Consider the following 230686-nt stretch of genomic DNA (forward strand, 5'->3'; position numbering starts at 1 on the left):
CTGCAAGAGAGGTTTGCTCAACAGGATAACTTTTCCATTCATCAAAGCGACGCATTAAAGTTCGATTTTACCCAGCTGAAAACCTCAAATGAGAAACTTAGAATTGTTGGCAACTTGCCATATAACATTTCGACACCGCTAATATTTCACCTGCTTGATCAGCGCCATGTTATTCATGACATGTATTTTATGCTGCAGAAAGAGGTCGTTGAGCGACTTTGTGCCGCGCCTTGCAGCAAACAGTATGGCCGTCTTAGTGTCATGACCCAATATTTTTGCCAAACCGCAATGCTATTCGTCGTCCCACCTGGTGCCTTTTCACCAGCACCTAAAGTTGACTCCGCTATCGTTCGATTGAAGCCCCATGATAGTATTGCTAACCCAGTACAAGATACGAAACTGCTTTCACAAATAGTAACAGCAGCCTTTAATCAGCGTAGAAAAACCATTAGAAATAGCCTCAAAGACTGGCTCTCGGCGGATGACTTTGCAACCATCGGACTAAATGCCACAGAAAGAGCTGAGCGCTTATCTTTGCAAGACTTCATCACTATTTGCCACTACCTAGAAAATCAAAAGCCATAAAAAAAATGTGGACTTCTTCACATTTTTTGCTTAGTCTAATCTTATACAGGGAGCGTTATTGTAGAGGAGCGGGCTATGAGAATCGAACAAGACGGTAAGTCAAAAAAAATCTCTATAAAAGGCCAGGGTCCAAGCGACGCCAGACGTTTTTTTAGAGTAGCTATACACCTTCCTGTTGCCATTAGGCAACAAAACTCTGATGTGCTTATTTCCGAGAGTGTCGACATTTCTGAAGGCGGGTTATTGGTCAAAAACAACCAAGTAAGCAAGCTGAAGAAAGGAGATACCGTGAAAGTTCACATAGAAGGTATATTAGGCGAAGATCAGGACCACATGGTTCTTCATCCAATGCGAGTTATTCGTGTTGAAGAAGACCACATTGCTCTTGAGTTTGTCTAATTAATTAGAGATTATTAGAGACTAGAGCAGTTGATGTCTCCCTAATGCAAGCAGCACTAGGGTAAAGCGTTCTGTATCACTGATACAGTGTACCTATGAGAAGTTCATCACACCCAAACGGTCACCTCTTGGATAAGCTTACGTAGCAGTATTAAGCTGTGAGCAATAAGCACGACTAATCGGCACCAACAGCTAGCGCTAAGCATTAGATACACTAGGGGTAGTGACAATAACAGAATCTAATAACAAGTTTGGGCGGCGTACTTAGCCGCTTTTTATTTCTGACCTTCTCAGCTTAAGCCCCACCGCTCTCCCATCAGCCCAGTTTTTTTTCATCCGAAATCAGGTTATTATAGATAACTGAGAACTCTAATCTTCAGCACAAAAGCCATGCATGACTACCAAAAGCAATTTATTGAGCTTGCTCTATCTAAAAATGTTCTTAAATTCGGTGAATTCACCTTAAAAAGCGGCAGAAAAAGCCCGTATTTCTTTAACACAGGACTGTTTGATAATGGCGCAGATCTGGCGCAACTAGGGCGTTGTTATGCCCAAACCATTGTACAAAACACGATTCCTTTCGACGTTATTTTTGGACCCGCTTATAAAGGCATACCTCTGGTAAGTTGTACAACGATGGCACTATCCGATCATCATCATATTCATGCTCCTTATAGCTTTAACCGAAAGGAAGCTAAAAAACATGGCGAGGGCGGCAATATTGTGGGTAGCCCATTAAACGGTGACGTTTTGATTATTGATGATGTCATCAGTGCTGGCACGGCTATCCGTGAGTCTATTGACATTATCAAGCAAAACGGAGCAACTCCAAAAGCCGTTCTGATTGCGCTTGACCGTCAAGAAAAAGGCACTGGCAACTTATCGGCAGTTCAAGAAGTTGAACAAGATTACGGAATTCCAGTATTTTCTATTATAAAGTTATCGGATCTGCTAAATTATTTAAAAAATCACCCGACATTTAGTGACTATTACCCAAAAGTCTTAGCCTACAGAGAGGCTTATGGTGTTGAGTAATCATCTATACGTGTCGTTGATGCAAGAATCCCCCATTGGAGCACTATGAGTCTGAAGCATATATTATTACTGTTCACTCTCACTTTCATCGCTACAACAGTCGATGCTAAAAACTTTTATCGCTACAAAGATAGTAATGGTCGGCTGGTGGTAAAAGATTATCTACCTAATTCGGCTCTCAAGTCTGGGTATGACGTTATTAACGAAAGCGGTCGGCTAATTGAGCGAGTGCCCCCCGTGATGACGGCTAAAGAAAAACATGCAGAGTTATTACGCCAACAGAAACTAGCTGAGCAAGAAGAAAAAGCCCGTAAAGCTCGCCAACATGACCGAATGTTATTGCGCCAATACCGTACTATTGAGGATATCAAGCGGACAGAAGATAACCAAACAGCCTCACTAAAAATTAATATATCAATTCTTCAAGGCCATAACAAAACCCTCGAAAAAAAATTAGCAGATCTACAAGCAAGTGCTGCAAATTATGAGCGTGAGGGTAAAGCCGTACCTAAAGCCACTCTGAATCAGATTGAAGCGACAAAAGAGCAAGAAGCTGAAAATATTGCCTCAATTGAACGCTATCAACAGCAAGAAGCGTCCATTCGAGAGCAATTCCAAGCTGACTTAGTTCGCTTTAAAGAGCTTCAAGCAATGAGAATGGTTGAGGAGTACGCACGAGGACAGAGTCAAGATCTGTTAACAACAACCGTTATGTGTAATAACTCTAATGAGTGTGAGCGCTCATGGAAATTAGCCCAAATTTTTGCTCACGAAAATGCTTCAAACAAACTGGAAATTGTGACCGACAGTTTGATTATCTCCAGCAAACCTCAAGCTGACGATCAACTGGGACTTTCTATCACTAGAATACCAGCTAAAGAGCAGTCGATGCAGATAGTCTTAGAAGTTCAATGCATGGACAATGATGCAGGACAAAAGCTCTGCAACAGTGACGCTGTAACAGAGCTAAAACAAGACTTTGTTCAATACGTCTCGCAACAGAACAACATATAAAAGATTAGTCGATAGCAGTTGTCGCCTGTAATAGCTGCCACTGGTTTTCCCAGCTTGCCAATGGCGACTGAGTGAAGTCTGTTCTTACATACTGTTGAATGCGCCCTTCAACCACAGCCACTAATAAATTGGCACGGCTGCCGATTTCAGGGGTGTACTTACCCATAGTTGCCACTTCATGCTGTCGAAATAACTGTTTAATTTGTGTCTCGACCCGATTGAATAACTGGCTGATACGCCCACGAAGACGCTCATGCTCACCAGACAAGGCTTCCCCCGTTAACAAACGACAAATCCCAGGGTTTCGGCTTGCAAAAGTTAAAATCAAGCTTAGTGTTTGCTGGCACTGAGTGTTTATATCGCCCTGTTCCTTTGCAATAAGATTCATGCGAGAAAATATTGCTTCCTCAGTAAACTCAATAAGGCCCTCAAACATTCTTGCTTTACTCGGAAAATGTCGATATAAGGCCGCCTCAGAAACGCCCACCTCTTTCGCAAGTTTCGCCGTTGTAATCCTCTCCCCAGGATCTTTCTCAAGCATTAATGCTAATGCCTGTAAAATTTCATTCTTTCTCTTGGATGAGTTTTTAGTTGTCATGTGTCTCTCAGATTTCTGTTTAAAATTTAATGTTAAAAGTTGAGCTTTAACTTTGGTGCTATTTTTAATAATTGTTCTCTTAATACATTTTTTACAGCATCCAAAGATGCTTTATTGTCAGCTTCAAACTTGACGACGATACTCGGCGTTGTATTTGATGCTCTTGCTAATAACCAGCGATGCTTATAATCCACACGCAACCCATCAATAGTCGTCACATCGCCATCCCCAAAGTCGCCTTTCTTAACCAAGGCTTTTATTAACTTAAACTTTAGTTTGTCCGGTACAGGTACGTTGATCTCTTCTGAAGTCAACCCTTCTGGTAACTCTTCAAAAACTTCTGAGGCAGTTGAATCAGCTTTACTAAGCATCTCTAAAAGTCTGGCAGCAGCATATAACGCATCATCAAAACCGAACCAACGCTCATTAAAATACAAGTGACCACTGCCTTCACCTCCAAACGGAGCTTCAGTTTCGCGCATTTTAGCTTTCATTAAAGAATGTCCAGTTTTCCACATAACAGGTTTGCCCCCCGCCTGCTCAACCACATCTTTCAGAAAGCGCGTGCACTTAACGTCATAAACAATTTCTGCGCCAGCATTTCTGGATAACACATCTTGTGCGAACAGCATCATAAGGCGATCTGTCCAAATAATTTTACCTTTATTGTCAATGACTCCTAGGCGGTCACCATCACCATCAAATGCTAATCCAATATCGGCTTTTTCTGATGTCACCATTTTAATCAGAGCTTTTAAGTTGTTTGCAGAGTTAGGATCAGGGTGATGGTTTGGGAAGTTACCATCGATATCCGTGTATAAGCCTATGACATCACAGCCTAGGGCTTGTAACATTTTAGGAGCGAAGTCCCCTGTTGCTCCATTGCCGCAGTCAACGGCAACCTTTAAAGGCTTATCAAGACTAATATCATCCAACAACTTCGCTAGATAATCCTTCTCAATGGTTGTTTCTTTTAACCTCCCTTTACCATTAAAGAACTCTTGCATCTGAATTCTTTGCAGTAAATCCTGAATGTCTTTACCAAACAAGGTTTCGCCGGCCAATACCACTTTTAACCCATTATGCTCTGGCGGGTTGTGACTTCCAGTGAGCATAACTCCAGAGCGAGAACCTAAGGTATGAGTACCAAAGTAGACCAAAGGAGTCGGCACTAAGCCAAGATCAATGACATCTCGACCACTCGCCAGTAAGCCATCGATTAAGGCTTTATGCAGTTCTGGACTCGATAAACGACCGTCTCGTCCAACGATAACGCTTTGTTCACCTCTTGAATAAGCTTCACTGCCGATTGCCTTACCGATAACATATACCGTCTCGTAGTTTAGACTTATCCCCATCACTCCACGAATATCGTATTCGCGAAAAATTTCAGGGCGGATGTTTTGCGAGACTTCATCCTCATTAACATCTTTTGGCGAGTCAGCTTTAGACGTTGTGAACTCCAGGACTTGCGGTTCAGATGACGATTCTGGTATTGGCTCTAGACCTTCATCTTCAACCTCATTTGTTCCAGTATCTTCTGTATCAGCACCTTCTTTTTCAAGTGTTTCTGGATTAATCAAAGGTCGCGCGCGACGTTTTCCCTTATTCTTACTTTTGGCTTCATCGACATCATCTAACTCACCAGAAACACCGTTACTCACACCACTCACTCTGGAGTAGCTGGCAGCCAATTCTTTAAAAAAGTTTAGCTGGTACTTTCTACTGTTTATAGAGTTACTTTTGACTTCCTTAATAAAGCGTCTCGCATCACTGCTGAATAAACGCTTCATACTCAATAGCGGTAACAATCCAACAATCAAAAAAGCCATGACTGCAGCTATAAATAACAACAGAGGAAGCTTACCGGCATCCGTGGAGAAGGCTCCAACTCGCTGCCACAAAGCCAGTGACCAGTTCGCACCAAAACTGCCAGACTCAACCAAAGGGTTACCTTGCGCAGGCTCATTCCCCACAAAGGCTACAACATGTGACGTCCCACTAAACTTTTGACGTAACTCCAAGCGGCTTTGATCGTCCGCCTTACCTAATAAGCCTTGTATTTGCTCTAAACTCACTGTAGCTAATACCAGGCGCTCATCAGCTAACTTTTCAGTGAAGGCAATATAGCTAGGGTTACCGTTTTGTAAGATCAGCTCAGGTGGCGGCGTGTTGCCTTGCTCGGTTTTCCTAAGTAGATCAACCACAACGTGAGTAATTGCAGGTGTGGCGTTATCTTGAGGCTGAATATCCGCATCATCAAATACAACGACCTGATCTACTCGAGGCACCTGTTTCTTTAGCTTGTCGATGACCTCATTGTCATCTTCAGAAAACACAGATTGCGCAGCGAGATCCAGCGACATTTGAATTTGCTGCACTCTTTGCTGGATAAGGTTTGCGCGCTCAGCAGTTCGCGATGCTAGTAGCTGTTTCGCTTGTTTCTCAAGCGGATCTTGAATCCCCAAATAGTATAGACTTGCTGAAACACCGACTAATATCAGTAACCCGATTATTAAAGGTATTATAAAAAAGCTGGCTAAACTCTTACCCTTTGTCATCAAAGACTCCTTAACTCCCAATGGGTTCGCTAAATATTACGACTGGCGAACTTTATTAATTAATTGTATTAACTCTTCTGCTACTAACGCTTTGTTGGCTGGCCCTATGCCTTGAGTTTTCACGTGGTCATTATCACGATAAAAAACCTGTAGCTCATTATCATCGCACGAAAAACCAATGTCACAACGACTCACATCGTTAGCACAAATCATGGTGATTCCCTTGCGTTCCATTTTGGCCTTAGCGTATTCGCTAACATTCTGAGTTTCTGCCGCAAAACCAACACAGAATGCACCGCTTTCTTGCGCCGCCCATTTTAAAATATCAGGGTTTTGAGTCAGCTCAATAACAAGCCCGTCATCGCCTGATTTCTTCATTTTTTCATCGGCAACTTCCTGCGGGCGATAATCAGCAACCGCCGCACAAGACACAAAAACAGAGTCTTTGGTAATAGATTTCTGAACGGCATTTAGCATAGTCTCAGCGCTTTCCACTGAAATTCGGTTAACCCCAAAAGGTGCAGCCAAACAAACAGGCCCACTAATCAGCGTTACCTTTGCTCCGGCTCGGGCTGCCATTTCCGCAATCGCATACCCCATTTTCCCCGAACTTCGGTTAGCCAAATACCTCACAGGATCAATGGCTTCAACCGTTGGCCCCGCGGTAATAACCCAATGCTGACCTTTTAACGTTTTGGGGTGAAAGAATTGCTCAACTTGTGAGACTAAATGCTGTGGTTCCATCATTCTGCCAGGCCCAACATCTCCACACGCTTGGTCCCCTGAGTCAGGCCCCCAAATTGTAATGTCACGCTCAGTTAATGTCGCTGCATTCGCTTGGGTTGCTTTATTGGCCCACATTTGCTGATTCATCGCCGGCGCTATGGCCACCGGCGAGGCGGTAGCCAAGCATAATGTGCTGAGAAGGTCATCAGCAGCACCCGCCACCAACTTTGCCATCACGTCAGCTGTCGCGGGCGCAATCAGCACCAAGTCCGCCCAACGGGCTAATTCGATATGCCCCATAGCCGCTTCGGCATCGGTATCAAGCAAATGTTCATGCACAGGGTTGCCTGTCAGCGCTTGAAATGTCATCGGGGTAATAAAAGCCTGCGCCCCTCTTGTCATCACGCAGCGAACCTCGGCGCCCGCCTTAATCAGCAAACGACTTAGTTCAGCGCTTTTGTACGCAGCGATTCCGCCCGTTATCCCCAACAGGATTTTTTTACCTTGCAAACTCATGCTAACCGATTGATTTAACTTATAATGAGTTACAAGTTTACGCTTTTACGCACAAAAATTATAGTCATATTCTTAATTACAGATATTCCTACAAGCTCTACACTCAGCAACAATCGATAACAATTCTCAACGCAAATACATTCACAAGGAAGTGAGCATGAAAATCATGGAGTGGCCCCAACAAGAAAGACCTCGCGAACGCTTATTAAAGCAAGGGGCTGCTAGCCTCTCAGACGCTGAACTGTTGGCTATTTTTTTAAGAACCGGCACCAAAAACCGAAATGTCGTCGATTTATCGCGCCACCTGCTTAGAGAGTTTGGTGGGTTACGCCAATTACTCGAAGCGAGTCTAGCCGACTTTACCCAACAGCCGGGCATGGGTAATGCCAAGTATTGCCAACTGCAGGCTAGCCTAGAACTTTCAAAACGATACTTGCAACAAAGCCTCCAGCAAAATCAAAGCTTTAGCTCTCCAGACGAAGTAAAACACTTCCTGACATCGCTCCTCAGCCATCACAAGCGAGAACAGTTTGTGGTGCTTTTTTTGAATAACCAACATCAACTACTGGTTCAAGAAACCTTGTTTCAAGGCACAATAAATAGCGCCGAAGTCCATCCAAGGGTTGTGGTTGAGAAAGCGCTGAGTTATCATTCCGCCGCAGTGATATTGGCGCACAACCACCCTAGTGGTTGCTTGGAACCCAGTCCCTCCGATCGGCACATTACCGACCGCATCCAACAAGCATTACAGCTGGTGGATATCAGAACACTGGATCACATCATTATCGCGCAAAATCAAAGCTACTCCTTCGTGGAGAACGGCTTAATTTAAACGAATTCGTCATTTACTTTCGGTTTGACCAAAAAACCGGAGTAAATTGGGCTTTTATTGCCAGTTTAGTTGTCAAAGCAGCGGCTTTCTGGTATAAAGTGCGCCCTAATTGAAGAGTCGCGTTAGGAAAGGCATTATCCTCTCGCAATGTAATGATTATTTTTTGGAGGCTATATCATGGCTAAAGTTTGTCAGGTAACAGGCAAGCGTCCAGTGACAGGTAACAACGTGTCACACGCAAAAAACCGTACAAAACGTCGTTTTTTACCGAACTTGCACACTCACCGTTTTTGGGTTGAGTCTGAGAAGCGTTTCGTCAAACTACGCGTATCAGCAAAAGGTATGCGCATTATCGATAAGAAAGGTATCGAGACTGTGCTAACTGAATTGCGTGCTCGTGGCGAAAAAGTATAAGGAGCTGAAAGATGCGCGATAAAATCCGTTTAGTGTCAAGTGCTGGTACAGGTCACTTCTATACCACTGACAAGAACAAGAAAAACATGCCAGGCAAGATGGAAATCAAAAAATTTGATCCAACTATCCGTAAGCATGTGATCTATAAAGAAGCAAAAATTAAGTAATATAAACCACTTAATCTAGCTTTATAGTTTTCTGCCTCCAAGAAAACGATTAAAAAGCCCAGCTAATTGCTGGGCTTTTTGCTATTCTTAGCACCATCAATCTTAATTAAACTATCCCCTAACCGTTATGCCCGAGTTACCCGAAGTTGAAACAACGACCCGCGGTTTAGCCCCTCATATCACTGGGCAAACGATTAAAGCGGTTAACATTCATCATCCTCAACTTCGTTGGCCGATACCGCCAGAGCTAAAGCTGTTGCAAGGCACCGTTAGCGGCAACATAATTCGTAGAGCCAAGTACATGCTCTGGCATTTCGACTCAGGCTCTGTGGTCATGCATCTTGGCATGTCAGGCGCTATGCGGGTTGTGGACGCAGAAACGCCTTTAAAAAAACACGATCACTTTGAAGTTATCTTCACCAATGGTACTGCCTTTCGCCTTAATGACCCTCGTCGCTTTGGCGCTATTTTATGGCAGCCGCATGGTGAAACCCTTGATATTATTGAATCGTTAGGCCCTGAGCCTCTGGATGATGAATTTCACGGTGATTACCTCCATCAAAAACTGAGTAAACGCAAAGGGTCAATTAAAAACGCCATCATGACCAACGCTGTGGTGGTTGGTGTGGGTAATATTTATGCCAGTGAATCGCTTTTTCTTAGTGGCATCCACCCCAAAAGAGCCGCCAATCGCGTGAGTAAAGAACGCTGTCAGGTATTAGCTAATAATATTAAGCTGGTGCTGACAAAAGCGATTCAACAAGGCGGCACTACCCTGAAAGACTTTACGCAGGCTGACGGCTCACCAGGCTACTTTGCGCAACAGCTGAACGTTTATGGGCGCGAAGGCGAAGCTTGCTATCAATGCCAATCCATCATTAAAAACATCACCCTCGGACAGCGCTCCAGTTTTTACTGCCCTCACTGTCAGCACTAGCGCCAAATAGCCATCTAAATTGCCAAGGCTGATTTTTAGCGCTATAGTAAACTTAAGTGCTGGTCAGATGACTGATATTCCAGTCACCGGCGGCGCTCTAAGAAAGTATAAAACTGCTAAGGGGTGTCTCATGAAAAAAACACGTCGAAGACTCAGAAATCATCTAGAAAACAGCAAAGTCGACATGACGTCCATGCTCGATATCATATTCATTTTATTACTCTTTTTTATTGTCACTACCAGCTTCATCACCACTGACTCACTGGTTATCGCTCAACCCACCACTCACTGTGCTAAAGACTGCAAAAGCAAGACACAGCCGCTGATTTTAACCATCAACGGCCACAACGAGATTAGCTTTAATGACCGAATCATTGATATTGAAGCCATTCAAGCCAACCTAGAAAGTCAGCTGATTAAGGACATTAAGACGCCATTAATCGTCAGAGTTCATGCTGATGCCCATAACTACACGATGGTCTCAGCGGTTGATCAGGCAAACAAAGCGGGGATATCCAGCGTCAGCGTCGCTCCTTGGCGTTAACCGCCTGACTGTTCACAGTTAGAGGTATGATTTGTCCTTTTTTACACAAATTAGGGTAGACATTTAATACTGGATCACATTTAATGTGGCGGTTATACTTTAACGATTACATTAAACAATGCCGCCTTTGTGGGCCAAATACTTTTATTCGCTAAAAGTAGCAAGAAGTGCGACAGGATAAGATATATTATGCGTAGAAAACATAGAGAAGACGAAGATACGGCGATTGACATGACACCGATGCTAGACATCGTATTCATCATGTTGATCTTCTTCATTGTTACAACCTCGTTCGTGAGAGAAGACACCGTTGAGATTTCACGTCCAACGACGAACCAAGATACAACGCCTCCGAAGAACCCACCACCATTGATCGTGGTGTCAATCGATGAGCAAAGCAACGTTTTTATGGATGAGCGCTCTATTGATCCTGAGGCCATTCGTGCCAACATCGAAACCCAGCTTGCAGCGGACCCACGCTCGCCAGTATTGGTTCGTGTACACGAAGAAGCGATTAACGACGTTCTCGTAACGGCGGTTGACCAAGCCAACGCCGCTGGAGTTTCCAAAGTTAACGTGGCGCGCTGGATTACTGGTAAGTAATCCTAGAAAAGCTTATAAAAGGCGGCTTTGGTCGCCTTTTTTATTGCCGATAACTTAATGGAAAAACAGCCAAAGATGTTCGCTCACCTAGAACAATTTAGCAGTAACCTCAAAGGCGCTGAGTTTGATCTTAAGTGGGAGACTGAGCGTACTTACTGCGTTGCCGGCAAAATGTTCGTGGTTTTTTACTCCGATTCGAAAGATAGCAGTAAAGATAATGGCAGCATGGACCGGGCATCCTTTAAAGTCACGCCAGCCGATTTCATGGCTCTCACTGACCGCGACGGTATCATTCCTGCGCCCTACCTCGCTCGGTACCACTGGGTATCTGTTGAGAGCTGCGATGCTTTAACACAACAAGAATTTGAGCAACTGATTCAACAATCTTACGATATGGTCTTTTCGAAACTCACAAAGAAAAAGCAACAGGAAATCCTGAACAAGGCACCATGACAAATTTACTGGTTATTTTACTGATCGCACTAGCTGTAGGCACTTGGGTCAATATTCGACGCGTGCAAGAATCTGCATACAAAGCGGCGCAAAAGGCATGCCAAGAAGCATCAGTGCAAAACCTTGACGGTTACGTCGCCTTAAAGAAAGTGTACTTTGACAGGGATGATAAAGGCCGAATTCGATTTCTTAGGCGTTATCAATTTGAGTTCGCCACCGATGGCGCTCAGCGCTACAAAGGCTACCTTGTGATGCAAGGAAAGTGGCCCGTTATCGTAGAAATGGAGTCAGTTTAAACGGCAAGCTCAACTTGGTCGTTTTTATCAATGGGGCGTTGTAGCGCCCTCTTGGTGGCTTGATAAGCCGCATGAAAGGCCTCAGGCCCCTTTTCTAACTTAGTTGGGCCGCAGCGCGGTAAATCATACAACTGTAACGCCACCATATTGTCTTTACGCGGCACCTCTAAGGCCTTAGAGCCTTTTTTTCGCCAAGGAGAGACCGAAACGATATGGTGATAAAAAACGCGCTCATCAGCCCTCACGTCCGCTAACGCAGGTCGATCTTTAATGCCACCATCTAACAGGCAGTAGCCATTGTACTTTAAAGGCTGGAATAAAAAGGGAATCGCACACGAAGCATAAATCGCCGGAATCAGCCCACCGCTATTAATGATGATGGTAGACTTGGACTTGGTGTCATAAGCAGACAGTGATAGTTCAGCACGACACGTTTCAAACGTTTTAGCTGGCAAAATATCACTGAGAATGGCTCGGAATTTTTCACCCTTAAGCAACCCCCAACCAAATCCAGGATCCCAAAAGTCTTTCCGCTCTAACTTAAAAAGAATATCTTTGAGCTGAGCAGTATTAATGCCCGCCGCCCAACAGGATGCAACCAAAGCTCCGGCGCTAGTTCCGGTTAAGCGGCGCGGTAATAAATGCTCTTCTTCGAGCGCACTGAGCATGCCCGTATGAGCATAGAAGCTGAAAAAGCCAGACGATAGCGTTAACGTGAAAGGGGCGGCCGAAAGCCATTCTTTTAGAGTCATGTGTTGAGATTGTGGCAGAAGCCACCTTGAGAGTGGCTTAGAGTTCGACGTAAGCTTCGCCGGTTAAGGTTTCATACTTGCTAATCAACTGCTCTTTCGTTTCAGGATTATCTTCATCCAACGGAATACAGTCGACCGGACAAACCTGCTGACACTGGGGCTCATCATAGTGACCAACACATTCTGTACATTTGTCAGGATCAATCTCGTAGATCTCCTCCCCCTGATATATCGCCTCATTGGGACATTCAGGCTCACAAACGTCACAGTTAATGCATTCGTCGGTAATTATTAATGCCATATGTTTCTACACCAAATACTCTTTCTACACCAATTTACAAAAGCTCGCTAAGAGCTGATGAACAGTTGTTTCTATTATCGCTTATATAGTAAGCAAGTTCGAGGTTATTCTGAAAATTTCTTTTCAAGCGCATCTTTTACAGCAGGATCAACAAATGCCGTAATATCACCCCCTAATGACGCCACCTCACGGACCAGCGATGACGAAATATAGGAGTACTTCTCCGAGGGCGTCAGGAATATCGATTCTAAATCTGGGTCTAAATGGCGATTCATATTGGCCAGCTGAAATTCAAACTCAAAATCAGAAACGGCTCGAATACCCCGCAGAACGGCTAACGCGTCCTTTTCTTGCGCGAAATGTGCCAACAAGCCGTTAAATCCTTGAACCTCGACCTGAGTATTCCCTTTGAAGATCTGGCGCACCATATCAACACGCTCATTTAAACTGAACATCGGCTTTTTTGAAGGACTTTCTGCCACCGCAATAATTACCGTATCAAATAAACGACAAGCCCTTTTAACAAGGTCCATATGGCCTTTAGTGATGGGATCAAAGGTTCCTGGATACAACACAATCTTTTTCATAATACCTTACGTTACGCTATTAACTCAAAATAAGCACTTGGCAAACTAAAACGCCCGTTTTGGAAAGCCATATCACACTTCTTTAATTCTAAAGTCAAACCCTAAATACTTTTGCCCTGAAGTGGAGATAAGCTGACCGGAAGCATCAAAAGCTTTTATATTGTATACATAGTAACCAGGCTCAAGGTTTAAATCCAAATCAGTTAAGCTAATATTAGTGATATTTCTGTCTAGATCATGTGTTGGCAATACCTTTTCAAATTCTATTTTATTTTGTCTCTTGTTTTTCAGTATTTCAATACTGTACCGCTCAGCCCCTGGATATTTATCCCACTCAAGAATGACATCCTGACTACGCTCGAACTCTTTCCGCTTCAGCACCTTTTTCACGGTCGACACAAATGCCAAATCTAAGCCTCTCTCAGGCTTACCTTTTTCAACTTGAACTACCTTGGAGTTAAAAAAATTACCAGGCTTGTTGATAGCTCCGCTGAGAACCCTGTGAGTATTACCTCTACCCAGCTGGTAGCCGTTTATATTGTAATTTCCATAAGGAAGTTTGACTTCATAAACTCCCTCCGAACTAGTTTCAGCCCAAGGACTATACTCAAACTGATTAAGAGCTAATCGAATTCTAACACCACTGACTCCCTCTCCATCAGTCGTAACCAAGCCTTTTAAAACACCAGGTCCTTCAGGAAGTGAAGTATCCCCAGCCTCATCAGAATCAAAAGGATACACATAACGTGCAGACGATCCAAAAAACCTGTCATTATCCTCAACTCTTTGAATGTAACGATTATTGGATATATCTACTTCACTTCGACTATTAATATTATCTTCTAACTGCTGATTAACGGAGCGAATTGTCCGTTCGATCTGGTAGTGAGTATACAAAGTCCAAATTAACAGCATAGAGATAGTGAAGCCCGCTCCAAACAATAAGCCTTCAAAAAATTTCTTATACATTCCTGTTCCTTTATTTTTATCGTTTCATTAATCCAAGTAGCCAATTCGCAAATTTGTTATGTGGTGGATACATTAATTTTGTTCCTGCGAAGCGGCTTTGTTTAAATATACTTTTTGCTTTGGAGAAGGTTTTGAACCCTTCATGGCCATGGTAGTGCCCCATGCCACTGGCGCCGATACCTCCAAATGGAAGCTCTTCTTGACTCACATGAAGGATGGTATCGTTGAGTGTAACGCCTCCGGAAATCGTTTTCAGCATATATTGTCGTGTTACCTGCTTATTATAACTGAACAAATATAAGGCTAAAGGCCTTGGATGACGGTTAATGTAGTCAATCACTTCGTCATGTTCTTGGTAAGTCACCACTGGCAATATCGGCCCAAAAATCTCTTCTTGCCGTATTAACATGTCTTCATGGGTATTCAACACTAAGGCCGGCGGCACTTTTCTAGCACACGCCTCAGCCTCGTCCAATAAAGGGACAACCTCAGCATTTTGGTTTTTCGCATCATCCAATAAGTCATTCAGGCGTGTAAACTGTTTGTTCGACGCTAACGCAGTATACTCGGATTCTTTCCAACGAGGATAAAACGTTTTCGCGACCTGTTGTGCCGTAGCCACGAACTCACTTTTTAAGTTTTCTGGTACAAAAATATAATCTGGCGCTAAACAGGTCTGCCCTGCATTCAATAGCTTACCAAATAGCAATCGCTCGACAGCCAGCTTGAGCGAAAATGATGCATCAATAATCGTTGGTGACTTTCCACCCAGCTCCAATGTCACAGGCGTTAAGTTCTCGCTAGCCGCTTGCATTACTTTTTTGCCAATTCGTCCCGAGCCAGTAAATACCAAGTGATCGAATGGCAGCTTAGAAAAGGCTTCACCAACTTCTGGCCCACCAGTGATCACACCAACCCAGTCGTCGCCAAGATACTGCTCACAAAGCTTGGCAAACAATTGACTGAACTGAGGCGTGAACTCAGACATTTTTAGCATCACACGATTACCCGCCGCAATAGCACCAATTAGTGGGCCAAGCGCCAAATATAGCGGATAATTCCAAGGCACGATGACACCCACAACACCTTTTGGCTGATACATAATCGAGGCTTTAGCCGGCTGGAACCAAACGCTGACTTTACGCTTTTCTGGCGACATCCAGTCAGCTAAATGCTTCTGCGTGTGTTTAATGGCTTTTAAGGATGGGTAAATTTCCGCGAGCTCAGTTTCCGCAGGTGAGCGATAACTAAAGTCATCACTGATAGCTTCAATAATCTGCTCTTCATTCTCTTTTAATAATGCAATAAGCTGGGCTAGCTTTTGCTGTCTGGTTTGAAAGCTTGGGTAAGGTGCTGCGCGGTAATTAGTGACTAAGGCTTGATGCTCGAGTTTTAAATCCATGAGAAAGGCCAGGCTTTTCAATGAGTTAATTAGGCCAGCATACCAGAGATTTGAAACCTAACCTAATCACTTTTTTGAGCTTTATAGAAAGCGGTCAAAATAATTAAGCATGGTATTTTCAAGGTAAAAGCTGACTCCTTTGCTGGTCGGTGCCGACACAAAGCCAACATGACCGCCATGCTCACTAATCAATAACTCTAGAGCGTCGGGTAACTCATCATCTCTGGGAATGATTTCGGGTGACATGAAAGGATCATCGGCAGCATGAATCACTAACGCCGGCTTCTTTATAGTGCCTAAATAATAAATACTGGAAGCGGTACGGTAATAATCTTCCGCATCCTCAAACTCGTTAAGGAACGACGTTACCCGATTATCAAACTCACGGAAAGAGTTGATCGCCATGACATCTCTTGGCGACATATTCAATAATTGCAGTAAGCGCTCTGGCGTGAATTTTTTCACGATGCGTTTTTTCATCGAGTTCAGCAGGTAGAACTTATAAATTTTCGAAAAACCCTGATCGATAGAGTCCGCACAAATTGAAAGGTTGAAAGGCGTCGACACCGCACAACCTGCATCAATTCGAGCGTTTTCTTCGTTTTCGCCAAGCCACTTCAAAAGCACGTTGGCGCCAAGCGAATAACCTGATACAAATAACTTATCGGGAGATTTACTCTTATGGATCTCCGCAATCACTTCATCCAGATCCTCACTTCGCCCTGAATGATAGGTTTTATCCAGTCGATTCATCTCTTCACTACAGCCACGCCAATAGACTAAAACACCACGCCAACGCCTTTGCTGGATTTGAAAAAGCATTCGACGTAAGTAGGGAGAGTCGATATCACCTTCAAGGCCGTGGAGCAGAACAACGGTAGGCGCATCTCGCTCAGGGTTGACCCAGTCCATGTCAATAAAGTCGCCATCGCTCAACTCAAGCCTCTGCCTCGTTAATTTAGGCAAAGGTAGCTTCGGCACTAGTGGCGCCCAAAAAGTCTGTAAATGTCTATTTTTTAACCACCAAGGTGGATCAAAATGGCTTTCCTTAAGCATATACCCTGCATTGACTAATTATTGATGATACTTCTTACTAAGCTCATGGACAGCATTAATAAAAACGCCGGCCTTTTCTGGATTCACTGTCTGGTGAATACCATGGCCTAGGTTAAACACATGACCATTACCGTGACCATAGCTGGCCAAGATAGTCTCCACTTCTTCCCGAATTCTATCATCTGAAGCGTACAACATCGACGGGTCCATATTGCCCTGAAGCGCGGTCTTGCCCGCCACTCTCTGGCGTGCTTCTTTAAGATCAGTGGTCCAATCAACCCCTAAGCAGTCGCAGCCAGTCGCTGCCATTAAATCTAACCACTTACCACCACCTTTTGTAAACAAGGTCACAGGAATCTTTTGCCCATCTTTTTCACGCTGTAAGCCATCGATAATTTTTGCCATGTAATGTAAAGAAAATTCTTGATAGTCTCGTGGCGTTAATACTCCCCCCCAGGTATCGAAAATCATTAGTGCTTGCGCACCCGCTTCGACCTGCGCATTTAAATACACAATGATTGAATCAGCCAACTTATCTAGGAGTTGGTGCATCACTTGAGGGCTTTCGTACATCAAGCCCTTAACTTCAGAAAAATTCTTTGTCGTGCCACCCTCAACCATATAAGTGGCCAGTGTCCATGGGCTACCTGAAAAACCAATGAGCGGCACGCTACCTTTAAGCTCGCGGCGAATGGTACTGACGGCATCAGTGACATACTTCAGCTCTTGATTTGGATCAGGAATAGGTAGCGCTTTAACGGTTTGTGCATCCCTAACCGTCTTTTTAAATGCAGGACCTTCTCCAGGGGTAAAATATAGACCCAGTCCCATCGCGTCTGGGATGGTTAAAATATCAGAAAATAGAATGGCTGCATCCAAAGGATAGCGACGAAGCGGTTGCATCGTCACCTCACAAGCCAACTCTGGATTCGTGCATAAATCCATAAAACTACCGGCTTCAGCTCTAAGCTGGCGATATTCAGGCAAATAACGTCCCGCCTGACGCATCATCCAAATAGGTGTACGGTCAGTCTCTTGTTGTAACGTCGCTTTTATATAACGGTCATTAACCAGTGATTGGCTCATAAGGTTGATCAATTGATGTTCTGATGGCGTTATTATAAATGGAACGCAGACTGAAAACAGCCTAAATCTTTAATCATCTCAATACTGACACGATATCTAGTTTGCGCTTGTCGAGACTTCTTGGCTGATCGCAGAGAACTGTCGAATCCATGGCTTTTGCGCCAGAATTTCTGAGGGTAATGAATCAATCGCTTGCTGAGCTTCTGCCCTTGTTTTAAAAGCTCCCCACAATACTCTATATCGAATTTTTCCTTCAATATCAGCAGGGTAGACATAGCTGTCGGCTAGATCGAGTGACCCTTGGAAGCTTTTAGCAGCAGCTTTTTCGGAGTGAGAAAATAACTGCAAACTATAGGTATCTTGCGAATGGGAAGACAACCATTGACTAAAGCTTTTAGAGACATTCGGCTGAGCTTTTACTACCGACTCTTTTTTTGCAACTTTTAAGGCAATTGACTCAATCGGGTCGGCTGACTCTGATGCCTCTTTAACCTCTTCAGACGTTAAACCTTTGGCAGTAGTCTTACCGTCCATAGCCTCTTCTGAAACGCTATTCTTTGCTACCTGTTCGACTTCTGTTGAGGGGTTCTTTAGAGCGCTGACCTCGTTACCATCAGCAGGCGTATTTTTTTCAGATTCTTGCTTCGCAACTCGATCTTCAGCCGTCTTGGTAGTATCAATAGGTAGCGATGAAGAGTCATCCGTTGGAATGTCGGCTGTTTTGACCTCTTCAACTTCATTTGTCGCATCCGGCCCTTCCTCATCCTCGGGCCCCCCCATGCTAATGGCAAGAAATATGATAAAAATCAATGCTGCGGCACCGAGTCCAGCAGTCATGTACCAACTTTTATTCGCTTTATCAAAGTTTTCACTGCTTTCATGACCGGAAAAAAGCTTACTCAAGTTCTTTTTTGCATGCTCAATGATCTCTTTAGGTAACCCCTCGCTTGAATACCAGATCGTGTCGCTCTGCATTTGCGAGACTTGAACATACTTGGGCTGATCCTGCAGTTGTTTTTGTAAAAACTCAAAGCAGTCCTCTTTTGAAAACAACGGCAGCTCAACTCGACGCTCCTCAAAAGCATCAACCCTTTCGCTGATACCCGGTTCTGCGAGTAAAAACCAGTAAATATTTTTAGTAGGGACTGTTAGCTTTTGCAGTAATAATGTTGAAGCCTCGTGAGCATCATCAATAATCACTAACATCGGCTTCTCTGGGTCTTTGGGAAGCTGCGCTTGGATTTGTTGAATCGTACTTAAAGGGTGAACTTGAACGATCTGGCAGTCGATATTTTCGTCTAAAACAAGCTTCTTCTCGAATATTCGGCCAAAGGCGGATTTGCCAGCCCCAAACTCTCCCTCCATCACCGCAAAACCACCGTTTGGCACCTGATATTTAATCAAGCTCATCAGTCGCTTCCAGCTTGAAGGCAGGAATAAGACTCGGTTGTGCTTCTCAAAAACGTTGGGATTCAGTGACTGTGAAAAAGCCATGCAAGACAGTGCCTTATACTATATTCATATCAAGATAGCCCACTAAGAAACGCTCGACATCTTGAACTTTAACGGAATGCTTTATAGTAACTTCACCGATAGATTTTGGCAAAACTAGAGTGAGATCTGCGTCAACATTCTTTTTATCCAGAGTCATTGCCTCCGCCAAAATAGTCGCATTTATGTGGTATTGTTCACTCTGAATGTTAATTGGAAGTCCAAAGCTCTCAATTAATCTCACGATTCGAACTGAGTCTTCACTAGGAAGCCCGAACATTTTAACAGCATATTCCGCAGCCATAGCGATGCCTACCGCAACTGCCTCACCATGTAATAACTCACCATACCCTAAACTTCTTTCAATCGCATGACCAAAAGTATGACCTAAATTTAGCCAAGCCCTAACGCCGGTTTCTTTCTCATCAAGGCTTACAATTTCAGCCTTAATCGCGCAAGAGCGCTCAATCATGGTAACCAAGATTTCTTCGTCATGCGAAAGGATCTTGCTGACGTTTGTCTCTAACCACTCAAAAAAGGTTACATCATAGAGTATGGCCGCTTTAACAATTTCAGCAATACCAGCTTTAAACTCTCTATCAGGCAATGTCGTTAGCGTATTTATATCAGTAATTACCCGACTTGGCTGATGGAAAGCCCCGATCAGGTTCTTTCCCTTGGGGTGATTAACAGCCGTTTTGCCGCCGACCGATGAATCTACCTGAGACAGTAAGGTCGTAGGTATTTGGAGAAAGCGTATTCCACGCTGATAAGTCGCTGCAGCGAAACCGGCCATATCACCAACAACGCCACCGCCCAATGCGATAAGCGTGGCATTACGGCGAAGTCCTGCATCTAGCATAGCATCGAGAATGTGTTGATAGCTTGCAAAAGATTTATGCTGCTCACCATCTTCCAGTAAAAATACTGAGCATTCATAACCTTTTAGGCTGGCTTGTAAAGTTTCAAGATAAAGAGGGGCCACTGTCTTATTGCTTACAATGAAAACTTGCTGCCCCTGAATAACAGGTGTGAAATGTTTATTCTGGGAAAGTAAGTCTTTCCCAATAAGTATTTGATAATCTAAGCTTTTTGATTGTAAGTGTAAATCAAGAGTTTTCAAAGCTCGACACTACGCAATCGGTTGTTCCATCAACTCAACGATCTCTTTAGCCACGGACTTAACAGAGCTAATATTTGTCGCCACTGTTAGGTCAGCAATTTCCGTATAGAGAGGTTCACGCTCTTTCATTAAAGATAACAACGTGTCTTTAGGGTTATTATTTTGAATCAAAGGACGGCGTTTATCACGACGAGTACGCTCCAACTGCTGCTCAATTGAGGTTTCTAAGTAGACAACAACACCTCGAGCAGCCAAATGGTTGCGGCTTTTATCGGACACGACAGCGCCACCACCTGTTGCGAGGACAATACCTTGTCTTTCGGTCAGTTCTTCAATGATTTTTTCTTCACGCACACGGAAGCCTTCCTCACCTTCAATATCGAATATCCAGTCGATAGGTGCTCCCGTACGCTCCTCAAGCTCGTGATCACTATCAACGAACTCAAGCTTTAAGATTTCAGCCAGCTGCTTACCAATGGTCGTTTTACCGGCTCCCATTGGTCCTACTAGGAAGATATTGCGCTTACCTTTCATTATTAACGTTGAACTCTTTAATTAACCAAATGTAAAAAACCAAAAACCCAGGCACGCGATTATACCCGGGTTTTTAGTATTTGGGTATGGCTGTCTAATATTTCAAGCCTTGTTTGATAATTTTCGGTGTAACGAAAATCAACAGCTCTTCTTTGGCGTTTTCTCTCGAAGTATTTCTAAATAACCAACCTAGAATAGGGATATCGCCTAGGAGTGGCACTTTGGTTTCATCCAACGTTACTCGATGCTGGAAAATGCCACCAAGTACAATCGTTTCACCGTTATTCACGAGGATTTGTGTTCCAATTTCCTGGGTATTAATTGCAGGAGCGCCGCCTACAGCCTGACCGTCTGCCGTTGTGAACACAACCTCTTCACCACGCGTATCTTGGCTAATCGATAGATCTAAGAATACACGACCGTCTGGTGTAATTTGCGGTGTTACTTTCAACTCTAAAACTGCTTCCTTAAACTGAATGTTAGAAGCACCTGATGAACCACCTTGTAAGTAAGGGATTTCTTCACCCGCTTTAATAAAGGCTTCTTTTTGGTTTGCAGTGATAACTTTAGGGCTGGCAACAACCTCACCACGGTTTTCTGCCTCAAGGGCTGATAACTCCATATCAACGATAATACCGTCGGCTAATCTTGCAAAGGACAAACCAAGGCTTCCAGCAGAATTCGATACAGGGAGATTAACATTAAACCCGCTGTTTTGTGTACGATCTCCAGTTACCGAACCATTAATTCGCCCAGCATCAAGCACAGTACCCGAGACACCAATCTCACCCGAGTTCATTGCATCACTAATACCAAAGCGAGCACCTAAATCTCGTGTAAAACCATCTGAGGCAGTTACAATTCGCGCTTCAATCAGCACCTGTTCAACTGGAATATCGAGTTGAGTGACTAGCCTTCTGACATCTTCTAACTTCGATGATACATCTTTAACAATTAGAGTATTCGTTCTAGCATCTACCGACACTGCACCTCGGTTAGACAAAATACCTATTGTTGGTTCATCACCACCGCCGCCAGAGCTTAAGAGTGCAGCCACTTCACCAGCTTTTGCATAATTAACTTGAATGAGCTCAGTTCGCAGTGGAGCCAATTCTTCTTGCTGCTTATTAGCTTCTAGCTCTTGTTGTTCACGTGCTGCTATCACATCCGCAGGGGCAATCATCATGACATTGCCATCTTGTCGTTTATCTAAGCCCTTAGACTTTAAAATGATATCTAAAGCCTGATCCCAAGGAACGTTGACAAGATTTAATGCCATTGAACCTTGAACATCATCACTGATGACGATGTTAACGCCCGCAAAGTCACCAAGGGTATGCAAGATGGCTTTTAGGTCCATATCTTGGAACTGTAGCGTTAATCGCTCGCCAGTATACTTAGGCTTTTCTCTTTCGCGACGTTCAATCTCTTGCTTAGTCAATGGTTTTAACTCGATGGTATAGAGATCATCAGCTTGGTATGCCAGATACTCAAAAGCATCATTGCCTCTTACCGTTAAACGTACATTGTCTCCACGTCTCGAGGTTTCAACCATTTGAGCAGGGGTTCCAAAATCTATGACGTCAAGTCGACGGATAAAGTTAGGATCAATGTCACTTCCAATAAAGTCTGCTATTACGGCTCGCCCTTCCTGTCTTAGATCAACGTTGACATTAGGCGCGCCCAAATTGACCAATACTCTAGCTTCGCCTTGAGTTCCTCGTCTGAAGTCCACTGCAGCAATATCATACTCAGAAGATGAGTAGCTCGATGTGGTGCTTGGTTTGCTTGATGAAGCAACCATATCACCTGAAGAGCCGGCATCTAGAGTAATTACATAATCAGTACCTTGAATCTGGCTATTATAGGTAACCAGTTCAGATAAATTGATTACTACACGTGTTCTATTCTGTGCTTCTATGGCAGTAATTGAGCCAACAGCCCCGATACCAATATTTTTAGTTTTGTAGTCCAAGCCAGAACCAACCCCGGAAAAGTCCATTGAAATTCTTGCCGGATTAGCTGTGGTGAACTCTTGTGGGGTAGGAGGAGTATCTGTGTAACTCAGTCGTACCATCAACTTGTCACCTGGTAGTACATTGTAGTCTATCGACTGCAATTGGCTGGCATGTACGCCCCAAGAAAACAGCATCGTTGCTGCCAATAAGGAACAGCTTTTCATAAACTTCTTCATCTTTGTCAACATAGTCGTTTTACCTAATTCTGACTTGTTTATCCGTTTTTCATTTATAATACGCATTACTCAACCCCTCACTGCCCTATCACTAGGTATTGTGTGCGGTTTTCCCAGCAACCCCTGCCATTGGGAACAATCGCTTCGATGGTGATTTGGTTACTATCAATCTGACTAATTTGCCCATTGTTTAAACCGATGTACTCACCAACATGAACAGGCTGAATGACACCAGCACTATCTCCACTAAGAATCTTAACTAAACCACGTAACTCTTTCTTATTCGCAATCATTCCTGCGTATTGTAGAGCATCTAAACCATACTTCTCCATTTCAAACTTTTGACGGTTTGGATCAGGGCGGACATCACTTTCGCAGTCCCCGTCAACCAACATAGAGCGAGACTCATGCTCGGGATCCAACTTGGCAAATGGGCTTCTTAAATCACTAGCTGAATAGGTGAAAGGTTCATATGCAACAACTTTCGGTATTGGTTCAATACTTTGCTTAGTCTCAGCTTTAATTTTTTCAATCTCTTGATCGAGCTTTTTCATACCATCATCTTCACAACCCGTTAAAGCTAGAAGCGATAAAAGGCCAGCCAGAAGGATGGTATTTTTTTGACTAAAATATTTCATGACTATCCCTCCTCTGACTCATAGCGGTATGTTTTCGCAAGCACGCTAAAGTTTAAATTTTCGTTGCCCTCAGTGTTCGCTCCAGAGCCCCCACGACTGCTACGCGCTTGCCCCTGCTGTGGGCTAATCTTAAAGCCATGCAAAGTGACTATTCGTGGCAATTTTGAGACACGGCTAACAAAATCTGCAATTTGGTGGTAGCTGCCAGTAGCCACGATTTCAATTGGCTTCTCAATATAAAACTGCTTTTTTGTTTCATCGAGATACTTATGTGAAAGTAACTCAACTCCAGCTCCCGATGCCGCGTAAGAAATCTCATCCAGTAAGCCAGGAATCTCTGTATTTTTAGGAAGCTGCTCAAGAAGGCCTTTAAACGTTTCCTTCATTTCAGCCATTTGCTCACGATAAGCGTCAAGGTTCACGGCTTTTTCATACTCACGCTTATAGTCAGCAAGTAATTGCTCTTGTTGTCTGGCCTTAGATTCTAGCTCACTAATTTGCTCGCTCGTATTAAAGTAATAACCTAGCCCTAATACTATTAACATGGCGATAAGTATGAATACAATACGACCAGGAAGAGGCCAAGAACCAATATTATTGAAGTCTTGATATTGACTTAAATCAGCCATTACTTGCCCTCCTCTGGTTTATCTTTACCAGGAATCACTTGCTTAGCTTCAAGCGTAAAGTTTTGAGCTGGCAAGCCTTTTGTCTGCTTTTGAACATCTTTCAAAGCACTGGTGTTTAATCGCTCAGAGCTATCCATCTTGCGCATAAACTCAGAAATTCGAGGGTTGGTTTCTCCCTGCCCCGTGAACACTAATTTATGCTCCGTTGTTTGTTTAGCCGTGACAGGCATTTCAATACGCTGCCACGTTGACAAGTTAATGCCTTCTGGCGTTACGCGAACCAATTCATCAAACATCCGAACCACTTCTGGACGGCTTTGTTGCAAGTCAGTAATCAGGTCCATTCGCTTAAGCAACTCTTCTTTTTCTTTTTTAAGCTTTTCAATTTCTTGAGTACGCTTTTTCAGAATGCCAATTTCCGTATTGAGCTTATCAATACGCGCATCTTGGGCATCTATTCTGGCTGACATCACCTGATTTACCATAAACCAAATTAAACCGGCCAATAAAAGCATTAGGGCAAAAGTTAGCCAAAACTCTTTATTTCGCTCTTGGCGTAACTCTTCACGCCAATCTAATAAGTTAATACGAGCCATTAGTCAAAACTCCTTAACGCTAGTCCACAGCTTATCATCATTGCTGGTGCATCAGCACTTAACGCTTGTGTGTTCACATGAGACGAAATTGACATATCGGCAAACGGGTTGGCAACACGAGTGGGTGTTCCAAGGTGCTCTTGAATCATCGTGTCCAACCCATCGATTGAGGCACAACCACCAGCCAAAATCACTTCGTTGACCGAACTGAACTCGCTGGCAGAGAAGAAAAACTGCAACGCACGACCGACCTGCTGCGTGATAATTTCAGCAAAAGGCATCAAGACCTCAGTCTCGTAATCATCAGGCAAGCTGCCTTGTTTCTTAGCTAAACCGGCTTCTTGATAAGAAAGCCCGTAGCGGCTTTGAATCTCTTCTGTTAATTGGTTACCGCCGAACAACTGCTCACGGTTATAGATAACTTGACCATTCTGTAGGACGTTAAGGCTTGTCATCGTTGCACCGATATCAATAATCGCCACAATAGCGTCGTCCAAATGTTCAATCGTTTTCTTTTTTGTTAACTGATAAGCACGCTCAATGGCGTATGCTTCAATATCAACGATTTTTGGCGTTAAGCCAGCAATATCGAGCGCATCAACACGAGTATCTACGTTCACACTTCGAGACGCGGCTAGCAATACATCAACTAAGTTATCGTCCGTGGCTGAATCACCAAGGACTTCAAAATCCAAGTTGACTTCTTCCAGAGGATACGGAATGTATTGATCTGCTTCGACTTTAATAACGTCTTCCATCTCTTGATCAGAAAGACCTTTCTCCATTTGAATGGAGCGAGTGATTACTGCGGAGCCAGAAACTGCTACAGCGGCATCTTTAGTTTTAGCGCTGGCTTTCTGCACAGCTTTTTTAATTGCATTACCCACTGCTTCAGTATCACGAATATCGCGTTCGACCACAGCGCCTTGCGGTAATGGCTCGACGGAATATCTATCAACGCGATAGCGTCCGCCTGACTTACCAAGCTGCAAAACCTTGACTGCAGTGGAGCTGATATCGATACCTATCACTGGTACTTGTTTGTTTTTGAATAACCCCAGAACCATAAATCCTATGCCTCATTAAGTTGGTTCAACAAAGTCCATTTGCTCGTTTTATCTTAATTGATCTCTAAGACATGTCCCCAAAAAAGTGCTTATAAATCCACAATAAAGTTAAACTTTTTTGTTAACTAACACTTCTAAGATACTATATTTACACTGATTTACAAAAAAATTCAGCCTTTTTTTTTAGAAAAGGTATACTGGTGCTCAATTCATAAAGCAGCTACAACGCTTCACAATAAATCTTTCTTATAAAATGACCATCTATATATTGAAGAAATTGGCCCTATTTGTGATTTTTATCACAATATTTGTGGTTATGACGATTCTTGGTGCTTTTCTCTATGCGACTCCGCAAGTGCCAGAAATAGACTCTTTGAAGAATGTAAAATTACAAACCCCAATGAGGATCTTCACGGAAGATGGCAAAATTATCGGTGAGTTTGGTGACGTTAGACGTGAGCCGGTTAGTTTTGAGCAGATCCCTGACAACTTCATCAATGCATTGATTTCAACCGAAGATCAGCGCTTTTATGAACACAGCGGCGTCGATTTCAAGGGCCTATTACGTGTCATGAAGGTAGCGCTTACTACCGGTGAATTCTCAGAAGGTGCCAGTACTTTAACCATGCAGACGGCGCGTAACATGTTCCTAACGCGTGACCAACGTCTTAAACGAAAATTGATCGAGATGTTTCTAGCTGTGCGCATGGAACAGGAGTTATCCAAAGAGCAAATCCTTGAACTTTATACCAACAAGGTTCATTTCAGCCACCGCGCTTACGGCTTAGCCGCCGCCTCCGAAGTTTACTACGGCAAGCACCTCAGCGAGTTAACCTTACCAGAAGCGGCAATGATGGCCGGACTACTAAAAGGTGAGTCAGCTTATAACCCTATCTCGAACCCTGAGCGTGCACTGGGGCGTCGTAACCTCGTGCTGAGTCGAATGCTTGGCGAAGGTTATATTGATCAAGATATCTACCAGCTCGCAGTAGAAACCCCGCTCAGTGCTAAAAAGCACGGGGCAGACTTAGACATTAATGCGGCTTATGTCGCTGAGATGGTCAGGTTGGATGTGATTAATCGCTTTGGGCGTGACATTGCATACAACCATGGATTGGATATTGTTACCACCATCAACTCGAACCATCAAAAGATTGCTAATCAGGCCCTGAGAGAGGGGCTTCTTGAGTATGATCGACGTCATGGTTATAAAGGACCTGAACTACAAATAGAAGACTTTGCCAACACAGACACTCGACAACTGCTCCAGATTCTCAGTGATACGCCAGTAATCGCCAATCTTCAGCCAGCCATCGTATTAGAGGTTGAAGAGCAAAGCATCACAGTCTTAAATCGCCAAGGGCAAGAAATAACCATTGATTGGGCGGGCCTAGAATGGGCAGCAAAGTTTATCAGCGACAGCCGCATTGGCAGCAAACCCGAGATCGCTGCCGAGGTCGCGACAGCTGGTGATCTGGTGCGAATTCTAAACGTCGACGGTGAAAAGTGGCAGTTAAGCCAAATTCCCGAGGCCTCTGCGGGTTTTGTATCCATTCGCTCAAAAGACGGTGGCATCACTTCCTTAGTTGGTGGCTTTGACTACTCAACCAACAAATTTAACCTCGTCACACAAGCCCGACGCCAACCAGGATCAAACATCAAACCTTTTATTTATGGTGCTGCGTTCGCCAAAGGCTTTACCCCTGCGAGCTTGGTCAACGATGCCCCTTACGTCAAAGTGAATAATGAAATTGACGAAGTTTGGCGCCCACAAAACGACAATCTTAAATACAATGGGCCTACACGGCTTCGAGTAGGTCTAAAACGCTCGATCAACACCATTTCGACACGCTTGATTGACAGCATAGGTCCAGCGTACGCCGAAGACTTTTTAGTCAAGATCGGCTTACCTGATGAACACATGAATCCCTACCAGTCATTGGCCCTAGGTACAGCGAGCTTTACGCCACTCGAAATGGCAACGGCTTATGCGGTGCTGGCCAACGGCGGCTACCAAGTCGAACCTTATTACATCGACCAAGTCACCACTTCCTACGGTGATATTTTATATCAAGCAACGCCTAAAGTGGTTTGTGACGAGTGCGAGCAAATTCGTATTAATAATCAGATCCGTAACGCGAAATACAATCCTGAAATTCGCAATTACCCAGAGTTACCACTGCCAGAGAACAAAATTGCTCAGGAAGTTATCGACCCGCGTGACGCTTTCATCCTTTATGACATGATGAAAGATGTCATTCATAGCGGTACGGCAACCACGCAACTGCGCCGTCGTAACAGCTCACTACTGGAACGTCACGACTTAGCTGGTAAAACGGGTACCGCGAATGATTACAAGGATGCTTGGTTCTCAGGCTTCAATGATAAACTCGTCGCTAGCGCATGGATGGGGTTCTCTGACCATCGCCGCAGTCTGGGGCGTTATGAGTATGGTGGCAAGGCAGCCCTGCCTATCTGGGCTTCATTTATGGAAAAAGCTCTATCAGGCGTGCCTGAGCAAGAAATTATTCAGCCGCCTGGAGTGGTGTCCGCTAAAATCGATCCAGAAACGGGTAAGCTAGCCGCTTTAGGTCAACAAAATGCCATATTTGAATATTTCCGTGACGATAATATTCCTTCCGAAGTCAGCCAGGCTACTACCGACTACGGGCAACTCTACAATGGCAATGGTTCAGAAGAGTCGAACCAAGCACCACAAGATCTCGATCAAGAGCAGCTCGATCAACTGATAGACTCGCTACAAGAAGGGGAACAGGAAATAGAGCAGGAGGACGATACGCCACAACCTGAGCCTGAAGCAGAATCTATTTTCTAGCCGCCCTACTGTAATTCCAGACACAAATCCCAGGCACAAAAAAAGCACCGTGAAGGTGCTTTTTTTGTATTGATAATATCTCGTAAGATATGTCTCGTAAGTGCTGTAGCGATTACTTGTTAAGTGAACGGCTACCGAAACGCTTACGGAAACGATCAACACGACCGCCTGAATCAACCATTTTCTGCTTACCAGTATAGAATGGGTGACATTCAGAACATACGTCCAAGCTGATGTCAGCGCCAGCTGAACCAACTTCAATAACGTTGCCACAACTGCACGTTGCTTTGATCGCTTTGTATTCTGGGTGGATACCTTGTTTCATAATTCATCTCTCTTCATTGGAGTCGCCATTTGGGCTATAGCGCTAACCTCAATCATTAGAAGCCTGCTACGCCAAACACCACTCAAATATTTAGGAAGCGCGATCATACGCGCCATCACCACTAAGATCAAGTATTGAGCCCTTGATTTCTAGGCTCCGATATTACTTTGCTGGGATAGTCAGATTGACATCGAACAGGAAGTCACCAGTAATCTCAAAATCTCGCTGAGACACAACATTTCCTTGATTATCAATGGCCTGTAGCCGATAACGGCCATTAACTAAGCCATCGACTCGGAAGTAGCCAAACTGATCGCTATAGGTCGTCGTCATCACTTCATCATCAGCGCTCAGAAGCACTACTTTATGATTCAGAGCTGGCTCACCATCAGTCGCTATAACTTGTCCGGCTGCGCTGTATTTTGCCTGTACATCAAAATCAATACGCGTCACGGCAGAGGAGCCCACTTCAACGATGTAGCTTTGACTATCCGGCACTAACTCAATCGGCAAAAACTCTCCATCCAATGACACCCTGTGTATCCCCGGTGTCACCCGCTCTAGGTAAAAGGTACAGTCCTGTACCGGCACTTTATAATTAATACCGTTAATCAACACACTAACATGCTCAATATCACACTGATCACTGCCAGTGTTCAAGGTGCCAGCAATCGTCCCTTGCGTGTCATAACTGTTACGACGAGTCGCTGGAACAAGCCGATCTCCTGCAATCGCAAAATCCATTGAAATCCGTGCAAATGCTGAAAAGCCGCCATCAAACTGCGGATCGGCATTACGCAAACGCAAATCAAGGAATACCCCAGACATCACTTGTGTTCGATATTCTGCAAAAAATCCAGCACCATACTGATTGGAGTGATTAAACTCAAAACGGAAACGGTCATAACGGGTCCAATCCTCCGGCTGCCAATAAAAACCAGCCGCGGACTCAATGATAGTATTTTGGTAGTTTCTGTCTCCAATCGTACCTTTGTACATGCGCCCCGACATGTAACCTTGATACCTTGGATTAAAGCTGTGGTCAAAGCGAATGGTTTGCTCATCCGGCTTATGCGTCACGCGAAAGCGCGAGTCCTCATCTGGACGATAGTACAACTCAGTACGATAAGAGCCGTCAAAATCCGGTCTCATCGCAACTGATAAGTGATTGGTCGGGCTGTAAAATACACCCGGCTTAACAAAACTGACTCTATCTTCGTCAATACCGCGATCTTGGTAGCGCCCGATTAACTCCAACCGTAAACTGGGATCGGGCGTATAGTAGAAGTAACCGTTAGCTGTCGTCGTATCGGTAACCTCTTGTTCAGAGAAGCCAGCTTCTTGCTCGCGAACGAAGGTCGTCAAACGCCAGCTCTCTCCGGTGCCATCCAACTCCAACTGCTGTGTAGTCGCATCATTACGCCAAGCACTTCGATAAGCACCCACAAAATGACTGCCAAGTGACGAAGCAATACCAGCCGTTTTGGTGTCAACCTCATCCAACAAATAGCCCGCTTCCACCGTCGTCTCGTCGGTTAAACCGTAGCGATACAGGAACATCCCGGCCTCGCCTTCATCATCAAAGTCAGGATCTAACCAATTACCCTTTTTACCCAAAGCAGCGCTGGTGACCATTTGCCCTTTATTCAACAAACTGTCGGAGCTCACTCGGGTTTTGTTTTGACGCTCAAGCTCTGTTCGGTTCACGGCATCAAGAATAACCACCTCTATCTCATTAAAGAGTCCTGACTCAGATCGCACTTCGCCGAAGTCATAAGTCCCATCCAAACGCACAAAGGTTTCACCCACCACCTGATTATTGACATACAGTTGAGCGATAGCGCCCGGCTCTGCGGTTCCACGAATCTTTTGCACCGAAGAACCCAGCTCCCTGAAAAAGCGGGATTGGCTGATATCCTGATAAGGGTCGTATGGAATGTCTTGATTACTATAAAAATACTGTGCGCCTGTCACCGTCACCGTTGGCGCGACGACCGAAGGACTAATGGTTTGTTTGCCCAACAGCCATTGCGAGCGCTCAGTACGTTTTAACCAAAAGTACTCATCTAAGCGCCAATCGCTTCCCGCTGACTTTTCAGCCTCGATCAACCACGAGCCGCCCGCAGCAGCACCACTACCAAGGATGTCACTACGCTCGCTTTGAGGCTCAAAATCCAGAGGCCCGCCTTCCTTTTTAGCATCGACTTCATGCGATAAGCGGAATTGGCGTAAACTGAAGCTATCAGGGCGGTAATCGATACTGTCTTCTGGAACCGTTCTGGCAGTGGGCTGTTGTTTCTTTTCATCGCCCCATGGTGGAACAAAGGTTAAAGCATATTTCGTTGGATCAAAACGGCCATTAACCCTGAGGTATTCATTAAGAACACTTAACCCCATCCAAAGCTGGCCATCAATACGATAGGTATGACGAGCGGATATTTCAACAGTGGCCCCAGGAACTGTCACCGTCAAAATTCCCTGCTCTAACTCAAAGCTAGCGCCAATGACGGGAAACACTTGCTCTATAGGAATTAAGTAGTCGGTTTCAGATTTAACAATATCAAGCGCAATCAGCTCTTTGCCACGAACTTCCAGTCCTACCAGAATCTTTTCGTAACCGAACGAATGTCCAGAGGCGGAACCGCTTGCTTCCCAGGCATTTTGAAAGAGCCCACTATCGAGTTGGCGGGGGCTATGATAAGCCAAGTAAGCTTCTTCATTCTCAACGTTTTGCCGCGGGGCCGGTTTTGCCCAGGCACACAGAGGCAAGCCTAAACAGGCAATCCCTATGATTAACTGTGTCCCTAATCGTGGCATGGCTATCTACTTATCTTTTTGAACTCGATAGACTTTTTCGTAAAGAGTGCCCGCAACATCGACCTTGATTGCTAACAAATACTCTTCCGGCAATTGACTATCTGGCCGCTCATTCATGGGCAGAGCGACATCCACCGTCCGACGCTCTCCAGCAAAAACAGGTTTTGATGATATTTTGCCCGATGCTAAAGGCTTATCGCCTTTAACTTCACCAGTTTCAACATTAAGTCGCTGTAAGATTTGCCCGTCTGCGTCATCGCTCTTTTCAAGGATAAAAAAGTAGCCTCCCGGTCTGACGTAAGCGTTGCCAGAGCTTGTAATATCAAAACTCAATGACTGGCTTGTCTTATCGTAGGCCAGCGAGTGCAAAGTCGCTTCACGCTTAACATCACCAAAGAAAGCGTAAACTGGTACACCAATATTGAACTGAACATTAACACCTTTAGCTTCTGCAGAGGGCACTTGCCTAAAAAAGACCATGGCACGATGCTCACCGTCTTCTGGCTTTGCTTTAGGTCTAATCGCCATCCGCACGGTTTGTTGGCCTTTTGGCGGAACCGTCAACCGAACTGGATTAATGATTAACCATTGATCGAGACTTTGCGGCGTTGGCGGTAAGGCTCTGTAATTATTGTGCTCATCAAAGTCCCAGTTCTGAACCGAAACTTCAACCTGTAAAGGTCTTGCTCCTAAATTTAAAACCGTCACGCTCTGCGTCCCTTTCACCGCTTCGGGTTCAATCACAACACGAGACGGAGAAATCGCTAACTGCGGTTGTAGGCTCGATTGCTCAGCAGCATTCACTGCTGTAACACTTAACAATAATAAGGTGACATAAATGGTGTTCACTAATTGAGTCATGTATAGAACCTTCTCTACGGCAGTCTAAAACCTAGCTTAGGGACAAAGTGATGGGTTAGCAGTACTATTATGGTGTAAGGAAATGGTCACATCCGCTTTGTAGGCACCAGCATCTATCGCTTGTGATAGATCTAAGGTTAATATAACCCTACCTTCAGCGAAGATAACTCGACCATTTTTTCTTCGAGTATGGGCAACGTTAGTTTGTACATTCAGGATATCCAGACAGGAATTACTACTCGAACAAATTTTGTCAGGGCCACCCATTGAATTAAATTGATAGTCAGCGACAATACTGCCTTTCAATTTATCTTTGTTTTCAGCGGATAACTGCCATACCCAGTCAGCGCTCTCAGCAACCACTAGGCCTGAAGACATCGCATTAATATCAAACGAAATGTTTAAGTCCACCCGTTGATTGATCAGGGTATTATTTTGAGTTGCTGACAAAGCAGAAGATTGCTCGGGGCCACCACCGTTAACACCAGAAACTTCAGCTCGGGACACCGAGTCCGCGAACTGGTTACCAGCACAACTAATAGCGCCTTCAGCCTGAGGTAATAAAAAGCCGATGGCCAGTACAAAAAAAGCCGAACGCAAAAGGCTCGGCTTTTTCCGTAAACTATTCATCACTCTTCTCGATAATCGAGTTGAATTACGAACCAGTTACAGTGATAGTGTAGTTAGCTTGTAGCAAGCCATCATCCAAATCACTAGACGTTAAATCAACATCAAACGAAACATCACCTGCTGTCGCTGTCATTGAAGGCGTACCCGTTGCTGGTGAAATAACCAAGTTTGAAACTGCTGATTCACTGCCGTTATCAGTAACAGAGGCGTTAAAAGTACCGTAACCTAGCGCACGTACTGCCCAGCTGTTTTGGATTGCGATGTTTGCCGTTGTACCAGTAGCTGCAGGTGTAATACCTAAATCAACAGCACCAGAAGCAATTGAACCAGCTTCAGCAGCAGTGATGGCTGAAGCACAGTCATCAGTCGTACAGTTAGCATCCAATAAGGCTGCAAACTCACCCGCAGCGAAATCTAAGTCAATGTCTGTGTACGCGTATAAAATCAATACGTCAGGAATTGTGACATCAACATCTACGTCTAAGTTAGCCGCTTGTGAAGATGTTGAAGCGATAAACCCCGTAGCTAGTCCTACTAAAAACAGAGATTTTTTTAAGAAATTCATATTACTCCCCTATAAAATTTAAATTGCTTACCAAGCAATGGATGTGAACTCTATCACACATATTGCTCAAAATGTAAGTCATATCTGCATTTTTTTGATCACTTTTTAATCAGATATGCATTGCAACCCTTTGAAAGCAGCATAGATCAACAAGTTACAGAAATATCTGATATAATCTGCGGTAACTCTAAAGGTTTCATTTATGCATTACAAGGGGGTGTAGGGATAAAAGCTGTATAAATTTTCGACAAATGCTGACATTTTTTGTCACTTTTATCGATTTGCGGCTCAACTGAAAGAGCTGTTATTGTCTTTATTGAAGGGTATGCTGATAGAGAAGACGTAAAAAAAGCGGCCTAAGCCGCTTAAGATTACCTATTATTGCTTTTATAACTCGTTATTCTTATTAATCTTTCCCCATATCGAATAAAGCTTTAATAGCGACAATCAAAGTAGCGGCTCCGACCATATAACCAATATTGTGCATTATATTGCCAATAATGTTACCTACACCGGCGAAGCTATTGAGCGCATCTTCTAAAGGATAGATCGCTGTTGAAGCCATTAAAAATGCTATACAAGCAATAAGGAACCCCTTAGTTTCACTGCCAGATACATTCAGCAAGCCGACAACCAACCCAATCACCACCAATAATAGCGGAAACCAGCTGACCTCAATGAAGGCACCAATAACAGCTACAGCTAGTCCAGCCAAAAACGCTATACCACCTATTTTCATACAACTCCCCTCCTCACTTGATTAGAATTAGTATATCTTGTTCTTTTATTGTTTTTGCATTAGAAAATCTTGTTAGAGCCATACACTATCAGATATTCTTACAATCACAAGTCCGACCAGGAAGAAGACCGTCATCGCCCGACCTTATTTTTACTCAAAGAATTCTTTATTTTGAGTTGCCAACATTGGTAACAGTCCCTATCCTTTGTCTTAACGTCCCATCAAACGATTCCCATGCAGCATCAAAAGGTAGTAAAGCTTGCGGTACCAACACCGCTGAGAAGAACATTCGATTACCTTTATACGGGGGCAGCACCGGTAACAGGAGGTAGAGTAGAAGTTCCTTTTGGTCGTCAATCTTTGGTCGCTACGGTACTTTCTTCTGATACGACGACGGATATCCCCCTCAATAAACTAAAGCATATAAAAAGAATCATTGATAGTAAGCCCTTACTTCCGGACTCTATCTTTAAACTCATCCGGTTTTCAGCCAATTACTACCAACACCCTATAGGTGAAGTTTTCTCCAGTTGCCTGCCGACATTACTGAAAAAAGGTGAGGCTGCCGAGCTAGAGCCGGAGTGGCAGTGGCGACTCACGTTGGCTGGGGAGCAAGCAATTCCAACCTTGCGTAAAAATGCCGTTAAGCAACAACAACTGTTCCAGCTCTGCCAAGAGCACAGCGGGTTAATTGATGAACCTCTGCTCAGTCAACATGACTTTACGCCGTCTTACCTCAAAACCTTTGAGGAGAAAGGGTGGCTGGTTAAAGAAACCAAAGACACACACAGTATTTATGAACCCAGCCCTGACTATGAGCAAAAGCTCGAACTCAATGCTGAGCAAGCGGCAGCCGTAGAAACCATCAGTCCTCACCTGGGAAGCTTTAAGGGATTCTTGATTGATGGTGTCACCGGTAGCGGCAAAACAGAAATTTACATGCAACTCATCGAGCAGACGTTGCGTAATAAAAAGCAAGTCCTGTTACTGGTACCAGAAATCGGACTAACGCCCCAAACCGTCAAACGGATCGAGCGACGCTTTAATGTACCCATCGCGATGCTCCATTCAGGGCTGACCGACAAACAACGTTTGAACATTTGGCTCAAAGCTCGACAAGGTCAACTGTCTATTATTATTGGCACACGCTCCGCGCTGTTTACGCCTTTGGCTGAGCCAGGCCTGATTATTGTCGATGAGGAACATGATCTCTCCTACAAACAACAAGATGGTTTTCGGTATTCGGCCCGTGATCTTGCCATAGTCAGGGCCCAGTACGAAGACCTTCCCGTTGTTTTGGGGAGCGCAACGCCATCAATGGAGTCACTGCATAACGTCAAACAAGGTAAGCTGGCGTTACTGCGTCTAACTAAGCGCGCCGGTGAAGCAAAGCCTCCGCATATTAAAGTGCTGGATGTGCGCCAACGCCACCTGAATCAAGGTTTATCGCAGCCACTCATCGACGCCATGAGGCAGCACTTAGAGCTGGGCCAACAGTGCATGATCTTTCTCAATCGGCGTGGTTTTGCTCCCACGTTAATGTGCCATGAATGCGGCTGGATCGCTGACTGCCAACGCTGCGATCGCCACATGACTTATCATCAGCGCTTTAAACGCTTGCATTGCCATCATTGTGACAAGCAAGTCTTCACGCCGAAACGGTGCCCGGAATGTCAATCCCCCCAACTCAACCCGGTTGGGCTTGGTACAGAGCGGTTAGAAGAAGCATTAAAGGCGCTGTTTCCAGAGCATACCGTCGCCCGCGTCGATCGTGACAGCACACGACGCAAAGACTCGATGCAAGACATTGTCCAAGCCATTAAAAATGATGACATTGATATTTTAATCGGCACCCAAATGCTGGCCAAAGGCCATCACTTCCCTAAACTGTCTTTAGTGGGGGTCGTCGACACCGATGGTTGTTTATTTAGCGCAGACTTCCGCGCCACAGAGCGCACCGCCCAACTATTAACTCAAGTTGCTGGGCGAGCCGGACGTTCGAAAGGCATGAAAGGTGAAGTTGTGATTCAGTCACATCACCCCGACCACCCGTTACTGGTCAACCTCTTTACTCAGGATTATCAAACGCTCAGTGACAAAGTGCTGCAGGAGCGTGAAGAGGCACTGCTTCCACCGTTTGCAGCGATGGCCATTTTTCGTGCCGAAGCGAATACTCTTGAAATGCCAATGACCTTCCTCAACGAAGTCAAACAGCAGCTTAATCACACTCAGCTCACGGTATTCGGGCCCTTTCCTGCGCCGATGCCTAAGCGCGCGGGAAAAATGCGAGCTCAGTTAATGGTACAGCACAGCCAGCGTAAAGTACTACAGCAAGCCCTAACGCCGATCACTCCATCACTCGAGCAACTTCCGAGCTCACGCAAAGTTCGCTGGTCGATTGACGTCGATCCACAGGAGGTCTTTTAACCATTGTTGTCTAGCCAGTCTCATATTTTTTAGCTTTTCCAACAGTTGCCGTTGGACTTCCTTGGCACAGGGCTTAAAATACCTCGAAATGCCTTTGGCGCCTTGCACCATTGATACTGATACCCTTAGAGCGAAAACATGACCAAAGATTACGCCAAGCGTAAGCGCACTAGAAACAAAACCAATACGCGCACCCCGACCAAGACGGCTTCTAAAAAGCCAATGTCTCCTATCGTGGTATTCATCAGTGGTATTTTAATCACCCTATTCGCGGTGTTTTTGTGGGCTATCGTAAAAAAGCCTGATGTGTTGAAAGAACTAGTTTCTGATGACAAGCAGCCTGTGGCACAAACCGACCAGTCAGCCGTAGCTACTGATAAAGAAGAGACAACAGACGAGACTGAGGACAAAGGTACCGAGTTTACCTACCATGAGGCTCTCACCAATAAGAAAGTAAATGTAGACATTACCAAGCCCAAAACTACCGACAGCAATAAAACTTACATTATGCAGTGTGGTGCTTTTAAGCAGCTTGCCGATGCTGAGCGCATGAAAGCCGAGCTCGCGTTCATCGGCTTCCAAGCCACAGTACTCAGTAAAGGCGAATGGCATCGAGTTCGACTTGGCCCTTACAACAGCAAACGTACCGCTGAGAGCGACCGCCATAAATTACAAAACAACAACTATCAGACCTGCCAAATTTGGTAATTCAAAAAAGATAGTACACAAGAACGTTTAAAGGAGTCTTTATGAAAAAGGTATTACAGGCCATCGTGTTGCTGGCGGTTACATTTGGAGTGGCTTACTGCATTGGTTATTATGTTGGCCATAAACTTATTCCAATCAAACACGCCCCAAAAGCCTCCAGCGAACAACTAGAGACAACATCAAGCGAAGATAACAGCTCGCTCAAACAAGCTTTGGCAAAAGAACAACAGAAAACTCAGCTTTTGCAAAAAGAGTTAGAAACTAAAGACCAACAAATTGCACAGTTACAGCAAGCAGCAACTGAGTCCACCACCGCCACTTACCAAGAAAAAGTGATTCCAGCCACCGATTATGAACGCGGTAATTACGTCACTAACCTTGTCCATTTCTTTAATTCTGGCAAGAACACAACTCAGGTTTCAGATGTTCAATGTGAAGCCAATAGTTGTCAGCTGAAAGCCAATATTTCAGCTGGAGCCAATACCAACCCGGAAATATCCCAATTAATGAAGTTTTTTGATGAAAACTCCAAGCCCGGACTCTATACGCGTGTAGCACTTGGCTCCGTGGAAAAGAAGCAAGACGGAAGTGAAATAGTCCTTAATCTTTCGCTGTAGTAAAAACCTACCGTCGGCTTGTACTCATAAATCTGGTTTCGTTTGTTAACTATCATTAGCAATCGAAGCCACCAACCTCACTCTCCATCCCTTCTTTATCAATTAATACTCTGCAACATTTTAAGCTCAAAATCCGCGCAATCTGTCCTTGAATTACCCCTCCCAGCCCCCATTTAGCTGAATAACGAAGAACAAAACTCCGGAGCTGATTTTGGAACAATATCGTGGAACCACCATTTTATCGGTGCGTCGCAATGGAAAAGTCGTCATCGGTGGCGACGGTCAGGTTTCCCTCGGCAATACCATTATGAAAGGTAATGCTCGCAAAGTACGTCGCTTATACAACGACCAAGTTATCGCAGGTTTCGCTGGAGGAACCGCTGATGCTTTTACGTTATTTGAACGCTTTGAAGCCAAATTAGAGTCTCATGGCGGTAAACTTATGCGCGCAGCGGTTGAACTAGCCAAGGACTGGCGTACCGATCGCGCCCTGCGCAAATTAGAAGCTTTATTAGCGGTAGCCGATAAAGAGCATTCATTGGTCATCACGGGTAATGGCGATGTGATCCAACCTGAAGATGACTTAATCGCAATCGGTTCTGGTGGCGCATTTGCTCAATCCGCAGCGAAAGCTTTACTGCAAAAAACGGAATTGGATGCGCGCGAGATTGTCGAAACTGGCTTAACCATAGCCGGTGATATTTGTATTTATACGAATCACAATCAAACCATCGAAGAATTAACCTACTAAAACATTATCCGCTATTCCCGCGAAGGTGGGAATGACAGAATTTGATGTAGAACAAAATTTGATATAGAGAATTAATTATGTCTATGACACCACGTGAAATTGTCCATGAGTTAGACAAACACATTATCGGCCAAAGCGGAGCGAAACGCTCGGTGGCTATCGCCCTGCGTAACCGCTGGCGCCGTATGCAAGTCGACGAAAGCTTGCGTAATGAAATCACCCCTAAAAATATTTTGATGATCGGCCCAACCGGTGTCGGTAAAACTGAAATTGCGCGTCGCTTGGCTAAACTCGCCAACGCGCCATTCATTAAAATTGAGGCCACAAAGTTTACCGAAGTCGGTTATGTTGGTCGCGACGTTGAATCCATTATCCGCGACTTAGTGGACGCAGCCTTCAAGATGCTACGCGAACAAGAAATGGCAAAAGTTGAAAATCGCGCGCAAGATGCGGCTGAAGAAAAAGTACTGGATGCCTTGCTTCCTCCAGCCCGCCAATCATCGACCGACTCCGCATGGGATCAAGAAGAAAAACCAAAAGCTGAAGACTCTTCAGCGCGACAGGTGTTCCGCAAGAAACTTCGTCAGGGCGACTTGGACGATAAAGAAATCGAGATTGATGTTGCACAGATGGCGGTCGGGATCGATATTATGGCACCTCCAGGCATGGAAGATATGACCAACCAGCTCCAATCCATGTTCCAGAACATGAGCCCGAGCAAAAGTAAAAAGCGTAAAGTTAAAGTGAAAGACGCGCTCAAGATGCTGACCGAAGAAGAAGCGGCAAAGATGATCGATCAGGAAGAGCTTAAGATTAAAGCCGTTGAGTCTGTCGAGCAACACGGTATCGTCTTCCTCGATGAAATCGACAAAGTCACTAAGCGTAGCGACAACCAGGAAGGCGGTGTCTCACGCGAAGGCGTTCAGCGCGACTTATTACCTTTAGTAGAAGGCTGTACGGTCAATACCAAGTACGGCATGATCAAAACTGATCACATTCTGTTTATCGCTTCTGGCGCGTTCCATTTGTCCAAACCGTCAGACCTGATCCCTGAGCTACAAGGTCGTCTACCGATCCGAGTTGAACTTCGTGCGTTAACGCCGGAAGACTTTAAACGTATCTTGACTGAGCCAGACGCAGCATTGACTAAGCAGTATCAAGCCTTATTAGCGACAGAAGGTAAAACCATCGAGTTCACTGAGGATGGTATCGAGAAAATCGCTGAATACTCTTTCCAAGTCAATGAGACCACTGAAAACATTGGCGCACGTCGTCTACACACTGTCATGGAGCGCTTGCTGGATGAAGTCTCTTTTGAGGCGAGTGAAAGCGATGAGTTACTCACCATTGATTCAACTTATGTCAGCAAACAATTATCTGAACTGGCGGATGATGAAGATTTAAGTCGATTTATCCTTTAAATACATCCGTTTGATAGTTTGTCCCCCTAAGTTAAAGGCCGGTTTAGCCGGCCTTTTTATGTATTATAGTCAATACATTAGCTTATACGCCTATCAATCATATTCAGGCGTCACGTTACACGTCGTTTGGGAATAAACGTGTAACCCATTGTTCCACACTTAAGCCGACTCTAGGGTCGGCTTTTTATTAACAACCATGAAGAAATCAATATCACTCCACTATTAGGCGTTAACAATAAGGTAGTCATTAATAGAACTAATCAAAGTGCCTCAAAACTCCAGTATCTGAGTAGTCCAACGTCTGATTCTAAGATAATTCTTTTTAAAGCGAGAATGTCTAACAAAATACTGAAATCAACAACTTACACTTCTTGACACTGTAACTCACTGATATTTAATACATTCTAGTGACCTTGCAATCCTTTTCGAATAATCACAGATTTGTATCGCAATGTACAAAAGTGATAAATCTCAAGATTTACTAATCAAAACAGTCTTTTCGCATAAATTAGTTTGTTTTAACAAGTCAATTTTTATACAGTCCAAGTGCTCGAAATAAAAGAGTCATAAAAAATTAACACTAAGGGGTTAAACAAACTATGAAACTAACTAAAGTAGTTACAGGGGTACTACTTGCGACTGGAGCAATCGGCGTTCAAGCTGGTGAGTTCAAAACAGCGCAAGTCCCATCAAACGCAATCAAAGGACAATACATCGTTGTTCTTAAAGATAACGTTGTTCAAGAGAACGAAGGTCTATTCAGTTCTCAAGCGAACTTAAAAGCTGTCCAGATGGTTAACGACAGACTTTCTAACAAATACCAAGCACGCGTTACTCGTACTTATAAAGCAGTACTAAAAGGCGGTGTTTATAAAATGTCTGAAGAGCAAGCGCAAAAGCTCGCTCAAGATCCAAGCGTTGAGATCGTTGAAGAAGACCAAATCATGTCTATCAACGCAACTCAAAACAACGCAACTTGGGGTATCGACCGTTCAGATCAACGCGACCTACCTTTAAGCGGCACTTACACTTACAACACTAACGCTTCTAACGTTAACGCTTACATCATTGATACGGGTATCTTGAATACTCACAGTGATTTCGGCGGTCGTTCATTCAGCGGTATCGATACGGTTGATAACGATGGCGACGCGACTGACTGTAACGGTCACGGTACGCACGTAGCTGGTACTGTAGGTGGTAGCACTTGGGGTATCGCTAAAGGCGTAACGCTTTACGGTGTTCGTGTACTAGGTTGTAACGGTAGTGGTTCTAACTCTGGCGTTATCGCAGGTATGGATTGGGTTGCTGACAACCACGTTAAACCAGCGGTTGCTAACATGAGTTTAGGCGGCGGTGCTTCTAGCACTACTGACGCAGCGGTTCAACGTTTGACTGACGCTGGTGTTACTACCGTTGTAGCAGCGGGTAACGACAACTCAAACGCTTGTAACTACTCTCCAGCTCGTGCAGCTAGCGCAATCACTGTAGGTTCTACGACTTCTAGTGATTCACGTTCAAGCTTCTCGAACTACGGTAACTGTCTAGACATCTACGCACCAGGTTCAAGCATTACTTCGACTTGGTCTAACGGTGGTACTAACACTATCAGTGGTACGTCGATGGCGTCTCCACACGTTGCAGGTGTTGCAGCTCTATACTTAGCTGACAACCCTAACGCTTCAGTAAGCCAAGTAACTCAAGCTATACTTGACGCTGCAACTCCAGGTAAAGTGAGCGACGCTAAGTCTGGTTCACCTAACTTGTTGTTATACAGCCTATTCGACGGTTCTACACCTCCACCACCACCTCCAGGCGGTAATGAGTTAGAAAACGGCGTAGCTCAGACTATCTCTGGTGCTCAAGGCTCTGAAACTGACTTCACATTCGTCGTACCAGCGGGCGCAACTTCGGTTGACTTCCAAATGTCTGGTGGTTCTGGTGATGCTGACCTATACGTTAAGTTCGGTAGCGCTCCAACAACTTCAAGCTACGATTGCCGTCCATACCGTAACGGTAACAGCGAGACGTGTAACTTCACAGCTCAAGAAGGTACTTACTACGTAATGGTTCGTGGTTACACTAGCTACTCAAACGCTAGCCTTGTAGCTAACCATGACGGTGGTAGCACTCCTCCTCCACCAAGTGGCGGTAACGAGACGGTTAATAACATTTCTGCGAGCAGCGGTCAGTGGAAACACTACTACATCGACGTTCCTGCAGGTATGAGCTCACTACAAGCGACTATTACTGGCGGTTCTGGTGATGCTGACTTATACGTACGTCGCGGTTCACAACCAACGACTTCTGCGTATGACTGCCGTCCATACAAGTGGGGCAACGAAGAGACTTGTAACATCTCTAACCCTGCGCAAGACCGTTACTACATCAGCCTACGTGCATACCAAACGTTCTCTGGTGTAACACTTAACGTTGTTTGGGAATAATCCTACCCCGTTAAGTTCATCTTACTTATAGATGATGAAAGCCGGCCCTAGGGTCGGCTTTTTTATGTCTAACGGATACACAACCTCTATTATGTGATTTACGTTTCACGCCCTATCTCTGGTACAATCGACCCAACGCCAACAACTCGTTATCAAAGCCATGAGCGAAGCTCCAAGCACAATCAAGCTCCATCAGAAATCACGACAGCTTGAGGTCTGCTTTTCGGGTAACACGTATATATTACCCTATGAGTATCTCCGCGTTTTTTCACCATCAGCGGAAGTACGAGGGCATGGTAATCAAGAGCTCACTCTTATAGGTGGCAAAAAAAATATCACCGTCACCGACGTCGAGCCAGTCGGCCAATATGCCATTAAGCTCAGTTTTGATGACGGACACGACAGCGGACTGTATACTTGGCAAACATTATTTGAGCTAGGGCGTGACTACGCTGACAATTGGCAGACTTACCTTAAACGGTTAGCCGCAGCTGGATTGCAACGCTCTACCGATAGCAGCGTCGGAGTCTTTACTCCAGACCCTACAACTAAAGAAGATTCAAAGTCATGACACAAGACGAAAACACAAACGACAGCACAACACATTTTGGCTATCAAACTGTCGCCAAAGAAGAAAAAGCGGCGAAAGTCGCCGAGGTCTTCCACTCGGTAGCCGGCAAATATGATGTCATGAATGATCTGATGTCTTTTGGTGTTCATCGTATATGGAAACGTTACACCATTGAGCGAGCAGCAGCTCGTCCCGGTCAAAAGATTCTGGATATTGCTGGCGGCACTGGCGATCTAACCGCTAAGTTTTCTAAAATTGTCGGCCCAACAGGCCAAGTCACGCTTGCCGACATTAATGATTCTATGATCAAAGTCGGTCGCGCCAAACTGGTCGACTCCGGTGTCGTCGGAAATGTTGATTTCGTACAAGCCAATGCCGAGTGCCTACCATTTCCTGATAATCACTTTGATCGAATCACCATCGCTTTTGGCCTACGCAATGTTACCGAAAAGGAAAAGGCGCTGAAGTCGATGTACCGTATATTAAAACCGGGTGGTCGCTTATTGGTTTTGGAATTTTCAAAACCAGCACTGCCTTTATTATCAAAAGTTTACGATATCTACTCTTTCTCGTTATTGCCTGCGATGGGCAAGCTGGTGGCTAATGACTCTGAAAGCTACAAGTATTTAGCAGAGTCCATTCGTATGCACCCCGATCAAGAAACGCTAATGGGTATGATGAAGGACGCAGGCTTCGATGACGCAGAGTACACCAACTTAACTGGCGGCGTAGTAGCGCTTCATATAGGGAAAAAGTTCTAATGCTGGTTGAGCTCTTTGCCCCGACTATCGAAACCGTCATCAATACAGTTATCAGCCTTGATCCAGAAGGTAAACAGCGCTTACACCCATTAAATCAAAAAATTATCGCTTTCCATTTCACCGATATCGGGCAACAACTGTACTTTAGCATTGATGAGAGTTATATCGTGGTTAAGAGTGACCTTGAAGTCGAGCCCGATGCAGAACTAACCGGCAGCCTGCTATCCTTTTTTAACCTAGCCTCAGGAGACGATAGCGACCCTATTTTCAAAGGTGACGTCCGCTTCTCAGGTGAAATTAGTACTGCACAAAACTTCCAAAAGTTCTTTAACCAACTGGATATCGACTGGGAAGAACATTTATCTCACTACATCGGTGATATCGCTGCTCACCAACTGTTTAACCATGGTCGAGCCATGTTTGACTGGGTAAAAAGCAGCACACAAACGGCCAAGAACAACGCCAGTGAATACCTGCGTTTTGAAGCCAAAGCGGTTCCAGCGTCAATTGAGCTTGAAAACTTCTATGACGACATCGCCGACTTAAAGTCTGGGGTGGAACGTTTAGGTATGCGCATAGAGCGTTTAAGACAGCAGTCACAACAAGAACAACCACAACAGGAACCGTCGCACTAGATGAATACGATACGACAGTTACATCATGCGTTAAAAATCAACCGTACCCTAGTTCGCTACGGTCTCGACGAGTTTCTAGCACCAACCCCGTTGGCGGTGCTACGTCCTGTGGCACGACTGTTTTCATTGAGCTTCAAAAAAACAGCTCACGATAAATCCCGTGGTGAGCGCCTACGGTTAGCGTTAACCGAGCTTGGTCCAATTTATATCAAGTTGGGACAGATGCTCTCCACTAGACGCGATCTCGTACCACCGGATATCGCCGATGAATTAGCCCGACTTCAAGATCAAGTAGAACCTTTTCCTTCAGAGGAAGCCAAGCAGCTTGTCGAGCAGCAACTAGGCACAAGGCTAGAAACCGTCTTTAGTGACTTTAACCCAATCCCCCTCGCTTCGGCCTCAATTGCTCAGGTACATGAAGCGTCGTTAAAGTCAGGTGAAGCCGTCGTTATTAAGGTACTACGCCCGAATATTCGACAAAAAATTCGCCGTGATTTAAGCATGATGTACGAGTTGGCGAACTGGGCTGAAAAGTATTCAAGCGAGGCGCGCCGCCTTCGTATCAAAGAAGTCATAAAAGAATACGATTCTACGTTAGAGCGCGAAATCGACCTTCGAATCGAAGCCGCGAACACCTCGCATTTGCGCCATAACTTCGCCAATTCAGAGCTGTTATATGTCCCCAAAGTCTACTGGGACTTTACACGCAGCAAAGTCATGGTGGTCGAGAAGATTTCAGGGGTTCCTATTGGTGACGTTGGTCGCTTAAAAGCGGATGGCGTCAATATGAAAGTATTGGCGGATCGGGGTGTTGAAATCTTCTTCACACAGGTGTTCCGTGACAGTTTCTTCCATGCCGACATGCATCCGGGTAATATTTTTGTCGATACCAGTGACCCAGATAAACCTCAATATATTGCCATCGACTGCGGCATTATGGGCACCTTGGATGAAGATGATAAACGTTATCTTGCTCATAACTTCCTCGCCTTTTTTGATCGAGACTATAAGCGCATCGCAGAATTGCATGTCGAGTCCGGCTGGATTGATGAAGATGTCTCTATCCCAGAATTCGAATCGGCTATTCGTGCAGCTTGTGAGCCGATTTTTGGCAAAGCGTTAGCGGAAATTTCCTTTGGTCACTTCTTGATTCAATTGTTCCAGACTGCGCGACGTTTTAACATGCAAGTTCAGCCGCAATTGGTTTTACTGCAAAAAACCCTCCTTTATGTCGAAGGTTTAGGACGTCAACTGTATCCAGAGCTGGATCTTTGGGAAACGGCCCAGCCGTATCTTAAAAAGTGGCTCAGAGAACAGATTGGCCCCAAAGCTATCTTTGAGGAAGTGAAGACTCAGCTACCCGACTGGTTGCATAAAGCCCCAAAAATTCCAGGGCTTTTATTCGATAATGTCCAAAAACTAGGACAAGAGCTAGAGAAATTTGAAGGCCTAAAGCAAGAATTGACCCAGCTGGAGCAATATAAGCTGCGTCAAAATGCGGCACAAAAACACGCTATTATCGGTAGTGGCTTTGCACTATTAAGCGGACTGCTCTACCTTGGAATACCTCATGACTGGGCTCCAAGCCTAAGTACAGGTGTAATATCACTGCTCTTCTTGGTCAAAAGTCTGTGGCCAATTAAGATAAAATAAATCTCAAGCTGGGAGTAATTGAGCTTATGAGCGACTGTATATTTTGTAAGATCATTGATGGTGATATCCCATCAGAAAAGGTTTATGAAGATGATAAAATCTACGTCTTCAAGGATATTGCCCCGAAAACCCCGGTTCACCTGCTGATGATTCCAAAAAAGCACATCGCAAGCTTAGCTGAGGTTAAAGACGACGATCAGGAGCTTCTCGGTTACATGATGCGAAAAGTTCCTCAGATTGCCCATGAGGCTGGCTGTGAAAAAGGCTTCCGTACCGTGATTAATACAGGTGATGAAGGCGGGCAAGAAGTGTATCATATACACATCCATATTCTTGGTGGTGGCGGTAAAATGCCGTTTGCGTAAGCGCCAATTGATTTAAGTAGAGGTTCCAATGTTAGGTAATATTAGTATTTGGCAATTGATCATTATTCTTGTCATCATCTTGCTATTGTTTGGTACAAAAAAATTACGCAACGCAGGTGGCGATGTTGGCGCAGCTTTAAAAAACTTTAAGAAAGCGTTTAAAGATGAAAATGAACAGTCGGAAGATAAAGAGCAGTTGAAAGATGGCCGTAATGACAGCACTCCTGATGCTGAATTTTCAGACTCAAAAGAGACTGAAAACAATAAAAAATCATAACCCGATACTTTCCAGTAGCTCATGCCCTTCGATATTGGCTTCTCTGAATTACTATTAGTCCTGATCCTAGCGCTCCTTGTGCTAGGACCTGAACGCTTACCTAAGGCTATGCAAACCTTTGGGCGCTGGGCAGGTAAAGCCAAACGTACCGTGACCAACTTTAATCATCAGGTTAATCGTGAACTCGAACTCGACGAGATGAAAAAAAAGCTCGCCGAACACGAAGCCATGATTAAGCGTCAAGCCGAAGGAACCGATTTACAAAAACTCAGAGATGAAGCTGAGCGAAAAATTCAAGCTGCTGAAGACGCTAAGCAAAAAGCAGAACAAGCGCTGAAAAGCGACGCCTCCAATCTCGATGACACAAACAAACAGCGCTAACCCCTATGAGTGACTCTAACGCTAATGACATGCCATTGCTATCGCACTTAATCGAGTTGCGCTCGCGTTTGCTACGCTCTGTTTTAGTCATTATCGTTATTTTTATTGGCTTAGCTTTCTTTGCCAATGAGCTTTACGAATGGCTCTCCAAGCCTCTTAAAGAGGCGCTTCCAGAAAGCTCAACCCTTATCGCCATCGACGTTACTGCACCGCTATTCGCACCCTTTAAGCTAGCCTTTGTCATGGCTATCTTTATCGCCATGCCATTTGTTCTGCATCAAGCATGGCTGTTTATTTCTCCAGGGCTTTATAAACACGAAAAAGGTTTTGCCGTACCGCTCTTGGTGAGCAGCATCCTACTCTTTTACGCTGGTATTGCGTTTGCCTACTTTGTTATTTTTCCTATCATCTTCGGTTTCTTGTCGACCATTGGGCCACAAGACGTCAATTACCTACCCGATATCAATAGCGTACTGTCGATTGCATTGAAGCTGTTCTTTGCCTTTGGTCTTGCTTTTGAAATTCCGATCGCGACCATGCTTTTGATTTGGTCAGGGCTAGTGAGCCACGAGACATTATCCAATACTCGCCCTTACACCGTGGTCGGTATTTTTGTGTTCGCGATGCTGCTAACACCACCCGATATGATTTCGCAAGTTTTGCTAGCGGTTCCTATGTGGATTCTATTTGAGCTGGGACTGGTATTCGCTAAGGCCTACTCGCCTAAAAAAACCGAGAGTCAGACAATTGAGGACGGTGATGAAAACACTTAAGCCCAAAACTCTTAAGCGTGTCCTAAACCTTTGGCCACCTTTCTGGGGAGCTGGAATACGCGTTCTTCAACTTGCCGACGACTGGTCGTACGCCAAAGTTCGGTTACGCAAATACTGGTTTAATCGAAACTATGTCAACACCCATTACGGCGGCTCACTTTTTTCAATGACAGATCCATTTTATATGCTACTGCTTTTGCATGAGATGGGACGTGACTACGTGGTGTGGGATAAAAAATCTGAAATCAAGTTCATCAAGCCTGGGCGAAAAGACGTTTTCGCTGAGTTTCACGTTACTCAAGAGCAGGTTAACGAATTAAAACAGCAACTCCTAAACGCTGATAAAATCCAACCTGTTTTTGAAGTTGATATTAAAGATGAAGACGGACTGTTAATTGCTAAAGTCTGGAAGACAATCCATATTTCAAAGAAACAAAAGGCAGCTTAAACGCTGCCTTTTCAGTCTTGGTTTAAACGATCTTACCGCACAAAGTGCCACTCCGTTTGACGACCGCCTAGATAAATGACCTGATCACCATCAAACACTGCTGACTGCTCCAACATGATTTGAATCAGTTGATCATCCCACTCGGGTAAGCTCACTTTGACATTCCCTTCAATCGCGTAGCCTGTATTCGGGTACAGTTTCCAGTCGCCTTTTACCGGCGTCGGCCCTTGGTTATCCCACATGCCGATAGTGGGTCCAATAGCGTGACCGACAAAACCTAGCGGATGCGTATAGGTGCTAGAGTTTATCCCTTGTCGTTGTGACTCTTTATGGGTCGCCTTTAATATTTCATTGCCCGTTCGTCCGCTTTTAAACTCTGCGGTAAAAATATCTTGCCATTGATTGCCGACCTTTAATGCCTTGACCAAGCCTTGCGGCACCTCGTATTCACCAAACTTAGCGACATACCCCATTTCCTGCGTATCGGTACACAGTTTCAAATAACAGATCCCAACGTCTGTATGAATCACATCGCCTGGCTCAATGGTTCGATTACTTTTACCAAAGAATGGTGAGTTCGGTTCATTCTTATCACCCTGTCTTTGAATCGTGACATAAGGTTGAAACCAAGGCTTAACACCCAACGTCTCAAAGCGCTCTCGAATATACCAAGCGACATCCTGATCCGTCGTCACGCCTGGCGTAATCACCTTATTGGAAAAGGCTTCATCAATCACCCCGCGCGCAATTTTAACGATCTGAGGGTACACCTCCAGCTCTGGTGCCGTGCGCGTTTCCATCCAACGAATAACTAAATTCTCTGAACTCACCAATCGCTTCTGATAGGTCTTCGGCAAATGCTTGAGCAGTTTTTGATGCAGCCCTTGCGTTAACCCATCAGCCAACGCCCACTCTTCGCTGACATTGATACCAATACTTTTCGGATCGTAATCTTCAATGATTTCTGCCAATCGATCCCACTGCTGATTAACCGTTCCACCCTGCCAGCGTGATTTGTAAAAATCGCCAATGTCGTAACGGCTGACGCTAAATCGCTCCACGGTGTTACCTTTCTTAGCAAAGACCAATAGCGTCGTGCGACGTGCAGCAAACGTAGGATCAGGAACCAGAGTATAAAATAGTGCATCCTCACCATACTCACGATTAATCACTAACCACATATCAAGCTCTGATTCCTTCATTAAGCGCGGCAGCAAGTGATCAAGTCGATGCTGTAAAATACGATTAACGGGCTCAACTCGATCGCGATGCGACAATACCTTTGGCAACTCAGCTATTTTTAATCCTTGCTCATACTGTTCACTTTTAACCGTTAACGAAGCGCATAAGGTTGCCACGATGACACTACATTTTAACCACACATTCATTGAAATCTCCTATCGTCCCATAGTTTTTTGCCGATAGCTGTTTAGGACAGGCTTTAAAAATTATCTGATTTATCAGGGCTTTACTGATAGTACCACCGTAGCGAGCAAACTGCATCTTGCGAGAGTCCCCTCTTAAAACACAGAATGTAACACTATAGCCGTCTTTAAATGCTTGCACCAAGTCAGCAAAGCCCATAAAATGAATGAACGTTCATTTTATTGTATTTAACTATGTCCAAGAAGCATCAAATTCTTGAGGCAGCGATTCGTTCTTTTGTCGAACGCGGCCTGCAAGGCTCATCGATGGCGCTAGTCGCCAAGGAAGCCGAAGTTGCAACAGGCAGTGTTTACAACTATTTCGAGGGGAAGGAACACCTGATCAACGAATGCTTCCTCTATGTCAAACAGAATGAAGTTGAGTTTTTGCTCAAGCACTATGATCCCGGAACCAGTTTTGAAGCGCGCTTCAAGAAGGTCTATACCTCGACCATTCACTTTATGCTCGATAACTGTCATTACTTCAGGTTTTTACACTTGTACGCCTTTTCTCCGGTTATTACGCAGGAAACGCGAGACAAGCTCTACCCTGTCTTTGAAACCTTTATCAAGCTTTATGAAGATGCTTACAAAGCAGGTGTCATTGGTTCCCCAGATGCCCCCGAACAACACTTATCGATCTATGGTGGAATCAGCTACTTAATGCATTATTACTATGTCAGCCAAATCGACATTTCCGACGAAAAAATTGAATCAATGGTCAACTTTGCCTGGGCTGCTTTAAGCAACTCCAAGCAAAAGACGCAAGGACAGACAGCATGAAAAAACTATTACTAGTCGGCACACTTTTAATGGCCTCTAGCGCATCACTGAGCTTTGCAGCACAGCAAGGCGAGCAACAGGCCGTGCCCGTAGAAGTCACTGAAGTCACTTCGGAGACGACAACCATCACACAAAACTTGCCTGGACGTGTTGTTGCCATTCGCACTTCGGAAGTTCGAGCGCGAGTAAACGGCATTCTCGAAAAGCGAATTTTCACCGAAGGCCAAGATGTCAAACAAGGGCAACCCTTATTCCAAATTGATGATCGCGTCATGAAGGCAAACTACGCCGCAGCCAAAGCGGATTTGAGCAATGCAGTGGCTCAGCAAAAACTCAACAAGCAAACCTTAAAACGTTATGAAGAGTTATTGAAGCAAGGCGCTGTCAGCCAACAAGAATACGATACTTACCTCGCTCAAAGCCAGCAGGCAGATGCCCGCGTGGAACAAGCAAAAGCAGAACTGGCAAAAGCACAAATTAGCCTAGATTATGCGACGGTTGAAGCTCCTATTTCTGGCCGCATTGGTCGTGCCTTAGTCACCGAAGGTACTTTGGTCAGCGAGACTAACGCCACACATTTAGCAACCATCGAACAGCTAAGCGAGGTTTACGTCGACTTTACGCGCTCACCAACGGAACTCAATAAAATGCGTGATCTGTTTTCGAACTCTGACGCGACCGATTCTGAAACTCAGAGCATCGAAATTTTGTTCAACGATGGCACACCCTATGAACACCCCGGTCACCTTGAGTTTTCAAGTTTATCGGTCGATCCGGACACCGGCTCAGTGCAACTCAGAGCCCTCGTAAAAAACCCTGATTACAAGCTACTACCAGGGATGTTTGTTCGAGTGAAGGCGCCCGTTGCTGACTCACAAAGCTTGCTGCAAGTGCCACAAAAAGCGGTCCAAATGACTGCTCAGGGCGCCATGGTCAAAGTCGTTAAAGAGGGCAAATTAGCCATGCAGGCGGTTGAGCTGGGTCCCATGATAGGCACTGGCTGGGTAGTCAAGAAAGGCCTCAGTAAAGGTGATCAAGTCATCGTCAGCAATACCCAGTTCTTACAACCGGGAACACCGGTACAAATTTTGCCAAGCACCACCAAACCGACAGAACCAGAAGCGTCTCATACGCAACAATAGGCACTCTCTATGGCACAGTTTTTTATTAATCGACCAATCTTTGCATGGGTCATCTCGTTACTGATACTGCTTGGCGGCGCGCTCGCCGTGCAGAACCTGCCCGTAATGGCGTACCCAGACATATCTCCGCCACAGGTCACAGTGACGGCTAGTTACCCTGGTGCTTCGGCCAAAGTCATCGAAGACACGGTAACCAGCGTCATCGAGGAAGAAATGAACGGTATCGAGGGCTTGCGCTACATTAAGTCGGAAAGTTCGCGCACCGGCACTTCGACCATTGTCCTAACTTTTGCTACTGGGACTGACACCGATATCGCTGGGGTTGAGGTGCAAAACCGCTTAAAACGGGTTGAGGCACGCTTACCAGCGTCAGTTCGAACTCAGGGTGTGAATATTGATAAAACCCGTCCAGACTTTTTAATGGTGGTGTCACTGTATTCCCCTAACGGTACGCATGATGCTACCGATCTGGGTGATTACGTTGACCGCGCCATACTCGGCGAAATGCGTCGAATCGATGGTATTGGTAGCGCCCAACTCTTTAGCTCAACTTACGCCATGCGTATCTGGGTTGACCCAAAACAGATGGCTTCATACGCCATTACGCCGAGTGAAATTTCTCAGGCTATTCGTGATCAAAACGCACAACTAGCGACTGGTGAGTTGGGCTCGTTACCCTCACCCAGTAACCAACAAATTAACGCAACGATTTTAGTGCCATCGCGATTATCGACGCCCGAAGAATTCGGCAATATTATTCTGCGTTCATCCAGCGATGGCGCCGTGGTTCGTCTAAAAGATGTTGCGGACATTGAGCGTGGCGCCAATAATTATGGTTCCGCGGCCATGCTAAATGGTCAAGATTCCGCTGCATTCGCGCTGAAGCTGAGTAATGCTGGTAATGCACTGGAAGCCGCCGAGGCCGTCAAAAACAAAATGACGGAATTGGAACAATACTTCCCTGACGATGTTGAGTGGGTGATTCCTTACGACACGTCGATCTTCGTCGACGAGTCAATTAGCCAAGTGTTACAGACCTTGATTGAAGCGGTGTTCCTCGTAACACTGGTCATGTTTTTATTCCTACAAAGCTGGCGCACCACCTTAATCCCGCTTATCGTCGTTCCTGTCTCTTTGATTGGTACGGGGATGGGGCTTTACTTGCTCGGCTTCTCTATTAACATGCTGACCATGTTCGCCATGGTGTTAGCCATCGGTATCGTGGTCGATGACGCCATTATCGTTGTCGAAAATATTAAACGTATTCTCGACGAAGAAGATATTGGCCCTTATCAAGCGACCAAGAAAGCCATGAAGCAGATTTCTGGCGCCATTATTGGTACCACGGCTGTGTTGATTGCAGTATTTATTCCGATGGCTTTCTTCTCAGGTTCCGTCGGTCGCATTTACCAGCAGTTCTCGCTGACCATTGTACTCAGCGTTTCTATTTCTGCATTCCTCTCCTTGTCATTAAGCCCAGCCATCGCGCAAGGTCTATTGAAGAAGGAAAAAGAAAGAAAAAAAGAATGGGCGCCGTTCCGTTGGTTCAATAAAGGCTTCAACACGTTCACTGATACTTACATGACCAACGTCAAAAAGCTATTCAGCAAAACCGGCTTGTTGATCACCATGGGCGTCTTTGCTGTGATTACCGCGTTTGTTGGCTGGCGCTTTGCCAGTATGCCAACAGGCTTTGTACCGTCCGAAGATCAAGGATTCATCGTCGCATCGTCGTTAATGCCATCAGGTTCAACGCGTGCTCGTACTTTAGAGTTAACCAAAAAAACCGATGCATGGTTCCTAGAGCAACCCGAAGTCGAGCGAATCATTACGGTCGCGGGATTCAGCTTCTTTGGAACTGGACAAAATACGTCGATTACTTTTGTTAACTTGAAGCCTTGGGGCGAACGTGAAGAAATGCGTCACGCCGATCAACTCGCAGGTGCAGCCACTGCTGAGTTCACAAAGTTCCAAGAAGGCAACACCTTTGTCTTCAACATGCCCTCCATCCCAGGCTTAGGTAACAGCAGCGGTTTTGACTTCCAGTTACAGGACAAATCAGGCGTCGGCACGCAACAATTAATGGGGGCGGCCTTTCAGCTAATTGGTATGGCCGGTGAGTCAGGCAAGTTTGCAGAAATTCGTCCGGATACTCTTCCGCCAGCACCGCTTCTAACCTTTGAAGTTGATCGTGTCAAAGCACGCTCACTGGGCATTGATATTGGTGAGTTAAACAACACGCTACAAATTGCCTTAGGTTCAGCCTACATCAATGACTATGTCGAAGGTCAAAAAGTCCGCCAAGTATGGATTCAATCCGATGCAGAAACACGCTCCACTCCCGATGAAATCCTCAGCATGCAGATCCGAAACAACAAGGGCGATCTCGTTAACCTTTCTGAAGTTGCTACCGCCAAGTGGACTGAAGCACCAGCCAAGCTCACTCGATACAACGGATCACCGTCGATGCCGATCACCGGTAACGGTGGCCCAGGGGTTAGCTCGGGTGAAGCTATGATGTTAATGGAGCAATTTGCAGAGCAACTACCCAAAGGTATTGGTTACGAGTGGTCCGGGCAATCGCTCGAAGAAAAAGTAGCCGGTAACCAAACCGCGTTACTCTTTAGCTTATCCTTTTTGGTCATTTTCCTGGTGTTAGCAGCACTCTATGAAAGCTGGTCAGTACCACTGTCTGTTGTTTTAGTCGTGCCACTCGGTATTTTAGGCTCCATTCTTTTTGCAGAATTAAGCTCGATGGCCAATGACATCTACTTCAAGGTCGGGCTAATTACCATTATTGGCCTGTCGGCGAAAAACGCGATTCTTATCGTCGAGTTTGCGCGCGAGGCACAGGGCGAAGGGAAAAGCGCGCTGGAAGCAGTGACCGAAGCCTGTCGCTTACGCTTACGTCCTATCCTGATGACCTCATTAGCGTTCATCATGGGCGTGTTGCCTTTGGTACTTGCCACAGGCGCAGGCTCTGCCAGTCGCCAAGCGATTGGGACCAGCGTTATGGGCGGTATGATTTCCGCGGCTGTGCTGGCCATTTTCTTCGTGCCCGTATTCTACTTGCTGGTGCGTAAGATCTTCCCGAGAAAGCTAAAACATTACGAACTTGCCGCTAAAGGTATGGAGATTAAAGATGACTAAATCGTTAACCAGCAAAAGCCTAACCTCCGTCACGGCCTTGGCAGCTAGTTTGATTTTATCTGGCTGTCTATCCATGGCGCCGAGTAACGAGCGCCCGCAAACTTCTATTGAGCAAAGCCTTGGGAAAAATCTGGTAGCTCAGGATGCCGCTTTTACGCTTGAAGCTTGGCAGGACTTTTTTCCTGATTCCAACGCACGAGTCATGATTGAAGAAGCACTGCAGTCGAATACAGACTTGCGCATTGCTATCGCGCGCATGGCGGAGATCGAAGGGCGTTATCAAATTCAACGTGAGGATTTATTTCCCACAATTAATGGTGAAGTCAGTCAATCGCGCACTAAAAACTCGGCTAACGTTTTCACGATTCCCGGCGTTGATAGCATTCAGGATGTGTACAGCGCAAACGTCGGTTTAATGTCGTACGAATTGGACTTATTTGGCCGTGTACGTTCACTGAATAATGCTGCACTGGCGCAATACTTATCCAGCGCCGAAGCAGCACGCTCCGTCAAACTAACCGTGATTGCGCAAACCGCAAATGCTTATTACAGTTGGATTTCGGCCCACCGCAGTTTAAATCTGGCAGAAAAGACGTTGCAAAGTCGCCAGGATAGCCTCGACTTAATTCAAAAGCGGTTAGATACAGGCATAGCCAGTGAACTCGATTTAGCACAAGCTCAAGCCGCACTAGCCACCGTTAGTGCGCAGAAGGCTCGCTTTGAACGCGCTCATGCCTCTGCCAAGAGTGCATTAGAATTGCTGATCGGCAAACCGCTGTCTACCGTGGACTTTGATAGCCAACAACTACAGTTGGTTGAGATGGCTATAGAGCTTCCTGACAACATTAACTCGGATGTGCTATTAAGTCGCCCTGACGTACTGTCTGCGGAACAAAGTTTATATGCCGCAAACGCTAATATCGGCGCCGCTCGAGCCGCCTTCTTTCCGTCCATCAGTTTAACCGGGCAATACGGTTACTCCAGTACCGAGTTTGATAATTTATTTGATAGCGACTCGAAGACTTGGAGCTTTATGCCGTCAATTCGCATCCCTATTTTCAACAATGGATTGCAAGCGAATGTAGACATCGCTGAAGCACAGCAACAGCGCTTAATAGCAGAATATGAAAAAGCCGTGCAGCAAGCATTCTCCGAGGTTTATCAATTAATGACAAACCGCTCAACCTATCATGGAGAACTGCAAGCCAACCGCTCTCTGGTTAAAGCACAAAGTAAACGCCTGAGGTTAGCAGAAGCAAAATACAAAGCCGGCCTAGCGAGTTATCTTGAAGTGTTAAACGCGCAACAAGATAAGTTCTCGGCAGAACAAGCGCTGCTCGAAACCGAACGTGCACAACTGGCGAATGTTATTTCGTTATACAAAGCTTTAGGCGGCGGCGACAAAGCAGTAACTTATGAGCCTCAGAAGAACGCTGAAGCAAGTGATTCAGAAATGACACGTTCTGGAGATGCTGAATAAACAACCGCAAGTTTATTCCTCTCCGTTCCCCTAGGCCCTGCTTAGCAGGGCCTTTTTTAATCCTCAGAGAAAATTAACGCTTTACTCACAGGCAAAGTTTTCTGGTGCTTGTTTTAGCAAAAACGAAGCAGTAAACAAGCCTGTGCAGCAACTTGTTATGAATTTAATTTTTCGTTAGATTGCTTATTCTTTCTTGGGCATTTTTACACCAGTGACAATTTTCGTCAGGCGCCAGCTTCAACGATTTCTTGAAACTGGAAATCGCCAATTCTATTTGCCCTACTTCCACATAGCCTTCACCCAAACTATCCCATAGATTTCCATCATCCGGAAATAACTTTACATTCAACTTAAGTAGTTCTAACGCCCAATCTGTGTGCTTATTGACATAAAAATAGATCCTCGACAAGCGATTAATTACAGCAGAGCTGATAGTTTTGTTGCCCGTTGTTAGCTGATAATGGTTCAGCAGCTGAACACCCGAGACTGTTTTCGTTTTCGTAACGTACTCATCAATTACTCTGTATGGATTCAGTTCCACAGGTTTAGGTTTGTACCCATCTTCTGCCAGCATTTTATCAATTTCGTAAGCCAGCCATAATGTCCCTTTTGACTCCGTATTTGATAAAAACACAATAAATATTTCTTCTTCAGGACGCCAAATTATAGAAGATCTAAATGTTCCATTATTACCATTATGAGCAATTACTCGATCTGAATAAGTGGAAGTTCCTACTTTCCAGCCATATCCATAGTAAGTTGAACTCTGGAAGGCATCAACCTGGGCTGGAGTTTCAACATGCCTTGCCGTCAACAGTCGAACTGACTTTTCACTCAAGATATCGAAATTATCAAGCGCAACTAGCCACTTGTGTAAATCGGATAGAGTGGACTGTAAGCCTCCGTTCCCTACGAGAATACGCGATACACCGTTTTCTTTATATCTTTCAATCGATGTCCCTCGATCATAGAAGTCTTCATAATATCCGTGAGCAAGCGTTAAGGTATTCCAATCAGGCAACAGGTATCCAGTATGCTTCATCTCTAATGGCTTAAAAAACACCTGGTTTAAAAATGTTTCATAATCCGTTTGAGCTACCTGCTCAATGATTGCGGAAAGAATGCTATACCCCACATTTGAATATTTATAACGTTCTCCAGGTTTGAACTCTAACTCACTCGAGAAAACTGTCTCGAAGTAGGAATCTCTTGACACATAGTCAAAATCTCTTCCAGGATATTCTTTAAAACCAGCTGTATGAGTTAACAACTGATGTATTGTTATATGCTTTTTATCATTCGGCAGTTTTAAAAAGTAGGCATCTAACGTATCGGTTAACTTAAGCTTTTCTTCTTCAACCAGTTTGAGTATTGCAGCCGCTGTAAACTGTTTTGTTAGTGAACTAATGTCGAAAACTGTTAATGGCGAATTAGCTACCTTCGCTTCTCTTTCAGCTAATCCATAGCCTTTATTGATCAAGGTGGTGTTACCTTGTGTAACTAAAATCGAAGCCGAAACCCCTCTGTGTATATTTTCAGATAAATATTTATCAATTCTTTCTGCGTTGATAGAAGGTGATGCCTTAATTTGCAGACCACAACAAGCAAAAAATAAAAACACCGCACAGCGAAATCGATAACTTATGTTTGCGTAACTCAATTCATATACACCCTTTTAAATTCATAACGCCTCACTAATGGACGCATAATTGCTTGACTAAAATTAGCGAGGAAAGGAGCACAAGCCAAGCGTTTTGCGTCCTTTTGAGTAACATGTTAGCTATACTTTGCACAGTTACTAGACCGATCATACTTGATTGATTTAACAAATTGAGGGTAACCGTCATTAGTTTTATATGAAACTACCACTTGCTTGCCCATCACGTTAACTTGAAAAGCAGGAGAGTAGTAAACTCTAATTGGAGAAACTAATAAAAGACGCGACCCAACCACTAGTTAAAGGTAACTTTGTTAGATGCCGTAAATGAGAAAAGCAAAACCAAGTGTACTAAAAATACACACCAATCGAACAGTCCAAATAGGCAGCTTCTCTCCCAAATATTTAACAATACCTTCTAATTTTCTATCATTCAGTATTCCTATGGCTAGTACAGCAGCTATAGATAAATAACCAACAAAGCTAAAGACTATCGGATATTTCGCAGTGTTGGCTGACAAAATAAGTGAAACTCCCAACATAACTCTAACAGCTACATCGCTATATCTTGCTACCTTTGAAGTTACGAGATATGGCATACTCTCTACTAGTTTTTTCGGAAAAAGCACACAAAACATACTTAACAAAACCATCCCGAAAGCAATCAGAACTATGATAATTTGCCATATAGTGTAGTTCAACTCAATTAACCTCTAACGCCTTGCTAAGTGGCGCCGTTTTCGGCGTCCTTGCTTGAGCGCGTTGTTAAATTTTCGCGGTAAAGGATAAATACTGCCGCATATAAGGCAATAGAATACGCCACGCCTACACTAACTATATCTATAGCACGCTTCCACGCTAACCAACCTGTATTTCCAAAGAACCCTGGTTTATTTAGAGGCCAAGTAAGTTGATTAAAGTGAATGTATGCCCAATACGTAACTAAAACCAAAGCAAAGTGCTTCGCGTAGTTTTTATTTTTGTAGGCAAGTATACCGGTAAATAGCAGCCCCCAGTAAACTCCGTGATCAAACACCATCCTTAAATATAAAGGAAAACTGTCATCTGCTAAAAAGCCAGTAATGTAGTGAAGAAGAATATTTACCCCCTCAAAGAAACCAAACGAAGCAATAACGACTGAAGCAATAGCTTTCATATATCCTCTGAAATTTAACGCCCAGCGCAGGCGCAGCCAACGCGGAGCGCCTTTTGTGTTAATGTTTGAGCGACAGCGAGTAACACAAAAGACGCGTAGTGTTGGCTGTCGCTCTCCCGCTGCTTGTTATGTGCAGCCTTGATTCTCGGTATAGACTACCTTTTTTCCTGGGAACGATTCGTAAAACCTACGATGCGATTCATAGGAGAATGAATCAGATCTTGTTTTATACTCTCTAATCCAATTTATAAGCATATTCAAATTGGAGTCCTGCGCCTCTTTAGACTCGTACTTGTGCGGCTCCCATGGACGATTCTTGGCGTTGGCGATACATTGCTCGATAGTTAGATCCATAAACACAACCTCCGAGGCTTCATTCTTCAGAAGCTCTAGCAAATCGGTATAGCAACCTTCAATTATCCAATTTTCATGTTCACAAAGGAAAACGTCAATTTTCTCTTTAGATTTCTGAATGGGCATTCTTTGAGGCGGTGTTTTCGGAAGCCATGCCAAAGTATCTAAATCCAAATGCGCCAAGCCGAGCTTCGATGAAGTACGCTTAGCGAATGTGGATTTACCAGAACCCGAATTCCCAAAAACTAGAATTTTTCTCAAAATTTCTCCGAAGCATTAATGGCACATAACGCCGCGCTCACCGGCAAAATGGAGCGCAGCGTAATTTTGTCCGAGTGCAGCGCCTTGTTAGCTTTTTTTCATTAGAGCCGATACTTGCAATGCAGGCGAGAGGATAATTTCCATGCCTTCTACATCTAGTTCTGTATCAAATAACTCTTCGTCTGAAGACGTTTTTACCAAAATGGATCGTTTAGATTTTTTGGTTTTCATCGCTTTTTCTAAAAGAAAGGCAGCCTCTTCTATGGTCTCGTTTTTCTTTTGAACACGAATCAATACGGGAGCATTCATATATTGTTCTACAAGAATTGCATCTATTCCCTTATTCCTTTGAACAGGGTTAAACTCTATTCCCGCCAACAGATTCAACGCTGTTGTATCCACATTTACATATGACTCTCTGCCGTTTTTTAAAAGGTTTGACTCTGTTTTTATAGGGTTACCTAAACGTTCTTTAGTTAGCTCGACAGCATCTAATGACTCATCGATACCAATATAGTTTCGGTTTAAAAGCTTTGACGCAACACAGGTGGTTCCGCTGCCACAAAAAGGATCTAGAACCAAATCTCCTTCTTCAGTTACTAGTTTGATGATTTGTTCAAGAAGTAAAAGTGGCTTTTGAGTTGGATACCCTACTCTTTCTTTTGCCTTTGGGTTTAAATAAGGAATTTCCCAGACGTCACTTAATGGCACCCCTTTTTTCCTATCTCCATTTTTTACATTTCCAGAACTGTCTTTGTCGTATATAGACTTATTGTGCTCATCTCTAGTTCTTCTTTGTAGAATTTGATCGATGTTGGTTGTTTCCGAGTAAGCCGTAAAAATTTTTTTAAACTTAAATTTTTTCGACTTTGAATAGAAATAGATATTTTGATGACTGGGAAGAAGTCCTTTTTTTGAGTTAGACCATCTTTTATAAAACCAGATGATTTCTGATTGAAAATTATCTGAGCCAAATACCTGATCTAATATTGCGCGAACAATATGTTCACCACTCTTATCGCAGTGTACAAATATTGATCCTGACTCTTTCAGCAAAGAGTGCATAATTTCTATGCGTTTTTTCAAAAACTCAGCATAACCTCTATCACTGCCCCAGCTATCATCAAAGCTGAATTCTTTTGTGCGCTCTCTATTTTTTAGAGTATGTTTTCTTTCTGTAAAAAATGGCGGATCAAGATAAATGAGGTCTATAGAGTTTTTCTCTATAGACCTCATTTGATCTAGGCAATCACCGTTCAGAATTGTATTAATCATTCGTTACTTCTTTATCTCGTTTATCAGCTATTTCCGTTAAGATCGCCTTGAGATCATATCCGCTAACTTTCTCCAGATAATCCCAAGCCTCATCGCCGGCATAGTATTCACCATCTACGCCTGCGTAGATGGTTTTCAATGTTTCTTGTATTTTAATAGCCTGCTCCCTCTGAGGGTAGTAGAACATAACACGAACAGGCTTATAACCATGTGATTTTATGACCTTTACGCGTGTATGTTCTTTGGTAATATGATCACCGTCAGTTGTAGCATCTCTCCACTTTAGCTCTACGGCGTCTGAACCATTAAGAAAATCAATTTCAAATGTTTTTGGCTTTGAACCAAGGGTATTCTCGACTAGGGTTTTACCGCCCTGACTGTTTGAGAAGAACATACATAAAGTTGCGGCTTCTTCCAAGAATGATCCTGCATACTTATATAAAAATCGGCCTGTATTCTGATATTCGTCGATTAAAACACCTTCTCCATGTGGGATGCCTAATACTCGATATATAAGATAGTGAGAATTATCATCCTCTTTCATTTCCTCTTTGCGTGCGACAATTTTACTCTTTAAATTGCTCGCATATTCATCAGAAAGCTTGCCAATTTTTTCTTTTAGTAACTTCAGGCAAGTTCCACTGACGATTGCACTATCAATTATCTCTCTTTCAAGAGCATACACTGCGGCGATAAGCTCCGTCTTTTTCTTCTTTTTGATATCAATACCTAATGACTTGCAATATTCATCAAGTTCCTTTTTGTTCATTTTTTCAACTTTCATGAAACTTCCTGAGCTGGTTATAAATGCGATGTGGATTTTGAAGCTAACGTTTGGTTAAACTGCGCCGCCAGGCGTCAGTTTGAACCTTTTGTTATGTTGCTGACAGCTTTAGCGCAGACTGTCTTTTAAATGCTCTTAAACTTGCAATGAAGCAGCAGCAACCTATAACCCAAATTCTAGCCATAACCGGCCCCAAAAGCACCCAACAATTTGAAAGTTGGTTACGCTGGATGATTCTATAAGAATCTTACCAACGAAGTTGACGCTGATATAGCTGAAGAACGACCTGCTTTTCCCTATTTACGCACCAATGAAATTGAACAATTGGGGACAAAATGTACGCTGATTTTAAGAAATTGCATTTGGGTTTAGATGTCTTTTAAAAGGTTTTTGGAGCTTGTTGTTTTTCTACAACATTTTAGTGACATAACGCCCAGCGCAGGCGCAGCCAGCGCGGAGCACCTTTTGTGTTAATGTTTGAGCGCCAGCGAGTAACACAAAAGGTGCGTAGCGTTGGTTGTCGCTCTGCCGCTGATTGTTATGCGCTTTACGTGTCATACTCACCACTATCCCATGGCTCAAAAAATGCCATGTAATTGCCGGGAAGTAGTTCTACAGCCCAAATATCATCTTCAGGTTCTCTCGTAATTAGGCCGATATCAGTATTATTAAACTTAACTGAAAAAGGCTTAACCTCAATTCTCTGAAAATTAACTTTTCCTAAGCTATTTAGCTTGGATGAGTATTTTTCTCTCGCTTCATCTTCTGAAAATGTTCCTCGAGCGCCTAAAGCCTCAATATCAGAATCTACGAGATTACCTTTAGGATCAAATTTAAATAGCGCAATGTATTCGCATTCGCCTGGCTCAAATGGATTTGTTAAAAAGAACTGTAATCCATTTTCTGTAATACCAATATGTTGAGCATGATAGTCATCATGATCTATTGCAATTATTTCTGGCTTTCCTTCAGTCACTCTCGAATTCTCCTTGCGCATAACATAAGAATACCCGAATTCGCTTATAACTCACTAATTTTCAAGAAATAATTTTCTGGATTCCAAAAAAGTGGTCAATACCCTAGTAAAGGCGGCCATGTAATGCAGTATCGCTCGGAATTCCAATAAAATGTGTACTAAATGGCGATTATCCTACAGCCTTATTCCTGTATTCTTAACTTATTGTTTAATATTTATATAGAGACTACTTTAAGCTCCAAGCAGAGTCAAAGCCTCGTAGATGTGGCATCCCTTTTTTGTCATCCCCTGGCACCACTGGCAATTCCTTCAGTCGCTTACCGCGGGAGCCAGTGTCTTTCGAAGAAAAATAAAGTTCACGGCAAGCCCACACAAGCTCTTGAGTCTAGCTCAGGATGACATGGCTTGGGTCCAATCATAGTACACAACAAGTCTATACGAGATCCCCGCCTGCGCGGGGATGACCAGTACGGTTCATTAACAATGAATCATACTGGTCACTTATCACCCAGCATAATGCCGATCCATTGGGTTTCTTTATTACTGTCGAGGATGATTTTGACGATGATGGTCAGTGGTACTGACAGTAACATTCCTACTGGCCCTAAGACCCAGCCCCAGAATAGTAAGGATAGGAATACGACGAGCGTCGATAAGCCGAGTCCTTTACCCATAAATTTAGGTTCGACGATATTACCAACGACAAAGTTAACGGTTAAGTAACCCGCAGCGACCAGCAGCGGTGTGGTGATCGAGTCTTGGGTTAACCAGGCCATAATCACCGCTGGTACGGCGGCGATAATCGATCCGATATTAGGCACGAAATTAAACATAAAGGCGACCAGGCCCCACAGGAACGGGTACTCGACGTCTAAAATCACCAACCACACACTGATTAACGCGCCGGTTAGTAAGCTGACGATCGACTTAATGGTGGCGTATCGCTTTATTTTGTCGATCACTTCGCTTAAGCCTAAATGCGCTTTGCTTTCGGCGCTTGGGAAGGCACGTTGCATTTTTTCGCCGAAGACACTGGCTTCCATCAGTAAGAAAATCGAAGTCAAAACGATTAAGAACAAATTACTCAGCATGCCCCCCAAGCCGTTTAGCACAGAAGCTGAAAGACTCATTACCGTGCTCGGTGAAAAACGTTCCGCTAATGATGCTTCTGGGATATTAAAACCAAGTCCTTCTAGCCATGTCATGGCCCCAGCAAGCTTGGCTCTGAGCATAATTTCATACTCAGGCAGCTTCGCCGAAAATTGCTCTACTGAGTTCCCGACTAACCGTCCGATCAAGAAGAATAGCAGCGACATGATAACTACCACAAGAATCATCGCTAACCAGTCCGGAATCGTTTTGTCGATTTTTGGAATTTTTAAGTTTGCAAGGAAGAAGTAAAGTGGGCCCAAGATAATCGATACAAATAAGGACAAGATAACTGGCACCACAAAGCTACTGGCGGCCTTCAGGCCCGCAATAACAATAAAAGTAGCAGCGATCGCCAGTAAAACGTTGGTGACACGACTCATATCTGATGACATAGGGTTCCCTGTAATAATTGGTCTTTGGTAGCAAGTATCATTTCTTGTCAAAATAGTTTATAACAAGACAGTAAAATCACAAGTCTACAAGCTAAAACTGCAAATTTATGTCCTTTATTGATATCGGAGTTAATCTTACTAACAATCGCTTTAATGATGACTATGAACAGGTCATCGAGACAGCACGTCAGCATAATGTTATCACGCAAATTCTTACCGGGACATCGCTCCAAGAAAGCCAACAAGCATTAGCGCTAGCGCGTGAATACCCCGATCTCTATTCAACCGCAGGCTGTCACCCGCATGACGCTAAAGATTTTCAAGACCAAGACCTAAGAGCGTTAAAAGCGTTACTGCAGCACGATACTGTGGTAGCGGTTGGTGAATGTGGGCTCGATTTTAATCGTAATTTTTCACCCCAAGACACCCAACTCAAAGTTTTCGAGCAACAAATCCAACTCGCTTGTGAGGTTCAGAAACCACTGTTTCTCCACGAACGGGATGCTGGCGACGCCATGATTGCTTTATTGAAGCAATATCAATCTAAACTTCCCAAGGCAGTAATACACTGTTTTACAGGAAGTCAGAAAAGCCTCGAAACCTATATTGATATGGGCCTGTATATTGGCATTACAGGCTGGATCTGCGACGAACGTAGAGGTCAAGCGCTTGCAGAGATGGTGCACTTAATTCCAGACGACAAGCTGATGATTGAAACGGACGCTCCGTTTTTAACACCAAGAGATTTGACTAAAGAGCAAAAATCTCAGCTCAAGAGTAATCGTAATGAACCATTTTTATTGCCCCACATTGCACAAAAAATTGCCAGCTGTCGCGAGCAATCTTTATTAGAGTTATCGAAAAATTGCTTTAATAATACCGTGGCCTTCTTTAACCTGCCGATAAAACAACAATAGCCAAGGAACCGATTAATGGCACAAAATCAATTTTCATTATTTAAACAAAAGTTCTTTTCATCATTTTTTATCACCCAAGCCTTGGGCGCTTTAAATGATAATATTTTTAAAAGTGCTTTATTAATCTTTATCGCTTTTCGGGCTGGTGATGAATTAGGGTTAAACTCTGATCTCCTTAATAACATTGCTGCTGGGCTTTTTATCATCCCTTTCTTCTTATTTTCAGCAACAGCGGGACAGATTGCTGAGAAATATGAAAAGTCAGCCCTGATCAGAAAAATTAAAGTCCTGGAAATTGTTATTATGATTTTAGCCGTCCTAGGCTTCTATCTGAATAACATTTGGTTCTTACTCGGCATACTGTTCCTTATGGGCTTTCAGTCGAGTCTGTTTGGTCCAATAAAGTATAGCATTTTGCCTCAACACCTATCTGACAAAGAGTTACTGGGCGGCAATGGCTTAGTTGAAATGGGCACTTTCTTATCGATCATTATCGGTACCGTTATCGGTGGCGTTTTAATTGGCTTTGATGATCTGGGCGTTCAAATTTTATCAGTTCTACTACTGGTTGTTTCCGCGTCTGGCTACTTAGCCAGTAGGCGGATTCCGGAAACACCGTCGGCACAGCCTTATCTAAAAATAAACTGGAACCCTGTCACCGAAACTTGGCGTACCTTTCAATATGCACGAGCGAACCGAGTAGTCTTCTTATCCATTTTAGGAATTTCATGGTTTTGGTTTTATGGGGCTGTTTTCCTAACCCAAATCCCTAACTTCACTAAAGTCAGTTTAAATGGGAACGAGAATGTGGCAACCATGATCTTGGCCACTTTTTCCGTAGGAATTGGTGTTGGCTCGGCGCTTTGTGAGTTTTTATCTGGCCGAAAAGTTGAACTCGGTCTCGTACCCTTTGGGGCAATCGGTATGACATGGTTTGCGCTGGATATTTATTTTGCCAACCCTACCAGCAGTTATCTCGGTGAGCTTGGCCCTTCTGCCTTTCTAAGCCAAGAAGGTGCGGTTAGAACGCTTCTTAACTGTGCATTTGTCGGTATCTTCGGTGGGTTCTATATTGTTCCTCTTTATGCCCTAGTTCAAGAGCGCTGTGACAAATCACACTTATCTCGCGTTATTGCAGGTAATAATATTCTTAACGCCTTTTTCATGGTGATAGCAGCTGCCTTAGCTGCTATCTGTCTTGGTAATGGCATGACCATTCCACAATTCTTCATGCTCACTGCGATCCTTAACGCAGTTGTCGCGATTTATATATTCAGTCTGATCCCTGAGTTCTTAATGCGGTTTCTGATTTGGATTTTGATCAATACGGTTTACAGAGTTAAGAAAACTGGATTAGAGAATATACCGGAAGAAGGTGCTTGTGTTGTGGTGTGTAACCACGTCAGCTATGTTGATGCGTTGATTATTGGTGGCACCGTGAGACGTCCAATTCGTTTTGTGATGTACCACAAGATCTTTAAAATTCCACTACTTAGTTTCATTTTTAGGACAGCGAAAGCGATCCCTATTGCTGGACATAAGGAAGACCCAGAATTACTCAATGAAGCCATGTACACGATTGCAGAGGCGCTTGATCAAGGTGAAGTGGTTTGTATTTTCCCTGAAGGAAAACTCACCTCAGATGGCGATATGAATGACTTTAAGTCCGGTATCGAACGCATTCTTGAAAAGTCTCCTGTTCCGGTCGTGCCGATGGCGCTGCAAGGTTTGTGGCATAGCTTATTCAGTCGCAAGAAGGTCAATAAGTTCCTTGATAGAGTGAAGCGGTTACGCACAAAAGTGTCGTTAGTTGTGGCTAAACCGATATCTCCAGATGAAGCGACCAAAGAACACTTGTATACTATGGTTAAAGAGCTAAGGAACGACAAACCTTAACCTAACCATATTTAAGCATAGAACTTTTTAGGCAGAACAACCATGAAATTTGTTAAGTACTTTTTTATTGTTATTGGCGTCATTTTGTTAACGCTCGTTGCGATTGGCATCTTTAAAACTGATTATCAAAGTAAAGCCAGCATTGAAATTAACGCGCCGAAACATCAGGTGTTCGCGGTGTACAACAATCCGCTGCTGTATAAACGGTGGATGACTAACTTTCAGGCTCTGGAGCAATTAGAGGGCCAGATGAATGAGATTGGTAATAAGCATCGTTTGAAGTTTACGACGGGTTCTGGCGAAATTACCACGTTAGATCAAACCTTAGTCGAGTTTAAACCTAGCGAGCTGATTCGTTACAACTATGACAACCAGTGGTTAGAAGGTACTAGCAACGCCACTTTTGTAGACACTGGAAATGGCACAACCACAATTGACTTGCGCTTAGATTATACCGGGCGAGGAATCGTCCAAAATGCCTTACTGTTCCTACTTAGCTCAACCATTGATCAAGGTCATCAATATAACCTTGAACAACTTAAAACCTTGATTGAAGAATCTAAGCCAGACGAACTCGAATATACTACAGAGTAGGCCTAAACCTGCAAACGAAAAGTAACCGGTCCATCATTGATCAGATGGACCTTCATATCGGCTCCAAACTTCCCCATCTCGACGTTTGAATAAGCCTCCTTAGCACGAAGAACCAAGTAATCAAATAACGCTTCACCTTGTGCAGGCGGGGCAGCGCTTGAGAAACTCGGTCGCATCCCACTATTGGTATCCGCGGCTAAGGTAAACTGTGGTACCAGTAACAAGCCGCCAGCAATAGACTCTAGCGACAAGTTCATTTTATCGTCTTCATCAGAAAAGATGCGGTAGCCGAGCAGTTTCTTAAGTAACTTGTCGGCTTTGGCTTGATCATCTTCTTTTTCGACGCCGATCAGCGCCATGATCCCCTGATTAATCGCGCCAATGGTTTCACCATCGACGACGACTTTTGACTCGGTCACCCGTTGAATTAATGCAATCATAATGAATTAAACGATTTAGTTATCGTCATCTGTCTCGTCAGTTTCATTTGAGCTATCATTAATAACTTCATCATCACCGACTTCTTTAATAATGACTTCACCGTCTTTAGGTCGCTCACCGATGCCCTTCTCTTCAACAACCTTGGCATAAGCTTCTTGCATACACTGTCTCATCGCTTCTTGCTGACCGTCATTGTCTCCGAGACATACCCGATACTCATACTCAAGCTCTTCTTTTACTGTTGTATCTTTGAAGACCGATTGATCCGGTTGACCCCCTAACAGTTTACTGATGGTTTTTAACGTATCATTACCACCGTTTGAGCTACAGCCGCTTAGAATTGTAAGACCTGCTATCGCTGAAAAATACACAACTGCCTTAAGCATGTGCAAACCTACCCTTATCATTTGTTTTGCTCACAACTATAGCATAGCGGGAAAAAGTTTCAGCATAAAAAAACCGCTGACAATGCAGCGGTTTTTGATAAGACTAGCGATTAACTTTTCGGTGGTCGAGAAGCACGTTTACGCTCACTCTCCGTCAGATGTTTCTTGCGGAGACGAATGCTTTCAGGCGTTACTTCAACCAGCTCATCATCGTTAATAAATTCCAGTGCTTGCTCAAGCGTTAGCTTGATAGGTGGCGTTAACACCTGCGACTCATCAGTACCCGACGCACGAACGTTAGTTAACTGCTTACCTTTAAGGCAGTTCACTGTTAAGTCATTAGAACGGCTATGAATCCCAACGATCTGACCTTCGTAAACCGCATCACCATGCTTAGTGAACAAGCGACCACGCTCTTGCAGGTTAAACAAAGCATTTGTTAAAGCTTTACCTTGCGAGTTTGCAATCAATACACCATTACTGCGCTGACCGATTTCGCCGCCTTTGAATGGACCATAATGGTCAAAGGTGTGGTAAATCAATCCGCTACCAGACGTCAGCGTCAAGAATTCGGTTTGGAAGCCGATCAGACCACGACTTGGCATCATAAAGTCTAAACGAATACGACCTTTACCGTCTGGCGACATGTTAGTCATTTCAGCCTTACGCTCACCCATACGCTCCATCACGCTACCTTGGTGCTCTTCCTGAACATCAATGGTGACAGTCTCGTACGGTTCTTCAAGTTGTCCGTCAACATCGTGAATAATAACTTCAGGACGTGATACGGCTAACTCATACCCCTCACGGCGCATATTCTCAATCAAGATACCCAAGTGAAGCTCACCACGCCCAGAGACACGGAACTTGTCCGGATCATCCGTTTCTTCAACGCGCAACGCAACGTTATGCACCAATTCTTGCTGTAAGCGCTCAAGGATATTACGCGACGTTACAAACTTACCTTCTTTGCCCGCGAATGGAGACGTATTAACTTGGAAGGTCATGGTCACTGTTGGCTCATCGACCGACAACGGTGGTAGTGCTTCAACCATATTTGGATCGCAGATAGTGTCTGAAATCTTCAGATCACCAAGCCCAGAAATAGCGATAATATCACCCGCATCAGCGTCTTTAACTTCATGGCGATCTAACCCCATGTAGCCTAAAACTTGGCCTACTTTACCGTTTCGCTTGGTACCGTCTGCTGAAATAACAGTCACTTGCTGGTTCACTTTGACCTTACCACGCTTGATACGTCCAACGCCGATAACACCAACGTATGAGTTGTAGTCCAGTTGCGAAATCTGCATCTGGAAGCCACCTTCAGAGTTTGCTGGCGGAGGCGATACGCTTTCGACGATTGTTTCGAACAGAGGCTGCATGTCTTTGCCTTGTTCGTCAGCGTCGTTGCTGGCCCAACCGTTTAGCGCAGAGGCGTACACCACGTCAAAATCCAGTTGCTCATCGGTTGCACCCAAATTATCAAACAAATCAAAAACCTGATCCATAACCCAGTCTGGGCGTGCACCCGGCTTATCAATTTTGTTGATCACTAGGATTGGCTTTAAGCCTTGAGCAAATGCTTTTTGCGTCACAAAGCGCGTTTGAGGCATTGGCCCTTCTTGAGCATCGACCAATAGCAGAACCGAGTCCACCATCGACATCACACGCTCAACTTCACCGCCGAAATCGGCGTGTCCAGGAGTATCGACGATATTAATCCGATAATCTTTCCACTCAATCGCCGTGTTTTTAGCGAGAATCGTAATACCACGCTCTTTTTCTAGGTCGTTAGAGTCCATCACACGGTCTTGCTCGCCTGCTCGCTCACCTAACGTGCCTGATTGCTCTAAAAGCTTATCAACCAAGGTCGTCTTACCGTGGTCAACGTGAGCAATAATGGCGATATTTCGTAACTTCTCTATCATAAATGTCTCTACAAATTGGTATGCGCAAAAAATTGGCGCCATTCTATACTAGATAGAACGGTTCGCACAGAAAATAATCAATATTTAGGTGTTATTTCAGGATAATACTACTGTGACTGGTGACTAATCCGGTTTCTGCCGGCTTCCTTACTCTTATAAAGCAATTTATCAGCCCGCGAAATCACACGCTCATAACCGGCTTCGTAGCGCTCTACTTGACTATAGGCGCCGATACTTATGGTGAACTGTATGTCTTTGTTTTCGTGGGGAACCGTTAATTTATTAATTTTTTGTCTAAGTTGTTCCAATAATTCCAAATGATGTTCGATGCTTCCACCGAGGATCAGCGCGATAAATTCCTCGCCACCAAACCGCCCCACATAGTCGCTATCTCGCTGGAACACTTCACGTATGGTCTTACCCACGGCCATTAAACAGAGGTCACCCGCACTATGACCGTAGGTGTCATTGATGTGCTTAAAGTTATCCAAATCCATTATTGCGAGCGTTGCTGGGGTTTTATTACGGCAAGCTAGAGGATACACATTGCCCATAACTTGCTCAAAGCCACGCCGGTTCAAAATTCCAGTTAATACATCATGGGTACTTAACCGTTCTAACTCCTCATTCAGTACAACCAACTCCTTGGTTTGTGTCTCCACTTGCTCTTTAAGCTCTTCTTGGAAATCAATCATGATGTGCTGAGCTTCCCTAAGCTGCTCTCTCACTGACTCAATCTCACGGCTGGAAAAGTAAGAAGCTGCTTTTGCCGGCACTGGCTGATGGGATGAAAAGTACTCCACCAAACGCTCCAAAGGGCGTGTGATATGTAACGAGAATTTTAGTGCAACCCTTGAAGCTAATAGTGAAATTAGTAGTATCCCAAGCAACAAAGCATAGAAATTATTTTTATATGCAACCAACAAATCATCATAGTCACTTAAAACGTATATAGACCAACCATTACTAGTTTCAATCTTTTTGTAATTGTAAGTGTCGTTCCCATTCAATACTAATGACATAATGGTATTCGCGTAATGTTGCTCATTATCTTTAATGGAGACGAGATCTAGTGGTTTCAGTTCCAACCTTGCAGACCCGTAAATTACCTTGCTGGTAGAGTCTATGACCAGTATAGAGCTACCCACTCCAGAGTTATCTATTCTTTCAAATTGAGGTAAATTCAGCGAGCCTTCAACGATGCCTTGAAAACGATTACCCTGGTAAAGAGGCACGCTTACAGCCACAATAGGATCATTACCAAAGCCCCGTCCTCTAAAGACATCTGAAACATAGGGTAGCCCAGTATCCCGCGCCACCTTAAAGTAATCTCTATCCGTAACTCGCCGCTGTTTCGCTGGAGCTTGCAGCAACTTTTCGAACGACTCTTTAGGTGCGCCACTGACCACAACCCCGTCGCTATCAGTCACAATCATGGTTATAAAACCCGGGTATCGCTCCAACCAGCTGTCCATTAAGAACTGTTTGTGACCATTTAACCCATCACTATTGAGTGATGCCGCCAGTGTTTCCATGGCTTTGACATGAGTCATTTGATAATTCTCAGTTCTTTCACGCAAATGCTCTGCACGAATATCCAGCTCCTCGATGAGCTCCCTTTCGAGTTTATTCGCTGAGTTATTACTTAGTATCAGCATAATAACCAACGATGGCATTGCTATACTGATTAAACAGAGTTCAAAAATTCTCTTCGACAGTTTGGGTGGCTTTGTTTTCGTGACTGGGCTATACCAGCGAAAAGGAATAAAAGCCCTAATGATGGTCGCAATTGAAGCATTAAGCAGTCCATTAAGTGCCTGCTTAATCAAAATAACCTGAGTAAAGTCCGTAGAATTAATGTCATAAACCGTCAGAAGAACGACCAAGGCAAAAGGGATGCCAATCAGCCCCCAAAATAACATGTCTGCCATGATTAGCAGCATACCCCTACGGCATAGAGCTGCGAGCACCATGAACTCGGCCAATGTAAAAGCTATTAGTGGCAGGCTCTGAGTTGAAAGATATAAGCCTACTGAAGAAAGTGTCAATGTGACAACTGATGACTTAGTGCCGCGAGTCAAAAGGCAGGTAAGGACAAATACTTGCCCTAAGTGGATGCTTAAATTACCGTAAACAGGAACTAAAGCGTAGTAATTAACTAGAAAAGCTAATATGCCGAAAGCAAGTCCAAACTGCCAACGACCTCTTTTGAATATGGTTCCCCGAATTCTATTCAGCCTTTACTCCCCTAGTAATCATTAGCTATGACTAATATCGCAAGTTATTCAAGTACTTACAACCTTTTTTATTTTTTAGTCTGAGTTTCTTTGCTTGAACGCTTCTCCTAATATATAATCGCTGTCCATTTTTTGAGCACCGCGCTCTTCATAAGTTATTGATTTTCTGTTATGACACAAGATATTTCTCCACAAAATACCAGTAATGCACCGAAACAGCGTAAAGCTGTCGCTTTGATTTCAGGCGGTTTAGACTCCCTATTGGCAGCTAAAGTGGTGCAAGAACAAGGGATCCATGTTGAAGGCATTAACTTTTACACGGGTTTTTGTGTTGAAGGCCATACCCACGCCATCCGTAAAAAGGATAAAGATAAACAAAAGCGCAACAACTCACTTTGGGTTGCTGAGCAGCTGGGTATTAAACTTCATATTATTGATATTTCTGAAGAGTACAAAGATATCGTGTTAAACCCTAAGCACGGCTATGGTGCTAACCTCAACCCCTGCTTAGACTGCAAGATTTTTATGGTCAACCAAGCCCAAGCCTGGGCCTGGGCAGAAGAGAATGGTTTTGATTTTATCATCACGGGTGAAGTAATTGGTCAGCGCCCCAAATCTCAACGCAAAGAAACCATGCCAATCATTGCTCGCGAATCTGGTGCTGATGATCGTTTATTAAGGCCGCTTTGTGCTAAAAACCTCATCCCAACACTGCCAGAGCGGGAAGGATGGGTAAACCGTGATGAGCTGTATGATTTTTCAGGTCGTAGCCGTAAACCCCAGTTCGAACTCGCAAAAAAGTTTGGTTTCGAAGATTTCGCACAACCCGCTGGCGGTTGCTGCTTCTTAACCGATGCCAATTATTCTAAAAAGCTTGCTGACTTGTGGGATGCTCGCGGCGAAAGACGTTATGAACTGGACGATATTATGTTACTAAAAGTCGGCCGACATATTCGTCCGAAGAAGAACTTTAAGTTAATTGTTAGCCGTGAAGAAGGGGAAAATAACTTCCTTCGTGGCTATAAAAAGCAATTTACCAGTATCCATACAGTCAGCCATGGCGGTCCTTTGACCCTGCTTGATGGTGAATTTGATAAAGATGATATTCGCTTGGCTGCGCAGATTGCTGCTCGTTACTCCGGCGGGAAAAATGCAGACCAAGTCACAGTACAGGTCGAAAACTACAAAGGGACATCCTTTGTGATGGACGTTCCTCCAATGACTGCTGAAGACGTTAAGCAGGAGTGGCACGTATGAGCACCAATACCCTAGATTGCCGCAACCTACTCTGCCCAATGCCGGTTATTCGCACACAAAACGCACTAAAAGAGCTTCAAGAAGGCGACACCCTGGAAGTCACCTGCACCGACCCCGGCACTTTAAGTGATATCCCCACTTGGTGCCGAATTAATCAGCACCAAGTGATATCTACTAACGAACAAAATAACGAAATTGTTTTTGTTATAAAAAAATAGTATCAGCAGGTTAAACTAACCTGCGTATTTAAACCAACAGTTAAAAGCAACAGTGATCCTTTCTTTGTTTCCAAAGTAAGGTTTAACCTCATGCAATAACCAAGAAGGAAACAGAATTAATTGTCCCGGCTTGAGCTTAAGCTGTAGGTTTCCTCGAGAGTATTCACTTTTTAGGTTTGAGCATGACTTATCAATATAGGATGTTGTGGCCATATTTGGTGAAATGAAACTTAGAACACCATTAGTTTCCTCTTCCTGCTCTCCCTCATCCCCTGGATCAACACAATATACCCCAGACCAAGCTGAGTTAGCATGGTTGTGGACTCCAAAGTAGCCACCATTCCTAGTTATATGGAACCAACTAGAATTAGCGATATGAAGTCTACTGAGCTCTTCAGTACTATAATCGTTTAGCTTCCCAACTACGTTATAGACACTAGCCCAGCAAAAGTCTCGTAGTTCACCTACATGCTTATTGTTCCATGAAAATAAGTCAAATCGACTTTCATACACTTGCTTGTTTTTTTGAACGTATTCATCCTTGTTTTTATAGGACTCACCTTTTCGTTCCTTTTCCAAAAAAAACTCTTTAAGCTTACTATTTAGATTACTGCAGTCTTCATTCATAACCTCAATAATAGGCACAGCAAATGAAGGCTGTATTTTTATTTTTCCAAGCATAAATCCCCCGTTCTTCGACTATCTTTTATATCTCTGCTTTTGTTTATTTTTTGACTTTTTTTGCACTCAGCCCCCAAGCTAACAGTTGGTTGCTTTCCTTTAGCTTCACAACTGAACCTTCACTTAAACCATTACTATGTAATTTATCAATTAAGTTTTGAATTTCACTCTCCGTTAGAGACGCATTAATAAGATTTTCAAGCCTCACACGAGAGTCTCTTAGCTCACTCCAAAAATTATTAATAGTGCCCTTAGCAAACTTCAAACCTTCGTTTTGGGCAGCTTTAAAACTTAACATGACAATGTCTAATAACTCGTAAATCACATCTGGGCAATGGCTAGCTTTAGCTCTTTTAGTCAACTCATCGACTTGACTGTTAAACTGCAATTTTGCTTTATTCGCATCTGCATCAGCCTGAATTTTTTTTAAGTTCTGCTTATTTTTAAGCTTAGCCATATAACCTAACATTATCTCAATAGTACTTTTTACGGTTTCACTCGTAAGTAGGTAATCGAGGTGTGCTTTTTCTTCTACAGCGTTCTTTACTATTAAAGACTCTTTGTGATGGATTACTGCGGCAAACACTCCGTTATTTTTTAATACTCTTTCAACCTGGTGTATCACCCCTTCAATTTCACAATATTCTACGCCAAACTGACTTACGACCAAACTAAACTCTGAGTCGCTAACTGGTAGCTCTTCAATTGCTGTATTACCCAACATTTTAATTTTTGATTTCGCTTCAGCCTCAACTTTATCTAACCAGATTGGTTGAATTGAAGCTAAGTCTACGCCTACATATTTATCAAAACCTTCAGACTGCTCTAGTGACATAACTAGGGATATCAATGCTCCATTTCCCGTACATAAATCTAACATTGAAGCTTTATCACTTAGTCTCTCAACAACAGATACCCAAAAGTTTTTTATTTCTCCACCATAGTTACCTGAAGGGTCATCATAAAAACAAGAATTTATTACGCCTTTTGACCAATATCGAGTCCAGACATTTTCATTTTTTTCCAAGTTCTTCATTCCTCTTTATTAAAAAAAAAGGGCGTTAGACGCCCTTTTTTGATTTTAAGATAAAGAATCTATCTTAGAATCTTTGAGTGTAACGTAAGTACACGATACGACCGTAACCATCATATAGGTTGAAGTCATAACCACGTCCAGCTGGCTCATAAATATCCAATACAGGATCTTTATCAGTCAAGTTGTTAGCACCCAATGAGATTTGACCATCCCAAGGAGTAGCGTAGTTGAACTGAACGTCATGCGTTACCCAGCTACTGTTACGTAGAGGCTGTGTTGTATCGTAGTCTACATCAGGCACACAGTTAGCAGTATCTGAGAAATCATCACAGAAAGTACCGTTAGTAGAAAGAGTATCGGCAATGTAGTTAACATTCCACGTTAAACCGAAGTCTCCTAACGACCAAGTGTTGCTCAAGTTAGCACGAACTTCTGGTACGCCTGGTTGATCAACGAAATCAGTACCGTCAATTTCATACTTCTGTACATAACCAACTTGGAAGTTAGTTTGTAAGTTACCAGCGCCACCCATATCAAGGCTATTTCTCACGTTCAAATCAAGACCTGAAGTCTCAATCTCACCACGGTTAATGAAACCACGTTGAACAAATAAAATCGGCTCAATTGTTTCATTAGGACCAATAGTTCCGTCACCATCAAGATCGTAAGGAATTGGGTCTGAGAATGCTGCACCTAAACCATTAGACGCATCGCCAGGTCTTGCTGTGTTAGGAATTTCCGATACACCTGCTGGGCAAGGGATAAAACCACGTAAGCAAGAAACGATTTCAGCTGTTCCGATGCCTGTGATTTGATCTTCCAGTTGGATGTTGTAGTAATCCGCTGACATAGACAAATCATCTGTAATTTGCCATGCACCACCTAAGCTGAATTGCTCAGAGCTTTCTGGGCCTAGGTTTGGATTAGCCAAAGCGTATGCTTCTGTTTGCGTTTGACAGCTTGCATTATTCGTCAAGAATCTACAAGTATCCGGGTCTGTCGTACCGTCTGCAGAGAATGCAGGCTGCGCAGTTAAGATATCCAAAGATGGAGCACGGAAACCTTCACCCCATGATGCACGTAATGTTACATCATCAATTGGTTGGTAACGGAACGATACTTTAGGAGCAAAGTTATCACCAAAGTCGCTATAGTCATCGTAACGACCCGCAAGGTTGATCTCGAAGTTATCAACTACAGGAAGTAAAGTCTCGAAGTACAATGCAGAAACATCGCGACCACCGCCAGCAGAGTTACCAGCAGAACCACCAATCACGCCACCCTCAGAAAGAGAGTCATACTTATCTTGGTATGTTTCTTTGCGGTATTCACCACCAACCAACATACGAGCTGCGCCGCCGCCCATTTCGAACAAGTCGAATTGAGTATTAACGTAAACTTCATCAAGGATAGTGTTAGATTCACGGTTAATAGTAGCTTTTAGAGAATTTAGAACGCTATCTGGGTTACCAGCTGGATCTAGAATGTCATAAGTACCATCTGCCGCTGCTGCTTCCATTAATGGAGTAACAATGTAGTTACGACCAAACTCATCATACTTATACTCATTACGACGAATACCAAAATCCATCTCTACTGTATCAGTTAAGTAACCTTCGAAGCCCCACTCAGCAGCATAAAGGTCTTGATCTGAATTAGTATCACGAGTACCAGTACCTAAACTACGGTGACGAAGCAACACGTCTTCACCTACATAGTTATTAGGAGAGCTTGCTGGCAAGAACAAGAATAAAGGTGTTGGAGCATAACGACCAAAAGACGTTACACGTGAGTTAGAAGCTGTAAAGTAAGTCGACCAATCATCATTGATTTGATATTGAGCACGACCAAAAATCGCGTGATTTTTAATTTCAGCTTCATCCGCAGCTAATGCAGTGAAGTCATAGAAACAATGGTTTTGTGCGTCACCATCAATCGTGAACAAACCTTCTGCGTCACAGCCAGAACCGTCTGGAGTCCAGTTTTGAACACCGCTTAAGCCTGAGAATGCAGTAGTTGTAGCTAGAGCCTGGTAGTTGTTACCAAACGTTGAAACACCACCAGAAGACCATGGACGATCGCGTTGGAAAACGATTTCACGGCTGTTCCATGAAACACCTACATAAGCACTAGCTCTGTCGCTAGAAGCACCGAAAATGATTGAACCTTCATCCGTAGAACCACCTGGACGTTTTGGATCAGATGCGCCAACTCTTACTTCTGCGCCATCGAAATCTTTACGAGTGATAACGTTTACAACACCACCGATTGCATCTGTACCGTAGATAGCTGATGCACCGTCTGAAAGAATTTCAATTCTTTCTACCGCTGCCAATGGAATCGAGTTCAAATCTTGCGCTGAACCGACTTGTGGAGCAGAAGGAGCACGACGTCCATCAACCAAAATCAATGAACGACCACCGCCTAAACCACGTAAGCTAAGCTCAGCAAAAGACTGTGCAGAACTACCTGACTGTGGGCGGAAAGAACCAAAAGAGTTGAATGTAGTGTTACGTAGTAAATCAGCAACAGATACATCACCACTTAAATCGATTTGTTCGCGATCGATTACTGTAACTGGAAGTGCGCCTTCAACGTCAGTACGCTTCAAACGTGAACCAGTAACAACAATCTTCTCAGCCTCAGCACCCTCTTCTTCTTCAGCAGCAAACGTTGCTGGAGCGCCAACAGCCAAAGAAGCAGCAAAACCGCTATATAAAGCGACTTTAACAGCCTTAGCTATCATTGTCTTGTTAGTCATAAATTCCTACCTATAGATAAGTTGGTAAATTTTCTTTGTTGTACCAAAACTATTTTTCACCCCCCACAAAAAAGGGGCCATGGCGAAAGATAGCCTTGGAGTATGCTATAGTTATCACATTAATTTTACTTGGTCAACAAAATTTACATATTAGGTTTTTAAACCCAACACTAATAAACCAGCAGTAACTTGCTGATATTGTTGAATTTATTTTTCGACCCTCCATAAAAAACTTAGCGTATACTTGTCTATTTATTGACCACGAAATTTTTGTTTATTCACCCAGTGTTAATTTTTTATTTTCAAAAGCTTGTCCGCACCAAGTTGGTGCATTCACTTGTCTCTGCTCTTCTGTTTTCTATGGTTTTGATTTTTTCGACTGATATAATGTCACCAGTTTAAATTCAATCCAGTTTGGAGAGCACAGAATGTCTGTAGACAATGTTTTAAAAATGATCGAAGAATACGACGTTAAATTCGTTGATTTACGTTTCACCGATACCAAAGGTAAAGAGCAACACGTTACCATCCCAGCGCGTGTCGTTGATGAAGATTTATTGTCTGATGGTAAGATGTTTGATGGCTCATCAATTGCAGGCTGGAAAGGTATCAACGAGTCAGACATGGTGTTGATGCCGAATACGGATACAGCCCTTATCGATCCATTTTATGAAGACACTACTTTATTATTACGCTGCGATATCCTAGAGCCAGCGACAATGACTGGCTACGACCGCGACCCGCGCTCAGTAGCTCGCCGCGCTGAAGAGTATTTAAAGTCCACAGGTATTGCGGACTCCGCATTTTTTGGGCCAGAGCCTGAGTTTTTTATCTTTGAAGATGTAAAGTTCAAATCTGATATTAGCGGTTCTTTCTACAAAATTGACGACCCAGAAGCATCATGGAACTCTGACAAAAGTTATGAAGGCGGCAACACCGGCCACCGTCCGCGTGTTAAAGGCGGTTACTTCCCTGTTCCTCCAGTCGACTCGTCGCAAGACCTTCGTTCGCAAATGTGTTTAGTCCTAGAAAGTATGGGACAAGTAATCGAAGCACACCACCACGAAGTCGGTACCGCCGGTCAAAACGAGATCGCGACTCAGTTTAATTCATTAGTGAATAAAGCTGACGAAATTCAAATCATGAAGTACGTGATTCACAACGTGGCTCACGCTTACGGCAAAACAGCAACTTTCATGCCTAAGCCTCTTGCCGGTGATAATGGCTCAGGTATGCACGTCCACATGTCACTCGCGAAAGACGGTAACAACATCTTCGCTGGCGATAAATACGCAGGCTTGTCCGAAGAAGCACTGTATTATGTTGGTGGTATTATTAAGCATGCGAAAGCACTTAACGCTTTAACGAACCCTTCAACAAACTCGTACAAGCGCTTAGTACCAGGTTTTGAAGCCCCTGTTATGCTTGCTTACTCGGCCAAGAACCGCTCGGCATCGATTCGTGTACCTCACGTAGGCAGTGCTAAAGCACGCCGTATCGAGGTTCGCTTCCCGGACCCTATGGCTAACCCTTACTTGGCTTTCGCGGGTCTTATGATGGCCGGCTTAGATGGCATCCAGAACAAAATCCACCCGGGTGATGCTATGGATAAGGATTTGTACGATCTTCCTGCGGAAGAAGCTAAATCGATTCCACAGGTTGCTGGTTCGTTAGAAGAAGCCTTAAATGAGCTTGATAATGATCGCGAATTCTTAACCCGTGGCGGTGTATTCTCGGACGACATGCTGGATGCTTACATCGAACTCAAACGCGGTGACGTTGAGCGCTTGAAATTGACGCCTTCACCAGTTGAGTTTGATTTATACTACAGCCTATAACGTCAAACGACATTAAGCACTACTCTAAAAGCCCGGCTCAGCCCGGGCTTTTTTATTTTGACACCAGCACCGCAGTTTTAGATACTAGTTATAGCGAATGATGTTAAGGATATTATGATGAAGCCATTACGATATATATTGCTAACTATTACATTGCTTGGCACCTCTACTGTAGCTAGCTCTGCAGATGAAACGGTCATGTACAAGAAAGTGGATGAGAATGGCAAAATCACCTTCACCGATAAACCCATTCCCGGCTCCACTCCGATAACCATAAAAACCAATACCAATGTTGTGGATACGCCTAAACCCATTTTGCGTCCGCGAAAGGACTCAGACGAGTCTTCCGAGGACGATGATAAGCCTTTCCAGTACCAAGTGCTGGCAGTTGACAGCCCACAGCATGATCAGGCAGTACGAGCTAATACAGGCGATATGAACGTCATCGTAGGAATAACTCCAAGTCTTCAGCCTAATCATAGCCTGCAACTCATAATGGACGGTTCTCCAGTAGGCTCACAGCAGAAGGTTCCGTATTTCTCATTGAATAATGTTGATCGGGGTACACACGAGCTGTCAGTGGCAGTCATCAATGATACTAACAAGAAAACCCTACAAACCAGTCAGCCGGTTACCTTTCACCTGCTGAGGGCGTCTATCCTTAACCGCTAAACACTGGCAGCAGACTATTCTCCAGCAAAACGCACCAAAACGGTGCGTTTTTCCTGTTAACTGCTATAATACCCCACCCAACACTCAGCCACCCTTTACCTTGATGCAACTTGAGCGCCTGCTAGATCACATCTCAACAGCAATTATTGCGTTTGATGCGCATGGTCGCTTCAGTTATCTCAATCAAGCCGCAGAAAAAGCTTTCTCGACAAGCAGCAAAGTTTTAACTGGAAAACGCTACAGTTACTTTATTGCCAGCGACAGTTTACCTTTGGGGGATATTCTTGAAGGGCTGCGCCAAAATGGACAGTTCGTTTTGGATAATGTGCACTTAGAACTACTCAACGGCAAAGCCTTCACGGTTGATTTGATTGGCCATTGGCTGCAAGCAGAAGAGCCATATCTTATCGTCGAGTGGCAAGATCCTGTTCACTATCCACACCGAGCCCAAAGTCGAGGACTCTCGATGCAAAATCAAGTGAGTGAACGTTTATTACAGAAGTTGGCACACGAGGTTAAAAATCCCCTGAGCGGTATTCGTGGTGCTGCCCAGCTCTTAGCTCAAGAATGCACCGACGAACCACAAAAACACTTTACCGAGTTTACCGATATCATTGAGCAAGAAACCGCGCGCTTAACCCAGTTAGTGGATCGAATGTTGCTATCGACACACAAGGCTTCACGTGTCCGGATGAATATTCATGAGACCACCGAGCAAGTGTTAGAGCTGTGCCAGATTAACCTGCCTAAACATATCGAGCTTAAGCGTGATTACGACCCAAGCCTACCAGACTTTCATTGTGCTCCCGACTCCGTTTACCAAGCGGTGCTCAACATTACGCAAAATGCGATTGATGCTTGCCGCTCCGAGCCAAATGCCGTCATCACCATCAAGACGAGAGCATTACCGCGCCATACGATTGGCGATAAACAGTACCCTCTGACTGTTTGCATTCAAGTAGAAGATGATGGGCCAGGCGTTCCCGAGGAACTTCAGCCGAATATTTTTGTGCCACTGATCAGCGGCAAGAACAGCAGTGGCTTAGGGCTTGGTATTGCTCAAAGTTTAGTCCAGCAACAGCAAGGGTTAATCGATTTTAAATCCAGCGCAGGCAAGACCGTTTTTTCGGTCTACTTACCGGTGATCGACACAGCGTCACTAGCAGGTGCTAGCAATGAGTAACGCTTCTAACAGCACCGTATTGATTGTTGATGATGATAGTTCAATTCGCTGGGTTTTAGCTCGCGCTTTGAGTAACGCGCAATTTAAAGTATTGTCCTGTGACAACGGCAAACAAGCAATGGAAATCATTCGCCAGGATAAACCACAGCTGGTTATTACCGATATCCAGATGAGCGGCATGAGCGGCTTAGAACTTCTAAAAAGCATTAATCAAGAATGGCCTGACTTGCCGGTCATCATGATCACCGCTTATGCCGATACCGACTTAGCCACCAAAACTCATGAACTTGGTGCTTTTGACTACCTTCCGAAACCGTTTGATATCAATCATGTCATTAAGCTCTGCCAGCGCGCAATGGACAGCCAGCGCGAGCGTCACGATCTGCCGCTGTGGTTACAGCAGATAGAAAAGAAAATTGATAGCGACTATCATCAGGGGAACAACCAAGCGCTGATTGAAATGCAACAAGAGTTCGAACGGTTTATCGTTGAGTCAGCCTTGCGCTTAAGCCAAGGCCATAAGCAAAAAGCAGCAAAAATATTAGGTTGGGGTCGCAATACTTTAACCCGTAAATTAAACTACTGGCAGCACGACACCGCCTCAGATACAAAAGAAGAATAGCATGCTACATATCGTCTTATTTGAACCAGAAATCCCGCCGAACACGGGGAATATCATCCGACTTTGCGCTAATACAGGGATGCAATTACATCTCATCAAACCGCTTGGGTTTGAGCTAGAGGATAAACGCATGCGACGTGCTGGTTTGGACTATCATGAGTGGGCGAATGTCATCATTCATGACGACTTTGCGAGCTTTAAAGAAAAACAACAGCCACAGCGACTTTTCGCATTAAGTACTAAAGGAAAACAACACTACCATCACATTCAATATCAAGATGGGGACTACTTCATTTTTGGCCCAGAAACTAGAGGGTTGCCTAACCATATTCTTGAGGAGCTGGCAACAACGCTGCTAAGAATTCCGATGAAAGAAGGGAGTCGTAGTTTGAACTTATCGAACACTGCCGCCATTATGGCGTTTGAAGCATTGCGTCAGTTAGGGTTTGAAGGGTGTCAGTAAGACTCTATGACTCGGATTTAAGATCACGCGTCAATAACTCTCGGGCCGCTACTTTAGGATCCGCGCCTTCATATATAATGTTATAAATGGCTTCACAAATCGGCATCTCAACCCCAACACGCTCTGACAGCATATGTATTTCATGAGCATTGCGAACGCCTTCAACCACTTGACCAATGGCTTGCTCCGCACCTTCGCGATCACCACCTTGTCCAAGCGCTAATCCAAAGCGTCTATTGCGAGACTGGTCGTCCGTACAGGTCAGCACCAAGTCGCCCATACCCGCCATACCGTTGAATGTTTCTGGCTTACCACCAAGCGCCACGCCAAGACGCTTCATTTCGACAAGGCCACGGGTTATCAATGCAGTACGGGCATTTGAACCAAAACCCAAGCCATCAGCAATTCCTGCACCAATGGCGACCACATTCTTAACAGCGCCACCGATCTGCAGACCGATCACATCACTACTGATATAAACGCGGAAACGCTCGTTGTGGAAATCCAATGCTAATTGCTCTGCCAATTCAGGATCGCTTGATGCTAAGCTGATAGCTGTTGGCATACCGCGCGCCATCTCTTTAGCAAAACTTGGCCCCGATAAAATCGCGTGAGGCTGCTCTGAACCTAACTCCTCTTTCAAAACATTACCCAGCAAATCTCCCGTGTCAGGATCTAGCCCTTTACTGGCCCAAATAATGGGTAACTCTTTGTTTAGGTGAGGTTTGATAGATTGAAGCGCAGTGCGAAATGCATGGCTTGGCACAGCAACCAAAACAACATCGGCAGTCGATACCGCGCCTGATAAGTCATTAGTCACTGTTAACCTATCTGGAAAAGCCACATCAGGTAAGTAGCGCGTATTACTGCGTTCACACTGCATTGAAGCAGCCTGCGCGGCGTCACGCGCCCACATCGAGACCTGATGACCATTGCTCGCCAGAACAATGGCTAGTGCGGTTCCATAGGAGCCAGCTCCAAGAACCGCAAAAGACTTTAAGCGATTAGCCATTAAGCGTTAGCTTCTTCCTGCTGATTCGGTTGCTGTTGCGCTTGTTGGTATAGAGCACTGAAGTTAATAGGCTGTAATGCAAAGCGTGGGAAACCGCCGCGAGAAATCGCTTCTGAAATTGCTTCTCTAACGTATGGGAAGAGTTGCTCACAACAGAATGTTCTTAATAAACGTCCGCGAACTTCACTGTCAACGCCCTTAATACCAAACACACCGCCATACTTTACTTCTGCAATATACGCGGTTTTATCTTCGATCTTTGAAGAAACAGTAACCTGGAGCTCAACTTCATAGCTGTCGTTTTCCAAGTCTTTTACGCGATTATTTAAATTGACGCTAATTTCAGGCTTGTAAGACTCTAAAAATATCTCAGGAGAGTTTGGAGCTTCAAACGAAATATCTTTCGCATAGATCGTTTGAATACCTAATTGAGCACCTTCAGGGTTTTCAACCTGCTGCTCGCCTTCTGCTTGATTTACTGAATTTTCATCTGCCATAACTGTACTCTCTTAATATGTAATGTTTTGCGTTATTGTAATAGTGATTTACGGTTCCAACATAGGTTCTAACTTGCCAGCCGCATGCAGCGCATACAAATCATCACAGCCACCCACTGGTTCGCCATTAATGATAATCTGTGGCACCGTATGCCCGCCCGCAATATCAATCATCGTTTGGCGTAATTCACTATTACCATCAATCGGTATTTCGTTGTAATCAACATCTAACTTGTCCAGCAAATGCTTTGCTCGAACACAAAATGGGCAATAACCCTTAGTATAGATATCAATAGTCGCCATAATAATTGTTAACCTTTTGCTAGAGGTAAGTTGTCACCAGTCCATGATTGGATGCCACCTTTTAGTTTGTGCACCTGCTCAAAGCCATGCTTACGCAGCAAAATTGCAGCGCTACCAGACTGCATTCCAGTGGCACAGACCATAATAATGGGGCTCTGCTGATATTTTTCAAGGTCCTTAGTGCTATCCTTTAACTTAGTAAAAGGAATGTTAATCGCACCATGGATATGGCCTTTATTAAAGTCGGCAACCGCCCTTAAATCAACCACTTGGGCATCTTGTTTATTGATCATTTGCGTCGCTGTCAACGGTGTCAATGATTGGGAACCACTGGTCATGGTCTTAATGATACTGATCAGTAACAAAAGCGCGAATGCTAACCATGCCGCTCCTAAAAATGGATGGTTGCTAAAAAATTCAAATAACTGCTGCATTTGTCAGGAAACCTAGAGTTTATGCTGGAGTTCAAAACACAGCATTATACACAAAACCTAGCTATAGCCTAGCCCATTTAATGCAAGACCTCGACAGGCTACTCCAATAAAAAAGGCTGCATAATGCAGCCTTTTTTATTGGGTATTGCCTAGTTATTGAATGATCGGTCCACCACCCTGACAGTTTATTGTAGGTAGCTGGATAGTTTCAAAAGGCCCCCAACCACTAGAGTTTCTCGCTCTTACTCGAACCTTGGTTGGCGTGTTATGGCTACCATTAAACATTTTGCCAGTTTTTGTCCCATTATAACTTGGGTACCACGTGCCGTTATACCAGAACTCATAATCAAGATCATACTCAAGGACAGAAGTTGATGCTGACCACCATAAAAGGAATCTAGGAGTATAACCCTCACAGCCGCTATATTCAGAACTGAAGTTAGTTATAGTAGGTGCAGAAGCTTTTGCCACAGGAGCGGCAAATAAACTTGCTAATGATAGAGTGCTAATGGTGAGAATTGAAATCATTGTTTTCATAAAACTTTCCTTCATTTAAATTATATTTTTGAATGTGCTCTAAAAAAACACGAACCCAAACTATCTTAAATAAATTCCGAAGTCAATTTGAGATGTAGTATTAAGCAAGACTTTAATCACAAAATAACTAACTCCCAACCAAAGCATCCCCGCAAAGTTTTTTTAAAGCATCGACACTTTGTAACCGCGTAAAGTTAGGCCTTATCAGAAACGCGATTCGGCGATGGGGGCCAGGCTCATTCAAATGCACCGCGGTTAACGCCTTGTTTTGTGTAATTAATTGCCCCATGGCCATTTCAGGGATCAATGTCGTACCCAGCCGCCCCATAACCATTTGTATCAGCGTATTTAAGCTGGTCGCTCCAAAGCCGTGTCGCGCTGCATCCTCGGACAGTTTACAGGCATCTAATATATGGTCTTTGAGACAATGCCCTTCTTTTAAAAGCATCAAGTTGGATTGGGTCAGTTCATCGCTGGTGACTTCTTTTAAACCACTGTTTTTGTCATCTTTCAGCGTCACCCAGTAGAAATCTTCCTGCCAAAACTCCAGTGATAATAGCCCATCATGCGGGTAAGGTAAGGCCAATATAGCCGTGTCTAGCTCGCCTTTTTTAACCTTTTCAACCAAAACATGCGACTGTTCTTCGACAATTTTCAACTCAGCGTCAGGGTACTGCTGATGCAGCAACGGAAACATTTTGGGCAACAAATAAGGCGCTATCGTTGGGATCACGCCTATTGATAACGGAAAGCTAAGTGGTTCCTTTAAGCTTTCTGAAAGACTGCTGAGAGCGTTCACTTCTAGCACAATGCCCTGAGCTCGACTCAATACCTCCCGCCCAATCGGCGTCACTAAGACTTTCTTATTGTCTCTTTCAAAGATTTGAAGTCCCAGCAGCTCTTCCAACTGAGTTAACGCCGTACTTAACGCTGATTGACTGATGTTGCACTTTTCCGCGGCCTTCTTGAAGTGAAGGGTCTCAGCGGCTGCCAGCGCATACGTTAATTGTTTGAATGAAATCATGGCGATCACGTGTTACTCAACCTGCTAGTAATTCTAAATTATAGAACATGAACATCTATTTATTCAAATTTACTGAACAATCCATATCCTTATACTGAACACCGTAATCACATACAACCTTAAATGAATCAACAGGAGGCCACACATGGCACTTATCAATACAGAAATTAAGCCGTTTAACGCAACAGCATACAAAAACGGTGAATTTGTCGAAGTCTCTAACAAAGACATTGAAGGCAAGTGGGCAGTATTTTTCTTCTACCCAGCAGACTTCACATTCGTCTGTCCGACAGAACTTGGCGACTTAGCCGATCATTATGAAGAGCTGCAAAGCCGTGGCGTCGAAGTTTTCTCGGTATCAACCGATACACACTTCACACACAGAGCATGGCATGAAACGTCTGACACCATCGGCAAGATCCAATACGGCATGATCGGTGACCCAACAGGCGAAATCACACGTAACTTCGAAGTGATGCGTGAAGGCCAAGGCCTAGCCGATCGCGGTACTTTCGTGGTCGACCCAGACGGCGTTATCCAAGTGATGGAGATTACTGCTGAAGGCGTGGGGCGTGATGCTGATGAGTTGGTTCGTAAAATTAAAGCCGCTCAATACGTACGCGATAACCCAGGACAAGTATGCCCAGCCGCTTGGAAAGAAGGTGAAGAAACATTAGCACCGTCTTTAGACCTAGTCGGTAAGATCTAGTCCGAACAATCTAACCAAAGTTAATAGGATAAAGCCCTATATAAGTTCCAAACTCAGCTTGGTGAGTTTATAAAGGCTCGCCAAGCTGCTAAAACTTAAATCGCAAGAAGGAAAGTTATTATGTTAAACAAACAAATATTAGATGCTTTGAAAAGCTATACCGCCGAGATGCAAAAGACGGTGACTTTCGTCTTGCAAATTGGTGAACACTCAAAGCGCCAAGAACTTAAAGAATTTTTAGAAAGCTTTGCTAGCGTTAGTGATCGCATTAACGTTGAAGAACGCGATGTAGACACATTACGCAGCCCAATCAGCTTCTTGCTAGAAGTCGATGGTGCGGATAGTAGTATTCAGTTTTCTGGAATACCCTCAGGCCACGAATTTAACTCGCTGGTTCTTGCGGTCTTACAGTCCGCAGGAACGCAAGTGAAGCTGGATAAATCATTACAGAACATGGTCAAAAATATTGACCAAAGCATGAAGTTCGAAGTGTTTGTCAGCTTAAGCTGCCATAACTGCCCAGACGTGGTTCAAGCGTTAAATCAATTTGCAGTGCTCAACCCAAACATTTCCACAGAAATGATCGACGGCGGCTTATTCCAAGACGTGATCGAAGAGCGCGATATTCAGGGTGTCCCCAGCGTTTACCTTAATGGCAAACTGTTCGCTAATGGTAAAGTCACGGCAGCAGAATTAATTGATAAACTGCTCGAACACAATCCATCAATTGCAAAAGCAGACTCAGCTGACAAATTACCACTACAAGATGTCGTCGTTATCGGCGGTGGTCCAGCAGGCGTAAGCTCAGCGATTTATAGCGCACGCAAAGGCCTAAAAGTGACCCTAATCGCCGACCGAATTGGTGGCCAAGTCAAAGACACCATGGGTATTGAAAACTTAATCTCTGTGCCAAAAACCACAGGCCCTGAATTGTCAGGTGCGCTACAAGCTCACTTAAACGAATACGACATCACCGTTAAAGAGCATTTACGTGTGACAGAAGTTTCTCAAGGCGATATTAAAAGTATCACCCTGTCCTCAGGAGAAATTATCGATACCAAAACCATGATCATTGCTACTGGTGCTAAATGGAGAGAGCTCGGTATTCCAGGCGAGAAAGAAAACGTCGGCAATGGTGTGGCCTACTGTCCACACTGCGATGGCCCATTCTTTAAAGGCAAAGATGTTGCGGTCATCGGTGGCGGTAATTCGGGGATCGAAGCGGCGTTGGATCTAGCAGGTATCGTGAAATCAGTAATCGTGTTTGAATTTATGCCCGACTTAAAAGCCGACAAAGTATTAGTCGACCAAGCCGAAGCCAAAGACAACATCACGATTCTAAAAAACGTTGCGACCAAAGAAATTAATGCAACGAATGGTAAGGTCTCCTCCATTGAATACCAAGATAGAACGACAGAAACCAATCACAGCATCAAGCTTGATGGCGTCTTTGTACAAATTGGCCTAGTGCCTAACAGCCACTTCCTTGGTGACGTGGTCGAAACCACCAAGTTCGGTGAAATTGTCATTAACGAAAAATGTGAAACATCACAGCCCGGTATTTATGCCGCAGGTGATGTCACCACTGTGCCTTACAAGCAAATCGTCGTATCCATGGGCGAAGGCTCTAAGGCATCCTTGGCTTCATTCGAGTATTTGCTAGCTAACTCAAGCAAGCTTGAAAAGATGTATCAAGATCATCAGTCCCCTGCACAATCTCAAAACGCTGCATAAACAAAAAGCCCCGATAAAAGGGGCTTTTTTGGTCCATTAAAATAATAATTTAACTCATTAACAGGACGTTTATTAGTATTCTGGTGCGTCTCGACGCACCCTACGTTTACTCAAACCTAGAATCTAAAAATAATATAGTGCGTCTTGTAACAGAGGTAGACTGAAAAAAGCTACTAAACAATAGATCACAGTGTTCACAACTAAATTTGTTCGACAACTTTCCAATACAGCATCACCTTTGTAAATATAGAAGCACCATAATACTCCCCAGTAGATTAACGCAGCCAATAAAAATGCCGAACCATACAGCAAAACAATTACCACAGCTCCCCAAGGAATGTGCCTTTCTACATAAGAAGAATCAAGATGAACGCACATCATTATAAAAATAGCATAGGGAAGGTTAATCAGTATAAACCTCACTATATTTAAAGTGACACGATCCTTGTTACCCATATACCTCCTATTAAATCAGTTTATAAACTGGCTGAAGAATGATTCCAACATACTAAAAGTAACACATATTATTTATCAAATACTCAGAGTCATTATGCGCTAACTTACTTATCATAAATTTCAGAGTGGCGTTGGTCGATTAATGATATTAGCAAAGCACTTAATAGCGCATTAACGATCACAGTAATAATAAATATAGAAAACATTTATAGCGATTTCTCTACCTTCAGCGTCGCGCCTTCAAAGCCAACCACTTTAACCTTTCCGCCTTGCGGTGTGTCAGGACCTGTGACGCGCCAGTAGGTGTCGCCGACTTTGGCTTTGCCGACGCCGTTTTCGATGGCGGTGGCTAAGGTAAAGGTTTTTCCGATGAGTGATTTGCCGCGGTTATTCAACGAGCTGTCTTCTTCAGGCTCATTCAACTTGCGCTTTTTGCTAAAGCTACGCCAGGCGATGATACTGACGACCGAGAAGACTGAGAATACAATCCATTGCCACTCGGGAGTTAGAAGTTCTCCTAAAAACAGCAGTAACGTTCCGACAATTAATGCTGCGATACCGAGCCATAATAAAATCGCACCTGGCGCAAACATTTCTAAAATCAGTAACACGAGACCGAATACCATCCAGTGCCAATATTCTGCGTTTGAGAAGAACTCCATAACCACTCCTATTAATTCTTTTTTCGCTATTATTTTTTAGTAAACGCTTCTTTAGCAATCTCAGCAACACCGGCTACCGAGCCTATCACCGACGATGCTTCTAGCGGTAACATCAAGACTTTCTGGTTGTCCGACGTCGCAATCTTGCCCAATGCATCAACGTATTTTTGGGCCACAAAGTAATTAATCGCCTGCACATTCCCTTCGGCAATCGCTTTCGAGACCATCGTTGTTGCATTCGCTTCGGCTTCCGCTTGACGCTCACGAGCTTCCGCTTCACGGAATGCGGCTTCTTTAGCACCCTCTGCCGTTAGGATCTGAGCTTGCTTTTCACCTTCCGCTTCTAAAATTTCCGCTTGCTTCGTGCCTTCGGCTTCTAGAATCTGCGCACGCTTTAAACGCTCGGCTTTCATCTGACGCCCCATCGCTTCCACCAAGTCATGCGGCGGAAGTATGTCTTTAATTTCGATACGCGTGACTTTAACGCCCCAAGGATTAGTCGCTTCATCAACGATGGTTAAGATACGCGCGTTGATTTCATCACGCTTCGATAACATCCAATCCAAATCCATACTGCCCAGAACGGTTCGAATGTTGGTCATGACGAGATTTTGCATGGCACGGTATAACTGATTAACTTCATACGTTGCTTTTACTGAGTCAACGACTTGATAAAAACATACCGCGTCAATCGTTACGGTCGCGTTATCTTGCGAAATGACTTGCTGGGCTGGGATATCCAATACCTGCTCCATCATATTCACTTTTGCACCAATTCGATCGATGATGGGTACAATGACGTGCAAGCCGGGAGATAAGGTTTTACGGTATTTCCCAAAGCGCTCAACCGTATATTGGTTGCCCTGCGAAACCGTTTTTACCCCTAGAAAGATGCCAATGACCACAAGGGCGACAACTGCAATCGTTAGTTCCATTAAAAATGTCCTCTTTGTACTATTATTTTTTAGGTTGTTGTTCAGCAAAACATATTGAAGGGTTTCACGGATCGGTTCAATAACTTTTTTGTGGAATTTGTAACAACCCGTTCTAAAGCAGAGCCTAAGCCGTCCTTAGCTCTGGTCTCGCCCCCCTTAGCACGATACAATAGGTCATAAGTTAGTCATTTTTATCCAATTTCATGAGTAATAGTCCAAAACCTGTTGCCCTCATCATTCTTGATGGATGGGGATATAGCGAAGATCCAAAAGACAATGCCATCATGGCAGCCAATACCCCGAACTGGGATAAGTACTGGGATCACTACAGCCACACCCTCATTTCTGGCTCAGGAACCGACGTCGGTTTACCTGACGGTCAAATGGGCAACTCGGAAGTGGGTCACCTCAACCTTGGCGCTGGCCGCGTGGTTTATCAGGATTACACTCGAATTAGCAAAGATATTGAAACCGGTGACTTCTTCGACAATCAGGCGCTGTTAAAGGCTATTGATAAGGCGGTCAGCAAGGATAAAGCCGTGCACTTGATGGGGCTTTTATCCCCAGGCGGTGTTCACAGCCATGAAGACCATATCCATGCAGCGATTAAGCTGTGTAAAGAACGTGGCGCTAAAAAGGTATATGTCCACGCCTTCTTAGATGGCCGCGACATGCCGCCACGAAGCGCTGAAGCGAGTATCATCAAACTCGATACCGCTTGCAAAGAAGCTGGTGTTGGTCGTTTAGCGACCATGGTCGGACGTTATTATGCGATGGATCGTGACAATCGCTGGGAGCGCGTTGAGATGGCGTATGACATGTTGACTCAAGGCAAAGCCGAATACCAGTTTATTGACGGTGTTACTGCATTAAAAGCCGCCTACGATCGCGATGAGAATGATGAATTTGTTAAAGCAACGGTTATTGGCGAAGCTGCCCCAGTAGAAGATGGCGATAGCATTATCTTCATGAACTATCGTGCTGATCGCGCTCGCCAAATCAGTAAGGCTTTCGCCAATGACGACTTCGATGGTTTCAATCGAGCAACTCGCCCTAAGCTGGCTGATTTCGTCATGCTCACTCAATACGCCACCGATATTGATGCCTCTATCGCCTATCCGCCCATTAGCATGGACAATGTTCTTGGCGAGCACTTAATGAAATTAGGTAAGAAGCAGCTGCGAATTGCCGAAACCGAAAAATATGCCCACGTGACCTTTTTCTTCAATGGTGGTGTTGAAACGCCTTTTACTGGCGAAGATCGCGAGCTCATTCCTTCTCCAGATGTGGCGACTTACGACTTGCAGCCAGAGATGAATGCCAAATTAGTAACGGATCATCTAGTCAAAGTTATCGAAAACCAAGAATACGATGCCATTATCTGTAATTTCGCTAATCCGGATATGGTCGGACATACCGGTAACTTTGAAGCGACGGTAAAAGCCATTGAGGCTTTAGACGAATGCATCGGACGTATTATCGAAGCGCTAGAAAAGGTTGGCGGCGAAGCATTAATTACTGCTGATCATGGTAACGCTGAGAAAATGGCCGATGCAACAACCGGCCAAGCCCACACCGCGCACACCAGCGAACCGGTGCCGTTACTTTTCGTTGGTCGAAAAGCTGAAGTTGCGGTTAGTGATGGCGTTTTATCCGATCTCGCACCAACCATGTTAACCTTGATGGACTTGCCAGTTCCTGCTGAAATGACTGGCCGCTCTATTTTTAAACTTTAATCAAGGTTATTACTGAATGACGCCACCAAGACTTGTCCTATTATGTTTACTCTCCTGCTTGGTGGCCCTCTCCTTTCCGGCAAATTCCGCTAACACTAACAGAGCACAAGCGGAAAAAGAGCTTAAAATCCTCAAAGCTGCAATCGCTGACATTCAAGATGAATTGCAGGCCAATTTAAAAGAGCAAAGCGAAGCTCAGCAAAAAATACGAACTATCGACAAACAACTTGCAGCGGCGACAACCGCTCTGCGAAACACTCGCGCCAAACTTAACAATGAGCGTGACAAACTACAGCAATTAAAAGCAGAGCAAGTGGAAAAAGTGGCGTTACGGGAAAAGCAGCGCAAACAACTCGCAGCCCAGCTCAAGAGCGCTTACATCTCTGGTCGCCAAGAATATGTCAAGCTACTGCTCAACCAGGAAGATCCGACAAAAGTCTCTCGCATGCTTGAGTATTTTCGTTATTTAAACCAAGCGCGTATTGACGATATCGAGAAACTTCAGAAAACATTGCAGCGCCTCGAAACACTAGAACAAGACATTCAAACGACATTAGTGTCATTGTCCGATCTTGAGCAAACGCAAACTGAACAACAGGCACAACAAGTTACACTGAAAAAGCAACAGCAAGTCGCTCTGCAACAACTCAAAAACAGTTACGCGGATCAAAACTCGCGCCTTTCTAAACTCCAGCGTGATGAACAAGAATTGGCCAAAGTCATTAAATCGATTGAAAAAACATTGAGTCAATTTGCGCCTAAGCAATCGTTAACGGGATTATCCAAACATAAGAATAAACTCCAGTGGCCAGCAAAGGGCAAGCTGCTCTATCGATACGGTAGCAATAAACTTGGAAACCGTTTAAAGTGGAATGGCATTTTAATAGGGGCCAAAGAAGGCGATATGGTTCACGCCATTCACCATGGTCAGGTTGTCTTTTCCGATTGGTTACGAGGCTACGGTATGCTGGTTATTGTTGACCACGGTAAAGGCTACCTCTCACTCTACGGACAAAACCAAACATTAATGAAGTCTCCTGGTGAATGGGTTGAGGCAGGCGAGCCAGTCGCAACCTCTGGGGGCAGTGGTGGCAGTGGTGAAGCCGGACTTTATTTTGAAATTCGCTACAAAGGAAAACCGCAAAATCCAATGGCATGGGTCCGGTAATTATTAGCTCTTTATCGAGAAGCTTGGGGATAGAAGGAATACAAATTATGATCAAAAACTTACTTATTATAGGCATCATAAGTTGCTGTTTTAATGCAGCCTTTGCTAGCGAGCCTATGACCGTTGCCGATCATAGCGCTGCTGCAAAAACCCAAGCAGAAAAAGAATCAGGTACTTCAGAAAAAGTAGAAACCTTGCCACTTGATGAGTTAGCAGCTCTTGCTGACGCTTATGCCCAAATCAAACAGTCTTACGTCAAAGAGTTAACCGACAAAGAAATTCTCGACGCAGCCATTCGCGGCATGTTGAGCAACCTTGATCCTTACTCTACTTACCTCACGGCTGAGCAGTTCGCTGCTTTGCAAGAAAGTGCAACAGGGGATTACGCAGGTATCGGCATCGAAGCCAATCACATCGATGAAGGTATTCGAATTGTTAACGTTATTGAAGATTCTCCAGCACAGAAAGCTGGTCTCGCGAAAGGCGATTTAATCATCAAAATCAACGACGTTCCGACACAAGGCCTGCCTGCTGAAGAAGGTTCAGATCTGATGCGCGGTTCTCCCGGCAGTAAAGTTCGTTTAACCTACATAACATCGAATGACGATGAAAAAGTGGTGCTTATTACTCGTCAAATTATTCATACCACGAGCGTCAACTATGAGTTACTGGAAAGCTCCATTGGTTTCGCTCGGATTACTGAGTTCCAACTAAGAACGGCTAATGATTTGAGCCAAGCCATTAGCAATATGGAGTATCTGAATAAAAAGCCCCTTGCAGGACTGATCCTCGATCTTCGCAACAATCCTGGCGGCTTGTTGGATGGCGCGACTGAAGTTAGTGACCTCTTTTTAAATCAAGGTGTCATCGTCAAAACAAAAGGACGGGTTGAAGATAACGACGAGATCCATAACGCAACGTATGGGGATATTCTTCGTGGAAAACCATTGGTCGTACTCATCAATCACCGTTCGGCGTCTGCCTCGGAGATTGTTGCTGGCGCATTACAAGATCATAAGCGCGCAACAGTGATAGGAACTCAGTCGTTTGGTAAAGCCATGGTGCAATCCATTCTTCCCATCCACGGCGGCAATGCGATCAAACTCACTACTTCGCTTTATTACACACCTAGCGATAGGTCTATACAGAATTCTGGGATAACACCAGATATCACGCTTGAGTTTGAGCGTTTAATCGTTGAGCAAGACCCAAAACTACAAACTGATACAAAAAACTCCGAGCAGATGCAACCTGCTGAAAATCAAGACTATCGTCGAGATAATCAAGTGATGGCAGCAATCCAACACATCAAAAGCGCGTCAAAATAAAATTCACTAACTCGATCAATGGGATAACTTATATTAAACTGAGTAGCTCTCTAGTTTAATACCATAATAAGATCGGGGTAGTGTATGTTTCCATGGAGATTATTTAGCGCTTGCGCGGTGCTCATTCTCTTATCAGGCTGTGACATTCCAAATGCGGAAATACGAGGAACAATCACCTACGAAAAGGTTCCTCACAGTAGTATCTCTCACGGTTTAGAATACACAAAATCATTCGATGTGCCCGTTCGAGGCGTCGAAGTCCAACTGATCGAGGATGGCAGTGTTATCGCTACTGACATCACCGATTCGCAAGGACAATACAAATTCATCAAGAAGATGGATACCTTCGTCAAAATTCGTGTCCGCGCTGAGCTAGTTAATGAGACAGGCGATAGCGATAGCAACGAGTGGAATGTTCGCGTCGTTGATAACACCAATGACAAGGCGCTTTATACTCTAGAAACGGATGTTTTCGAGGTCAAGCGTGAGTCGATGTCGATTGATTTACATGCAGCTTCCGGCTGGCAAGAGGGACAAGGTTATACCTCTGTTCGAGCTGCAGCCCCCTTCCACATTCTAGATAAAGTTAATGATATTTTTGTAAAGCTTGATGCTATAGGCGATGTTCAGCTTCCTGCGTTAGTGATTAATTGGAGTCCTAACAATATCCCACAGTTTGGCGATGTAACCACTGGAGAAATTGGCACCTCTTACTATACCAACGGCCAAATCTTCTTATTAGGCGCAGAGGACATAGATACCGATGAATACGACCAACATGTCATTATTCATGAGTGGGGGCACTTTTTCGAAGATAGCATCGCTCGTTCTGACAGCATTGGGGGCCCGCATGCTGGTGGTGATCATCTTGATATTCGCGTAGCGTTTGGTGAAGGCTTTGGTAATGCTTGGTCCGCGATGATTACCGACCAACCGACCTATCAAGATTCGTTTGATCAAGATCAAGCGACCGGCTTCTCAATTGAAATTGAAGATAACGATGTGATTAATCCAGGCTGGTTCAGTGAGGGTTCAGTGCAATCGTTGTTATATGATATTTATGATGAAGCCTCTGACGGGCAAGACTTTATCAACTTAGGGTTAGAACCTATCGTCGATATTCTTACTGGCCCGCAAAAAGAAACCGATGCTCTAACCAGTATTTTCACTTTTATGACATTTCTTAAGAACGAGAACCCAAGTTTTGAGAATGACTTCAATAATTTGTTAGAGGCACAAAACATTACAGCAGATGTCGATATTTGGGGAAGCAATGCCCAAAATGATGGTTCGCTGCCTGAAGCTCTACCCATTTATCTGGAGCTTAATCCAGCAGACGTAATTCGAGTCTGTACCAGCACCTCACAGGGCGCTGATGGCAATAAGCTCGCTAATCATCGCTTCCTCAAGCTTAACGTGCCTTCCGACGGAAGCTATACCCTGACGTTAACGCCTTCACGCGATAATGATATTGATGGGTATATACTGTCGAAAGGAACTGAGGTCGCAAAAAACGAAGAACCTGGGATAGAGCCTGCAGTGATTACTGCAAACTTAACTCAGGGAGTTAGCATTGCTGACGTCATTGGCTACAACGCTGAGGGAACAAGTGTCGCAGCTACCTGCTTTGACGCGGCTTTCCAAATGAATTAATACTCATACCGGAGTTAACTATGAAACTTTCAAAAATATTCATGATAACCATATTCACAGGATTGGTTTATGGTTGTGGTGGGGGCGGCGGCAGCAGCGAAGAACCATCCCCTCCTCCTACACCGCCTCCTAGTGGCGAAGCAGCCACTATTTCAGGTACGCTAACATTTGATAAAGTACCGCACAACACTTCAACAAATGGCTTGAATTACAATGGTACTGTAGAAGCGCCAATCCGTGGTGTGACTGTTCAGCTGCTCGAAGGAACTACCGTCGTGGATAGCGATGTGAGTGATGCTACAGGTAACTATTCAGTCGATGGTGAAACTGGAGTGACTTACCGATTGCGAGTTCGCGCAGAGTTGAAGCAAACAGGTACTCAATCATGGGACATCGAGGTAGTCGATAACACCAGTAGTAACGCTCAGTATGTTTTAGACTCGGCACAATTTACGGTGTCTTCAACCAGTGAAACTCGAGATCTCAATGCTGACTCAGGATGGGGAGGCAGCTCTTACACCTCGACTCGCGCTGCAGCACCATTCAATATATTGGATCGCGTCTATGTCATTATTGATAAGCTACAGGATGTTGATGCCAACTTAACGTTAGACCCTCTTGTGATCAATTGGAGTCCAAATAATATTGCTGAAAGTGGTGATATAGCTAACGGTCGAATTGGCACTTCTTTTTATACGCAAGATCAAATCTACCTCCTTGGTGCTCAAGATAGCGATACTGATGAATACGATGGTCATGTGATTATCCACGAGTGGGGGCACTATTTTGAAGACAATAATGCTCGCTCAGACAGTATTGGTGGCCGTCATGGTGGTGGTGATCGTCTCGACATGCGTGTAGCCTTTGGCGAAGGGTTTGGTAACGCATGGTCAGGGATTATTACCGACGATCCTTTCTACCGCGACTCATTCGGTCCCGATCAGTCTCAAGGCTTCTTTATCAATGTGGAAAACAACAATGTTTCAAATCCAGGATGGTTTAGTGAGGGATCGGTTCAGTCGATTCTTTATGATATTTACGATGGAACCAGTGACGATTCCGCTAACCTAGGGTTACAACCGATCTACAATGTATTGACAGGCCAACAGAGAAACACTGAAGCCTTTACCAGTATCTTTAGCTTCATGACTTACATCAAAGATGAAAACCCTGGAGATGCCGTTGCACTCAACGCGTTATTAACTGCACAAAATATCAATCCGAACGTTGATATTTGGGGCTCAAACGAGACAGATAACGAAGGTCAACCAGACGTTATTCCTGTCTATAATGAGTTTAATCCTGGTGATACTCAAAACCTATGTACCATCAGCACCTTCGGTGGCTTTGCCTCTAACGACAACCGCAACAAGCTCGGTAATCGTAAGTTCTTACGCCTCAACATTCCTTCGGACGGCAGTTATACCTTACGTTTAACACCTCCAGGAAGCCAGGACTTAGACGGCTTCATCTTCCTTAGAGGAGAGTTCGTCAATGGTGATAATGCAGCATCTACATCAACCGTAAATATCACTGGCAATCTGGCGGCTGGAACTTATACCGCAGACGTTCAATCATTTGACGAAGCAGCCTGCTTCGACGTATCGCTAATACAGAACTAATTTAGAATTGAGGACAACGTAATGAAAAATCTATTATTACCTTTATTGATTGCGATACCACTCATCGCATGCAATAACCAAACCACTGCTCAAGAGAACAAGCATGAGCAAAGCTATAAAAGCCCAGGCAAACCGTCCATGAAAGTGGAAATGGACTACAGCGTTTCAAAAGAACGTGTTGCAGTGGGTGAAACGGTTGATATCAGCGTCAACTTTAGCGGTAAACAGAAGCCTTCATCTGCGATGCTTAAAACTAGCAAGCAGCTTGTGCTGCATGGTAACAGCCAACTGAACATGCAAAAATCTGGAAACCAAACAGAGCATAAGTTCAGCGTGACACCGATGACAGAAGGCATCCATTTAGTGACTGTCGTCGCAGAAGACGCTCAACAGTCCCATAAAAAGCCGTTTGCCATTCGTATCATTGCGGGCGATAAGCCGATCGAAGCCTATCTTGAAAAGAATGGCACCTTAACCACTGATGAAGATGGTGAGAAGATTATTTCGATGCCAGCTGAAGAGCGTTAAATAAGCATCATCTAGGTATCAAAAAGCCGCTTATTGAGCGGCTTTTTTTTGTTGTAAATATCGCTGCAATAAATAAACACCCGCGATACTTCGAGCCTCACTAAACTCTTCTACCTCCAGCAACCTGTCGATATCAGCTAGTGGCCATTTCACAATCTCGATAGGCTCTGGTTCGTCACCTTCCAGTTTGCTTGGGTATAAGTCTTCCGCTACCACTAAATTCATTTGATGACTCAAGTAACCAGGCGCTAGCGTAATTTTCTTGAGTTCAGTGAGTGACTTTGCAGCAAACCCTGCTTCTTCCTGAAGCTCTCGGTTGGCGGCATGGATTGCTGACTCTCCAGAGTCAATTAAACCTTTGGGGAATGCCAACTCATAACGCTCCATTCCTGCTGCGTACTCTTTAATTAACAACATAGTTTCGTCATTAATCAAAGGAATAATCATAACAGCGCCATGCTTACCAGCTTTTAACCGCTCATAGATTCGATACACACCATTGGAGAATTCAAGTTCAAGCTCCTCCACAGCAAATATTCGAGTTTGAGCAATAACTTTTTGTTTCTTAATTTTAGGGAGTTTTGATGACATAGACGTTATTTAATCGGTAGTAGTTCGGTTAATTGATTAACACTTAGCATGTGAGTCGCCTCTCGCTCCGGCAAACTTAAATCCGGTTGCTTAACCATAACAGAATATTTAACGCCTGACTGTTGCGCTTGTATTAAAATGCTTTCCGTATCATCAATAAAAAGACAACGTGACAGAGATGCTTCTAGCTCAGCCTCTAATTGTGACCAAAACAACGGCGACTCTTTCGGCTGATTAAACTGATGAGAAGTATAAAGTTGATCAAAGTACTGATCTATTGCTGTAGTCTCTAACTTAACCCGTAAAGTTTCAGGATGCGCATTTGTGACTAAGACAACTTTTTTGGCGCTAGCTTTGGCTTCTGTTAAAAACGCTTCTGTCCCTGGCCTCAAAGCAATTTTATGGGCCATGTCAGTTTTATGTTTAATAATATCAAGACCAAGTTTTTCTGACCAAAAATCCGTACAGTACCACTCTAATGTTCCACTGTAAGCTTCATAGTACTGACCTAAGTGTTGTTGAGACTGCTCAAGACTAATGCCTTTGTCTTCAGCATAAATGGTCGGAATGGCTTGTTTCCAAAAATGGTTATCAAAAGCAAGATCGAGCAGGGTTCCATCCATATCGAGAAGGATGGTATCAACCTCTGCCCAATCAATCAGTTTCAAGGTAATCGCCCCTGCCACTCAAGGTAAATTCTGTCGTCTTGTTGACGGCCCCAGCGCGTCAACCATTGCTTCAAGTTTTCAGGCAGCTCGTTAGTCGCATGTACCCGCATATTGAACTGCTTATCAAGCCCGACTTCGATAAAACCTTTAAGATCAAGTACACCGTCATTATCAATGATATCGACTCTAGCGCCGTTGCCTTGGTTGCTCATTTGACTCAACTTAAAGCGTAAGTCTCCTAACTCAAGATTATTGTTGGGGTATTGGATGACCGCGTTACTCCACGTGCCCTCCCCATTAAGCTGAGTAATCTTGTTATCATTAAACACCGCATTAGACACGATTCCTGTCACTTGACCAGACAGCCCCTCAAGGGGTGTTCTAATAAGCTCAATGACATAAGCCGTATCAATATCAATGTTGGCATCCGTCAGCTCGTAACGTCCTGACGACAGTGATGCTTGCGAGGTTAGCTTAACGTTTGGATCATTGATTGTAATACCTGTCGTTAAGTTTCCCCACATTAGTGGAGCTAAACTGGTTTCTAACTCAATGTTACGCAGTGTTAAGTTTCGATATTGCACCTGCTCAATGGCTGGATTCCAAATGGTGCCCGTCACTTGTCCCATCTGTACACCCGGGACTGCATCAGTGATCCAAGACGTCACAACACGAGCTGGTGTCATGACAACAAGCAAAATAACAAAGACAATAAGGGCCGCAACCGACCCTAGTATGATTTTTTTCATAGAAGGATAATAATTAACTTAAGATGGTTTTAAAAATTTAACGGAAGCATCCACCATCCCTGTAGTATCCGTATCCGATACCCTTAACGTATCCACGATCAAACCCTGTTGCTGCTCTAATTGACTCACCCAACGTAGCAATTGGTCGAACTCAACATCATCAAGACGCACTTGAATCTCTTCATCACGTTTACGCTCTTCAATCCGAGAAAACTTTAACCCATAACGTTTACTGCTGTTAGTGACTAACTGATTCAATGATTGTTGCGTTACTTGTTGAGCGCCACCAGAGCGTGCTTGTAAGGCTTGTACTTTAGAAGCAACACTAGGCAAATCATTTTCCATACGTTGAACACTGTCATCCAGACCCGCAACATATCGCTTGATAGGAAGTACTACAGCAATAAAGATAATTAACAAAATCATCAATACACTCAGCACAGAAACCATGCTTCGTTCACGTTGATTTAAACCTGAGTACCAATCTTTGATTACTTTCACTTGTTTAACCCCACAGTAATTCTTGCTGACCAAACACCACCATTTTCGGACGCGTTACGCATACTCGCTTTTAATCCTGAGCTTTCTAAACTACGCTGCGAGCGGGTTAAAATGTCATAACTTTCCGCACTCACGTCCATACTCAGCTCGCCACGACTAGCGATATACTCCATTTGGGTAAAATTAATGCTCCTTGCATCCATGGCTTTGATTGCTTTATCCATAAGTAAAGCAAAACTCGTCTCGCTGCCACTATCACCACCGATGCTTCGGTAACTGTTATTAATTTGAATTTTCGCAGTAGTCAAAGGCAGTGTTGGATATATTTTTTTGGTTTCCGCAAGCGTTCTTTCTTCTAGGTTAGAATACTGCTGGTTCAAATGAATAATGTGGCTCACCAAATAAACAATACCCAAAACACATACTACCGAAGCGGCAATAGCTGGAAGTTTCCAAACGCCGTAATTTCGTTGAACTTTCTTTTGCGAGGAAAACTCTTGTTGCAATAAGTTTAGTCCCGCTTCGTCAAAATTGTGCGCTAAGAACTGAAACGTATCTTCAATCACTTCATACTGAGTCGCCAGCCCCGGTACCGCATCTAAGTTTAACTCTTGCTTTTCGGTCGCATAAATTCGAATAGCTTGGCTAACACTAAGCTCATCTCGCTGCAATTCAAGCTTAAGAAGCTCTTCAACCAGCGACTTATCCGCTGACCAAAAAACATTGGGTTCTTGACGAACAAAAACCTGCTCCTCAATCAAGGTTGACCAGGCATCGTTAAAATACGGAAGGCATGCTGCTTCAGAAATGACAAAGTCAGGCTCTACACCAACCTCTTTAAATTGCTCTAGTGTTTCCGCTAAGTACTGTTTATCCACCACATTAATCGCTAGGCGATCTTGCGCATCAAACGATCCCAGTGCGAAGTGTTGATTATCAACATTATCAAGAATTTGCTCTTCCAGTTGATATGGAATTGCCTTTTCTAACTGCTTGCGATTTTTAGTCGGTGTTTTTTCATTGAAACACTTCACTCGATGCGCTGGCAGCATGAGCACAACTGTTTGCTCCGAAACTTGCTCCCCGAGCGTTTCAATATCTTCAATTAATAAACGACCCCTGTCGGTAAACGAGCTATGACCCTCCTCATCACCGGACAATATCCCCCACTGCAATGATCGCTCATCGCTATTAATCCTTATAAATAACTTTTCTTTCATTATTTATTCTCCGATATGGCGTGCGACCACATGAAACTCATTATCATTTTTTAACATTAAAGAATGTACAGTGGCACTGCCTGTATTAACTCTTGCCCTAGCCGTTAGAAGCATATACTTACTATCATAAACTAAACGTCCTTTACCTTGCTCTGAAACTTTTCCGCTTCCGAGAGCCTCAAAGAACCCAGCCTCATCATAACCATCTTCCGGCAACTCTTGTAACGCTTGTCGCACCTGAGAAAGATCGACATCTTCCAACATCATCCAAACTAACTCTGCATGCTCAGGTTTTACCGTGTTGACATTGATGGTGCCATCGGTGGTTGGTAACACGCATACATACTCTTTCACTGCATCGTATATTTCAGCATCAAAACCTTTAATAACCATCAGCTCGCTACTATGCGCCAACAACGTATCGGCCGTACGGTATGGAACTTGCAGGCCGGTATAATTGTAATCCTCTGCACCATCGATACCTGTAGGCTCCTGATCTTCATCAATAAAATCCTTGGTCGCCACAGCCAACGCTTGCGGCGATACCTCACTTTCTTCTATCTTGGTCTCCAACAGCTTAGCAAACAAGTCAACGCCTGGCATTCCCGTACCTTCTGAGCCATCATTGGGTTCTTTCGAGCCGCCGCGATCTTGATTAAGATTGCCGCCACTTCCTAATTGCTCTCCATCTTCACCAGTCCCTATTGCAGCTGGCTCCATCAGTATACTATTGATGTTGAAGCAACTGTGCATATCCCTTAGCGACCCTTCTAGTTGCCCTAAACCTTGCTCAATCTCAAAGGAAATAGCGCCTTGGGACCATGGTTGGTTACGATGGACTCGATCAGCTTTACTGTTTTTAAAGTAGGCCTTAAGTTGCTCCGCAGCAAAGACCTCCGCGCCATACATGTACTGATAAGCGCGGGAGCTGTTAATGATATTTGCCGTGCGTTGCACATGCATTTGCTGGCTATTGATAATCTGTACAGCGAGTATGCTTAGCACTGAAAAAATAATTAAAATAGTGATCAAGGCGACGCCACGGCTTTTGTTATAGCCCATCATTGGTCATTCCCCCTGCCGCTCTTACCACGTCCGCCACGGGTGTCGCCTCCGCGACCATCCGTATCGTCACGTCCAGTCTCTGGGCGACCACGGGTTTCATCTTCTCCCGCGGAGACCGTGAACTTCGGCATTGGAAACAAGCGGTAAAGCTCGCCGTAATCGTTGAGAACCACGGTGACTTTAATGGCTTCAGGCATTGCCAGCCGCTGATCATCATCAACCAGCCAATCTTTTTTCCAAGTGCCGTCAGTTAAAAACTCCATGTTGAACTCTTCAACTCCGGTTAAAAAGTCCCGAGACAACTCTTGACCCTCACGGGCACTATCGACAAACATCCAGTAATGTCGCTCGATCCGATCATCAATAAATTCATACTTCACATGCTGTAAAGTGCTGCGCTTGATTTTAGCGGGGTTACGCCAACCGCTGCGGGTAAATTCAATATAATTGTTAGCGCTTTGCGATTCAGCCTTCAGCAATGGCGCTCTATCACCAAATTCATTACGACGATCACGAGGCACCATATAACGGATATCATTCTCTAGCTGTCTAAAAGCCAGCTGAACCTCACGCAACCTTTCGATTTGTTTATTATTGGATTCCGTTGTGGTTTGTATAAAATTAAAAATTTGCAACGCTCCCGCAAGTACCACACTAAAAATAAACAAAGCGATTAACACTTCAGTTAGCGTAAACCCCTTTAGTTTCTTTGTGTTTAGTGTGCTTGCGCGAAACTTCATCGACGTTCACCACCCTTACCACCGGAGTTCTTACCGATAAAACCGGTCATGGTGAAAATGCCTTGCGCTCCATACTCAATCGAAAGCGTGATACGGCGCATCGACTCAACCTCCGTAGCAACCACTTGCCGTTCCCACTTCCATTCACGGTTAGCGTACTCAACGGTTCCCTGTTGCGTGCCTACCGAAGGCCAATCATCTTCAATCTGTAATTCTGCGAAATGGTTTTGAGCGACAAAGTTTGCCAACGTTTTCTCCGTCGAATTGCCCATCGCAATAATACTTGAGGAGAATAAGCCGGACAGCATCGGGGTAATAAAAATGGCCAACACTGCTAAAGCAATGAGCAGTTCTAACAAACTTAACCCTGACTGTTTTGACGAAGCTTTATTCATTATCCTCATCTTCTTCTAAATCTTTATCCCAATCATGGCTGTAATGGCCTTCTAGTGCATTGGACAGTTCAATCTCGCCAACATAATTCCCCCGAACTCGATAGAATACTGGTTCATCGCGATCCAACCCGATGGTCAGCACAAACTCATTCATTTCTCCGCTGGAAAGCATGTATATTTGAGGCGTTTTGGCTTTTTTCTTGTTTTCCTCTTCTGCACCACTATCCGCAGTTCCTCCCTTTGAACCTCCAACATCATCGTCATCAGCTTCTTCATTAGCCAACAAAGCTTCTTCTCCTTCGAGATTGACTTCGAGACGAATAGGCTCGTCCAGTTGAATGGACTTCAATAACCGATGGTCTTCAAGCGGTTGCCATTTGCCACCGTTATACACCATGAAAGAATACCCGTCAGATTGAACCCTAACGCCGAGCTCAATGCCTCTGATAATGGATTCTTCTTGGGCGACTTGAAGCAGGCCATACACTTGGCGTGCCTTGGTCTTAAGTTGTGCAGCTTCGTTGTCGTTCAGGGCGATGGTTGCTACCGAGATCATCAAGGCAGCAATCATCAACGCAATCAGAACCTCAACAAGCGTAAAGCCTTTTTGAAGAGAGTATTTAATGGGTACGCAACTACTGGTTTTCGGGGTTGAAATTCGCTTCATGTAAATTCCAAGTACCGATATCCTTGTTCTCACCTTCACCACCTTCTTGCCCATCATTACCTAAGGTATAGAGATCAAAATCACCCTGTCTACCTGGGTAGATGTAAATATAATCGCGCTTCCAAGGGTCTTTGGGTACCGAGCTAGAACCTAAGTAACCCGAACTTTGGTAATTTTGTGGGATTGGATCACTGGTTGGGCGACGAATTAAAGCTTCCAAACCTTGCTCTGTCGAAGGATAAAAGCCGTTATCAATTTTATAAGAGTTCAGGGCTGTTTTAAGCGTGGTTAAGTCGCCTTTTAACTTCTGTAAATTGGCCTTATCAACATTACCCATCAAACTTAAGGTCACGAAAGTACCCATGATGGCAACAATCGCCAATGCAATTAAGATTTCCGTTAAAGTAAAACCTTTAACGTTCTTCGCCATTTTGCGTGTTTTTAAAACATTCATTAAAACTGTCTCCGTAAGATTAACTGGTTATAGAGTTAGTCATTTCGAAAATAGGTAACATCATTGCCGACACAATAAACATCACCATTCCCCCTAACGCTAAAATAATTAGTGGGCCCATAATGTTAAGCGCCACATCAATACTGTTTTCGAACAGGCTTTCTTGATTCTCAGAAACCTGCGCTAACATGTGTTCAAGTTCACCCGAGGCTTCACCACTGCCGATCATATGAATCATCATGGGCGGGAACTGCCCCGTTTGCTGCAAGGCTTTCTTCAAGCTTCCACCTTCACGAACTTTGATCGCGGCTTCGCCAATCGCTCTTCTCATCTTTAGATTAGACAGAACCTTGCCACCAATGTTCATCGCCTCAAGCAGCGGAACGCCGCTTGAATGTAAGATGTTTAAGGTGCTGGCAAACTGTGCTGTATTTAAGTTGCGTGACAAACGCCTGATAATTGGCAACTTCAAAATCGTAGAGTGCCACTTCAGACGATTTTCTTCGTTACGCAACCATGCTTTGATACCGAAACTCATGAGTACCGCAGCAATCAGCACATACAAACCGTATGAAATAGTAAAGTCACTGACGCCGATGAGTATTTTGGTAATCGTGGGTAACTCTTCTCCCATATGCTGGAATTGCTCTACCACTTTCGGTACTGCAAAGACCATCAGGCCTGAAACCACACCAACCGCGACTAAAATCAATACAATCGGGTAAACCATTGCGGCAGACACTTTAGTACTAATTTTTTGACGTCGTTCGGTGTAATCCGCTAAGCGATTTAAAACTTTATCCAAGTGTCCAGCGCGCTCACCAGCAGCCACCATAGACCGATATAGCTCATTAAATACGCTCGGAAAATCGGATAAACCATCAGCAAGCGTGTGCCCTTCCATGACCTTGGCACGGACACCCAACATAATGGTTTTAACTTTGGATTTTTCTGTCTGTTCAGCAACCGCTTTTAAGGCTTCTTCAATCGGCAGTGCTGCTTTAACCAAGGTTGCTAATTGGCGAGTCACGAGTGCTAGTTCTGAAACACTAATTTTAGGGCCAAAAAAACTGCCCCCTTTACTCTTTTTGCGACTCGACTCACCGATGTGATTAACATCTAGAGGTGTTAAATCTTTTTCTCGCAGTTGCTGGCGAATTTGGCGCGCAGTATCACCTTCTAAAACACCCTTCTTCTGCTTGCCTTTAAGGTCAAGCGCAACATACTCGAAAGCTGCCATCTAGTCCTCCCGAGTTACGCGTAAGACTTCTTCGACAGTGGTGATTCCCTGAAGCACGCGGTGGCGACCATCGGCACGAATACTCGGTGTCGCTTGACGTGCATGCCGCTCCATTTCTTGCTCACTGTTATTGTTGTGAATCATGGTGCGCATTTGTTCATCGATCAAAACCAGTTCGTAGATACCCTGGCGCCCTCTGAAACCTTGCTGGTTACAACTGTCACAACCGACAGGGTGATAAATCGTTGGTGGCTCTTGCGGGTCGAAGCCCATCAATTCACACTCTTTCTCATTCGCCACTGCCGGTGATTTACACTCACTACAAAGCTTACGCACTAAGCGCTGTGCTAAGACACCAAGAATACTGGAGGACAACAAGAAAGGTTCGACGCCCATATCTTGCATCCGCGTGACCGCACCGATCGCTGTATTAGTGTGCAGGGTCGATAGCACTAAGTGACCGGTTAAACTTGCTTGTACCGCAATTTGTGCCGTTTCTAAGTCACGGATCTCACCAATCATGACCACGTCAGGATCTTGACGTAATATCGCGCGCAATCCTCGGGCGAACGTCATATCCACTTTTGGGTTGACCTGCGTTTGACCAATACCATCAATCAAATACTCAATCGGATCTTCGACCGTCAAAATATTACGCGTGGTATTGTTGAGTAGCGATAAACCCGCATACAGTGTGGTTGTTTTACCGGAACCTGTTGGCCCCGTGACTAAGATAATGCCATGCGGTTTATGCAATAAATCATCCATCATAGCCATTACATCTGGCTGCATACCGAGATGTTTAAAATCAAGTCTTCCCGCTTCTTTATCTAATAGACGTAACACCACTCGCTCACCATGACTCGATGGCATTGTCGACACACGAACATCAACCGCACGGTTTGCAATTCTTAATGCGATACGTCCATCTTGCGGGATACGCTTTTCAGCAATATCGAGTTTGCCCATAACTTTAATACGGGAAACAAGCAACGGCGCTAATTTGCGACTTGGCTGTAGCACCTCACGCAAGACACCGTCTACCCGGAATCGTACGGACAATGTCTTTTCAAACGTTTCAATATGGATATCGGAGGCGTTTTCTTTGATTGCTTCAGTTAGCAGTGCGTTGATTAACTTAATAATTGGCGCATCATCTTCCGCTTCCAGCAGATCTTCCGTCTCCGGCAACTCGTCTGCAAGACGGAATAAATCCATTTCGTCACCCAGGTCTTCCATCGTCTGACGAGCATCCGTGGTACCTGACTGATAGTAAGCGCTCAGTTGCTTTTCAAATGCTTCTTCATTCAACCACTCAAGATTGAACGACTGAGGATAATGACGACGAACTTCAAGCAGCGCTTGTGGTGAAGCTCCTTCTCGCATAAAGCATGTAACGCCACTTTCCGTTTCGGTAAGAAACACTCCGTGGCGCTTTGCAAAGCTGAAAGGCATTGCACGAAAGCGCCCCACTTCAAGCGGTTGTTCCGCTTCAGTGTCTAGTGCGATACCTGTTTCAACATGCTCAGACATTAGTCTTCTTCACTCTCGTTCTCAGACTCTTCTTCACCCTTTTGGTCAAGAAGCTTCTCTTTATCTAAGTACTGCTCAAAGCTCGGTGGCAATACCAGCGCTTCGTCATACGTTGGTAGCACAGGAGCATCAGCACTTGGCATTAAGCTAATACCTTTATTCGCTTGCTCGATTTGCTCCGCGCGCATGTAGCTGTATTTAGCATTACTGATGTCACGCAAGTCTTTGTCATCTTTAAGGACACGAGGATGAATAAAGACCATCAAGTTACGCTTAATTTTTTGTGTTCGTTCTGACTTAAAAGCATGCCCAATAATCGGAATATCGCCTAAAATTGGAACTTTCTGAGAACTTTGCTGAATGTCGTCATCAATCAAGCCACCCAGTACCACCAAGCCGCCATCAGGCACCAGCACAGAAGTTTTCACTTCACGTTTATTGGTGACCACATCAACCGCTGTCGAGCCCGCTATTGATGAGACTTCTTGTTCAATATCAAGACGAACATAATTGCCTTCGTTAATCTGCGGAGTCAGTTTTAGCATCACACCAACATCTTTACGATCAACGTTCTGGAATGGGTTAGAGTTGTTATCGCCCAAAGTTGATCCAGTGATAATTGGAATTTCTTGGCCCGCTTTAAAAATGGCTTCAACATTATCCAAAGTCGTTACACTTGGTCGAGCCAACGTATTGGAGTCAGTCACGCCTTCCAGAGCCTTGATGAACGCCGCCCAACTTAAGCCAGTCTGACTCATGCGTGCAATGCCCAAACCAGCGCCTTGCAAACCACCCAGTACCTCGGCTAATTGTGCACCGTTATCACCACCTGAATTAATTGTCTCAGTACCGGTGATACGTCCGTCTTCGTCTCGCGTGAAGACCTCTTCATCTTGACCGCGAGCAGCAATCGCGCCACCAGCAACTTGACCGATTGTCGTCCCTGTGTTGTTAAAGTTAATGATACCTGCTGGCTGAGTTCCCGAACCGCTTGGTGAGAATAACCATTGAATACCCAACTCTTTCGCCTTGGTATCCGAAATTTCAACAATAATCGCTTCAACATGCACTTGCTTACGGCGAATATCCAAACTTCTGATCACAGAGTCAAACTCACGCATCATATCTGGTGGAGCGGTTAAGACTAATGCGTTGGTTTCTTCATGAAACTGTACCGAATACAATGCTTTTTTCGCTGCGGTACCACCAGAAGTAGCCGCCCCAGCGCGGCCTGAATTAGCGGCCTCTTCTTTTTTCTTGATCTCACCGATACCTTGTAAAACTTCCGATACCTGCTCAGCCTTAGCGTACTTTAGAAACACCGTTTTGGTGTTGCCGGTACTGTCTAGCTGACGATCTAAGCTGTGAATCAGGGCACGCAAGCGAATTCGCTGACGATTACCAGCGCTCAACAAAATACTATTGGTTCTTTCGTCAGCCACATAGCGCGGTTGTTGAACTTGGTTGACTCGCTCCTGCTGACCACCACGGTTTAACGTTTCTAAAATACGAACAATCTCACTCGCTGAAGCGTGCTTTAGAGGAATAACTTCAATTTCTTCGTCGTTGGCTTTGTCGGTACGCTCGATAATTTTGGTAATACGCTCAACGTTAGAAGCCGAGTCGTGCAAGATTAGGGTATTGGTTCCTTGGACCGCGAACAGATGGCCTGACTGCGGTGATACCAAAGGACGCAACACGTTCATGATTTGCTGCGCATCCACATTTTGTACTGGGATGACCTGGGTAATGGCTTGATCGCCATATCGCTTAGGATTTTTCACGTTGACCGGCGAAGCTTCATAACGTGCTTTTTGATCTTGTACGATTTTAATCACACCGTTGTTTTCAATCGCCTGAAAGCCGTGAACCTGAATTGCCGAAACAAAAATGTTATAGATTTCATCTTTGTTAAAATCATTGTTCGAAATAATCGTGACTTTAAGTCCCTTTACGCGAGGATCGACGATCATTGTCTTGCCCGTGATGCGAGCGACCGTTTCAACCACTTCGCGGATATCCGCATCACGCACATTCAAGCGCTCCGCTTTAACCATGGCCGATGAAAATAAAAGAGACAAGGCGAACAAGCCCATGATGGCCCCTTGTTTCCATTGAGCACGTTTTCTTGGATAGTTATCCTGACTATTTAATTTCTCTAACATTGCCATCTCTCTTCTCTAAGTTCGGCTCTATATTTGGTCTTGAGCGCTGGTTGCTCGTATCTGAAATCCCAAGGATCAGAGTGACAGGTTGACCATTTCGTTCAATGGTCACTTCAACTGAGTCGGAATTACTCAACTCGTTCATCACACCCATCATACCCTCGTTGCTTAATTGTTGCCCATTGACAGAGGTAATCACGTCGTTACGACGTAAGCCAAGGCGAGTGAACATTCTTGGGTCTTTACCTGGAGACACCTTGAAGCCACTCACCTGACCACTGGCGTCCACCACGGGCTGCACATTAGCAATATCTTTTAACGCTTGGGGATTGGTATAAATTTGTTCTTTCATCTCAGCCAATTCGCGGCTCAGACGCGCATCTCGACGCTTATCAATGGTTCGTTCTGGAGACTCTTTAAGATTAGACTCAGGTTTACTGGCGGAAGACATGACCTGCTGGTTTAACTGCTCAACCAAGGTCAAGGTCTCATACTTTCCACCATTTTTGATGATGACCTGTAGGGTTTCAACTTTGTGCAGCGTTACCTGACCTCTTACTTTGAGCTTATCTCCAATGAAATACACCGACTCCTGGCTTCCATTAGACTCAATAATCGCGCTACTTAACTCTTTTTCGGAAGAAACGTAAGTCCCTAATAACTTCAAGTTAAGCTTGGTTTCTTCTGCTTCGACTTGCTCCTCGACTGGAGCATTAGCCTCACCAAACAAATGCAGGCTAGCGATACTTTCGATATTAATAGAAGGTTGCTTAGTAGGAACCACGGCGTTTTTTACAGGCGCAAGCTCAGGCGGAGGTTGAAAAAACTCAACCCATAACCATACAAGTTTAGCCAAGATATAGAGGCTAATGACAGCCAAAATACCGGCTACAATTCGTGCGACTAACCTACCCCGCTGTTGCACGAACTGATTAAAATTGTTCATCATTGAATTCATTTATGTTATTTCTACGGATTTCCGTATATCCCAGAATTAATCCCCAAACTAATTTGGCCATCTTGCTTCGAGATAGCTTATAATAAGCATATTCCCACTCAAACCGTGGAAAAGCAAGACAAGATACTGTAAAGATAAGTAAGGTTCAAGATGATAGTTGACAATTCTGTGAGGCTCGATAAGTGGTTATGGGCAGCCCGCTTTTTCAAAACCCGTTCCATCGCTAAAGAAGCCATCGAAGGTGGCAAAGTGCACTGTGATGGCGTGAAGGGTAAAGCTAGCCGCGCGATCACCGTCGGAATGAGTCTTAAAATCCGCCAAGGCTTTCAAGAAAAAACGGTCATTGTGACCGAACTTTCTGAGCACCGCGGCCCAGCTAAAGTTGCCCAAACGCTTTACGAAGAAACCGCTGACAGTATCAAAGCACGCGAAACCTTAGCGGTGCAGCGCCAGTCCATGCCGAAAACGGAAGGCAAACCCGACAAACGCCAACGCCGCAAAATTCATCGCTTTAAGCGTGATCAGTCTTAGCCATTTAACCAGCAGCTCACCACCTTAGAATATTTGGAATCATCATGTCAGATACCATTCAGAGATTTACTTTCGCCAACTTACCCATTCGTGGGGAAATTATCAGTCTTGATCACAGTTTCAAGACCATCGCCAACCAACATCAGTATGCCTCAGCCCAGCGTCAATTATTGGGTCAGTCTTTAGCGGCCACAGCGCTGATGGCTGACATTATCAAGATTGAAGGCAAAGTCGCTTTACAGCTGCAAAGCACCAGTGCGGTCAAACTGTTACTCACCGAATGCACTCACCAAGGTTATATCCGTGGTTTGGCTCGACTTGATGACACCAAAACTAGCGACGTACTTAACTTTCAAGAGTGGACTCAGGGTGGCCAAATGGCAATTACTATTGAGCCAAATCAAGGAAAGCGTTATCAGGGCGTGGTCCCTCTAGAAAATGCCGAACTGGCTAGCTGCCTCGAAGATTACTTCATTCGCTCAGAGCAACTACCGACCTATATTCAGCTATTTGCTAGCGACGACAAGGTGTTTGGGTTATTTCTACAGGCTTTACCGGGGAACTCTCAAGACACCACTACGGCGGAAGAGAAAGCTGAAGCTTTTGATCACGTTAAGACGCTGGCACAAACTTTAACCGCTGAAGAAGCGCTAGAACTAAACCACCAGGATCTGCTGTACCGACTGTTCCACCAAGATGATGTTACCACTTACCCAGAAAAACCGATCGAATTTCAGTGTGGTTGCTCAAGAGAGCGTAACGAAAAGGCTCTCGCAACCATTAATCCCGAGGAACTGGTAGAGATGGTTCAAGACAGCGGTGGACAGATTGAGTTGGTCTGTGATTTCTGTAGCAATAAAGAAGTATTCACGGAGCAGGACATCATGACCTTTCTAAGCAATGTCAGTCCTAGCGATAGTATTAACTAGCCTAGCTTCTAATAGGAAATTCGAGGCGGGCTTCAAGTCCGCCTTCTGCTCGATTCAATAAAGTCACATGGCCACGGTGTAACTTTGCGATCCTTTGAACGATGGCCAAACCAAGACCAGAACCACCGCCACTACGAGCGCTATTTCCCCTAGAGAAAGGTTGGAATAAACGCTCCATTTCTTTCTCATCAATGCCAGGCCCTTGGTCAAACACAGACACTCTAACCTTGTTATTGACTACCTGCGTTTTCACTTCGAGCGGCGCACCAGCATACTTTAAGCCATTCATAATCAGGTTGGTGATCAGTCGCTTCATCGCCATAGGCTTAAATGCCAATGGAGGCACGTCGCCAAGTTCATAGCTAATGTCTTGTGTCTGAATCCGTACCGATTTAACGCAGTCTTCAACCAGCGTATTTAAGTCGCCGATTTGGTCACGCTCATCTCGGCCATCCCTGACAAACGAAATAAACTGATCGATGATCTGATCCATATCTTCCGTATCACGAATAATCCCTTCCCGAACTTCGGCTTCATCATCGCCCATAAACTCGGTCGATAATCGAATTCGCGTTAGCGGCGTGCGTAAATCGTGCGATACACCAGCGAGCAACAAGGTTCGATCTTCTTCAAGCTGCTGCACATTTCGAGCCATTTGGTTAAAGGCACGCGTCACCGTCACCATTTCCTCAAGCCCTTCTTCTTTAAGCTGTCCGGGGTTATCACCGCGACCGATTTCGCGCGCTGCAAACTCTAATCGCCTCAGCGGACGACTGATCTGCTTGGTGAAAATCCAACCACCGAGCAAACTCAGCAATAATATCGCGGTAAAATACACAATCGGAGGATGGATATAGAAGCCTTCAAAGGGCTCCATCGCAATTCGAAACCAAACATTGTTATGTTTCGGCGACTTAATCCAATAATAGATTTGATCAGATTCTTCAACACGCATCTCGGTGCTGTCTTCAGGAACCCCAAGACTCTCAGCTAACTGTGACGTTAGCACCGTGTACAGTTGGGCTTCACGCAGCTGCTTCGGATCACCCAGGCGGGTCGAGACCATTTGTATCCGTTGGTCGTCCATGATCTCAAGGCGAACCTCATTCGAGATTTTTCCTTCGATCTCTAAGTCCTGCATCGCCATCGCGGTTTTCACATCCGACGCCAACAACTGCACCAGCTGTTTCATCGAAGGTTGAGCCACGTACCAAGAAATCGACAAATAAGATACCCACTGGTTGATCAGCAATAAAACGCCAACCAGTAAGGCAATTCGTCCAAAGGCACTTTTCGGTAAGATTCGCATGAACTCAGAGAATTATCGACGCATCAGTACTTATGCTTCGCCACCGTCTGGCACGAAGACATAGCCCACACCCCAGACCGTTTGGATATAACGAGGATGCGCGGGATCAGCTTCAATCAATCGACGTAAGCGTGATACTTGAACGTCAATACTGCGCTCAAGCGCTGAATAATCACGGCCTCTTGCAAGGTTCATCAACTTGTCTCGCGACAGTGGCTGACGCGCATGCTCGACCAAAGATTTAAGTACCGCAAACTCACCGCTGGTCAGGGATATCTGCTTACCATCGTCCGTCATTTCGCGAGTGGCTAGATTTAAAGTGAAGCGACCGAAACTAATCACTGACTCAGAGTTACTCGGTGCACCCGGAATGTGTTTAGCCTGACGACGCAGTACTGCTCGAATACGAGCCAGCAATTCTCTTGGATTAAAAGGCTTGGCCAAATAATCATCCGCGCCCACTTCAAGACCAACGATTCGATCCACTTCATCGCCTTTCGCCGTTAGCATAATAATCGGTATGGGGTTGTTGTCAGAACGAAGGCGGCGACAAATCGACAGCCCGTCTTCGCCTGGTAACATTAAATCCAATACCATCAGATGGTAGTTCTCACGCTCAAGAAAGCGATCCATCTGCTCAGCATTCTCTACCGTACGCACGATAAAGTCCTGTTCCTTTAAGTAACGCTCAAGCAAACTTCTTAAACGCACATCATCATCAACCACTAATACTTTTGGTGTTTCTTCAGTCATGGTCTTTCCTGCCCTTCCCAACCAATATCATTATGCTTCGTTAATTATTCTCAACCGACTAAATTTGACAATTTGCTGAAACACTCACGGAATGTCGAATTTAGGCTTTTTTCGTATTTCTACAAGCACTATACTATGCCGTCATATTTTTCCCAATACGCGAAAACAAGATGTTACAAATTAACCAGCAAATTGCTCAAGAGCTCAATGTCCGCCCGCAACAGGTGGAAGCAGCGGTAAAACTCCTTGATGAAGGTTCAACGGTGCCTTTTATCGCACGTTACCGTAAAGAGGTCACAGGTGCACTGGATGACACCCAATTGCGTGACTTAGAGCAACGCCTCGGTTACTTGCGCGAGCTTGAAGAACGCCGTAGCGCCATTCTCAAGAGCATCGAAGAGCAAGAGAAACTTACGTCTGAGCTTGAAAAAGCGATCAAAGCCGCTGACACCAAAAGCGAACTCGAAGACTTATACCTTCCGTATAAGCCGAAGCGTCGCACCAAAGCTCAAATCGCGCGTGAAGCAGGTTTGGAGCCGTTGGCTCACGATTTGTGGCAAAACCCAACCTTGGATCCAGAAAAAGAGGCCGAAAAATACCTCAAGGAATCTGATGAAAAAGACCAGACGGTGGCTACCACCAAAGACGCGCTTGATGGTGCTCGTCAGATTTTAATGGAAGACTTTGCTGAGAACGCCGATTTGCTTAAGCAGCTTCGCGATTATTTATGGGAAAACGCTTATATCCAAGCCAAGGTCATTGAGGGCAAGGAAAAAGAAGGTATTAAGTTTTCAGACTACTTCGACCACAACGAAGCATTCAATGCCATTCCGTCACACCGTATTTTGGCACTGCTGCGTGGACGCAACGAAAACATCCTGTCTTTACAGATGATGTCTAATCAAGCGTTAATCAAAGATGAAGACTCTGCCGATCCTTGCGTTGGTATGATTGCTCAGCATTTTAACATTCACGATCAAGGTCGCCCCGCGGATAAATGGTTACAGCAGGTTGTGTTGTGGACTTGGAAAATCAAACTCCACCTCTACATGGAAACTGAGTTATTAACCAAAGTTCGTGAACAGGGTGAAGCGGAAGCCATTCGAATTTTCGCCAAAAACCTTAACGACTTATTGATGGCGGCTCCGGCTGGGGCAAAAACCACCATGGGGTTAGACCCCGGTTTACGTACGGGGGTTAAGGCAGTTATCGTCGATGATACTGGCAAACTGTTGGCCCATAGCACGATTTTCCCCCACGCACCGCAAAAGCAATGGGATCAATCGTTGCGCAAACTCGAAACCATGTGTGAGATGCACAAAGTTGAACTGATCAGTATTGGTAACGGCACCGCATCGCGTGAAACCGATAAGCTGGTCGCTGAACTGATGAAGAATGCGCCACAACTCAAGATGCAAAAAATCATGGTCAGCGAAGCCGGTGCATCGGTTTATTCAGCATCCGAACTCGCGGCTAAAGAATTCCCAGAACTCGACGTCAGTTATCGTGGCGCGGTATCCATTGCCCGTCGTTTACAAGATCCGCTGGCAGAGCTGGTTAAAATCGAGCCGAAATCGATTGGTGTCGGTCAATACCAGCATGACGTCAGCCAGAGCCAGTTGGCGAAAAGCCTTGATGGTGTGGTCGAAGATTGTGTAAACGCGGTTGGCGTTGATTTAAACATGGCGTCTGTGCCGCTATTAACCCGCGTTTCTGGCTTAAGCAAAACACTGGCGCAGAATATATACAACTGGCGTAATGAAAACGGTCGCTTTAACTCTCGCCAACAACTGCTAGAAGTTGAGCGTATGGGGCCGAAGACTTTTGAACAAGCCGCCGGATTCTTGCGTATTAATGACGGTGAAAACGCACTTGATTGCTCAGGCGTCCACCCAGAGACTTATGCTATCGTCGAAAAAATCATTAACGATCTACAACTACAAGACGTGCACCAGTTAATCGGCAATGACAAACACCTAAAGCAGGTTAAAGCCGAAAACTATACTGACGATAAGTTTGGTGAACACACTATCAATGACATCATCAAAGAGCTCGACAAGCCAGGGCGTGATCCGCGTCCGGAATTCCGCATGGTGCAATACAAAGAAGGCGTCGAGACCTTAAAAGACTTAAAGCAGAACATGGAGCTAGAAGGTGTTGTGACCAATGTGACCGCTTTCGGTGCTTTTGTTGATATTGGCGTTCACCAAGATGGTTTGGTTCACTTATCGGTGATGGCTAACAAGTTTATTAAAGATCCCAGCGAAGTGGTTAAAGCCGGTGATATCGTTCGTGTGTGGGTCACTGATGTTGATTTACAAAGAAAACGCATTAGCTTATCAATGACCGGACCAAGCGACGGCAGCGATGCCAAGCCGAGCAATAAGCCGCAGCGAAAGCAGAGTCATCAGGCTCACAAATCTGGCGCTAAGAAGTCACAGAAGCAACCTCAGGGTGCTTTTGCTGATGCCTTGTCTGCCGCGTTAAAGAAACAATAAATCATGCGCATAACGCTATAGGCCTTGTGTGACAACTGCTCCAACATGCGCACAACTACTTGAACTTTATGCAAAGTCCATGTAGTGTGCGCTAAATTGCTTGCTCAGATCGAGCCCTGTACAGAGTAAATTTCATGAATTTAAATAATAGAGGCTGGAACTTCTTAGGTGCATTTATTTGTTACCAGCTCATCGTTACCGCCCTGTATTTTCAATATGTTGATGGTCTTGAGCCTTGTCCTCTGTGTATTTTCCAACGCGTCATGGTGATAGCGCTAGGCGGCGTGTTATTAATTAACGCATTGCACAATCCTAAAATTCACTCCTGGGCTAACCGTATTTACCAAATACTCGCCTTACTGCCAGCTATTGGTGGTATCATCATCTCAGGACGTCATGTTTACCTTCAGCACTTACCCGAAGATGAAGTACCGGCATGTGGCGCGCCTCTAGAAACCCTGATGGACTACTTCTCTTTCTTAGAAGTCATACAGCAGGTGTTAGCTGGCGACGGTGAATGTGCCAAAATCAGCTGGAGTTTTATAGGACTCTCTATGCCTGAATGGATGCTGGTTATTTTTATCATAGCGACTTTGGTGATTGGGTTTAGACTCTTTAAATCTTTTCAACAACCAAAACCGTTCTAATCCACTAAATTACTAGGTGTCCTAATGATTCGTATTATTATTGAGCGCAATATACTCGATGGTAAAATTGACGATTATCACGCGTTAATTCGTCAAGCTAAGAACAAAGCTAGTAACGTGCCAGGCTTCTTGTCCGGTGAAATATTCCACGTTAAGGATGATCCACATCAAATCGTCGTGATGTCCTGTTGGGACTCCTTCGATACCTGGGAAGTTTGGGCAGACTCAGAGGAGCGCCAAGATCTACTGGATCAAATTCGCCCGCTACTGGAAACTGACGAAAAAGTTATGGTTTTAGAGTCTTCCCACTTGAAAAAAGATTAATTCATCATAAAATCAAAAAGTTAAAAAGGCTGCTTGGCGAGAAACCAAGCAGCTTTTTTTATTATCATCAGATAAAAAAACAAACATGGAGAATGTTTTAGTTGACTTAGTGTTAACTATATTTAACACTAAGTCAACTTAACCAACCATTGGATAGGTTCTATGTCATTGACTCAACTCTCCTTTAGAGAAAAAAGCGCGATTATTCACCTAATAACGTTGACCATCTTACTGGCCTTTACCCTCAGCATTATCTGGCCTTTTTTTAGCGGTTACGAAGAGTCCATTCTTAACGTCAAGCCTTTATGGGTTGCGATCATACTGTTTATTCTGCTTGAAATTATAGGGCATAGCATCGTAGCTGCACGCAACTCTAAAGAAGCCAATGCCGAAGCTGATGAACGTGAAAAGCTCATCGTATTAAAGTCTCACTTTTATGCCAGCCATGTATTGGCGTTTATTCTTATCGGCTACACTGCGTTTAGCATGTTATTCCAGATCCCATTTCTTAGTATCTACTTTGTGTTTATTACTTTTGTCGTGGCTGAAATAATCAACCAAAGTTCACTACTGATACTGTCGCGCCGTGGAGTCTAACCATGGCGAAGAAAATCCCGATCAGTAACACCATCAAAACACTGCGTTTTCTCAATGATGAAATGACTCAACAAGATTTAGCTGAGCAGTTAGGACTGACAAGACAGACAATAGCCGCAATTGAGCAGCGTAAATACTCTCCGTCTTTAGAAGTGGCTTTTAAAATTGCATTGATTTTCGAAAAGTCGCTGGAGGAGGTTTTTACTTTTGAAGGTGATAACTGAGATTATTCAGACTAGAAATACTTCGGCCACTCATACTTCAAGCGCCCTGTCAGCGCGTAATAAAACATTTTGTAATCAGCTGCCAGTGACCACAAAGGATACGTAAAGGTTGCTGGCCGATTCTTTTCTAAAAAGAAGTGCCCTATCCAAGCCGGACCATAGCCTGCAATTAAGACTAGAGGGAGGAACCACCAGTGTTGAGTGAGGATAACCCACACCAGCAATGCGGTGGAAAAGAAGGTACCGATATAATGTAAAAAACGGTTTCTGGGCAAGCGATGCTCACCCAGATAGTAAGGCCAAAACTCTTCAAAGCTTTGCAGCTTATCAGTCGCCATAGCCTGATTACTTCTTACCGTCGTCCATAGCTTCTTCAGCCTCTTCCTTTAGCTCTTCGGCTTCTTCCTTAATTTCTTGGACGTCTTCCTCGACTTTCTCTTCAAGGCTTTGTTCAGGTGCTTGGTACGGCTCTTCTGGATTCACGTCAAGCAACTCAACTTCAAAAATCAAGGTTGAATTACCTGGGATTTGCGCACGATCATTTTCGCCATAAGCAAGTTCCGCTGGAATCACGAACTCGTATTTATCGCCAACAGTCATGTACTGAAGACCTTCCGTCCAACCCGGAATCACACCGTTTAGATTGAAGTCGATTGGCTTGTTACGCTTATAAGAACTGTCGAACTCTTTGCCATCAATAAAAGTACCGCGATAGTGAACACGTACCGCATCTTCAGCAGTCGGACTTTCATCACCATCAGCATCGGTAATCACTGTATACATCAAGCCTGATTCAGTTATTGTCACGCCTTCTTTTTTAGCATACTCTTCTTGGAATGCCTGACCTTTTTTAAGGTTAGCTTCAGCTTCTTTTTTCGCTTCAGCTTCTAACTCGGCCTGACGCTCTTTCATCTTTTCATTCAAAGCCGTCTGGAACTCACTCATGTTCGCAGCAACTTCTTCTTCATTGAACTTTGCATTACCAGCAAAGCCGTCACGCATACCTTGAACGACTAAGTCTTTATCGATCTCAATGCCATACTCTTTAATTGAGTCAAAGTTCTTCGCCATTTGACGAGAAAAATTAACGCCCATAGAGTAAGCGGCTTTTTCATGCATCGTTTTAAATTCACCTTGATGCTGGCTTTCCGCAGCAACGCCCTTCTCACCAGCTTTTGTTCCTGCTTTATCATTGCTTGTATCACATGCAACTAGTGCACCTGTTAAAGCAACAACTACAGCTGTTTTTTTAATTGATAATAGTTTCATTGAGGCTTCCCCAATTGGTTAATTGTTGATTTAAGACATATCATTGTGCATAGATGGCGCAAAAATGCGAGTTTAATCACTCAACTTTTGAACCAGAGCACCCAGTCGCTTGGCCTCGGCTTCCGCCTCTTCACCACCATTGGTGGCGCGCACATAGGCAATAAGATTGGGCTCAGCCGTGGTTTCTTCAAGTACTGAATTGTTAAATCCTAGTAACGTTTCAAGAGCTTTCGCCTGAACCAAGTTCTCTCCTTTTAGCTCAAGATCGAGTAACTCTTGGTATTTCACGCGGTCACTCAACTTGATTTTTCGGCGACTTTGACGAATTTTCCGTACCCCATGACGCAGGCGTTCAGTCCGCTTCATGAGCATGCCCCAACCCGTTTTCGAAATGAGGTAGCGCCTTTCGCCCAACCAAATCGCCAGTAATAAAAAATTTACGTTACAGTTAAACCGGTTCTGCATTGCTAGACACAATGTTTGAACCTCACCATCGGCATATACCGCGCAGGTCCAATCCCAAAATTCATCAGCCCAATCGGCTGCAGAAATATCTTTTTTCTCAAAAACGAGATCCAAATTAGGTGCGTTACTCATGACTCTTCAACTGCCTTGTGAAAAATTGCCAGTATTAAAGCTATCCAGCTTGAAATTAGCAAGACTCCGCCTACCGGAATGATACTTCGTACCCATTCTTGCTGGGTAATGGCATAAAAATATAAGCCACCGCTAAAACCAATGATGCCGACAAACATTAACCATCCAGCCATTACTGTTTTACGGTTTGGGAATTGGCTAAAAATAATCCCAATCGCCAGCAATCCGATGGCATGATAAATCTGATAATTTACGCCTAAGTTAAACAAATACATCGAGTGGTCGGTTAGCTTCGTTGCTAAAGCATGAGAACCCACCGCCCCAAGCGCAACAGCCAACGCCATCAACATAGCGCCGTGGAGCAAAAAGTTTTTTTTCATTAGGCTTTTGACCTCAAGGTTTTTCGCTGGATAACATTATATGGCCCCGCATTATGACAAACTTCACAGTCATTGTAATTGTCTAGCTAAGCGGTAAAATGGCTAAAACACCAATTTTTAGCATATTTTGTCAAAAGAAAAAGGGTCTCTAGCCTCACGCATCGGTTTCGGTCTTGCCTTTGGCGCACTCAAGCTTTTTGCTAAACTCCCCTACCCTATGGTTATGGCCATGGGGCGCGGTTTTGGGCGTATGCTTTATCGCATCAAAAGCCGTCGCATAATCGTTGAGGCGAACCTGCGCTACTGTTTCACCAATAAGAACTTTGATGAACGCCAAACATTGGCCAAAAAGCATTTTCTAGCGCTTGGTGAAGGCTTTGCGGAGCTTGCATTAGCTTGGTATAAACCTTTCGATAAACTCGACAAATACCATGTTGTTAAAGGCCTTGAGCACTATGAAAAGGCTAAAGAAAGTGGGCAAGGAATTCTTTTTCTTGGCTACCATACCACCAGTTTGGAGTTGGCCGGTGCTTTTATGGCAAAGTATCTCGACTTTGCTGCTTTTTATCGGCCCAATAAAAACCCCGTTCTCGATGCGCACATCCAAGCCGGCAGAACCAATCGCAGTAAAACCATGGGCCGTAATGACATCCGCTCAATCGGTAAGTGGCTGAAGAGCGGTGAGGGCTTATGGTTGATGCCGGATCAAGATATGGGTCGCCATAGCACAGAATTCGCGCCCTTTTTTGGCAGTCCAGCCAGCACCCTAACCTCGCCTCAGCGTATTGCCAAGCTGGGCAAAGCGAAAGTCTTACCGGTCAGTTACCACAAGAACGATAAAGGCGTGATGACGGTCGAAGTCTTGCCAGAGATTGAATTCACAGGCGATGACTATATCGACTGCACCATGACCAATAAAATTCTTGAGGCCTGTATTATGCAAACCCCAGAGCAATATTACTGGGTTCATAGACGCTTTAAGACGTTACCCGACGGGCAACGCAATATTTACTATCAAAAACCACCCAAGCTGAAAGGTATTAGCGCTAAACAGCATGATGGTGCTGTCTATTCGGGCAAAATCTTATCGCGCTCTGAGGGATTGCCGAAACTGGTTAGAACCGTGGATGGACAGTTACTGAATGTGTTTTACCGTGGCGCCAGCTTTGGTTCCGATTTAACGCGCAAAGAACTGCGCACCATGCTCGCAAAATGTGCCATGCTGACATTCAGAGGCTTTTACACCATTACGCCACAGGAGTTCACGTTCTGCGCAGAACGTGATGCCTATATGTTGCGTTATCAAGAAACGCCGGGCGTTGCGCTCCACCACATCCCCCAGAGCCGACGCCACCCGACGGCAATTATCCTCGGTAGCTGGTTAGCGCAGCTGCATAACGAAGGGGTAAGGCTAGGAAAGATTCGTGAAACCAATCTCGAGCTACTGCCGAACGGTAGCCCAATCCTACTAAACCCTCGAAATTGCGAGTTTTTTGACCGTGGATTGAGTGAGAAAAAGCGAAGCCAAGATCGCCAGATGTTTATTGATTCGATTGGTTTCCTCGCACAAGATGAATCCAGTCAAAAACTGTTCCATGAGCAATACCAACTGCACCGACTTAATGAAATCGATCGTGCTGAATAATTATGAAGCTGACTGCATACCCTTTTTTGAGATATAACGCCCTGCTTTAATCCCTCGGTATAACAGCCAGAAAGACGTAATCGCTCGCATCGCCAGAAAGGCGAAGAATGACCACCAAAGTCCATGGTTGCCGTAACCTTTGCTTAAAAAGTAAAAAGGGATGAATCCCAATAACATGGCCAAGCCCATCGAGTTACGCATGGTCGTGATCGCCGAAGCCCCAACAAAGACACCATCGAGCCAAAAGCCCCAGATTGCCACCAAGGGAATTAAAATAATATAGATATGGTAAGGCTCAGCTTGCTGCCTGACTGACTCAATATCGGTAATCCAGCCAATAAAAGTTTCCACAAACAGTAAAAACGTCAAGCAAAAAGCCAGACTGGTGATAATCGACCAAAAACCACCAACATTAATACTTGCCCTAAAGTCACGCCACCGGCCCCGTCCTAAGGCTCTGCCGACTTGTGCTTCTACCGCATTCGCAAACCCATCCAACCCATTGGATATGACCAATAAGAAGTTGAGCAATACAGCGTTCACCGCCATCACCTCATCGCCAAGCTCAGCACCTCGTGAGTGAATGGTGAAAAACACCAACTCTAAAGCTAGGGTTCGTAGTAATAAATCGCCGTTTAACCGCAACAGTCGCTTGAGTTTGGCTAGGGCCAGCTGGAACTTCTCGTGAATAGGGTGTTTGTTAAGCAAGCCCTTTAGGCATAAGGCTGCATAGGCAAAGCCTAAAATTTCTGAAATAACACTGGCGATGGCGACGCCATCCACTGCCATGCCAAACCCCTGCACGAACAATAAGTCTAAGCCAACATTACAGAGATTGATAATCAGCAGCATGATGAAAGGAATGCGCGCATTTTGCATGCCGATAAACCAACCTATCATCACCGCGTTCAGTAATGTGAACGGAAGGCCCCAAATACGAGTATTCCAGTACAGCAGGACGCTTTCTTCAACGTCGGATGAGCCTTCAACCCACCATAAAATGAGCTCAATGATCCAAGGGTTCAAGAGTAATGTCGCGAAGGCAACTGACAACGCCAAAATCGATGATAGGTATAGCCACTGGCGAATATCATGATGATTTTCTGCGCCATAGGCTTGGGCCACAAGCCCTGTGGTGATCATGCGCAAGAAGCCCATGGTCCAAACAATAAAAGTAAAGAGTGCCGCCCCAAGACCGACCGCGGCAAGATGATGAGAGTCTGGTAAATGCCCCATCACGCCAGAGTCAACCAGCCCAACCAGAGGCACGGTCATATTGGATAACAGCATTGGCGCAGCGATGCGCCAAGTACTGCGATGTTGTTGTTTGTCGCTTAGATCATCTTTAATGTCTCGCAGCGACCAGATGCTCACAGAATATCCTTAACGTTGCTGCTTACTGCCCAGTAGCGTGGAGGTCACCTGCTTTTTCACGCAGAATGTTGTAGTCCTCGGAAACCGTTTGGATTAAATCTTTGTGTTTTGGCGTTTGATCGGGCGAAATATACGCATAACGACGGCCTAATGGATCAATCACAAACCATCGAGCGGTATGCTCAACCAAATAATTATCAGGATCATCATGCCCGGGAACCTTAAAGAAACTGACGCCAATCGACTTGGTTAACGCCTGCGTTTCTTTCAAACCCGCGTTAACACCGACGAAGTCAGGATTAAAAGCAGGAACATACTTGGCCAGCTTTTCAAGAGTATCGCGTTCAGGATCAACCGAAACCATGATCACCGTCGTGTCTTTTAGGTACTCCGGTTCAATATTTTTCATCATGCCGTTGATGTTTGATAAAGCCGTAGGACAAACATCGGGACAAGTGGTGAATCCAAAAAATACAATGCTCCACTGACCTAGAAAGTCTTGCTCAGAAAAAGTCTCACCGCGATGTGTTTTGCCTTCAAAGGCAGCGACCGAACGTGGCTGATCAAAAATACGAATGATCTCCATTCGCTTTTCAGCAAACAGTGTCTGATAACTCAAAACACCTGCCACTAATGATAAAAGTGCCACTAGGATGATGATTAAACGGGCCGAGCCAATTTGTTTGTTCATAAGCATTTTTTCACAACCGTTTGTCTTAAAGATTTGGACAAGCACGCTCAGTCAAAAGCGTGCGGTTTAACGACCTTTAAATAAAGGGATCAACGTAATGATCAACTAACAATACCGCGAAAAGCAACGTCAGATAACCAATCGAAACACCGAATGTTTTCATCGCAACGCCTTCTTTTTCCCTGTATTTCAAGACCATCGTGTAATACAAGAACCACAAGCCTAAAGCGATAGCACCAATTAAGTAAATAATACCGCTCATATGGGTTAGGTAAGGGAGTAACGTCGATAAAATTAATAGTACGGTATAAAGCACGATGGACGTCTTGGTAAAGTCTTCGCCATGAGTCACTGGCAACATTGGGATTTCCGCTTTCGCGTAATCCTCAATTCGATGAATTGATAATGCCCAAAAGTGTGGCGGCGTCCAGGTAAAAATAATCAAGACTAACAACCATGCATGTGGATCAGCACTTCCGGTAACCGACGTCCAACCTAGAAGAGGTGGGATCGCGCCAGACAAGCCACCTATGACAATGTTCTGCGGCGTCGCGCGCTTTAAGAACATGGTGTAAATAAAGGCATAACCAACCAGGCCGCCTAAAGTCAGTACCGCCGTTAGCGGGTTAACCAAAAACCACAACATGACCATAGCAATGATGGCCAAGGTTGCTGAAAAGGCAATCGCTTTGCTTGAACTGACCCGGCCTTGTGCCACGGGGCGCTGTTTCGTTCGCGCCATCATGGTATCAATCTTAGCATCGACCACATGGTTCACCACCGCAGCCGCACCTGATGCTAGCGCGATACCTATCGTGCCAAAAATCAAGGCCTTCAATGGAGGGAACCAGCTTTGGGTAACATCGTTCGCTAAAAACATGCCCACTACAGCTGTGAAGACCAATAAGTACACCACTTTTGGCTTGGTCAATTCGTAATAATCACGCCACGTAATCGGGCGCGTGTTTGGATACTTTTTCTCAGCTGACATTCTTCCCCCTAAATTGCCAGTTGACCACAAAATTCAAGGTGATTAAGGCCAACAATAAGATGGCCCCGCCACCGTTATGAGCGACTGCAACATACAGCGGCAAACCAAAGACAATGTTGCTGATTCCCAACAACATTTGCCCCACAAGAATCAGCGCTATGGCGCGCCCCGTATGACGCAGTAGTACGCTGTCTCGCTCACGAATGAGCAACACCGCCAACAGGCCCACAACTAAAAACACGATGTAGGCGCCGATACGATGGGTCACATGGATCGCGACTTTTTCACTATGCTCCAGCACGCCACCTTCATAGTTAATGAACGTCTGCCCTCTAGCATGCGCCAAGTCGGCTTCCATTTTTTCCAATTCATGCAGTTTAAACTCGTCGAAGTCGAAGCCCTTCTGCCACACATCAAATGCCCCAACGAAATCAGCATTCTCGGTCCAGCCAGAATTGCAAAACGGCAATTCGGTACAGGCTGTCGCAGCATAGTTCGATGCAGTCCAACCTCCGAGAGCGATTTGAATGACCACCAAAACCAAGCCCGTCATCGCCAGAGTTTTGAATTTTTTAGCCACAACTTGGGATAAGGACACTATTTTAGGTCGTAGCTGCAGCACATACAGGAACAGTAAGGTCAATATTGAGAAGCCACCCAGTAAGTGAGCCATGACAATAAAAGGATGTACCTTTAAGGTCACCGTCCACATTCCCAATAACCCTTGGAATATGACCAATGGCAATAAAATGCTCGGTAGCAGAATTGGAATCGACGGATCTTTACGCCGCCCTGCCAGCGCTCCAATGAACAAGATGACGATAACCAGGCCAATACCTGTTGCGAAATAACGATGAATCATTTCTGGCCAGGCTTTATCAGCTTCAAACTTCTGGTTGTATTTCAACTCAGCAGCATTAATAAACTCGACATCACTTGGCACCGTGTAATGACCGTAACAACCGGGCCAATCCGGACAGCCTAAGCCAGCATCGCTAAGACGCGTCCAGGCACCCAATAAAATGACGCATAACGCTAAAAAGCTGCCAAAAATCGCCAAGCGGCGTAATGTTCTCTTTTGCATAGGTTACTCGCTATAGACCAGTTATTTTCATTGCCTTACGGGCGTCGTCACGAATTCCTTTACTGCTTGCGATGGCTTCTTCCTGATTATTCACGGCATCATATTGCATAAAAATGTTGCCATGAGGATCCATCAAGTAGACTTTTCCTCTTTCTAAACTTGACGTTGGGTTCGTTGCTGAGCCTTTCGCTAGAAGGATTTTGTCAGCATCTTCAACTTTATCTTGGTAATTAACCTGCGACGGGAAGACCACTAAGCGCTTGAGTTTGTCGGCCTGTTTGCCTAAGGTTAAATGCGTTCGCGTCAACCACTGAACTGTGGTTTCACAGGTTTCAGCACAATCATCTGATTGCGGTAAGTAAATCCACCACCACAGGGTTTCAAAGTCACGAAAGTGCAGTTTGTCATCCTCGGTTGAGGTCCATTCAAACTGCTCAAAATGCGGATATGGCGCTTTGAGTAAGGTGCCATTGTTTTGAGTGGCAACGTTAAACCAGCCCATGTAATGGGCGATGTAGGCAACAATCACCGGTGCTGCGAATAACAATACCAGTCCCGATACTACGCGACGGTTCTTTGTTCTCTGTTTAAGATCAACTGCTTGTTGACTCATTGTGCTTTACTCGCTTCAAGTTCAAAATGATGAATAACATGACCAAGGCCAACGCCATGGCAAACCACTGAATCGCATAAGCGATGTGCTTTTCAGGTGGACTCGCGACTAACGGCCACTGACGCACAAACTTACTCGTTCTATCAGGCTGAAGCCTGATAATAAACGGGGCGCTATCATACCCCATTTGCTTTACTTTTTCTGCAACAGTTTGAAAATCAAACTGCCCCAGAAGCCATATGCCATCATATTCTTGCCAGATCGCGTTATCGGCCACGACCGAATTCGCGCCCTTTGAAAAATACAATGAGCCTTCCAAGCGCGCGGCCTCGAATGGCGGGATATTCGGGACCTTCTGATAAAAATCTTTACGCGGCAACCAGCCCCGACTCACGATGATCGGCTGTTCAAAATTAGTAGGCTGCCATAGGCTGTAAATTTCGTAACCTAAACGCCCGTCTCGCGTTTGGTTGTCAATCACCAAGTCCACCCCAGAAATAGGCTTTCCTTCGCTAGTCACCACCATCATATCCGGATCTTTAACCTGCAATGCCTCGCTCAAATCAACCGCTGGCGCTGTCGAGCGCTGTTCTAACGTATTGATTAGCTGACGTTTTTCTTCAGCACGGTCAAGCTGCCATAACCCTAGGCGAAGCAGTAAGGGTAGCAACAATATGAAGCCTAAAGTTGGGATAAGACTGGGCTGGAAGACGCGCTGACCAATAGTCAGGTGGAATAAGGGTCTCTGCCAAAATCGCTGCTTTTCTGGAGTATCACTCAAAGCAAAACCTTGTGTTTTTGTGCAAGAATGGGTGACTGAAGACTTTAAGGTTTCACTCACCAACTTTTCTCGTATAATGAGCCAAACAAAAGCAAAGCAGTCGTAGAGCACATTATGTGGGTTAAAGTTGTCGTTATTATATTAATGCTGGCTATATTATTCAGCCTTTTTCGTGGTTTATTCTTCCTCAACAAGGGTGGCGAAGAAAACAGTCGAAAATTGGTCAAAAGCCTTAGCTGGCGAATCGGACTAAGCTTACTGCTCTTTATCGTTGTTTTGTTACTGGATCATTACGGCGTTATCAACATGCGAAAAGGTGTTCTACCCGTTGATACGAGCCAAGAGAGTGTTGTGGACGAAACCACTGATGAGTCAAACTGATAGCACAGAGCTCGCTCAGAAACCACAGAAGTACTGCCAACAGTGTGGTCAGAAAACCTTCCGGCCGCACCGCAGTGTGCGCGAACTGTTGTGGGAATTTATAGAGAACTGGTTTGGCTATGATTCTAAGGCTTATAAAACCGCTAAAGCCTTATGTCGCCCGGCTTCATTAACATTAGATTACTTTCGTAACGCCCATCACCACAACCATTATGTTACGCCTATCCGGCTGTATATTTTCTTATCCATCGTCTTTTTCTTGTTAACCTCTTTTGGTGGCTTCAATCTTACCAATTTAGACATCGCTAACCAGCCAGCGGTCGAACAAGAACTCAATAAGGCTGTCGACGCCAACCCTTTACTCGATGAAGAAACCAAAGCAGAGATCAAACTTGATAATAGTCAGGTTGCCGAAGCGATTGCGACTCAGCAGACGACAGAGGATGACTTCGCAAAAGACTGTAAAAATTCGGATGACATGATTCTTGTCTGGCCGCCAGCGCTCGATGATTATTTTGATCGTAAACTGGGTATCCTGTGCGAGGCATACTTAGATATTCAATATCTTCCTGTGGAGAAACAAGGACAAGTTAAGGCACAGTTCTGGTTGTCAATTGTGCAAAGTTCTATCGAATCACTACCACAGACGTTTTTACTGTGTTTGCCGCTTTTGGCTCTGGCACTCAAGATTCTGTATATCAGACGCTCGCATTTATACGTTGAACACTTGGTATTACTGATCCATTCTCATAGTTTCATGTTCGCCGCGATCTTATTTTACTTAGGCTGGCATCAGTTGGTGGAGGCTATTGGTTGGTTGGATTACGTCCCTCTGGGCTGGGCGCTTCTGATCTGGACCCTAGTCTATCTCTACCTTTCAATGAAACGCTTCTACAAGCAAGGTCACTCTTGGACACTGTTCAAGTTTATTACTTTTAGTATTGTCTATAGTTTTGTGTTTAGTTTTATCATGGTGTTTGCCCTGATGCGGGCACTCATTTCGCTTTAGTCGCCCGACTTTTGACTCTGCGCCTGCTCATAACCCGTCATAAACAAGTCCCAGTCAGGCGCACGCCAATGAAACTGTGGCCATTTTTTGCTTTCTTTATCGAGAGAGCGCTGTAGTCGGCTCAAGTTTGACTCAAGGTTTGAAGCATTAGGTTCAACAAAACGCCCTTTATCGAAGTCAATCAGCCACAAAGCTCCCTCATCATCCATCAAGATATTGTGAATATTCAAGTCCGAGTGATAAACACCCTGATCATGGAACTGCTTGATTAAGGCACCGACTTGAATCCACTCACTGTCAGTAAGCGCTCGCTCACGAAGAATATGAAACAAATCTCTGGAGTTTTTGATCAGACGAATAATGATCGAGGCCCGATACAGTAAACCCTTTTTGCTGATCAGCAAAGCGACTGGCTCAGGAACTGGGAGCTGAAGTTTGCGCATCTTCTTTAACATGGCCTGTTCAAGGTAGGCCCGAGTTCGACGCACCCCTAAATAGAAATAACTATCCTCTACCCATTTGGACAATAGGCCGCCACGGAAATATTTCCTAAGTACGAAATGCTTACCAGCTTTCTCAAAAAAATAGGTGGTACTGCGTCCTACAGACTGACCAATAACTTCGTCATTGCTTTGCAGTTGTTGCGGGTCAAACCAATCCTTTGAAACCTCATCACGGTATTTTTTGATCGCTACTAGGTAGCGGCGATTATCAACTTGTTGAATTTTCACGCAAACTCAATCAAAGATGCGGTTGGTTTATGAGATACTATACATTAAAATCTGAAGTAACCATAACTTTCCCAGGTGTACCTTTTGTTAACAACACCCCCTGAACAACCTCAGTCGTTTTGCATCTTGCGCCTCTCAGCGATTGGCGACGTATGCCATGCTGTATCATCCGTGCAAGCTTTGCAGCGCACTTACCCTGAGGCGAAGATCACCTGGATTATCGGAAAAATTGAGCAAAAATTAATAGGCGATCTGCCCGGAATCGAATTTATCGTGTTCGATAAAAGCTTGGGCTGGAAAGCTTATCAGCAACTTCGAGCAGACATGAAGGGGCGCCAGTTTGATGTTTTATTGCATATGCAGCTGGCTTTTCGGGCGAATTTAGCAGCGTTTTTTATTCCCGCGAAGACTAAGATAGGTTTTGCCAAAGAGCGTTGTAAAGAGCTGCATTCTCTATGTGTTAACGAACATATTAGCGATAGTCGTGGTTATCATGTGTTGGATGGTTTTCGTGATTTCGTGCGAGCTGTTGGCGTAGAAGAGGCGTTACCAACGTGGGATATCCCTATTCCGCATGAAGCTAAAGCATGGGCGACAAATTTTTTGCCAAAAGAACCCTTCATAGTGATTTCGCCAGCGGCCAGCAAAGTCGAACGTAACTGGAGTACTGAGCGCTACACCGCGATTTCAGACTTTTGCCACCAACTTGGCTACCAAGTATTACTGACTGGCGGCCCCACCAGCTTCGAAAAGCAACTTTGTGCGGAGATATCGACAGCTTCCAGAGCTTACACCATCAATCTTGCTGGGCAGACGGATTTAAAGCAGTTACTGCTAACCTTACAAAAAGCCCAGCTGGTCATCGCTCCTGACTCTGGTCCGGCGCACATGGCCGTTACTCAAAACACACCGGTTATTGGTCTTTACGCACACAGCAACCCGAAGCGTACTGGCCCCTATCTGTATCAGCGCTTTATCGCTGATGCTTACACCCCTTTGGCCTGCAAAGAGTTGCAGCTTGAGCCAGACAAGATCCCATGGGGTTATCGCTTAAAAGGGCATGATTTGATGAACCATATCAAGGTTGAGCAGGTTCAAGAGCTCATAGTTCAAGCCATTGATTTTTATGGACTTGAGCAGCCTTTAAGTGAATCACCCAACGAGAGCTAGGCTAAATGGCTGCGTATAACACCATGCCAATTAGAACGATTGCCACCAACGCTTTGCAGACGTCCAAAAAGATCTCTTCAGCGTCGTACTCGTAATCATTGTCAATTTCAGTGCTTAGTTTGCTATTCTGTTTCATGTTCATTCCCCTATTGAATGATAAGTTCACTGAAGTCACACATACTTCCCTTCAGTCCATAGCTTTATCAAACACTATTTTTAGTGAAGCGTGTGTTTATAAATGTAAATAGCTGTGTCTTACACTGACAGTAGAAGAGAATTTCAAAGGGTTAGCATCAAATAGTGTCGAAGTATGTCGATACTCAAATACTCTTTTATCTTTCGCAACTTAAAAACTTGCCTTTAATGTGATGCTGAGTTCAACACCATCCAAAAACTCAGAGTTAACGGGGGAAGCAAGATCGACATTAATCACCTTCCTGCCGCTGGAGCGGGCAATAAATAAACGCAAGCCAACCCCAGCACTGACTAAGGTACCGGCTTCTTGATTAATGTAGGGACTGTCGCCGCTGGCTCGTCCAGCATCGATAAAGGCGGCATACCCCACATTCAATAACTTGAACCAAGTCGTACCCGGGTAATACCGCTTCTCCAGATTCAACAAAACACTCTCTTCCCCATGCTGATACTCAAGCGGATAACCACGCAGTCCAGACTCGCCGCCGAGCGAAATCGGGCGATCAATATAAGCGTTGTCTGCACCGCGATACTGCAACCGGCTATAAAGGATATGTTCCTCGCTGGAGTGGTAGAAATGCTCTAGGCCCACGCCGTAATAAGAGGTTTTACCCAAGTAATTACCGACATCGTCAAAGCTATCACCTTCTGAACTCGCGCTGGCGAAAAAATGGAATAAATGGTCCTCATGCGGCTTGACCACATAACGCCCCTTCCAAAAACCAACGAGACCTTTATCTTTACCCAGCTCACTGGTGTTATAACCCAGTCTTAAGCGATGATACCAACCAAACTGTACATCTTCGGTACGACCTATCAAATACAAATTCTTAGTCTGAATAAATTCATCTTTTTGATATTCCAGTCCTAACCAAAAATACTCCAAACCACGATCATAAGGTAATAAAGTCGTATCTGTCAGCGGCTCAAAGTGATTGCGATCTTTACTTAAACCGGCCGAATATCGCAACGAATGCCCATCAACCAGTCCTTGGGAAATACCATAAGACACGTCATACTGCTCAATATCCTGCTCGAAAATATTGACCGCCTCATCATTACTGTAAATCGTGTCTCTTAAGCGCTGAGAGTTAAAAAACGCGCCAGCTGCCCAAGTATCTTGTAACGTATAGAAAGGCTTACGAACAGAGAGTGAATACTGCTCGCCATCAGAGTTATTGGATAATGCGATAGCAGTTTGGACATGATGCTCAGTAGAAACATCAGAAGCTAAGACCAGGGTATAGCCGGAGCGGTCATCTTCTTTAAAATACTCTAAGGTAGCGCGTAGACCATGCCCCAACAGGTTATCATCCTCAATACCATAGGCATACTCGGTGACACCACCTTCGCGATTAATATCGACCGTCGGTACCAGCGTCCACGTTTCCCACGTCTCGACTTTGACATGAAGCCCCTCGCCACTTTCCGCAGGACGCCAGCTGACTTTAGCATCACGCAAAAAACCCTGACGTCTTAAAATACGTCCGGCTTCTTTGAGCAAGCGTTTATTGACCCTTTCGCCTTTTTTAAAGGGCAACAATCGCTCAATGACATAAGGCTTGGTATCAATATGAAGTTCGTCGGCAGTCTGATAAATCCAACCGGTACGTTCTTCTTCGCTGAAAATAGGATGGATCACGATCTCTATATCGCTGATCAGATATCCTTCTGGATTATCCTTTTGAGCTAGCGCAGCCATATTGCCTACCAGCAATAGGATGCCAAAAATTAATCGCATAAATTCCTTATATTCTTATCGGTCAATAACATCATAATGTATATCCAATATTTTCCCAAATAACTGTCATTGAGTCTGCAAAGTACATCAAAATGTAGGTTGAGGGTCATAGAAGCGTCACATTAACTTGTTACCGTTACTGCAAGCCATAGATGAGGTAAGCTCAATGACATTACCCGCTAGCCATAACCCTAAAACGCACTACCGCACCATCTGGATATCGGATATCCACCTTGGCAGCAAAGGATGCCAAGCAGACCTTCTGTTGGAGTTTCTCAAGCATATTGAATGTGACAAGCTTTACTTAGTGGGTGACATTATCGATTGTTGGCGACTCAAAAACCGTTGGTATTGGCCACAACATCATAATGATGTCGTTCAAAAAATTCTGCGCAAAGCTCGAAAAGGTTGCGACGTCATTTTTATCCCCGGCAACCACGACTCCCTTATTCGCGATTTTTCCAGCATGTCGCTTGGTAGCGTTAAAATTGTTGAAGAGGATATTCATGTCACCGCTCAAGGAAAGAAGCTATTAATTTTGCATGGCGATATTTTTGATAACGTGATGCGTTTTACGCCTTGGCTCGCCACCGTGGGCGATCACTTATATGAATTTTTGCTCAAGCTCAATCGCCCCATTAATGTATTCAGACAAAAGTTTGGTAAAGACTATTGGTCGCTCTCGGCGCACCTTAAAATGAAGGTCAAGAACGCCGTCAGCTACATCTCACAGTTTGAAGAGATTGCTTCTGAGCACGCTAAAAAGCACCATGCTGATGGTATTGTTTGTGGCCATATTCATCATGCTGAAATCCGCCAATTCAACGGTATTGAATACTACAATGATGGTGACTGGGTAGAGAGTTGTACCGCGCTTGTAGAAGATCAAGATGGCCACTTATCGATACTCGACTGGCACCAGCTACGGCAAGAGTATGTGCTTAAAGAAGTTCCTGACTTAGTGATCGACTCCCGCGAAGCCCTTTAGAGCTAATGGTTATAGGAGATATCAGACCAGACAGCAAATATCTACAATATATTTGCAAAACGAAAATACTGTGTTAGTCTCGACTCAAGCACTGAGGCAAATATTGTGAAAAACTAAACTGATGTTGAACAAAGCCCTAAACCTGCTCGCCAAGAGCTTAATCGTGATTAACGTGATTGTGGTGATTTTATTACCGCAACGAGGGCGCGCGTGAGTTAGATACACAACGAATAACGAAGCCCTCGAACTGAAAAGTCCGGGGGCTTTTTTTTGGCCCAGATAAAACATCACCTAGAGAAACAGAAGCAGAAAGAGAAAGAGGAAAACACAGCAGAAACAAACGTCGTCAACACTAATCAAACAGGCCCAAACGTTTGCAACGCTTTTAACCATTATGAACATACTTAACTCAGTCATTATCGTCTTAATTATTGTGGTGATTTTATTACCGCAACGGGGGCGTTATTGAGCTGAGAAAAGTCAACTAACAACCGAAGCCCCCGCACTGAAAAGTCCGGGGGCTTTTTTTTACACACGATTTTTTAACAACACTATTGAGACACAACACGATTCAACATTGGAGCAATTATGAAAGTAATGTACGACAAAGATATCAACACTGAAGCGCTTAATGGAAAAAAGCTGGTCATTTTAGGCTATGGCTCACAAGGTTTCGCTCACTCAAATAACCTTAAAGACAGCGGCTTTGAGGTTACTGTGGCGCTACGACAAGGATCATCAACTTTTGAGAAATTAAAACGCAGCAAGATCTCAGGCGCAACACTGGAAGAAGCGATCAAAGATGCCGACTTAGTGATGATGATGCTGCCTGATGAGAATCAACCAGAGGTTTACCAAGACTATCTCGAACCACACCTCAAACCTGGCGCCAGTTTAGGCTTTGCTCATGGCTTCAATATCCACTTCAATCAAATCACTCCTCGCGACGACATTAACGTTTTCATGGTCGCGCCGAAAGGCCCCGGACACACCGTTCGCTCGACTTACGCTGAAGGTAGCGGCGTTCCTTGCTTAGTTGCCGTTCATCAAGACGTGACTGGCGATACCAAAGAGTTAGCCTATGCCTACGCCAGCGCTATTGGCGGCGGACGTGCTGGGGTTATTGAAACCAGTTTCAAAGAAGAAACCGAAACTGACTTGTTCGGCGAGCAAGCAGTTCTCTGCGGCGGTACAGCAGCACTTGTTCAAGCGGGTTTTGAAACCTTGGTTGAAGCTGGGTACTCGCCAGAGATGGCTTATTTCGAATGCTTGCACGAACTCAAGCTTATCGTCGATTTGATGTACGAAGGCGGCATCAACACCATGCGTTACTCAATCTCCAACACAGCTGAGTATGGCGATTTAACTCGTGGTAATCGCTTAGTGACAGAAGACACCAAGCAGTCGATGAAAAATATCTTGGCTGAAATTCAAAGCGGTCAATTCGCCAAAGAGTATGTTGATGACTGTCGCAACAACTACCAAACCTTACACAAGCTGCGTCACTCACACTCAGAGCATCAAATTGAAGTGGTTGGTGAAAAACTGCGCGGCATGATGCCTTGGATCAAGAAAAAACCGTTGGTTGATCAAACCATTAACTAACGAAGGTGATACTTATGCGTGGTGCAGATTATTTAATAAAGACCTTGAAAGATCATCAGGTCGATACGGTTTTCGGTTATCCCGGTGGCGCCATTATGCCGGTGTATGATGCCTTGCTTGGTAGTGGTGTGAAGCATGTACTTTGTCGCCATGAACAAGGCGCGGTGTTCGCGGCGGATGGTTACGCTCGCTCCAGTGGGCGGCTTGGCGTTTGCCTCGCCACCTCAGGCCCTGGCGCGACCAACTTAATTACCGGCATCGCCAACGCACAAATGGATTCCGTTCCTTTGCTCGCGATTACAGGTCAAGTCGCATCGAATCTAATTGGTACCGATGCTTTTCAGGAAATCGACACTTATGGTTTATCGTTGTCGGTCGTGAAACACAGCTACTTGGTCACTCGCATTGAGGATTTTCCTCACATGCTCAACGAAGCCATCCAGCTCGCGCAAAGCGGCCGCCCTGGGCCTGTGCTGATTGATATTGCCAAAGATGTTCAGATGGCAACCATGCCAGCGACCAGTTTAGCCTTTTGTGAAGAGATGCGCCCCAAAGCCCTTTCTTCAACCTTCGGCTCCGTGAATCAGGTTCAGTTGATGCAAGCGGCCCACTTACTCACAGCCAGTAAGCAACCGCTGGTTTACGCTGGTGGCGGAGTTGATTTAGCGCGATGCTCTGAGTTGCTGACCTCGATGATCGAGCGCTTTAAATTACCGACAGTGACGACCTTAAAAGGTATCGGCTCAGTGCCGAGCTCACACCCTTACAACTTAGGGATGCTAGGGATGCATGGCACCAAGGCTGCGAATACCGCAGTACAAGATTGCGATCTGTTATTGGTCGCTGGTGCTCGCTTGGATGATCGCGCTACCGGTGATTTACAACAGTTTGCGCCACGCGCCAAAGTCATCCATATCGACTGTGATCACGCTGAAGTGAGTAAGCTGCGCCGAGCCGACGTTAGTCTGGTCGGCGACATGCATGACATCCTCACGGCGTTGGCAGATAGATTGGAAACTAGTTTTTCACAGCAAACAGCTCATCACTGGCGCTATCAATGCTTGCACAATAAAGAGCAGCTGGCATTCCGTTACGACGCTCCTTTTTCCAGCATCTACGCCCCTTCGTTGCTGAAAAACCTATCCGCACGTTGCAGCCAAAGCAAGGCCATTGTCACCTGTGACGTTGGCCAGCACCAGATGTGGGTAGCCCAACATATGCAATTCAACTCCAGTCGTCATCACTTAAGCAGTGGCGGCCTAGGCGCGATGGGTTACGGCCTTCCTGCTGCTCTTGGCGCTAAGTTCGCCAACCCTGACTTCACCGTCATCAATGTTTCTGGAGATGGCTCGATCATGATGAATATTCAAGAGCTGGCGACGCTAAAACGTTATGGCATTGCGGTCAAAATATTGCTGCTCGATAACCAACGTCTTGGCATGGTCCGTCAGTGGCAAAACTTATTTTTTGAGCAGCGCTTTAGTGAAGTGGATCTCTCTGACAATCCAAACTTTGCTGAGATTGCCAACGCCTTTGGTATCCGCAGTCACAGTATTAGCCAATCATCGGAAGTGGAGGCTGCCTTGGATGATTTTCTGGCAAATGATGACAGCTACTTACTGCATGTATCGATCAACCCAGATGACAACGTTTGGCCACTAGTGCCGCCCGGCAAAAGTAATGCCGACTATATCGAAGAAAGCTTTGCGGAATAACCCTTGAGGAAGCAGATTATGAGTACTAATACATTCAAAATTATCGTACGCCAATCAACCGGAAGTCTTGAACGGATTTTGCGCCTCATCAGGCATCGTGGCTTTAAGGTGAATTACTGTCTGGCTCGCGATGAAAGCTTGGAGAATGGCATGAGCGTAACCTTGCAACTGAGCAGCGAGCGCAGCATTGATAATCTTTATCATCAACTGCACAAATTGGTCGATGTGGTTGAAGTACATCAGTCGGCTCCATCACGACTGAGGAGCTGTCTTGGCAATGAGTAAATCACTATTGCTTTACGACACCACTTTGCGGGATGGCGCTCAATACAAAGGGATCAGTTTTTCCCTACAGGACAAACTGAAAATCACCCAGTTACTGGATGACTTTGGTGTTGACTATATCGAAGGCGGCTGGCCCGGCTCGAACCCTAAGGATGAAGCCTACTTTCGTCATGCTAAAAGCTTAGGGTTAAAGCATGCCAAGCTGGTCGCTTTTGGCGCGACACGTAAACCATCGGTAAGCGTTGATGATGATCAACAAATCCAATCTCTACTCGCTGCGCAAACGCCAGTGGTTGCGCTTGTCAGTAAATTCTGGCGCTATCATGTCGAGACCGTGTTGCGCACGGATTTGAGTGAAAACTTGGCGATGATCTTCGACAGCATCACGCTCTTTAAACACGAGCAGCGTGAAGTTATTTTAGATGCTGAGCATTTTTTTGATGGCTTCAATGACAGTCCTGACTACGCCTATCAATGTTTACAAGTCGCCATAAACGCAGGTGTTGATAATGTCACTCTTTGCGATACCAATGGCGGCACCATGCCGCATGAAATAGCGGATATTGTGGCGCAAGTTAAAGCCAGGTTTCCGTTGTTGTCGCTGGGTATTCATTGCCATAACGACTGCGAAGTTGCCGTTGCCAACAGTTTGTCTGCCGTGTCTGCTGGCGTGTCTTTAGTCCAAGGGACGGTTAATGGCTATGGCGAGCGCTGCGGTAACGCCAATCTAATCCCGATCATAGCCAGTCTATCCTTAAAGCCATGCTACAAGGATCGATTTAGCTTTCATTCAGCCGTTGAAACGCAGCAGCTGTCGTTTTTGGCAAAGCAAGTCGCTGATATTGCCAATATCCCTTTAAAGGACGATGCCGCTTACGTGGGGACTCATGCCTTTAGTCATAAAGGCGGAATCCATGTCGCAGCGATAGCTAAGTCGAGTAAAACCTATGAACATATCCATCCAGAGCTCGTCGGTAACCAACGAGACATCACAATTTCAGAGCTTTCTGGAAAGTCTAACGTTCAGTTACAAGCTAAAAAGCTAGGGCTAGATGTGTCGCGTAATTTTAAACAAGTACTCGACAGTATTAAGTCTTTAGAAGAGACCGGCCTAACGCTCGAAAATGCATCGGGCTCTTTTGAAATGATCGTGCGTCAACAAGAAGACACTTACCGCCCCTACTTTACGGTTCTTAATATTCAGATCAATGTGAATGATCTCAATATCCCGGCACGCAACCCCGTTGAACCTTGTACCGCTATGGTAACAGTTCGCGTTAAAAACCGCATCGCTCATGTAGTCGAAGAAGCTTCTGGGCCGGTTGATGCCTTAAATCTTGCTCTTAAAAAAGCATTGGCCATGTTTTATCCGCAGATTAATCAGCTCAAACTGACTGATTACAAGGTTTCTATTTTAAATCCTGAAAAAGCTTCAGCGGCTACGACGAGGGTTTGGATTCAATCGACTTGCAAAGAAGAGCACTGGGCCACCATCGGGTGTTCCGACAACATCATCAAAGCCAGTGCTCAGGCACTACTCGATAGTTACCAACTGTTTTTAATTAAATACGACATATTAACCGAAGCGGCACAAACCCAGTCGCTAAGCAGCAAAAATTTTAGAGAGGTCACAAATCATGGCAACACTTAATCCACCGAAATACATCTGGTTTAACGGTAAAACCATACCTTGGCAAGATGCGCAGGTTCATGTTCTGAGCCATGCCATTCATTATGGATCTTCTGTGTTTGAAGGTATTCGCTGTTATGAAACCAGTAAGGGACCGGCTTTCTTTCGTCTACGAGAGCATGTCGAGCGTCTCTATCTTTCAGCTAAAATTTATCGCATGAGCATCCCCTACTCCTTTGATGAATTTTTGACAGCCTGCCATCAAGTGGTCAGTCAAAATGATTTGCGAAATGCTTATTTACGACCTGTTGCATTTTTTGGCTATGGCTCGATTGGGGTTAATCCACAACACAATCCCGTTGAGGTTTCTATCGCCGCATTCCCTTGGGACTCATACCTCGGCAATGAATCCATCGAACAGGGCGTTGATGTCTGTATTTCTTCATGGAACCGCGTCGCACCAAACACCATCCCTGCGGCCGCTAAAGCCGGAGGAAACTATCTTTCTTCTCAGTTGATTGTTGAGGAAGCAACGCGCAAAGGTTACGTCGAAGGAATCGCGCTTGATGTCAACGGTTATATCTCGGAGGGCTCTGGGGAGAATGTGTTTGTGATTAAAAATAACACCTTGTATACGCCTCCCTTTACCGCTTCTATCTTGCCCGGGATTACGCGGGATACGGTCATGCAACTGGCGCGTCAGATGGGTTATCAAGTCATCGAACAAAACATGACTCGTGAAGCCCTGTATTTAGCTGATGAAGCCTTCATGACAGGAACTGCCGCAGAAATTGTTCCAATCAAAAGTGTTGATGACCTTGCTATTGGTTCTGGATCACGAGGGCCGATCACAGAACACCTGCAACACGCTTTCTTTGGTTTATTTAAAGGCACAACTCCAGATGACCATGGCTGGCTTGAGTGTGTTGAAGGTGTTGAGGATAAAGTATATGCCTGATTATCGTTCGAAAACATCCACTCACGGTAGAAACATGGCGGGGGCTCGTGCGCTATGGCGAGCGACCGGGGTTAAAGATAATGACTTCGGCAAACCGATTATCGCAGTTTGTAACTCCTTTACTCAGTTTGTACCAGGTCATGTGCATTTAAAAGATATGGGGCAGCTTGTTGCGCGAGAAATCGAACAAGCTGGCGGTATTGCCAAAGAGTTCAACACCATCGCCGTTGATGATGGCATTGCCATGGGTCACGACGGCATGCTCTACTCACTACCGTCCCGCGAAATAATTGCCGACTCGGTTGAGTACATGGTAAACGCCCATTGCGCCGATGCGTTAGTGTGTATTTCAAACTGCGACAAAATTACGCCGGGAATGTTACTCGCTGCAATGCGCTTAAATATCCCTGTTATTTTCGTCTCTGGGGGGCCAATGGAAGCGGGTAAAACCAAACTGTCTGATCAGCTGATTAAGCTTGATCTGGTCGATGCTATGGTTGCTGGCGCTGACCAATCGGTGAGTGACCAAGACAGCGAACAGATAGAACGTAGCGCCTGCCCAACCTGCGGCTCTTGTTCAGGCATGTTTACTGCCAACTCCATGAACTGTCTAACCGAAGCACTTGGCCTCGCGTTACCCGGTAACGGTTCATTACTCGCCACACACTCCGCACGCGAACAATTATTTTTAAAAGCTGGTCGTCAAATCGTTGAGCTGTGCAAGAGTTATTATCACGACAATGATGAATCCGTTTTGCCACGCAATATCGCCAACCGTAAATCCTTTCTCAACGCCATGAGTTTGGATATTGCCATGGGCGGCTCGACCAATACGGTACTGCACCTTTTAGCAGCAGCGCACGAAGGTGAGGTCGACTTCACCATGCAAGACATTGATCGCTTGTCTCGCCAAGTGCCTAATTTGTGTAAAGTTGCCCCAGCGACCAAAGACTACCACATGGAAGATGTTCATCGTGCGGGTGGCGTGATGGCTATTCTTGGTGAATTAAAACGTGGCAATCTACTCAACCTCAGTCAGCCGACAGTATTACAAAAACCCATCAGTAAGCTGATTGATGATTGGGATGTCATTACCACAGAAAATACGGCCATAAAAAAACTGTATCGCGCTGGCCCGGCAGGTATTCCCACACAAAAAGCTTTCAGCCAAAGCTGCTTGTATGACTCGCTCGATATAGATCGTGAGCGTGGTTGTGTTCGCAATATTCAGAATGCCTACAGTAAGGACGGCGGGCTTGCTGTGATGTACGGTAATCTGGCACCTAACGGCAGTATCATTAAAACTGCAGCAGTTCCCGATAAGCACTTAACCTTCAGTGGGCCTGCTCGTGTCTTTGAAAGTCAAGACAGTGCCGTTGAAGCAATCCTTACCAATCAAATCCAAAAAGGCGATGTTGTGGTGATCCGTTATGAGGGTCCATCAGGTGGGCCGGGAATGCAGGAAATGCTCTACCCAACCAGTTATCTTAAATCGAAGGGACTCGATCAAGACTGTGCACTCATCACCGATGGTCGCTTTTCTGGTGGCACATCAGGCTTGTCGATAGGCCACGTCTCGCCAGAAGCCGCCAGTCAAGGTCTTATAGGTTTAGTGGAAGACGGTGACACCATAACCATTGATATTCCAAAGCGGTTACTGGAACTTAATGTTGATGATAAGCAGCTTGAGATTCGTCGCGAACAACGCTCGACCATTGGCTGGCAACCCACATCACGCAAACGTTTAGTTTCAACCGCGCTGAAAGTCTATGCAAAACATGCCTTAAGTGCGGACAAAGGAGCGGCTAGAGTCGTTTAGACTCATACTACAATAAAGTAAGGCTGATAAGTCTATTGATAACTTATCAGCCTCATCCTTAACTGAAAATAGCGTATCCAACAACGCCTAGTAATAACACCACGATGAGTGCCTGACAGATATCCAGAAAGATTTCTTCCCCGTCATGCTCTGCCCGGTTTTTTTTTGGATTCACAACATTTTTCATAGGTAATTCCTCACGACTCAAACATGAAAAAATCAACGTTTTACATGGCTGGCTTCCTTAAGAAGCATCTATTATACAACATTGAAAATCGCTATATAGATAGCTTATTTCGTAATGAGACGGACTGTACAAATCAAAAAAATATTTTAGAAAAAGCATTAGCCACACTCTACTTTTGTAAAAATAGCTAACGAATTTTTTGTCTTTTCTGTAAATTTTCCGAACAAAAGTTTGTGAGTCTTTATTCAGTCATCACTATCAAAGCTGCAAAATACTTAAGTGAGAGTTTACTAAAGGCACATTATAACTTAGGGAGGTGCTTGTATGACAAGCTCAATGAAGAGTTCAAGACGTTATCAATGCAAATGAAAAAGGCTGTTATTCTCATAACAGCCTTTGTTTTTATTTTGGTGCTCAGAGCGGGACTTGAACCCGCACGGCCTACGGCCACTACCCCCTCAAGATAGCGTGTCTACCAATTCCACCACCTGAGCTAAATTCTAATTACTGATTATCGCCGTCTTTTTTTGCTTTTTCAGCGTCTTCCGCAGCAGCATCAATCGACTCAGGAATAGCATCGTCTGTCGCTTCTTCAGAAGGAATTTCTGAACTAATCTCTTCCGTGGTTTCAGCAGGAATCTCAGCGCTAATGTCGGTATTCGTTTCGCTTGGAATTTCTGTAGAAGAAACGGACTCACCCGTTTCTTCTGTTTGAGCAGCGTCATCCAACAAACTTGACTTACTTGCTTTGTCGCTTGAGTTTACAGCACCTATCGCTAACGCTATTGCAAAAAATACAATCGCTAGAACTGTCGTCGATCGAGTCAGAAAGTTTCCTGAACCCGGTGCGCCAAACAACGTATTCGATGCGCCAGAACCAAAAGAAGCTCCCATCTCGGCGCCTTTACCTTGTTGGATCAAAATAATACCAATCAATAGTAGAGCGACTACCAATAGACTGATCATTAAAAATAATTCCATACTCTTAACCTGCTCGTCTTTTCTGCTGCTTAACCAGCAATTTTGCAAATTGCTATAAATTCATCGGCTTTTAGGGAAGCGCCCCCAATTAAGCCACCATCAATATCATTTTGTGCTAGTAACTCTTCTGCATTTGCAGCTTTCATACTACCACCATATAAAATCTGTATTTCTTCAGCGACACCCGTATTCATTTCAGCAAGATAGTGCCTTATCGCGGCATGAACCTCTTGTGCCTGCTCTGGGCTTGCGGTTACACCAGTGCCTATTGCCCAAACGGGCTCATAAGCAATAACGCCCTGTCCTAACTTTTCCAGTCCAGCAGTTTTATCTTGATAGAAATCAATTACTGCATCGATCTGGCCCTTAACAACATCCATAGTGGTGTCATTTTCACGTTGTTCAAGGGTTTCTCCAACACATAATACAGGTGTTAGGCCTTTTTCAAGCGCTTTAGCAAACTTCTCTGCAACTAGCTCGTTCGACTCATGATAAAGACTGCGTCTTTCTGAGTGTCCGACAAGCACATACTCCGCACCTAAATCAGCCAGCATATCGCCACTGATTTCGCCGGTGAAGGCACCTTGCTCTTGCTGAGAAAGATTCTGACCGCCAACTTTAATCGAGCTACCTTTTATTAGCTGAACGGTTCTATCAACATATATAGAAGGTGGGCACACCAGAATATCGCTTTGCCAGCTGCTATCCAGTTGACTCTTGATTCCGTTAACTAGGCTCTCTATAGAAGCCACGTTACCGTGCATTTTCCAATTTCCTGCGATCAAGGTTTTGCGCACTTCACACCTCTTTTATGTCTGCTTTTTGGAATCGCTATTATCCTCAGCGCCTATTTTGCTAGGGCTTATAACCATTGGACAATAAGGAACCCACCTTTTTATCAAAAGGGCGCAAATATTAACTGAGCCTAGGCTTGAACACAAGCACTGATGCTTAAGAATTGAGGATTTTAAGCCTGATCTAGGCTTTTATCCCAAAAACCATGGATCTTACCATGTTGATCCAAGTATAATACGCGCCGTTTGAGGTCATTGTTCATTTTTCGACCTCAATGTTGAGCGATTGTAATGAAAATAGGCCATAAAACAATAGATTAGACTGGTTACAGCTTGCTGTACACCAGGTTTTTGTTTTTGGTCACTCCAAACGTTGCAATTATTGAAGTGACAACCATCAGGTAATAGTTAAGTAGCGACCTATGATTAAGATTAAAAAAGGCCTGGATCTTCCTTTAGAGGGAAAGCCAGAGCAAACAATCTCAACTGGTGCTACGGTCAAAACCGTCGCCATCTTAGGCGAAGATTATGTTGGCATGAAACCAACCATGCATGTTCAGGTTGGGGATCAGGTTAAAAAAGGCCAGCTCATCTTCGAAGACAAGAAAACTCCCGGGGTAAAATACACAGCTCCAGCGGCAGGAACCATTTCTGCTGTTAACCGTGGCGCAAAGCGTAAACTGCTTTCCGTAGTGGTTGACATCGCTGAGCAAGAAGATGCTGTGTCTTTTAACAAGTATTCAGCCGATCAACTATCGAGCATCGACCGTCAAGCGATCGTCGATCAAATGGTTGAATCTGGCATGTGGACAGGTTTGCGCACCCGCCCATATTCGAAAGTTCCAGCGATCGACGCTAAGACACGATCTATCGTTGTAAGCGCTATGGATACCAATCCATTAGCCGGTGATCCGGAAGCTTTTATCACTGAGCATAATGCTGACTTTAACCACGGTTTAGACATTCTGGCACAACTTGCAGAGGACAAAGTGTTCGTTGCAACGCAGCCTGAGTCAAAAATCGAGCAGTCTAGCAATGCTAAAGTGAACTACGAAAGCTTTTCTGGTCCACACCCAGCGGGGCTTGTCGGAACGCATATCCACCACCTTTGCCCAGCCTCTTCTGAGAATGAGGTTTGGCACATGGGGTATCAAGATGTTATCGCTCTAGGCCGACTCTTTACTGATGGTGAGCTTTTTGTTGAGCGTGTTGTTGCATTAAGCGGTACTGAGGTCAAAAACCCTCGTTTAATCCGTACACGTTTAGGCGCTAACCTTGATGAGCTGCTGAATAACGAAATTAATGATAACGACAGCCGCATCATTTCAGGCTCAGTCTTGAACGGTTTTAATGCTGTTGACTCACGAGCTTTCGTTGGCCGTTATCACAATCAAATTACTGTCATCCCAGAAGGTCGTGAAAAAGAATTCTTCGGTTGGGCGATGCCAGGTAGCAACAAGTTCTCTGTAACTCGTGCTTTCCTAGGCCATATCTTCCCAAGCAAGAAGTTCCAAATGAACACTTCGACGGGTGGTTCGACTCGCGCAATCATGCCAATCGGTAACTATGAGCGTGTTCTTCCTCTCGATATTCTGCCAACTCAATTGATTCGTGCGTTAGTTTGTGGCGACACTGACTCAGCACAAGCCTTGGGTTGCTTGGAGTTGGATGAAGAAGATCTTGCATTGTGTACCTTCGTTTGCCCAGGCAAATACGAGTATGGCTCAATTCTCCGCGAAAATCTGACTAAGATTGAGAAGGATGGCTAAGATGGGTTTAAAGAATTTTATTGAAAAAGTCGAGCCGCACTTCGAGAAAGGCGGCAAGTGGGAAAAGTGGTATGCGCTTTATGAAGCAGCTGCGACGATTTTCTACACTCCGGGCCACGTCACAAAAGGCGCGACTCACGTTAGAGATAACATCGACCTAAAACGTATTATGATCATGGTGTGGTTCGCTACTTTCCCTGCCATGTTCTGGGGTATGTGGAACGTCGGTTATCAAGCTCAAGAAGCGCTACAGGCGGGCATGAGTCTTCCTGAAATGTGGCAAGTAGACTTCTTCCAGTTCTTTGGTGGCGCAATAACACCTGAAACTGGGGTCTTTGGACTGATGTTCTACGGCGCCTGCTTCTTCTTACCAATTTATGCCGTGACCTTTATCGTCGGTGGTTTCTGGGAAGTCCTCTTCGCTACCGTCCGTGGCCACGAGATCAACGAAGGTTTCTTCGTCACTTCAATTCTTTTCGCATTGATCTTGCCGGCAAAAATTCCACTATGGCAAGTTGCCTTAGGTATTTCTTTCGGCGTGGTTGTCGCTAAAGAAATCTTTGGTGGTACGGGTAAGAACTTCATGAACCCAGCTTTGGCGGGTCGTGCGTTCCTATTCTTTGCTTATCCTGCAGATATTTCAGGTGAGACCGTTTGGGCCGCCGTCGACAGCTTCTCTGGCGCTACGCCGCTAGCAGCTGCTGCAGCTGGCTCAATCACTGATTACAGCATCAATGCTAACTGGTGGGACGCTTTCATGGGTCGTATCCCTGGCTCTATTGGTGAAGTGTCAACGCTGATGTTAATCATTGGCGGTCTTTTCATTATCTACATGCGAATCGCTTCGTGGCGCATCGTGCTGGGTGTCTTGCTTGGAATGATCGCAACCAGTTATATCCTTAATGGTATCGGTAGCGAATCAAACGCTATGTTTGCGATGCCTTGGTACTGGCATTTAGTCACGGGTGGCTTTGCTTTCGGTATGTTCTTCATGGCAACCGACCCTGTCTCTGCCGCTCTTACCAACAAAGGTAAGTGGATCTTTGGTGCCTTAATCGGCTTCATGGTAGTGATGATTCGTGTGGTTAACCCGGCATTCCCAGAAGGTATGATGCTGGCAATCCTATTTGCTAACTTGTTTGCACCGTTAATTGACCACTTCGTGGTTCAAGCGAACATCAAACGGAGGACTCGTCGTAATGTCTAAGAAAGAAAGTCCTATCAAAACGATTGTTGTTGCGGTTATTTTGAGCTTGGTCTGCTCGGTTGTCGTTTCCTTTGCTGCGATCCAGCTAAAACCGCAACAAGAGCTTAATAAAGAACTCGACCGCAAACGTAACATCCTAATCGCGGCCGGCTTACTTGAGCAAGGTGGCACTCAGTCTGAGATTGATGAGCTATTCAAACAAGTTGAGACAAAAGTCGTTGATTTATCAACTGGTGAGTTCGTTGAGCCTCCTAAAGGTTTCAATCAGCGAAAATATGCTAAAAACCCAGAAACTAACAAGGTTTTAGAGGGCAAAGCAGATATCGCTGGCATCAAAAAACGTTCACAACTGGCCAATGTTTACCTAGTCCGCAATGGCCAAGAACTTGATACGGTGATTCTTCCGGTTCATGGCTATGGTCTTTGGTCTACGATGTATGGTTTCTTAGCGTTAGAACCTGATACCACAACCGTTGTTGGTTTCAAATATTACGAGCAAGGCGAAACATCTGGCCTTGGTGGTGAGATTGAGAACCCTTCGTGGCTGGCGCAGTGGCCTGGTAAAGAGGTTCTGAACGAGCAAGGCGAACCAGTGATTAAATTGGTCAAAGGCTCGGCTCAAAACGAACATCAGATTGATGGCCTATCCGGCGCAACATTAACCAGTAACGGTGTTGAGAACACGATGATCTACTGGTTAGGTGAGGATGGCTTTGGCCCATTCTTAGAACGTGTAAGAGCGGGAGAAATTTAAGATGGCATTTGATAAACAAGAAGCCAAATCGGTCTTATTTTCACCGATTTTTAATAACAACCCTATCGCATTACAAGTACTGGGTATTTGTTCTGCGCTAGCGGTTACCAGTAAGCTAGAAACCGCCTTGGTGATGAGTTTAGCTTTAACCTCGGTTATTGCACTATCGAACTTATTGATCAGCTTGATTCGTAAGCAAATCCCTTCCAGCATTCGTATTATCGTGCAAATGACGATTATTGCGTCTTTGGTTATCTTGGTTGACCAAGTACTGAAAGCCTATGCTTATGAAGTCTCTAAGCAGCTGTCAGTCTTCGTTGGTCTGATTATTACCAACTGTATCGTGATGGGTCGTGCCGAAGCCTACGCCATGAAAAATGGTCCTTTCATGAGCTTCTTAGACGGCTTAGGTAATGGTTTAGGTTACTCCGTACTCTTGATTGTCGTTGGCATTATTCGTGAACTGTTAGGTACCGGTGAGCTTTTAGGCTACACCATCTTACCTTCTACAGCTAACGGCGGTTGGTACGAAACAAACGGTATGTTGGTTCTTCCAGCAAGTTCATTCTTTATTATTGGTTTCCTAATCTGGGCGCTGCGTGTCTGGAAGAAAGACCAAGTGGAGGATAAAGAATAATGGAACATTATTTATCATTATTTATTCGCTCTGTTTTCGTCGAAAACATGGCATTGGCATTCCTTCTGGGAATGTGTACTTTCTTAGCAGTTTCGAAGAAAGTTCAAACATCGATCGGTCTTGGTATTGCGGTGATTATCGTACAAACCATTACCGTACCAGTGAACAACTTAATCGTTCACTATTTACTAGCAGACGGCGCTTTAGCGTGGGCTGGATTCCCTGAAGCAGACCTGAGTTTCCTGGGTTTAATTGTCTATATTGGCGTTATCGCAGCTTTAGTACAAATCCTTGAGATGACTTTGGATAAGTTCTTCCCAGCCTTGTATCAATCGCTAGGTATCTTCCTACCGTTGATTACCGTGAACTGTGCCATCATGGGCGGCTCATTATTCATGGTAGAGCGTGATTACAACTTCCCTGAGTCAGTCGTTTTCGGCCTAGGTTCAGGTTTTGGTTGGGCTTTAGCTATCGCTGCCTTGGCCGGTATTCGCGAGAAAATGAAGTACTCCGATGTACCTGACGGTCTTCGTGGCTTAGGCATTACCTTCGTTACCGTGGGTCTTATGGCTATCGGCTTCATGTCGTTCTCTGGTATTAAATTGTAATTTATAAGGAAACAACTAATGACTGAGATTATTCTAGGCGTTGCCTTATTTACCTTAGTAATCCTTGCACTTGTGCTGATCATTTTGTTCGCGCGCAAGCAGCTGGTTGCTACTGGTGACGTTACAATCAACATCAATGACGACGCTGATAAGTCTATTACCACCGAAGCTGGCGGTAAATTATTAGGCGCACTCGCTAACAACGGCATTTTTGTCTCATCAGCCTGTGGTGGTGGTGGTACTTGCGGTCAGTGTATCTGTAAAGTCACTGATGGTGGTGGCTCTATTCTGCCTACAGAAGAAGGTCACATCACTAAACGTGAAGCCGCTGAAGGCTATCGTTTATCGTGCCAGGTTGCGGTTAAACAAGACATGAAAATCGAAGTGCCTGAAGAAGTCTTTGGCACCAAAAAGTGGGACTGTGAAGTTATCTCAAACGATAACAAAGCGACTTTTATTAAAGAGCTTGTCTTACGCATTCCTGACGGTGAAAGCGTTCCTTTCCGCGCGGGTGGTTATATTCAGATCGAATGCCCACCATATAAACTGAAATACAGTGAGTTCGATATTCCTGAAGAATACCGCCCTGACTGGGATCAGTTTAAACTCTTCGATGTAGAAGCTGAATCAAAAGAAGAAGTGATTCGCGCTTATTCGATGGCGAACTACCCTGAAGAAGAAGGCATTATCATGCTTAACGTTCGTATCGCAACGCCTCCGCCGCGTGATATGTCGCTACCTGCTGGTAAAATGTCATCCTATATTTGGAACCTTAAAGAAGGTGACAAAGTCACGATTTCTGGTCCTTATGGTGAGTTCTACGCCAAAGACACTAAAGCTGAAATGGTATTTATCGGTGGTGGTGCTGGCATGGCACCAATGCGCTCGCACATTTTCGATCAGCTGCGTCGTATTAAGACCGACCGTAACATCACTTTCTGGTACGGTGCACGAAGCAAGCGTGAAATGTTCTATGAAGAAGATTTCGATATGCTGGCACGTGAGAATGAGAACTTTGATTGGCATGTTGCATTGTCTGATCCGCTTCCTGAAGATAACTGGGAAGGTTACACAGGCTTTATTCATAACGTATTGTATGAAAACTACCTGAAAGACCATCCGGCACCGGAAGACTGTGAGTTCTACATGTGTGGACCTCCTATGATGAACGCAGCATGTATTAAGATGCTAGAAGATTTAGGTGTTGAACCTGAGAATATCCTTCTGGATGACTTTGGTGGCTAATCCCTACTAACTCTTCTAAAATAGGCGACCTTAGTGTCGCCTTTTTTATGCCTTACAGTTAATCTCTAGCTGCATTGATTGGTGGCGCATAATTACCCCATTGTTTAGGTCCCCGTTATGAGAAAGTTATTTCTAGTCGTTCTTGTGTTTGCCGTTCTCTCCTGTGCAGATGAGCCCCAATACAGCAAAATCACAGGAAGCACCATGGGCACCACTTATAATGTCATTGTTGATTCTAGTACAGCCTCACCTCAGGATATCTACCAAGATATCGAAGTCGAGCTGAAAGATATTAACCAATTGATGTCCACCTATATCCCAAACAGTGAAATCAATCGTTTTAACCAACTTGCTAACGCGTCTTGTTTTAGATTCTCTGCTAAAACTTGGCACGTATTACAAGCGTCAAAACAGATCTATGACGAGACCAATGGAGCCTTTGATATTACTTTAGGCCCGTTGATTTCTCGTTGGGGATTTAACGTCGAAGAGTATGATCAGAAAGTTCCTTCAGAGGAGCAGGTTAACCAACTTCTGACCCGTGTCGGCACCGATAAGCTTGAGTTTGATCACATTAACCAATGCATCAGTAAAAAACATCCGCAAATCACGATCAACCTGTCGGCCATCGCTAAAGGGTATGGTGTCGATCGTGTTGCCGCCATCATTGAGCAGCATGGTGTTAACAACTATCTGGTTGAAATTGGGGGCGAAACTAAAGCTAAAGGCATCAATACCATGGGCTCTAAGTGGCGCGTGGCGATTGAGCAGCCCGTCAGCCTTAAACAACAAAAAATGCTCGTTGTAGGCCTTACAGATACCTCTATTGCGACTTCTGGAGATTATCGTAATTATTACGAAGTGGATGGCGAGCGATTTTCACATACGATCAACCCTAGAACTGGCTATCCCATTAGCCACAAGCTCGCATCCGTGTCAGTGATACACCCGCAAAATATGTATGCTGATGCTTATGCGACAGCATTGAACGTTATGGGTCCTGATGAAGCTCTAGCTTTTGCTCAACAGCACAAGCTCCCTGTCTACCTAATTACACATGAGGGCAGCGAACTAAAGAGTCAGAGAACTGAATCATTCTCGAAATTTATACAATAGTATATGCTGGGCATACCGTGCCCAGCATGGCTTTGTCGATTAAAACGATGGAGCCATTCGAATCCCTGGGTGAAGGTATCCACCGCACTTAAAACTTACCGTTAACACATAAGGTGTTGGCCCACTTGCGGACTGTATCACCACATTGAACTCCGAGACATTGTGGTAATAGGGGTCACCATAAGCCACAGCACCACCATTATCCGTCGAAACCACTTTATTGGTGCATCTTGCATCCAGTATTGGCTCTAAGACAGCTCCTGATGAACATTGTGACAACGACATGCTGCCACAGTTAACGCTTTCCGTGCCATTAAAAAACTGATTGTAAGGGTCATTGTGGTTTCCGTGATTAAATTCGTCTGCGTCAACAGCTGACATACCCGCCAGTAATACTAAGCCTAATAGATATTTCATAATTACTCCTAATGGTTTACAAAGGAGCTCCAGACTAGCAATCTATTCATGATTTTCAGACGTTTTTAACGGTCAAAATAGGGTTCATTGCCGATTTACCCAACTTTACCAAAGCCATTAGTGTGTTTTTTAAGCTATAAAGTCACATCCTAACTGTGTTAAAATAGTGCCAACTTACCGAGATTTATGACCACCATGACTAGTACATTTTTTCTTGCATTTGCCCTTTTTATCGCTGTTATCATCGTAATGGCCGTGGGCTATATCTTTCAGCATAAGCGGATTAGTGGAAGCTGTGGTGGTTTGGATGCACTTGGCATCGAAAAGGCTTGCGACTGCGATAAGCCATGTGCGAAGAAGCGTGCCCGTCTACGTAACAACGAACACCGCCTAGACATTAACGTGATAGAAGAGTAATTCTGCGATCACTCCTCTACCGATTTTCCTTTCAGATTAAGAAAAATGTTGGAAGGCTTTTAGAATACTCTGTCTCGAAATCATTCCCACCAGTTGACTTTTCTCTACAACTGGATACATGCGACAGTTATCCTTTAAATATTTTTCAGCCACATCAGCAATGCTATCATCAGGATGCACCGTTCGAACATCTTTGGTCATTCGGTCCATGACCCTATCTCCAAGATCGCCATGATAAATCGCACTCAAAACTGTGTGCAAACAGTCCTTTTCAGATAAAAAACCGACTAAACGGTTATGGTCATCCAAAACAGGAGCTCCAGTAAGACGGTACTCCATCATTGTCTGTGCAGCTTCAACCACATCAGTTTCAGGCTTTAAGGTAATCATTGCTGAGGTCATGTAGTCCCGCACAGTGACAGATTTGAGCATAAGCAGCACTCCTATTTAAACAGTGTTTATTTTTTTAGTTACTATTTCGAGTCACTTTGATAGTAGCTTATTTGTCAGAAAAAACAAAGCCCGGCAAGAGCCGGGCTTTGAATAATAATAATTAAGTAATTAACTATTATTTCTTAGTTTCAGCGTTAGCTTCTACACGACGATTAAGTGCACGGCCATCAGCAGTCGAGTTGTCTGCAATTGGACGCTCTTCACCGTAACCAATAGAAGTTAAACGAGAACCGTCAATGCCAAAGTTATTGATTAAGTAATCTTTAACTGCTCCAGCACGACGCTCAGATAGACCTTGGTTGTACTGGTTAGAACCAGTGCTATCCGTATGACCTTGAATCTGCGCGTTTACGCCAGGATATTGACGCAAGAACTCAGCAACTTTCGCAATTTCAGAAACCATCTCTGGCTTGATTTGGTACTTGTCGACATCAAAGTTCAGACGCATATCAACAACAACGTCTTCCTTAGGCTCAATCTTACAACCTTTTTCATCAACTTTTGCACCAGCTTCTGTGCCTGGACATGCATCTTTATAGTCAGCAACACCGTCACCATCACTATCAAGTGCACAACCATAAGCATCTACTGCTGCGCCAGCAGGAGTTCCTGGACAACGGTCATTAGCGTCAATCACACCATCGCCATCAGAGTCTTTAGCTTCTTTCTTTGGCTCAACAGGCTTAGGAGCTGCTGCAGTGCGAACAGTTTCACCGAAGAAGTAACCAATGTTAAAGTACCAAAGGTTATCATCCCCTGTTTCACCTGAGTCTAAGAAGTCATAGCCAATTCTCATGAAAACTTTGTCAGTTGCAAAGTGCTGGAAACCAAGACCTACTTTATAAAACTCGTCATTCTCGATTGTATCGTTCCAAACATCATACTTTTCTTCTGTTTTTCCATAACCAAATTTCAAAAATGGATGCGTCGACTCTGAGCCAATCCAGCTTACATCGTTATACAAAAAGTCAACACTGTAAGTTTGTAAGTCGCCAGTTAGTCCATTTGAGTTATTGTCTATGTCATTAAAGTAATTGTAATTACCTTCTACAGACCAACTCTTATTAAAGGCCCAACCTAAACCGAAGTTCCCGCCTTGTCCTCTTTCTGCTGTACGTGCTGGGTCAAGTTCAATTCCACCCCAACCTACATACCCATAAAAGCCATGACGGTCTTTCACTTCACCTTCGTTTGCAAATGCTGTTGAGCTTAAAGCCAACATACATGCTGCTGCGATTAGTTTCTTTTTCATAATTTTGCCCTCTTCCTTTTTTCCTGTGTTTAAAGAGTAAAGTTATTATACATAGAAACAATAACTTGCATCTAAAAATATACTCAACTTTCAACTATTTTACAATTATCTACATTAGCCGCTTTACTTCGTCTGCAATGGTATTTGCATGATGTTTTGCGACCGATATTTCTGTTGCTTCAACCATAACTCGAATCAATGGTTCGGTGCCTGACTTTCTGATCAAGACACGACCTGAGTTACTTAATTTTTTTTCAACATCTTCAATAATTTTTTTCAGTGCCTCCTGTTCCAAAACCTTATCAGCATCTTTCACTCTGACATTCACAAGTTCCTGCGGAAATAACTCATGCTCTTTGACAAAGGCTGACAGTGTTTGCCCCGTTTCACCAAGCGCCTTCAAAATCTGTAACGCTGCTACAATACCATCACCGGTCGAATTGTAATCTAAGCAAATAACATGTCCTGAAGATTCACCGCCTAACTTCCAACCATTAGTCTTAAGTGACTGCATCACATAGCGGTCTCCAACTTTGGTTCGCTCAAACGCAATGCCTTCTTTTTTAAGGTCAACTTCTACTGCCATATTGGTCATCAAAGTTCCAGCAACACCACCTTCCAACTTATCATTTTTTTGTAAATGCTTTGCCAACAACCAAATTAGCTGGTCACCATTGACCAACTGTCCTTCAGCATCCACCATCATGACGCGATCACCGTCACCATCAAAAGCAATACCAAGCTCAGCCTTATGCTCAATAACTGCTTCAGACAACGCCTTCGTAGCAGTCGCACCACACTCTAAATTGATATTTAAACCGTCAGGCTTATTACCAATTTCAATAACCTCTGCTCCTAGCTCTCTGAACACATGTGGCGCTATGTGGTACGTCGCTCCATGTGCACAATCTACCACCAGTTTCTGACCTTTTAATGACAAATTATTGGGAAAACTGGCTTTACAGAATTCAATATAGCGTGCCGCCGCATCAGCAATTCGATAAGCCTTGCCTAATTTGTGACTTTCCAGTGTCGTCATGTCTTTATCAAGTAACGACTCAATTTCTAACTCTACCTCATCCGGAAACTTGGTACCGTCGGCCGAAAAGAATTTAATACCATTGTCATGATAAGGATTGTGAGAAGCACTGATCACAATTCCTGCATCCGCCCGAAAAGTTCGAGTTAAATAAGCAATAGCTGGGGTTGGCATTGGCCCAACGAGTAAACTGTTAACGCCAGCCGCGGTTAACCCCGCCTCTAAAACAGATTCAAACATGTAGCCGGAGATTCGAGTATCTTTTCCAATAACGACTCGCCCTTTATTGCCCAAAGCCTGACCTAAAGCCCAGCCTAGTTTCAATACAAACTCAGGGGTGATTGGAAATTGTCCTACGGTACCTCTAATACCATCCGTCCCAAAATATTTTCTGTTACTCACATCGATTCCTAATTATTTATTTTATTGTTTGTAAAAGCCTTCAGTATTTTCATCGCCTGCACGGTTTCTTCAACATCGTGCACGCGGAGTATTTTGGCGCCATTCATTGCAGCGTAGCTTGCCGCCACCACGCTTCCAATCATGCGCTCTGATACTTCTTTATCCACAATCTGTCCGATCATCGTTTTTCGCGATACCCCGACCAAAATGGGACATGCGAGAGATTGGAAGCAACTCAAGTTATTCATTAATTCCGTATTATGCGCCAAACTCTTGCCAAAACCAAAACCTGGGTCGACAACAATTCGTTCACGCTCAACCCCTCCAGATTCGCATTGTGTAATGCGCTGGCTTAACATTTGCTGAACCTCAGCGACGACATCATCATAATGAGGATTATTTTGCATCGTTCTGGGCTGGCCTTGCATATGCATCACACAAACGTAAGCTGTACTCGCCGCAACAACCTCAAGAGCTCCATCTTCTTGCAAAGCTCTAACATCGTTAATCATATTAGCACCACTCGCTATAGCAGCAGCCATTACTTCAGGCTTGCTTGTATCAACCGATACGATGGCATTTGATTTTTTCGCAACCTCAACCAAAGGAATAACTCTTTCCAGCTCCTCTGCCACAGATACCTCTGAAGCACCTGGCCGCGTTGATTCACCGCCAATATCAATAATGTCTGCGCCGGCGCTTAACATTGCTTCGATACGTTGAGTGGCGTCTTTGTTGGTAAAATACTGGCCGCCGTCTGAAAATGAGTCAGGCGTCGTATTTAATATCCCCATGACTAAAGGGCCTGGTTGCTGCAAAAGTTGCTTGAGTGTTTTCATGACTGATTGAGCTTTATAACCTTACAAGTAATGCATCAAAAAAGGGCCCCGCAGGACCCTTTGTGATTAATCATCAGATTGGCGAGGTGATGATGCATTGTCCGACTCTTTTGAGTCATCACCTTTCACTGCTTGCTCTTTCGCAGGCTCCTCTTTCTTCGCAGACTCCTCTTTCGAAGGGCTATCTTTGTCAGACCAGTCTGCTGGAGGACGAGGTTCATCACCTTTCATGATGTCATCAATTTGCTTCGCATCGATCGTTTCATACTTCATCAAAGCCTGAGCCATGGCATGCAACTTATCCATGTCTTCATTTAAGATGTTTTTCGCGCGGTCATAGTTGCGATCAATGATTTCTCGGATCTCGTTATCGATGAGGCGAGCGGTGTCGTCCGAAATATTTTTGTGCTGTGTTACTGAGCGACCCAAGAATACTTCGTCTTCATCTTCGGCATAAGATAGTGGCCCCAACTTTTCCGAAAGGCCCCACTTGGTGACCATGTTACGGGCAATGTCCGTAGCACGCTCAATGTCGTTTGAAGCACCGGTTGTCACCTTGTCCGCACCGTTTATCAACTCTTCAGCAATACGTCCACCAAATAGCGAGGATAACTGGCTTTCCAAGGCTTCCTTAGAGAGTGAGTACTTATCTTGTTCAGGCAAGTACATGGTGACACCTAAGGCACGACCACGAGGAATAATACTCACTTTGTACACTGGATCATGACTTGGTACACGTAAACCGACGATAGCATGACCGGCTTCATGATAGGCAGTGTTCAACTTTTCTTCTTCAGTCATCACCATCGAGCGACGTTCTGCGCCCATCAAAATCTTATCTTTCGCTTTTTCAAACTGCTCCATACCAACCGTACGCAAACTATCACGCGCCGCAAATAATGCCGCTTCGTTGACTAGGTTCGCTAAGTCCGCCCCTGAAAATCCAGGAGTACCACGGGCAATCAAGCTCGGTTCAACATCATCACCAATTGGAATTTTACGCATGTGAACTTTAATGATTTGCTCACGCCCTTTAATATCTGGTAGACCCACAATCACCTGTCTGTCGAATCGGCCAGGACGCAATAATGCAGGATCTAATACATCGGGACGGTTAGTCGCAGCAATCACAATCACACCTTCACCACCTTCAAAACCATCCATCTCGACCAGTAACTGGTTCAGGGTTTGCTCACGCTCATCGTGACCGCCACCAAGACCTGCACCACGGTGTCGACCGACAGCATCAATCTCATCAATGAAGATAATGCATGGCGCATGCTTTTTTGCCTGTTCAAACATATCACGAACACGCGAAGCACCGACACCAACAAACATTTCAACGAAGTCCGAACCTGAGATAGTAAAGAAAGGCACTTTAGCTTCACCAGCAATCGCTCGGGCTAACAACGTTTTACCGGTTCCCGGAGGCCCCACCATTAGCACACCACGTGGAATTTTCCCGCCTAAGCGCTGGAATTTACGAGGATCTCTTAAGAAATCCACCAACTCGCCAACTTCTTCTTTCGCTTCTTCGACGCCAGCAACATCAGCAAATGTGGTTTTAACCTGATCTTCACTCAGCATACGTGCTTTGCTCTTACCAAACGATAAAGCACCACCACCTTTACCGCCACCTTGCATTTGACGCATAAAGTAAATCCATACCGCGATCAGTAAAAGAATTGGGCCGAAGCTTAACAAGAAAGTGCCGAAACCACCTGTCTCACGCTTCTTACCGGAGTATTGGACTTTGTTTTCCAGCAGGATTTCATTCAATTTGCCATGACCACCGTCTGGAATTTCAGCTCTAATTTGACGATTTGAACCTGTTTCCTTACCCGATACCACAATATCATTAGGGTTGATAACAACGTCATCGACTTCCTTTGCCTCAATTTTTTCAACAAATTCAGAAAAAGGAATTTTACTATCGTCGAGTTGCTTCTCCTGAATGGCGTCGATAACAACGAATAGAATAACCGCTGCTATTACCCAAAATAGTATATTTTTTACTAAATCGCTCAAAATTTGAACCTCAATTATGACAGCCTGCTGTCTTTATATTTTGACTCTGTATTATGCCACGGCTTTTGCTCTTGATAAGCCCAACGGCTTAATAAATCTGGTTATTTTTCCGACCAGTATCGTAACAAAACGTAACATACTTCGTAATCACTTTGGCAAAACCCCAAGCTTAAAGGATTTAGCCTTTATATCCGACCCCAACCACATAAACTTCACGCGAACGAGCACGCGAAGCATCTGGCTTTCGGATCATGACTTTATCAAAGCTTTGCCTACATTGGCGAATATATTCATCAAATCCTTCACCTTGAAAGACTTTAACGACATAATTTGCACCCGGCGCAGAGACCTCTCGCGCTAATTCCAACGCTAACTCAGCCAAGTACATGCCTTTAGGCTGGTCAATCGCGTCCATTCCACTCATATTGGGGGCCATGTCCGATAATACAAGGGTTGCCTTATGCTCGCCAATCAAATCCAGTAGTTGATTCAGTACTGACTCTTCTCGGAAATCTCCTTGAATAAACTCAACATCGGGCAAAGGATCCATCGGCAGAATATCGAGCGCAAAGATATTACCTTTAGAACCAATTTTATAGGAAGCGTATTGCGACCAGCCACCTGGAGCAGCGCCAAGATCAACAATGGTACAGCCTGGCTTCATCAGCTGGTATTTTTTATCCAACTCTTCAAGCTTATAGACCGCTCTGGAACGGTAGCCATCTTTTTGCGACTTTTTGACGTAAGGATCATCAAAATGCTCCTTCATCCAACGCTGACTACTTTTTGTTCGGGACATGCCTTAGAAAATCACTTGTATTCAGTAAAACAAGTCTCTATTGTACCGTTTTTAAGGTAAAATAACTGCAATTCTCACTATTAAGTTCATCAAATGTCTCAATCTAAGCAAACACCATTAAGTAAGTCACAGATTAAATTCCTTCGCAGTAAGGCGCACAACCTCAAGCCCGTTGTTATGATTGGCGATAAAGGTTTAACCGAGAATGTGCTGGACGAAATCAACCTAGCGCTTAACCACCACGAGCTGATCAAAGTTAAGGTCCGCGCAGAAGAGCGTGAGGACAAAAAAACCATTATCGACGCCATCTGCAAAAAAACCAATGGTCAACAAGTTCAAGTGATTGGTCACATTTTAGTCTTGTACCGACGCTCTGATGATGTAAAAATCATCTTACCGAAATAATTACCAAGGTATCTCAATGGCTTATAGCGTCCTGCTGGTAGAAGATCATGCTGAGTTAGCGGCCACAACTGGCGAGTTTCTTGAGCTTTGTGGCTATATTGTCGATTATGCGAGCGATGGCCCATCTGGCCTCAACTTGGCTTTAAGCAATAGTTATGACGCTTTGATTCTTGATGTGATGCTGCCCGGCTTTGATGGGTATGAAATCTGCCGCAAAGTTCGTCAAGAAGCCGAGTCGGATATCCCCGTACTGATGTTAACGGCGAGAGATCAGCTAACAGACAAGCTTGAAGGCTTCGATACTGGCGCCGACGACTACCTGATCAAACCGTTTGACTTCGAAGAGTTAGATGCTCGACTTAAGTCGATTATTAAGCGACACAAGGGTGACTTTAGCAGTAAAACCATGGTTATTCATGACCTTGAGCTGGATCCAAAAACGATGAAAGTGACGCGCGCCGGTACCGAGCTTAAGCTGTCACCAACAGGGTTGCAGATTCTAAAAATGCTTATGCGCCGCTCGCCTGAACTGGTCAGTCGTGAAGACATTGAGCGTGAGCTGTGGGGCGACTTGGTTCCTGATAGCGATGTTTTAAGAAGCCACCTGTATAACTTAAGAAAAGTGATTGATAAGCCCTTCGATACAGCACTACTAGAGACGGTTCCTAGTTTAGGGCTCAAGATCGTGCCGCCAAAAGCATCGGAAGATTAACGTTCGGGGATGGTTAAAGTCGCTTTTGTACCTTCGCCTCGCTTACTTTCAATCCCCAACTTCCAGTCCATCTGCTCACATATTCGATACACGATCGACAGGCCAAGACCAAACCCTTTCACTTTAACGTCTTCCCGGTTTTCTCGATAAAAAGGCTCGTGCACTCGCTTGAGTGCCGCGGGATGAATTCCACAACCGCTATCTTCGACAATGATCGCTCGATTCTGGATAGATACACGAATATGGCCTTTTTCCGTATAATTGAAGGCATTACTGATTAAGTTGTTAATACAAATACACAACAACCGCTCAGGCACTTTTTCCATCAAGGTGTCTCGGAAGTTTTTGAGCACCTCAATACCTTTATCAGCGTTTATTTTTTCAATCTGAAAAAGTTGCTCAGCCACTAAATCATTAATTGAAATGGGGTAATCGCTTTCCTCCGGTGTTTGGTCACGCGACAGAAGGAGTAAAGCTTCTAGCAATTCTTCCATCTCTTTAACCATAGGCCGCATACGATTCAATACCGCCTGCTGCCTTGGCTCAAGATCTTGCCGCTCGAGCAGAGCCAATGAACCTTTGAGTACTGCTAGCGGTGTTCTCAATTCGTGGCTAGCATAGCGAGTAAAATTCTTTTCGCGATCCACATACTCTTCAACTTTTCGTGCATACTGCTTAAAAGCATTGAGTAACACCCCGACTTCAGCATCAGCATTATGCTCAATATCCGAAAAATCAATTTCAAAACCATCGTCACCATCCACATTTTCCATCTTGCGAGATAGTTTGATCACGGGTGAAACGGCGCGCTTCGCCATGTAATAACTGATCCAGGCCGGTAAATAAATAATCAGAAGGACTAATGCTAATGGAGTGATACCGAAAAACAGTGCCAGCTTGGCAACCTGTCCTTCTTCAAACACTAAATAGAGTTTTCTCCCATAGCGCTCAGAAATATGAATCAGCGGTCTTTTTTCTCGTGTTTCTAAACGCTGGTACCCTACAGGTAATTTCGCAATATCTTCAGGAACAGTTTCAGAGTGCGGGCTTCTTTCCATATACCCGGTGAGGTTTAGTGTTCTTGGTAGGTTGCTTTTAGGGTTGTTTTTATAATGCTCCCAGTAAAATTCAGCCTCACCTTCCAGAGCCTGTTTAATAAGAACCTTTTCAACAACTTTTGCAGCACCATAGACACTCAGCAAAGTCACACCGCTGATCAAAACGAGCTGTATAAGCATCGCTCTAATCAGCTTGTGGTGAATTTTCTTTTGCTTATTTTTTGCCATCTTTTGCTACTTTGACTTTACGAACCGGTAGTGCCCTATCAACCACTCATTACCGTTGTTTAAACCAAACAACTCCGCGCATGACATAAAGAAAATACGCCAGCGCTGTAACCATATTTTGGCCTCTTTCTCACCATACACCTTTTCAAATACTGATAAAATAGTTTCTTTGTTCTTATCGGTGTTCTCCAACCAAGCATTGGAGGTCTTTTCGTAATGTTCACCGCTGAGTAACCATCGTTTATCTAACCTTAGGTCACCCAAGAAATTTAAAAATGTATCAGCCGCTGGCATTTGCCCGCCGCTAAAAAAATATTTCCCCATCCAGTTATCATCACCCTCTTCTTCAAATGGGTACATCAAAAAACGGTGACAAAAAATGTGAATAAAGATTTTACCGTCATCTTTTAACCACTGATTCATGCGATCAAATAACTGCTGATAATTTCTGACGTGTTCAAACATTTCAATTGAGACGATTCGGTCAAACGATTGCTCCGTTTTGAAGGTATTAATATCAACCGTTATGACCTCAATGTTGGTTAGACCGCGCTCAGAGGCTTTGCTTTCAATAAACTCTCTTTGCGAGCTTGAGTTTGATAATGTCGTGATGTGACTGTTTGGATATTTTTGGGCCAAATAAAGCGTTAGAGAACCCCAGCCACAACCTAATTCCAACACCTTCTGACCATCTTGGAATTCACCACGTTCGGTGTAGAGTTCCAGCATATTCTTTTCAGCCGCTGATAAGTCTGTTGTATGCTTATCCCACAGACAGCCGCTGTATTTTAAATACTGCCCCAGAGATAGCTGGTAAAATTCGGCAGGAACTTCGTAGTGTTGCTCATTCGCTTTGTCTGTTTTGATAGCAATGTCGCTGCTTTTAAGCTCTTCTAAAAAGCGATCATACTGTTCACTTTGTGCTTCAATATCATTGATATGTTCTTCTTCAAGTCGTTGCTTACAAAGCTTTCGAATGCCAGCACGAATCACCGAATCAGGCAGTGTTCCTGCCTCCATCATATTAATAATTGACTTAATCAAGTTACTGCTCCTAATTTATTCGCTTTTGGTAGGACCAAGAAAAAATTTATTGGTATGTTGCTGATACTTACGATAAGCCTCGCCTTTTGAGCGAAGGTTTTGCTGTTCATTAAAAGGAATCCCTGTCAGCTTTAATAAAAACAACAGCATGACAAAAGGATAAGCCCACATTAACCAGGCTAGCTCAGAGCCAATCAATAATAATGGATAAGCAAACCAGTGAGTCCATTCAAAAAAGTAGTTAGGGTGTCGTGAGTAACGCCACAATCCAACATTACAGACAGTTTCGTCTTTTGATGAATTCTTTTTAAACTGCCTTAATTGTTTATCTGAAATCCAGACTCCCAGATATGAAGCAGCGGCAATTCCCAGACCCAGTAAGTCCCAAACAGAGAGTTCTCTCACTTCGTTTGCAAGCACCCACGCAGGGAAGCTGAATAAGCTGATGATCAGACCTTGTCCAACAAAAAATAGTAAGAATTTAACTTGAGTATTGTCTTCCCAGTGACGTCTTAAGTACGCGTAACGGCCATCTTCTTTTGAAAGGTCGTAACGCTCAGTTAAATGGTAAAAAAGCCTAAGGTACCAGGCGATGGGAATCGCGAGAACCACTAAACGGTGGAATAAATCGCCATCTGATAGAAATAGTATAATCAATCCATTAACCACGATCATGCCTGACCAAATAACATCCGCGATATCGGCATGCTGATGTTTCTTCTGCCATAGCCACCCAAATAGCTGCGTCACTAAGTTGATGATAAGCAAGGACAGTAATAACTTAGTATCGAACATCCGCAGTCCATGATTTTTCTGCTTGCGCCTGTCGCTGCACAAGAATGGTCAAGAAGAAAGCGATCGCAAACCAGGCAACAGCCATCAAACTAAAGGTTAACCAAGGCTGATTGATTACCACGGCGCCAATTCTAGCTGCCCCGAAGTAAGAGACAGGACCACCGATGCCCGCTAGAACTCCGGCGAGATAAGGGCTCTTCTGAATCCAGCCTAAGGAGTGGTTAAAGCTAGCACCAAACGCCACCCACATTGCGATAATCCACCAAGGCGCAATATTTTTTGCCGGCCAATGCTCAGCGTATTCAATAAGGCCAAAGAAAGACCAAATGGTGGCGACGATGAAACCGCACGTAGCACTCGCTCCAATAATCAAAAAGTCATTCTCATTTCTGCGTGACGGCCACAGTTGCCAAACAAGCATAGCAACCAAGAGCGTAGCCCCAACCCAGATATAGCCTTTTGTAGAACCCAGCACAAAGCCCAGCCAAACTAACTGAAATAACACAAAGTTAACGATATTGTTGGTATTTAGTGTTGTGCTAGCCATTGGTCTCTCTTGTTGCCTGGTTTAGCAAATAATAAGTGCGTGTCACTAATTGATTTCTCGATAAAGCCACCTTCGCAATAGCAAAAGTAGAACTCCCACATACGGGTGAACGCTTCGCTATAGCCCTGCGCTTTAATGGTTTCAATATTTTCCATAAAACGATGACGCCAGTGCTCGAGCGTTTTAGCATAACTTTCACCAAAATCTTCGAGGTTAATCAGTCGCAAATCCGTTTTTTCACCAGCACTAGAAACAATCGCTGACACACATGGAATAAAGCTACCTGGGAAGATATAACGCTTAATGAAATCGACCGACTTTAAAGCTTGCTTGTACCGACGGTCCTCAATCGTTATCGCTTGAATCAACGCCAAACCGTTAGGTTTTAGTAAAGTGCTGCATTGCTTAATGTAAGTGTCCAAATAATGGTGGCCTACTGCCTCAATCATTTCGATTGACACCAACTTGTCAAAACGTCCTTCTAAGTCCCGGTAATCCTTTTTAAGCAAGGTGACTTTATCTTCTAAGCCTTCTTCTAATATTCGTTTTTGAGCAAACTGGTATTGTTGCTCTGAAATCGTGGTCGTGGTGACATGACACCCATAGTGCTTCGCCGCATAAATTGCCATTCCGCCCCAGCCGGTACCAATCTCGATTACATTATCGGTCGACTGAAGATCCAACTTTTCACAAATAGTTTTTAACTTTCGTTCGGAAGCTTGTTCTAAAGTGTCGTTAGGCTCGGCAAAGATTGCTGACGAGTACATCATGTGGGTATCTAGAAACAACTCAAAAAAGTCATTGCCCAGATCATAGTGCGCAGAAATATTATTTTTACTGCCGGACACACTATTCTTGTTAAAATAATGCCACACTTTTAAAACACTATTCTTCAGCCAAGCAAGACCACCTTCCATCTCATCCAGTAACTCGATATTTCTGACCAGTAACTGAACTAAGCCAGTTAAATTATCCACATCCCATTTCTGATCAATAAATGCCTGTGCGGCACCGTTACTCCCTTCGAGGGCCACAAGGCGATAAAAATCAATATCTCTAATTGTCAGTGCCAGCGCTAAGTCGCTTTGTGCATCTCCACAAACATAGGTTTCTATCGGATCAGTCACCGTAATAGAGCCATTTTTTAACCGGCTCAATGTGTCTTTAACCTGATTACGGATCACACGAATCATTCCGCGATTTGCTAAAATAGGCTTTGCATGCGCACAACTCTGTTGCTCTTCAACGCGTGAGTTTTGTGACATATTGTCTCCTAAGAATTACTATGTTTTGGGTGGTCAAATACTTTTAGGCGCTTCAACCACAACTTTAATGCTTGCCAGTAAATTAACAAACTCATCTTGTGGGGTTGAAAAGCATGACTAAAAGCAAACTTTCTCATACTTCTTTTAGTTAATGGTAATAAGGTTCCTGTGAAGGTAGCGTCAAAGTACTTTTTTCCCTCTGTCGTCAGTACTGACATATGCACCCTTAAGTGCTCTTTTCGCACGGTGAAGGTCCAGCGGTAAAGCATATCCATTTGAATAAAAGGTGAGACATGAAACTCTTTATTAAAGCTAAATTGATATACGCCTTGCTTACTCACCTGATTATCGGCATCGCAGTTAAAGACATAGCTGTGACGCTCTCCCCAAGGCGTATTAGTGATTTCACTCACTAAAAAGACCAGCTGCTCATTCTGGTCAAAACAGTAATAAAAACACACAGAGTTAAAGTTGTATCCGTAGTTCCTTAAATGCGACAGCATATAGATTTTGCCATCAAAATTCTCACCCGTGCGTTTTTTTATGGTCTCAATAAGGCGTAACTTGTTAAGGCTCGGGTTATCGCTTTCTACGGGCTGATTGTCACTGCCGATATGAAAATCGCCCGCTCTATATGACACGATATTTTTTTTACCGACTGACCACAGTTTGCTGCACTTGAATTGTTGCTCAACCTCATCGAGATCAAGCAAGGTCCAATCCATGTCATAATCAAACTGGTGTGGTTTTGGCTGATACCGACGATGCCTAACCCAACCTTTTACCAGACTATTTTTCAGCATAGCCATTGTCAGATAATAATTGCTGAGCAGCTTCTAATCCACTTCGGGCACCATCTTCATGAAAGCCCCATCCCCAATAAGCACCACAATAATAGGTAGACTTTTGACCTTGCAACTTGCTTCGCTCTTTTTGCGCTGAGATGGTTTCGATGGTGTAAATTGGATGATCATACTCTAGGTATTTCCATACTTTACTCTTATCAACCAGCTCGTTCATATTTAAACTCACCACCACTGGCTGCTTTGTGGGCAGTGATTGCAGCAGGTTCATACAATAACTGACCGTACATTGCTCTTTACTGGCTTCATTGCGTATAACATTCCAGCTGGCCCAAGCCGCCTTGCGCTTCGGAAGTAAAGCTTCATCCCAATGCAGACAGATATCATTCTTCTGATACTTTATCGCACCAAGAATTCGTTCTTCATCTGCTGTTGGTTTTTCGACTAAGGATAGTGCTTGATCACTGTGGCATGCGAAAATAACGTTGTCGAAGTGCTCTTCCTCACCTCCTGCCATTGTCAACGTTACGGTGTCTTCTGTGCGGACGACTTTTTGAATAGAGCTGTTTAAGCGGACGTCAAAGTTTGCTTTTTCAGTAATGGCTGAAAGATAGCGCTTTGAGCCACCCGTGATTGTTTTCCATACAGGTCTATCATTAATCTGCATCATATTATGATTTTGCATAAAGGCGACGAGATAGCGCGCTGGGAAGTCCATGATCAGATCAGCCTTTCCAGACCATAGCGCTGATGCCATTGGAATAATGTGTTCATCAATAAAGTATTCGCTGTAGCCGTTTTGCCTCAAGTAATCGCCAAGAGGAATCTCCGCTGCATTATCATCGAGTAATGCTCTGGCTTCCTTATAAAATCGCTGGATATCCCTAATCATTCGATAGAACTTTGGGTTCAGCAGGTTTTTACGCTGGCAAAACAGCTTATTCAGATTCGTTGCATTGTACTCTAGGCCGCTAAAGCGATTGGATACAGCGAAGCTCATATCGCTATCCTGATAATCAACCTGATACTTTTTCAATAACTGATAAAATCTAGGGTAGTTGTCGGGATTAAAAACAATAAACCCCGTATCCACATCAATGAGCTGACCGCCGACATCAATGGTTTGGGTATCAGCATGCCCACCAACTCTAGTGTCTTTCTCAAAAACAGTCACTTCACACGAATCACACAAATACTCTGCTGCTGAAATACCGGATATTCCAGAGCCAATAACCGCAACCTTCAAACTCTTTGCTCCTGTACCTTTGTCACTTCAGGCTTTCTCAAGTCCCAAATCAAGCCCAGCTTTTCCATGCCTAACAACAAGTAGTAACTGATATCCAGCTCCCACCACCGTAGCCCCTGTTTTACAGAGCCTGGAAATTTATGGTGATTATTGTGCCACCCCTCTCCAAGAGTCAGTAACGCCAATAATGGATTATTACGGCTGTCATCATCGGTTTCAAAACTTTGATAGCCCCAGCGATGAGCTAAAGAGTTAATAAGGAAGGTCACATGTGACAACACGATGGTTGAGACAAAGAATCCCCATATCAAAATTTGCCACTTCGTCGCGCCAAGCTCTGGGTGTACGTGCTCAATGTAAGTCCCTACCATTAAAATTAAGAAAGCATATAAGATAGGCGGCAGAATGTCGTAACGGTCAATCCATTTAAGCTCTTCATACTTAGCGAGATCTTTCACTCTGTCTTCGTTAGTCGGAAAGTTCTTTTTGGTTAAAAACCATAGCGTATGACTGCGCAAAAACCCGTGACGCGGTGAATGAGTATCTTCGTCGGTGTCAGCATGCTTATGATGGTGGCGATGGTGTGCAGCCCACCACAACGGGCCTCGTTGTGTCGCCGTGGCACCGATAAAGCCAAATATGGCCTGCACTACTCGGCTGGTTTTAAAGCTCTTGTGAGAAAAATAGCGATGATAAAAGGCTGTAATTGCAAACATCCTAATAAAATAACTGACCGCAAAAACTACAATCGCAATCCAGCTCACGCCGACTACAAAGACGAATAAGCAAGTGAGATGCAATAGAATATAAGGGATGACCCGCGGCCAATCGACCACATCTTCACCCAAACTGCCTACTGCTGTATTGTCAAACCACTGTTTCAATGGAATCTTCCTCGATAGATAATACCGCCAGATTAAGTCCTTTATCGTGAATATCCTGTGAACCTGCTATTCACAAATATTTGACGTGCTTAGCATTATTCTCTTATAACATCATAAAGCAGGTACTGACACAATGAAGCTTTTAAAACTGATTATTGCCTTAACCTTGAGTCTGGCCATTATTTGTTGTTCATCAGGAGGAGAGCGTATGTACAACGAACGTGTAGAAGATTTTTTAACGATCATTAAGACCATACCTTCTACCAGCTCACACCCTGATCCAGCACAGCATTTTGCAGTTGTTTTTGAAGATTTCCACCTGGATGCCAATGAAAGTAACATTCGTGAAGTGTATGCTGAAGAGTTTTACTTTAATGACACTTTCAAAACCTTCCGCAGCATCGACGAATTAATTCCTTATATGGAAGAAACGGTTGAAAATGTCAAAACCACAACGGTCGAAATACTTGACGTCAGCAAGAGTGACACCGATTACTACTTGCGCTGGAAAATGGTCATGGAATTTACCGCCAAAGGTCGCGAGATCCATTCAGTATCAATTGGCATGACGCAGCTACGTTTTAACGAACAAGGAAAAATCATCCTACATCAAGACTACTGGGATGGTGCTGAAGGTTTTTATCAACACTTACCCTACATTGGATACTTTGTTCGAAAAGTTCGGAGCAGTCTGTAATGAAAATGCTGATCGGTGCTCTAGCCTTAAGCCTGATGAGCGCCACAGCTCATACCAATCAATTACCTCAGACAATTTCACACAGCAAAGGTGAGTTTCAGCTGTGCGATAAAGAGCGCGTCTCAAAACTATGGTTTGATATTGTGGATGTCGGTATTTATTACCCTAGCTGCGATACCGTTCAGCACATTTTCGATAATCAAACCAAGTTATTACGTTTTGCTTACCTAAGAGAGGTAGAGGGCCAGCAGTTTACAAAGGGCGCCATCGAATACCTTGAACAAAACCTCAATCCACAAGAGTTAGAATACTGTAGCGAACACTTTTCACCGCTTAATCATGTCTACAAAGACGTTACTGAAGGGGATTACTACGATCTGTATTTATTCGAAGATGAAGGTTTGACATTGTATCTAAACGGTAAACATCTTCACGACATGCCAAGTAAGGAGTGTCACACTCCCTACCTTAACGTTTGGTTTGGTGAAGAAACCATGGATAGCCAATTTCATGATTTATCAAAGCGTCTTAAGCGTTAGCCAAGCAACTCTAACGCTCTTTTACGCGACTCTTTATAATTAATAATTGGCTCAGGATACCCTGTTTTTTCTCTTTGCTCGCTAGAGGGGTTATGAATCGATTTTTTATCCAGATCTTTTAATTCGGGAACTAACTTTCGAATAAAATCCCCATCTGGATCAAACCTCTCAGACTGGGATAAGGGACTCATGATTCTAAAATAGGGAGCGCCGTCAGCACCGGTTGAAGAACACCACTGCCAACCGCCATTATTTGAAGCAAAGTCACCATCTATTAGCGACTCCATGAAATACTTTTCTCCCCAACGCCAATCGACTAAGCATAGTTTATTAAGGAACATTGCGGCATTCATGCGCAGACGGTTATGCATCCAGCCAGTCTGATTAAGCTGCCTCATCGCCGCATCAATAATAGGAAAACCTGTTTTGCCTTCTTTCCACGCTTCAAAAGCCTCTTGGTTGTCCGCCCAGACCTCTGCAGCGTCAGGATTAAAAGGCTTATGCTTGGTCAGCTCAGGATTATCAATTAACACCTGCCGGTAAAATTCTCTCCACACAAGTTCTGAAAACCAAGTATCACCGTACAGCTTTTCTTCATCACCGTCGTAGTACTCCAATAACGCATGCATGCACTGCTTTGCTGATATCGCTCCGATGGCTAAATATGGTGACAAGCAACTGGTACCAGAGACTGAAGGAATATCTCGTGTCTTCTTATACGACTCGACCTTACTCAAAAACTTATCCAGCCTTTCGTAGGCAGCACTTTCTCCAGCAGGCCATAAGTCCTCCCGATACTCTGCCGGAAAGTCTTCTGTCGCTTGCTCTTTGATCGAGTATGACTGCTTTTCAGGTGGCTTTAGTGGCTCGAAAGGCGACTGTTTATGAACGTTAATCCAAGCTTTCTTATAAGGTGTAAAAACCTTGTAGGGATCACCCTGTTTATTTTTGACAAGATTTGGCTCTAAGGCAAGATCACCATCAAATCGATTGACCTCAACATTCATACCCTCAAGGACGCTTTTTAATGTCGCATCCCGCTCTAGTTCATTAATTGGATATTCATTGTTGAAGTAAACGGCACTAATACCATTATCATCGACAAAGGCTTTTATTGTCTCAATTTGATCATCAAAATAATCACAACACTGAATATGAAGCGGAATATTAAGTTCGTTAAGTGCCGCTCTCAGCTCCAGCAGAGAGTCATAAATCAGCCCCACTTTTGCTGACGATTCGTGATGTTGTTTTCGTTGCTTTTGCGCCTCGACAAAGATTGCAACCACCTCACCATCCAATGCAGCCTGATGCAATGCAGGATTATCGTTTACTCGCAAGTCTTGTCGAAACCAGATTAATGTTTTGCTCGCCATTAAATATAATTCCTTAGCCCTAACTCCACTGGATGTGGATTTAAATAAGCTTGCTGAGCGATATATTCATTGCCATACTGCTTGATGTAATGATTAATCAGAGTAATAGGAGCAATCAGAGTGACGATCCCTGTTCGATATTGCTCTATGACATGGATCAACTCCTGCTTTGCCGTTGGATTCAAATCTTCTTTTAGATAGCCCAGTATGTGGTACAAGACATTACTGTGGGACTTTGCATTAGCCAGTTTTTTCAAGGTGCTCATTAATGCCTGTTCGTATTTATTTATCAACAAGGTTAACGAGTTACCATCATTATTCGCGACTAACCGTCCTAACGTTTTATAGTCATCGTAACTGTGTGCCATCACTAAATACTTATATCGACTGTGAAATTTCACCAAAGCATCGACCGATGGAGCAGACCTTACACTCTTCTTAAAGTCCTCATATGCAAAAACACGCGTGATGAAGTTTTCACGTAACTTGGCATCCTGTAACCGTCCTTCTTCCTCAACCGGCAACTCCGGTCTCGCTTTCATTATTTCATTAATATAAATCCCACGATCTGACTTCCCCGCAGGGTTACCATTCTCGTGATACACCTTCACCCTCTCCATGCCACAACTTGGCGAGTTTCGGATAACAATATAACCACTAATCTGATCAATCTCCGACAGTTTTTCATGGGCAAAAGCCTTTAACTCATCGGTCATATCCTCCGAGTGGTCATCGACCTGAACAACTCGTATTTGATCCCCCTTCTCCATCAAGTGGATCGGTGGTCTTGGCGCAGGCATTCCTATCCCCATTTCAGGACAAATAGGCTGATACTCAAACCAATCACTCAAAGTGTTTAAGCAGTACTTCGACTGTTTATGGCCACCGTCGAACCGGACTTTATTTCCAAGTAAACAGGAGCTTATCGCTATCGGTATTTTTTTCATGTCCATATTTTATACCTTTTCCGTGAATATAATGTAAATCTAAACTCAAAATAAAAAAGGCTCCCAAAGGAGCCTTTCTCTACAACATCAACAGTAGAATTAGATATAAAGCACTTCTGCTACTTCATACTCCACTTTACCGCCTGGCGTTTGAATGTCTGCAATATCACCCTCTTCCTTGCCGATAAGGCCACGAGCGATAGGCGAGTTGATCGACAGTTTATTTTGCTTGATATCAGCTTCATCATCACCAACGATCTGGTAACGAACTTCTGTATCTTTACCATCTTCCAAGTTAATTAAAACCACTGTCGAGCCAAAAATGATCTTACCCGTATTACTGATTTTCGTGATATCAACAATCTGAGAGTTCGAGAGTTTCGCTTCAATTTCTTGAATTCTTCCCTCGATAAACCCTTGTTGCTCACGAGCAGCGTGATATTCGGCATTCTCTTTCAAGTCACCGTGCTCACGAGCTTCAGCAATAGCAGCGACCACTTTTGGACGCTGCACTTTTTTTAGATCATTCAACTCTTCCTGCAGCTGTTCTGCGCCAGCTGCAGTCATCGGAACTCTATTCATACCGCTTTTACCTGTTTATGTAATTCCTGAACAGAATTAATCGTGCTACGAGTATGCTCCTTCATAGCTGCACAAGACGCTACCGCCCCAGCTAATGTTGTCGTGTAGGGTACTTTATGCTGTAACGCGCTACGACGAATTAAGAAAGAGTCAGCTATAGCCTGCTTACCTTCTGTTGTATTAACGATATAGTCTACCTCACCATTCTTGATGTAGTCCACAATATGTGGGCGACCTTCAAACATCTTATTAATACGTTGACACGGAATTCCAGCTTCTCTAATGGCGCGTGCAGTACCGCTGGTTGCCATCAGTTCAAAACCTTGCTCAACAAGTTTTTTCGCGACATCAATCAAGCCCGCTCGGTCCGCTTCACGCACACTAATAATGGCACGTCCTGCTAATGGAACAGTCTGACCGCTGGCACCACCCAGTTTCGCTTTGTAGAAAGCGTCACCGAATGTTTTACCAACACCCATCGCCTCACCCGTCGATTTCATTTCAGGGCCAAGAATTGGGTCAGAACCTGGGAACTTGTTGAATGGGAATACCGGCTCTTTTACTGAGAAGTAAGTTGGGATCACTTCCTGAGTATAGCCAATTTCTTTCAACGTTTTACCCGCCATCACTGATGCAGCAATTTTAGCGAGCGGTGTTCCAGTCGCTTTTGACACGAATGGTACGGTACGTGACGCTCTCGGGTTCACCTCAAGGATAAAAATCTTATCCCCTTGAATCGCAAACTGAGTATTCATCAAGCCACGGACTTGAAGCTCTTTCGCCATCTTCAACATCTGATGACGCATTTCATCCTGAACTTCTTTACTCAGACTGAAAGGTGGAATCGAACATGCTGAGTCACCGGAGTGAACACCTGCTTGCTCAATGTGCTCCATAACACCGCCGATTAAGATCTGCTCGCCATCAAAAATTGCGTCGACATCAACCTCAATCGCATCATCTAAGAAGCGGTCAAGAAGCACTGGCGACTCGTTCGAAACACTAACCGCATCATTCATATAACGACGAAGTTCTTCTTCGTTATAAACGATTTCCATGGCACGACCACCCAATACATACGATGGACGAACCACTAGCGGGTAACCAATTTCTTCTGCTAATCGAACGCCTTCTTCCAAGTTACGAGCTGTACGGTTAGGTGGCTGCAACAAGCCAAGACGATCAATCGCACGCTGGAAGCGCTCACGGTCTTCAGCACGGTCAATGGCGTCTGGCGATGTACCGATAATGGGTACGCCCGCAGCTTCTAATTCGCGCGCGAGCTTAAGTGGCGTTTGACCACCATAATGAACAATAACGCCTTTTGGTTTTTCAACATCTACCACCGCTAACACATCTTCTAGCGTTAGTGGCTCGAAGTATAAACGATCAGAGGTATCGTAATCGGTTGATACCGTTTCAGGATTACAGTTGATCATGATGGTTTCATAACCGTCATCACGCATCGCAAAGGCAGCGTGTACACAGCAGTAATCAAACTCAATACCCTGACCAATACGGTTAGGGCCGCCACCTAAAATCATGATCTTTTCACGATCGGAAGGTTCAGCTTCACACTCTTCTTCATACGTTGAGTACATATAAGCCGTACTCGTCGCAAACTCTGCCGCACACGTATCGACGCGCTTATAAACAGGCATTACGCCTAACTTTTTGCGCAGTTTACGAATTTCTTTTTCACGACAAGCGAAGATATCCGCCAAGCGTTCATCGGAGAAGCCTTTGCGTTTCACTTGACGTAACAGTTGCTCATCAAGATCCGACAATGACTTACCTTCAAGCATTTGCTCAATCTTAATGATTTCTTCAATCTGCACCAAGAACCAACGATCAATGCCCGTTAAGTCAAAGACATCATCAATTGTCCAACCTTTGCGGAATGCATCACCGATGTACCAAATACGATCAGTACCTGGGACACGTAAGTTTTGACGAAGCACATCAACCCATTCTTCATTGTCCACTTCAAGCTTTGGTTCGAAACCAGCCGAGCCAACTTCCAAGCCACGTAATGCTTTTTGCATCGACTCCTGGAACGTACGGCCAATCGCCATCACTTCACCAACAGACTTCATCTGAGTGGTCAAGGTTGCGTCTGTATTCGGGAATTTTTCAAAATTGAAGCGAGGAATCTTTGTCACGACATAGTCGATGCTTGGTTCGAACGATGCTGGAGTTTTACCGCCAGTAATTTCGTTTTGAAGCTCGTCAAGGGTGTAACCTACAGCCAGTTTCGCTGCGACCTTAGCAATTGGGAAGCCTGTGGCTTTCGAGGCAAGCGCTGATGAACGCGATACACGCGGGTTCATCTCAATAATGGTCATACGGCCATTATCTGGATTAATCGCAAACTGGACGTTTGAACCACCCGTTTCAACACCAATCTCGCGCAATACGGCCAACGACGCGTCACGCATACGCTGATATTCTTTATCCGTTAACGTCTGTGCTGGCGCTACAGTAATGGAGTCACCGGTGTGCACGCCCATAGGGTCAAAGTTTTCAATCGAGCAGATAATGATACAGTTATCGTTCTTATCACGAACCACTTCCATCTCATACTCTTTCCAGCCGATCAACGATTCATCAATCAACAACTCATTAGTTGGCGATAAATCTAAACCGCGGTAACAAAGCTCTTCAAACTCTTCTTTGTTATAGGCGATACCACCACCCGTACCGCCCATGGTGAACGACGGACGGATAATACATGGGAAGCCCACTTCTTTTTGCACTTTCCATGCATCTTCAAGGCTTCGCGCGATATCTTGGCGCGGTTGATCCAAACCAATCTTAGCCATCGATTTAGCGAATAACTCTCGGTCTTCCGCTTTATCAATCGCTTCACGGTTTGCGCCAATCATTTCGACGCCATGAATTTCTAGTACGCCACGAGAAGCTAAGTCTAACGCACAGTTTAATGCTGTTTGACCACCCATCGTCGGAAGGATCGCATCTGGCTTTTCTTTCTCGATAATTTTAGAAACAACTTCCCACTCGATTGGCTCGATATAAGTCGCGTCGGCCATATTCGGGTCAGTCATGATGGTCGCTGGGTTCGAGTTAACCAAAATAACTCGATAACCCTCTTCTCTTAGCGCTTTACAGGCTTGAGCACCTGAATAATCGAACTCACAAGCCTGACCAATAATGATTGGGCCAGCGCCTAAAATTAAGATGCTTTTTATATCAGTACGTTTTGGCATATTCTGTTTTCTCTCCTAGGCTTTTGCTTGTTCCATTAACTCAATGAAATGATCGAACAATGGCGATGCATCGTTTGGGCCTGGGCTTGCTTCAGGGTGACCCTGGAAGCTGAAAGCTGGCTTATCGGTACGATGGATGCCTTGTAGAGAATCGTCAAACAAAGAACGATGCGTTGCTTTAAGAGTATCTGGCAACGACTTTTCGTCAACCGCAAAACCGTGGTTTTGGCTTGTGATCATGACGCGGTCATTGTCCAGTATCTTCACAGGATGGTTAGCACCATGATGACCGAACTTCATTTTGATACTTTTCGCGCCACTCGCTAGTGCTAATAACTGATGCCCTAGACAAATACCAAAAACTGGGACATCGGTTTCTAAAATATCTTGAATCGCCTTAATCGCATAATCACATGGCTCTGGGTCACCCGGGCCATTAGATAAGAAAACCCCGTCAGGGTTCATGGCTAAAACGTCTTTAGCTGGCGTCTGTGCTGGCACAACGGTTAAGTCACAACCGCGATCGGCGAGCATCCGTAGGATATTTTTCTTCACACCATAATCGTAAGCAACGACTTTGAACTTCGGATTTTCAAGCTCACCGTAACCATCGACGAGATCCCAGCTGGTTTGCTTCCACGTGTATTGCTCTTTCGCGCAAACCTCTTTCGCAAGGTCCATCCCTTTCAGACCAGGGAAACTTTTGGCAAGCTCTAGAGCTTTCGCTTCATCAATGTCGCCTGCGATAATACACCCACTCTGAGCACCTTTATCTCTCAATATTCGAGTTAGGCGGCGTGTATCGATATCAGCAATCGCGACTTTCTTTGTGCGTTTTAAATAATCACTTAACGACTCTTCGCTACGCCAGTTGCTATGAAGCAATGGCAAATCACGAATAATCAAACCTTCAGCCCATACTTGATCAGACTCAACATCTTCGCTGTTGATTCCAGTATTACCAATATGAGGATAAGTTAGCGTAACGATTTGTTTAGCGTATGAAGGGTCAGTTAATATCTCTTGATAACCAGTCATGGCCGTGTTGAAAACCACCTCTCCGACAGCTTGTCCATCAAAACCAATTGATGAACCATGGAACACGCTACCGTCTTCGAGAACTAAAATGGCGGGTTGCAGACTTGAAAGTAGCTGCTGAGACTCTTGTGTTGGCAAAGAAACCTCCGTTTTTTAGGCGCAAAAAAATCGGATTCATTCAGGGCTTAATAGCTTAAAAACCCCATTGACTCCGCACATTTTTTACAAGAAAGACAAAAATTCGGCAAATTCCGTGTATTGTAAGGGATCACTCTTTTTATGTCTACGAGAGTTCCTTAACAATCGACAAATTAAGCCTTCTAACTGCCTTAAACCAACGAAGCGTTATTGATTGTCTCGGTCACAAGGTTTAGGTTAGGGGGTGACTTAAAGGTAAATTGAAAGCCATCGAAAGTGAAATACCGTAAGTCCCGAATTACAGACATGAAAAAGGGCGGTAATCCCGCCCATTTTCGAGTGGCCTCATGCCTCTTTCAAGTGCTCCCTGCTACTTCCTTGTTTCACCAACTCCCTCGGCTAATATTCCTTGTGTGCATCCCTTGCACAAACACCACTCTACTCTTTTCTAGGACAAGAACAATATAGGCCACCCGGTATACCTATTTGACTTAAATCTAAAAACCCTGCAAAAACAATGCACTAATCTTAACAGTAAGTATAAAAATACCGATCTCGCGTGCGATTTCTCGACTAGGATTACATCTTCTTACGATATTTCTTACAAATAGAATGGACGATCTCTCAAGCCTAATGCAAGGCAGCATCACGCTGTTTTATCATCACTCCAGACCCAACACTTGCTGCATCGTATATAAGCCAGCGGGCTGAGCTTTTAGCCACTTAGCTGCAACCACCGCACCGCTAGCGAAACATTGACGCGACTGAGCTTCATGCCTTAGGGTCACCATCTCACCGTTCAAGGCAAACACCACGTCATGAGTACCAATAATATCGCCTGCTCGCATCACCGAAAATCCAACCTCCCCATCCTGCCGAGGCGAGTCGCCGTGACGTGCCCACTGTGCAATATCTTTAAGCGCTTGTCCTTTCTCTTGCGCTACTGCTTCACCAAGCGCCAGCGCCGTCCCCGACGGAGCATCTTTTTTATGCTTATGATGCGCTTCAAAGACTTCAATGTCGGCCTTATCACCCATCAGCTTCGTCGCTTGCTTGACTAAGCCTATCAAGCTATTTACGCCAACCGAATAATTCGCCGCCAACACAATCGGGATCTGTTTTGCCGCTTGTTCAATCCGTTCCAACTGAGAATCTGAATAGCCGGTGGTTCCAATGACTACTGGCGTTTTGCTAGTGACGGCTTGCTCTAGACTCTGTATCGAGTAATCCGGCAGACTAAAGTCGATTAAAACCGCGTCGTTACTCAACAGTCTCGCCAAGTCATCGCTAATCAGTATATTGTGAGGTTCTGAGCCGATTAGGTAGGCGATATCACTGCCCACCATTGGATGACCCGCTCGTGCCACAGCCCCCGTCAAAGTTACTTCCTTATCCGAAACCGTAGCTTGCAGTAACTCTTTCCCCATACGCCCAGTGGCGGCATTAATAATAATGTGTGTTTTAGCCATGTGTATTCGTCTTTTTTAAATTTCTATAGTGCGCCCTGCTCTTGCAGTAGCGCATAAATTCGTTCAGCCAGTTTTTGATAGCCAGCACTATTAAGGTGAATGGAATCCGACTTGAGGGATCTTGTCTTCAAAAGTTTTGACATGATTTCACCGTCATAGACCACATTATATTCTTCAGCCAGCTGATCATAAAAGTCCGCAGAATCCGAAAACAAATTCTTTTCCGGGATACCCAGCATTACAACCTCAGCACCGGACAACCGAATCATTTGAATCATTTGCGCTAGATTGGACTTTGCTTGGGCATGGCTCATGTTTCGCAAGATATCATTGCCACCTTCCATCAAAATCACTAAGTCTGGCTCATGGGTTCCCAAGACTATCGGCAACCGAGTTACCCCCTCTACCGTTGTCTCGCCAGAAACACCTTCATTGATGACCCGTAATCCTGACAACTCGGCGAGTACCTGAGGATAAGCACTGTCCCGCGAAGCACCGACACCATCAGTCAGGCTATCGCCAAAAGCTAGAATCACCCCATCACTCGGCAGCGGGGTTAGTTTCGCTTCATCACCACAAGCCACGAGTAATAACGCCAATCCAGCATAAAGTGCTACTTTTAGTTGTACCAATAACCTTTTCATCTATTGCCTTTTGCAGGGTATCTTTGTGCTTATGAGCATAAATCTTTTTTCCGCTAAATACAAAAAAGCCCGCGGCAAGGCGGGCTTCATAAAAATCACTCTGGGTTAACCTGTCATGGTATCCCAAAACTTCTTCACCCCATCAAACCAAGAGCTTTGTTTCGGGCTATTTTTACCATCAGAGTCATCGACAGTCTGCTGGAACTCTTCCAACAGCTCTTTCTGTTTTTTGCTCAGCTTTACGGGCGTTTCAACAATAACACGGCACAGTAAATCTCCGACCATACTACTGCGAACACCTTTAACACCTTTACCTTTCATCCGGAACAGACGACCGGTTTGCGTTTCCGCAGGAATGGTTAGCGACACTTTGCCATCCAAAGTCGGTACGTCTAACTTTCCGCCCAGAGCCGCAGTGACAAAGCTCAATGGCATTTCACAGTAAAGGTTCACACCATCACGCTTGAAAATCGAATGCTCTTTAACGTAAACCTGCACATACAGATCACCCGTTACCGCTCCAGGGCCTCCGGCTTCACCTTCACCGGTCAATCGGACGCGCATGCCATCATCGATGCCTGCCGGAATGGTGACTTTCAATTCTTTCGTTTTATGCACACGACCTTGGCCATGGCAATCATCACAAGGATCTTTAATCATTTGCCCCGTGCCTTGGCAGTCAGGACATGTCTGCTGAACCGAGAAGAACCCTTGGCTCATGCGTACAGCACCTTGACCAGCACAAGTACTACAGGTTGTCGTGCCCGAACCAGGCTTAGCACCATCACCATCGCACGTATCGCAGTTAACGTAGGTCGGAACTTTAATTTCTTTCTCGACGCCTTTAACCGCTTCTTCTAGGCTAATCTCTAGGTTGTACTGAAGGTCGTTACCACGAGCTTGGCGTCTACCGCCTCCACCACGACGGCCTCCGCCGCCGCCACCAAAGATGTCACCAAAAATATCACCAAATATGTCATTAAAGTCGCCGCCGCCACCAAAGCCGCCAGCGCCTCCGCCACCCATATTGGCATCCACACCAGCATGACCGTACTGATCATACATTTGACGTTTTTGTGGATCGCTCAAGACTTCATAAGCTTCTTTAGCTTCTTTAAAGCGCTGTTCAGCTGCTTCATCACCTGGGTTGCGATCTGGATGATTTTTCATTGCCAAGCGTCGATAAGCCTTTTTTAACTCAGGCTTTTCAGCGCCTTTCGACACACCCAATACTTCGTAATAATCGCGTTTCGACATAATTAGCTACTTTTTCTTAAACCTTTTTTAACCGCAAACGCAGGAATCAAATCCTGCGTTTACCTTTTCTTCTACCACTGAATAAATCTAGAAGTGGTTATTCCATCTAAGGCAGGAAATTTTTGTTCTGACGAGGCGTAACGCATATCGAGGAACGGAGTGCACTATTGTGTGCATGAGTACCGCAGTATGCGTTACAACAAAGTCAGAGCGAAAATTTATGACTTAGACTTATCGTCCTTTACCTCTTCAAACTCAGCGTCAACCACATCGTCGCCAGAATTTTTAGAGTCACTAGACGCTTGCTCGCCGCCTGGCTGTTGACCAGCTTCCGCTTGCTGCTGTGCGTTAGCATACATACGCTCAGCCATCTTCGCAGACGCTTGGCTCAAGGCTTCAGTCTTAGCTTTAATATCGTCTAAGTCGTCACCTTTAATCGCTTCTTCAAGCTCGTTAGCCGCCACTTCAATCGCTTCTTTCTCACCGTCTTCGAAGGTGATGCTATCGTCGTCTAGCGACTTACGTGAAGCGTGAACTAGGCCATCCGCTTGGTTACGAGCTTCAACCAGCTCTTGGAACTTCTTATCTTCTTCAGCGTGAGCCTCAGCATCTTTAATCATTTGATCGATTTCATCATCGCTCAAACCTGAAGAGGCTTTAATCTGAATCGATTGCTCTTTGCCCGTCGCTTTATCTTTCGCCGAAACGTGCATGATACCGTTAGCATCGATGTCAAACGTTACTTCAATTTGAGGCGTACCGCGTGGTGCTGGTGGAATATCCGCTAAGTCGAAACGACCCAGTGATTTATTCTGCGCAGCCATCTTACGCTCACCCTGAAGTACGTGAACCGTTACTGCAGTCTGATTATCTTCAGCTGTTGAGAAGGTTTGCGATGCCTTAGTTGGAATCGTGGTATTTTTGTCAATCAGCGGAGTCATCACCTGACCCATCGTTTCGATACCAAGCGTTAATGGCGTTACGTCCAATAGAAGAACGTCTTTGACGTCACCGCCTAATACCGCACCTTGAATCGCCGCACCGACTGCTACCGCTTCATCAGGGTTAACGTCTTTACGTGCATCTTTGCCGAAGAAGCCAGACACTGCTTCTTGTACCTTAGGCATACGTGTTTGACCACCAACCAAGATGACATCATCAATCTCAGACGTAGAAACACCTGCGTCTTTTAGTGCTTGCTTCACTGGCTCAAGCGTACGCTCAACCAAGTCTTCAACCAATGCTTCTAATTTAGCACGAGTTAGCTTGATGTTAAGGTGCTTAGGACCTGTAGAGTCAGCAGTAATGTACGGCAAGTTGACTTCTGTCTGGCTGCTTGAAGACAATTCGATCTTCGCTTTCTCACCAGCTTCTTTCAAACGTTGCATTGCTAATGCGTCGCCTTTAAGGTCGATACCTGACTCTTTCTTAAACTCAGATGCCAAGTATTCGATAACGCGCATATCGAAATCTTCACCACCAAGGAATGTATCACCGTTAGTAGAAAGTACTTCGAAGGTGTGCTCACCATCGACTTCTGCGATTTCGATGATAGAGATATCGAAGGTACCACCACCAAGGTCATAAACCGCAATCGTGCGATCGCCACGCTCTTTGTCCATACCGTAGGCTAATGCTGCCGCTGTTGGCTCGTTAATAATACGCTTTACATCAAGACCAGCGATACGACCAGCATCTTTAGTCGCCTGACGCTGAGAATCGTTGAAGTATGCAGGAACCGTAATCACGGCTTCTTTAACTTCTTCACCAAGGAAGTCTTCTGCTGTTTTCTTCATCTTTTTTAAGATCTCAGCAGACACCTGTGGCGGCGCCATTTTCTTGTCGTTAACTTGTACCCAAGCGTCACCATTGTCCGCTTCGATAATTTTGTACGGAACCATACCGGCATCTTTTTGCACGACTTTGTCTTTGAACTTGCGTCCAATCAAACGCTTAATCGCGTACAAAGTGTTTTCAGGGTTAGTTACCGCCTGACGCTTCGCAGACTGACCGACCAAAGTTTCACCGTCTTCGGTGTAAGCGATGATTGATGGGGTTGTGCGTGCGCCTTCCGCGTTTTCAATAACGCGAGCTTTGTCACCGTCTAAAACGGCAACACATGAATTTGTTGTACCTAAATCAATTCCAATAATTTTGGCCATGTTATCACTCCAAAAGGGTCTTTAAATCTTGCTTGTAGCTTATGTGGGGGCTGGGTTTAGGAGATCAACCCCTTAAACTTACTTTTTTTAAGGTTACTTATTGCTCTTATCAATTGAGCAGTGATAACCCACTTAGCCTGCAATATTGGTTTAAGTGACAGTATTTCAAGGGCGCAGCAGTAAATATCTCAGAAATAAAAAAAGCCGACCCGAGGGCCGGCTAGAGTCACTTTACTTTTTTGGGGGTTATGTCTTCACTGTAGGGGGATACAGAGAAGTGATTTTCTCAAACAGATCTCAACAGCTGGTAACTACTGCATTGCACGGCAAGATTGGTTCGCCTTGCTTTTAATCTGCTGAATCTTAGCCATATCACCAGATTTCTTAGCGTCTACCAGAGCTTGATAGTCCGTCTGTTCAACGACACACTGGCATCGTTCCTGCTGCTTGCTTTGAACTTCTTCAGGGAGTTGCTTCGGTTGACGCTCACAGGCCTGAAGATCTTGCTGCTTCATAACTTTAGCTTCGTTGGCTACTGCGCTTCCTGCAAAAGCAAATGTTAGTAAGGCCGTTAAAGTGAATAGTGTCTTTTTCATAATCATCACCTTTGTTTCATATCATCTAATTTAGTGGGAGAACGTTATTAATCTGATACTTTAACGTTTAATTACTTGGCACAAGCTTCTTTAGCTGCTTGATCGATTTTCTGGATCTTAGCTAAATCACCTTTTTTCTTAGCTTCTGACAGTGCCTCATAATCCGTGTTTTCGATTTTGCACTCACACGGTTTCTGCGACTTTTCACCATTATCACCATGTTTTTGAGCTGCTTTTGCTTGGCAAGCGCGTTGATCTATCTTTTTCAATACATCGGCATCACCGGCATAAGCTGCTCCAGCTGATAAACCAAAAATCATACCTAAAACTATCGTTAACTTTTTCATGAGTTTTACCTTTTGTTGCAAATGGACTTGTGTTTTAACACGCTTGATTAAGATAAAAACACGACCTATTTCACACTCAGTTTTTTGTAAAATAGGGTTTAACAATTCGACGATTTTTTGTGACAGAATAGCCTCTTAAAGCGGTTAGCACTTTGCACTTAGGAAGTGACACCTTCGACACTACTATAAGTTATAAGTTATTGACAAATAAAATCTTTCATCCTTTTATACTGCGTTAAATGCGGGGTTTGTCACGTTTTAAAAAGGAACTTTTAAGAAGGGGAACCTATCAATTTTCGTTAGGTCTTACAGAGATTTTTTAGAGTTAAATCTAGACAAGAAAAAACCCTTTACTCGTTTTCAAACTCGCATGAAAGCGTAAAGGGTTTGTTAATACTGTGGCTTACTCGAATTAAAACTCAGCGTTATGATACACGTTTTGTACATCGTCCTGATCGTTTGCCATGTCCATAAACTTTTCGAACATTTCTAGATCTTCACCGCTGATTTGAGTCATCACTTTCGGTACAAATTGGATTTCATCTACTTCAAACTCAATATTTTCGAAATGCTCTTGTAGGGCATTTTTTGCTTTAAAGTATTCGGTCTGTGGTGCAAACACGGTAATTTTTCCATCATCATGCTCAATGTCCGTCACGTCAACATCAGCCATCATCAAAGCTTCCAGAGCACCTTCTTCGTCATCGCTGGCGAATACAAAGATGGCGCTGTGATCGAACATGTGCATCACGCTGCCTTCGGTGCCGATTTTCGATTTGGTCTTAACAAAGCATTGACGCACTTCCCCGAATGTACGGTTTGGGTTATCCGTTAGACAATCGACAATCACCATAACGTTTCCAGGCCCATACCCTTCGTAACGTGCCACCGCAAAATCTTCACCTGCACCGCCTTCCGCTTTATCAATCGCTTTTTGAATAACATGCGCAGGCACTTGATCGCGCTTCGCACGCTCCATCAAGCTTCTTAATGCTAAGTTACTCTCTGGCTCTGAACCACCCTGCTTCGCAGTAACGTAAATTTCACGACTGTACTTACTGTAAACCTTGGCATTTTGATCCGATGTTTTCGCCATCGACTCTTTACGGTTTTGAAAGGCACGACCCATTATATTTCTCTTCGTATTTAATAATTAGGTGAAATGTTATTACCCTTTTCGCTTTTCTACAAGGATATCTTGATTGAGCTTATAGGGCAGAACTCTAAATTATGCTGAAACCATATTGTCTATAGAAAAAATACAATAAAATGAATGGCTTGAGTACGCGGCAAATACCAGTTTGAACACGGAGCTTACCTAGCTGGTAAATGAGTATTTCAAACTGGTGTTTAACACAGCAATCGAATTATTCAGCTATTTTATTGTGCGACGACCACTCTAGCCGGACGAATCACGCGTCCATTCAATGAATAGCCTTTTTGGAACACATCAATAATCGTATTCTTCTCATGATCTGGGCTTGGCACCATCGTCATGGCTTCGTGCAACTGAGGATCGAACACTTCTTCAACAGGATTTAACTGTTCTACGCCAAACTTTTGCAAAGTCGATAATGCCATTTTTAGCGTTAACTCCATGCCTTCCTTCATTGCTTTAGACTCTTCGTGCTCAGCTTGTGCTTGCAGTCCTTGCTCAAGACTATCAACTACCGCTAACAATTCTTCCGCAAATTTTTCAATGGCATATTTGCGTGCATTGGTCACTTCGTTCTCTGAACGGCGACGAATATTTTCAGCCTCCGCTTTCGTTCGAAGCGCCAAATCCATATTTTCTGCCGCTTTCGCTTCAGCTTCTTCAAGCGCGTTCTCTAATTCCACAATTTTGCGCTCATCATCACTTAAGTTAGCTAAGTTGTCTTCTTCCGCAGACTCAACCGCCTCTTCTAAAGCTTCATCCACGACTTTCTGCACCTGCTCTTCAGCAGCTTTTTTATCCGCTTCGCTTAGCTCGTCGTGATTTTCTACGCTATTATTTTCAACGTCTTGATTTTGCTTGTCTTTCTCAGACATACCATCTCTCCAAACTGTTTTACGCTAACCAGCGGCATGACTTTGCCATTGGTTGAATATTCTGTGTTTCTCAATATGAGGTTTCATCGTCATTATTCAAGGCTGCAGATATCAATTTTGCAGTGATATCGACCATCGGAATCACTCGGTTGTAATCCATACGGGTCGGCCCGACGACTGCCAGTACACCAACCGCTTCACCATCAATACTGTAGGGGGCACCAACGACGCTACATTGTGATAACACATCATAGCCGGACTCTTCACCAATAAAGAGTTGCACGCCATCCGCGCTTAAACATTTATCCAGCAAGGTTAGCATCTGTGTTTTTTCGGCGAACGCGTTAAATACGGATTGTAAGTCCGAAATATCGCCCGAATTTGCCCAGTTCAGAAGCTGTGATTTACCGGTGACTTGAACTTCATCGTCTTCGCCACCGCTAAAGCCTTTTTCAGCGACTTCCATCATCGATGACATCATTTGATCCATCTTTGCTCGATCATCTTTTAATTCGTTCAACAACTCACGGCGCACCGTGTCGAGCTCTTTTCCTGCAAAGTGATGATTCACATAGTTCGACGCCTGCTGAAGTTCGTCACGAGACACTGGGTTATCCAATTGAATCACACGGTTTTGCACTTCGCCGTCACTTAGAACCAACACCACCAACACTTTATTCTGTGACAAAGATACAAACTCAACCTGCTTCACCCGCGTCACATCACGGCGCGGTACTCGGATCAGCCCCGCCATCTGCGTCACCTGGGACAGCATATTAGAAACACTCGACAGCATTTCGCCAGTTTCCGAAACTTTGCCTAAATGCTTTTGTAATTGCTTGAGGTAAATATCTTCAACATCCGATACCGTGAGTAGCTGATCAACGAACAAACGGACGCCTTGAGAGGTTGGGATTCGACCAGCTGACGTGTATGGCGCGGTTAGTAAGCCCATACTTTCAAGATCTTGCATCACGTTACGCACGGTCGCAGTACTGACGCTTAGTTGCGAATTTTCGAGCAAGGTTTTTGACCCCACAGGCTGACCACTGGAAATATAGGTTTCCACCAGTGTTTTCATTAATATCTGTGCGCGCTGGTCAAATTTGCTCATTAAGCCGTCTCATCTTCCTATTTGTTGTTGATATAACTTTTTGGTTCTGTAGGGTAAAACCCTTGCCTATTGGCTGTATATATTCTTAAATGTGGGTCAATAATGCAATTACAAGGGACAAAGGGCAAACGTGGCTCCTGCTTTGAGTTTTAAAACCATTGGCATCATGGGCAAACCGAAACATAAAGAAGTCGGTGAAACCATCATGTCGTTATACCAGCATTTACTCGACAATGACTATCACGTTTTGGTCGAGGACTCTGTTGCGGTAGGAATTGAGGTTGCTCAAGCGCACCAAGCCGAGTGGCAGACTATTGGCGAACAAGCCAACTTAGTGATTGTTGTCGGTGGTGATGGCTCGATGCTTTACTCTGCCCGTTTGATGGCCAGTTACAATATTCCTTTGCTCGGCGTCAACCGTGGTTATTTAGGTTTTTTAACGGATATCCAGCCACAACAAGTCACCGAAAAAGTCACTGAAGTGTTGAATGGCGAATATACCCAAGAACGTCGCTTCTTACTCGAAGCCGATATCGCAGGCGATACCAATAAAGAACGCTACAGCGATGCCTTGAACGATATCGTGCTTTATCCAGGTGAAATTTCGCGCATGATTGAATTCGAAGTCTATATTAACGACTCTTTCGTCTACAGCTTGCGCGGTGATGGTCTGATTATTTCGACGCCAACAGGCTCAACCGCTTATTCTTTATCAGCTGGTGGCCCGATTATGTCGCCGTCGATCAATGCTATTTCGCTGGTTCCGATGTTCCCACACACGCTCTCAAGCCGCCCAATTTCAATTGACGCAGACAGCAAAGTTGATATCGTATTCAGCCAGGCGAACGAGAACGAAGCACGGTTAAGTTGTGATGGGCAAGTACGTTTCCCCGTTGCACCGGGTGAAAAAATCTGCATCCGCAAACGCAAAGAAGACTTGTGGCTATTGCACCCGAAAGATTATGACTATTTCCGCCTGCTTCGCACTAAGCTCGGCTGGGGCTCAAAATTATAATTCACTCACTAATAACAAACACAGATAGCTAACGCATGCTCTCAAGTATTCATATCAAAGACTTTGCCATCATCGAACAGCTTGATTTGGATTTGCAATCAGGCATGACCGTGGTCACCGGTGAAACCGGCGCGGGTAAATCCATCATGGTGGATGCCTTATCCTTTGCGCTCGGAGCACGAGCAGACAGCGCCGTGGTTCGTAACGGCGCCAAACGGGCTGAAATTAGTGCGGTGTTTGATATTAAAAAGCTTAAGCCAGTACAAGCTTGGCTCGATGAGCAAATGTTAGATGATGAAGATGACTGTATTCTTCGACGTGTGATTAACCACGATGGTCGTTCGCGAGCTTTTATTAATGGTCAGCCTGTTAATTTGACGCAGTTAAGTGAACTTGGCGACTTTTTAGTGGATATTCATGGTCAACATGAACATCAGTCGTTGTTTAAACCACAGACTCATTTGCAACTTCTCGACCGTTTCGCTGATTTATCAGCCGACACTCAAGAGTTACGCACTCTTTCTAAACAAATAAGTAGCATTTCAACTAAATTAGCTTCTTTTAAAGAGTCGTTGAAAGACAAAAACGATCGTCGTGATTTACTGACTTTTCAGCTCGAAGAGCTTGAGAAAGCACCGATTGATCGGGCTAAAGACATCGAAAATGATCACAAGCGTGCAGCTAATGCCAGTAAATTGCTTGAGCAGGGGCAGCAAAGTCTGATGGCACTCAATGAAGATGATGAAAATATCGTCAGTCAACTTGGCCGAATTATTCACATCATCAGCGATATGCAGCAGATGGATCGAGGGGTTACAAGTACCCATGATTTGTTACAGTCGGCGCTGGTCGAAATTGAAGAAGCCAGTCACGAGCTGCGAGACTATATTGAGCACCTCGATATTGACCCGGCGGAGTTCCAGCAACTCGATCAAGAGCTAACCTTGCTGCATGATCTCGCTCGTAAGCATCAAGTGACCATGATTGATCTGCCTGAAACCAAGCAAGCCATCGAGCAAGAACTCGAACAGCTGTCCGGCGACGAGCAAACCTTTGATGACTTAGAAAAAGAGTTAAGTCATCAGCAAGACAGTTACAGTAAAATCGCGACAAAAATCTCTAAAGCACGCGCAAAATCGGCGAAAGAGCTCGAAAAACAGGTTGTAAAGCTGATGAAAGACTTAGGCCTTGGCAACGGTGTGTTTGAAGTAGCATTAAACCCTACCGATAAAGAATCCTACAAGTCTCAAGGTTTAGAAACCGCCGAGTTTATGGTCAGTACTAACCCAGGCCAGCAACCACAGCCGCTGCGTAAAGTCGCTTCTGGTGGTGAATTATCCCGTATCAGCTTGGCACTACAAGTGATTAACGCCCAAACCATCCAGCTACCAACATTAATCTTTGATGAAGTTGACGTCGGTATCGGCGGTGGCACAGCCGAAATCGTCGGTAAGCTTCTGGCAGACTTAGGTAAAAAAGCGCAAATCCTCTGCGTCACCCACCAAGCGCAAGTCGCCGCACAAGGGCATCAACACCTAATGGTAGCCAAGTCGCAACACAAGAAAAGCACTCAAACCGAGCTTCAACAACTTGATACTGATCAGCGCATCGAAGAACTCGCGCGCATGATCGGTGGTGTAGAGATCACTGAAACTATAAGAAATCACGCAAAAGAATTATTAAATTAATAACGAAGGAACGATTATGAAACCCGTTGATTACGTGGCTATTGTTATACGATTTTTGGCTATCTTTTTGGTTCTATACAGTTTAAAAGCTTTGGAAACATTCGTTAGTTTAACAATCTATTCTGTTGAGTACTTAACTCCCAATACCGTAATAGCGCTATTAAATATAGTAGTCCCTATCTTATTAGCGATAATCCTGTGGTTGTTCCCGAATCTACTATCGCGGAAGATTATTGGTGATGAATCGTTAGTTGCTACACCTTTGAGTTCAAACGGCATACTCGCTGTTTTACTTGTCGCTATTGGTATTTATACTTTTTACTACTCATTTGGCGATGCTTGGTACTGGATTATTTACAATAGTGCCCTAGATAATGCCAACCTTTCCAATATCGATCCTATAAGTATTGCTGATAACACTAGCGGGATGTGGGTAACTGGGATAGAACTAGTGTTATCCTTAACACTGATATTTAAGTGTAAAACTATAGCAAACTTTATTATTAAAGTTTCAAGATAATAAAGCGCTTTTAGCACTAATCCCCGCATAGGTATTAAGTTAAAGAAATTGTAAAACTTGGCGTATACTCCCCCTAAAGCTAGCCGAAGCGATAAAAGTTAATAGTGCAAATTAGGCAGGAAGCCTAATTTAGCAAAAACGAAACAGGACGTTTCGTTTTGCGGCACGTTAGTCACTTTTAGAGCAAGGGAAGCGTGTAACGCCTAGCGTCTGGGGTGCCTTTTCTTTTGGTTCGTTTTCTTTGGACAAGCAAAGAAAATGAACACCCAGAAACTCTAGAGCCAATAGACAAATCATAAATTCACCAATACCAATATTAGGTTATCCAATGAACACAATCATTATCAACAAAGAACCTGTCGAATTATTCAAAATACTCAAGTTTGAAGGCATCGTCGGAAGCGGTGGCGAGGCTAAGTTGGTCATTAGCGAGGGATTGGTCAAGGTTAATGGCGAGGTGGAGACTCAGAAACGTAAAAAGATCGTGTCGGGTGATGTGATTGAGTTTATGGATGAGCAGTATAAGGTGACTTTAGGTTAATCCACTGAAGTTTTGACTGCGCGGCTTAGCGCCGCGCTAGAATCAGTCAAAAGAATGGTTATTTGTCATGCATCACCGAAAACTCTGGTCTGAACATCATGATCTGAAAACTTAAGCTTTCAACATGCTCATCAAAGCGGTTAAACAAGTCTTTCAGCTCATCCTCACCAACTTCTTTCGCCGCCATTTCTTCAAACCCAGGTTTAGGCGCTTCAAATCCAGCGAAATTCTCACTTGGCATGGCTAGCGTTAAATACACACCCTCTATATTCCGCTCATAGGACCAACCCCAAGCTCGTTTCCATCCTATTTTTTTCGCTAAGTCAGAGATTTCTTTGACCACAGGACCTATGTCTGAGTTTGGTTTCAGTTTGTGATGTGTGAGCCGTAGTAAATTCGCTTTTGTCCCCTCAGGCCAATGATTGTTTTCTCGGTCAACCCAAGAATAAAAGTGGCGTGATTTTTTGACGAACTTGCCAGGGCCATTTTCCCAGTCTTTATATAACTGCTCATGGACCTTGAGCTCATTGTACTTTTGATGGTCACTCCATTTAAAGCAGCAATGCCTAACATAGTAATCACGCCCAATAACGCCCGTGTGAGGTGTGTAAGCAGCCCAATTGCGAGGGTCACCTTTTTCCTTTCTAAACTTTACATGCTTCTTTAGAGCCTCTTCAAACTTACTTTGATCGGCGCCATCAATTTTAAAATGCCACATTTCAGCCATCGCCGGCGGTTTTTCTTCCGCTGCCTCAGCCGTATAAGCGCTTAAAAAAATAATGGGTATAAATACCAGTGAAAGGTATATCGTGTTGAAACGCTTGTTCATAGCTAACTCCTTTTTCGTTAACCGAGTAAAAAACTAAAACAAACGCAAGCTGTAGATAGAGATCAAAATAATCCCCAAGGATGGAAAAGTATACGCTCAATTGTACAAAAATCAATCAGTCAGATTTCTTTACAACTTCTTGAGTTATAAGGTATTTGATTAAATAACTAATAGTGTCCTGTCTAATTTTGGCAATAGACTGGGTTGTCGGTTCTCATGTAATTAGGGCGGAGTCTTTATATAACAACAAGATCTCGTAAAAGCTGGATTTTCTTTTGAGGTTCAAGGCAAAAAAGAGGCTGAGTGAAGTTAGGACTTTGGTGTGAGTGCGCGGCAAATACGCCGCGCAACGAAGGAGTGCACACTTAGTGCATGACTGAGTCAGCTGGCGGATTTAACAAAGCAATCGCGCCAAAGGACAACTTCAAATTAGTTTTTCTTCCTAACATAAAGAACAAGACTATGATCCACAATCTCGAAACCATGCTCTTCTGCGATATCATGCTGGAGGCGTTCGATTTGTTCGTTCATAAATTCGATTACGGTACCATCGTCGACATCAACCATGTGATCATGGTGCTCACCATCGTCTAGCTCAAAAACTGAATGGCCACCTTCGAAATTGTGGCGAGTGATCAGTCCTGCGGTTTCAAACTGAGTCAAAACACGGTAAACGGTCGCTAAACCTACGTCATCACCGGAATCCAGCAGCATCTTGTAGACGTCCTCTGCACTCAGATGGCGTTCGTCGGAACTTTCCAGTATTTGCAAAATCTTAACCCTGGGTAGAGTGACTTTAAGACCTGCTTTTTTTAGCTGTTGGCTTTCCAAAAATACATCCTCCGATAGATTTGCGCGACAAAATGATTATACTAGGGCGCAGATTGTATATAAAGTGATTTGGAAAGTTAAATAAGAACCTCTAAAATCACCGATAACTCAAGAAATTAGGTAACGCATGAAAAAACTGTTTTGTTTAACATTATTAATCGCTTTTACGACGGCTTGTGTCTATACGCCTGCTATCCAACAAGGCAACATTCTTCAGCAAGAAGAAGTCAATAAGATCGAACCCGGTATGACCAAAGCGCAGATCGCCTTTATTCTTGGTAAGCCTGCATTAAACACCAATTTAGAGAGTAATACTTGGTATTATTTGTACTACTTGAATCCGACTAGCGGCAAAAGCACCTCAAAACGTTTAATCTTACATTTTGTTGAGGATAAACTTGCTCGTATGGAAGGAACAATCAAGCCAGAGAAAGAATAAAAATTATTCGCTTATTGTGACTGAAAACTGTAGTCACTCTCGTCGTTAACGGGAGTGACTTTTTAATGGAACGCTCCTTAAATCGACTGCAACAACGCTTACTGCTTACTGTTCGTCTCTTTATACTCACGCTTTAATTGGTCAATTTGCTCTTTACTCGGCTGTTTAAACTGGCCTTTCGACAGCATGATCACTGTCTGCTTAAGCTGTTTCACATAACGTCGGCAATTCACACATATCATCAGGTGCATCTTCATTTCAACTTTACGCCAAAAGCCAAGCTCTTTGTCTAGGTAATCGGTTCCTTGCGCGATAGTGTGCTTACAACTTAACATTCTCCAGTCCTCTGAAATCTCGCCACAACCTGCTGCATTTTGTCTCTTGCCCTGTGCAATAAAACTCGAGCATTAGATGCAGTAATGTCTAGGATGTTACAAATTGTGTCCATATCCAACCCACCAACATCCCTTAAATTTATGATTTGTTGTTGATTATCAGGCAGTTTGACCATGTGCTTCTTGACACAATCTTGAAGTTCATCGGCTGCCAGCAAATCATCGGGCGATGAAATATCCCACTCTGGATTGCCTTCCGCCCAATGGCCTTGTTGCGTAAAACGAGTATCCGTCGCCCAGTTTTCATCAACCGCATCCAGCGAAACCGAACGAGACTCCTTGCGCAGTCGAGTTTTGGCTTCGTTGGCAGTAATTCGAATTAACCAAGACTTTAACGCTGAGCGCCCTTCAAATTTATGGATGGCGTTAATCGCCGAAACCCAAGCTTCTTGCACCACCTCATCAGCGATAGATTGCCCCGCTATGGAATATGCGACACCATACATCGCCGAGTGGTATGCTTTGACTACGCGCTCGAACAGTTGAACATCATTATTTTTGAGTCGTTCAACTAACTCGTCTTCTGGTGGTAATGATTCAATCGTCACTATCTTCCCCAACAATAATAAGCACTTAGTTTTGACTTATGGCTTAAATCTACTTTAATCTGAACAGCAGAAAGCACTTCTCACTAATAGTCTCAACGGCTATTTTAGCGTTAATATAACAGAAAAATCTGTATAGATATGTAAACGAGGTATTCGTCAATGGAATCGGGCTTCATGGCCTTCACTAAAACCGTCCTTAACTGGATCGGGCTCTTTTTTGTGTTGGGTCTAACCATACTGTTAGTCATTGCTGCTGTCGTATTTATTATTGATAAAACCCAAAAGACACACGCCATTCGTCGAAATTTCCCCGTTATTGGTCGCTTTCGCTATTGGTTCGAACATTTAGGCGAGTTTTTTCGTCAGTATTTTTTCGCCATGGATCGCGAGGAAATGCCGTTCAACCGTGCCGAGCGTAACTGGGCCTACCGCGCCGCCAAAAATGTAAGTCGCACTCTAGCATTTGGCTCGACTCGAAACCTCAGTCCGACTGGAACGGTGATGTTCTTAAATGATCAGTTCCCTACTCTTGAGAAAAATGCGGTTGAAGCGCAACCTCTTCTTATAGGCCCTTACTGCAGAACACCGTATCTCGCAAAAAGCTTTTTCAATATATCCGGCATGAGTTACGGCTCGTTATCCAAAGTCGCCGTTCAGGCATTAGCAAAAGGAGCAGCCAAGGCCGGATGCTGGATCAACACTGGCGAAGGCGGCTTGTCGCCCCACCATTTAGTTGCCGGCGGGGATGTGGTGTTTCAAATAGGTACGGCGAAATACGGCGTTCGTGATGAGACAGGCTGCTTGGATGACGACAGACTCAAGGATGTTTGCTCCCATCAACAGGTTAAAATGATCGAACTCAAACTGGCCCAAGGCGCTAAGCCGGGTAAAGGCGGCATACTTCCGGGTCGTAAAGTTACTGCTGAAATTGCCGCGATTCGTCACATTCCTGAGGGCGAGGACTCGATCAGTCCTAATGGTCATCCTGAAATCAATAATGTCAGCGATTTATTGGATATGATCAATCACATACGCGACATCACTGGTAAGCCCGTTGGTTTTAAAACGGTTATTGGTACTGACGGCTTTTTGTTTGACCTGTGTGAAGCGATCCACCAACGCGGCATTGAGTCAGCTCCAGACTTCATCACCATCGATAGCGCCGACGGTGGCTCAGGCGCCGCGCCTCAACCCTTGTTTGACTATGTCGGTCTAACCATTAAAGAAAGCTTACCGATGGTTCTTAACGTGCTTCACAAACAAGGACTCCGCGATCGTATCAAAGTCATCTGCTCAGGCAAGATGATCAATCCATCGGGTGTGGCGTGGGCACTGGCGATGGGAGCTGACTTCGCATTGTCTGCACGCGGATTTATGTTTGCTTTAGGCTGCATCCAAGCGCTACAGTGTAATAAGAATACTTGCCCGACTGGCGTCACGACCCATGATCCGGACTTACAAAAGGGATTGGTTGTGCCTGACAAAGCTGAACGGGTGTACCATTACCATAAGAATATGGTTAAAGCTGTGGGTATGATCGCCCACTCCTGCGGCGTTGCTGAACCACGAGGATTGAAACGTCATCATGTCAGAGTTGTAACAGAAACGGGGTTATCGACTCCTTTAGATAAGATACACCCTTATCAAGAAAGCAGTATTCCGACTAAAAAGCTCTAAACAGCGGCTCTTATCAACAGTAGGAATACCATAACAACAGGAGTTTTTTATGAGCAACTTAGCAACCAAATACCACAAGTTCCAAACTTGTGTCTGCCATTACTTAAAGCACTTTGATGGTATTCCACCGCTATTATTTCGTATTTTATTGTTTTTCCCACTCTACGAAGCGGGCTCACGTAAATTTGCCAACTTTTCAGCAACATCAGACTGGTTCGCCAGCTTAGGCATGCCAATGCCTGACGTCATGACGTTTCTGGCTGCAAGCGCAGAAATGATCGGCGGTATTTTTATCCTGGTTGGCTTTGCGACGCGATGGGCCGCCATCCCGCTGATGATCACCATGTTGGTCGCGGCGTTAGCGGTGCATTGGGACAATGGTTGGTACGCCATCGCCCAGTCGTCTGATCCAGAAGTTGGTAAGCGCTTGGATATGGCGCGCAGTATCTTAAAAGAATACGGTAACTATGGCTGGTTAACGGAAAAAGGCGGCATCGCTATTTTGCAAAATGGTATTGAGTTTGCTGCGACCTACTTCATCATGTTGGCGTCGCTGTTCTTTACCGGTGGTGGCCGTTACTTCTCGGTCGATTATTGGCTCGGGAAAGCATTTCCTAAAGCAGAGTAATTAATTCAGCGTTTAAAACATCAATTAAGCCAGTGAAAACTGGCTTTTTTTGTAATAAGCCCCGTTTTACGGTGCTAATCCGACCACAAATCCCGTACAATAGGCGTATCATTGGTGCGCACAAATTCTCAGTATTAATAATCATGAGCGAGTTTTTTAAGAAGTCTTTAGATATCCACAAATACTTACGCGGAAAGTGGGCAATCAAGAGTAAAGTCCCTCTACAAAACCGTGACGATCTTTCTGTTGCCTACACCCCGGGTGTTGCCGCAGTATCCAACCATATCGCCAAAGATAAAAATTCCAGCTATCTCTACACCATGAAAGGTAATTCTGTCGCCATCGTTTCTGACGGCTCGGCAGTGCTTGGACTTGGTGATATTGGTCCTGAAGCTGCACTTCCCGTGATGGAAGGTAAAGCGATTTTATTCAAAGAGTTCGCCGATATTGATGGCGTGCCTCTGGTGATTGACGCGGAATCGGTTGAAGAAATCGTGACCACCGTAAAAACTATCGCACCAACTTTTGGTGGAATTAACCTAGAAGATATCGCTGCTCCAAAATGCTTCGAGATTGAAGAGGCATTACAAGACATTGGTATTCCAGTCTTTCATGATGACCAGCATGGTACAGCGATCGTGTTGCTTGCGGCACTGATCAACGCTTGTAAAGTGACCGGCAAAAACATCGAAGAACTTAAAGTTGTTATCAATGGCGCGGGCGCTGCGGGAACTGCCATTGCCAAATTATTGCGCTGTGTTGGTCATGACGAAGCCGCCTGTATTCCTGTGGAAGATGTGTTGGTTTGCGATTCGAAGGGGATCATTTCGCCTGATCGCGATAACCTTAATCATGAAAAAATTAAGATCTTAGCTTATACCAATCGTCACAACCGCAACGGTGACCTGCGTGATGCGCTGCGTGATGCAGACGTCTTTATTGGCGTTTCAAAGGGTAATTTGTTGAACGGCGACGATATCAGGCTAATGAATACGGATCCGATTATTTTAGCGATGGCGAACCCGATTCCTGAAATTATGCCCGATGAAGCGAAAGCTGCTGGTGCCTCAGTCGTCGGTACTGGTCGTAGCGACTTCCCGAATCAGGTCAATAATGTATTAGCTTTCCCTGGTATTTTCCGTGGAGCCCTTGAAGCGCGAGCGACCCGCATCACTGAAGCAATGAAAATTGCAGCAGCGCATGCTTTGGCAAATTCAGTCAATAACTTGTCAGCTGACCACGTTTTACCGGATCCATTGAACCGCAACGTGGCACAAAAAGTTGCTGAAGCGGTGCGCGAACAAGCTATCAAAGATAACGTCCAACGTCCTCTGTAAGGCTTTATTCGTTAAGAACCTTCTGAGCAGGCCTGCACCTTACGGATGGCCTGCTCAATTAACTCTGGCTGAGTCATCATTAATAGATGCTCTTGGGTAGCCACCGGCCAGTAAGCTCCGCATTGGCTTTTTTGGGCCAGCTCAAAATACCACTCGATACCTTCTTGGCGCCACTTGGCGATTGATGCTTTGACCGCTTCATCATCCAAAGTTTCGAGATAAGCACTTTCAAAATCGGTGTCCAAAATGATCAAGGGCAGCTCAGCCGGAAGTGGTGATTGTTTAGCCGTTAATAAATCTTCTCGATAGCCGCTCGCTTCTAAAAACTTATGCACTTGGTACTCTCGTGCGCCTCGAATCATTTCCACTGCGTCATAATATTCCCAGTCCATTCGTTCAACATGCTCGCTCGGAATAATACTGTTTAGATGCTCTCGCTCAGCGACTAACTTCTGCTCGATCCGCTGATCATATTTCCCCGACCGGATATAGTCTTCCAGCCCCTGCCACCCCTCTTTGTAGCGATCGGTTTCACTGGTGTAGTGGTTAATCGAGTGTTGGGTTAACACATCAGGGTCAATCAGTACCACGCCTTCGGTGCGCGCTAATACCGCAGTATTCGTTAGCAAGCTGTTGAGCGTCAGATTTGAGCTGGCGAAAGCGACAAAGATGAGCCTTCGATTGTCTTCCACCACAAAATCACCGAGTAACAACGCCTCAACATCCTTGGCGAATTGCTGATACGAAGGGGCGTCAATCCTTTGCGACCAAGCCTGACCTGCGCGGTCAATAGCGACAGTTTGATAGTTCTCCGCGAGCACATCTTGCGCCACAATCCACCAAGCACTATCGCTGTGCCAGTTATCCGTCGGCCCAGATAATAAGACTAACAGTGGCGCTTCCGTGTTTTTCCCTTTTTGATGCAGGTGTAGTTGATGACCATTCACCTCAACCAAATGACTCTGTAGCGGTATCGCCGGCTGCTCAACGTTTGCAATCAGGAGTCCTGACATCATTGCCAGCACAACCGTCAGTACAGATGCGCGTAATAACCTAGCCATAAATCAATCTCTTCGCTTTTATTGTTGTATACAAAATAATCATTTTTTTGCCCATTTAACAGATCTTTTTCATAGAAAAAGCGTATCTGTTGTTATAGTCTGGCTAGACGATCGTTAGGAGTTAGCAATGAAAAAAATACTATTACTAGGCTTGTCAGCTATATCTTTAGCTTTGATTCCCACCACACCGACCCTCGCCCACAGTGGCGCGCACCCGGTACGGTACGTTGCCGTCGATGGCGTTGACCAAGGCAATTGCTCAACACCGAGTGAGCCTTGCGCCTCGATCAGCTATGCCGTTAATGAATCGAGCAAAGGCGATAAAATTTACGTTGCATCGGGTAAATATTTCGCACAAGAAATGGACATTTTTTACTTACTGAACGATATGGTCGCAGTCAAAGGCGGGTTCTCCCAAGCAAATGGCTATAAGAAGCAACTCCCTGAGAAGCACGTCACCACCATTGTCGGCCTTCCCGCAGAATATCGCGACCAACTGAGCAAAAAGGGCTTTCGTTTACTGCAAGACACTAAAGGCAATACTGAGTTTCGTGAAAAGCCAGAGTATCTCGACATGCTAGACCGCTATCGCAAAGTAAATGCCACTAGCAAGCAGCAAATCGCTTGTACCAACGGCAGTGCCGACGACTTTCCTTGCTATCAAATTGACCTTATCTCACAGTTTTCCTTAGCGTCATTAAGCACGACCCCATCCAGCGCCAGTGATATTTGGGGCTATGTCGATCTCAATAATAATCGCGAGTATGCGGTTATGGGGCTGGTGAATGGGACGACCGTTATTGATGTCACTGATGCCGATAATCCCTCGGAAGTTGGCACCATCTCAGGCGTTAGTAGTACCTGGCGCGACGTTAAAGTGTATCAATACCTTGATAACGATACAGGCAGCCATAAAGCCTACGCTTACGTCACCACGGAAGGGCAAGGTGGCTTACAGGTTATCGATCTCAGCGATGCCCCGAACAGTATCAATCTGGTCAACACCATTGATGTGTTCCAAACGGCTCATAACGTGTATTTAGGCAACATTGATTACACCAACGGCATGGCGCTGGATGGACACGAACCTTATCTGTATATCGCTGGCTCTAACCTTGGCAATGGCTCATACCGGGTATTTGATTTGGTCGATCCTGAAAATCCAGCTTTGATTACCACACCTGAGTCAACGGGTTATGTCCACGATGCGACTAACATGATCATTAGCGACAGTCGCACCAGTCAGTGTGCCAACGGCCACAACCCTTGTGAGCTGTTTATCGACTTCAACGAAAATACGGTCGATATTTGGGACACCACCGACAAGACTTCACCCACTCGTATCAGTAGCACGCCTTACAATGGCGCCAGCTATACCCACTCGGGCTGGTACTCACAAGACAAGAATTACGTGTTCATTCAGGATGAGCTCGACGAACGTAATCTCGGCGTCAATACTCGCCTCTACGTCATGGACATTCGTGACTTAACCGCTCCCCAAGTGGTTGGTCGCTACGAGGGACAAACTCGTGCCATCGATCACAACGGATTCACACTGGGCGATAAGTATTACATGTCCAATTATAAGCGCGGGCTGACAGTTCTTGATGTCGCCGATCCAACACAGCCGAAAGAGATTGCGTTCTTTGACACTTATCCGATCCCCGAAGCCAATGATCCCCAGTTTGACGGAGCATGGGGAACCTTCCCATATTTACCGAGTGGCAATATCTTGGTCAGCGATATTTCTAATGGTTTATTTGTCCTAAAAGACAACAGCAGTATTGGTGATGATGGCCCAGGAGCCATTCAGCCCGATCCACCAACAACACCGCCAGAAGATAACGACTCAGGTGGCGGCGGTGGCCCGATTCAGCTGGCCTTACTGTTACTGTTGCTTGGGACCCTCTTGACTCGTCGTTATAACGAGTCGCACCACTAATTGTTAACAATTGCCCCGAGCTTTTTAGTTTGGGGCTAACCCGATGAACCTTATATGAAAATCATTAACCTATGGCTGCTCATTATCAGCCTTGCCATTGCCAGCCTGTTAGCAGGCAGTAAAGCGCTCGACTACCACGGTGAGCAATATACCGATGAAGCCTTGAAGCGTAGTTTAGTGGCTTTTGCCGTCGCTCGTGGTTTGAACGGCCTGATTTCAGTCGCTCAAGAAGCAGAAATTGCGATGCAACCCGCTGGCGTCGGACTGACCTTGTCGCCCGGTGAAATTCTTGACCCCATCAATGACCTTATCGAACGATTTTCCGTGGTCATGCTGGTCACGGCCAGTGCCATTGGTGTGCAAAAGTTACTATTAACCATGGGCGCTTGGTCCTTTTTTAACATCTTTATTATCGCTTATTGGATCTTTAGCGCAGGTTATCTATTACTCAAGCACCATAAAAAGAAACCGTCTCATCCTTTCGTCCTAAAGTTTGCGCTTTTTTTGGTTTTGGTTCGCTTCGCAGCACCCTTGATGGCACTCGGCTCCGAAGCTTTATACCAAGGTTTCTTATCCGATAATTATCAAGTAGCCAGTGCCGGTTTGGAACAAACTGAGAGTCAAATTCGACGCAATACGCCCGAAGAAGATATCACGGCAGAAGAGTTGAGTACGCTAGAAAAAACCAAGCGTTGGTTTGCTGACGCAGCCGAGCAGTTAGACGTGAAAAAACAAATTGCGGCGTACCAAGAAGCGGCTGAACAAGCCAGCCAAAGTGTGATTCAATTAATCACCATATTTGTTGTGCAAAACATCCTGTTTCCATTGCTATTTATCGTTCTTTTTATCAAGTTAGGTAAGGGCTTAATAAACAAAAGGCACCCTGTTTAGGGTGCCTTTGCTATCAGACAGTAAAACTACGATGTTTTAGAAGTCTACCGTTACCGTTCCGTCTGCTGCCACTGTCACGTTCTGTGTCGTGAAATTAATCACATCATCCGTTTCAGGATCATCGTTTGCGGCTTCACAAGTAAAGCCTAACGTGTAGTCACCCGCTAGAACGAAACCAATCTCATAGACATAGTCTCCATCATTATTCACGTCAACCAGACCTGTCGTGATTGGCTCAGGTTCGTTAGCGTCAACATCATCCACTTCCGCATCTGCACCAGCAAAGAGATATACAGCACTTGAATCAGTACAACCTTCAGCGTTGATTAGGTTAGGGTCGATCATACCGTTAATATGACCCACCTCAGCGTTATCAACAATCCTCAGCGTTGGACGTAAGTAATAGTCTTCGGCATCATTTTGCGGCTCATGTACCGACTTACGTAAGTCAAAGTCGATGGTGAAGTCTGTTAAGCCACCCGCAGCGATCACGAAGGGACGGTTTAGTTTTAAACCTGATTGGTTACCGCTTGGTACAAATAACGAGTAACGGGCACCATTGATATCAATGTATGAATCCGTCACACCACGCTCGGCATTGACCTTCAAGCGCATCCACTGGTATTCACCTGCAACCAGATCCGTTGCTGGTAATAACTCTAACGACTCATCACCCGTCAGCTCCAGTAAGTCGATTGTTTTTGGCGTCGCAAAGTCAAAGCTTTGTCGACCACCAACACCTTGGATTTCAATACCAGTAAACTGAACCACAACCGCCTCAGCACCATCAACTGGAGCATCGGTAACGGCTACCGCTAATTTACCTTCTTCAGGATCATTTGACTTACAGGCTACTAATGCCAAAGTTACACTCGTCGCTAAAACACTTAATTTTAATAATTTATTCATTTCGGACTCCATACTACAATTTGATACAAAGGCTAGCACAGCCCGGTAAACTTAAAACCATCATCACGCAAAAACATGAACTAATTACATCTTTAAACTACAAATATAGAACTTAATCACTGTTCTGAATGATTTAACATCGATTTACATTCTTAGCACATCTTTATCCCACGAAACGGACTTTGCCATAGGAATACACCCTTAGTTTCCGTATAATCAGCGCAAGTTTACTATCCCAAACAGGAGTCTTTATGCGCCCAAGTGGACGAAGTACCAACCAATTAAGACCCATCACCATTACTAGAAATTACACCAAACATGCTGAAGGTTCCGTATTAATCGAGTTTGGCGAAACCAAAGTACTTTGTAACGCCAGTGTTGTTGAAAGCGTTCCTCGTTTTCTCAAAGGCAAAGGCCAAGGCTGGTTAACCGCTGAATACGGCATGTTGCCTCGCTCTACTCACAGCCGTATGGATCGTGAAGCGTCTCGTGGAAAGCAAGGCGGCCGAACGCTTGAAATTCAGCGCCTAATTGGTCGTTCGCTCAGAGCAGCGGTCGATCTTAAGCAATTAGGCGAACATACGATTTATCTCGACTGCGATGTTTTACAAGCCGATGGTGGTACGCGAACTGCTTCTATCAGTGGCGCTTGCGTCGCGCTGCACGATGCTTTGTTTAGCATGCGCCAAAAAGGCATGATAAAAACCAATCCGCTGAAACACATGATCGGCTCTGTGTCGGTTGGAATCTACCAAGGCACGCCGGTTCTCGATCTGGATTACGCCGAAGACTCCAAAGCTGAAACCGACATGAACCTCGTCATGGATGAACATGGTGGCTTTATTGAAATCCAAGGCACCGCTGAGGGCGAAACCTTTAGTGGTGATGAATTGATGCAAATGCTGGATTTAGGTAAACACGGTATTCGTGAAATTTTTGATATCCAAAAGAAGGCTATTGGTAGCTAATACATTGATCGCTGATGACGGCCGTCACATCACTGTCATCAGCCTTCCCTGACTCACTGTAAAGGATTAATGATGAAGCTTGTGGTGATACCTGGACTGAACGGCAACGATCAATTGTGCCAAGAGTTTCTACACCATCTATCGATAGAAACTCTTTTTATCCCGTTACCGGAAGATTGCCCTCAAGATCACTCTTCGTTGGCCGATCGCATAGCTCCATTACTGCCTAACGAACCTTTTGTGCTGATGGTCGAGTCCTACGCTGGCTCAATAGCACCTTACCTCAATGCCAAACCAGACGTTGATTTAAAAGGCATCATCTTTTTTGTCAGTTTATTAGCCGCACCGAGTAAAGCGCTTTTAGAATTGCCTAAATTTATTCAGGCCGATACTTTGATGAAATTGCCTTTTGCCGAGCAGCAGTTAGGCAGCAACTTCATGAACAATGATGGCACACCGGAGCAAGTAAAGCATGTGAGATCCGTGATCGAGGCCATCCCTCATCACATCCTGAAAGCACGCACCGAAGCCTTAAAAAACTTAGGCCCTTTTCCTGAGCAACCCAAAATTCCAGCCGCTTTCGTCGAAGCAACTCACGACAAAGTGTTGAATCAACGCGCCAAAGATAGCATTGCTTCGATCTACCTCGGCGCTCGAAAATACCCGATGGAAGGCAGTCACTTTTTGCTATACACCAAGCCTAAGCAATCAGCAGCTTTAATAAAAAAGATCATTAAAGACATTAACTCCTAGATAAATCCTAGTTACCCTGATAAAATAGCCGCAAAATGTCACGGGACACACTAAATCATGGAACGGTTAACGTTATCACTAAATGGAATTTTTTCTTCTTTTTTAATTGGCTTTATTATCTTAAGCTTTGTAACCAGTAGCTACACCAAGAACACATGGTTCTTCTATGTGGCCTTTGCTATTTCAATTGGCACAATACTTTGCACAGTTTATAAAAACAAACACTTCTTAATTAAATATATCCGCCCGCTTTTTTTTCTTGGAAATGTTTTAATGCTCCTACTTGTTATGTTAGTACTGCTATCAGCGCTGACTAGCCAAGGTAGCCTCGGCGGAATAACATTCGTACAAGGAGCCGCAGTTACATTAGCTTTCATAACGCCGTTAATGAATACTGCTCTCTTTGTTTCGCTATTTCAGAAAAGTAAATCTGTAACAAGACCAACAGTCTAGCTCTCACAAGTTCCATGTTGATGCACATGCCCGTGGGCAATCTCCTCGTCGGTACCCGCTCTTACTGAAAGCACTTTCACTTCGACTTTAACGGCTTTGCCCGCCAAAGGATGATTGGCATCAATAATAACGATGTCGTCGCGAATTTCACGCACCATAACGGCATGCACACCATCACTGCTTTCAGCAGCCAGCCGCATGCCCTCAGCGAGGTTATCAACATCCGCGAATGCTTCGCGCGGCACTTCGGTTTTTAAATCATCTTCGTAAGGGCCATAGGCTTCTTCAGGGCCAAGCTCAACTCGAATCTTTTGCCCAATTGCTTTTCCAGTCAACTGACTTTCCAAGCCGGGCATGACTTCGCCATGACCATGCAAATAGACCCATGGGCCGCCCTCTTTTGAGCTTTCCCAAACATTACCTTCCACATCCATCAGCTGATAATCCAGCTCAACCACACTATTTTTTTCAATCTTCATGGACTCTTAATCTCAACTCATTAGCTCAGCACATTCAATTAAAACGCAACAATATCAAGAATTAACACGACCCAGATCGCGAATAACACAAAGTAGCTCGAAATAAACGCTTTAAAGCGGTGAAACACATTATTATAGCCACAGTGAATATAGGCGTGAATAATGCGACAGGCTACATAAGCCCAGGACAAACCCAATAACCAATATGAAGCACTTTGAGTCATGATCGCGATCACCACCGCCACATAGAATAAAACGGGCATCTCAAATAAGTTTTTAAAATGATCCGCCGCACGTTCATCAGCCATGTGTTCGGCCATCCCCTTTCGCGTAGCGGTTTTCTGCGGGTGTAACCGCTGCTCTCGATAAAACCGAAAACGTCTGCGCGCCATGACGACTGCGACAGCAAACGTTAATAACACCATCACAAATACCGGAACTAAAATAGGTTGGAATGACATCGAGTGTCTCCTTATGATTAACCTTGAATTTTATCGATGGCCAGTGCCGCCCACGCTTGTGAGGTTGGCATTAGCTCTATCGAGTTAATATTAACATGTTGTGGCTGCTCTGCCGCCCAGATAACTGCCTCAGCAATATCCCCTGCGGTTAACGGGTCGGTCCCCTTGTAGACGTCATCCGCTTTATTTTGATCGCCATTAAAACGCACCAACGAAAACTCAGTCTCTGCCAAACCCGGCTCGATATTGGTCACTCGAATTTGTGTGCCCAACAAATCTGCCCGCAAGTTGCGCGTAAACTGCTTAACAAACGCCTTCGTGGCGCCATAAGCATTACCACCGGGATAAGCATAGTTTCCAGCGATCGAGCCAATGTTGATGATATGTCCACGACGTCGCTCAACCATCCCCGGCAACATCTTACGCGTCATCAAATACAATCCTTTGATATTGGTATCAACCATACGGTGCCAATCGTCGAGATTCGCCTCATGAGCAGGCTCTAATCCTAGCGCTAACCCTGCATTGTTGACCAACACATCAACCTCAGAAAAAGCTTCAGGCAGCGCCGCCATCATGGCATCAATCTGCTCTTCTGAGGTCACGTCCAGCGGCATCACGAAAACCGTGTCTTTTCCAAACTCTTGGTCCAGCTCTTGCTTTAACGCTTCCAAGCGCTCTTTCCGTCGCGCTGCAACAATGACCCGGTGCCCCTTTTGCGCAAAGCGCCTTGCCGTCTCCAGACCAAAGCCTGAACTCGCGCCCGTGACCATCACGGTCTTAATTGTGTTTGCCGCTTGATCGTTTGCCATATGACCATCACCACTTCTTATGCCAAAAATTAGCTAAATAGTATCACAGGCTTGCGCCTAACACAGTTACATTAGAGAATGATCATAACAATCAAACAGACTAGGTCATTCTAAACATCTGATGTCACAACAGTATCAATTTCAAATTAACGTCAATACTCAATACATCGAAGAACAATCCGAGCCTGACAATGAACGCTATGTTTTTGCCTATACCATCACTATCCAAAATACCGGTGATCTCGGGGCTAAACTCGATTCTCGTCACTGGGTCATTACCGACGCCAACGGCGAAGTGACCGAAGTACAAGGCCAAGGCGTAATTGGTGAGCAGCCTTATATTGAGCCTGGTAAAAGCTATCAGTATTCCAGCGGTGCGGTTATCGCAACCCCAATTGGCACAATGGAAGGCGACTATAAAATGATTGGCCAAAATGGTGCCGAATTTAAAGCGCCTATCCCTATTTTCAGCTTGACCGCTCCGGGCGTGCTTCACTAGTTCATGGCGACTTACGCGATCGGCGACATTCAAGGGTGTTACGACGAATTTCGGTTACTATTGAAGAAGGTTCAATTTAACCCCTCGCGGGATCAGTTGTGGTTGGCAGGCGATCTGATCAGTCGAGGCCCGAAGTCACTGGAAGTGCTGAATTATATTTATGAGCACCAAGATCTCTGCGATATTGTTCTTGGTAACCATGACTTGCACCTATTGGCGGTCTACTACACTAACTCCAAGTTACCGAAGAAAGACGATCTTAACCGCATTTTAGCCGCTGATAACGTCAAAACGCTGATGAAGTGGCTGCGTAAACAACGTTTAGCGGTACATGACAAGCAGCTCGACTTTTTAATGACGCACGCCGGAGTCCCCCCGGGCTGGGACTTAAATCAAACTCTGGCCTGTGCCTATGAGTTGGAGCAAGTGCTAGAGCATAAAGATTCCGCGGTGGATTTCTTTCAACATATGTATGGCAATAAACCCAATCATTGGCACAAGAATTTAAAAGGCATTGAGCGCCTACGCTTTATCACCAACGGTTTCACTCGTATGCGTTTTTGTCACCAAGACGGCAGTCTTGATTTTAAAAGCAAGTCCACCCCAGGAAAGCAAGCCAAAGGACTGAGCCCTTGGTATGAACTGAGCGATATTGGTCAAGAAACCCAAGTCGTTTTTGGCCACTGGGCTGCGCTTGAAGGGCGCGCAAAAGCCAAGCGCATATATGCTATCGACACCGGTTGTGTCTGGGGCAATCGTTTAACCGCTCTACGCTTAGAAGATCAAAAACGCTTCCACGTTCAAGCGCTGCGCAAGTGGTCTTAGTTTAAAACCCTCAGCTTATTCAGCTATTTTCTTGATCCATGCTCCAAATACAACGCTTCTATTGGTTCAACCTTTGGCGCAAACTCTTTGATTAAACTATCGCCAACCCATTCAAAACTCGGTACAATTGTAGGCTTTCTGTGTCGATTTTCAGCTCATAGCGCCCACGGTGGTATCTAGTTGGGGCGAGCTCAATAAACACGGGCATTTGCAGTCAAAGTTCGAATTGGAGATTATTCTCATATGTTAAAAAGCATGACCGCTTTCGCTCGACAGCAATTTGCTGCCGAATGGGGCAATGTTACTTGGGAAATAAAGTCGGTAAATCAGCGCTTTCTGGAACCTAACTTTAGAATGCCAGAATCGTTCCGCCACCTTGAATTCGAGCTGCGTAATGTCCTTCGTAAACGTTTAAATCGCGGAAAACTTGATTGCACCTTACGCATTGAAATGAATCCTAAGCATGCTGGCCGCATGAAGCTGGATCAAGAAATGGCCCAGCAACTGTTGACCGCACACGAAGAACTGCAAGTGTTAGCACAGGATAATCAATCGGCAGATCTGGTCCAGTTAATGCGCTGGCCGGGGCTTTTACAGCAAGAAGAAGCCGATACAGACACCATGGAAAAGGACGTTAAGCAAGCCTTTTCCCAAGCCGTTGACCAGCTGATCGAAGTTCGTCAACGCGAAGGCGAAGCACTCTCAGAGATCATTGAGCAACGCCTTACCGGTATTTCTGAGCAGGTGGCGAAAGTCTCTGAGCAGATGCCAGCAGTCATAAAGTGGCAGCGAGAGCGCGTCATTAGCCGTTTTGAAGACGCCAAGGTTGAGCTGGATCAAGATCGCCTTGAGCAGGAAATGGTATTTCTGGCACAAAAACTCGATGTCGCCGAAGAGATTGATCGCTTGAACACGCATGTCACAGAGTGCTTGCGACTATTAAAAGACAAAGGCCCTGTTGGCCGTCGTTTGGACTTCCTGATGCAGGAGTTTAATCGCGAAGCCAACACCTTAGGTTCAAAATCAATTAACGCCGACATCACCAACAGCTCGGTTGAGATTAAAGTGTTGATTGAGCAAATGCGTGAGCAAGTGCAAAATATTGAATAATTAAAATAAAACCCAAAGTTATCGTTATGACGCGAATTCAAAACACGGCAGACAGCTTAACAGCTAAAGGGACTTTATACGTGGTTTCGGCGCCATCAGGCGCAGGTAAAACGAGCTTATTAAAAGCGGTATTGGCGCAGATGCCGGAATTGCAGTTATCAATTTCGCACACAACACGCCAACAAAGACCCGGCGAAACCAACGGTGTCGACTACCACTTCGTCAGTGTTGATGAATTTCAGCACATGCTTGAAAAGAAAAACTTCTTGGAGCATGCGGAAGTCTTTGGGAATTATTATGGCACCAGTCGAGTGTGGCTTGAAAGCCAGCTGGAACAAGGCCATGACGTTATTTTAGAAATTGATTGGCAAGGCGCACGCCAAGTTCGTGAGCTGATGCCAGAATGCCGCAGCATTTTTATTCTGCCACCGTCTAAGGATGAGTTATTAAATCGACTTACCGGACGTGGGCAAGATAGCGACGAGGTTATTCAGTCGCGTATGGCTGCGGCTAATCGTGAAATAAAGCATTATGACGAATACGACTATATTGTCATTAATGATGATTTTGAGCATGCTTGCAAAGAGCTAGCGGCTATTTTCACGGCACGACGCTTGCGCCGTGAGAGTCAACAAGTACGTCAGCAGGCGCTTTTAAACGACTTGTTGCAATAAAAAGATTTTCTGAGTGAGGCTGTTGCCTGCTTAGGTTTTTAGATACACTATTTTTATAGTGTTAAAAGGTTGATAAGGCGGATTTCCCGCAAGGTGTAAGAGGTAAGTTATGGCACGTGTAACAGTACAAGACGCAGTTGAAGTCGTTGGTAACCGTTTTGATTTAATCATGTTGGCAGCGAAACGTTCGCGTCAAATCGCTAACGGTACTCACGACCCTAAAGTTGAGTGGGATAATGATAAACCTACCGTGGTCGCTTTGCGCGAAATCGAAGAAGGTTTAACCACCGCAGAAACCGTTGCAGCTGACGAGCGCGCTGCTGAGCAAGAGCAGGAATCTCGCCCAGTATTATTCTAATTATCGTCACAGCACAGAACCTCGATACGCATGGCCTATTTTGCAGATCTTAAAAACGTTCTTGAGTCGTACTTAGAACCGAAACAGGTCGCTGATGCGGAACGTGCGTATCAAGTCGCTGAGTGCGCCCATGACGGGCAAATGCGCTCAAGCGGCGATCCCTACATCACGCATCCGGTCGCGGCAGCCAATATTCTGGCCGAGCTTCACTTAGATCATCAAACCATCATGGCAGCTCTAATGCATGATGTGATCGAAGATTGTGATGTTACCAAGCAAGACTTAAGCGAGCAGTTCGGTGAAACCGTCGCTGACTTGGTAGAAGGCGTGAGTAAGTTAACTCAGATTGACTTCCAATCGAAAGAGCAGGCCCAAGCCGAAAACTTCCGCAAAATGATGATGGCAATGACGCAGGACATTCGCGTTATTCTGATCAAGCTAGCCGATCGCCTTCACAATATGCAAACCCTTGGCGCGCTGCGTCCAGATAAACGCCGTCGAATTGCTCGTGAAACCCTTGAAATTTATGCGCCGATTGCCAACCGTCTCGGCATCCACCGCATTAAAGAACAATTGGAGCTGTTGGGTTTCGCAAACATGTATCCAATGCGTTACCGGGTACTCAGAGAGTCCGTTAAGAAAGTCCGCGGCCATCGAAAAGAAGTCGTTGAACGTATTACCAAGCAACTGCGTGATCGCTTAAAAGACTCCGGCTTAAAATGCCAAGTCATTGGCCGAGAAAAAAGCCTCTACAGCATTTATAAGAAAATGCGCGACAAAGTCGGTACTTTTAATGAAGTGATGGATATTTACGCCTTCCGCGTTATTACGGATAGTGAAGATTCCAGTTATCGTGCGCTCGGCCAAATCCATAATCTGTTCAAACCGATTCCCGGACGCTTCAAAGATTATATTGCAATCCCTAAGACCAACGGCTATCAATCGCTGCATACCGTGTTAAGAAGTAAGTCAGGGATGCATGTCGAAGTCCAGATCCGTACAGAACTCATGGATCAAATGGCTGAACATGGCGTTGCAGCACACTGGCTGTATAAGGCAGGTACTTCGCACCACCCGGCTGAAACCAAAGCGCGTGAGTGGTTACAAAGCCTGATTGAAATGCAGCAAAACGTTGGCGACTCCATTGAGTTCATCGAAAACGTCAAAATCGACCTTTACCCCGACGAAGTCTATTTGTTCACTCCGAAGGGTAAAATTATCGAGCTGCCAAAAGGCGCAACGCCGGTTGATTTCGCTTACGCCATTCATACCGATGTCGGTAACACCTGTATCGCCTGTAAAATTGATAAGCAGTTTTCACCCTTAAGTACGCCACTAGTGAACGGCCGTACCGTCGAAATTATTACCGCCCCAGGTTCGCGCCCAAATCCAGCGTGGTTAAGTTACGCCGTCACCGGTAAGGCTCGAACTAATATCCGTAACTTCGTTAAGAACATGCGTCACGATGAAGCGGTTCATTTAGGCCGCCGTCTGCTTGAGCAGTCTTTGAAAAAACCTTTAGACGATTTTTCCGAGGATATGCTACAACAAATCACGGACGTCACGCGCTACTCCAGTTTTGATGATTTACTAGCAGGTATTGGTTTAGGGAAGATTGCCAGCGCCTTAGTCGCGCACCGCTTAAGTTCTAATCCTGACAAGCTTGATGAAAGCTCGAAAAAAACAGATTCTCAAGAAGATCGCTCGCCGCTCGCCATTAAGGGCACCGAAGGTCTGGTTATTAAATACGCTCGTTGCTGCCGCCCTATTCCGGGCGATCCTATTATGGCTTACGTTAGCCCAGGTCGCGGCTTTAATATCCATCGCGAAAATTGCCCCAATATTCAACGTGCACACAAGCAAAACGATCACTATGTTCCCGTTGAATGGTCAGAAGAGTTAGAAGGCGATTTTACCACCGAGCTTAGGCTACAAGTCTTCAACCAACGGGGTGTTCTGGCACAAATTACTAATATTATTGCTAATCAAGAGGGCAATATTATTAATATTGATATCAATGAATTGGATGGTGACGTTAATATCATAACCTTCCAAATTGGCGTGAAAAATCGTGTCCACCTCGCCTCTTTGATTAAAAAATTACGCGTTATACCTTTTGTAAACAAAGTGTACCGCCACCCCGATATTCAACCGAAAGGAAATAAAAGTGACTAAACAGGTTATCAATACTGAAAAAGCACCAGCCGCTATCGGTACTTATTCTCAGGCCGTGAAAGCCGGCAATGTTGTTTACCTTTCAGGACAAATCCCTCTTATTCCAGAGAGTATGGAATTAGTCGAAAGCTTCGATCAACAAGTCCACCAAGTGTTCAAGAACTTAAGTGCGGTTTGTGAAGCGGCTGGCGGCTCATTGGATCATATTTCAAAGCTGAATATTTTTATGCTCGACCTCGCTCATTTCGCCACCGTTAACGACATTATGGCCCAATACTTCGCACAACCGTACCCGGCTCGTGCTGCAATCGGCGTTAAAGAACTTCCGAAAGGCGCTCAAATCGAGATGGACGCCATCATGACGCTAGAGGACTAATCGTTGCAAGAACGTTCGCCAAGTCGTTATGACAAAATTATACAGTTACTGTCCAATCGCCAGCCTGATCTGACGGTTTTTATGGACGAGGTCCATAAACCTCACAACCTAGCCGCCATCGTCCGAACTTCTGATGCTGTTGGCATTGGTCATGTTCACGCCGTCTTTCCAGAGGGTGTGAGCTATTCTGGGCATCACACCTCTAGCGGCAGCAAACGATGGGTTACGACGCACAAGCACCCTAACCTAAAAACCGGTATTGCTGAAGTTAAGCAGCAAGGCATGCAGGTATTAGCCGCTCACTTCTCGGACAAAGCCGTTGATTTCCGCAGCATTGATTATACGAAACCGACCTGTCTCTTGGTCGGCTCTGAATTGGTTGGCGTTTCCGAAGAAGCCGCAGAGCTGGCTGACGAGCACGTGATTATACCGATGGTTGGTATGGTGCAATCACTCAACGTTTCCGTTGCGACAGCACTGATCCTTTATGAGGCTCAACGTCAGCGTGATCACGCCGGAATGTATGGCGAGCTTAAAGTACCGCAAGAAGAAGTCGACTATATCCTTTTCAATGCCCTTCACCCGACCATCAAAAAATATTGTGACAAGCACAAGATGCGCTATCCCAAGCTGGATGAGCAAGGCGATATCGACGACCCAGAATGGGATCAGTTAAGACGTCAAATATAAATTTTGTGATAACCATCACGAGCGTTTTCTTTTTAGCTTGCGGAGAGCCTTTTTAATTTCTATATTGCGTTCAGGATAAATCTTAAATAAAAGGAATTTCTAATGACTCCCTCCTTAACATATAACGGTACCAAGGTTCTGTGGGGCAAGCGGTCTTACAAAGCCACTTCGGGAATGCAGGGTTATCAGTTGGTTAGTGATCAGTGCTTAAAAGACAAAGGCCCTGTTCCAGAGGGGCTTTATAAAGTTTTTATAAACGACCTTGGGCTTGCTGAAGACAATGGTACTAATACTTGTAGTCTTAAGCCAGCATGGGGAATACAAACTATTCCGCGAAATGAACTTGCTGGAAGCTGTGAACCCTATTGGTCTAACTGGGGCTTCCATCGAGCAAGAATGGAACCTGCTAACAACGAAACCAAGCGAAAATGTAATCCAATTCGAGGTGGCTTTTACCTACATGACTCTACCAAGGGCTATAGTCATGGCTGTATTGAAGTTGATACCGACTTGCTTTCAGAGCTTAAAAATCACTCAAAACGAACTGGTTTAAATCGGCTATTACTTGAAGTCAAATATAAAGGAACTACAACTTATGGCAAAACTGATCAATAAATTACTCATACTTAGCCTCGCAGTATCCTCATCATCTTGCACAATTGCAGAAACCATAACCGAGAATAAAGATGTGTATACTATAGAGAACTCGTTAAAAGCATGTGTAAGCTTAGCTCAAAAAGAAGCTCCTCATACATACAATAACACTACCCTCTTATTAGTTGACCCAACAATACATAAATCCATAGCGTATTGTGGCTGTAAGTCTGCGCTTGCTCAATACCGAGTCTACAGCCCTAACCAAAACATAGCTTCAGGTCTTTTAGACTTTAGATCACAAGAAAAAGTTAACTTAACACTGTCCAATACAACGAGCTTACTCAATCAAGATAATATCACTATCAGCCTTAGTTGCGCTCAACCACAGTAACAAACATAGTAAATCAATATGATTGTTATTCATGATTTCGATTAACAATCCATTACAGAGATTTGTTGTTCTGTTCTATTCAATAAAGCTATACTGCGCAAAAGATCACAAAGGATATGTAATGACAGCGACAACACCTCTCACGCCAACAGAATCGACGGCACGTTACCACTCATTAGATCTCATTCGCGGCATAGCGGTCGCGGGTATTTTAATCATGAACATCTATGCCTTCGCCAATGTTTATGCCTATTACGTCAGTCCAGCTGCGCTCGGCGAGCCGTCCTTGGCTAACTTAGTCACTTGGTTAGTCACCCACACTTTCGCTGATCAAAAGTTTTATACGCTATTTTCCATGTTGTTTGGTGCGGGAATTATGTTGATGGCAGAACGCGCTAAAGCGAATGGCACATCCCCAGCCGGTTTACATTACAAGCGGATGTTTTGGCTACTTTGCATCGGTGTTATTCATGCTATTTTTATATGGTATGGCGACATTCTTGTCACTTACGCCCTTACCGGTCTTTGGGTCTACTTATTCGCACGCGATACCCAAGCTAAAACCAAGTTGGTCGTTGGCAGCATTTTAATTCTGATGATTGTCTTATTAATGACACTGTTTGCTGCTTATATTGATAACGCCTCCGAAGCAGACATGGCCGAGATGGCGAACATGTTTGCGCCAACTGAAGATTTTGTGGCCAATGAAACAGCTGTTTACACCAGCACTTATGCCTCTCAAATGGATCATCGCATTCACTTTTTTGTTACCAGCTTGCCCATGATGGCGTTGTTCTTTGGTTTGTTCCGAATAGGGGGGTCCATGTTGCTGGGTATGGGGCTGTATCAACTGGGTATTCTTACCGCAGAACGTAGCCGAAGCTTTTATCTTAAAATGATGATCCTTTGCTTTATTGCCGGCTTTGGCATACTTGCTTACGATAACTTTTTATTGCTCACTTCTAATTTTAGTATGAGCACAACCATGTTGTCGTTTATGTCGCTCAATAGTTTCGCCGCCGTCTTTGTTGCGCTCGGTTATATCGCGCTCTTCTGTCTCTGGGTAAAGTCAGATAAATTCACCGGTTTTAGAAGCCGCTTAGAAGCGGTAGGACGTATGGCCTTCACCAACTATCTCGCGCAAAGCATTATCTGCACCCTGCTGTTTTACAGTCACGGCTTTGGCTTGTTTGGTCAGCTCGAACGCTACCAATTAATGTTCATTGTTGCGATTATTTTTACTGCGCAACTGATTTGGTCTCCATGGTGGCTCGCTCGTTTTAAGTACGGCCCACTGGAATGGCTATGGCGCAGTTTAAGCTATGGCAAGCTGCAAAGTTTTAAGCGAAACTAATGACGACGATACCGATCATCGATTTACGCCCTGCGGAAATCTTCCAGCAGGGTCATCTGCCTGGCGCCATTCATTTAGCTTTCGAACAACTGGCTGCTTTATGGCACGAACTACCGCCAAAAGGCACCACCGTGATTCTCTGCGCTGATGATCCTTATGCCAGCGATGCGCTCGCGCTGTTTACTGATCGACAGTTTGTAGTTGATACCCTCTATAGCACGGACCAATTATCACAATTCTCGCTAGCGTCTGGCCCAAGCCAAGAAAGGGTTTGGCATGGCAACCCGATTTTAGAAGAACATGCCGCATTAATTACACCCAACACACCGAATCCAGCGGCGATTGATGTTGGCTGCGGCTCCGGACGTGACGCCATCCTTCTTGGCCTCATGGGGTATCATGTTTATGCGATTGATCTGTTTGAGCAAGCTTTAGAGCGTGCCGAGCATTCAGCAACCCGCTGGGGCGTCACCTTGTCCCGGGTTCATATGGACTGCCGTAAAGATCCTGATGAGTTGATTGCCTTAATCAAAAAGACTCAACCGCAATTAATCATGCAAAGCCGCTTTCTTCACCGCCCTTTATTCGATATTTACCAACAGTATCTTCCCCGTGGCTGTAAACTCGTCATTCACACCTTTTTAGAAGGTGCAGCCAAGTTCGGCAAGCCTAAAAAACCGGACTTCTTACTCAAAAACGACGAGTTGTCTGAACGCTTTGGGCATTGGTCAGTCTTACTCGATCAAGTGCACCACCTTGACGATGGCCGACCGCTATCGCTGTTTATCGCTGAAAAACGGTAGCCTGTTCATCCTTAACGTGTTGCCAAGCAATAACGACTAATGAGTATAATTTCATGACTTGTGGATTGACTTATCCCTCTCAGCACTGGATCATAATAGAGAGAGGCTATCAATTATGACACTGACAGAGTTTAAATATATTGTTGCGGTTGCTCGTGAGCGCCACTTTGGGCGCGCAGCAGAAGCATGTTTCGTCAGCCAACCGACCTTAAGCGTTGGCGTTAAAAAGCTCGAAGAGCAACTGGGAGTTACACTTTTTGAGCGCAGTAAGTCCGATGTTCGAACCACGCCACAGGGTGATCTGGTAGTTGAACAAGCTCAACGTATTTTGGAGCAGGTTAGCGTTTTAAAACAAATGGCTAAGCAAAACTCTGATCAGTTGGATGGACCGCTCAAACTTGGTGCCATTTTCACCATCGGGCCTTACTTATTGCCCTCGCTTATTCCACAGTTGCGCGAGTTGGCACCAAAAATGCCCTTGCACATTGATGAAGACTATACCCACAGCCTACGCGCAAAGCTACGCAATGGTGAAGTCGATGCGATCATTGTTGCACTGCCTTTTGAAGAGCCTGAAGTCGATGTTATTCCACTTTATCAGGAAGACTTCATTGCCTTATTGCCGGAGCGTCACCCTTGGGTTAAACGCGAGTCGCTACAGTTAGCGGATATTGCTGACGAGGTCATGATTATGCTCGGCGCTGGTCACTGCTTCCGCGATCAAGTATTAGAAGCTTGCCCACAATGCCGTGATAACAGCCTTAATCCTCAAAAAGACTGGATCACCGGAAGCTCTATCGAAACCATTCGTCAGATGGTTGCCAGTGGCTTAGGCGTTAGTGTGATTCCAAAATCCGCTGCAGATTTCCATAACGAAAAATTGGGACTGGTTACTCGAGAATTCGAAGAACCCAAACCGAGCCGTCAAGTTGCTTTAGCTTACCGCCGTAGTTTCCCGCGCAAGAAAGCTCTGGAACTGATTAAACAAGCGCTCGATACCATTGAGCTTCCCGGTAAACGTCTTATCAGTTAATGGCTATCTCGAAACTCGCCTCGGATATTAATTTAGCCAACCTCGACTGTACCAGTCTTAAAGGGGTAGGTCCGAAGCTTGCTGAAAAGTTACAGCGCCTGCACATCCATAATGTGCTCGACTTACTGCTGCACTTACCTCATCGCTATGAAGATCGAACTCAGATAAAGCCTATCGCCAGTTTGCAAGATGGCGATAGAGCCCTAATAAAAGTCCAAGTGGAACTCGCTCAAGTTCAGTACGGCAAACGACGCTCCTTGGTATGCCGTGCTAGCGATCAAAGCGCCAGTATCGACTTTCGTTTTTTCTACTTCAATAAAAGCCAGCAACAACGCTTACAAAAAGGTGCAGAGTTCTATGCCTTTGGCGAAGTGCGCCGTTTTGGTTATCAGTGCAATATGGTTCACCCTGAGCTGACAGCGGCAGATTCCACTAACGCCGCACCCTTACTCGATAGCTTGACCCCGGTCTATCCGACTACCGATGGCTTGCATCAAAACAATCTACGACAGCTTACTCGTCAAGCCGTCGCACTGCTTGAAAAGCATCCGATTGATAACTTAGTTCCTGAGTCGATTCAGCAGCAATTTCAATTGCCCGATATCAATCAAGCCCTTCGCTGGATTCATACGCCTCCGAAAGATGCCAGCGCTGACGCTTTACAGGAGTTTAGCTCTCCCGCAGCAAAGCGTTTGATCTGTGAGGAATTATTGGCCCATCAGCTGAGTATGATGCTGCAACGCAATAAGCAACAACAACAAACCGCTTTTGTCATGAGTAAAAGTAACAAGCTACAACAAGGATTGTTGCAGCAGCTGCCCTTTTCCTTAACCCAAGCACAGTCACGAGTATCCGCTGAAATTGGTCACGACTTGACTAAAGACAAGCCGATGCTCCGACTATTACAAGGTGATGTTGGTGCAGGCAAAACCTTAGTTGCAGCGATGGCGGCGTTGCAAGCGATTGAAGCTGGCTTCCAGGTCGCGATCATGGCTCCCACCGAAATATTGGCAGAGCAACACTACTTGTCCTTTAGTGGGTGGATGGAAGCGCTAGGAATTGAAACTACCTTTTTAGTCAGCAAGTTACCTGCCAAACAGAAAAAAGAAGCGCTTGAAGCTATTGCCTCCGGAAAAAGCCCATTAATTATAGGCACTCATGCCTTGTTTCAAACTGAGGTCAGTTACCACAAGCTAGGATTCGCCATCATTGATGAGCAGCACCGCTTTGGCGTCAATCAGCGTCTCGCGTTAAAGCAAAAAGCACCGCAAGGTTTTCAGCTACACCAGCTGATGATGACGGCGACGCCTATCCCGAGAACATTGTCGATGACGGTTTATGCGGATATGGATGTTTCAATTATCGATGAATTACCACCGGGTAGAACCCCAGTGCAAACCGTTGCCCTCTCGGATCAACGTCGCGAGCAAGTCATTCAACGGATCGCCACGGCCTGCCAAGAGGAACAGCGCCAAGTCTACTGGGTCTGTACTTTAATTGACGAGTCCGAGGAGGTTCAATGTCAGGCCGCGGAAACCACTGCCAGTCAGCTCGCGGAACAGCTGCCTCAGCTCAAGGTCGGTCTGGTTCACGGCCGACTTAAAAGTGACCAAAAACACATGGTCATGGATAAGTTTAAGCAAGGCGAACTGGACATCCTCGTCGCGACTACTGTTATTGAAGTCGGTGTTGACGTGCCGAACGCCAGCCTGATGATTATTGAAAACCCCGAACGGCTTGGCCTGTCGCAACTCCATCAGCTACGCGGTCGAGTCGGTCGAGGCTCGGTCGAAAGCCATTGCGTACTGCTGTACCAGCAACCCCTGTCGAATAATGCCAAAGCGCGCATTCAAGTCATGCGCGACACCAATGACGGCTTTGTTATTGCTGAAGAAGATCTCAAACTTCGCGGGCCTGGAGAGTTATTGGGCACGAGACAAACCGGCGATGTCGGATTGCGCTTTGCTGATCTCGTGCGCGATGTGGCGTTAGTCGAAGACTTACAACAGGTTGCACAACAGTTAACTCAGGAATCTCCTGATATTGCCCACAAAATTAGTCAGCGCTGGCTCGGCTCACGCGAAGATTTTGCGGACGTTTAAACGCACTAATCCTCAACAAGTTACGTCATCCCCGCGAAGGCGGGGATCTCCAACAAACTTGCTTCAAAAGATCCCCACCTTCGCGGGGATGACAAAAAACAATACTCCCTTATATCCGCCAAAGCACCCTAGTTATGGGATTTACAGCGACTTTGTGTTAAAGTTGGCGACCTAAATTTTAGACATCCATTAACGATGAGGATTCAGGAATGAAAGAGCCTGTTCGCGTTACGGTAACCGGAGCAGCCGGTCAAATTTGTTATTCTTTACTTTTCCGCATTGCCAGCGGCGAAATGCTTGGGAAAGATCAACCCGTTATTTTAAACCTTTTAGAAATCACGCCAGCACTTAAGGTTTGTGAAGCGGTAGCTATGGAGCTAAACGACTGCGCATTCCCACTAGTGAAAGATGTGGTTGTGACAGACGACCCGGCAGTAGCCTTTAAGGACGCTAAAATCGGTCTTATGGTTGGCGCTAAGCCGCGTGGTCCTGGTATGGAGCGTAAAGACCTTATCGCTGATAACGGTAAAATCTTCAGCTCGCTGGGTAAAGTTATCGACCAAGTAGCTGACAAAGACATCCGCATCTGTGTTGTGGGTAACCCAGCAAACACCAACGCTTTTATCTTGGCAGCAAACGCACCAAGCATTAACCAGCGTAACATCACGGCACTAACACGCCTTGATCACAACCGTGCGATTTACCAGCTTGCTGAAAAATCAGGTTCTGACATTGCTAGCGTTAAGAAAATGACTATCTGGGGCAACCACTCAGTAACTCAAGTTCCTGATATCTCTTTCACCGAAATCAACGGTGCTAACGCTGCCGATAAAGTTGACGCGACTTGGGCAAAGGAAGAGTTTATCCCAACAGTAGCCAAACGTGGTGCAGCCGTTATCGCAGCTCGTGGCGCTTCTTCAGCAGCTTCAGCAGCAAACGCGATTTTGGATCACATGCGCGACTGGTGTCTTGGCTCTGAGTCAGGTGACTGGGTTTCTATGGCCGTTCCATCTGACGGCAGCTACGGTGTTGAAAAAGGTCTTATCTACTCGTACCCAGTAGTATGCAAAGATGGCGACTATGAAATCGTTCAAGACTTAGCAGTATCTGATTTCATCAAAGGTAAAATGGTTGAATCAGAGACTGAACTAAAAGAAGAGCGCGATACAGTATCTGATTTACTGTAATCGTCATCGTTCAAGAAAAGCCAGCTTAACCGCTGGCTTTTTTGTGCCTGCCATCAATAAAACTTTGTACTTTCCCCAGCATAGCGCTATAAAAGATACACACCACTAAAGATTAGTTCTATGCTTATTCATTCCGACGACAACATCCTTTTACGCCACATCACATTAGGCGATGCAGATTTTATTCTTGATCTCTATAATCAACCAGCATTTAAACGATTTATTGGCGACCGTGGTGTTAACGACCTACAATCAGCCAAAGACTTCATTACCAAAACACAAGGCCACTATCAGCAGCATGGCTTCTGGTTGTATTTAGTCGAGGATAAAACGTCAGGGGAGTCACTCGGTGTCAACGGCCTAGTTCAACGGCCTTACTTAAATGCACCGGATATTGGCTTCGCCATCTCTGAGCAGTATTGGGGGCAAGGCTTCGCCTATGAGTCTAGTTTGGCCGTACTGGAGCATGCAAAAACCCTCCATCTGCCAGAAGTTCTCGCCATAACCTCACCTGACAACAGCAGTTCGGTTAACCTGCTAGTCAAGCTCGGCTTTTCAGATCAGGGTATTCAGCTCATTCCTGATACAAATGAGGAAGTGACCTTATACCGCCACACTTTAACCTGAGTATATGTCGAAACGTTTCTAACTGTCACATTCATTAACACTTGAAGACCTTTTGTTGCGACTTTTCACTACCCTGTTAACCCGACTTTGTTATTAAATAATAAGTAAGCACCTAATACAGGAACATACTGAATGTCATTATTGTTAAATATTCTCTGGCTTATTTTTGGCGGTTTTTTTGTCTCAATGGGGTACATCGCTGGCGGTATCGCTTTATGTTTTACCATCATCGGTATTCCTTGGGGCGTCCAATGTTTTAAGCTCGCTATTTTTGCACTCTTTCCATTCGGCCAAGATACCCGCATGGCAGAGCGTCCAGCGACACAAGATTTACTTAACGTGATCCTCAATATTATTTGGCTCATCTTTGGTGGTATCTGGGTCATGATTAACCATTTATTCTGGGGTGTGGTGTTATGTATTACCATTATCGGTATTCCGTTTGGTATACAGCACTTCAAAATGGTTAAGCTTGCGCTGTGGCCTTTCGGTCGTGAAATTTATGGCCTCAGAAATGGTGAGCGTCTGTTCTAATCACACTACTCATCAAGTTAGGCAGCCCGCATGATAATACGGCGCTGCCTTTTTTATGTCAGAATCTGTAACTTCTTATCGTTTTTTTATAGAAATCTTGCCAACTCTTTAGCGTGTAATGGTGTCATCCAAGCAAAACATCAGGGAGACACCATGAAACGCATCACTCTTATTATTATAGCTTTATTCGCGCTGCTGAACGTTACTGCATACGCTAGTCAGGATTCCTCACTGATTCGTTACAGCTCACTCGAAAGCGATCAAACTTTTGAACAGCTTCCACTGTCTACCGATATCCAAATGCACGTTAACAGTGTGGTCTCACGAGTCACCGTAAAACAAACTTTTAAAAATAACTCAACTGAGTGGCTAGAAGGTATATATCAGTTTCCACTACCTGAGGATGCCGCTATTGATACCTTGAAAATGCATATCGGGCAGCGAATCATTGAAGGTGAAGTTCAGGAAAAACAACAAGCCGAGCGCACTTATCAACAAGCAAAGAATCAAGGACAGCGTGCAAGCATTGTTCATCAAGCACGCGCCAATCTATTTACCACGAAGCTTGCGAATATCGCTCCGGGTGAAAGCATCACTATCGAAATCCAATTTCAGAGCTTAGTTAAAGCTGACTCAACTCACTTCAGTATTCGCATGCCGCTTGGAATTACGCCACGCTATCAACCGGGGGGAAACACAACTCAAGGTAGCTCTGAGCAGAGCGTCACTCAGAATAAACATCAAGTGACTCCTCTGCCTCACGAAATGACCATGTTCAATACCGCAACACAACCTAACCGACCGGTTAACATCCGTGTGTTGCTTAATCCAGGTTTTGATTTAGCTTTACTCGAAAGCCCTTACCACAAAACACAGATCCAGCAGCATGGCGATAACTATGAGATTAGCCTAGAAAATCCAGCGCAAGCCAATCGTGATTTTGTTCTTAACTGGCAACCTCAACTTGGTCAAGAACCCAAAGTCGCTTTATTCAGTGAGGCACAAGACGGTTATAACTATCACGTTTTGATGATGCTGCCACCTACACACACATTGGTCACTGAAAATACTCAGCCACGCGAAATGATCTTCGTCATTGATTCCTCAGGTTCAATGTCCGGTGAGTCGATGCAACAGGCTAAAGCAGGGCTTTTATTCGCACTCAATCAACTCGGCCCAGATGACACTTTCAATATTATCGACTTCGATCATATCGCTCGTAAATTGTTTCCCAACGCGGTCGAAAATTCTGAACAAACACGCCAAAGTGCCATTGAATTCGTTAACCAGCTGGTCGCTGATGGCGGCACCGAAATTGCTGGAGCGGTACAATTAGCACTTGATAAGCCTCAATCCGATCGTCTTCGACAAATCGTCTTCTTAACCGATGGTAGTATCGGCAATGAGTCTCAAATATTTCAGCTTATTGAGAGTAAACTTGGCAATAATAGACTGTTTACCGTCGGTATTGGGTCAGCGCCTAACAGTTACTTTATGAATAAGGCGGCCAATTTTGGACGCGGTACTTACACTTACATTGGTAGCATTAATGAGGTGCAAACACAGCTACAAAACCTGTTTAAAAAATTACGTCATCCCGCATTAACCGACCTACAGCTTAAAGGTGCCTCAGCCGCCAGTATTGATTTACAACCCAAAGTACTGCGTGACTTATATTTGGGTGAACCGTTATTCGTCAGCTACCGAACGCCAAAAGAACACGCCGTCAGCCTTAAGGTCAGCGGAAAGTCTGATGTTTACGACTGGTCGAGCAATATTCCCGTCGTCGTCAACGGTAAGGATAAAGGTATTGCGAAGTTATGGGCACGTCAAAAAATTGCTTCTATCAACAGTAATTTCGAGCTGAGTTATGCTGACAAAAAAGAGAAAATCACGGACACAGCGTTAGCGTTTCAGCTTGTCAGTGATTTCACCAGCTTAGTGGCGGTCGATAAAACCCCGGCAAGAGTTCGTGAAGCTCTCAAGCAACACCGTCTAAAGAACCCTCTCCCTAAAGGTTTTAAAAGCAAGCATGGCTACCCACAAGGCGGCACCATTGCCAACATCGCGTTATTTGTTGGTGTACTTACGCTGCTGTTAGCCATTGCTTATCAGATGATGTTTAACCGCCGTCGTAAAGCAGTTCATAACAGTAACGCCTAAGTATTGGATAGAACACTAATGAAGAAACTCTTACGCAAATACGGCGTCATCGTCGCCCTTCTGACCATCAGCCTTGTGGCTTTTGGTCAGGCCGGCTACATTAAGGCCAAAGCTATATTGGCACAACATTTATTAAGCAACGCTTGGGAACAGACCTTAAAAGATGGTAAGCCTCATAAGCCTTGGTCATGGGCGGATACTTATCCCGTGGCCAAGCTTGAAGCCCCCAGTCAAAATGTTGAGCAGATTGTATTAGCAGGAGCTTCCGGTCGAAATTTAGCATTTGGTCCTGGGCACGTGCTTTCCAGCTCACCGCTAACCGAAAAAGGACATATCGTTCTTGGTGGTCACCGTGATACTCACTTTGAATTTCTGCAATATGTAAAAGTTGGTGAGCCGCTACGCTTGACGAATAAAAAAGGAGTAACGATGACGTATGAGATCACAGCCTTAGAAGTCCATCACATCGAGAAAGATGTACTGTATGATCGTGGTGAGAATCAACTAACGTTAATTACCTGCTACCCCTTTAATTCACTCGAAACGGGTGGGCCATTACGGTATTTAGTGCATGCGACCCTAAGCAATAACTCCTAAGACGGCACTAGGCAGCACTTACCTTTTCTTCACCACCGCCAAAGTTAACCGGGAGATACAACTGAGTTTGTTATTCGAGTCATACAGCTTGATCTGCCACACTTGAGACTTACTACCGCCATGTACCTGCTCAGCTCTGCCTCTAACCACGCCCGAACGAACGCCTCTCAAGTGATTGCCATTCACCTCTTGCCCAACACAAATGTATTTATCCGGATCAATGGTTAACATACCGCCTATCGATCCTAAAGTTTCAGCTAAAACGATATTAGCCCCACCATGCACCAACTTATAAGGTTGAAACGTTCGATGATCCGCGGGCATGGTGCCTTCTAAATAATCGTCACCAATCTCTGTTATCTCGATCCCAATGTGCTCCAAGAGAGTTCCTTTTCTCCAACTATTTATTTCTTCTAAGTCAGGTTTCTTAAACCAGATGCTCACGCTTTACTCCAATACTCTCGATGAACCTACTCTAAAGCCAACAATTTACATGATTTCATCACTGCCTAAAAGTCATTACGCTTTGAAATAGATTGCCTATTACGCTAACTGCTATACCCTGTAGTGATACTGTGTCTAGTTTTTATCATCGATAATCTGCTGAACACCCCAACCGAGCCAGCCTAATGACAAACCTCCGCCTGTGTTATCAGACAGTTGAATTTGGACAAATAGATATACACCTCTGCACTTTGCGCGACAATCAAGAATTTTATGATCCAGAAGGCATTGCAGAAAATCTCGGTATCTCGTCAGCATCCTGGCCTATTTTCGGTACGATCTGGCCGTCCAGTTTAGTACTTGCTCACTATATGTTGGATTATGACACTGACTCTAAACGAATCTTGGAAGTCGGCTGCGGCATGGCACTATCAAGTTTACTGTTGAATAAGCAATCCGCTGACATTACGGCAACTGACTACCATCCAGAAACGCATAAGTTCTTACAGAGAAATACCTTGCTAAATGGCGATAAAGATATCGCCTACGAACAAGTAAACTGGGTTGATAACAATGATCATCTAGGCCTTTTTGATGTCATCATTGGTAGCGACCTGCTGTATGAAGATAGTCACATTGAACTCTTGGCGAATTTTATAGAGGCACACGCCAAGCCTCACTGTGACGTCATTATTGTTGACCCTGGTCGCGGTAGGAAAACTAAGCTCAGCACGCGATTTATGGAGTTTGGGTTCACTTCGTCCCACCTAAAACCCAGCCATACCGATTATCTGCCAACAGAATTTAAGGGATATATCCTCAAATTTGAACGCTAAACCTTAATCATGGATTGCCCACTCTTTCGCGCTCCGGTCTTTGTTCTCGTCCTCAATAGGTTGGATTCTCTCAATCTTTCTTAGAATGTAGTCTTTAGGTAACAGCGTTTCCTTGGCTCCCACTAGCACATGATTCAAATACCATGAATACGGCTGTATGCCACTTTCTTTACCAATGGCTATATAGATTGTCGCTTCCGTTGGTGAACCATCGTTACTTGATACAACGGTCACCACCTTCTCTTCGTACCCCGCTTCAGCTTCATCCAAAACAGGTTTTTCCTGCGGGTCAATTTTATACAAGGCACCATAAACTCTATCACCATCGTTTGAAGTAAAGTAAGCGTCACACTTTCCTGAGCCGTCACCACTTAATTTATGGAACCTCAGATCATACCCATCAAGCATATAGCAGCCCATAGGCTGAGCACTGGGAACTCGCGCTCTTAGGCGAGAAACTGACATGTTTGAACCGTACGCAAAATAATACATCTTTCCCCTTTTTATAGTCCTGCTACTGATCAGTAACGACTAAAACTATTCGTACTCTACTGCCCACATACTAACAAACCCAGCCCCTTCACTAAAAATATTAGTATTTTTAGAAATAAAATCACTGGTTTAACGTTAAACTATAAATGTTGACTATATAGGGATTTTTTTATGAAGCGCTTATTACAAATTATCTTGTTAATTTTTATATTAGTGGGGATTATAATTCTATTGGTGAGATAGAATTGAAGGTTTTATTCGAAATAGGGATACCCCTCACTCTGACCCTATTATTTTAATCTCGATCCCAATGTGCTCCAAGAGAGTCCTTTTCTCCAACTATTTATTTCTTCTTGATTTGCTTCTTTAAATCATATATTCATTATTTATCTCCAGCTCATTAGATGATTAGTACCGATTATTGATTGAATCTGTCTGCCATTGCAAAGTGCGCTAACTGATCTGCATATGCTTTTTTAAAAGCAGGACGGGCAGTAGCCCTCTCAACATAATCCTTACAGGCTGGATAATCACTTAACTCACCAAAACGGTCCACTAAACGCAATACATCTGACATAGCAATATCAGCAATGGAGAAATCATTTACCAGCCATTCACGCTCAGCCAATACTGACTCCATGCGTTGTAATCGCGACTCTAAAAAATTATTCAAATTTTCACGACCTGGCGTTTCTTCATTATCGTTACTAAATTTAAACAACGACCAAGGCACGCTAGCCATCTCTATTGAGTTAAGTGCTGCAAATAACCACTGAATAACTTGGCTACGGCCTATTGGTTCGTTTGGTATTAAGTTCTCGCTACGTTCAGCAATATGAAGGAGCATAGCCCCGCTTTCAAAAATCGTGAACTCTCCATCCTTCAACCATGGTACTTGCCCAAAAGGCTGATTCTCAAGATGCTCTTTATTTCTATTTTTAAAAGGCACTCCCTCTATACGATATGCTAAGCCAGCTTCTTCCATCGCCCAACTAGCACGGATATCACGAACGTACCCACGGGGAACCTCCGGCACCCAATCAAAAGTTGTTAAAATAATCTCCTTCATTCTTCACCTTCTATCTAATCAACTGCTTTAACACTAAATATCACATAATATTCAGCCTATCAAAAATAACTGTCTATCAAAACATAACGCTCATTGGAATAAAAAACCAACATGTCTCGTTAAAGTTAAAAATAATGGCTCATGAATGAATAATGAAAAGATTAATACAAGTTATTTTATTAATATTAATGCTAATAGGTATTGTTATTTTGCTAATCCATTGTTCTATGTAATTCGATAAACTGATAGTGATATTGATTCTTTTCATCTGGCTGGTGTTTCTCTCGCGAGATTTCTTTCCAGTGATGATGGGTCCAGTCGGGGAAACGTGCATCGCCGTTTGTATCGAGATCAATAAACGTCAGGTAGAGTTTGTCCGCTTGGTCAATCATTTGACCGTAGATATTAGCGCCGCCGATAATCATGATTTCGTCTTCATCTTGTGCCACTTCTAGCGCAGCTTCTAAGCTTGTCACCACTTCGCAGTGCTCGTTATGAAAATCCGAACGATAATCGGGGTTGCGACTAATAATAATATTTTTTCGTCCCGGTAATACCATGCCGATAGACTCATGGGTTTTACGCCCCATGATCACGGGCTTGCCTAAGGTCACGGCTTTGAAATGTTTTAAGTCAGCAGGTAAGTGCCACGGCATTTGGTTATCTTTTCCGATAACCCGATCGTTTGCCATGGCGACGATTAAACTAATTATCGGTTTCTTATGTTGAGGCATATTCTTCTCTGAAATTTTAAACGGCCACAGGCGCTTTAATGTGCGGATGACTTTCATAACCCACGATTTCAAAGTCTTCAAACTCATAATCGAATAACGAATCCGGCTTACGCTTAATGTTCAGCTTAGGCAAAGGTAATGGTTCACGAGACAGTTGCTCTTTGGCTTGCTCGAAATGATTGCTGTAAAGGTGCGTATCACCGCCGGTCCAGATAAACTCGCCGACCTCTAAACCCGCCTGCTCCGCCATCATGTGCGTCAATAGCGCATAAGAGGCGATATTAAACGGCACTCCTAGAAAAATATCGGCGCTGCGCTGGTACAACTGGCACGATAACTTTCCGTTAGCGACGTAGAACTGGAATAACGAGTGACAAGGCGGTAACGCCATTTCATCGGCGACTCCAGGATTATAAGCCACTACCATCAAGCGACGGCTGTTGGGATTATTTTTTATTTGTTCAAGAACATTAGTGATTTGATCAATCGTGGTGCCGTCAGGCTTTTTCCAAGAGCGCCACTGTTCACCATAAACTGGGCCCAAGTCACCATTCTCATCAGCCCACTCGTCCCAAATTTTCACGCCATTATCTTGTAAGTATTTGATATTAGTATCGCCATTCAAGAACCACAATAGCTCGTAAATAATCGAACGCAGGTGTAATTTCTTCGTGGTGACAAGAGGAAAGCCTTCTTGTAAGTCAAAACGCATCTGGTAGCCAAAAACACTGCGTGTTCCAGTCCCCGTTCTATCACCTTTATCTTCG

Annotated in this window: 237 protein-coding genes and 1 tRNA gene (2 of these 238 running past the window's edge); 113 read left to right on the forward strand and 125 right to left on the reverse strand. The window is 44.6% G+C overall.

The window, feature by feature from the left end:
- The 4 genes from rsmA to ABD943_RS04250 form a co-directional block, all read left to right on the forward strand.
- Positions 1-585, forward strand: partial view of a 16S rRNA (adenine(1518)-N(6)/adenine(1519)-N(6))-dimethyltransferase RsmA gene (gene rsmA, locus ABD943_RS04235; protein WP_345291930.1) — the 3' portion only. 225 nt of this gene lie to the left of the window's left edge; 585 of the gene's 810 nt are visible here — the last part of the coding sequence; its start codon lies beyond the left edge, outside the window; the stop codon is at positions 583-585.
- 75 nt (positions 586-660) lie between these two features.
- Complete coding sequence (locus ABD943_RS04240; protein ID WP_345291931.1) at positions 661-984, forward strand: PilZ domain-containing protein; 324 nt, start codon at positions 661-663, stop codon at positions 982-984.
- Between the two features lie 390 nt (positions 985-1374).
- Positions 1375-2019 carry an orotate phosphoribosyltransferase gene (pyrE, locus tag ABD943_RS04245; protein WP_345291932.1) on the forward strand — a complete coding sequence of 215 codons (645 nt, stop codon included), beginning with the start codon at positions 1375-1377 and terminating at the stop codon, positions 2017-2019.
- A gap of 45 nt (positions 2020-2064) precedes the next feature.
- Positions 2065-3033, forward strand: coding sequence for a hypothetical protein (locus tag ABD943_RS04250; RefSeq protein ID WP_345291933.1), 969 nt, complete (start codon positions 2065-2067; stop codon positions 3031-3033).
- Between the two features lie 4 nt (positions 3034-3037).
- Here the strand turns inward: ABD943_RS04250 and slmA are convergent, their stop codons facing one another.
- Genes slmA through coaBC form a run of 3 tightly spaced genes read right to left on the reverse strand, consistent with a single transcriptional unit; the run spans position 3038 to position 7434 of the window.
- Positions 3038-3631 (reverse strand): nucleoid occlusion factor SlmA, encoded by a 594-nt coding sequence (gene slmA / locus ABD943_RS04255; protein WP_345291934.1) that lies wholly within the window; start codon positions 3629-3631, stop codon positions 3038-3040.
- A 32-nt stretch (positions 3632-3663) separates the two neighbouring features.
- The gene (locus ABD943_RS04260; RefSeq protein ID WP_345291935.1) at positions 3664-6192 is read right to left on the reverse strand and encodes a phosphomannomutase/phosphoglucomutase; all 2529 of its coding nucleotides are present in this window, start codon (positions 6190-6192) and stop codon (positions 3664-3666) included.
- Between the two features lie 36 nt (positions 6193-6228).
- Positions 6229-7434 (reverse strand): bifunctional phosphopantothenoylcysteine decarboxylase/phosphopantothenate--cysteine ligase CoaBC, encoded by a 1206-nt coding sequence (gene coaBC, locus ABD943_RS04265; RefSeq protein ID WP_345291936.1) that lies wholly within the window; start codon positions 7432-7434, stop codon positions 6229-6231.
- 157 nt (positions 7435-7591) lie between these two features.
- On the opposite strand from coaBC, the gene radC reads away from it, so the two are divergent.
- The 8 genes from radC (at position 7592) to ABD943_RS04305 (ending at position 11680) form a co-directional block, all read left to right on the forward strand.
- Positions 7592-8266: a RadC family protein gene (radC, locus tag ABD943_RS04270; protein ID WP_345291937.1), complete on the forward strand. Its 675-nt coding sequence runs from the start codon at positions 7592-7594 to the stop codon at positions 8264-8266.
- A 177-nt stretch (positions 8267-8443) separates the two neighbouring features.
- On the forward strand, positions 8444-8680 hold the full coding sequence (gene rpmB / locus ABD943_RS04275; RefSeq protein WP_046560555.1) for a 50S ribosomal protein L28: 237 nt from the start codon (positions 8444-8446) through the stop codon (positions 8678-8680).
- Positions 8681-8691: 11 nt separating this feature from the next.
- Positions 8692-8847, forward strand: coding sequence for a 50S ribosomal protein L33 (gene rpmG / locus ABD943_RS04280; protein ID WP_018624044.1), 156 nt, complete (start codon positions 8692-8694; stop codon positions 8845-8847).
- Positions 8848-8974: 127 nt separating this feature from the next.
- Entirely contained in the window at positions 8975-9784 is an 810-nt protein-coding gene (gene mutM / locus ABD943_RS04285; RefSeq protein ID WP_345291938.1) for a bifunctional DNA-formamidopyrimidine glycosylase/DNA-(apurinic or apyrimidinic site) lyase, read from the forward strand.
- A gap of 130 nt (positions 9785-9914) precedes the next feature.
- The gene (locus ABD943_RS04290; protein WP_345291939.1) at positions 9915-10328 is read left to right on the forward strand and encodes an ExbD/TolR family protein; all 414 of its coding nucleotides are present in this window, start codon (positions 9915-9917) and stop codon (positions 10326-10328) included.
- A gap of 189 nt (positions 10329-10517) precedes the next feature.
- Positions 10518-10931: an ExbD/TolR family protein gene (locus ABD943_RS04295; RefSeq protein ID WP_345291940.1), complete on the forward strand. Its 414-nt coding sequence runs from the start codon at positions 10518-10520 to the stop codon at positions 10929-10931.
- A 57-nt stretch (positions 10932-10988) separates the two neighbouring features.
- A complete protein-coding gene (locus ABD943_RS04300; protein WP_345291941.1) occupies positions 10989-11384 on the forward strand; it encodes an MmcQ/YjbR family DNA-binding protein in 396 nt (131 codons plus the stop codon).
- Positions 11381-11680, forward strand: a complete 300-nt coding sequence (locus tag ABD943_RS04305; protein ID WP_345291942.1) for a DUF3301 domain-containing protein — start codon at positions 11381-11383, stop codon at positions 11678-11680. Before ABD943_RS04300 ends, ABD943_RS04305 begins: the two co-directional genes overlap by 4 nt.
- Here the strand turns inward: ABD943_RS04305 and ABD943_RS04310 are convergent.
- The 15 genes from ABD943_RS04310 to ABD943_RS04380 all read right to left on the reverse strand — a co-directional run bounded on the left by ABD943_RS04310 (position 11677) and on the right by ABD943_RS04380 (position 26105).
- On the reverse strand, positions 11677-12432 hold the full coding sequence (locus tag ABD943_RS04310; protein ID WP_345291943.1) for a patatin-like phospholipase family protein: 756 nt from the start codon (positions 12430-12432) through the stop codon (positions 11677-11679). The two genes, ABD943_RS04305 and ABD943_RS04310, sit on opposite strands and share 4 nt — an antisense overlap.
- A gap of 37 nt (positions 12433-12469) precedes the next feature.
- Entirely contained in the window at positions 12470-12733 is a 264-nt protein-coding gene (locus ABD943_RS04315; protein WP_345291944.1) for a YfhL family 4Fe-4S dicluster ferredoxin, read from the reverse strand.
- Positions 12734-12837: 104 nt separating this feature from the next.
- Complete coding sequence (gene coaD / locus ABD943_RS04320) at positions 12838-13320, reverse strand: pantetheine-phosphate adenylyltransferase (protein WP_345291945.1); 483 nt, start codon at positions 13318-13320, stop codon at positions 12838-12840.
- Positions 13321-13392: 72 nt separating this feature from the next.
- On the reverse strand, positions 13393-14289 hold the full coding sequence (locus ABD943_RS04325) for a hypothetical protein (protein ID WP_345291946.1): 897 nt from the start codon (positions 14287-14289) through the stop codon (positions 13393-13395).
- 16 nt (positions 14290-14305) lie between these two features.
- Positions 14306-15691, reverse strand: coding sequence for a coniferyl aldehyde dehydrogenase (locus tag ABD943_RS04330; protein WP_345291947.1), 1386 nt, complete (start codon positions 15689-15691; stop codon positions 14306-14308).
- Between the two features lie 81 nt (positions 15692-15772).
- Positions 15773-16747, reverse strand: a complete 975-nt coding sequence (locus tag ABD943_RS04335; protein ID WP_345291948.1) for a hydrolase — start codon at positions 16745-16747, stop codon at positions 15773-15775.
- An 18-nt stretch (positions 16748-16765) separates the two neighbouring features.
- On the reverse strand, positions 16766-17833 hold the full coding sequence (gene hemE / locus ABD943_RS04340) for a uroporphyrinogen decarboxylase (RefSeq protein WP_345291949.1): 1068 nt from the start codon (positions 17831-17833) through the stop codon (positions 16766-16768).
- Positions 17834-17929: 96 nt separating this feature from the next.
- On the reverse strand, positions 17930-19327 hold the full coding sequence (locus ABD943_RS04345) for an SPOR domain-containing protein (RefSeq protein WP_345291950.1): 1398 nt from the start codon (positions 19325-19327) through the stop codon (positions 17930-17932).
- A gap of 13 nt (positions 19328-19340) precedes the next feature.
- Entirely contained in the window at positions 19341-20447 is a 1107-nt protein-coding gene (aroB, locus tag ABD943_RS04350; protein ID WP_345291951.1) for a 3-dehydroquinate synthase, read from the reverse strand.
- 9 nt (positions 20448-20456) lie between these two features.
- Entirely contained in the window at positions 20457-20981 is a 525-nt protein-coding gene (aroK, locus tag ABD943_RS04355; protein ID WP_345291952.1) for a shikimate kinase AroK, read from the reverse strand.
- Between the two features lie 94 nt (positions 20982-21075).
- A complete protein-coding gene (locus ABD943_RS04360; RefSeq protein WP_345291953.1) occupies positions 21076-23163 on the reverse strand; it encodes a type IV pilus secretin PilQ in 2088 nt (695 codons plus the stop codon).
- 89 nt (positions 23164-23252) lie between these two features.
- Positions 23253-23813, reverse strand: a complete 561-nt coding sequence (locus ABD943_RS04365) for a pilus assembly protein PilP (protein WP_345291954.1) — start codon at positions 23811-23813, stop codon at positions 23253-23255.
- 2 nt (positions 23814-23815) lie between these two features.
- Positions 23816-24442 (reverse strand): type IV pilus inner membrane component PilO, encoded by a 627-nt coding sequence (locus ABD943_RS04370; protein ID WP_345291955.1) that lies wholly within the window; start codon positions 24440-24442, stop codon positions 23816-23818.
- Positions 24442-25038 (reverse strand): PilN domain-containing protein, encoded by a 597-nt coding sequence (locus ABD943_RS04375; protein WP_345291956.1) that lies wholly within the window; start codon positions 25036-25038, stop codon positions 24442-24444. The genes ABD943_RS04370 and ABD943_RS04375 overlap by 1 nt, the downstream gene beginning before the upstream one ends.
- Positions 25038-26105 (reverse strand): pilus assembly protein PilM, encoded by a 1068-nt coding sequence (locus ABD943_RS04380; RefSeq protein WP_345291957.1) that lies wholly within the window; start codon positions 26103-26105, stop codon positions 25038-25040. The genes ABD943_RS04375 and ABD943_RS04380 overlap by 1 nt, the downstream gene beginning before the upstream one ends.
- Before the next feature lie 289 nt (positions 26106-26394).
- On the opposite strand from ABD943_RS04380, the gene ABD943_RS04385 reads away from it, so the two are divergent.
- Complete coding sequence (locus ABD943_RS04385; protein WP_345291958.1) at positions 26395-28941, forward strand: penicillin-binding protein 1A; 2547 nt, start codon at positions 26395-26397, stop codon at positions 28939-28941.
- 112 nt (positions 28942-29053) lie between these two features.
- On the opposite strand, the gene rpmE is transcribed toward ABD943_RS04385, so the two are convergent.
- The 6 genes from rpmE to ABD943_RS04415 form a co-directional block, all read right to left on the reverse strand.
- Positions 29054-29266 carry a 50S ribosomal protein L31 gene (rpmE, locus tag ABD943_RS04390; protein ID WP_345291959.1) on the reverse strand — a complete coding sequence of 71 codons (213 nt, stop codon included), beginning with the start codon at positions 29264-29266 and terminating at the stop codon, positions 29054-29056.
- A gap of 162 nt (positions 29267-29428) precedes the next feature.
- On the reverse strand, positions 29429-32083 hold the full coding sequence (locus tag ABD943_RS04395) for a hypothetical protein (RefSeq protein ID WP_345291960.1): 2655 nt from the start codon (positions 32081-32083) through the stop codon (positions 29429-29431).
- 6 nt (positions 32084-32089) lie between these two features.
- Complete coding sequence (locus tag ABD943_RS04400) at positions 32090-32944, reverse strand: fimbrial biogenesis chaperone (RefSeq protein WP_345291961.1); 855 nt, start codon at positions 32942-32944, stop codon at positions 32090-32092.
- 36 nt (positions 32945-32980) lie between these two features.
- Positions 32981-33574, reverse strand: a complete 594-nt coding sequence (locus ABD943_RS04405; protein WP_345291962.1) for a hypothetical protein — start codon at positions 33572-33574, stop codon at positions 32981-32983.
- Positions 33575-33599: 25 nt separating this feature from the next.
- Positions 33600-34139, reverse strand: a complete 540-nt coding sequence (locus ABD943_RS04410) for a hypothetical protein (RefSeq protein WP_345291963.1) — start codon at positions 34137-34139, stop codon at positions 33600-33602.
- Positions 34140-34545: 406 nt separating this feature from the next.
- Positions 34546-34878, reverse strand: a complete 333-nt coding sequence (locus ABD943_RS04415; protein WP_345291964.1) for a hypothetical protein — start codon at positions 34876-34878, stop codon at positions 34546-34548.
- Between the two features lie 234 nt (positions 34879-35112).
- On the opposite strand from ABD943_RS04415, the gene ABD943_RS04420 reads away from it, so the two are divergent.
- From ABD943_RS04420 to ABD943_RS04490, 15 genes are all read left to right on the forward strand, one after another.
- Positions 35113-37305, forward strand: coding sequence for a primosomal protein N' (locus ABD943_RS04420; protein WP_345291965.1), 2193 nt, complete (start codon positions 35113-35115; stop codon positions 37303-37305).
- Positions 37306-37443: 138 nt separating this feature from the next.
- The gene (locus tag ABD943_RS04425; protein ID WP_345291966.1) at positions 37444-38013 is read left to right on the forward strand and encodes an SPOR domain-containing protein; all 570 of its coding nucleotides are present in this window, start codon (positions 37444-37446) and stop codon (positions 38011-38013) included.
- Between the two features lie 41 nt (positions 38014-38054).
- The gene (locus ABD943_RS04430; RefSeq protein ID WP_345291967.1) at positions 38055-38630 is read left to right on the forward strand and encodes a hypothetical protein; all 576 of its coding nucleotides are present in this window, start codon (positions 38055-38057) and stop codon (positions 38628-38630) included.
- Positions 38631-38841: 211 nt separating this feature from the next.
- Complete coding sequence (gene hslV, locus ABD943_RS04435; RefSeq protein ID WP_345291968.1) at positions 38842-39381, forward strand: ATP-dependent protease subunit HslV; 540 nt, start codon at positions 38842-38844, stop codon at positions 39379-39381.
- Between the two features lie 77 nt (positions 39382-39458).
- Complete coding sequence (gene hslU / locus ABD943_RS04440; RefSeq protein ID WP_345291969.1) at positions 39459-40802, forward strand: ATP-dependent protease ATPase subunit HslU; 1344 nt, start codon at positions 39459-39461, stop codon at positions 40800-40802.
- Positions 40803-41401: 599 nt separating this feature from the next.
- The gene (locus ABD943_RS04445) at positions 41402-43249 is read left to right on the forward strand and encodes a S8 family peptidase (RefSeq protein ID WP_345291970.1); all 1848 of its coding nucleotides are present in this window, start codon (positions 41402-41404) and stop codon (positions 43247-43249) included.
- Between the two features lie 160 nt (positions 43250-43409).
- Positions 43410-43820 (forward strand): gamma-butyrobetaine hydroxylase family protein, encoded by a 411-nt coding sequence (locus ABD943_RS04450; protein ID WP_345291971.1) that lies wholly within the window; start codon positions 43410-43412, stop codon positions 43818-43820.
- Positions 43817-44581, forward strand: a complete 765-nt coding sequence (gene ubiE / locus ABD943_RS04455) for a bifunctional demethylmenaquinone methyltransferase/2-methoxy-6-polyprenyl-1,4-benzoquinol methylase UbiE (RefSeq protein WP_345291972.1) — start codon at positions 43817-43819, stop codon at positions 44579-44581. Before ABD943_RS04450 ends, ubiE begins: the two co-directional genes overlap by 4 nt.
- Positions 44581-45216 carry a ubiquinone biosynthesis accessory factor UbiJ gene (locus ABD943_RS04460; protein WP_345291973.1) on the forward strand — a complete coding sequence of 212 codons (636 nt, stop codon included), beginning with the start codon at positions 44581-44583 and terminating at the stop codon, positions 45214-45216. Before ubiE ends, ABD943_RS04460 begins: the two co-directional genes overlap by 1 nt.
- Positions 45217-46869, forward strand: a complete 1653-nt coding sequence (ubiB, locus tag ABD943_RS04465) for a ubiquinone biosynthesis regulatory protein kinase UbiB (RefSeq protein ID WP_345291974.1) — start codon at positions 45217-45219, stop codon at positions 46867-46869.
- A 26-nt stretch (positions 46870-46895) separates the two neighbouring features.
- Positions 46896-47234 (forward strand): histidine triad nucleotide-binding protein, encoded by a 339-nt coding sequence (locus ABD943_RS04470; RefSeq protein ID WP_345291975.1) that lies wholly within the window; start codon positions 46896-46898, stop codon positions 47232-47234.
- A 28-nt stretch (positions 47235-47262) separates the two neighbouring features.
- Positions 47263-47511 carry a twin-arginine translocase TatA/TatE family subunit gene (gene tatA / locus ABD943_RS04475; protein WP_345291976.1) on the forward strand — a complete coding sequence of 83 codons (249 nt, stop codon included), beginning with the start codon at positions 47263-47265 and terminating at the stop codon, positions 47509-47511.
- Positions 47512-47532: 21 nt separating this feature from the next.
- Positions 47533-47892 carry a Sec-independent protein translocase protein TatB gene (gene tatB / locus ABD943_RS04480; RefSeq protein WP_345291977.1) on the forward strand — a complete coding sequence of 120 codons (360 nt, stop codon included), beginning with the start codon at positions 47533-47535 and terminating at the stop codon, positions 47890-47892.
- 5 nt (positions 47893-47897) lie between these two features.
- Positions 47898-48665 carry a twin-arginine translocase subunit TatC gene (tatC, locus tag ABD943_RS04485; RefSeq protein ID WP_345291978.1) on the forward strand — a complete coding sequence of 256 codons (768 nt, stop codon included), beginning with the start codon at positions 47898-47900 and terminating at the stop codon, positions 48663-48665.
- On the forward strand, positions 48652-49113 hold the full coding sequence (locus ABD943_RS04490) for a DUF4442 domain-containing protein (RefSeq protein WP_345291979.1): 462 nt from the start codon (positions 48652-48654) through the stop codon (positions 49111-49113). The genes tatC and ABD943_RS04490 overlap by 14 nt, the downstream gene beginning before the upstream one ends.
- Before the next feature lie 32 nt (positions 49114-49145).
- Here the strand turns inward: ABD943_RS04490 and ABD943_RS04495 are convergent, their stop codons facing one another.
- On the reverse strand, positions 49146-50501 hold the full coding sequence (locus ABD943_RS04495; RefSeq protein WP_345291980.1) for a M24 family metallopeptidase: 1356 nt from the start codon (positions 50499-50501) through the stop codon (positions 49146-49148).
- 231 nt (positions 50502-50732) lie between these two features.
- Here ABD943_RS04495 and ABD943_RS04500 point away from each other — a divergent pair, with 231 nt between their 5' ends.
- From ABD943_RS04500 to ABD943_RS04515, 4 genes are read left to right on the forward strand one after another with little or no spacing between them, the layout of a single operon-like run.
- Positions 50733-51320, forward strand: coding sequence for a TetR/AcrR family transcriptional regulator (locus ABD943_RS04500; RefSeq protein WP_345291981.1), 588 nt, complete (start codon positions 50733-50735; stop codon positions 51318-51320).
- Positions 51317-52462: an efflux RND transporter periplasmic adaptor subunit gene (locus ABD943_RS04505; RefSeq protein ID WP_345291982.1), complete on the forward strand. Its 1146-nt coding sequence runs from the start codon at positions 51317-51319 to the stop codon at positions 52460-52462. Before ABD943_RS04500 ends, ABD943_RS04505 begins: the two co-directional genes overlap by 4 nt.
- A 9-nt stretch (positions 52463-52471) precedes the next feature.
- Positions 52472-55612, forward strand: a complete 3141-nt coding sequence (locus ABD943_RS04510; protein WP_345291983.1) for a multidrug efflux RND transporter permease subunit — start codon at positions 52472-52474, stop codon at positions 55610-55612.
- Entirely contained in the window at positions 55605-57092 is a 1488-nt protein-coding gene (locus tag ABD943_RS04515) for an efflux transporter outer membrane subunit (protein WP_345291984.1), read from the forward strand. Before ABD943_RS04510 ends, ABD943_RS04515 begins: the two co-directional genes overlap by 8 nt.
- Before the next feature lie 163 nt (positions 57093-57255).
- Here the strand turns inward: ABD943_RS04515 and ABD943_RS04520 are convergent, their stop codons facing one another.
- The 9 genes from ABD943_RS04520 to ABD943_RS04560 all read right to left on the reverse strand — a co-directional run bounded on the left by ABD943_RS04520 (position 57256) and on the right by ABD943_RS04560 (position 65099).
- Complete coding sequence (locus tag ABD943_RS04520) at positions 57256-58752, reverse strand: serine hydrolase domain-containing protein (RefSeq protein WP_345291985.1); 1497 nt, start codon at positions 58750-58752, stop codon at positions 57256-57258.
- 311 nt (positions 58753-59063) lie between these two features.
- Positions 59064-59348: a hypothetical protein gene (locus ABD943_RS04525; protein WP_345291986.1), complete on the reverse strand. Its 285-nt coding sequence runs from the start codon at positions 59346-59348 to the stop codon at positions 59064-59066.
- Between the two features lie 125 nt (positions 59349-59473).
- Complete coding sequence (locus ABD943_RS04530; RefSeq protein ID WP_345291987.1) at positions 59474-59905, reverse strand: hypothetical protein; 432 nt, start codon at positions 59903-59905, stop codon at positions 59474-59476.
- A gap of 126 nt (positions 59906-60031) precedes the next feature.
- On the reverse strand, positions 60032-60520 hold the full coding sequence (locus ABD943_RS04535) for a P-loop NTPase family protein (RefSeq protein ID WP_345291988.1): 489 nt from the start codon (positions 60518-60520) through the stop codon (positions 60032-60034).
- A gap of 87 nt (positions 60521-60607) precedes the next feature.
- Complete coding sequence (locus ABD943_RS04540) at positions 60608-61795, reverse strand: DNA methyltransferase (RefSeq protein WP_345291989.1); 1188 nt, start codon at positions 61793-61795, stop codon at positions 60608-60610.
- Positions 61788-62579, reverse strand: a complete 792-nt coding sequence (locus tag ABD943_RS04545) for an ApaLI family restriction endonuclease (RefSeq protein WP_345291990.1) — start codon at positions 62577-62579, stop codon at positions 61788-61790. Before ABD943_RS04545 ends, ABD943_RS04540 begins: the two co-directional genes overlap by 8 nt.
- A 408-nt stretch (positions 62580-62987) precedes the next feature.
- Positions 62988-63137 carry a hypothetical protein gene (locus ABD943_RS04550; protein WP_345291991.1) on the reverse strand — a complete coding sequence of 50 codons (150 nt, stop codon included), beginning with the start codon at positions 63135-63137 and terminating at the stop codon, positions 62988-62990.
- The gene (locus tag ABD943_RS04555; RefSeq protein WP_345291992.1) at positions 63127-63555 is read right to left on the reverse strand and encodes a hypothetical protein; all 429 of its coding nucleotides are present in this window, start codon (positions 63553-63555) and stop codon (positions 63127-63129) included. Before ABD943_RS04555 ends, ABD943_RS04550 begins: the two co-directional genes overlap by 11 nt.
- A gap of 497 nt (positions 63556-64052) precedes the next feature.
- Positions 64053-65099, reverse strand: coding sequence for an AI-2E family transporter (locus tag ABD943_RS04560; protein ID WP_345291993.1), 1047 nt, complete (start codon positions 65097-65099; stop codon positions 64053-64055).
- A gap of 107 nt (positions 65100-65206) precedes the next feature.
- Between ABD943_RS04560 and ABD943_RS04565 the strand changes: the two genes are divergently transcribed.
- From ABD943_RS04565 to ABD943_RS04575, 3 genes are read left to right on the forward strand one after another with little or no spacing between them, the layout of a single operon-like run.
- On the forward strand, positions 65207-66016 hold the full coding sequence (locus tag ABD943_RS04565; protein WP_345291994.1) for a TatD family hydrolase: 810 nt from the start codon (positions 65207-65209) through the stop codon (positions 66014-66016).
- A gap of 15 nt (positions 66017-66031) precedes the next feature.
- Complete coding sequence (locus tag ABD943_RS04570; RefSeq protein ID WP_345291995.1) at positions 66032-67912, forward strand: MFS transporter; 1881 nt, start codon at positions 66032-66034, stop codon at positions 67910-67912.
- A 42-nt stretch (positions 67913-67954) separates the two neighbouring features.
- On the forward strand, positions 67955-68506 hold the full coding sequence (locus ABD943_RS04575; RefSeq protein ID WP_345291996.1) for an SRPBCC family protein: 552 nt from the start codon (positions 67955-67957) through the stop codon (positions 68504-68506).
- A gap of 2 nt (positions 68507-68508) precedes the next feature.
- On the opposite strand, the gene dtd is transcribed toward ABD943_RS04575, so the two are convergent.
- From dtd to ABD943_RS04595, 4 genes are all read right to left on the reverse strand, one after another.
- Positions 68509-68946, reverse strand: coding sequence for a D-aminoacyl-tRNA deacylase (gene dtd, locus ABD943_RS04580; RefSeq protein ID WP_345291997.1), 438 nt, complete (start codon positions 68944-68946; stop codon positions 68509-68511).
- Positions 68947-68961: 15 nt separating this feature from the next.
- Complete coding sequence (locus tag ABD943_RS04585) at positions 68962-69333, reverse strand: hypothetical protein (RefSeq protein WP_345291998.1); 372 nt, start codon at positions 69331-69333, stop codon at positions 68962-68964.
- A 110-nt stretch (positions 69334-69443) separates the two neighbouring features.
- The gene (gene typA / locus ABD943_RS04590) at positions 69444-71264 is read right to left on the reverse strand and encodes a translational GTPase TypA (RefSeq protein ID WP_345291999.1); all 1821 of its coding nucleotides are present in this window, start codon (positions 71262-71264) and stop codon (positions 69444-69446) included.
- A gap of 107 nt (positions 71265-71371) precedes the next feature.
- Positions 71372-73195 carry a sensor domain-containing diguanylate cyclase gene (locus ABD943_RS04595; RefSeq protein ID WP_345292000.1) on the reverse strand — a complete coding sequence of 608 codons (1824 nt, stop codon included), beginning with the start codon at positions 73193-73195 and terminating at the stop codon, positions 71372-71374.
- A 477-nt stretch (positions 73196-73672) separates the two neighbouring features.
- Between ABD943_RS04595 and ABD943_RS04600 the strand changes: the two genes are divergently transcribed.
- Positions 73673-74758 carry a tRNA (5-methylaminomethyl-2-thiouridylate)-methyltransferase gene (locus tag ABD943_RS04600; RefSeq protein WP_345292001.1) on the forward strand — a complete coding sequence of 362 codons (1086 nt, stop codon included), beginning with the start codon at positions 73673-73675 and terminating at the stop codon, positions 74756-74758.
- The gene (locus tag ABD943_RS04605) at positions 74755-74976 is read left to right on the forward strand and encodes a sulfurtransferase TusA family protein (protein WP_345292002.1); all 222 of its coding nucleotides are present in this window, start codon (positions 74755-74757) and stop codon (positions 74974-74976) included. The genes ABD943_RS04600 and ABD943_RS04605 overlap by 4 nt, the downstream gene beginning before the upstream one ends.
- 15 nt (positions 74977-74991) lie before the next feature.
- On the opposite strand, the gene ABD943_RS04610 is transcribed toward ABD943_RS04605, so the two are convergent.
- From ABD943_RS04610 to ABD943_RS04620, 3 genes are all read right to left on the reverse strand, one after another.
- Positions 74992-75657 carry a putative 2OG-Fe(II) oxygenase gene (locus ABD943_RS04610; RefSeq protein ID WP_345292003.1) on the reverse strand — a complete coding sequence of 222 codons (666 nt, stop codon included), beginning with the start codon at positions 75655-75657 and terminating at the stop codon, positions 74992-74994.
- Positions 75658-75700: 43 nt separating this feature from the next.
- On the reverse strand, positions 75701-76684 hold the full coding sequence (locus ABD943_RS04615; RefSeq protein WP_345292004.1) for a class I SAM-dependent methyltransferase: 984 nt from the start codon (positions 76682-76684) through the stop codon (positions 75701-75703).
- A gap of 73 nt (positions 76685-76757) precedes the next feature.
- Positions 76758-79454, reverse strand: a complete 2697-nt coding sequence (locus ABD943_RS04620) for a TonB-dependent receptor (RefSeq protein ID WP_345292005.1) — start codon at positions 79452-79454, stop codon at positions 76758-76760.
- 428 nt (positions 79455-79882) lie between these two features.
- On the opposite strand from ABD943_RS04620, the gene glnA reads away from it, so the two are divergent.
- The 5 genes from glnA to trmL all read left to right on the forward strand — a co-directional run bounded on the left by glnA (position 79883) and on the right by trmL (position 84232).
- Positions 79883-81292 carry a glutamate--ammonia ligase gene (glnA, locus tag ABD943_RS04625; protein ID WP_345292006.1) on the forward strand — a complete coding sequence of 470 codons (1410 nt, stop codon included), beginning with the start codon at positions 79883-79885 and terminating at the stop codon, positions 81290-81292.
- 114 nt (positions 81293-81406) lie between these two features.
- Positions 81407-81964 carry a DUF4124 domain-containing protein gene (locus tag ABD943_RS04630; RefSeq protein ID WP_345292007.1) on the forward strand — a complete coding sequence of 186 codons (558 nt, stop codon included), beginning with the start codon at positions 81407-81409 and terminating at the stop codon, positions 81962-81964.
- A gap of 103 nt (positions 81965-82067) precedes the next feature.
- Positions 82068-83147, forward strand: a complete 1080-nt coding sequence (glnL, locus tag ABD943_RS04635) for a nitrogen regulation protein NR(II) (RefSeq protein WP_345292008.1) — start codon at positions 82068-82070, stop codon at positions 83145-83147.
- Positions 83140-83769 (forward strand): response regulator, encoded by a 630-nt coding sequence (locus ABD943_RS04640; protein WP_345292009.1) that lies wholly within the window; start codon positions 83140-83142, stop codon positions 83767-83769. Before glnL ends, ABD943_RS04640 begins: the two co-directional genes overlap by 8 nt.
- 1 nt (position 83770) lies before the next feature.
- Positions 83771-84232 (forward strand): tRNA (uridine(34)/cytosine(34)/5-carboxymethylaminomethyluridine(34)-2'-O)-methyltransferase TrmL, encoded by a 462-nt coding sequence (gene trmL / locus ABD943_RS04645; RefSeq protein WP_345292010.1) that lies wholly within the window; start codon positions 83771-83773, stop codon positions 84230-84232.
- A 4-nt stretch (positions 84233-84236) separates the two neighbouring features.
- On the opposite strand, the gene gpsA is transcribed toward trmL, so the two are convergent.
- The 6 genes from gpsA to ABD943_RS04675 form a co-directional block, all read right to left on the reverse strand.
- Complete coding sequence (gene gpsA / locus ABD943_RS04650; protein ID WP_345292011.1) at positions 84237-85244, reverse strand: NAD(P)H-dependent glycerol-3-phosphate dehydrogenase; 1008 nt, start codon at positions 85242-85244, stop codon at positions 84237-84239.
- Entirely contained in the window at positions 85244-85741 is a 498-nt protein-coding gene (secB, locus tag ABD943_RS04655; protein ID WP_345292012.1) for a protein-export chaperone SecB, read from the reverse strand. Before secB ends, gpsA begins: the two co-directional genes overlap by 1 nt.
- Before the next feature lie 48 nt (positions 85742-85789).
- Entirely contained in the window at positions 85790-86044 is a 255-nt protein-coding gene (grxC, locus tag ABD943_RS04660) for a glutaredoxin 3 (RefSeq protein ID WP_345292013.1), read from the reverse strand.
- An 8-nt stretch (positions 86045-86052) separates the two neighbouring features.
- A complete protein-coding gene (locus ABD943_RS04665) occupies positions 86053-86478 on the reverse strand; it encodes a rhodanese-like domain-containing protein (RefSeq protein ID WP_345292014.1) in 426 nt (141 codons plus the stop codon).
- Between the two features lie 153 nt (positions 86479-86631).
- Positions 86632-87015 (reverse strand): hypothetical protein, encoded by a 384-nt coding sequence (locus ABD943_RS04670; RefSeq protein WP_345292015.1) that lies wholly within the window; start codon positions 87013-87015, stop codon positions 86632-86634.
- Positions 87016-87142: 127 nt separating this feature from the next.
- The gene (locus tag ABD943_RS04675; protein WP_345292016.1) at positions 87143-88039 is read right to left on the reverse strand and encodes a hydrogen peroxide-inducible genes activator; all 897 of its coding nucleotides are present in this window, start codon (positions 88037-88039) and stop codon (positions 87143-87145) included.
- A gap of 145 nt (positions 88040-88184) precedes the next feature.
- On the opposite strand from ABD943_RS04675, the gene ahpC reads away from it, so the two are divergent.
- Both ahpC and ahpF read left to right on the forward strand, forming a co-directional pair.
- Complete coding sequence (gene ahpC, locus ABD943_RS04680; protein WP_345292017.1) at positions 88185-88748, forward strand: alkyl hydroperoxide reductase subunit C; 564 nt, start codon at positions 88185-88187, stop codon at positions 88746-88748.
- A 120-nt stretch (positions 88749-88868) separates the two neighbouring features.
- On the forward strand, positions 88869-90482 hold the full coding sequence (gene ahpF, locus ABD943_RS04685) for an alkyl hydroperoxide reductase subunit F (RefSeq protein ID WP_345292018.1): 1614 nt from the start codon (positions 88869-88871) through the stop codon (positions 90480-90482).
- A gap of 662 nt (positions 90483-91144) precedes the next feature.
- On the opposite strand, the gene ABD943_RS04690 is transcribed toward ahpF, so the two are convergent.
- A complete protein-coding gene (locus tag ABD943_RS04690) occupies positions 91145-91600 on the reverse strand; it encodes an NfeD family protein (protein ID WP_345292019.1) in 456 nt (151 codons plus the stop codon).
- Between the two features lie 29 nt (positions 91601-91629).
- Positions 91630-92535: an SPFH domain-containing protein gene (locus ABD943_RS04695; protein ID WP_345292020.1), complete on the reverse strand. Its 906-nt coding sequence runs from the start codon at positions 92533-92535 to the stop codon at positions 91630-91632.
- 203 nt (positions 92536-92738) lie between these two features.
- Here ABD943_RS04695 and gpmI point away from each other — a divergent pair, with 203 nt between their 5' ends.
- The 6 genes from gpmI to ABD943_RS04725 all read left to right on the forward strand — a co-directional run bounded on the left by gpmI (position 92739) and on the right by ABD943_RS04725 (position 100570).
- Positions 92739-94271: a 2,3-bisphosphoglycerate-independent phosphoglycerate mutase gene (gpmI, locus tag ABD943_RS04700; RefSeq protein ID WP_345292021.1), complete on the forward strand. Its 1533-nt coding sequence runs from the start codon at positions 92739-92741 to the stop codon at positions 94269-94271.
- Between the two features lie 16 nt (positions 94272-94287).
- Complete coding sequence (locus ABD943_RS04705) at positions 94288-95439, forward strand: murein hydrolase activator EnvC family protein (protein WP_345292022.1); 1152 nt, start codon at positions 94288-94290, stop codon at positions 95437-95439.
- A gap of 47 nt (positions 95440-95486) precedes the next feature.
- Entirely contained in the window at positions 95487-96767 is a 1281-nt protein-coding gene (locus ABD943_RS04710) for a S41 family peptidase (protein WP_345292023.1), read from the forward strand.
- Positions 96768-96851: 84 nt separating this feature from the next.
- Complete coding sequence (locus tag ABD943_RS04715) at positions 96852-98420, forward strand: hypothetical protein (RefSeq protein ID WP_345292024.1); 1569 nt, start codon at positions 96852-96854, stop codon at positions 98418-98420.
- A 20-nt stretch (positions 98421-98440) separates the two neighbouring features.
- The gene (locus ABD943_RS04720) at positions 98441-100042 is read left to right on the forward strand and encodes a carboxypeptidase-like regulatory domain-containing protein (RefSeq protein WP_345292025.1); all 1602 of its coding nucleotides are present in this window, start codon (positions 98441-98443) and stop codon (positions 100040-100042) included.
- 21 nt (positions 100043-100063) lie between these two features.
- A complete protein-coding gene (locus ABD943_RS04725; RefSeq protein ID WP_345292026.1) occupies positions 100064-100570 on the forward strand; it encodes a hypothetical protein in 507 nt (168 codons plus the stop codon).
- Positions 100571-100600: 30 nt separating this feature from the next.
- Here ABD943_RS04725 and nudE read toward each other — a convergent pair whose 3' ends face one another.
- The 14 genes from nudE to gspC are packed head-to-tail and all read right to left on the reverse strand — an operon-like array spanning position 100601 to position 113507.
- Positions 100601-101161: an ADP compounds hydrolase NudE gene (nudE, locus tag ABD943_RS04730; RefSeq protein ID WP_345292027.1), complete on the reverse strand. Its 561-nt coding sequence runs from the start codon at positions 101159-101161 to the stop codon at positions 100601-100603.
- A 5-nt stretch (positions 101162-101166) separates the two neighbouring features.
- Entirely contained in the window at positions 101167-101829 is a 663-nt protein-coding gene (yrfG, locus tag ABD943_RS04735) for a GMP/IMP nucleotidase (protein ID WP_345292028.1), read from the reverse strand.
- Positions 101826-102578 (reverse strand): type II secretion system protein N, encoded by a 753-nt coding sequence (gene gspN, locus ABD943_RS04740; protein ID WP_345292029.1) that lies wholly within the window; start codon positions 102576-102578, stop codon positions 101826-101828. The genes yrfG and gspN overlap by 4 nt, the downstream gene beginning before the upstream one ends.
- Positions 102579-102596: 18 nt before the next feature.
- Entirely contained in the window at positions 102597-103079 is a 483-nt protein-coding gene (gspM, locus tag ABD943_RS04745; RefSeq protein ID WP_345292030.1) for a type II secretion system protein GspM, read from the reverse strand.
- Positions 103076-104299, reverse strand: coding sequence for a type II secretion system protein GspL (gene gspL / locus ABD943_RS04750; protein ID WP_345292031.1), 1224 nt, complete (start codon positions 104297-104299; stop codon positions 103076-103078). Before gspL ends, gspM begins: the two co-directional genes overlap by 4 nt.
- Before the next feature lie 3 nt (positions 104300-104302).
- Complete coding sequence (gene gspK / locus ABD943_RS04755; RefSeq protein ID WP_345292032.1) at positions 104303-105364, reverse strand: type II secretion system minor pseudopilin GspK; 1062 nt, start codon at positions 105362-105364, stop codon at positions 104303-104305.
- Positions 105361-106104 carry a type II secretion system minor pseudopilin GspJ gene (gene gspJ / locus ABD943_RS04760; protein WP_345292033.1) on the reverse strand — a complete coding sequence of 248 codons (744 nt, stop codon included), beginning with the start codon at positions 106102-106104 and terminating at the stop codon, positions 105361-105363. The genes gspK and gspJ overlap by 4 nt, the downstream gene beginning before the upstream one ends.
- Entirely contained in the window at positions 106101-106499 is a 399-nt protein-coding gene (gspI, locus tag ABD943_RS04765) for a type II secretion system minor pseudopilin GspI (RefSeq protein ID WP_345292034.1), read from the reverse strand. The genes gspJ and gspI overlap by 4 nt, the downstream gene beginning before the upstream one ends.
- A complete protein-coding gene (gene gspH / locus ABD943_RS04770) occupies positions 106492-107166 on the reverse strand; it encodes a type II secretion system minor pseudopilin GspH (protein ID WP_345292035.1) in 675 nt (224 codons plus the stop codon). The genes gspI and gspH overlap by 8 nt, the downstream gene beginning before the upstream one ends.
- Positions 107135-107620, reverse strand: coding sequence for a type II secretion system major pseudopilin GspG (gspG, locus tag ABD943_RS04775; protein ID WP_345292036.1), 486 nt, complete (start codon positions 107618-107620; stop codon positions 107135-107137). Before gspG ends, gspH begins: the two co-directional genes overlap by 32 nt.
- A gap of 19 nt (positions 107621-107639) precedes the next feature.
- Complete coding sequence (gene gspF, locus ABD943_RS04780) at positions 107640-108860, reverse strand: type II secretion system inner membrane protein GspF (RefSeq protein ID WP_345292037.1); 1221 nt, start codon at positions 108858-108860, stop codon at positions 107640-107642.
- Positions 108861-110393 carry a type II secretion system ATPase GspE gene (gspE, locus tag ABD943_RS04785; protein WP_345292038.1) on the reverse strand — a complete coding sequence of 511 codons (1533 nt, stop codon included), beginning with the start codon at positions 110391-110393 and terminating at the stop codon, positions 108861-108863.
- A complete protein-coding gene (gene gspD, locus ABD943_RS04790; RefSeq protein WP_345292039.1) occupies positions 110393-112558 on the reverse strand; it encodes a type II secretion system secretin GspD in 2166 nt (721 codons plus the stop codon). The genes gspE and gspD overlap by 1 nt, the downstream gene beginning before the upstream one ends.
- The gene (gene gspC, locus ABD943_RS04795) at positions 112539-113507 is read right to left on the reverse strand and encodes a type II secretion system protein GspC (RefSeq protein ID WP_345292040.1); all 969 of its coding nucleotides are present in this window, start codon (positions 113505-113507) and stop codon (positions 112539-112541) included. The genes gspD and gspC overlap by 20 nt, the downstream gene beginning before the upstream one ends.
- A 159-nt stretch (positions 113508-113666) precedes the next feature.
- On the opposite strand from gspC, the gene ABD943_RS04800 reads away from it, so the two are divergent.
- Positions 113667-114047 carry an RNA-binding S4 domain-containing protein gene (locus ABD943_RS04800; protein WP_345292041.1) on the forward strand — a complete coding sequence of 127 codons (381 nt, stop codon included), beginning with the start codon at positions 113667-113669 and terminating at the stop codon, positions 114045-114047.
- A gap of 44 nt (positions 114048-114091) precedes the next feature.
- Complete coding sequence (hslO, locus tag ABD943_RS04805) at positions 114092-114976, forward strand: Hsp33 family molecular chaperone HslO (RefSeq protein WP_345292042.1); 885 nt, start codon at positions 114092-114094, stop codon at positions 114974-114976.
- A 1-nt stretch (position 114977) separates the two neighbouring features.
- Here hslO and envZ read toward each other — a convergent pair whose 3' ends face one another.
- Together envZ and ompR are read right to left on the reverse strand one after the other, a co-directional pair.
- Positions 114978-116285: a two-component system sensor histidine kinase EnvZ gene (envZ, locus tag ABD943_RS04810; protein ID WP_345292043.1), complete on the reverse strand. Its 1308-nt coding sequence runs from the start codon at positions 116283-116285 to the stop codon at positions 114978-114980.
- Positions 116286-116315: 30 nt separating this feature from the next.
- Positions 116316-117038, reverse strand: coding sequence for an osmolarity response regulator transcription factor OmpR (gene ompR, locus ABD943_RS04815; RefSeq protein WP_345292044.1), 723 nt, complete (start codon positions 117036-117038; stop codon positions 116316-116318).
- 170 nt (positions 117039-117208) lie between these two features.
- Between ompR and ABD943_RS04820 the strand changes: the two genes are divergently transcribed.
- The 5 genes from ABD943_RS04820 (at position 117209) to ABD943_RS04840 (ending at position 121328) form a co-directional block, all read left to right on the forward strand.
- Positions 117209-119536: a Tex family protein gene (locus tag ABD943_RS04820; RefSeq protein ID WP_345292045.1), complete on the forward strand. Its 2328-nt coding sequence runs from the start codon at positions 117209-117211 to the stop codon at positions 119534-119536.
- 134 nt (positions 119537-119670) lie between these two features.
- Positions 119671-120183, forward strand: coding sequence for a disulfide bond formation protein B (locus ABD943_RS04825; protein WP_345292046.1), 513 nt, complete (start codon positions 119671-119673; stop codon positions 120181-120183).
- Positions 120184-120207: 24 nt separating this feature from the next.
- On the forward strand, positions 120208-120507 hold the full coding sequence (locus ABD943_RS04830) for an antibiotic biosynthesis monooxygenase family protein (RefSeq protein ID WP_345292047.1): 300 nt from the start codon (positions 120208-120210) through the stop codon (positions 120505-120507).
- 162 nt (positions 120508-120669) lie between these two features.
- Entirely contained in the window at positions 120670-121104 is a 435-nt protein-coding gene (locus ABD943_RS04835; protein ID WP_345292048.1) for a hypothetical protein, read from the forward strand.
- A 2-nt stretch (positions 121105-121106) separates the two neighbouring features.
- The gene (locus tag ABD943_RS04840; protein WP_345292049.1) at positions 121107-121328 is read left to right on the forward strand and encodes a helix-turn-helix transcriptional regulator; all 222 of its coding nucleotides are present in this window, start codon (positions 121107-121109) and stop codon (positions 121326-121328) included.
- Between the two features lie 11 nt (positions 121329-121339).
- Here ABD943_RS04840 and ABD943_RS04845 read toward each other — a convergent pair whose 3' ends face one another.
- The 4 genes from ABD943_RS04845 to ABD943_RS04860 form a co-directional block, all read right to left on the reverse strand.
- Positions 121340-121666: an Mpo1-like protein gene (locus ABD943_RS04845; protein WP_345292050.1), complete on the reverse strand. Its 327-nt coding sequence runs from the start codon at positions 121664-121666 to the stop codon at positions 121340-121342.
- A 7-nt stretch (positions 121667-121673) separates the two neighbouring features.
- A complete protein-coding gene (gene fkpA, locus ABD943_RS04850; RefSeq protein ID WP_345292051.1) occupies positions 121674-122597 on the reverse strand; it encodes an FKBP-type peptidyl-prolyl cis-trans isomerase in 924 nt (307 codons plus the stop codon).
- A gap of 72 nt (positions 122598-122669) precedes the next feature.
- On the reverse strand, positions 122670-123194 hold the full coding sequence (locus ABD943_RS04855) for a TIGR02444 family protein (protein WP_345292052.1): 525 nt from the start codon (positions 123192-123194) through the stop codon (positions 122670-122672).
- Positions 123191-123574 carry a DUF423 domain-containing protein gene (locus ABD943_RS04860; protein ID WP_345292053.1) on the reverse strand — a complete coding sequence of 128 codons (384 nt, stop codon included), beginning with the start codon at positions 123572-123574 and terminating at the stop codon, positions 123191-123193. The genes ABD943_RS04855 and ABD943_RS04860 overlap by 4 nt, the downstream gene beginning before the upstream one ends.
- A 127-nt stretch (positions 123575-123701) precedes the next feature.
- Between ABD943_RS04860 and ABD943_RS04865 the strand changes: the two genes are divergently transcribed.
- Entirely contained in the window at positions 123702-125219 is a 1518-nt protein-coding gene (locus ABD943_RS04865; protein WP_345292054.1) for a lysophospholipid acyltransferase family protein, read from the forward strand.
- On the opposite strand, the gene ABD943_RS04870 is transcribed toward ABD943_RS04865, so the two are convergent.
- The 6 genes from ABD943_RS04870 to ABD943_RS04895 all read right to left on the reverse strand — a co-directional run bounded on the left by ABD943_RS04870 (position 125220) and on the right by ABD943_RS04895 (position 130753).
- Positions 125220-126593: an MATE family efflux transporter gene (locus tag ABD943_RS04870; RefSeq protein WP_345292055.1), complete on the reverse strand. Its 1374-nt coding sequence runs from the start codon at positions 126591-126593 to the stop codon at positions 125220-125222.
- A gap of 22 nt (positions 126594-126615) precedes the next feature.
- Positions 126616-127284: an SCO family protein gene (locus tag ABD943_RS04875; protein WP_345292056.1), complete on the reverse strand. Its 669-nt coding sequence runs from the start codon at positions 127282-127284 to the stop codon at positions 126616-126618.
- A gap of 76 nt (positions 127285-127360) precedes the next feature.
- Positions 127361-128275, reverse strand: coding sequence for a heme o synthase (cyoE, locus tag ABD943_RS04880; protein WP_345292057.1), 915 nt, complete (start codon positions 128273-128275; stop codon positions 127361-127363).
- Positions 128265-129359, reverse strand: a complete 1095-nt coding sequence (locus tag ABD943_RS04885) for a COX15/CtaA family protein (protein WP_345292058.1) — start codon at positions 129357-129359, stop codon at positions 128265-128267. Before ABD943_RS04885 ends, cyoE begins: the two co-directional genes overlap by 11 nt.
- A gap of 10 nt (positions 129360-129369) precedes the next feature.
- Positions 129370-129972 carry a hypothetical protein gene (locus ABD943_RS04890; RefSeq protein WP_345292059.1) on the reverse strand — a complete coding sequence of 201 codons (603 nt, stop codon included), beginning with the start codon at positions 129970-129972 and terminating at the stop codon, positions 129370-129372.
- Complete coding sequence (locus ABD943_RS04895) at positions 129953-130753, reverse strand: SURF1 family protein (RefSeq protein WP_345292060.1); 801 nt, start codon at positions 130751-130753, stop codon at positions 129953-129955. The genes ABD943_RS04890 and ABD943_RS04895 overlap by 20 nt, the downstream gene beginning before the upstream one ends.
- Positions 130754-130867: 114 nt before the next feature.
- On the opposite strand from ABD943_RS04895, the gene ABD943_RS04900 reads away from it, so the two are divergent.
- Positions 130868-131134, forward strand: a complete 267-nt coding sequence (locus ABD943_RS04900; protein ID WP_345292061.1) for a twin transmembrane helix small protein — start codon at positions 130868-130870, stop codon at positions 131132-131134.
- Positions 131121-132143, forward strand: coding sequence for a hypothetical protein (locus ABD943_RS04905; RefSeq protein ID WP_345292062.1), 1023 nt, complete (start codon positions 131121-131123; stop codon positions 132141-132143). The genes ABD943_RS04900 and ABD943_RS04905 overlap by 14 nt, the downstream gene beginning before the upstream one ends.
- Here ABD943_RS04905 and ABD943_RS04910 read toward each other — a convergent pair.
- Positions 132140-132874 carry a 3-deoxy-D-manno-octulosonic acid kinase gene (locus ABD943_RS04910; protein WP_345292063.1) on the reverse strand — a complete coding sequence of 245 codons (735 nt, stop codon included), beginning with the start codon at positions 132872-132874 and terminating at the stop codon, positions 132140-132142. The two genes, ABD943_RS04905 and ABD943_RS04910, sit on opposite strands and share 4 nt — an antisense overlap.
- 84 nt (positions 132875-132958) lie before the next feature.
- Between ABD943_RS04910 and ABD943_RS04915 the strand changes: the two genes are divergently transcribed.
- Complete coding sequence (locus ABD943_RS04915; protein WP_345292064.1) at positions 132959-134044, forward strand: glycosyltransferase family 9 protein; 1086 nt, start codon at positions 132959-132961, stop codon at positions 134042-134044.
- Position 134045: 1 nt separating this feature from the next.
- Here the strand turns inward: ABD943_RS04915 and ABD943_RS04920 are convergent, their stop codons facing one another.
- Positions 134046-134180 carry a hypothetical protein gene (locus ABD943_RS04920; protein ID WP_345292065.1) on the reverse strand — a complete coding sequence of 45 codons (135 nt, stop codon included), beginning with the start codon at positions 134178-134180 and terminating at the stop codon, positions 134046-134048.
- 210 nt (positions 134181-134390) lie between these two features.
- Positions 134391-135980: a BamA/TamA family outer membrane protein gene (locus tag ABD943_RS04925; protein ID WP_345292066.1), complete on the reverse strand. Its 1590-nt coding sequence runs from the start codon at positions 135978-135980 to the stop codon at positions 134391-134393.
- 166 nt (positions 135981-136146) lie between these two features.
- On the opposite strand from ABD943_RS04925, the gene ABD943_RS04930 reads away from it, so the two are divergent.
- The 7 genes from ABD943_RS04930 (at position 136147) to ilvD (ending at position 144980) form a co-directional block, all read left to right on the forward strand.
- Positions 136147-136968, forward strand: a complete 822-nt coding sequence (locus tag ABD943_RS04930) for a UDP-2,3-diacylglucosamine diphosphatase (protein ID WP_345292067.1) — start codon at positions 136147-136149, stop codon at positions 136966-136968.
- Between the two features lie 588 nt (positions 136969-137556).
- A complete protein-coding gene (gene ilvC, locus ABD943_RS04935) occupies positions 137557-138573 on the forward strand; it encodes a ketol-acid reductoisomerase (RefSeq protein WP_345292068.1) in 1017 nt (338 codons plus the stop codon).
- Between the two features lie 14 nt (positions 138574-138587).
- Positions 138588-140288: an acetolactate synthase 2 catalytic subunit gene (ilvG, locus tag ABD943_RS04940; RefSeq protein ID WP_345292069.1), complete on the forward strand. Its 1701-nt coding sequence runs from the start codon at positions 138588-138590 to the stop codon at positions 140286-140288.
- Positions 140289-140306: 18 nt separating this feature from the next.
- Positions 140307-140573, forward strand: coding sequence for an acetolactate synthase 2 small subunit (gene ilvM, locus ABD943_RS04945; protein ID WP_345292070.1), 267 nt, complete (start codon positions 140307-140309; stop codon positions 140571-140573).
- Positions 140566-142224 carry a citramalate synthase gene (gene cimA, locus ABD943_RS04950; RefSeq protein WP_345292071.1) on the forward strand — a complete coding sequence of 553 codons (1659 nt, stop codon included), beginning with the start codon at positions 140566-140568 and terminating at the stop codon, positions 142222-142224. The genes ilvM and cimA overlap by 8 nt, the downstream gene beginning before the upstream one ends.
- Positions 142211-143161 carry a branched-chain amino acid transaminase gene (locus ABD943_RS04955; RefSeq protein WP_345292072.1) on the forward strand — a complete coding sequence of 317 codons (951 nt, stop codon included), beginning with the start codon at positions 142211-142213 and terminating at the stop codon, positions 143159-143161. The genes cimA and ABD943_RS04955 overlap by 14 nt, the downstream gene beginning before the upstream one ends.
- On the forward strand, positions 143154-144980 hold the full coding sequence (ilvD, locus tag ABD943_RS04960; RefSeq protein WP_345292073.1) for a dihydroxy-acid dehydratase: 1827 nt from the start codon (positions 143154-143156) through the stop codon (positions 144978-144980). The genes ABD943_RS04955 and ilvD overlap by 8 nt, the downstream gene beginning before the upstream one ends.
- Positions 144981-145038: 58 nt before the next feature.
- Here the strand turns inward: ilvD and ABD943_RS04965 are convergent, their stop codons facing one another.
- The 4 genes from ABD943_RS04965 to tpiA form a co-directional block, all read right to left on the reverse strand.
- Positions 145039-145167 (reverse strand): hypothetical protein, encoded by a 129-nt coding sequence (locus tag ABD943_RS04965; RefSeq protein WP_345292074.1) that lies wholly within the window; start codon positions 145165-145167, stop codon positions 145039-145041.
- A 408-nt stretch (positions 145168-145575) separates the two neighbouring features.
- Positions 145576-145661 (reverse strand) — tRNA-Leu (locus ABD943_RS04970).
- A 10-nt stretch (positions 145662-145671) separates the two neighbouring features.
- Positions 145672-146148: a preprotein translocase subunit SecG gene (gene secG, locus ABD943_RS04975; protein WP_345292075.1), complete on the reverse strand. Its 477-nt coding sequence runs from the start codon at positions 146146-146148 to the stop codon at positions 145672-145674.
- Between the two features lie 29 nt (positions 146149-146177).
- Entirely contained in the window at positions 146178-146945 is a 768-nt protein-coding gene (gene tpiA, locus ABD943_RS04980; RefSeq protein ID WP_345292076.1) for a triose-phosphate isomerase, read from the reverse strand.
- 419 nt (positions 146946-147364) lie between these two features.
- Here tpiA and ABD943_RS04985 point away from each other — a divergent pair, with 419 nt between their 5' ends.
- The 7 genes from ABD943_RS04985 to ABD943_RS05015 all read left to right on the forward strand — a co-directional run bounded on the left by ABD943_RS04985 (position 147365) and on the right by ABD943_RS05015 (position 154278).
- Positions 147365-148711 (forward strand): Na(+)-translocating NADH-quinone reductase subunit A, encoded by a 1347-nt coding sequence (locus ABD943_RS04985; RefSeq protein ID WP_345292077.1) that lies wholly within the window; start codon positions 147365-147367, stop codon positions 148709-148711.
- A 1-nt stretch (position 148712) separates the two neighbouring features.
- On the forward strand, positions 148713-149918 hold the full coding sequence (locus ABD943_RS04990; RefSeq protein WP_345292078.1) for an NADH:ubiquinone reductase (Na(+)-transporting) subunit B: 1206 nt from the start codon (positions 148713-148715) through the stop codon (positions 149916-149918).
- Positions 149911-150672, forward strand: coding sequence for a Na(+)-translocating NADH-quinone reductase subunit C (locus tag ABD943_RS04995; RefSeq protein ID WP_345292079.1), 762 nt, complete (start codon positions 149911-149913; stop codon positions 150670-150672). The genes ABD943_RS04990 and ABD943_RS04995 overlap by 8 nt, the downstream gene beginning before the upstream one ends.
- Position 150673: 1 nt before the next feature.
- Complete coding sequence (locus ABD943_RS05000; RefSeq protein ID WP_345292080.1) at positions 150674-151309, forward strand: NADH:ubiquinone reductase (Na(+)-transporting) subunit D; 636 nt, start codon at positions 150674-150676, stop codon at positions 151307-151309.
- On the forward strand, positions 151309-151917 hold the full coding sequence (gene nqrE, locus ABD943_RS05005) for an NADH:ubiquinone reductase (Na(+)-transporting) subunit E (RefSeq protein WP_223577129.1): 609 nt from the start codon (positions 151309-151311) through the stop codon (positions 151915-151917). Before ABD943_RS05000 ends, nqrE begins: the two co-directional genes overlap by 1 nt.
- Before the next feature lie 18 nt (positions 151918-151935).
- The gene (gene nqrF, locus ABD943_RS05010) at positions 151936-153162 is read left to right on the forward strand and encodes an NADH:ubiquinone reductase (Na(+)-transporting) subunit F (protein WP_345292081.1); all 1227 of its coding nucleotides are present in this window, start codon (positions 151936-151938) and stop codon (positions 153160-153162) included.
- A gap of 117 nt (positions 153163-153279) precedes the next feature.
- Positions 153280-154278, forward strand: a complete 999-nt coding sequence (locus ABD943_RS05015; protein ID WP_345292082.1) for an FAD:protein FMN transferase — start codon at positions 153280-153282, stop codon at positions 154276-154278.
- A gap of 39 nt (positions 154279-154317) precedes the next feature.
- On the opposite strand, the gene ABD943_RS05020 is transcribed toward ABD943_RS05015, so the two are convergent.
- Positions 154318-154695, reverse strand: a complete 378-nt coding sequence (locus ABD943_RS05020; RefSeq protein WP_345292083.1) for a hypothetical protein — start codon at positions 154693-154695, stop codon at positions 154318-154320.
- Positions 154696-154890: 195 nt separating this feature from the next.
- On the opposite strand from ABD943_RS05020, the gene nqrM reads away from it, so the two are divergent.
- Positions 154891-155112, forward strand: a complete 222-nt coding sequence (gene nqrM / locus ABD943_RS05025; protein WP_345292084.1) for a (Na+)-NQR maturation NqrM — start codon at positions 154891-154893, stop codon at positions 155110-155112.
- A gap of 36 nt (positions 155113-155148) precedes the next feature.
- Here nqrM and ABD943_RS05030 read toward each other — a convergent pair whose 3' ends face one another.
- The 6 genes from ABD943_RS05030 to rlmE all read right to left on the reverse strand — a co-directional run bounded on the left by ABD943_RS05030 (position 155149) and on the right by rlmE (position 161924).
- Positions 155149-155544 carry a CBS domain-containing protein gene (locus ABD943_RS05030; protein ID WP_223577124.1) on the reverse strand — a complete coding sequence of 132 codons (396 nt, stop codon included), beginning with the start codon at positions 155542-155544 and terminating at the stop codon, positions 155149-155151.
- Between the two features lie 136 nt (positions 155545-155680).
- Positions 155681-156817, reverse strand: a complete 1137-nt coding sequence (locus tag ABD943_RS05035) for an OmpA family protein (RefSeq protein WP_345292085.1) — start codon at positions 156815-156817, stop codon at positions 155681-155683.
- A gap of 109 nt (positions 156818-156926) precedes the next feature.
- Positions 156927-158258 carry a phosphoglucosamine mutase gene (gene glmM, locus ABD943_RS05040; RefSeq protein WP_345292086.1) on the reverse strand — a complete coding sequence of 444 codons (1332 nt, stop codon included), beginning with the start codon at positions 158256-158258 and terminating at the stop codon, positions 156927-156929.
- Between the two features lie 8 nt (positions 158259-158266).
- A complete protein-coding gene (folP, locus tag ABD943_RS05045; protein ID WP_345292087.1) occupies positions 158267-159097 on the reverse strand; it encodes a dihydropteroate synthase in 831 nt (276 codons plus the stop codon).
- A 66-nt stretch (positions 159098-159163) separates the two neighbouring features.
- Entirely contained in the window at positions 159164-161125 is a 1962-nt protein-coding gene (gene ftsH, locus ABD943_RS05050) for an ATP-dependent zinc metalloprotease FtsH (RefSeq protein ID WP_345292088.1), read from the reverse strand.
- A 178-nt stretch (positions 161126-161303) separates the two neighbouring features.
- Positions 161304-161924, reverse strand: a complete 621-nt coding sequence (gene rlmE / locus ABD943_RS05055) for a 23S rRNA (uridine(2552)-2'-O)-methyltransferase RlmE (RefSeq protein WP_345292089.1) — start codon at positions 161922-161924, stop codon at positions 161304-161306.
- A gap of 93 nt (positions 161925-162017) precedes the next feature.
- Here rlmE and yhbY point away from each other — a divergent pair, with 93 nt between their 5' ends.
- Positions 162018-162329, forward strand: a complete 312-nt coding sequence (gene yhbY / locus ABD943_RS05060) for a ribosome assembly RNA-binding protein YhbY (RefSeq protein WP_345292090.1) — start codon at positions 162018-162020, stop codon at positions 162327-162329.
- A gap of 16 nt (positions 162330-162345) precedes the next feature.
- Positions 162346-163041: a response regulator transcription factor gene (locus ABD943_RS05065; RefSeq protein WP_345292091.1), complete on the forward strand. Its 696-nt coding sequence runs from the start codon at positions 162346-162348 to the stop codon at positions 163039-163041.
- Here the strand turns inward: ABD943_RS05065 and ABD943_RS05070 are convergent.
- The 8 genes from ABD943_RS05070 to ABD943_RS05105 are packed head-to-tail and all read right to left on the reverse strand — an operon-like array spanning position 163038 to position 170911.
- Positions 163038-164327 (reverse strand): sensor histidine kinase, encoded by a 1290-nt coding sequence (locus ABD943_RS05070; RefSeq protein ID WP_345292092.1) that lies wholly within the window; start codon positions 164325-164327, stop codon positions 163038-163040. The genes ABD943_RS05065 and ABD943_RS05070 overlap by 4 nt on opposite strands.
- A gap of 6 nt (positions 164328-164333) precedes the next feature.
- A complete protein-coding gene (locus tag ABD943_RS05075; RefSeq protein WP_345292093.1) occupies positions 164334-165371 on the reverse strand; it encodes an SAM-dependent methyltransferase in 1038 nt (345 codons plus the stop codon).
- Between the two features lie 15 nt (positions 165372-165386).
- On the reverse strand, positions 165387-166166 hold the full coding sequence (locus ABD943_RS05080) for a DUF1295 domain-containing protein (protein WP_345292094.1): 780 nt from the start codon (positions 166164-166166) through the stop codon (positions 165387-165389).
- Entirely contained in the window at positions 166153-166713 is a 561-nt protein-coding gene (locus tag ABD943_RS05085; protein WP_345292095.1) for a DUF2878 domain-containing protein, read from the reverse strand. The genes ABD943_RS05080 and ABD943_RS05085 overlap by 14 nt, the downstream gene beginning before the upstream one ends.
- Positions 166695-167978 carry a class I SAM-dependent methyltransferase gene (locus ABD943_RS05090; protein ID WP_345292096.1) on the reverse strand — a complete coding sequence of 428 codons (1284 nt, stop codon included), beginning with the start codon at positions 167976-167978 and terminating at the stop codon, positions 166695-166697. The genes ABD943_RS05085 and ABD943_RS05090 overlap by 19 nt, the downstream gene beginning before the upstream one ends.
- A gap of 8 nt (positions 167979-167986) precedes the next feature.
- Complete coding sequence (locus ABD943_RS05095) at positions 167987-168781, reverse strand: DUF1365 domain-containing protein (RefSeq protein ID WP_345292097.1); 795 nt, start codon at positions 168779-168781, stop codon at positions 167987-167989.
- Positions 168768-170027 carry an NAD(P)/FAD-dependent oxidoreductase gene (locus ABD943_RS05100; RefSeq protein ID WP_345292098.1) on the reverse strand — a complete coding sequence of 420 codons (1260 nt, stop codon included), beginning with the start codon at positions 170025-170027 and terminating at the stop codon, positions 168768-168770. The genes ABD943_RS05095 and ABD943_RS05100 overlap by 14 nt, the downstream gene beginning before the upstream one ends.
- Positions 170024-170911 (reverse strand): acyl-CoA desaturase, encoded by an 888-nt coding sequence (locus tag ABD943_RS05105; RefSeq protein WP_345292099.1) that lies wholly within the window; start codon positions 170909-170911, stop codon positions 170024-170026. Before ABD943_RS05105 ends, ABD943_RS05100 begins: the two co-directional genes overlap by 4 nt.
- A gap of 133 nt (positions 170912-171044) precedes the next feature.
- Here ABD943_RS05105 and ABD943_RS05110 point away from each other — a divergent pair, with 133 nt between their 5' ends.
- Together ABD943_RS05110 and ABD943_RS05115 are read left to right on the forward strand one after the other, a co-directional pair.
- Positions 171045-171608: a nuclear transport factor 2 family protein gene (locus tag ABD943_RS05110; RefSeq protein WP_345292100.1), complete on the forward strand. Its 564-nt coding sequence runs from the start codon at positions 171045-171047 to the stop codon at positions 171606-171608.
- Positions 171608-172147 carry a chalcone isomerase family protein gene (locus ABD943_RS05115; RefSeq protein WP_345292101.1) on the forward strand — a complete coding sequence of 180 codons (540 nt, stop codon included), beginning with the start codon at positions 171608-171610 and terminating at the stop codon, positions 172145-172147. Before ABD943_RS05110 ends, ABD943_RS05115 begins: the two co-directional genes overlap by 1 nt.
- On the opposite strand, the gene ABD943_RS05120 is transcribed toward ABD943_RS05115, so the two are convergent.
- The 14 genes from ABD943_RS05120 to hrcA form a co-directional block, all read right to left on the reverse strand.
- Complete coding sequence (locus ABD943_RS05120) at positions 172144-173520, reverse strand: cryptochrome/photolyase family protein (protein WP_345292102.1); 1377 nt, start codon at positions 173518-173520, stop codon at positions 172144-172146. The genes ABD943_RS05115 and ABD943_RS05120 overlap by 4 nt on opposite strands.
- On the reverse strand, positions 173520-174473 hold the full coding sequence (locus tag ABD943_RS05125) for a YbgA family protein (RefSeq protein ID WP_345292103.1): 954 nt from the start codon (positions 174471-174473) through the stop codon (positions 173520-173522). Before ABD943_RS05125 ends, ABD943_RS05120 begins: the two co-directional genes overlap by 1 nt.
- A gap of 93 nt (positions 174474-174566) precedes the next feature.
- Positions 174567-175049, reverse strand: coding sequence for a transcription elongation factor GreA (gene greA / locus ABD943_RS05130; protein WP_345292104.1), 483 nt, complete (start codon positions 175047-175049; stop codon positions 174567-174569).
- A complete protein-coding gene (gene carB / locus ABD943_RS05135; protein ID WP_345292105.1) occupies positions 175046-178276 on the reverse strand; it encodes a carbamoyl-phosphate synthase large subunit in 3231 nt (1076 codons plus the stop codon). Before carB ends, greA begins: the two co-directional genes overlap by 4 nt.
- 15 nt (positions 178277-178291) lie before the next feature.
- Positions 178292-179452 carry a glutamine-hydrolyzing carbamoyl-phosphate synthase small subunit gene (carA, locus tag ABD943_RS05140; protein WP_345292106.1) on the reverse strand — a complete coding sequence of 387 codons (1161 nt, stop codon included), beginning with the start codon at positions 179450-179452 and terminating at the stop codon, positions 178292-178294.
- A gap of 662 nt (positions 179453-180114) precedes the next feature.
- Entirely contained in the window at positions 180115-180921 is an 807-nt protein-coding gene (gene dapB / locus ABD943_RS05145; protein WP_345292107.1) for a 4-hydroxy-tetrahydrodipicolinate reductase, read from the reverse strand.
- 23 nt (positions 180922-180944) lie between these two features.
- Positions 180945-181565: an arylesterase gene (locus ABD943_RS05150; protein WP_345292108.1), complete on the reverse strand. Its 621-nt coding sequence runs from the start codon at positions 181563-181565 to the stop codon at positions 180945-180947.
- Between the two features lie 105 nt (positions 181566-181670).
- Positions 181671-182822, reverse strand: coding sequence for a molecular chaperone DnaJ (gene dnaJ / locus ABD943_RS05155; protein WP_345292109.1), 1152 nt, complete (start codon positions 182820-182822; stop codon positions 181671-181673).
- 218 nt (positions 182823-183040) lie between these two features.
- Positions 183041-184984, reverse strand: a complete 1944-nt coding sequence (gene dnaK / locus ABD943_RS05160) for a molecular chaperone DnaK (protein ID WP_345292110.1) — start codon at positions 184982-184984, stop codon at positions 183041-183043.
- A gap of 311 nt (positions 184985-185295) precedes the next feature.
- Positions 185296-185580 (reverse strand): hypothetical protein, encoded by a 285-nt coding sequence (locus tag ABD943_RS05165; RefSeq protein WP_345292111.1) that lies wholly within the window; start codon positions 185578-185580, stop codon positions 185296-185298.
- A 71-nt stretch (positions 185581-185651) separates the two neighbouring features.
- Positions 185652-185927 (reverse strand): hypothetical protein, encoded by a 276-nt coding sequence (locus ABD943_RS05170; protein ID WP_345292112.1) that lies wholly within the window; start codon positions 185925-185927, stop codon positions 185652-185654.
- A gap of 412 nt (positions 185928-186339) precedes the next feature.
- Entirely contained in the window at positions 186340-187056 is a 717-nt protein-coding gene (locus ABD943_RS05175; RefSeq protein ID WP_345292113.1) for a YebC/PmpR family DNA-binding transcriptional regulator, read from the reverse strand.
- A 251-nt stretch (positions 187057-187307) separates the two neighbouring features.
- A complete protein-coding gene (gene grpE, locus ABD943_RS05180) occupies positions 187308-187958 on the reverse strand; it encodes a nucleotide exchange factor GrpE (protein ID WP_345292114.1) in 651 nt (216 codons plus the stop codon).
- A 70-nt stretch (positions 187959-188028) separates the two neighbouring features.
- Positions 188029-189072, reverse strand: a complete 1044-nt coding sequence (gene hrcA, locus ABD943_RS05185; RefSeq protein ID WP_345292115.1) for a heat-inducible transcriptional repressor HrcA — start codon at positions 189070-189072, stop codon at positions 188029-188031.
- Between the two features lie 130 nt (positions 189073-189202).
- On the opposite strand from hrcA, the gene nadK reads away from it, so the two are divergent.
- From nadK to ABD943_RS05205, 4 genes are all read left to right on the forward strand, one after another.
- Complete coding sequence (gene nadK, locus ABD943_RS05190) at positions 189203-190087, forward strand: NAD(+) kinase (RefSeq protein WP_345292116.1); 885 nt, start codon at positions 189203-189205, stop codon at positions 190085-190087.
- Positions 190088-190122: 35 nt separating this feature from the next.
- Positions 190123-191775 carry a DNA repair protein RecN gene (gene recN, locus ABD943_RS05195; protein WP_345292117.1) on the forward strand — a complete coding sequence of 551 codons (1653 nt, stop codon included), beginning with the start codon at positions 190123-190125 and terminating at the stop codon, positions 191773-191775.
- Between the two features lie 16 nt (positions 191776-191791).
- Complete coding sequence (locus ABD943_RS05200) at positions 191792-192295, forward strand: hypothetical protein (RefSeq protein WP_345292118.1); 504 nt, start codon at positions 191792-191794, stop codon at positions 192293-192295.
- Between the two features lie 328 nt (positions 192296-192623).
- The gene (locus ABD943_RS05205) at positions 192624-192836 is read left to right on the forward strand and encodes an RNA-binding S4 domain-containing protein (RefSeq protein WP_345292119.1); all 213 of its coding nucleotides are present in this window, start codon (positions 192624-192626) and stop codon (positions 192834-192836) included.
- Between the two features lie 58 nt (positions 192837-192894).
- On the opposite strand, the gene ABD943_RS05210 is transcribed toward ABD943_RS05205, so the two are convergent.
- Complete coding sequence (locus ABD943_RS05210) at positions 192895-193665, reverse strand: hypothetical protein (protein ID WP_345292120.1); 771 nt, start codon at positions 193663-193665, stop codon at positions 192895-192897.
- A 429-nt stretch (positions 193666-194094) separates the two neighbouring features.
- The gene (gene fur / locus ABD943_RS05215; RefSeq protein WP_345292121.1) at positions 194095-194496 is read right to left on the reverse strand and encodes a ferric iron uptake transcriptional regulator; all 402 of its coding nucleotides are present in this window, start codon (positions 194494-194496) and stop codon (positions 194095-194097) included.
- 127 nt (positions 194497-194623) lie between these two features.
- On the opposite strand from fur, the gene ABD943_RS05220 reads away from it, so the two are divergent.
- Positions 194624-194935 (forward strand): outer membrane protein assembly factor BamE, encoded by a 312-nt coding sequence (locus tag ABD943_RS05220; protein ID WP_345292122.1) that lies wholly within the window; start codon positions 194624-194626, stop codon positions 194933-194935.
- Between the two features lie 98 nt (positions 194936-195033).
- Here ABD943_RS05220 and ABD943_RS05225 read toward each other — a convergent pair whose 3' ends face one another.
- On the reverse strand, positions 195034-195270 hold the full coding sequence (locus tag ABD943_RS05225; protein ID WP_345292123.1) for a zf-HC2 domain-containing protein: 237 nt from the start codon (positions 195268-195270) through the stop codon (positions 195034-195036).
- Positions 195264-195878, reverse strand: a complete 615-nt coding sequence (locus ABD943_RS05230; RefSeq protein ID WP_345292124.1) for an RNA polymerase sigma factor — start codon at positions 195876-195878, stop codon at positions 195264-195266. Before ABD943_RS05230 ends, ABD943_RS05225 begins: the two co-directional genes overlap by 7 nt.
- A gap of 174 nt (positions 195879-196052) precedes the next feature.
- On the opposite strand from ABD943_RS05230, the gene ABD943_RS05235 reads away from it, so the two are divergent.
- The 3 genes from ABD943_RS05235 (at position 196053) to ABD943_RS05245 (ending at position 199520) form a co-directional block, all read left to right on the forward strand.
- Positions 196053-197555 (forward strand): FMN-binding glutamate synthase family protein, encoded by a 1503-nt coding sequence (locus ABD943_RS05235; RefSeq protein ID WP_345292125.1) that lies wholly within the window; start codon positions 196053-196055, stop codon positions 197553-197555.
- A gap of 49 nt (positions 197556-197604) precedes the next feature.
- Positions 197605-198183: an HvfX family Cu-binding RiPP maturation protein gene (locus ABD943_RS05240; RefSeq protein ID WP_345292126.1), complete on the forward strand. Its 579-nt coding sequence runs from the start codon at positions 197605-197607 to the stop codon at positions 198181-198183.
- A 143-nt stretch (positions 198184-198326) separates the two neighbouring features.
- On the forward strand, positions 198327-199520 hold the full coding sequence (locus tag ABD943_RS05245) for an NAD(P)-dependent malic enzyme (RefSeq protein WP_345292127.1): 1194 nt from the start codon (positions 198327-198329) through the stop codon (positions 199518-199520).
- An 11-nt stretch (positions 199521-199531) separates the two neighbouring features.
- On the opposite strand, the gene ABD943_RS05250 is transcribed toward ABD943_RS05245, so the two are convergent.
- On the reverse strand, positions 199532-200581 hold the full coding sequence (locus tag ABD943_RS05250; protein ID WP_345292128.1) for an alpha/beta fold hydrolase: 1050 nt from the start codon (positions 200579-200581) through the stop codon (positions 199532-199534).
- Positions 200582-200708: 127 nt separating this feature from the next.
- Here ABD943_RS05250 and ABD943_RS05255 point away from each other — a divergent pair, with 127 nt between their 5' ends.
- Positions 200709-202523: a choice-of-anchor B family protein gene (locus tag ABD943_RS05255; RefSeq protein WP_345292129.1), complete on the forward strand. Its 1815-nt coding sequence runs from the start codon at positions 200709-200711 to the stop codon at positions 202521-202523.
- Positions 202524-202577: 54 nt separating this feature from the next.
- Positions 202578-203414 carry a hypothetical protein gene (locus ABD943_RS05260; protein WP_345292130.1) on the forward strand — a complete coding sequence of 279 codons (837 nt, stop codon included), beginning with the start codon at positions 202578-202580 and terminating at the stop codon, positions 203412-203414.
- A 36-nt stretch (positions 203415-203450) separates the two neighbouring features.
- Here ABD943_RS05260 and ABD943_RS05265 read toward each other — a convergent pair whose 3' ends face one another.
- On the reverse strand, positions 203451-204323 hold the full coding sequence (locus tag ABD943_RS05265; RefSeq protein ID WP_345292131.1) for a DUF4382 domain-containing protein: 873 nt from the start codon (positions 204321-204323) through the stop codon (positions 203451-203453).
- 251 nt (positions 204324-204574) lie between these two features.
- Here ABD943_RS05265 and rph point away from each other — a divergent pair, with 251 nt between their 5' ends.
- The 3 genes from rph (at position 204575) to ABD943_RS05280 (ending at position 206497) form a co-directional block, all read left to right on the forward strand.
- A complete protein-coding gene (gene rph / locus ABD943_RS05270) occupies positions 204575-205291 on the forward strand; it encodes a ribonuclease PH (RefSeq protein WP_345292132.1) in 717 nt (238 codons plus the stop codon).
- A 69-nt stretch (positions 205292-205360) separates the two neighbouring features.
- Positions 205361-206044, forward strand: a complete 684-nt coding sequence (locus tag ABD943_RS05275) for a hypothetical protein (protein ID WP_345292133.1) — start codon at positions 205361-205363, stop codon at positions 206042-206044.
- Between the two features lie 57 nt (positions 206045-206101).
- Positions 206102-206497, forward strand: a complete 396-nt coding sequence (locus ABD943_RS05280) for a hypothetical protein (RefSeq protein ID WP_345292134.1) — start codon at positions 206102-206104, stop codon at positions 206495-206497.
- On the opposite strand, the gene ABD943_RS05285 is transcribed toward ABD943_RS05280, so the two are convergent.
- The 3 genes from ABD943_RS05285 to ABD943_RS05295 are packed head-to-tail and all read right to left on the reverse strand — an operon-like array spanning position 206494 to position 208249.
- Positions 206494-206976, reverse strand: coding sequence for an FKBP-type peptidyl-prolyl cis-trans isomerase (locus tag ABD943_RS05285; RefSeq protein ID WP_345292135.1), 483 nt, complete (start codon positions 206974-206976; stop codon positions 206494-206496). The two genes, ABD943_RS05280 and ABD943_RS05285, sit on opposite strands and share 4 nt — an antisense overlap.
- A 38-nt stretch (positions 206977-207014) precedes the next feature.
- Positions 207015-207437, reverse strand: coding sequence for an MAPEG family protein (locus ABD943_RS05290; RefSeq protein WP_345292136.1), 423 nt, complete (start codon positions 207435-207437; stop codon positions 207015-207017).
- Positions 207438-207454: 17 nt separating this feature from the next.
- A complete protein-coding gene (locus ABD943_RS05295) occupies positions 207455-208249 on the reverse strand; it encodes an SDR family oxidoreductase (RefSeq protein ID WP_345292137.1) in 795 nt (264 codons plus the stop codon).
- A 121-nt stretch (positions 208250-208370) separates the two neighbouring features.
- Between ABD943_RS05295 and apaG the strand changes: the two genes are divergently transcribed.
- From apaG to ABD943_RS05390, 19 genes are all read left to right on the forward strand, one after another.
- Positions 208371-208748 (forward strand): Co2+/Mg2+ efflux protein ApaG, encoded by a 378-nt coding sequence (apaG, locus tag ABD943_RS05300; RefSeq protein ID WP_345292138.1) that lies wholly within the window; start codon positions 208371-208373, stop codon positions 208746-208748.
- A 3-nt stretch (positions 208749-208751) separates the two neighbouring features.
- Entirely contained in the window at positions 208752-209573 is an 822-nt protein-coding gene (locus ABD943_RS05305) for a symmetrical bis(5'-nucleosyl)-tetraphosphatase (protein WP_345292139.1), read from the forward strand.
- Positions 209574-209816: 243 nt separating this feature from the next.
- A complete protein-coding gene (locus ABD943_RS05310) occupies positions 209817-210683 on the forward strand; it encodes a YicC/YloC family endoribonuclease (protein ID WP_345292140.1) in 867 nt (288 codons plus the stop codon).
- 26 nt (positions 210684-210709) lie between these two features.
- Entirely contained in the window at positions 210710-211357 is a 648-nt protein-coding gene (gmk, locus tag ABD943_RS05315) for a guanylate kinase (RefSeq protein ID WP_345292141.1), read from the forward strand.
- Positions 211358-211466: 109 nt separating this feature from the next.
- A complete protein-coding gene (gene rpoZ, locus ABD943_RS05320; RefSeq protein ID WP_345292142.1) occupies positions 211467-211715 on the forward strand; it encodes a DNA-directed RNA polymerase subunit omega in 249 nt (82 codons plus the stop codon).
- A 30-nt stretch (positions 211716-211745) separates the two neighbouring features.
- Complete coding sequence (spoT, locus tag ABD943_RS05325; RefSeq protein WP_345292143.1) at positions 211746-213890, forward strand: bifunctional GTP diphosphokinase/guanosine-3',5'-bis pyrophosphate 3'-pyrophosphohydrolase; 2145 nt, start codon at positions 211746-211748, stop codon at positions 213888-213890.
- On the forward strand, positions 213883-214266 hold the full coding sequence (locus ABD943_RS05330; RefSeq protein ID WP_345292144.1) for a RidA family protein: 384 nt from the start codon (positions 213883-213885) through the stop codon (positions 214264-214266). Before spoT ends, ABD943_RS05330 begins: the two co-directional genes overlap by 8 nt.
- Positions 214267-214269: 3 nt before the next feature.
- Positions 214270-214956, forward strand: a complete 687-nt coding sequence (gene trmH / locus ABD943_RS05335) for a tRNA (guanosine(18)-2'-O)-methyltransferase TrmH (RefSeq protein WP_345292145.1) — start codon at positions 214270-214272, stop codon at positions 214954-214956.
- A gap of 102 nt (positions 214957-215058) precedes the next feature.
- Positions 215059-215571, forward strand: a complete 513-nt coding sequence (locus ABD943_RS05340) for a L,D-transpeptidase family protein (RefSeq protein WP_345292146.1) — start codon at positions 215059-215061, stop codon at positions 215569-215571.
- Positions 215552-215944, forward strand: a complete 393-nt coding sequence (locus ABD943_RS05345) for a DUF2195 family protein (RefSeq protein WP_345292147.1) — start codon at positions 215552-215554, stop codon at positions 215942-215944. Before ABD943_RS05340 ends, ABD943_RS05345 begins: the two co-directional genes overlap by 20 nt.
- Before the next feature lie 121 nt (positions 215945-216065).
- Positions 216066-217298 (forward strand): DUF418 domain-containing protein, encoded by a 1233-nt coding sequence (locus tag ABD943_RS05350; protein ID WP_345292148.1) that lies wholly within the window; start codon positions 216066-216068, stop codon positions 217296-217298.
- Positions 217298-218101: a rhodanese-like domain-containing protein gene (locus ABD943_RS05355; protein ID WP_345292149.1), complete on the forward strand. Its 804-nt coding sequence runs from the start codon at positions 217298-217300 to the stop codon at positions 218099-218101. The genes ABD943_RS05350 and ABD943_RS05355 overlap by 1 nt, the downstream gene beginning before the upstream one ends.
- Positions 218102-218216: 115 nt before the next feature.
- Positions 218217-219134 carry a LysR substrate-binding domain-containing protein gene (locus ABD943_RS05360; RefSeq protein ID WP_345292150.1) on the forward strand — a complete coding sequence of 306 codons (918 nt, stop codon included), beginning with the start codon at positions 218217-218219 and terminating at the stop codon, positions 219132-219134.
- Entirely contained in the window at positions 219134-221236 is a 2103-nt protein-coding gene (gene recG / locus ABD943_RS05365) for an ATP-dependent DNA helicase RecG (RefSeq protein WP_345292151.1), read from the forward strand. Before ABD943_RS05360 ends, recG begins: the two co-directional genes overlap by 1 nt.
- 209 nt (positions 221237-221445) lie before the next feature.
- Positions 221446-222423, forward strand: coding sequence for a malate dehydrogenase (locus ABD943_RS05370; protein ID WP_345292152.1), 978 nt, complete (start codon positions 221446-221448; stop codon positions 222421-222423).
- Between the two features lie 120 nt (positions 222424-222543).
- Positions 222544-223050 carry a GNAT family N-acetyltransferase gene (locus tag ABD943_RS05375; protein WP_345292153.1) on the forward strand — a complete coding sequence of 169 codons (507 nt, stop codon included), beginning with the start codon at positions 222544-222546 and terminating at the stop codon, positions 223048-223050.
- 132 nt (positions 223051-223182) lie between these two features.
- Positions 223183-223584 (forward strand): YccF domain-containing protein, encoded by a 402-nt coding sequence (locus ABD943_RS05380; protein ID WP_345292154.1) that lies wholly within the window; start codon positions 223183-223185, stop codon positions 223582-223584.
- Positions 223585-223737: 153 nt separating this feature from the next.
- The gene (locus tag ABD943_RS05385; RefSeq protein ID WP_345292155.1) at positions 223738-225747 is read left to right on the forward strand and encodes a marine proteobacterial sortase target protein; all 2010 of its coding nucleotides are present in this window, start codon (positions 223738-223740) and stop codon (positions 225745-225747) included.
- A gap of 18 nt (positions 225748-225765) precedes the next feature.
- The gene (locus ABD943_RS05390) at positions 225766-226344 is read left to right on the forward strand and encodes a class GN sortase (protein ID WP_345292156.1); all 579 of its coding nucleotides are present in this window, start codon (positions 225766-225768) and stop codon (positions 226342-226344) included.
- Positions 226345-226362: 18 nt separating this feature from the next.
- Here the strand turns inward: ABD943_RS05390 and ABD943_RS05395 are convergent, their stop codons facing one another.
- A complete protein-coding gene (locus ABD943_RS05395; RefSeq protein WP_345292157.1) occupies positions 226363-226788 on the reverse strand; it encodes a hotdog fold thioesterase in 426 nt (141 codons plus the stop codon).
- Positions 226789-226973: 185 nt separating this feature from the next.
- Between ABD943_RS05395 and ABD943_RS05400 the strand changes: the two genes are divergently transcribed.
- A complete protein-coding gene (locus tag ABD943_RS05400; protein WP_345292158.1) occupies positions 226974-227624 on the forward strand; it encodes a class I SAM-dependent methyltransferase in 651 nt (216 codons plus the stop codon).
- A gap of 3 nt (positions 227625-227627) precedes the next feature.
- Here ABD943_RS05400 and ABD943_RS05405 read toward each other — a convergent pair whose 3' ends face one another.
- The 4 genes from ABD943_RS05405 to ABD943_RS05420 form a co-directional block, all read right to left on the reverse strand.
- Entirely contained in the window at positions 227628-228116 is a 489-nt protein-coding gene (locus ABD943_RS05405) for a gamma-glutamylcyclotransferase family protein (RefSeq protein ID WP_345292159.1), read from the reverse strand.
- A gap of 418 nt (positions 228117-228534) precedes the next feature.
- On the reverse strand, positions 228535-229185 hold the full coding sequence (locus ABD943_RS05410) for a glutathione S-transferase family protein (RefSeq protein ID WP_345292160.1): 651 nt from the start codon (positions 229183-229185) through the stop codon (positions 228535-228537).
- A 212-nt stretch (positions 229186-229397) separates the two neighbouring features.
- Positions 229398-229919, reverse strand: coding sequence for a type 3 dihydrofolate reductase (gene folA, locus ABD943_RS05415; RefSeq protein ID WP_345292161.1), 522 nt, complete (start codon positions 229917-229919; stop codon positions 229398-229400).
- A 16-nt stretch (positions 229920-229935) separates the two neighbouring features.
- A protein-coding gene (locus tag ABD943_RS05420) for a thymidylate synthase (protein ID WP_345292162.1) crosses the window boundary here: on the reverse strand, positions 229936-230686 show its 3' portion. 44 nt of this gene lie beyond the right edge of the window; 751 of the gene's 795 nt are visible here — the last part of the coding sequence; its start codon lies off the right edge, out of view — the gene reads right to left on this strand; it ends in the stop codon at positions 229936-229938.

The sequence above is a fragment of the Kangiella marina genome (genome assembly GCF_039541235.1).
Classification (GTDB): domain Bacteria; phylum Pseudomonadota; class Gammaproteobacteria; order Enterobacterales; family Kangiellaceae; genus Kangiella; species Kangiella marina.

Excerpts from the sequence above, each read along its gene's own strand:
- ABD943_RS04240 (WP_345291931.1), top strand. The coding sequence starts at position 661 with ATGAGAATCGAACAAGACGGTAAGTCAAAAAAAATCTCTATAAAAGGC.
- pyrE (WP_345291932.1), top strand. The coding sequence starts at position 1,375 with ATGCATGACTACCAAAAGCAATTTATTGAGCTTGCTCTATCTAAAAAT.
- ABD943_RS04250 (WP_345291933.1), top strand. The coding sequence starts at position 2,065 with ATGAGTCTGAAGCATATATTATTACTGTTCACTCTCACTTTCATCGCT.
- slmA (WP_345291934.1), bottom strand. The coding sequence starts at position 3,631 with ATGACAACTAAAAACTCATCCAAGAGAAAGAATGAAATTTTACAGGCA.
- ABD943_RS04260 (WP_345291935.1), bottom strand. The coding sequence starts at position 6,192 with ATGACAAAGGGTAAGAGTTTAGCCAGCTTTTTTATAATACCTTTAATA.
- coaBC (WP_345291936.1), bottom strand. The coding sequence starts at position 7,434 with ATGAGTTTGCAAGGTAAAAAAATCCTGTTGGGGATAACGGGCGGAATC.
- radC (WP_345291937.1), top strand. The coding sequence starts at position 7,592 with ATGAAAATCATGGAGTGGCCCCAACAAGAAAGACCTCGCGAACGCTTA.
- rpmB (WP_046560555.1), top strand. The coding sequence starts at position 8,444 with ATGGCTAAAGTTTGTCAGGTAACAGGCAAGCGTCCAGTGACAGGTAAC.
- rpmG (WP_018624044.1), top strand. The coding sequence starts at position 8,692 with ATGCGCGATAAAATCCGTTTAGTGTCAAGTGCTGGTACAGGTCACTTC.
- mutM (WP_345291938.1), top strand. The coding sequence starts at position 8,975 with ATGCCCGAGTTACCCGAAGTTGAAACAACGACCCGCGGTTTAGCCCCT.
- ABD943_RS04290 (WP_345291939.1), top strand. The coding sequence starts at position 9,915 with ATGAAAAAAACACGTCGAAGACTCAGAAATCATCTAGAAAACAGCAAA.
- ABD943_RS04295 (WP_345291940.1), top strand. The coding sequence starts at position 10,518 with ATGCGTAGAAAACATAGAGAAGACGAAGATACGGCGATTGACATGACA.
- ABD943_RS04300 (WP_345291941.1), top strand. The coding sequence starts at position 10,989 with ATGGAAAAACAGCCAAAGATGTTCGCTCACCTAGAACAATTTAGCAGT.
- ABD943_RS04305 (WP_345291942.1), top strand. The coding sequence starts at position 11,381 with ATGACAAATTTACTGGTTATTTTACTGATCGCACTAGCTGTAGGCACT.
- ABD943_RS04310 (WP_345291943.1), bottom strand. The coding sequence starts at position 12,432 with ATGACTCTAAAAGAATGGCTTTCGGCCGCCCCTTTCACGTTAACGCTA.
- ABD943_RS04315 (WP_345291944.1), bottom strand. The coding sequence starts at position 12,733 with ATGGCATTAATAATTACCGACGAATGCATTAACTGTGACGTTTGTGAG.
- coaD (WP_345291945.1), bottom strand. The coding sequence starts at position 13,320 with ATGAAAAAGATTGTGTTGTATCCAGGAACCTTTGATCCCATCACTAAA.
- ABD943_RS04325 (WP_345291946.1), bottom strand. The coding sequence starts at position 14,289 with ATGTATAAGAAATTTTTTGAAGGCTTATTGTTTGGAGCGGGCTTCACT.
- ABD943_RS04330 (WP_345291947.1), bottom strand. The coding sequence starts at position 15,691 with ATGGATTTAAAACTCGAGCATCAAGCCTTAGTCACTAATTACCGCGCA.
- ABD943_RS04335 (WP_345291948.1), bottom strand. The coding sequence starts at position 16,747 with ATGCTTAAGGAAAGCCATTTTGATCCACCTTGGTGGTTAAAAAATAGA.
- hemE (WP_345291949.1), bottom strand. The coding sequence starts at position 17,833 with ATGAGCCAATCACTGGTTAATGACCGTTATATAAAAGCGACGTTACAA.
- ABD943_RS04345 (WP_345291950.1), bottom strand. The coding sequence starts at position 19,327 with ATGGCTTTTTCACAGTCACTGAATCCCAACGTTTTTGAGAAGCACAAC.
- aroK (WP_345291952.1), bottom strand. The coding sequence starts at position 20,981 with ATGAAAGGTAAGCGCAATATCTTCCTAGTAGGACCAATGGGAGCCGGT.
- ABD943_RS04360 (WP_345291953.1), bottom strand. The coding sequence starts at position 23,163 with ATGAAAAGCTGTTCCTTATTGGCAGCAACGATGCTGTTTTCTTGGGGC.
- ABD943_RS04365 (WP_345291954.1), bottom strand. The coding sequence starts at position 23,813 with ATGAAATATTTTAGTCAAAAAAATACCATCCTTCTGGCTGGCCTTTTA.
- ABD943_RS04370 (WP_345291955.1), bottom strand. The coding sequence starts at position 24,442 with ATGGCTGATTTAAGTCAATATCAAGACTTCAATAATATTGGTTCTTGG.
- ABD943_RS04375 (WP_345291956.1), bottom strand. The coding sequence starts at position 25,038 with ATGGCTCGTATTAACTTATTAGATTGGCGTGAAGAGTTACGCCAAGAG.
- ABD943_RS04380 (WP_345291957.1), bottom strand. The coding sequence starts at position 26,105 with ATGGTTCTGGGGTTATTCAAAAACAAACAAGTACCAGTGATAGGTATC.
- rpmE (WP_345291959.1), bottom strand. The coding sequence starts at position 29,266 with ATGAAACAAGGTATCCACCCAGAATACAAAGCGATCAAAGCAACGTGC.
- ABD943_RS04395 (WP_345291960.1), bottom strand. The coding sequence starts at position 32,083 with ATGCCACGATTAGGGACACAGTTAATCATAGGGATTGCCTGTTTAGGC.
- ABD943_RS04400 (WP_345291961.1), bottom strand. The coding sequence starts at position 32,944 with ATGACTCAATTAGTGAACACCATTTATGTCACCTTATTATTGTTAAGT.
- ABD943_RS04405 (WP_345291962.1), bottom strand. The coding sequence starts at position 33,574 with ATGAATAGTTTACGGAAAAAGCCGAGCCTTTTGCGTTCGGCTTTTTTT.
- ABD943_RS04410 (WP_345291963.1), bottom strand. The coding sequence starts at position 34,139 with ATGAATTTCTTAAAAAAATCTCTGTTTTTAGTAGGACTAGCTACGGGG.
- ABD943_RS04415 (WP_345291964.1), bottom strand. The coding sequence starts at position 34,878 with ATGAAAATAGGTGGTATAGCGTTTTTGGCTGGACTAGCTGTAGCTGTT.
- ABD943_RS04420 (WP_345291965.1), top strand. The coding sequence starts at position 35,113 with ATGCAGCATCAAAAGGTAGTAAAGCTTGCGGTACCAACACCGCTGAGA.
- ABD943_RS04425 (WP_345291966.1), top strand. The coding sequence starts at position 37,444 with ATGACCAAAGATTACGCCAAGCGTAAGCGCACTAGAAACAAAACCAAT.
- ABD943_RS04430 (WP_345291967.1), top strand. The coding sequence starts at position 38,055 with ATGAAAAAGGTATTACAGGCCATCGTGTTGCTGGCGGTTACATTTGGA.
- hslU (WP_345291969.1), top strand. The coding sequence starts at position 39,459 with ATGTCTATGACACCACGTGAAATTGTCCATGAGTTAGACAAACACATT.
- ABD943_RS04445 (WP_345291970.1), top strand. The coding sequence starts at position 41,402 with ATGAAACTAACTAAAGTAGTTACAGGGGTACTACTTGCGACTGGAGCA.
- ABD943_RS04450 (WP_345291971.1), top strand. The coding sequence starts at position 43,410 with ATGAGCGAAGCTCCAAGCACAATCAAGCTCCATCAGAAATCACGACAG.
- ubiE (WP_345291972.1), top strand. The coding sequence starts at position 43,817 with ATGACACAAGACGAAAACACAAACGACAGCACAACACATTTTGGCTAT.
- ABD943_RS04460 (WP_345291973.1), top strand. The coding sequence starts at position 44,581 with ATGCTGGTTGAGCTCTTTGCCCCGACTATCGAAACCGTCATCAATACA.
- ubiB (WP_345291974.1), top strand. The coding sequence starts at position 45,217 with ATGAATACGATACGACAGTTACATCATGCGTTAAAAATCAACCGTACC.
- ABD943_RS04470 (WP_345291975.1), top strand. The coding sequence starts at position 46,896 with ATGAGCGACTGTATATTTTGTAAGATCATTGATGGTGATATCCCATCA.
- tatA (WP_345291976.1), top strand. The coding sequence starts at position 47,263 with ATGTTAGGTAATATTAGTATTTGGCAATTGATCATTATTCTTGTCATC.
- tatB (WP_345291977.1), top strand. The coding sequence starts at position 47,533 with ATGCCCTTCGATATTGGCTTCTCTGAATTACTATTAGTCCTGATCCTA.
- tatC (WP_345291978.1), top strand. The coding sequence starts at position 47,898 with ATGAGTGACTCTAACGCTAATGACATGCCATTGCTATCGCACTTAATC.
- ABD943_RS04490 (WP_345291979.1), top strand. The coding sequence starts at position 48,652 with ATGAAAACACTTAAGCCCAAAACTCTTAAGCGTGTCCTAAACCTTTGG.
- ABD943_RS04495 (WP_345291980.1), bottom strand. The coding sequence starts at position 50,501 with ATGAATGTGTGGTTAAAATGTAGTGTCATCGTGGCAACCTTATGCGCT.
- ABD943_RS04500 (WP_345291981.1), top strand. The coding sequence starts at position 50,733 with ATGTCCAAGAAGCATCAAATTCTTGAGGCAGCGATTCGTTCTTTTGTC.
- ABD943_RS04505 (WP_345291982.1), top strand. The coding sequence starts at position 51,317 with ATGAAAAAACTATTACTAGTCGGCACACTTTTAATGGCCTCTAGCGCA.
- ABD943_RS04510 (WP_345291983.1), top strand. The coding sequence starts at position 52,472 with ATGGCACAGTTTTTTATTAATCGACCAATCTTTGCATGGGTCATCTCG.
- ABD943_RS04515 (WP_345291984.1), top strand. The coding sequence starts at position 55,605 with ATGACTAAATCGTTAACCAGCAAAAGCCTAACCTCCGTCACGGCCTTG.
- ABD943_RS04525 (WP_345291986.1), bottom strand. The coding sequence starts at position 59,348 with ATGCCATATCTCGTAACTTCAAAGGTAGCAAGATATAGCGATGTAGCT.
- ABD943_RS04530 (WP_345291987.1), bottom strand. The coding sequence starts at position 59,905 with ATGAAAGCTATTGCTTCAGTCGTTATTGCTTCGTTTGGTTTCTTTGAG.
- ABD943_RS04540 (WP_345291989.1), bottom strand. The coding sequence starts at position 61,795 with ATGATTAATACAATTCTGAACGGTGATTGCCTAGATCAAATGAGGTCT.
- ABD943_RS04545 (WP_345291990.1), bottom strand. The coding sequence starts at position 62,579 with ATGAAAGTTGAAAAAATGAACAAAAAGGAACTTGATGAATATTGCAAG.
- ABD943_RS04550 (WP_345291991.1), bottom strand. The coding sequence starts at position 63,137 with ATGACACGTAAAGCGCATAACAATCAGCGGCAGAGCGACAACCAACGC.
- ABD943_RS04560 (WP_345291993.1), bottom strand. The coding sequence starts at position 65,099 with ATGTCATCAGATATGAGTCGTGTCACCAACGTTTTACTGGCGATCGCT.
- ABD943_RS04565 (WP_345291994.1), top strand. The coding sequence starts at position 65,207 with ATGTCCTTTATTGATATCGGAGTTAATCTTACTAACAATCGCTTTAAT.
- ABD943_RS04570 (WP_345291995.1), top strand. The coding sequence starts at position 66,032 with ATGGCACAAAATCAATTTTCATTATTTAAACAAAAGTTCTTTTCATCA.
- ABD943_RS04575 (WP_345291996.1), top strand. The coding sequence starts at position 67,955 with ATGAAATTTGTTAAGTACTTTTTTATTGTTATTGGCGTCATTTTGTTA.
- dtd (WP_345291997.1), bottom strand. The coding sequence starts at position 68,946 with ATGATTGCATTAATTCAACGGGTGACCGAGTCAAAAGTCGTCGTCGAT.
- ABD943_RS04585 (WP_345291998.1), bottom strand. The coding sequence starts at position 69,333 with ATGCTTAAGGCAGTTGTGTATTTTTCAGCGATAGCAGGTCTTACAATT.
- typA (WP_345291999.1), bottom strand. The coding sequence starts at position 71,264 with ATGATAGAGAAGTTACGAAATATCGCCATTATTGCTCACGTTGACCAC.
- ABD943_RS04595 (WP_345292000.1), bottom strand. The coding sequence starts at position 73,195 with ATGGCAGACATGTTATTTTGGGGGCTGATTGGCATCCCTTTTGCCTTG.
- ABD943_RS04600 (WP_345292001.1), top strand. The coding sequence starts at position 73,673 with ATGACACAAGATATTTCTCCACAAAATACCAGTAATGCACCGAAACAG.
- ABD943_RS04605 (WP_345292002.1), top strand. The coding sequence starts at position 74,755 with ATGAGCACCAATACCCTAGATTGCCGCAACCTACTCTGCCCAATGCCG.
- ABD943_RS04610 (WP_345292003.1), bottom strand. The coding sequence starts at position 75,657 with ATGCTTGGAAAAATAAAAATACAGCCTTCATTTGCTGTGCCTATTATT.
- ABD943_RS04620 (WP_345292005.1), bottom strand. The coding sequence starts at position 79,454 with ATGACTAACAAGACAATGATAGCTAAGGCTGTTAAAGTCGCTTTATAT.
- glnA (WP_345292006.1), top strand. The coding sequence starts at position 79,883 with ATGTCTGTAGACAATGTTTTAAAAATGATCGAAGAATACGACGTTAAA.
- ABD943_RS04630 (WP_345292007.1), top strand. The coding sequence starts at position 81,407 with ATGATGAAGCCATTACGATATATATTGCTAACTATTACATTGCTTGGC.
- glnL (WP_345292008.1), top strand. The coding sequence starts at position 82,068 with ATGCAACTTGAGCGCCTGCTAGATCACATCTCAACAGCAATTATTGCG.
- ABD943_RS04640 (WP_345292009.1), top strand. The coding sequence starts at position 83,140 with ATGAGTAACGCTTCTAACAGCACCGTATTGATTGTTGATGATGATAGT.
- trmL (WP_345292010.1), top strand. The coding sequence starts at position 83,771 with ATGCTACATATCGTCTTATTTGAACCAGAAATCCCGCCGAACACGGGG.
- gpsA (WP_345292011.1), bottom strand. The coding sequence starts at position 85,244 with ATGGCTAATCGCTTAAAGTCTTTTGCGGTTCTTGGAGCTGGCTCCTAT.
- secB (WP_345292012.1), bottom strand. The coding sequence starts at position 85,741 with ATGGCAGATGAAAATTCAGTAAATCAAGCAGAAGGCGAGCAGCAGGTT.
- grxC (WP_345292013.1), bottom strand. The coding sequence starts at position 86,044 with ATGGCGACTATTGATATCTATACTAAGGGTTATTGCCCATTTTGTGTT.
- ABD943_RS04665 (WP_345292014.1), bottom strand. The coding sequence starts at position 86,478 with ATGCAGCAGTTATTTGAATTTTTTAGCAACCATCCATTTTTAGGAGCG.
- ABD943_RS04670 (WP_345292015.1), bottom strand. The coding sequence starts at position 87,015 with ATGAAAACAATGATTTCAATTCTCACCATTAGCACTCTATCATTAGCA.
- ABD943_RS04675 (WP_345292016.1), bottom strand. The coding sequence starts at position 88,039 with ATGATTTCATTCAAACAATTAACGTATGCGCTGGCAGCCGCTGAGACC.
- ahpC (WP_345292017.1), top strand. The coding sequence starts at position 88,185 with ATGGCACTTATCAATACAGAAATTAAGCCGTTTAACGCAACAGCATAC.
- ahpF (WP_345292018.1), top strand. The coding sequence starts at position 88,869 with ATGTTAAACAAACAAATATTAGATGCTTTGAAAAGCTATACCGCCGAG.
- ABD943_RS04690 (WP_345292019.1), bottom strand. The coding sequence starts at position 91,600 with ATGGAGTTCTTCTCAAACGCAGAATATTGGCACTGGATGGTATTCGGT.
- ABD943_RS04695 (WP_345292020.1), bottom strand. The coding sequence starts at position 92,535 with ATGGAACTAACGATTGCAGTTGTCGCCCTTGTGGTCATTGGCATCTTT.
- gpmI (WP_345292021.1), top strand. The coding sequence starts at position 92,739 with ATGAGTAATAGTCCAAAACCTGTTGCCCTCATCATTCTTGATGGATGG.
- ABD943_RS04705 (WP_345292022.1), top strand. The coding sequence starts at position 94,288 with ATGACGCCACCAAGACTTGTCCTATTATGTTTACTCTCCTGCTTGGTG.
- ABD943_RS04710 (WP_345292023.1), top strand. The coding sequence starts at position 95,487 with ATGATCAAAAACTTACTTATTATAGGCATCATAAGTTGCTGTTTTAAT.
- ABD943_RS04715 (WP_345292024.1), top strand. The coding sequence starts at position 96,852 with ATGTTTCCATGGAGATTATTTAGCGCTTGCGCGGTGCTCATTCTCTTA.
- ABD943_RS04720 (WP_345292025.1), top strand. The coding sequence starts at position 98,441 with ATGAAACTTTCAAAAATATTCATGATAACCATATTCACAGGATTGGTT.
- ABD943_RS04725 (WP_345292026.1), top strand. The coding sequence starts at position 100,064 with ATGAAAAATCTATTATTACCTTTATTGATTGCGATACCACTCATCGCA.
- nudE (WP_345292027.1), bottom strand. The coding sequence starts at position 101,161 with ATGTCATCAAAACTCCCTAAAATTAAGAAACAAAAAGTTATTGCTCAA.
- gspN (WP_345292029.1), bottom strand. The coding sequence starts at position 102,578 with ATGAAAAAAATCATACTAGGGTCGGTTGCGGCCCTTATTGTCTTTGTT.
- gspL (WP_345292031.1), bottom strand. The coding sequence starts at position 104,299 with ATGAAAGAAAAGTTATTTATAAGGATTAATAGCGATGAGCGATCATTG.
- gspK (WP_345292032.1), bottom strand. The coding sequence starts at position 105,364 with ATGATGGGCTATAACAAAAGCCGTGGCGTCGCCTTGATCACTATTTTA.
- gspJ (WP_345292033.1), bottom strand. The coding sequence starts at position 106,104 with ATGAAGTTTCGCGCAAGCACACTAAACACAAAGAAACTAAAGGGGTTT.
- gspI (WP_345292034.1), bottom strand. The coding sequence starts at position 106,499 with ATGAATAAAGCTTCGTCAAAACAGTCAGGGTTAAGTTTGTTAGAACTG.
- gspH (WP_345292035.1), bottom strand. The coding sequence starts at position 107,166 with ATGAAGCGAATTTCAACCCCGAAAACCAGTAGTTGCGTACCCATTAAA.
- gspG (WP_345292036.1), bottom strand. The coding sequence starts at position 107,620 with ATGAATGTTTTAAAAACACGCAAAATGGCGAAGAACGTTAAAGGTTTT.
- gspF (WP_345292037.1), bottom strand. The coding sequence starts at position 108,860 with ATGGCAGCTTTCGAGTATGTTGCGCTTGACCTTAAAGGCAAGCAGAAG.
- gspE (WP_345292038.1), bottom strand. The coding sequence starts at position 110,393 with ATGTCTGAGCATGTTGAAACAGGTATCGCACTAGACACTGAAGCGGAA.
- gspD (WP_345292039.1), bottom strand. The coding sequence starts at position 112,558 with ATGTTAGAGAAATTAAATAGTCAGGATAACTATCCAAGAAAACGTGCT.
- gspC (WP_345292040.1), bottom strand. The coding sequence starts at position 113,507 with ATGATGAACAATTTTAATCAGTTCGTGCAACAGCGGGGTAGGTTAGTC.
- ABD943_RS04800 (WP_345292041.1), top strand. The coding sequence starts at position 113,667 with ATGATAGTTGACAATTCTGTGAGGCTCGATAAGTGGTTATGGGCAGCC.
- hslO (WP_345292042.1), top strand. The coding sequence starts at position 114,092 with ATGTCAGATACCATTCAGAGATTTACTTTCGCCAACTTACCCATTCGT.
- envZ (WP_345292043.1), bottom strand. The coding sequence starts at position 116,285 with ATGCGAATCTTACCGAAAAGTGCCTTTGGACGAATTGCCTTACTGGTT.
- ompR (WP_345292044.1), bottom strand. The coding sequence starts at position 117,038 with ATGACTGAAGAAACACCAAAAGTATTAGTGGTTGATGATGATGTGCGT.
- ABD943_RS04820 (WP_345292045.1), top strand. The coding sequence starts at position 117,209 with ATGTTACAAATTAACCAGCAAATTGCTCAAGAGCTCAATGTCCGCCCG.
- ABD943_RS04825 (WP_345292046.1), top strand. The coding sequence starts at position 119,671 with ATGAATTTAAATAATAGAGGCTGGAACTTCTTAGGTGCATTTATTTGT.
- ABD943_RS04830 (WP_345292047.1), top strand. The coding sequence starts at position 120,208 with ATGATTCGTATTATTATTGAGCGCAATATACTCGATGGTAAAATTGAC.
- ABD943_RS04835 (WP_345292048.1), top strand. The coding sequence starts at position 120,670 with ATGTCATTGACTCAACTCTCCTTTAGAGAAAAAAGCGCGATTATTCAC.
- ABD943_RS04840 (WP_345292049.1), top strand. The coding sequence starts at position 121,107 with ATGGCGAAGAAAATCCCGATCAGTAACACCATCAAAACACTGCGTTTT.
- ABD943_RS04845 (WP_345292050.1), bottom strand. The coding sequence starts at position 121,666 with ATGGCGACTGATAAGCTGCAAAGCTTTGAAGAGTTTTGGCCTTACTAT.
- fkpA (WP_345292051.1), bottom strand. The coding sequence starts at position 122,597 with ATGAAACTATTATCAATTAAAAAAACAGCTGTAGTTGTTGCTTTAACA.
- ABD943_RS04855 (WP_345292052.1), bottom strand. The coding sequence starts at position 123,194 with ATGAGTAACGCACCTAATTTGGATCTCGTTTTTGAGAAAAAAGATATT.
- ABD943_RS04860 (WP_345292053.1), bottom strand. The coding sequence starts at position 123,574 with ATGAAAAAAAACTTTTTGCTCCACGGCGCTATGTTGATGGCGTTGGCT.
- ABD943_RS04875 (WP_345292056.1), bottom strand. The coding sequence starts at position 127,284 with ATGAACAAACAAATTGGCTCGGCCCGTTTAATCATCATCCTAGTGGCA.
- cyoE (WP_345292057.1), bottom strand. The coding sequence starts at position 128,275 with ATGTCAGCTGAGAAAAAGTATCCAAACACGCGCCCGATTACGTGGCGT.
- ABD943_RS04885 (WP_345292058.1), bottom strand. The coding sequence starts at position 129,359 with ATGCAAAAGAGAACATTACGCCGCTTGGCGATTTTTGGCAGCTTTTTA.
- ABD943_RS04890 (WP_345292059.1), bottom strand. The coding sequence starts at position 129,972 with ATGAGTCAACAAGCAGTTGATCTTAAACAGAGAACAAAGAACCGTCGC.
- ABD943_RS04900 (WP_345292061.1), top strand. The coding sequence starts at position 130,868 with ATGTGGGTTAAAGTTGTCGTTATTATATTAATGCTGGCTATATTATTC.
- ABD943_RS04905 (WP_345292062.1), top strand. The coding sequence starts at position 131,121 with ATGAGTCAAACTGATAGCACAGAGCTCGCTCAGAAACCACAGAAGTAC.
- ABD943_RS04920 (WP_345292065.1), bottom strand. The coding sequence starts at position 134,180 with ATGAAACAGAATAGCAAACTAAGCACTGAAATTGACAATGATTACGAG.
- ABD943_RS04925 (WP_345292066.1), bottom strand. The coding sequence starts at position 135,980 with ATGCGATTAATTTTTGGCATCCTATTGCTGGTAGGCAATATGGCTGCG.
- ABD943_RS04930 (WP_345292067.1), top strand. The coding sequence starts at position 136,147 with ATGACATTACCCGCTAGCCATAACCCTAAAACGCACTACCGCACCATC.
- ilvC (WP_345292068.1), top strand. The coding sequence starts at position 137,557 with ATGAAAGTAATGTACGACAAAGATATCAACACTGAAGCGCTTAATGGA.
- ilvG (WP_345292069.1), top strand. The coding sequence starts at position 138,588 with ATGCGTGGTGCAGATTATTTAATAAAGACCTTGAAAGATCATCAGGTC.
- ilvM (WP_345292070.1), top strand. The coding sequence starts at position 140,307 with ATGAGTACTAATACATTCAAAATTATCGTACGCCAATCAACCGGAAGT.
- cimA (WP_345292071.1), top strand. The coding sequence starts at position 140,566 with ATGAGTAAATCACTATTGCTTTACGACACCACTTTGCGGGATGGCGCT.
- ABD943_RS04955 (WP_345292072.1), top strand. The coding sequence starts at position 142,211 with ATGGCAACACTTAATCCACCGAAATACATCTGGTTTAACGGTAAAACC.
- ilvD (WP_345292073.1), top strand. The coding sequence starts at position 143,154 with ATGCCTGATTATCGTTCGAAAACATCCACTCACGGTAGAAACATGGCG.
- ABD943_RS04965 (WP_345292074.1), bottom strand. The coding sequence starts at position 145,167 with ATGAAAAATGTTGTGAATCCAAAAAAAAACCGGGCAGAGCATGACGGG.
- secG (WP_345292075.1), bottom strand. The coding sequence starts at position 146,148 with ATGGAATTATTTTTAATGATCAGTCTATTGGTAGTCGCTCTACTATTG.
- ABD943_RS04985 (WP_345292077.1), top strand. The coding sequence starts at position 147,365 with ATGATTAAGATTAAAAAAGGCCTGGATCTTCCTTTAGAGGGAAAGCCA.
- ABD943_RS04990 (WP_345292078.1), top strand. The coding sequence starts at position 148,713 with ATGGGTTTAAAGAATTTTATTGAAAAAGTCGAGCCGCACTTCGAGAAA.
- ABD943_RS04995 (WP_345292079.1), top strand. The coding sequence starts at position 149,911 with ATGTCTAAGAAAGAAAGTCCTATCAAAACGATTGTTGTTGCGGTTATT.
- ABD943_RS05000 (WP_345292080.1), top strand. The coding sequence starts at position 150,674 with ATGGCATTTGATAAACAAGAAGCCAAATCGGTCTTATTTTCACCGATT.
- nqrE (WP_223577129.1), top strand. The coding sequence starts at position 151,309 with ATGGAACATTATTTATCATTATTTATTCGCTCTGTTTTCGTCGAAAAC.
- nqrF (WP_345292081.1), top strand. The coding sequence starts at position 151,936 with ATGACTGAGATTATTCTAGGCGTTGCCTTATTTACCTTAGTAATCCTT.
- ABD943_RS05015 (WP_345292082.1), top strand. The coding sequence starts at position 153,280 with ATGAGAAAGTTATTTCTAGTCGTTCTTGTGTTTGCCGTTCTCTCCTGT.
- ABD943_RS05020 (WP_345292083.1), bottom strand. The coding sequence starts at position 154,695 with ATGAAATATCTATTAGGCTTAGTATTACTGGCGGGTATGTCAGCTGTT.
- nqrM (WP_345292084.1), top strand. The coding sequence starts at position 154,891 with ATGACTAGTACATTTTTTCTTGCATTTGCCCTTTTTATCGCTGTTATC.
- ABD943_RS05030 (WP_223577124.1), bottom strand. The coding sequence starts at position 155,544 with ATGCTCAAATCTGTCACTGTGCGGGACTACATGACCTCAGCAATGATT.
- ABD943_RS05035 (WP_345292085.1), bottom strand. The coding sequence starts at position 156,817 with ATGAAAAAGAAACTAATCGCAGCAGCATGTATGTTGGCTTTAAGCTCA.
- folP (WP_345292087.1), bottom strand. The coding sequence starts at position 159,097 with ATGAAAACACTCAAGCAACTTTTGCAGCAACCAGGCCCTTTAGTCATG.
- rlmE (WP_345292089.1), bottom strand. The coding sequence starts at position 161,924 with ATGTCCCGAACAAAAAGTAGTCAGCGTTGGATGAAGGAGCATTTTGAT.
- yhbY (WP_345292090.1), top strand. The coding sequence starts at position 162,018 with ATGTCTCAATCTAAGCAAACACCATTAAGTAAGTCACAGATTAAATTC.
- ABD943_RS05065 (WP_345292091.1), top strand. The coding sequence starts at position 162,346 with ATGGCTTATAGCGTCCTGCTGGTAGAAGATCATGCTGAGTTAGCGGCC.
- ABD943_RS05070 (WP_345292092.1), bottom strand. The coding sequence starts at position 164,327 with ATGGCAAAAAATAAGCAAAAGAAAATTCACCACAAGCTGATTAGAGCG.
- ABD943_RS05080 (WP_345292094.1), bottom strand. The coding sequence starts at position 166,166 with ATGTTCGATACTAAGTTATTACTGTCCTTGCTTATCATCAACTTAGTG.
- ABD943_RS05085 (WP_345292095.1), bottom strand. The coding sequence starts at position 166,713 with ATGGCTAGCACAACACTAAATACCAACAATATCGTTAACTTTGTGTTA.
- ABD943_RS05090 (WP_345292096.1), bottom strand. The coding sequence starts at position 167,978 with ATGTCACAAAACTCACGCGTTGAAGAGCAACAGAGTTGTGCGCATGCA.
- ABD943_RS05095 (WP_345292097.1), bottom strand. The coding sequence starts at position 168,781 with ATGCTGAAAAATAGTCTGGTAAAAGGTTGGGTTAGGCATCGTCGGTAT.
- ABD943_RS05110 (WP_345292100.1), top strand. The coding sequence starts at position 171,045 with ATGAAGCTTTTAAAACTGATTATTGCCTTAACCTTGAGTCTGGCCATT.
- ABD943_RS05115 (WP_345292101.1), top strand. The coding sequence starts at position 171,608 with ATGAAAATGCTGATCGGTGCTCTAGCCTTAAGCCTGATGAGCGCCACA.
- ABD943_RS05120 (WP_345292102.1), bottom strand. The coding sequence starts at position 173,520 with ATGGCGAGCAAAACATTAATCTGGTTTCGACAAGACTTGCGAGTAAAC.
- ABD943_RS05125 (WP_345292103.1), bottom strand. The coding sequence starts at position 174,473 with ATGGACATGAAAAAAATACCGATAGCGATAAGCTCCTGTTTACTTGGA.
- greA (WP_345292104.1), bottom strand. The coding sequence starts at position 175,049 with ATGAATAGAGTTCCGATGACTGCAGCTGGCGCAGAACAGCTGCAGGAA.
- carB (WP_345292105.1), bottom strand. The coding sequence starts at position 178,276 with ATGCCAAAACGTACTGATATAAAAAGCATCTTAATTTTAGGCGCTGGC.
- dapB (WP_345292107.1), bottom strand. The coding sequence starts at position 180,921 with ATGGCTAAAACACACATTATTATTAATGCCGCCACTGGGCGTATGGGG.
- ABD943_RS05150 (WP_345292108.1), bottom strand. The coding sequence starts at position 181,565 with ATGAAAAGGTTATTGGTACAACTAAAAGTAGCACTTTATGCTGGATTG.
- dnaJ (WP_345292109.1), bottom strand. The coding sequence starts at position 182,822 with ATGTCGAAACGCGATTATTACGAAGTATTGGGTGTGTCGAAAGGCGCT.
- dnaK (WP_345292110.1), bottom strand. The coding sequence starts at position 184,984 with ATGGCCAAAATTATTGGAATTGATTTAGGTACAACAAATTCATGTGTT.
- ABD943_RS05165 (WP_345292111.1), bottom strand. The coding sequence starts at position 185,580 with ATGAAAAAGACACTATTCACTTTAACGGCCTTACTAACATTTGCTTTT.
- ABD943_RS05170 (WP_345292112.1), bottom strand. The coding sequence starts at position 185,927 with ATGAAAAAGTTAACGATAGTTTTAGGTATGATTTTTGGTTTATCAGCT.
- ABD943_RS05175 (WP_345292113.1), bottom strand. The coding sequence starts at position 187,056 with ATGGGTCGTGCCTTTCAAAACCGTAAAGAGTCGATGGCGAAAACATCG.
- grpE (WP_345292114.1), bottom strand. The coding sequence starts at position 187,958 with ATGTCTGAGAAAGACAAGCAAAATCAAGACGTTGAAAATAATAGCGTA.
- hrcA (WP_345292115.1), bottom strand. The coding sequence starts at position 189,072 with ATGAGCAAATTTGACCAGCGCGCACAGATATTAATGAAAACACTGGTG.
- recN (WP_345292117.1), top strand. The coding sequence starts at position 190,123 with ATGCTCTCAAGTATTCATATCAAAGACTTTGCCATCATCGAACAGCTT.
- ABD943_RS05200 (WP_345292118.1), top strand. The coding sequence starts at position 191,792 with ATGAAACCCGTTGATTACGTGGCTATTGTTATACGATTTTTGGCTATC.
- ABD943_RS05205 (WP_345292119.1), top strand. The coding sequence starts at position 192,624 with ATGAACACAATCATTATCAACAAAGAACCTGTCGAATTATTCAAAATA.
- ABD943_RS05210 (WP_345292120.1), bottom strand. The coding sequence starts at position 193,665 with ATGAACAAGCGTTTCAACACGATATACCTTTCACTGGTATTTATACCC.
- ABD943_RS05220 (WP_345292122.1), top strand. The coding sequence starts at position 194,624 with ATGAAAAAACTGTTTTGTTTAACATTATTAATCGCTTTTACGACGGCT.
- ABD943_RS05225 (WP_345292123.1), bottom strand. The coding sequence starts at position 195,270 with ATGTTAAGTTGTAAGCACACTATCGCGCAAGGAACCGATTACCTAGAC.
- ABD943_RS05235 (WP_345292125.1), top strand. The coding sequence starts at position 196,053 with ATGGCCTTCACTAAAACCGTCCTTAACTGGATCGGGCTCTTTTTTGTG.
- ABD943_RS05240 (WP_345292126.1), top strand. The coding sequence starts at position 197,605 with ATGAGCAACTTAGCAACCAAATACCACAAGTTCCAAACTTGTGTCTGC.
- ABD943_RS05245 (WP_345292127.1), top strand. The coding sequence starts at position 198,327 with ATGAGCGAGTTTTTTAAGAAGTCTTTAGATATCCACAAATACTTACGC.
- ABD943_RS05250 (WP_345292128.1), bottom strand. The coding sequence starts at position 200,581 with ATGGCTAGGTTATTACGCGCATCTGTACTGACGGTTGTGCTGGCAATG.
- ABD943_RS05255 (WP_345292129.1), top strand. The coding sequence starts at position 200,709 with ATGAAAAAAATACTATTACTAGGCTTGTCAGCTATATCTTTAGCTTTG.
- ABD943_RS05260 (WP_345292130.1), top strand. The coding sequence starts at position 202,578 with ATGAAAATCATTAACCTATGGCTGCTCATTATCAGCCTTGCCATTGCC.
- ABD943_RS05265 (WP_345292131.1), bottom strand. The coding sequence starts at position 204,323 with ATGAATAAATTATTAAAATTAAGTGTTTTAGCGACGAGTGTAACTTTG.
- rph (WP_345292132.1), top strand. The coding sequence starts at position 204,575 with ATGCGCCCAAGTGGACGAAGTACCAACCAATTAAGACCCATCACCATT.
- ABD943_RS05275 (WP_345292133.1), top strand. The coding sequence starts at position 205,361 with ATGATGAAGCTTGTGGTGATACCTGGACTGAACGGCAACGATCAATTG.
- ABD943_RS05280 (WP_345292134.1), top strand. The coding sequence starts at position 206,102 with ATGGAACGGTTAACGTTATCACTAAATGGAATTTTTTCTTCTTTTTTA.
- ABD943_RS05285 (WP_345292135.1), bottom strand. The coding sequence starts at position 206,976 with ATGAAGATTGAAAAAAATAGTGTGGTTGAGCTGGATTATCAGCTGATG.
- ABD943_RS05290 (WP_345292136.1), bottom strand. The coding sequence starts at position 207,437 with ATGTCATTCCAACCTATTTTAGTTCCGGTATTTGTGATGGTGTTATTA.
- ABD943_RS05295 (WP_345292137.1), bottom strand. The coding sequence starts at position 208,249 with ATGGCAAACGATCAAGCGGCAAACACAATTAAGACCGTGATGGTCACG.
- apaG (WP_345292138.1), top strand. The coding sequence starts at position 208,371 with ATGTCACAACAGTATCAATTTCAAATTAACGTCAATACTCAATACATC.
- ABD943_RS05305 (WP_345292139.1), top strand. The coding sequence starts at position 208,752 with ATGGCGACTTACGCGATCGGCGACATTCAAGGGTGTTACGACGAATTT.
- ABD943_RS05310 (WP_345292140.1), top strand. The coding sequence starts at position 209,817 with ATGTTAAAAAGCATGACCGCTTTCGCTCGACAGCAATTTGCTGCCGAA.
- gmk (WP_345292141.1), top strand. The coding sequence starts at position 210,710 with ATGACGCGAATTCAAAACACGGCAGACAGCTTAACAGCTAAAGGGACT.
- rpoZ (WP_345292142.1), top strand. The coding sequence starts at position 211,467 with ATGGCACGTGTAACAGTACAAGACGCAGTTGAAGTCGTTGGTAACCGT.
- spoT (WP_345292143.1), top strand. The coding sequence starts at position 211,746 with ATGGCCTATTTTGCAGATCTTAAAAACGTTCTTGAGTCGTACTTAGAA.
- ABD943_RS05340 (WP_345292146.1), top strand. The coding sequence starts at position 215,059 with ATGACTCCCTCCTTAACATATAACGGTACCAAGGTTCTGTGGGGCAAG.
- ABD943_RS05345 (WP_345292147.1), top strand. The coding sequence starts at position 215,552 with ATGGCAAAACTGATCAATAAATTACTCATACTTAGCCTCGCAGTATCC.
- ABD943_RS05350 (WP_345292148.1), top strand. The coding sequence starts at position 216,066 with ATGACAGCGACAACACCTCTCACGCCAACAGAATCGACGGCACGTTAC.
- ABD943_RS05355 (WP_345292149.1), top strand. The coding sequence starts at position 217,298 with ATGACGACGATACCGATCATCGATTTACGCCCTGCGGAAATCTTCCAG.
- ABD943_RS05360 (WP_345292150.1), top strand. The coding sequence starts at position 218,217 with ATGACACTGACAGAGTTTAAATATATTGTTGCGGTTGCTCGTGAGCGC.
- recG (WP_345292151.1), top strand. The coding sequence starts at position 219,134 with ATGGCTATCTCGAAACTCGCCTCGGATATTAATTTAGCCAACCTCGAC.
- ABD943_RS05370 (WP_345292152.1), top strand. The coding sequence starts at position 221,446 with ATGAAAGAGCCTGTTCGCGTTACGGTAACCGGAGCAGCCGGTCAAATT.
- ABD943_RS05375 (WP_345292153.1), top strand. The coding sequence starts at position 222,544 with ATGCTTATTCATTCCGACGACAACATCCTTTTACGCCACATCACATTA.
- ABD943_RS05380 (WP_345292154.1), top strand. The coding sequence starts at position 223,183 with ATGTCATTATTGTTAAATATTCTCTGGCTTATTTTTGGCGGTTTTTTT.
- ABD943_RS05385 (WP_345292155.1), top strand. The coding sequence starts at position 223,738 with ATGAAACGCATCACTCTTATTATTATAGCTTTATTCGCGCTGCTGAAC.
- ABD943_RS05390 (WP_345292156.1), top strand. The coding sequence starts at position 225,766 with ATGAAGAAACTCTTACGCAAATACGGCGTCATCGTCGCCCTTCTGACC.
- ABD943_RS05400 (WP_345292158.1), top strand. The coding sequence starts at position 226,974 with ATGACAAACCTCCGCCTGTGTTATCAGACAGTTGAATTTGGACAAATA.
- ABD943_RS05405 (WP_345292159.1), bottom strand. The coding sequence starts at position 228,116 with ATGTATTATTTTGCGTACGGTTCAAACATGTCAGTTTCTCGCCTAAGA.
- ABD943_RS05410 (WP_345292160.1), bottom strand. The coding sequence starts at position 229,185 with ATGAAGGAGATTATTTTAACAACTTTTGATTGGGTGCCGGAGGTTCCC.
- folA (WP_345292161.1), bottom strand. The coding sequence starts at position 229,919 with ATGCCTCAACATAAGAAACCGATAATTAGTTTAATCGTCGCCATGGCA.